Here is a 188,329-nt window from a genome sequence, read left to right as displayed (position 1 = left end):
CGGGGGGCTCGGGGGGTCGTCCCCCCGAAAGAAATGACGAAGGGCCAGTGCGGGAGGAAGCGCTAGCTTCCGACCACACTGGCCCCAGGCCCGAGTGGAGGTGGCGGGAATCGAACCCGCGTCCTTCAGTACCAAGACAGGGCTTCTCCGGGCGCAGCCTGCTAGTCGTTTTCTCAGCCCCGGCGCTCACGCAGGCGTGTCGCCGACAGGCTCAGCCACTGTTAGGTTTCCCTGTCGCTCCCGTGGCCGGAGCGGCAGGTTGAGTCTCCTAGCGATGCCAGGTCCCGGGCCGGAGACACTCCCGGGCTGACAAGTTCGCTATCTCGCCTTAGGCGGCGAGGGCGAACTGAGTGCGCTTAGAGTTGGCACTTGTTCTTTTGCGGTTACAGGATTTACGAGGTCACAACCGCAACCCTCGGCCCGCTTCCCCGTGTCTCGACATACCGAAGTCGAAACCGGTCACCCCCTCTTGAGTTGTCAACCGGGCACCGAAGCGCCCGTCACGCTGACCGTACATCTTCAACACCGGGGATGCCAACGTCATTCCCGCCGGAGGGCCGGTCCGGGTGATGGGTGATCGGGGCCGGAAAGATGAGAACCCCCGTGGGTGTGGACTAGGCACACCCACGGGGGTGACCGGCAGGGTCGGGCCGGTCCGGACGACAGAGCCTCCCCCGAGACGAGGCTCTGGTCTCATCACGGCGACTGAGTCCGCAACCCCCCAAGCGGTGTCTCAGTCACTCGTTAAGACGCCCGGTCACGCGCGGATGGTTGCGGCCCGAGAGTCAAGAAATGACAAAGCCGTCACGCCGGTCACTTCGGCCGGTCAGGACACCTCGCTGTTCAGTGCTTCGCCCGCAGGAATGCCGCCGCCAGGCTCGCCGCCGAGACCTTGCCCTCGACCGCGATCGCGAAGGCGACGTCCTGCCGGTACCCGACGAACCAGGAGACGACCTTGCCGTTGCCGTACGGCACCATCGCGGTGACGCCGGCCACCGGACGAGGGGGGACCTTCGCCTGCCGGGCCGCGCCGCTGCGGACGGACGTCTGCATGAGGCTCTGGAGCTGCGTGATCGAGTCGGTGCTGCCGCTCAGCGGCTGGGGCTGGATCGACTGCGGGGAGTCCTTCAGGAGCTGCGGCGGCCGCCAGGTGCCGCTCGCGACGGCGCCGGCGACCAGCGCCATCGACAGCGGGCTGACCTCGATCTTCCCCTGACCGACCATCTCGGCGGCGCGCTCGGCGTCATTGGCCGCCAGGGGCACCGAGCCGGAGAACGCCGGCACGGGCAGGCTCCACGGCGCGCCGAGCCCGAAGCGGGCCGCGCTGACGCGCAGGTCCTGCGGGGCGACGTTGCGGTACAGCGCGGCGAACGCCGTCGTGCAGCTCACGGCGAAGTTGGACGAGAAGGTCTTGCCGACCCGTCCGGAGTAGGTGAACTCCTGCCCGCCGATGTTCTGCGTGCCCCTCTTGCAGGGCGGCGAGGTGATCTTCTGGTCGTGCTGCAGGAGCGCCCGGGTCGTCACGATGCTGAACGTCATGCCCGGCGGGTAGTGCCCGTTCAGCGCGGTGCTGCCCTGCTGCGAGGGGTCATCGCTCTGGTGGGCGTCGTTCTTGCGGGCCATGGTGTTGTCCGCGGCCGCGAGGACGGCGCCGGTGTACGGGTCGATCGCGGCGAGGGACGCCGGGTAGGGCACCGCCTTCAGCGCGGCCTCGGCGGCGTCCTGCGTCCTGCGGTCGATCGTCGTGGCGACGGACTGGCTCTGCGTGCCGCGGACCTCGTTGAGGATCTTCTCGTCGGCCCCGGAGGGGTCCTGCGCCACGACCTGGACGGTGGGGGTGCCGGCCAGCTTCCGCTGCTCCAGCACCTGCAGTCCGGAGACGCCGATCGTGTCACCGGGCTGGTACGGCGCGCCGACCTGCTGAAGGCGTTCGGCGGTGGCCGGGCCGAGGTCGCCCACGATCTCGTCGGCGACCGCGGGCGCGACGTACGCCGGCTTGGACCGCAGTTCCACGCCGGGCACCTGCCGGAGCTGGGCGGCGTCGCCGGCCTGCTGGGGTACCTGGAGGGTCACCAGCGGCAGGAACTTCTGCGGCGGCGCGGACCGTACGTGGGCGAGCACCCGGTCCTTGTCCAGATGGGTGATCTTCGCCAGCTGGCCGAGCGTCTGCTCGGCGTTGGCGAGCCTGCCGGGCGTCACGCCGAAGACGTCGACCTCGACCTTCTTGAGGAGCGTCTTGCCCTTGTTGTCGACGATGGGCTGGCGCGTCGGCGTCGTGGTGACGATGGCGAGCCGCTGGCCCTGCCCCAGCTGCGGGTGGATGATCGACGGACTCCAGACGACCTTCCATTTGCCGTTCGTCCGGTGCAGCCGCATCGAGCTGCCGTAGCTCCACGGCTGGCCGCCGTCGCCGAGGTCGATGCTGACCGCGAACTGGGCCGTCGCGTCCTCGCCGGTCTGCCGCACGCGGCCGAGCGCGAGGCGCAGCGACGCCAGGTCCAGCTGGGACGGCAGGGCGGAGAGGACCGCCGCGACCGCGGTCCGGTCCCCGTCGGTCTCCTTCGCGGCGTTACGGTAGTTGCCGTTCTGCCAGGACACGAGGAAGTTGCGGATCGTCGGCAGCGGCGAGGGCTCGGCGAAACAGCCGGCGGTCGCCGTCGTGGCCAGCAGGGCCGCGGCCAGTCCGGCCGCCGACCGGAGCCGTCGGATACCCACCCTCAGCGCCTCCGCAGCCGTGCGGCGCGGGCCCGCTCCATCTCCCGGACGGCGTCCCGCTTGGCGATGTCCTGTCGCTTGTCGTACTCGCGCTTGCCGCGCGCGACCGCGATCTCCACCTTCGCCTTGCCGTCCTTGAAATAGAGGGTGAGCGGGATCAGCGTACGGCCGGGCTCGTTGGTCTTACCGATCAGCTTGCCGATCTCTCGCCGGTGCAGCAGCAGCTTCCGGGGACGACGCGCCGCGTGGTTGGTCCACGTCCCCATCGTGTATTCGGGAATGTGCACTCCCTCGAGCCAGACCTCTCCGTCGCGGATCAGAGCGTACCCGTCCGTGAGGTTGGCCCGCCCGGCGCGCAGTGACTTCACCTCGGTGCCGGTGAGCACGAGGCCCGCCTCGTAGGTGTCCTCTATGTGGTAATCGTGACGCGCGCGCTTGTTCTGCGCGATCAGTTTGCGTCCCTCTTCGCGTGGCAATGACTCAGCCTCGGTCCTTCTTCGGCAGGGTGGCCGACAGCCCGCGCACGACCGTGAGCGCGCGTCGCTCGGCCTCCCGGGGTGGGCGGTTCGCGTTGACCGCGACGTCGGGGTCGATCCCGGACCCATCGAGGTTACGGCCACTCGGAGTCCGGTATCGACCGACGGTGAGTTCGATCGCGGATCCGTCGGCCAGCCGCAACGGCTCCTGCACCGACCCCTTTCCGAAGGTACGCGATCCGACGATCACTGCGCGATCTCGGTCCCGCAATGAGCCCGCGACCACCTCGGCGGCGCTGGCCGTGCCCCCGTCGACGAGGACGACGAGCGGATCCGTGGTGTCGCCGCCCGGACCGGCCAGGAGCCGCTCCGGCGGGGCCCCGGCGCGTTCGAAGGTCGCCACGGGACCGCCCGGCAGGAAGACCGAGGCGGTGTCGACGGCCTCGTCCAGCAGGCCGCCGGGGTTCGCCCGCAGGTCGAGCAGGACGCCGCCGCGCCGCCCGGGCCGGCCGGCCACCGCCGCGCGCACCTCCCGCCCGACTCCCCGGGTGAACGCCGCGATCCGGATCACGACCACGCCGTCGGCGGTGAGGGACGCGCTCACGTCGTGCGACGGCACGGCCGTCCGTACCAGCGCGAACCGCAGGGGCACGCCGTCGCGGCGGACGGCGAGGCCGACGCCCGTGGCGGGCCGGCCCCGCAGCGCCGCGGCGACGGCGGCGACCGTCAGGTCACGGGTCGCGGTGCCGTCGACCGCCGAGACGACGTCACCGGGGCGCACGCCCGCGTGCTCGGCGGGCGAACCCGGCTGGACGCCGACGATCCGGACGTCGCTCCCGGCCTTCGCCAGCCACAGGCCGACGCCGCTGTACCAGCCGTTCAGGGTGGCCTCCAGGCCGCTGAACTCCGCCGCCGTGTAGAACCGCGCCCAGCGGTCGCCGAGGCGGCGCAGCGTCTCCGCGATCACGGCGCGCTCCCCCGCCGGGTCCGGCGCCGCCGAGACGCCCGGCGGAACCAGAGAGCCCGGCGGGATCGAGTCGTCCGGCCCCGCCGAGGCGGGATCCGGCGCCGTCAGGGCCGGCTCGATCGCCGCCCGCCCGGCCGGCCGGGTGTTCCGCCCGGGGGGCTCCCGCCGCGCCGACGCGTGGGTGCCCGTCCCGCCCGCCCCGGCGTCCATGACGTACACCACCGCCAGAGCGGCCACGGCGGCCGCCCCGCGGAGCACACGACCGGTCAGCCGGGGCATGCGAGGATTCTACGAGCGACCTGATCACCGGACCGGCATATCGCCGGGAGTAGCGTCAGATCTTGAGATAGCGGCGCAGAGTGAGGAAGGACGCCAGGGCGCACAGCAGGATGCCGAAGCACATCGACGCGACGATGACCGTGGTCACGTCGAGCCAGCCGAGCGGCGTCGCCAATTGCAGGTTCTTCTGCAGCCTGCCGAGCAGGAAGACCTTCGAGAAGCTCAGCAGGATGGCCGCGAACACACCGCCGACCAGACCCGCGATCGCGCCCTCGAGGACGAACGGCAACTGGATGTAGACGTTCGAGGCGCCGACCAGCCGCATGATGCCGGTCTCCCGCCTCCGGTTGAACGCCGACAGGCGGATGGTGTTCGCCACCAAGAGGACGGCCGCGATGAGCTGGATCGCGGCGATGATCAGCGCCGCCCACTGCAAGCCACTGAGGATCTTGAAGAACTTGTCCAGGATGGCGCGCTCGTTGACCACCTGGTCGACGCCCTCCCGGTTGCTCATCTGGGCGACGACCGCCGCGAAGTTCTTCGGGTCCTTGAGCTTCACCCGGAAGGAGTCGGGGATGTCACCCGGCTGAATCGAGCCGGCGATGCCGGGGCTGTCCTTGAACTGCTCCTTGGCGCGCTGGTACGCCTCCTGCGCCGTCTCCGGGACGACCTTCGCGACCTGCGGCATCGACTCCAGCTGCTTGCGGATCGCGTCCTTCTCGCTCTGGTTCGGCTCCGTCTTCTTGCAGTTCGGGTTGGCGCTGAGCTTGTTGCACAGGTAGATCGAGACCTCGACCTTGTCCGACCAGTAGTTGTTGGACTTGTCGACCTGCATCTTCAGCAGCACACCCGTGCCGAACAGCGCCATCGCGATCGCGACGGTGACGATGAGCGCGATGGTCATCGTGAGGTTCCGGCGGAGACCGATCCAGATCTCCTGAAGAACGAACTGTACCCGCATGCCTCGCTGTCCTTGGTCGTCCGGGTGGTGGTCGTGGCGGCGCGGCGGCGCGGTCGGCGACAGGCCGTTCCGCGCCTGGCCGGCGGTCTGTCGAACGCCGGCCCGCGCCTGGTGGGCGGTCCGCTAGACGCCGCCGTACGCCTGGCCGTAGACGCCGCGCGACTGATCGCGCACGACGCGGCCGTCCTCCAGCTCGACCACTCGCTTGCGGAACGCGTCGACGATCGCCGCGTCGTGCGTCGCCATCACGACGGTCGTGCCCGTCCGGTTGATCCGGTCGAGCACCTTCATGATGCCGATGCTGGTCGCCGGGTCGATGTTCCCCGTCGGCTCGTCGGCCAGGAGGATCATCGGCCGGTTGACGAACGCCCGCGCGATGGCGACGCGCTGCTGCTCGCCGCCGGAGAGCTCGTCGGGCATCCGGTGGGCCTTGCCCTCGAGGCCGACCAGGTCGATGACCTCGGGGACCACCTTACGGATGAAACGCCGCGGCTTCCCGATGACCTCGAGAGCGAACGCGACGTTCTCGTAGACGTTCTTGTTGGGCAGCAACCGGAAGTCCTGGAACACGCAGCCGATACGGCGGCGCAGGTGCGGGACCTTCCAGTTGCTCAGCCGACTCAGGTCCTTGCCGGCGACGTGGATACCGCCCTGCGTCGGCCGCTCCTCCTTGAGGATCAGGCGCAGGAAGGTCGACTTGCCGGACCCGGAAGGACCGACGAGAAAGACGAACTCGCCCTTCTCCACGGCCACGTTGACACCCTGCAGGGCCGGTCGACTCTGGTGCGAATAGACCTTGGTGACGTTATCAAAGTGGATCACGGCTGCATCACGACGTGCCAGTCTAGGGGCTGGGGACGGCGACGACTGTCTTTCCGTCTGACAGACGCCCTGCCGCGGCTTCCCGGCTTGGCGGGCCGATTGGCCAAGCAGCAGTCTAGAGGGGAGACTGGCATGGATAGTCCAACTTGGGTACACCGAGGGAAAGCAACCGGGCATCACGGACACCCGTCGCCGATTGACGGCGGGCCACCGGCCAGGAACGCATAGGCTGAACGGATTCCCGCCGGACGTTCAGGAAGGAGCCGGATGAGCTGCGAACATCTGATCTGCGCGCGATGCTCGGGCCCCGTCGTCGAGGGGCGCTGCCCCGCCTGCCGCGCGGCACGGGCGGAGGTGCACCGCACCGGGCCGTTCGGCCTGTCCCCCATCCTCATCGTCGGCGCCCTGATCCTGGCGCTGACGCTGCTGATCGCGCTCCGGCTGGGCCTGCACTGACCTGGCCGGGCCCCCGGGCCCGGCTCAGGCCTTCAGCCGGGCCGTAGGGCCTAGTCCTGGTCCTCGCCGGCCTCGCGGCGGCGCATCCACCGGATCTCGGCCTCGATGAACTCGTCGATGTCGCCGTCGAGGACCGCCGTCGGGTTGCCCGCCTCGACGCCCGTGCGCAGGTCCTTGACGATCTGGTACGGGTGCAGCACGTAGTTGCGGATCTGCGTGCCCCAGGAGCTCGTCGTCTCACCGCGCAGCTCGTTCATCCGCTCGGCCTCCTCCTGTCGCTTGCGCTCCAGGAGCTTGGCCTGCAGCACCGACATCGCGGTCGCGCGGTTCTGCAGCTGGCTGCGTTCGTTCTGGCAGGAGACGACGATGCCGGTCGGCAGGTGGGTGATCCGCACCGCCGAGTCGGTCGTGTTGACGCCCTGGCCGCCGGGGCCGCTCGACCGGTAGACGTCGATGCGCAGCTCGTCCTCGGGAATGTCGACGTGGTCGGTCTGCTCCACCACCGGCACCACGTCGACGCCGGCGAACGAGGTCTGCCGGCGGCCCTGGTTGTCGTACGGCGAGATCCGGACCATGCGGTGGGTGCCGTGCTCGCCGCGCAGGGTGCCGTAGGCGTACGGCGCCTTGACCGTGAAGGTCGTCGACTTGATGCCCGCCTCTTCGGCGAAGGACGTCTCGTAGATCTCGGTCGGGTAGCCGTGGCGCTCGGCCCAGCGGAGGTACATCCGCTGCACCATCTGGGCGAAGTCGGCGGCGTCCACGCCCCCGGCCTGGGAATTGATCGTGACGAGCGCCTCACGGGCGTCGTACTCCCCGGACATGAGGGTGCGGACCTCGAGCTGCTCGATCTCCTTGCGGAGCGTGCCGAGGTCGCGTTCCGCCTCGCCGCGGGCGTCGTCGTCGCCCTCCTCCGAGGCCAATTCGAACAGCACGGCGGCGTCGTCGAGGCGGCTGCGCAGGCCCTCGACCTTGCCCAGCTCGCCCTCCAGGTAGGACAGCCGCCGGGTCACCGCCTGGGCGCGGTCCTGGTCGTTCCACAGATCGGGGTCGGCAGCCTGCTCACGTAGCTCCGCGATGTCGCGGCGCATCGCGTCGAGGTCGAGGACGGCCTCGATGCCGGTCAGCATCGAGCCGAGTTCCTTCATCTCTTCCGAGGGATCCATGACTGCCACGTTCGAAGCCTACCCGTGCCCGTACTCTCCGCGTACGCGCTCCGTCGGTCTTCCGCGGGCCCCGGGACCGGACCGCGCGAGGGCGTACTCGGAGATCCCTGGCATACTCTGCCCGATAGCTGTAGCGAAGGCCGGGGAACATGAACAAGGCGGTTGCGTCCACACTCGTGGCGGTGCTCACCATCACCGCCGCCGCGGGTTGCTCGGGCAAGCCACACCGCACGGTGCGCGCGAGCCCGGTCGCCGCCGAGAGCAGCAGCCCCCCGCCCGAGCCGCTGACCCCCGACGTCGCGGCCAAGGCGTTCCACTCGTTCGTGAACAACGACGACGTGGCCCGGGCCAGCGGGGACGAGCGCCTCGCCCTGTGGTGGACCAGCGAGGGGCAGTCGCAGCTCACGGCCGCGGCGTTCCGGCGGGCCGTCGCGGCGGGCGACCCGGTCCCCCGCTACGTCTACGGTAAACCGGTCTTCTACGTGCCGCACCTGCTGCTGACGGGGCCGCAGTGGTTCGTGGTGAGCGCCCGCCGGACGACGGCGGACGGCAAGGATCCCCACACCGTGTACATGGGGTTCCTGCGGACCAAGTCGGTGCAGCGCTGGCGGCTGAGCGCGCTGGCGGTGCTCGACGACAAGCAGAAGCCCCCGAAGATCGCGGTCGACTCCGATGGCTACGCCAAGGCCCTGGCCACCTTCGACAACGCCCTGCTGATCCCGCCGCGGCTGGTGCCCTCGATCCAGGCGACCCTCGCCGAGGAGGGCCCGCAGAACGTCGCCGCCCAGGTCATGCGCGCCGGGAAGTACACCACCGGCTACTACGCGACCGACCAGAAGGCGATGAAGAACAAGAAGGCGAAGAAGGCCGGGCTGCACAACAGCGTCGTGTACGCCGCGACGTCCTTCCCGATCTTCCCGCTGGCGACCGCGGACGGCGGAGGGCTCGTGCTCTACGCCCTCAGCCGCGACACGGTGATCACCAAGAGCAAGGGCAAGGACAAGACGGACCACTTCCCGGTCCCCGACGACGCCGCACCCTTCCTGACGTCGAAGTCCGTGAAGAGCGAGATCGACATCAGCCAGACGATGCAGTACGTCGCGGTGGTCCCGGCCAAGCCGAAGAAGGAGGACGGCACCGTCAAGGCGCAGATCATCGGCGCCGACGGCGGCACCGTCAAGGCGTCCGTCCCCAGCAAGTAGGCGTCCGGATCTCAGGACGCCTGGGCGGAGGCCAGGTCGAAGGCCTCGATCAGCACCGTCGCCCGGCCTCGTACGGGCAGGTAGGTGACGGCCCGCCACACCCAGGTCGCCGTCACCCGGTGCGCGGACCTGCCGTGGAGGTAGGTGCGGACGTCCGCGGGCAGGACCGCGACGTCGCCGCTGCCGGTCGCCGTGTAGGTGGTCGTGCGGCGCAGCGAGTAGGACACGATGGCGCCGCCGTCGTCGGTCCGCAGCGCGTAGACGGGGTAGCCGGTGGGCGCGGACCGGCCGGAGACGGTCACCCCGTGATCACGTAGCTGCCGCTCCTGCCTGGCCTCGGCGGTCCGCCAGGCGCGGGCGGTGTCACCCGGCACGATCGACCCGTCGTTTCCGCGGTCGAGGTACGCGGCGTGCGCCGCCGGCAGCGCGGACGGTGTCGTCGCCGGCGTGCCGGCACCCGGGTCGACCGCGACGGCGTAGCCCTGCTCGTCCGTGGCGATCCGGGGCGGATCCCCGTGGAAGTAGACCCGGCTCGACAGTCTCCACGCCGACTTCGCGTTCTTCTGCACGAACACCGCGAAGAGCGGGCGCTCGGTGCCGCCCTTACGCTCCAGCGCCGACACCGCGAACCACCGGGGCGTGCCGCGCAGCCGCGGGACGTACATCACGGGGTTGCGCAGGGAGATCGCGCCGGTGCGCGGTGGCCGTCCGCCGCCGAGGCGCAGGGCGGCCTCGGCGGTGGCGCCGATCGCGTCGGTGCCCACCTCCCGCCACTCCTTGACGTCACCCGCCGTGACCGCCCGGTTGTAGTGGCGTACGTAGGCCGCGAGGACCTGCGCCGAGGCGTCCGCCGAGACGGCGGGAACGGCGGTGTCGCCCCCGGCGTCGCCGTCGTCGTGGCCGTCCTGGCAGGCGGCGAGCAGGAGGATCGCCAGCACGGCCGGCGCGACACGGCGGTGACGCATGCCAGGAACTTATCGCTAGGACGCGGTGGCCTGGATCGCCTTCCGGTAGCTTCCGACGACCTTGGCCGCGCCTTGCGGAGGGACCACGGCGAGGTACTGCGTCAGCGCGGTCGTGTCCAGGTGCCGGCGGACCTTCCCGTTGATCAGGCCGGCCAGGTCGCCGCCGTTGCCGATGAGCCCCGGCCTGGCCAGGTCGTAGCTCTCGCTCTGCCGCACGACGTACCAGACGAGCGCGCCGCCGTCGGTGGTGCGCAACGCGAACGCCTGCTGGCGGTCCGGCCGGAAGTCGGAGGTGAGCGTCACGCCCCGGCGCTTGAGCGCGGCCTCCGCCTTGACCAGCGCGTCGTGCGCCTGGTCGGTGTACGGGCCGGGGGCCATGCCGGACGTGCCGCGCGTCAGCGTGGCGGCGTGCACCGCGGCGATCTTGCCCGGCGCGGGCGCCGTCTTGCCGTCGTCGGGGGCCACGGCGGTGGCGTAGCCGTCCTTGTCCAGGGCGACGCCGGTGATCGTCGCGGCGGGGAACGGGTCCGCGGTGAGCAGCCAGGCGCCGCCGGGCCGCTCCTGGGTGAAGACCAGGGCGTGCCGAGTCCTGCCCGCGGTGGCGACGACCGCGAACCACTTGGGGAAGCCCGTCTCGCGGGGGATGTAGTAGGCCGGGGCGCTGTAGACGAACGGCGCGTACTTCTCCCTGGCCGCCGCGCGCCGCCGGTACTCGGCGCGGTCCATGTCGAGCTGGGCGCCGGTCTCGACCGTGGCCAGCAGCCTGTCGTCGGACGAGCCGTTGGCCCGGTTGTTGACGGACTGGTAGTGGGCGAGCAGCTGCGCGGCCCGGTCCTTGGCCACGGCGGGCGCGGCGATCGCCGGGGAACCGGCGCACGCGGCCAGGGGCAGCAGGACGACCGTCAGGGCGGTGAGGTGTCGAAGCATGCCGACAGATTCGCACAGTGATCATTCGATCACTGTGCGAATCCGGAAAGAATCATCGGGCGGAGAGACGCCCCGGCGACCACCGGAGCGTCTCCCGCCGGCAGGGTTCAGCCGGGCAGGGTGCTGGCGGTCACCAGCGTGCGGATCGCGCGCAGCGCCACCGACAGGGTCGCGATGCCGAAGCTGTCGCTCTCCCAGATCTCGCCGAGGGTCTGGCCCGCGCGCGAGACCGCGGCGCTGTTCTTCTCGGCCCAGATCGCCAGGCGCTCCTCGGGATCCGCGCCGGGCTCGCTGGTGGCGAGCACGTCGCGGGCGAGGGCGGCGTGCGCGGCGTACAGGTCGTCGCGCAGCGCCGACCGGGCCATCGACTGCCAGCGGTCGTCGCGCGGCAGCGCGATGACGCGCTCGCGCAGCCGGGCGATCTGCAGACGCTCGGCCAGGTCGAAGTAGACCTCGGCGGCCTCCTCGAGCGGGCGGCCCGTGCTGTGCGCGATCTCCACCAGGTCGAAGGTGGAGTAGGCCGGGACCATGATCGCGACCTGCTCGGCCAGCTCGCCCGGCACGCCGGCCTCGGCGAAGCGGTCCCGCCGCTCCTCGAAGCCCGCCAAGTCGCGGCCGGTGAGCAGCTTCGGCAGCTGCGGCGCGAGGATGGCCGCGCCTCCGGCGAAGAAGTCGACCGTCTCCTTCAGGTCGAACGGCATCCGCCGGTTGTGCAGCAGCCAGCGGGCGCCGCGCTCGGTCAGCTTGCGCGCCTCCAGCCGCATCCGGATCTGCGTGGCGGTGTCGACCTGGGACTCCAGGGCGTCCACCGAGCCCCAGAACCGCGGCATGTCGAACACCGCGCGCGCCACCAGGTAGGCGCGGGCGATGTCGGAGGCCGAGGCGCCGGTCTCCTCGTTCATCCGGAACGCGAAGGTGGTGCCGCTGTTGTTGACCAGGCTGTTCACGACGGACGTGGAGATGATCTCCCGGCGCAGCGGGTGCCGGTCCATGTAGTCGCGGAACCGCTCCCGCAGCGGCGTGGGGAAGTACTCCACGAGCCGGGTGGCGAGGTGCGGGTCGTCCGGCAGGTCGGAGGCCCGGATCTCCTCCTCCAGCGTCAGCTTGCTGTAGGCGAGCAGCGTGGCGAACTCCGGGCCGGTCAGGCCGAGGCCCGCCTGCCGCCGTTCGGCGAGGGCCTTGTCGTCGGGCAGGTCCTCCAGCCGCCGCTTCAGCTTGCCGTCGCGTTCGAGCTTGCGCAGGTGGCGGGCGTGCACGTGCAGCATGGAGGAGGCCTGCGTGCGGGCGGCGGCGAGCACGACGTTCTGCTGGTAGTTGTCGCGCAGCACGAGGTCGGCCACCTCGTCGGTCATCTGAAGGAACAACGCGTCCCGCTGCTTGCGGGTCATCTCTCCGTCGCGGACGACCTGGTCGAGGAGGATCTTGATGTTGACCTCGTGGTCGGAGGTGTCCACCCCGGCGGAGTTGTCGATGAAGTCGGTGTTCACCAGCCCGCCGCCGAGGGAGAACTCGATCCGCGCCCGCTGGGTGAGCCCCAGGTTGCCGCCCTCGCCGATCACCTTGCAGCGCAGCTCGGTGGCGTCGGCGCGCAGCGCGTCGTTGGCCCGGTCGCCGACGTCGGCGTTGTTCTCGTTCGACGCCTTGACGTACGTGCCGATCCCGCCGTTCCACAGCAGGTCGACGGGGGCGCACAGGATCGCGTGGATCAGCTCGTGCGGGGTCATCGCCGTGACCCCGTCGTCGATGCCGAGCGCCGCGCGCACCTGCGGGGTGATCGAGATCCGCTTGGCGGTGCGCGGGTGCACGCCGCCGCCCTTGGAGATCAGCGAGGAGTCGTAGTCGGCCCAGGAGCTGCGCGGCAGCGCGAACATCCGCGTGCGCTCCCGGAACGACGCCGCCGGGTCGGGGTCCGGGTCGAGGAAGATGTGCCGGTGGTCGAACGCGGCGACCAGCTTGATGTGCTCGGACAGCAGCATGCCGTTGCCGAACACGTCACCGGACATGTCGCCGACGCCGACGACGGTGAAGTCCTCCTTCTGCACATCCACGCCGAGCCCGCGGAAGTGGTACTTCACCGACTCCCACGCGCCGCGCGCCGTGATGCCCATCGCCTTGTGGTCGTAGCCGACGGAGCCGCCGGAGGCGAACGCGTCGCCCAGCCAGAAGTCGTACGACGCGGCGACCTCGTTGGCGATGTCGGAGAACGTCGCGGTGCCCTTGTCGGCCGCGACGACCAGGTAGGTGTCGTCCCCGTCGTGCCGCACCACGTCCGGCGCCGGCACGACGTGCATCTGGCCGGCCCCCTTACGGGTGCCCACCCCCGCCTCTCCGCCGACGAGGTTGTCGGTGATGTCGAGCAGGCCGCTGATGAACTGCTTGTACGACGCGACGCCCTCGGCGAGGAACGCCTCGCGGTCGCTCGGGTCCGGCAGCCGCTTGCAGACGAACCCGCCCTTGGCGCCCGCCGGGACGATGACGGTGTTCTTCACCGCCTGCGCCTTGACCAGGCCGAGGATCTCGGTGCGGAAGTCCTCCTTGCGGTCGGACCAGCGCAGGCCGCCGCGGGCCACCGACCCGAACCGCAGGTGCACGCCCTCCAGGCGCGGGGAGTACACGAAGATCTCGAACTTGGGGCGCGGCTGCGGCAGGTCCGGGATCCCCTCGGGGTCGAACTTCAGCGACAGGTACGGCTTCGGCCTGCCGTCGGCGGTCCGCTGGTAGTGGTTCGTGCGCAGCGTCGCGCGGATCATCGCCAGGTAGCTGCGGAGGATGCGGTCCTCGTCGAGGCTGGAGACCGCGTCGAGCGCGCCCTCGATCTCCTCGGTGATGGCCGCCGCGAGCTCCTCGTGGGCGGCGGCGGACCGGTCGTCGCCGGCGTGGTTGAGGCGCGGGTCCAGCCGCGCCTCGAACAGCCGGACCAGGAGGCGGGCGACGCGCGGGTTGGCGACGAGCACCTCCTCGATGTACCGCTCGCTGAAGGTCGTCCTGGTCTGGCGCAGGTAGCGGGCGTACGCGCGCAGCACCATGGCGGACCGCCAGTCCAGGCCGGCGCGCAGCACCAGCGCGTTGAACCGGTCGCTCTCCACCCTGCCGTCCCAAAGGGCCTCGAACGCCTCCTGGAACAGCCCCTTGACCTCGGTCTCGTCCACGTCCGGCGACGGGTCGTACCGCAGGCCCAGGTCGTAGATCCACGCCTCGCGGCCGTCGGCGCGCGCGATCTCGTACGGCCGCTCGTCCACGACCTCGACGCCCATCTCCTGCAGCAGCGGCAGGATCTGGGAGAGCGAGATCGGCGGGCCGAGCCGGTAGATCTTCAGCCGGCGCTCGCCGGCCTGCGCGTCGTACGGCTCGTACAGGTTGATCGAGATCTCGCCGGGCTCGGTGAGCTCCTCGAGCCGGGTGAGGTCGGCGCACGCCGTACGGGCGGGGAAGTCGGCCTTGTAGCCCTCGGGGAACGCGTCGGTGTAGCGCCGGGTGAGCGCGCTCGCCTGCTCCTCGCCGCACTGCTGGACGATCGCCTCGGCGAGGTCGTCGGTCCAGGACCGGGTCGCGGCGATCAGGCGCCGCTCCAGGTCGGCCGGGTCCACCTGGGGCAGCGGGCGGCCCCGCTCGCCCCGGACGACGACGTGCAGGCGGGCGAGGATCGAGTCGCCGACCATCGCGCTGTAGTCGACGGAGATGCCCTCGTACGCCTTGAGCAGGATGTCCTGGATGCGCAGCCGGATCTGCGTGGTGTACCGGTCGCGGGGCAGGAAGACCAGGCACGACATGTACCGGCCGTACTCGTCCTTGCGGACGAACAGCTTCAGCTGCTTGCGCTCCCGCAGCCGCAGCACGCCGAGCGCGATCGGCAGCAGCTCGGCGACGGAGATCTGAAAGAGGTCGTCGCGGGGGTAGGTCTCGAGGATCTCGATGAGGTCCTTGCCGTCGTAGCTGTCGGCGGCCAGCCCGGCGTGGCTCAGCACCTCCTCCACCTTGTGCCGCAGCACCGGGATGTGCTCGATGCTCTCGCTGTAGGCGGTGTGGGTGAACAGCCCGAGGAAGCGGCGCTCGCCGACGACCTCACCGTTCTCCCCGAACTTCTTGACCCCGACGTAGTCGAGGTACGCGGAGCGGTGCACGGTCGCCCGCGAGTTGGCCTTGGTGAGGATCAGCAGCTGCGGCTCCCGCGCCTTCGAGCGCACCTGCTGCGGGAGGGACGCGAAGCTCGTGGACTCCGCCTGGTCGGAGCGCAGGATGCCCAGGCCGGTGCCGGGGATCGCGCGCAGCTGCTCGCCGTCCGGCCCGTCCTCCAGCTTGTACTCGCGGTAGCCGAGGAAGGTGAAGTGGTCGTCGGCCAGCCAGTCCAGCAGCTCGACGCCGTCGATGATCTCCCGGTCCGGCAGCGGCGGCCGCGTCTCGTTCACCTCGACCGCGATCGCGCCCGCCAGCGCGCGCATCTTCTGCTCGTCCTCGACGGCGGCGCGCACGTCGCCCAGCACCCGCTGCAGGTCGGCCTCGAGCTCGTCCAGCAGCACCCGGTCGCTCTGCCGGTCGATCTCGATGTGGATCCAGGACTCCTCCAGCACGAGGCCGTCGCCGGCGCCGATCCGCTGGAGGCTGCCGGTCACGTCCCGGGTGACCCTGAGCTGCGGGTGGACGATCAGGTGCGTCGCGAGGCGGTGCCGGTTGAGCTCCATCACCACCGAGTCGACGAGGTACGGCATGTCGTCGGTGACCACCTGCACGACGCTGTGCCCGGGGTCCCAGCCGTACTCCTCGATCGTCGGGGTGAACGCCCGCACGTTGGCGCGCCCCTGCGGCCGCTCCTCGCCGAGGTGGCGGTGCACCATCGCGGGACCGCACACGTCCACCGGGTCGCGGTCGAGCAGGTCCTCCGGCGCGACGTGGCGGTAGTACGCCCGCAGGTAGCCGAGGATGTCCCCGGCGTCCTGCCGCACGCCCGGGGTGTGCGTGCACGCCCGTGCCGCGCGCTCCAGCAGTTCGTCCTTGGCGTCGTCGAGTCCGGCGGTGCCGCTGACGTTGGCACTCGCGCTCATGCGCCCTCGCCCCTCATTCCAAGTCTCCCTCAATACCTTCGCAGATTCAGTGCTTCACGTGGTCGCGGGCTCGGCGACCGTTGTTCCCGCCAGGACGGGTCGGGAACGCGGTCGGCCACGGGGACGGTGATTCCGTGGGATGGCCGGCCGTGCGGGGGGCGCCGCAGCGCCACTGATCTCGTCGGATTCGAGAAGATCTTCGGCGAGTCGCCGGGGGTCGTCGTTTACGAAGCTACGCCCGGGCACGCGGGATCCGTGTCCGGACACGCCGGAAGCGAACGCGGCCGCACCACGCCGTTGTGGTGTTGTGCTCACGGCGGCCAGGTTAACGCGAAAACGGAGATTGTCCGACCCGGATGAGACCCGGTCACGCGCCTCCGGCACTGGTCGTGGCGCCGGAGTGGCCGCCGGGCGTGCTCTGGGAGCCCACGTCCTGACCGGTCCCACCGGACCCGCCGGTCCCCGTGCCGCCGCCTGATCCCGTACCGGTGCCCGTTCCGCCGCCGGTTCCCGTTCCTCCCCCGGTCCCCGTGCCGCCGCCGGTGTGGCCCGAGCCCGTTCCGCCGCCGGTTCCGGTGCTCGATCCGCCTCCGGTCCCGCTGGTGGGGGTCGACGTGTGGGTCGGGGTGGACGTGTGGGTCGGTGTGGGGGTGTCCGTCGGCGTGGGCGAGTAGGTCGGCGTCGGTGTGTCCGTCGGTGTCGGCGTGTCCGTCGGCGTCGACGTCGGGTGCGACTGGTGCGAGGAGGGCACGTCGACCGGCACGTTGTGGTTGTCCTGGCTGCTCTGGGAGGGGGACACGTGGCCCTGCGTGCCGTTCGGGTTGTAGCCGGTGTTCTGCCCGGCGCGGTCGTTCCCGTTGAAGGCCAGGGCCAGCGCGACGACGACCGCCGCGGCCGCGACGACCGCCGCTCCGGCGGCGGCGAGCCTCCGCCGGCCACGGGACAGCTCCGACCAGCGCCCGTGGGGGACCGGCGCGGCGCCGGGCACGGGCGGGAGCACCGGCGAGGTCGCCTCCCCGGCGAAGGGCGCCTGGGCCGACTGCCCGGCGTACGGTGCCTGGGCGGCCTCCCCGGCGTAGGGCGGCTGGGCCGGGGTCCCGGCGACGGGCGGCGTGACCGGCTCGGTGCGCTCCCCCACCCCGACGGTGGGCGTCCGCTCCACTCCCGCGACGGGGTACTTGGCGGCGACGGGGTACTTCGGTCCGGTGGCGCCGGAACCCGGCGCGCCGGCGAGGGCCGTGCCGCCGGGCGGGGTCCGCTGGGCGGCGACCGTGGCCGCGTGCTCGAGCAGGTCGGCGGGAACCGTCAGGGGACCCGCGCCGGCCATGGTGGCGACGGGCGGCAGCACCTTGGTCGGGGAGGACTCCTGCCGCTGGGCCTGCTCACCGCCGCCGAGCAGGCGCAGCAGGAGGGCGTCGGCGGTGAGCCGCTTCTCCGGGTCCTTCTCCAGGCAGCCGGCGACCAGCGCGTGCAGCGGCGCCGGCAGGTCGCCGAGCCGGGGCTCCTCGGTCAGGATCCGGTTGACCACCGCGGAGATCATGTCGCTGCCGAACGGCGGGGTCCCGGTGGCCGCGAAGACCATCGTGGCGGCCCACGCGAAGATGTCGACGGGCGGTCCGACCGTCTCGCCGCGGATCTGCTCGGGAGCCATGTAGGCGGGAGTGCCGACGACCCGGCTGGAGACGGTCGAGGTGCCGTCGAGCGCCCGCGCGATGCCGAAGTCGATCACCCGGGGGCCGTCGGGGCCGAGCAGCACGTTGTGCGGCTTGAGATCGCGGTGGACGACCCCCGCCTGGTGGATGGCGACGAGCGCGGTGACCGTGCCGATCGCGAGCCGCTCCAGCGCGGCGCCGCCGATCGGCCCGCTCTCCTTGATCACGTCGTAGAGCGAACGCCCGGGGACGTACTCGCTGACGATGTACGGGCGGTCCCCCGCGACGTCGGCGTCGAGCACCTGCGCGGTGCAGAACCGCGCGACCCGCTTGGCGGCGGTCACCTCACGCTCGAAGCGGGTCCGTGCCTTGGTGTCCTGAGCGAGCTCGGGGTGGAGCAGCTTGATGGCGACCTGCGCGCCCTCGGGGGATCTACCCAGGAAGACGGCGCCCTGGCCGCCCCTCCCCAGCCGTCCGACGACCTCGTACTCCCCCAGCCGCCGAGGATCACCTGGCTGCAGGGGATTCGCATTATGGTCCACCGCAGTCCGGTCCATGGCCGACCGCATCCCTTCCGTCGCTCCCCGCCGACCGTCCCCACGGTCGGGCATATCGGTTGAGATGCGGTCGATGTCCCGCTGGTTCGGCCGGCCGGCCGGGGTCGTTCACTCCCCTGCCGGCTCGCCGATCGGAGCATGGGCGACGAACCGCATCTGCCGAACATATCCCCACCGACTCCGCGTGCCCAGGGCGGGTCGCGGCAGGTGACGGACATGTCTCGTACGAGAGACGCGCCCGGCTCCTGGTCAGGAATCCGGAGTGAAGTGGCGCAGTACCTCGGGGTTGGCCATCGCGTCCGGATTCGCCGCCTTGTCGATGGGCGTGCCGAGCAAGATCTTACGGACTGGAACCTCCAGCTTCTTACCGGACAGCGTGCGCGGCACTCCGGGCACGACCCGGATCTCGTCGGGCACGTGCCGGGGCGACAGCGTCGAGCGCAGGGCGGCGCGCAGCCGGCCGACCAGGTCCTCGGACAGGTCGGCCCCCTCGGCGAGCTGGACGTACAGCAGCAGCCGGCCCTCCGCGCCGAGCTGCCCGGTGTCGACGACGAGGGAGTCGGCGATCTCGTCGAAGCCCTCGACCACGCGGTAGAAGTCGGCGGTGCCCATGCGGACGCCGCCGCGGTTCAGGGTGGAGTCGGACCGCCCGTAGATCACGCATCCGCCGTCGGGCAGCACCTTGATCCAGTCGCCGTGCCGCCAGACGCCCTCGTACACCCCGAAGTAGGAGTCGCGGTAGCGCTCGCCGTCCTCGTCGTTCCAGAAGTAGATCGGCATGGACGGCATCGGCGCGGTGAGCACGAGCTCCCCGACCTCGTCGACGACCGGCTCGCCCTTCTCGTCGTACGCCTCGATCTTCGCGCCGAGCCCGCGGCACTGGATGACGCCGGCGCGCAGCGGCAGCAGCGGGCAGGGCCCGACGAACCCGGTGGCCACGTCCGTGCCGCCGGAGAACGAGCCGACCAGCACGTCCCGGCCGACGTGGTCGTACAGCCAGCCGAACCCCTCCGGCGGCAGCGGCGAGCCGGTCGAGCCGATCCCGCGCAGCCGGGACAGGTCATGCGTCCGGCCCGGGTCGAGGCCCGCCTTCATCGACGCCAGGACGTACGGCGCGCCGACCCCGAAGTAGGTGACCCCGGTCTCGGCGGCCAGCCGCCACAGCGCGTCGCCGCCGGGCGCGCCGTCGTACAGCACGATCGTCGCGCCGACGAGCAGGCCGCCGACGAGGTAGTTCCACATCATCCAGCCGGTCGTCGTGTACCAGAAGAACACGTCGCCGGGGCCGAGGTCCTGATGGAAGGTGAGGGCCTTGAGGTGCTCCAGCACGATGCCGCCGTGGCCGTGCACGATCGGCTTGGGCAGGCCCGTGGTGCCCGAGGAGTACAGGATCCACAGCGGGTGGTCGAAGGGCACCTCCTCGAAGGCGAGCGGCTCTCCGGAGCACCGCAGCTCGGCGTACCGGAGCGCACGGCCCTCCCCGATCGCCTCCGCGTCCGGGTCGAGGTACGGGATCGTGACCGTGGCCGTCAGCGTGGGCAGTGCCGCCTCGATGTCGCGGACCACCGAGGACCGGTCGAACCGCCTGCCGTTGTAGGCGTAGCCGTCCACCGCGATCAGCACCTTCGGCTCGATCTGGGTGAACCGGTCGATCACGCTCGGCGCGCCGAAGTCCGGCGAGCAGGACGACCAGACCGCACCCAGGGACGCGGTCGCGAGGAAGGCGACCAGGGCCTCGGGGATGTTCGGGACGTACGCCGCGACGCGGTCGCCCCGGCCGACGCCGAGCGCCCGCAGCCCGGCGCGCACCTCGGCGACCTCGGCGGCGAGCTCCCCGTAGGTCAGCGTCCGCGAGCGGGCCCGCCCGTCGGAGCCCTCGCCGGCCGTGGAACCGTCGTCGGCCTCCGTGCGGAAGACCACCGCCGTGGCGCCGGGGTCCTCCTCGGCCCGGCGCAGGGCGTTCCGCGCGTGGTTGAGCGTCGCGCCGGGGAACCAGCGCGCGCCCGGCATCTCGGCGCTCTCCAGCGCCGGCCCGTCGCCGCGGTCACCCAGCACGCCGAAGGAGGACCAGATCGCGTCCCAGAACTCTCCGATGTCGCTGACGGACCAGCGCCACAGCTCGTCATAGGAGCCGAACCCGCGCTCTCGCATGAACCGGGCGACACGGGCGCTGCGGCGGACCTCCTCGGACGGCTCCCACAACAGGTCACCCTCGGCAACGGACACGGCACGGCCTCCTCACGTTCTCGTGGCACCCAGCATTCACGGGGGCGGCCACCGATCGCAATGTCGGGTTCCCACCCGACTCTCCGGTCACGCCTGTGGGCTCGCGGTGAGCTCCTCGATCGCGGCGACGACCGCGCCGGTCTCGGTGAGGCTCGGCAGCACCACGTCGGCGCCCGCGCCGCGCAGCTCCGCCTGGGTGGCCGTGCCCGTCGCGACCGCGATCATCTTCGCCCGGGCGATCTTCGCCGCCTGCACGTCGCGCGGCGAGTCGGCCACGAGCACGGTCGCGGACTCGGCGATCACGCCGCCGTGCCGCTCCGCCGCGCGGGTGCGGGCCAGTTCGACGAGGGCGGCCTTGGGATAGGTCTCCGAGCCGTACCCGCCGACCTCGAAGTCGAGGTACTTGGCCAGGCCGAGGGCCTTGAGCTTGGTGACGGTGTTCGGCCGGATCGCGCCGGTCAGCACCGACTGCACGACGTCGCGCCGCTTGGCCACCGCCGCGAGGGCCTCGCGGGCGCCCGGCAGCACCCGCCCGGCGCCCCGGACCGCGCCCTTGCGCGCCTCGAACGCGTCGGCCAGCGCGGCCATGAACTCCGGCAGGTGATCCTCGGTCGGGGCGACGTCGTTGAACGCCAGGGTCTCGAAGATGATCTCCGACTCGGTGCGCCCGGCGGTCGGCGCGAGGCGGACGAGCGGCCGCCCGGTCACGCGCTCGAACGCCTCGGCGTACGCCTCCCGGGTCACCTTGCCGACGTCGACCAGTGTGTGATCGACGTTCCACAGCACCAGACGAGGCATCACGGTCTCCGCACACGGTCAACACAGGGGGCCGGTCAATCGTGAAGGGCCCCGGCCCGTCCGCGCAAACCCGGCCGGTCACGGCGTCAGGGGAACCGCCCCGTGGTCGCCCTGACCTCGCCGATCACCTCGAGCGGGATCGTCCCGCCGACCGGCCCGGTGAACCGGCCCAGGAACGTGTTGATCGTCATCCGCCCGCGCGGGGGCCGGTCGTCCGGGGTGTTCACGACGACGCGCACGGTCCTGGTCTCCCCCGGGCCCAGCCGCTGGAAGATGCACTCCACCCGGCCCATCCCCCAGCACGACGGATCGCTGACGGACACGACGGCCAGCCGGTCGTCGGTTCCGGGCGCCGCGACCTTGACGCTGCGCGCCACGACGTGACGGACGGCCTCCGGGCCCGCGTTGGTCACGGTGAAGGTGTACCGGGCGGGGCGTCCGGGCACGAGCCGGTGACCGGTCACCGGGACCAGCCGCGGATCGGCCCGGATCGACAGGTGGGCGAGGTCGGCGTCCCCGTCGGCGTCGACGACACGGGCGGGCCGCGGCTCGGGCACGGTGAGCGCCTTCACCGCGTACCCGGCCGCCGCCGCGCAGCCCACGAGGGCGGCCACTGACGCCAGACGCCGCACACAGCCCCCCGGTCTGTCCTACGCGTCACGCGTTCTGCCTGGTCACAGGCCAGGTTACTCGCCGGGAGGCGCGAAGGCGATCACCCCATGTGCGGGTACCGGTGGTCGGTCGGCGGCACGAACGTCTCCTTGACCGCGCGCGTGCTCACCCATCGCGTCAGGTTGAAGATCGAGCCGGCCTTGTCGTTGGTGCCGCTGGCCCGCGACCCGCCGAAGGGCTGCTGCCCGACGACCGCGCCGGTCGGCTTGTCGTTGACGTAGAAGTTGCCCGCGGCGAACCGCAGCTTCTCCGACGCCTCGGCGATGGCCCGGCGGTCCTGGGCGATGACCGACCCGGTCAGACCGTACGGCGCGGCGTTCTCCATCTGGGTGAGCACCGTGTCGTAGTCGGCGTCGTCGTAGACGTGGACGCCGAGGATCGGGCCGAAGTACTCCGTCGTGAAGATCTCGTCCTCCGGGTCGGCGCTCTGCAGCACCGTCGGCTGGACGAAGTAGCCCTCGGAGTCGTCGAGGCCGCCGCCGACCAGGATGTCGATGGCGTCATGCGAGCGGGCCCGCTCGATCGCGGCCCGGTGCTTGGCGAACGCCCGGTCGTCGATCACGGCGCCCATGAACACCGACAGGTCCTCGGCGACGTCGCCCATCGTCAGGGACTCGACCGTGCCGAGGAAGTCGTCGCGCATGGTGTTCCACACCGAGCGCGGGACGTACGCGCGGGAGGCGGCGGAGCACTTCTGGCCCTGGTACTCGAACGCGCCGCGGATCAGCACGGTGGAGAGCACGCGCGGGTCGGCCGACGGGTGGGCGACGACGAAGTCCTTCCCGCCGGTCTCGCCGACGAGCCGGGGGTAGGTGCGGTAGCCGGCGATGTTCTCCCCGACGGTGCGCCACAGGTGCTGGAACGTCGCGGTGGAGCCGGTGAAGTGGATGCCCGCCAGGTCCGGGTGCCGCAGCGCGACGTTCGAGACCGCCTCGCCGTTGCCGGTGACCAGGTTGATCACCCCGGGCGGCAGGCCGGCCGCCTCCAGCAGGCGCATCGTGAAGTGCGCCGCGAACTGCTGCGTCGGCGACGGCTTCCAGACCACGACGTTGCCCATGAGCGCGGCGGAGGTGGGGAGGTTCCCGGCGATCGCCGTGAAGTTGAACGGCGTGATCGCCAGGACGAAGCCCTCCAGCGGCCGGTACTCCGCGCGGTTCCACACGCCCGGCGAGCTGATCGGCTGCTGGGCGTAGAGTTCGCGCGCGAACGAGACGTTGAAGCGCAGGAAGTCGATGAACTCGCACGCCGCGTCGATCTCGGCCTGCTGCACCGACTTCGACTGGCCGAGGATGGTCGCGGCGTTCAAGGTGTTCCGCCAGGGGCCGGACAGCAGGTCGGCGGCCTTGAGGAAGATCGCGGCGCGGTCGTCGAACGACAGCGCCCGCCAGCCCGGCGCGGCCCGCCTCGCGGCCTCGATGGCCGCGCGCACGTCGTCGTCGGTCGCCTCACGGGCCTGGCCGAGGACGTGCCGGTGCTTGTGCGGCTGCACCGTGTCGACGGGCCGTCCGCCGCCGAGCCGCTGCTCACCGCCGATGGTCATCGTGAGGTCGATCCGCTCGCCGGCGAGTTCCTTGATCTTCGCCTCGAGGCCGGTCCGGTCCTGGCCGCCGGGGGCGTACGCCTTCACCGGCTCGTTCACGGGGACCGGTACGTTCGTGACAGCGTCCATGAGACAGCTCTCCCCGCAGTTCGTGACAGCGTCGTCAGAATGATCCGGGTGAGGATCGTGGACGCGGCCCCTCGTGAGGACCGCGCAGGTCAAATGTACGCGGAGACCTCGGTGAGCCGCTCCACCACCGGAACCCCGAAACGGTCCAGCTCGGCCCGCCCCTGCATCCCCCCGGCGTACAGGATCGCGCGCGCCCCCGCGTGCCGGGCGGCCACGGCGTCGTCCACGCTGTCCCCGATCGCCACGACCTCGGACGGGTCGACCCCGAGCCGGGTCAGGTGGCGGACCATGAACTCCGCCTTCGACCCGCCGGCCTCCTCCGGGCGCAGGCCGTCGACCCGGCGGAAGATCTCACCGATGCCGTACCGGCGCACCGCGACGGTCAGCCGGTCGTGGTGCCACATCGACAGCAGGGACTGGGTGTGCCCGGCGTCGCTCAGGGCGTCGATCGCGTGCCGGGCGTCCGCCGCGAGCCGACAGCGCTCCATCAGCCGGTGGTAGGAGTCGTGGAACGCCGCGTCGAGCCGCTCCCACTCCCCCTGCTCCAGCTCACGCCCGAGCAGCCGCTCGTAGCAGGCCCAGATCGGACGCGTGTAGACCGCCTGGAACCCCGCCAGGTCCACCATCGGCAGGCCGTACGAAACGAAGATCTCGTTCGTCGCGTCCACGACCGCGTCGAGATCGTCGAAGAGGGTGCCGTTCCAGTCCCAAACGATGTGCGCCATAGCCAATCGAGCATAAGCCAGCCCGCTCGCCGGCCGGAACCTCATGGGACCAGGTGACGCAGCTCCTGCGTGGCGTACCACATGAGGTCGTGCCCGGCGGCGCCGTCGACGGTGAACATCGCGTCGTCGTCGCCCGCGTCGGCCGCCTCGATCGCCGCGCGCGCGGCGCGGACGTCCGGCTCGGCCTCGGCGTCGTCGATGTGCCCGGACACGATCCGGCTGAACGGGATCGTCTCGGAGATCCGTACGACGGCCCGGTCATCGGCGTCGACCAGGTCACCGACGACGGAGGTCACGAGCGTGTCGGGAACCTCGGCGGCGATGACGACCCGGCGGGACGGCGCCTCCGGATCCGCGGCCAGCAGCCGGAGGGAAGCCTTCGCGGCGTCCGACATCGCGGCGTACTCGAGCTCCTCGAGGTCCGCGGAGGCGTACCACTCGCGCAGCGCCGGCGTCACGGCGTAGGCGGTCAGCGGCACCGGCCCGAGCTCCCGATCGCGGAGGATCCGGGCCAGGCCGTTCAGTGTGGACGGTAGATAAACGCGCATGTCCCTGCAGAGTGTGCCAGCACGGGACCGCCGATGCGCGGCCTATCCGGCCGACACCCGCAGGACGGAAAAGCCTTTGCCGCTCCGCCGGCGAGGGGGTTACCTTCGGCGGGCCCTCGGCCGACCTGGGCTTTCCCAGGTTCCGTCGTCCCCTTTCCCCCTGGAGACGTCTTGCCCGTCCGCATCACCGCGTTGATCGACCCGGACACCGATCCGTCCCATCGCCGCCTGGCATGGCTGGCATCCGACGCCGACGACGCCCCCGTCGGCTCGGCGTTCCTTCGCCTCTTCACCGCGGCCGGGCAGGACCACCTCGCCGAGTTGCAGCTGAACGTCCATCCGGCGGAGCGGCGCAGGCACACCGGCTCCCGCCTCCTTGACGCGGTCGTCGCCGCCGCACGTGAAGACGGCCGGCGGTGCGTGATCACCCAGGCCACGGCCGGCTCTCCCGGTGAGCGGTTCCTGTCCGCCCGGGGCTTCCGCAAAGTCCTGACCCTGACCTACACCCGGCTGCCGCTCTCCGATGCGGACATCGCGACTCTCGTCAAGATCATTGAACAGCCGCATCCCGGGTACCGGCTGGCGTCATGGGACGGCGCGGTCCCCGACGAACTCGCCGAGACGTTCGTGGTGTCACGTCACGCCATGGACGACATGCCGATGGGCAGCATCGATTTCGGCACGGTGACCTGGGACCTGGAGCGGGTTCGGGCCGCCGCTTCCGCCGTCGAGAAGCGGGGCGACCGCCTGCACACCGTCGTCGCCATCAGCGAGACGGATGGCGCGGTCGCCGGATTCACCGAGCTGGTCGTCCCCGGCGACGGCAAGGGCGATGCCCAGCACTACGGCACCGGCGTTCTTCCTGAGCATCGCGGGCACGGCCTGGGCCTATGGATGAAGGCCGCTTCGATCCGGCAGGCCCGTGAGCGGTACCCCCAACTCGGGGGCCTGCTCACCGACACCGCCGACGACAACCCCTACATGCAGCGCATCAACGACTCGCTCGGCTACACGCCGACGCACACGGCCTACGAGTACCAACTCGACCTCTAAGAGCCTGCTGACGAAGGCTTAAGTGCTCGTGAAAGCCGCAAGCGTGTGAACAGACGACCACGGGCTCCTGGCCACCGAGATGCGTAGACAACACCTCAGCGGCCGCCTCGGCCCCCGCCAACAACTGAACTCCGACAAACCAAGATAAGCCGTTGAACCGGATGGTCGGTGCTACGGAAGGGTCGCTTCGATAAACGAGAACATGGTGGGACTCGGGACAATCCCGTCCATGGTGAATCCGGCAGCGGCTAGCAAGCGCTCATATTCCCCGGCTGTGCGCTCGCGTCCCGTCGTCATGGCCAGCATGGTGAGGTCGATGAGTTTGGCGGGATGCGGAGTGTCGCCGGGCGGGATCACGGATTCGACGAGCACGAGACGCGCGCCAGGAGCCGCGGCGTTCTTGATGGTCTGCAGGATCCGCAGGCAGGACTCGTCGTCCCAATCGTGGAAGACATAGGACAGGATGTATACGTCCGCTGTCGGCACGGACTCGAAGAAGTCTCCGGATTGGATGCTTACACGGCCCGCCAACCCGTGGTCGGCCAGCACTTTCCGCGCCGAAGGCACGATCTCGGGTCGGTCAAAGACGATGCCCCGCCGGTCCGGCTCGCGTGCCAGGAACTGACAGATCATAGACCCATCCGCACCACCGATATCCGCAACAAGGTTTCCTTCCGGCAGCGAGTAGCCCTCGAACATCCCGGCTCGCAGGGCGTGGGTGAGGCTTGCCATGGTGCGGGTCTGGATGTCGGCCATGGCAGGGTTGCTGGAGGTCCAGTCCATAAACGGCTTACCGTAGTAATGGGTCGCCGCGTTTTCTCCCGTCATCGCGGTGTGCAGGAGCTCACCGAACGGCGCGTAGTGCGATTCCATCCAGAACAGCGCAGCGTCGCGGACCGAGCCGGGATATCCCTCGGCGAGGGTCAGGCCGAGAGCCGTGCTCTCGACCTTGCCGCCATCGGTTCGGAATACTCCCATCGGCGCCAGGACGCGGATGATGCGCCCGATCACGTCTGCTTTCGCGCCGGTCGCCGCTGCGAGATCTTCGACTGTCCGCGGGCCATCCACAAGCGCAGTCGACAGGCCGAGCTTGGCCACGACATACAACGCTTGTGATATCTGGAAGGCCCCGAGCATCTGAATCATCTGCCCAGACTCGGGCACTTCTTCTGTAGTGGGCATAATACTCCCCCGTTTCTTCGGCGAAGGCGAGGACTCCGCCCGCGACAATCACACAGGCGTTCTCATACGAACTAGCGCTCCGGTCCGGTGCCACCGGGCCCGTCATCCAGCATGAACCCGTGACTTCGTCCCGACCAGACCCGGGCGGTAGAACGCTATAAGCGAGCAAGTCCCGCGCACACCCCCATTTTCTGGGACGTCCGTTAGCTCGATGTTTCGTGCGCCCAGCAGAAGAGGAGTTCGCCGATGTCGTCGTGGTCGGCGCGCCAGGTATAGAAGCGGGCCAGTGCGTCGCGGACCTGGCGTTCGGGTGGGGTGGAGCCGGTGATGCGGGCGCGCAGGTTGAGTGCGTCGCGGAGTTTCTCCTTGGCGATCCAGGCGACGATGGTGACGGCCAGGCACAGCACGTCGCGAGCCCAGGTGACCAGACGTCCGGCATAGCATCCGTCGGCCCACACCAGGGCGACGGTGGAGAACTTCTCCCTCAGCCGGGCCAGCAGCGGGTGCGAACCCCTTTGTCGGCAGGCTCTAAGGCCGCTTCCCGCCGTCCCCGAGCGGAATGCCGAGCAGCCCCTCCAGCCGCACGACCGTGCTCTCCGCGTCCACGTAGTGCACGCCGGTGATGCCGAGCTCCTCGGCCGCGCGGACGTTGTGCTCGATGTCGTCGACGAACGCGCACTCCTCCGGCGTCAGCCCGATCAGCTCCAGCGCGTGGTGGAAGATCGCCGGGTCCGGCTTGCGGAGCCGCACCTCCGAGGAGATCACGACCGCGTCGAACATCTCGGCGAACAGCTCGCGCGGATAGGTGTTGCCCCACGAGTTGGACAGCAGGCACGTACGGACACCGGCGGCCTTCGCGTTACGCAGCGCGTCGTACATCGGCTCGACCGGCTCGAACGCCAGGAACATCCGCGTCAGCAGCCCGTCGGCGGGCACCGCCGTGCCGGTCCGGGTCCGCAGCCGCTCGGCCAGCAGCCGCTCGAACTCGGCGGGGCTCAGCGACCCGTCCTCCAGCCCGTGGATCGGGTTGACCGCGCCGTCACCGGCGTACGCCTGGGTCACCCACTCCTTCATCACGAGCTTGTAGGCGTCGGGATCGATGTCGTCCGCCTCGATCCACGCCGTGATCGTCTCTTTCAGCGGCGTGGTGAGCACGCCGCCCCAGTCGGTGATGAGCCCGCGAACCGTCACGAAGCCGATCGTAAGCCACCGCTCCCCAAGAACCGAACGGGGTTCTACCAGGCGGCGGGGCTGAACGCCGAGCAGTACGGGGCGGAAATCCTCATTCACGGGGTGAGCAATCACCTCAGCGAGAGAATCATCTGTAGACCCGATGTCCAGGATCACCTCCGGTGGCACTGGTCCTGGGGCGTCCCGATCGGCCGGCTCGACGATTCATCCCGGCTCCTCGCCGTCGACGACATCGACGAGCTGATCCGCGTGATCAGCAAGGTCGTCTGCGTCCCGCTGCGGCGAGGAATGTGACGATGACGGCCGCCGCGCGGATGAGCCTGCAACGGCGGCAGCGGGCCGACGCCGACCTCCCGGCGCCGCCGCAGGGCTGGTCGGCGGCGCCGGACACCGGCGGGCTGCCGCTGTGGCGATGGGCCGGCGGCCAGGTCTGCGTGGCGACGAGCGACACCGACCAGCTCCGCTTCCTCGCCGTGGCCCTGCGGCGCTTCGACGAGATGACCACCGAGGAACTCACCGCCTACCTACGCGGCTGAAACGGAACGGGCCCCGCCGAAGCCGGGCGGCAACGGGGCGTTCTCTGCGACCGGCACGGCGCGGCCACCACGCCGCAGGACATAACGCACGATCAGGGCATGTCAGACGCCTCCGGAGGCACCTCGCTTCCCACGCCGTCTACTTAGAGGAGAATTCGTCTCCTGTGAGTAGACGCCTCAGAACGCGATGGGTCCACCCGGCGAGGGAAACGCCCGATTATGTGGATATTCGCGCCGACCGGGCCCTGAAGAGAGCCCCGGCCGAGGCCCTTCCGCACGGGCCACCGTTGCCGCGCACTGTCCGCCGGCGACCGCGGTGCACCACCCCGTCCCGTTCGAGCACGCGCAGGTTCTGGGTGAGCTCTTGGTCGTAGCCACGGCCGCGCCCGGGCCGGTGGCACCCGACCGAACCCTCCGGACCCGCCCCGAGCGATTCGGCGCTGACGAACCCACCCCCGGCCGGCCAAGGAGCACGCCGCTCCGGGTCGGCAGAGGAGGGCAGTACTGTGCGCGGATGATCGCTGACCTGGTCGACCGGATCCTGTCCGGCGACGACGACGCCGCGTGGGAGCTCGAGGAGCTCGTGGAACACGATCCGGACGCTCTCCGGCCCTACCTGTCGCGCCTGCTCGACGCCGACGACGTCTACCTTCCGGAGGCGCTGTTCCGCGAGGCGGACGAGGACGTGCAGCGCGAGGCCGTGGCGCGGATCGACGCCGGTTCCCCGAACGTGTGGCTGGTGACGATGCTCACGGCCACTTACGGTCCGGTGGCCGAGGCGGCGTTCCGGCGATGGCTGAAGCAGGCGCCACCGGGCATCGAGGCCGAGACCCTCGCCAACGTGCTTCCCCGGTACGGCTGGGACTTCGAGGCCGACGGGCAGGCTCGGAAGATCCGCGGGGCGACGGCGTACGAGCTGGTGCCCGAGGACGGCGCCGCGTCGGCCGAGGAGGAATGCCCCTGGTGCGGCGGCCCGCTCTGGGTGGTCCTCGACGTGGACACCACGGACCCGCGTGTCGCCGCCGCGCTCGCTCACACCGGTTGGCGGGGGCGGCTGCGGATCGTCGCCTGCTTCCTCTGCTGCATCTACCCCGGGGTCTCCTTCGCGGAGGTGACCCCGGACGGCGGCGCCACGTGGTCCGCGCACACCGTCCGGCCCGGTTACCTGGACGGGAAGAAACTGGAGAAGGCGGACCCGCCGCCCGTACGCCTGACCGTCGGGGAGCGGCGGCCTGACCGGTACCTGGGCGGGCCGACGCTCGGCGGGGAGCCCGACTGGGTCCAGGATCCGGACTACCCGGCCTGTCCCGCCTGCCGGAAGGTCATGAACTACGTCGGCGGCATGACCGGAACGGTCATCCGCGACTACATCGACTGCGACTTCTTCCTCTTCCTGCACGCCCCCTGCGGCCTGGCCGCCGTGGTCACCCAGACCGACTGAGACCTGAGTTCACCGGGCGGCGCCGCCGTCCTTGGCGTCGAAACAACGCCGGGCCGCTTCGATGTGGTCGAGGTAGCGGCGGGTCCACGCGCACATGCCGCTGACCGTGTCCCGCAGGGCGCGGCCCGCCTCGGTGAGGCGGTAGTCGACGCGTGGCGGCACCGTGGGGTGCACCGTCCTGTGCACCACCCCGTCCCGTTCCAGCGCGCGCAGGTTCTGGGTGAGCATCTTGTGGCTGATGCCCTCGACCTCCGTGCGCAGCTCGGTGAACCGCAGCGTGCGCTCACCCAGCACGTTGATGATCAGCAGGGCCCACTTGTTGGCCACGCCGGAGAAGATCTCGCGGGCCAGGGAGTCGGCGCGCGTCACATCCGTGTCGTCGGGTACGCGCGTGACCTGCTCGGTTTCCACGAGGTTCCCCTCTCACCGAAAAGTGCGTTCTTCCATGTCAGAGCATACTCACTTACGGTTCCCAGGTAACCGAAAGAGAGCAGTGCCGCGGCCCGGCCCACCGGCCGGACCGCGGCCGAGTGGAAGAGTCAGTGGAGCGATGATTCTCGACCATCGTGACGAACCCGTCCGTACGGGCCGCGCCTCCGTCAACGGAACGAGTCTGCATTACCGAACGGCCGGCTCCGGTCCGGCGGTCGTGCTGCTGCACGGGGTGCCCAAGACCGGCTATCACTGGCGGCACCTCGTCCCGAAGCTGACGCCGCAGTACACGGTCGTCGTGCCCGACCTGCGCGGTCTCGGCGACTCCGCCCGCCCCGCCGGCGGCTACGACTCCGCGACGATGAGCGACGACATCGCCGCGCTGATGGCCCACCTGGGGCACGCCTCCTACACCGTGGTCGGAGAGGACTGGGGGGCGGTGATCGGCTACCAGCTCGCCGCCCGGCACCGTGACCACGTCAACGCGCTGGTGTTCGCCGAGGCGTTGTTCCCCGGGTTCGGCTTCGAGGACCACACCGCGCTCACCCCCGAGAACGTCTCGAGCGGGATGCACCTGTGGCACCTCGGCTTCTACTTCCAGCCGGACGTACCCGAGATGCTGATCACCGGGCACGAACGCGACCTCATCACCTACATGATCAAGAACGAGCGCCTCTACCCCGACACCGCGACCCCGGACGCCGTAGAGGAGTACGTGCGCTGCTACTCCATGCCCGGCGGCATCCGCGCGATGCTGGCGATCTACCGCGCGATGCTCGTCGACGCCGAACAGAACCGGCAGAGCTCCCAGAAGAAACTGGACATCCCGGTCCTGGCGCTCGGCGGCTCGGCGTTCATCGCCGACCGCAACGAGACGCAGATGCGGATCATGGCCGACGACGTCACCGGCCACGTCTTCACCGCCGGACATGACCTCGCCGAGGAGATCCCCGACGAGATGGCCGAGGTCGTGCTGTCGTTCCTGGCCGAACGGCTGTAGCCGTACCTGCCCGCCCTGCTGCTCGGGGCAGGCCATCACGCCGGCGTTGGCGACCAGGATGTGCAGCCGCCCCTGCCAGGACCGGATGAACGTGGCGATCGAGGCCGGGTCGGTCAGGTCCGAGGCGCCGTACACACCGCGGTACGACTGGCAGGGCATCTCCGACGAGGCCGAACTGGACGCGATCCGAGCCCGCATACACGGCATGGCCCTGAAGTGGCAGGACTTCGGAGCCGCATCGCCCTTCGACAGTCCGGATATGGGTGTTTCCTGGCCGGACGAAGGCGGCGCCGCGCGCCGACCCGTGGGCAGCATGGACACCGGACACACGGTCCACAGCCGACGCGCTTCCCGGGAGGTCAGAGGTCATGCCAGAGGTCATCGCCGGATTGGAGATCCCTGAGACGGCGGCGAGTGCCGTGCGGCCAGGTCGCGGACGGCCACGGAGAACAGCACTCAGCGCCCGCCAGGGAGGAGAAGGCTCGCAACTGCACCAGTTCGGGCCGATCCTCCTCGGTGGCGACGGTCACCCCGAACGCCCTCCCACCCGCCTTGTCCGGAACACCACTTAGAAGACCTTGGATTCGACCCGATCCCGCCATGGCCGAGGGGTGACCGTCACGTATGCCCATACGCCGTTCGGCTTCCCATGCGGGCCGTCCCATTGACGCGGCGCCGGAAGCGGCAATGACTCTTGCAGACGATCCCGTAGGCCGGGGACGAGAGCCCGGCTCGCCTCGCCGAGCCAGCGCCGCGCGACCTGCCCGAACTCCGCATCATTTGTCATGCGGACGTCCAACAGGGCATCACTCTGCCACGACCTTACGAGCCGACCCGACACAACCCATTTCGAGCCGGCGCGCAGGCTGCGTTTGTTCTTGCCCTTGTTCCTGCGCCTTTTTCTTGTCAGGAGTCCTCCGGCAACGGCTGAAGCTCGATCGTCGGATCGATCACCACCGGGTACACCCGTTCGGGATCACGCAGCCACGCCTGGTCCGCCGTCACCGTGACGTGCAGCAGGCCGGCCTTCGCGTCCCAGCGCATCGACTGGGACACCTTCGGGCTCCAGACCTTCCCGTACGGGGAGACCGCGTCGGCCTTGGCGTCGCCCATGTACGGCTTGGGCATCACCAGCACGGGCGGGCCGTCGAACCCGCCCCGGTAGAAGGCGATCGACCCGTCCGGCCGCTGCCAGGCCCGCAACCCCGCCGCCTTCACCGCGAACGACCACGACGCCGACGTCGGCGCCGTGGCCAGGACGATGCTCTCTTTCAACGCGTTCGGCTGCACCGCGTAGCTCAGGTCCGCCCCGGCCGCCGCACCTGCGTACGTCACGGTGTTCCGGTCGGCCCTCGGCTTCGCCGAACCGCCGCCGTCCGGACCGAAGGTCAGAGATGCACCGCCACCGGCGTCGAACCGGACGAGCTGCCCCGCCTTCGAGCCGAACATGCTGCGAAAGGTGTTGGTCTCATTGACGAGGTCGAAGCCGCCGGCGCCGGTGGCGGTGACCGTGGTGTCGATTTGGGCGCCTTGTTACCGTCGTGCCGCCCCCACAGCCGGTTCCACCAGCTCCGCTTGCTCTCCGGCTTCCAGTCGCCGGCGGACGTTCCGCCCGGCGGCTGTGCCGTCTCCGCTCGTGCCACGCCTCCCGGAAACCCGGCGAAACAACAGCGCGACCACCATTAGCAGTACCAGACGTTTTTGCCATTCACGCGCCGACAACCGGCTCGCGACAACTCCACTAGGGCAGCCGAAATCAAAATCCAGAGCGCGCTGACGCGCCTGGAACTGGCGTCAGGAATAGAGGAAGACCGAATGACCCACTGAGGGCAGGAGTGACGATGACCCGTCACGTCGGGCCGCGGGCAGGCGAAGTGACAGCCACTACCACCGAACCTCCGCAACAGACTGGCCGCTCGGGCTCGCCGGCAGCGATCGCGCTCCGCCAGCGATCTTCACTCGGCGATTTACGGCGGTCAAGGCAGGTCAGAGCGGGTGGTGGCCGCAAAGAGGCAGTCACGGCAGAGACCCAGAGTCCCCCCAAGATCAAGCGTCCGGCGCCCTCGGAATGTCACACCTTCCCGCCAGGATGGCAACAGCCGGTCAGCGCGGACCGACGCCGATCGACGATCGGTAGCGCACCGGCTACTCTCCGCAGAAGGGCCGCCGAGAAGATAACGATTGAATCACAACGCCTAATCGGCGAGATCCCGAATCCGCCTCGCTCAACGCCTAAAAGCGTGTTAACCTTCCGCCGCTCATTCAGAAAATCGCGGTCATTGATGGGCTCGATCGACTATCTCCGCACGGGTGCAAGGGGTGGCATGCCAGGGAAGGGAACGGCGGCGCCTCGCGAGCACTCCGCAGGCAGGGCGGACGGTCGGGACGCCGTCTCGGCCCATGCCGGTGACCGGCGTCGGCCCGACCATGGACCCTGACCGCCGGGCCGAGTCCTGTCTGGAAGGCGACCCCTCCGAGGAAGATGCAGGCCCGCCCGCCCCGATGTCCTCCAGTCCGTACCGAGCAGCGTCCGATTCCGATGTCGTCGCCGCGCAACACGGCGACGAATCCGCTTTCCGCCGTCTCTACCACGATGTTCAGCCGCGGCTGCTGCGTTACCTGGGCGCGCTCGCCGGAGCCGAGGCTGAGGACATCGCCGCCGAGACGTGGCTGCAGATCGCGCGGGACCTGCACCGCTTCCGCGGCGACCTGGCCGCGTTCCGCGCCTGGGCCGCCCGGATCGGCCGCAACCGGGCCATCGACCAGCTCCGCCGTGCCCGGCGACGCCCCATCGCCGACGTACGCGCCGACGAGCTCACCGATCTGGCCGACCGCGAACTTCCCGAGGAGACCGTCATGGCGCGGCTCGCCGCGGCCGAGGCCTTCCGGCTCATCGCGACTCTGCCGCCCGATCAGGCCGAGGCCGTCCTGCTGCGCGTGGTGATGGACCTCGACGCCAAGCATGCCGGTCGCGTACTCGGCAAACGCGCCGGTGCCGTACGCACCGCCGCGCACCGTGGCCTTCGCACGCTCGCGCAGCGGCTGACCGGCGACACGTGACGAGCCTTTCTCCTGAGGTGTAACAGCGACGGATCCTCCTGCGCTCTCGGTCGTACTGCGCTCTCTCGCAATGGAGGATCGATGAGATTTCGCGTGCGACCGCGAACCGCCGCGGCCGTCACCGCGGTGGTGCTCGGCTCGGCGGGCCTCGCCGTCCCGCTACTGGTCCGGGCCGGAACGACCGCCCCTCGAAAACCCGCGGCGGCGGAGGTGGCCGGCCCCATCGACGGCGACGTGCACACGATCAGCCTGCGGACCACCGGCACCAAGGCCATCGCCCCGGCCCAGTCGACCTCGTCGTTCAGCCTGCTCGGTGTGGTCTGGGACCGGCCCGGTACGCGGCTGAAGGGAACGGTGAAGGTACGCACCCGCAGTGCGACGACCGGTACGTGGTCGGCCTGGCGACCCGTCACCGTCGCCGATGATGACGTTCCCGACGGCGCCGGACGCGAGCGGTCCCGTCAGGGCACGACCGCACCGCTGTGGGTGGGCCCCTCCAACGGCGTCGACGTTCGGGTCACCGGGCACCGCCGTCTGCCCGCCGGGCTGCGGGCCGTCCTCATCGACCCGGGTACCAGACGGCGCCGTCCCGCCCGCACCGGCGGGCGGCACCCCGCGCACGCCGCCGGGCACCAGGGCGTGCGGGTCGCCCTCGCCGCGGACAGCGGCAGTCCTGATCCGTCCGCACCGCCCGCGGACTCCCCCAGCGCGGCCCCGACCGCGAGCACCAGCGTCTCTCCGCCGCAGTCCCCTGCCCCGACCACCGGCCCGAGCGACTCGCCCCTCCCGTCGGCCTCCGCATCGCCGACTCCCAGGGCCGGCACGGCGCCCCGCCCGACGATCGTCTCCCGTGCCCAGTGGGGCGCCGATGAGTCACTGGTCGCCGCGCCCAACGCGTACGCGGACAAGGTCAAAGCGGTGTTCGTGCACCACACCGACACCGGCAACGATTACTCCTGCGCGGACTCGGCGGCGGTCGTCCGCTCGATCTTCCTGTACCACGTGAAGACGAACGGCTGGAACGACGTCGGCTACAACTTCCTCGTCGACAAGTGCGGCACCCTCTTCGAGGGACGCTCCGGAGGCGTCGACCGTCCGGTGATCGGCGCGCACGCCTACGGCTTCAACACCGACTCCGCCGGCGTGGCGGTCCTGGGCACCTTCACGAACGTCGCGCCGCCCCAGGCCGCGCTCGACACCGTCGCCAAGGTCGCCGCGTGGAAACTCGGCTTGGACGGCGGTGACCCGACCGGCTCCACGACGCTCACCGAGGGCGTCAAGGACGGCAACTTCACCTACGGCTCGCAGGTCCCCTTCAAGACCATCTCCGGACACCGCGACGCCAACAGCACCGCCTGTCCCGGGCTCCTGTACGACAAGCTGTCCGCGATCCGTACGGCCGCCGAGCAATGGACCACCCCGGCCGATCTCACCGCCGTCTCCCTCACGGGGGCGACGAAGGTGAACACGACGTACTACACCAAGGGCGCGGTCACCCTCGGCTGGCACCCCGCCGCGGTCACCGGATACCAACTGCTCGACAACGGCACCGCGATCGCCCGCCCCGCGCCGTCGGCGACCTCGGTCACGGCCACGCTGCGCCCCGGAACCCACCAGCTTCAGGTCATCGCCGACAACATCGACGGCACCACCGCCAAGTCCTCCGCCTTCTCCGTCGTCGCCGACGCGACCAAACCCGTCTTCAACAACTCCGCCGCCCTGTCCCTGCGGACCGGCACCGTCAGCTCCACCAAGATCCCCGTCAGCCTCAAGTGGAAGGCCACCGACGACCGGCTGCCGCGATCGGTGAAGGCCACCGCCCCGTCCGCGGTGACGTTCGCACCGACCACCACGGCCTGGTCCGCCTACGCCAAGCCCGCCACGTCCACGGCCTGGTCACTGACCGCGACGGACGCGGCCGGCAACACCGCGACCAGCTCCGTGACCCGGACGGCGTCGCTGCGGTCCGACTCCTCTTCCAGCCGCACCGGAACCTGGAAGACGACCACGAACAGCCACTACCTCGGCGGAACGGGCATCTACTCCAGCGCAAAGGGAGCCACCGCCTCCTGGACCGTCACCGCCCGCTCGGTCGCCCTGATCGACAAACGCGCCACGAGCTCGGGCAAGTACTACGTCTACGTCGACGGCACCTATGCGGCCACGGTCGACACCAGGGCGTCCTCCAGCCTCTACCGGCAGATCCAGTGGACCCGGACCTGGAGCAGCAGCTCCCGCCACACCATCAAGATCAAGGTCGCCGGCACCTCCGGGCGCCCGACCATCGCCCTCGACGGCCTGGCCTACATCGGCTGAGCCACGGGCCGCCTACCGCTGTCACGTGAAGCATGATGTCGCGGCGGCATACGGCATGATCGGTCAGAGACCGTCCTCAGCCGTCCCCGCCCACGCCGTCGCGACATCCACGGCGGCCCGGCACCGTCCGAGCAGCACGCCGCCCGAGCATCCCAACCGACCGGAACGCCAGCGATGAACGATCCACGGCTCGATCCCGAAACCGCCGAACGCCTGCTACGGGGAGAGCACACGAGCCCGACCGAACTCGCCGACATCCTCGCCGCCGCCGCGACCGCCCCGGTCGACGAGGACCCGAGGCGGCAGGAGGCAGCCGTCGCCGCGTTCCACGACGCCCGGGCACGCCATCACCGACGACTACCGATCCCACGCGTGCTGCTCACCGCGAAGGCGGCACTCATCGCCGTTCTGCTGGCCCTCACCGGCGGCATCGCCATCGCCGCCGCGTCGCAGCACCTGCCCCTCCCAACGGGACACCACCACTCACCCGGCACTCACCAGCCGAGACGATCCCCCGTCCCCACAGCCACCGGCTCACCGTCCCCGGGGGCCCTGCTCCCGCCGACGTCCCCCAGGCGCAGCCCGTCCCACGGGCACTCCGGGGAGCACCCGAAGCACTCGCACAAGCCGCATCCGGCGAGGAAGCACCCGCCGAAGAAGAAGCCCAAGGGCAAGCCCTCGACCCATCAACCACCGGGACGGTCATCGCACCGCCTCTCGTGAGGCGCCCCGGCCACGGTCAGTCGCGGGCCGCTCTCAGTTCCGCCGCGCGGGCGCGGCGTTCGCGCTGCTCGACCGGATCGGGTACGGGCGCGGAGCCGATCAGGCGGCGGGTGTAGTCCTCGCGCGGGTCGAACAGCACCTGGTCACGTGGGCCCTCCTCGACCAGCCTGCCCTGGTTCAGCACCGCCACGCGGTCGGAGACCAGCCCGACGACGGCGAGGTCGTGCGTGATGAACAGGCAGGCGAAGCCGAGGCGGGCCTGCAGCTCCAGGAAGACGTCCAGCACCGCGGCCTGCACCGAGACGTCCAGTGCGCTGGTCGGCTCGTCGGCGATCACGAGGTCGGGGTCGAGGGCGAGCGCCCGCGCGATGCCGATCCGCTGCCGCTGCCCGCCGGACAGCTCGTGCGGATAGCGGAGCCGTACGGCGGGATCGAGCCGGACGCTCTCCAGCAGGGCGACGACCCGCTCGTCCCGGTCACCGACCTTGTTGATGACCAGGGGCTCGGCGATGCAGTCGCCGACGGTCATCCGGGGGTCCAGGGACGACGCGGGGTCCTGGAACACGATGCCGCACCGTCGCCGCAGCCGGCGCAGCGCGCTCCCCCGCGCGCCGGTCAGCGAGTCGCCGAGCAGCCGTACGGAGCCCGAGGCCGGGGTGATCAGCCCGATCGCCGCGCGGCCCAGGGTCGACTTGCCGGAGCCGGACTCGCCCACCAGGCCGAGGACCTCGCCCTTGGCGACGGTGAGGGAGACGTCGTCGACCGCGCGGACCTTCGCGCCACCCTTGCCGCGGAACTGCACGACGAGGTTCTCGATGGCGAGCGCCGCATCGCCCGGCGCCGCCGGTTCGCCCGCGACGGCCGGTTCGCCGGTGGGCTCGTCGCCGCGGGGCTTGAGGCGCGGGACGGCGCTCAGCAGGCGCTTGGTGTAGTCCGCGCGCGGGCTGGCGAACAGCTCCTCGACCGGGGCCTCCTCGACGACCTTGCCCTGGTACATGACCACGACCCGGTCGGCGATGTCGGCGACGACGCCCATGTTGTGGGTGATGACCAGCATCGCCGTGCCGAACCGGTCCCGCAGGTCGCGCAGCAGGTCGAGGATCTCCGCCTGCACCGTGACGTCCAGCGCGGTGGTGGCCTCGTCGGCGATCAGCACCTTCGGCTCGCACGCGATCGCCATCGCGATCATGACGCGCTGGCGGAGACCGCCGGACAGCTCGTGCGGGTACTGCCCGAGCCTGCGCCGCGCGTCCCGGATGCCGACCGTCTCCAGGAGCTCGGCGGCGCGGTCCAGGGCCTGTTTCCGGGACAGGCCGTCGATGTGCAGGCGCAGCGCCTCGGCGACCTGCCAGCCGACGGTGAACGCCGGGTTCAGCGCGGTCATCGGCTCCTGGAAGACCATGGCGATCTCCGAGCCGCGTACGGCGCGCAGCGCGGGGCCGTCCAGCGTCGTGACGTCGACCCCGCCGACCCGGACGCTGCCGCTCGTGGAGGCCGTGGGCGGCAGCAGGCCGAGGGTCGACATGGACGTGACGCTCTTGCCGGACCCGGACTCGCCGACCACCGCGACGATCTCGCCCGGATCGACGCGGATGCTGACGCCGTCGACCGCGTGGACCTTCCCGGAGCCGCTCGAGCCCGAGAAGGAGACGTGCAGGTCCTCGATGGTCAGAGCCGGGGAGTCGCTCACCGTCCCACCTTTCGTCCGGTCGCTCATCAGCGCCCCTGGAGCCGTACTTCGAAGGCGTCGCGCAGGCCGTCACCGATGCAGTTGAACGCGCACACGACCAGCACGATCGCCAGGCCCGCCGGGAAGATCAGCCACCAGTAGCCCTCGGAGGTGTAGGAGATGCCCTTGCTGAGCATGCCGCCCCAGTCGGTCTTGGGCGGGGCCACGCCGAGGCCCAGGAAGCTGACGTAGGCGATGAGCAGGATCGCGTCGGCGACCTGGAAGGTGGCGTTGACGACGACCGTGCCGATGGCGTTCGGGATGACGTGCCGGAAGACGGCGCGGCCGTGGCCGCCGCCCATCGCCTTCATCGCCTGGACGTAGTCGCGGCTGCGCAGGGACAGCGCCTCGGCGCGTACGAGCCTGGCCGGCACGAGCCAGGACACACAGCCGATGATCAGGATCTGCACCGGCACCGTGGGGCGGAGGATCGTCGCGGTCACGAGCAGCAGGAACAGCGCGGGGATCGCGATGCCCGCGTCGACCACGCGCATCATCACCGCGTCGATCCAGCCGCCGGCGTACCCGGAGATGGCGCCCCAGACCGTACCGATCAGCGTCGCCAACAGCCCGGCGGCGATGCCGATCTCCAGGGACGTCTGGCCGCCGACCATCAGGCGGCCCAGGACGTCCCGGCCGACGTCGTCGGTGCCCAGGAGGTGGCCGCGCGTGCCGGGCGAGAGGGTCGCGTCGGCCAGCTGCGTGTGGATCTGGTCGGTGCGGTGGATCAGCGGGCCGATGAAGCAGAACACGAGCAGCAGGCCGAGGATGACCAGGCCCGTGACGGCCAGCCGGTTGGCGAGGAACATCTTCACCATGCGGCGGTACGGCCCGGCCGCCGTGGCCGCGGGCTCCTGCTCGGTGAGCATCGGGGCGGAGACTGTCATGAGTTCTCCTTCGCGGTACGGGAGGCGCGGGTCATCGGATCGATCCTCGGACGCGGGGGTCGACGAGCGCCTGGACGATGTCGGCGAGCAGCGAGCCGATGACGGTGGCGAGCGCGATCACCAGGACGGTGCCGAGCAGGATCGGGTAGTCGGACGTCTGCGCGGCGTTCCAGAACAGCAGCCCCATGCCGGGGTAGTTGAACACCGACTCGATGACCAGCGCGCCGGAGAACAGCACCGGCAGGTAGTAGCCGAGCATCGCGATGATCGGCGTCAGCGAGTTGCGCATGATGTGGAGCCACACGACCCGGCGTTCCGAGGCGCCCTTGGCCCGCGCGGTCCGTACGTAGTCCTCGGCGAGGTTGTCGAGCACCGCCGACCGCATGTACCGGCTGAACGCCGCGACCGTCGCGATGGCCCCGGCGAGGACGGGCAGGATCAGCGCACGGGAGTCGGCGAACAGCGCGCCGAGCGTCTGGGCCTGCGGCGCCTGCGGGGGCAGGATCGGGATCTTCTCGGTGAAGACGATCACGAGGATGAGCGCCAGGAAGAAGACGGGCGTCGCGTACCCGATGAACACCAGGGTGGTGACCGCGTAGTCGGTCAGGCCCCGGCGCCGCCGGCCCTGCCACACGCCGAGCGGGATCGCGATGACCAGCGCCACGAGCGTCGACAGCCCGGTCAGGACGAGCGTCTTGGGCAGCCGCTGCCCGATGAGCGAGCCCACCGACTGGTTCAGCGTGTACGAGTCGCCGAGGTCGCCGTGCAGCAGGCGGCTGAGGAACGCCCAGTACTGCTGGACCAGCGACTTGTCGAAGCCGTGCTCGTGGTTGAAGGCCGCGATGGCCTGCGGGCTGGCCTGGGGACCGAGGATGCCCCGCGCGGGCCCGCCGGGGACCGAGTGCAGCAGCAGGAAGACGATCACGGTCACCAGCAGGATGACGACGATCGCCTGCCCGAGGCGCTTTGCCAGGAAGCGGATCAACGGGGTTCCTCCGGCCAGGGTGAGGTCAGGATGAGGGCCCGGGACGGCCGGCGGCCGTCCCGGGCGCGCCGGTCACTTCGCGAGGTACCAGCGCTGCGGCTGCATGGTCGCCAGTGGGTCCTGGACGACGCCGCGCAGGTTGTTGCGGATGGCCGACACCTGGTAGGCCGGGTTCGGCATCCAGATCACCGGGAGCTGCTTGGCGAGGTAGGAGCTGTACTGCTGCATCGCCTGGGGGTCCGACGAGCTCGTCGAGTCCTTGACCAGCTTGTCGGCCGTGGGGTCGCTGTAGCTGCCGAGGTTGGTGCCCCCGTCGGTGGCGAAGATCTGCTCACCGCTCGGGTACGCCGGGAAGTACCAGCTGCCCTGGGTGCCGAAGAAGGAGAGCTGCCAGGAGCAGGTCGACTGGTTCGGCTTGCACTCCGGGCTGTGGTCGAGGACGGAGTTGAGCGGCTCCGACTTGATCGACAGCGCGATGCCGATCTTCGACAGGGAGGACTGCAGCTCCTGCATCGTGTTGTCGGTCTCGGTGCTGCCGCTCTCGGTCAGCAGCGAGAACTTCAGCTGCGTGCCCGCCTTGATCCCGGCGCCGCACTGGTCGGCCCCGGTGCCCGGCTTCGTGCAGGAGGCGATGTTATTGGCGATCGTCCAGCCGTGCGACGTGAGCAGCGCCTTGGCCTTGTTCACGTCGTAGGGGTACGGGTTGTTCTTCTGGTCCTGGGACAGGTACTTCGACACCGGCTGCTGGGGCACCGGCCCGTACCCGGGGGCGGCCTGGTCGTGCCAGATGACGCGCGAGATCGTCGCCTGGTCGATCGACATCTGCACGGCCTGCCGGATGTAGAGCTGCTTGAAGACCGCGCCCATCTCCGGGTTGTTGAAGTTGTACGGGATGTAGGTGATCGCCCAGCCGTTCCACGGCTTGACCTGGTACCCGCTGTTCTCGATCGTCTTCTGCTGCGAGGTCGCGAGCGCCGGCAGGTAGCCGTAGTCGACGCCGCCGGAGCGCAGGACGTTGAACTCCGCCTGGGCCGAGGTGAACGGCTTGAACGTCACGGTGTCCAGGTGGGCGGCGTCGTCGCCGGTGTACTTGGCGTTCTTGGCGAGCGTCACCTGGCCGGTGGTGGTGAACTCCTTGACCGTGAACGGCCCGTCCGCGACCTTCCACAGCGGGTTGCTCGCGTACTCCGACAGCTTGCCGGCCTCGCCGATGAGGTACTTGAAGACCTTCTTGGCGCCGTCGGTCGTACGGTCGTAGTCGCCGACCTTGCCGCTCGCGTCCTCGACGTCCCATGCCGACTGCGGCATCGGCGTGACGTAGGTGAGCTGGTTGGCGGTGAACCAGTCGGGGTTGTACGCCTTGGTCAGGTCGAGCTTGAACGTCGTGTCGTTCACCGTCGTGAACTTCGCGACGTTGTCCGGCAGGTCGCCCTTGCTGTAGTTGCCCCACTGGGCCTTGTTGGCCTTGGCCAGGTTGAACCAGAACTCCACGTCCCGGGTGGTGACCTTCTGGCCGTTCGCCCAGGTAAGGCCGTCCTTCAGCGTGATCGTGACCGTCTTGCCGCCGTTGGAGTACACCGGGGCCTTGGCCGCGCCGGCCTTCTCGTCCAGTGCGACGGTGCCGCTCGACCCGTTGTAGGCGTACAGCGGCAGGAAGACGTTCTGTCGGATCGCGCTGTTGTACCCGGCCAGGTGACCGGGGGTGCCCAGCGGGAAGATCCAGTTCGGCGTGGCGTTGGGCGGCAGCGCGAACGTCACCGAACCGCCCTGCTGCGGCGTGCCGCCGGTCGCCGACGACCCTCCCTGCCCACCGCCGGACGAACATCCGGCCACGAGCAATGTGGCGGCCACGCCGAGCACCGCCAGCGGGGTGCGCGCGGTCGCCGGGAACGAAGGCGATCGTCTTCTCATCGATGCTCCTGACGGGGGGAACGGACGTCGTCCGCAGGTTTCAGCGAGTCGGTTCGGCCGACCGACCGGGGGCTTCGTTCGAGTGGCCGGTCCGGCGGGGGTCGGTGGCGATGTGGCGGTGACGATACAGCGCCCCATCGAACGAAGACAAGACCGAATCGAAACAAGTAACGCAGTCGACGCACCAGACCCGCCAGGTCACGGTCGTGTTACGCAGCCGACCGGTGGACTGCCGTCACAGCGGTTGCTATTGTCCGACCGAATCAACCGAAGTAACGTTCGGATCCGAAGCAAGTCTGCTGAACATTCGACTAAGGAGCCACCGTGTCGGCCGCGCACATCATCGGACTCGTGGCGTCGGGCCAGGCCACGTCGCGGGCCGAGCTGGCCCGGTTGCTCGGCTGGGCTCCGTCGACGGTCTCCGCGCACGTCCAGGAGCTGCTGGACGCCGGCCTGCTCCTGGAGTCCGGCGAGGGCCGCTCGCGCGGCGGCCGCCGGCCGCGGTTGCTCAGCGTCCCCGCCGGTGAGGGCGTGATGCTGGCCGCCGACCTCGGCGCCCACCACGCGCGCCTCGCCGCCCTGGACGGGACGGGACGGCCTCGGACGATCCGCGATCTGGAGATCGACATCAGCGCCGGGCCGGAGCTCATCCTGGACCAGATCATGGACGCGCTCGACGAGCTCAGCGGCGGGCGGCCGGTGCTCGGCGCCGGGATCGGGCTGCCCGGGCCGGTCGACCTGGACGGCGTCATGGTCGGGCCCGCCCGCATGCCCGGCTGGCACGGCTACCCCGTGCGCGAGCGGATGAGCAGGCGGTTCCAGGCCCCCCTCGTCGTGGAGAACGACGCCAACCTCATGGCGATGGGCGAGACCGTCCCGCGCGGCCCGGACTTCCGCGACTTCGTCTTCGTCAAGGCCGGCACCGGCGTCGGCGCGGCGGTCGTGAGCGACGGCCGGCTGCACCGGGGCGCCCGCGGCTTCGCCGGCGACATCACCCACAACCGCATCCCGGCGGGCGGCGACCGGCCGTGCAGCTGCGGCAACTTCGGCTGCCTGGAGACGATCGCCAGCGGCGCCGCGCTGGTCGCCGCCGTGAGCGCCGAGGGCGCCGACGTGAAGAGCACCGCCGACCTCGTACGCCTCGCCCGCGACGGGCATCCGACGGTCACGACCAACGTCAGGTTCGCCGGCCGGCAGCTCGGCGAGGTCCTCACCACGATCGTGAACTTCCTGAACCCCCAGGCGGTCATCCTCAGCGGCGCGCTCGCCGGCTGCGACCTGTTCGTCGCCGCGGCGCGCGGCGTCCTGTACGAGCGGTGCCTGCCCCCGACCACCCAGGACCTGGAGATCGCCGAGAGCGTCGCCGGGCCCGACGCCGGCCTGCTGGGCATCGGCCGCCTCATCCTCGACCAGGGCGTGTCCCTGGCCTCCTCCTGACCCCGCCGCCCCGAACGAAAGATCCACCCGTGAGAGCACTCCGCATCGGCATCGCCGGCATCGCGATCGAGTCGAGCACCTTCTCCCCGCACCTGACCCGCCTGGACGACTTCACGGTCACCCGCGACGACGCCCTGCTCGCGCGGTACGCCTGGATCCGGGAGCCGCGGCCGTGGTGCGCGGGCGTGGAGTGGGTGCCGCTGCTGCACGCGGTCTCGCTGCCGGGCGGCGCCGTCGACCCCGAGGTGTACGACGCCCTCGAGGCCGAGATCGTGGAACGTGCCAAGGCGGCGGGCCCGCTGGACGGCCTGTTCTTCGACATCCACGGGGCGATGAGCGTCACCGGGCGCACCGACGCGGAGGCCGGCCTGGCCGCCGCCGTACGGGCCGCCGTCGGCCCCGGCACCCTGATCTCCGCGTCCATGGACCTGCACGGCAACGTCTCCCGCGAACTCGCCTCCACGGTCGACCTGATCACCTGCTACCGGATGGCGCCACACGAGGACGCCTGGGAGTCCCGCGAGCGCGCGGCGCGCAACCTCGTGACCCGCCTGCGCGACGGCGGCCGGCCGAGCAAGGCCTGGGTCCAGGTGCCGGTCCTGCTGCCCGGCGAGAAGACCAGCACCCGCATCGAGCCCGCCAAGAGCCTGTACGCCCGCGTGCCCGAGGTCGAGGCGATGCCCGGCGTGCTGGACGCCGCGATCTGGGTCGGGTACGCCTGGGCCGACGAGCCCCGCTGCCGGGCGGCCGTCGTCGTCACCGGCGACGACGAGGCGACGATCACCGAGCAGGCGCGCGGGCTGGCCGAGGCGTACTGGAGGGCCCGCGCGGACTTCGCCTTCGTCGCCCCCACCGGAAGCCTCGCCGACTGCGTCCGGTCCGCGATCGACAGCGACGCCCGGCCGTTCCTGATCAGCGACTCCGGTGACAACCCGACCGCCGGCGGCGCCGGTGACGTCTCCGCGACCCTGGAGTACCTGCTCGGCGTCGAGGAGATCCGCCTCGGGAAGGTCGGCGCGATCTACGCGAGCATCCAGGACCCCGAGGCGGTGGCGGCCGCGTTCGCCGCCGGGGAGGACGCCGAGGTCGTGCTCCGCGTCGGCGGAAAGATCGACTCCGGCCCGGCGGGGCCGGTCACCCTCGCCGGGACCGTCCAGGCCCTGCGCCGCGACGACCCGGTCGGCGGCGACATCGCCGTGATCCGGACCGGCGGCCTGCGGGTCATCGTCACCGCCCGCCGCAAGCCGTACCACGAGATCCGCGACTTCACCTTCCTCGGCCTCGACCCGGCGGCGACCGACCTGGTCATCGTCAAGATCGGCTACCTGGAGCCGGAGCTGTACGACCTGGCCGCCGACTGGCTGCTCGCGCTCACCCCCGGCGGCGTCGACCAGGACCTGCTCCGCCTCGGCCACCACGGCGTACGGCGGCCGCTGTTCCCCTTCGACTCCGACATGCCCGACCCGGATCTGACGCCTGAGCTGCTCTGATCCACCTCCCCCGCGAAAGGAACCGAAACGTGCGTTACGAGATCTGCCTGGAGTCCGCCGACGGCGTCGCGGCCGCAGCGGAGGCCGGCGCGGACCGGGTCGAGCTCTGCGCCGCCCTCCTGGAGGGCGGGATCACGCCGAGCATCGGGATGGTCGAACAGGCCGTCGCCCTCGCGGCCGGCCGGATCAAGATCCACGTGATCATCCGCCCGCGCGGCGGGGACTTCGTGTACGGCCCGGCCGAGGCCGCGGCGATGCTGCGCGACATCGAGGCGGTCAAGGCCGCCGGTGTGGACGGCGTCGTCATCGGCGCCCTGACCCCGGACGCGGAGATCGACACCGAGCTGTGCGCGCGGCTCGTCGAGGCCGCCCGCCCGCTCAGCGTCACCTTCCACCGGGCGTTCGACGTCACCCGCGACCCCGAGGCGGCGTTCGAGGACGTCATCGGTCTCGGCGTGGACCGGCTGCTCACCTCCGGCGCGGCCCCCTCGGCCCTGGAGGGCGCGGACCTGATCGCGCGCCTCGTCGAGAAGGCCGCCGGGCGGATCATCATCCTGCCGGCCGCCGGCATCAACGAACGCACCGCCGCGCGCGTCGTCGAGCAGACGGGCGCCGAGGAGCTGCACTTCACGGCCTCGGAGGACCGGCCGTCGTCGTCCCGTTTCACCCGGCCGGGCATCTACATGGGCGGGGCGCTCTACCCGCCGGAGACCGTCCGCTCCGTCACCACCACGACGCGCGTCCAGAGCATCATCGCCGCCGCCGGCTGACCGAAAGGCCCCCACAGCGACCGAAATCATGCACACTGCAGGGGATGAAGATTTCCGACGGCGAACTACGGCGTATCCGGCTCGGCCCCAGCGAGGATGACGACGATGAGGGCCTGTTCCTCCTCCGCGTGTTCTTCACGGCGGCCGACCCGGAGGCCGTGATCGCCCGTGCGCGTGAAGTGCTCGGCTGCGTTCTCGAGCGGGTGGACTCCTGGCCGCCGGACGAAGAGTGGCCGAAGATCCTTCCTTCCTGGTTCGTCGAACGGTTCGCACCGGAGCTCACGCCTCCCGCCCCTGCGCCGATCTTCGATCCCGCGGCCAGAGCCGCCGCCTGGCTGCAGATGTGGCAGTCGGCGACTCCGGTCGAGGAGACCGCTCCCGACAAGACGGACGAGGCCGAAGAGGCGGACGAGGGCCCCGGGAGCCTTTCGGACTGGCTCTTCCACTTCGACCCGAGCGAGGAAGAGGGCGGCGGCGACCGGAGCTGGTGGTGGTGGGACGCCGGAATCGACGCGCTGGGCACCGGCTGGATCGACGTCGCCACCCCCCGGCTGCCTTTCGGCACCGAGGCCCTGTACCGGCTGATCGAGGCGAGCGGCGGCGCGAACCCCGGCTACTGATCGCGCCCGTCACCCTGCGGAACACACGGTGAGGTCTTCGCAATCTTCGTGAAACACGAAACACGCGGGTAACACGCCTGTACTCGACCGGAAACGTGGGCTGGCGACCCTTCCCAGAGCCGCCCGGGCATCGCCCGGGCCGATCGGGAGGACGACACACCGACATGCCGACCGGATTCGATGCCGGCGACACCGCCTGGCTGCTGACCAGCACCGCACTCGTTCTCATGATGACGCCGGGCCTGGCGCTGTTCTACGGCGGCATGGTCCGGACCAAGAGCGTGCTCAACATGCTGATGATGAGCTTCGTCTCGATCGCCGTGGTGACCGTCGTCTGGCTGCTCGCCGGCTACACGCTCGCCTTCGGTCCCGACCTGGGAGGCTGGGGGCTGCTCGGCGGCCTGCGGTACATCGGCATGCACGGCATCGGGCCGAGGAGTCTCACCGGGCACGTACCGACCCTGATCTTCGCCGCGTTCCAACTCGCGTTCGCCGTCATCACGGCCGCGCTGATCAGCGGGGCCATCGCCGATCGGGCCAAGTTCGGCGCGTGGGTGGTCTTCGTCGCCGCCTGGACCCTGCTGGTCTACGTACCGGTGGCCCACTGGGTCTTCGCGCCCGGCGGCTGGATCCTCACCCGGCTGCACGCGCTGGACTTCGCCGGGGGCACCGTGGTCGAGGTGAACTGCGGGGCCTCCGGTCTGGCGCTCGCGTTGCTCCTCGGGCCGCGCCTCGGCTTCAGGAAGGAGGCCATGCGCCCGCACAACCTGCCGCTGGTGCTCCTCGGCGCGGGCCTGCTGTGGTTCGGCTGGTTCGGATTCAACGCGGGCTCGGCGATGGGCGCCAACGGCCTGGCGGCGGCCGCCTTCGTCAACACCCAGGCGGCCGGCTGCACCGGCATGCTGGGCTGGCTGGCGGTGGAGAAGCGCAGGGACGGCCACGCCACCACGCTCGGCGCCGCCTCCGGCGCGGTCGCCGGCCTGGTCGCCATCACCCCGTCCTGCGGCTCTGTGGGCGTCTTCGGCGCGCTGGTGATCGGCCTGGTGGCCGGTGTGCTGTGTTCGTACGCGGTGAGCTGGAAGTACCGCTTCGGCTATGACGACTCCCTGGACGTCGTCGGGGTCCATCTGGTCGCGGGCGTCGTCGGCACCGTGCTGATCGGCGTCTTCGCCACCGCGGTGATGACCGGGGGCGCCGCCGGGCTGCTCTCCGGCGGCGGAGGAGGCCAGCTGCTGAAGCAGATCACGGCGGTGCTCGTGGTGGGCGCCTACGCGTTCACCGTGACGTACGGCATCGGGAAGCTGATCGACCGGATCATGGGCTTCCGTGCCTCGGCCCAGGACGAGCAGGCCGGCCTGGACCTCGCCGTACACGCCGAGAGCGCCTACGACCACGGCGTTCTGGGACACGGCACGACACAGAACGCCACCCGGCGCCCGGCGACGCATCCGGACAGGACCCCGGCCCCCGAAGGCTGAGCCGTGACGTTCTCCGGCACCGGCCGCCTGGACGCGGCCCGTGCGTGCCCTGTGTCGAGACGGGCGATGGCGGCCCGCCGCTCCCACGGGCCGCCATCGGGTCTCGATCCGGTCAGTTCTTGAGGATGCAGAGCACGCCGCAGGCGATCGCGGATGACGGGTCGGTGGTCGTCCGCGGGAAGTCCGCGGGTGCGTTCACCGGGACGTACGACGCGGTGACGGTGTTCTTGAACGGCAGGAGCAGCAGGAACGTCGAGCAGTAGAACCGCTTCGTCTCCCCTGCCGCCAGGGTGAACTCCCCGGCCGCCGCCTCACACGACGACTCCTTCGGGTCGTCGAGCGTGACCTTCGCGGCGTCCAGCGGGCCGGTGTTGGTCACCGTGATCCGCCAGTAGGCCGTGCCCAGCAGCCCGAGCAGGCCGCCCGGCGTCTGTTTGACCCACGGGCCGCAGCCGCACGGACCGCACTTGCTCGCCGTCGTCGATGAGCAGATCTCCTTGTTCACGCTGACGTGGGGCATGCAGGCCGAGCCCGGCGTGATCCAGAGATCGACGGTGTTGGACCGGAGATCGCCGGTGGTGTCGGAGCCGGTGGCGGTGTTCGACACGCCGGTGACCGTGCAGGTGTCGGTGACCTTGGTCTGGAAGCAGACCTGAGGCGCGTCACCGTGGAAGGCGACCACCAGGGCGGGATGGTTCGTACTGGTGAAGTCGCTCCCGTTCTTCAGCACCAGACGGGTGGTGACGTTGATGGACGGATGGGCCGAGGCGGAGATGCCGGACAGGTCGAGCGTCCCGTCCGCGCCGAACGACGGAGTCGCGATCGTCGTCCCGTTGTCGGTCACCGTGGCCGTGGAGGCGGCCAGGTCGACGTCGGCCACATTGATGTTCTCCAGGCGGGCGTTCTGGTAGCCCTGCACATGCCCGGTGCCGCCGTCGCAGTAGTACGCCGACGGCGTCATCGTCACGCTCGCACCGCTGTGCAGGCACGGCGTCCTGGCGGTGTCCGGGTCTGTGGAGAACAGCACACCGGCGTCGCCGAGGCCGAACAGGCAGCCGCTGGTGGTGTCGTAGGCGTAGCCGTAGTCCCGCGTCGCCCCGCCGTTGACGGTGGGGTGCGTCGCCGGGAGCGGGAATCCGGCGCACGCCGCGCCGGCGGTCCAGTCGTGGCAGACCGTCGCGCCCGCGACCGAGCCGCCCCAGATGCCGAAATAGCTGCGCAGATGCCCGTCCGACGTGGTGATCGTCGCCGGGCTGAACGCCTGCGCGCCGCTGGGCAGCCCGTCGAACTCCGTGGGCGCGGTGACCGCCGTACCGCCGAAGTCGAAGCAGGCGGACCTCATCGCCGGGCTGGTGACGGTGGCGCACACGCGGTCGGCGTGGCCTCCGGTGTCGTACCCGACGTAGGCGTTGTAGGAGTACGAGCCTGCGGGGCCGACGGCGTGCGGCGTGGTCCAGCCGTCGCACTTGGCCTTGGTGCCCGGATCGAAGCAGCCGATCGCCGGCGGCTGCTGGCCGGCCGACGAGTCCAGCGGCGACGACGACGCGAAGACCTTGCCGTTCGCGGTGACCATCCAGCCGAGGTAGTCGCTCCTCGGGGTGGCCGGCCGGTCGCCGTTCGGGGGGACGATCGCGGCGTACGGCTGCCCGGCGCACGGCTGATGCGAGGCGATCACCAGGCACAGCACCTGACCGGTCGAGGCGATGCCGTACAGGTCACCGTCGTGCTCGACCAGGCCGCCGATGTTGTTCACGCTCGACGGCGAACCGCCCCGGTCGATGAGGGGCCGGTATCCGCAGTTCGCGCGTGCCTCGAGGTCCAGGCAGGCGACACCGACCGTGGTCGACGCGAACGCCGGGTAGTACACGACGTTGGCGTGATCCGGGTCGCGGATGATCTGCTCCATCGACGCGGTCGCCAGGTCCGACGTGGCGCCGCTGCCGAGCGGGCCGGGAGCGGCGTTGATGGGCTTGGGCCACGGCCCGCCCGCGCACGCCTGCCCGGTGTTCAGGTCCGTGCAGACGACCACGGCCGCGGGAGCGCTGGAATGGTGGAACAGATTCCAGGCCTCCACCTTGCCGCCCGCCCGGTAGAGGATCGGAGTGTAGCCGTCCCCGCCGGTCGCGGTCGCGACGGACTGCAACGGCGGAAGCAGGTCCGCCGAGAGATCCGTGCCGCCCTGCCGCGCGGAGGGGTTGCCGGCCCGTACGGCCGTCGTCGCCGCGCCGGTGTCACTGCCCTGGAAGGTGGTGCCGTCCGTCGACCAGGACCGGGACCATCCCGGCGGTACCTTGAGCGAGCCGGGGACATACGTCTGGGCACTCGACGCGCCATTGATCGGGTCGGTGATGGTCGCGGGCGCGGGCGCCGTGGACCCCTTGTTCGTGTAGTCGACCACCCAGTTGAGCACGTCGCCGTGGCCGGGCTGAGCGGCGCCCGGATGGGTCACATTCTGTGCGCTCTTGTGGAGGACGGACGAATCGGCTGCGGGCGCCGGTGCGGCCGAAATCCCGATGAACGTGCCGGTGATGAGCAGTCCGGCGATCGCCGTACAGCCCGCCCGAAATGCGCGCGATAATGTGGATCTCCGCATGGTCAGCTCTCCCCACCCGTTGACTGAAACGCGATGTATGGCGGAATGCACCCCGTCGAACTGGATCCTCGGCAAATGTCATCGAAGGTCCGGTGTTCGACAAGAGCGCTGGCCACCTGCGGTCAGACAGTTACTCTCCGCCACGACTCAGGGAGTCGACATCTTGGGTCGAGGACAGAAGTCGGCGACCACGTGGTCCCTTCCGCAGGCGGGAGCGGTGATGCAGAAGATCATCTCGGTGGTCGCGGCGATCGTCGCGTTGGTGTTCGGCGCCCTACCGGTGCCGGCCGCCTCGGCTCGGCCGGGGGCGGCGCGTCCGGCGACGACGCCGGTCTCTCCGCTGTCGCTGCCGCGTCCCACGGGCCCGTACCGGATCGGGACGGTCTCGTTGCACCTCGTCGACCCGTCCCGGCGTGACCCCTGGGTGGAGTCGCATCCGGCACGGGAGCTGATGGCGCAACTGTGGTACCCGGCCACCCGGACGGCGGGGCTGCCCCGCGCGCCGTACATGCCGCCCCTCGCGGGACGGCACCTGGACGCCTTCACCGCGCAGGCGCTGGGCGCGCAGGTGCCGGAGGGGACCTTCCACGGGCTCCGGACCCACTCGTACGAAGGCGCTCCGGTCGCGCGGCCGCCGCGTACAGGATGGCCCGTCGTCGTCTTCTCCCCCGGCGACGGCATGATCCGGTCCTCCCTGACCGGTCTCGCCGAGGACCTGGCGAGCCACGGGTTCGCCGTCGCCGGCATCGACCACACCCACGACGCCGACGAGGTCGAGTTCCCAGGCGGCCGGCTCGAGGTCGGGGGCGTCATCCCGCCGGGCAGGGCCGACGAGGAGACGCTGGTACGCGCCGCCGACGTACGGTTCGTGCTCGACCGGCTCGCCGTGCTCGACGCGGGCGCCGACCCCGACGCCGAGGGCCGGTGGCTCCCCGCCTTCCGGGGGACGCTCGACCTCACGCGGGTCGGCATGTTCGGTCACTCACACGGGGCCGAGGCCACCGCCGAGACGATGCTGCAGGACCGACGCGTGATCGCGGGGCTGGGGCTGGACGGCGGGGTCAGCGACCGCGTCGCCGCCGCCGGCCTGCCCGCGCCGTACATGGTCATCAGCGGGGCCACCGCCGCGAGCCCGCTGACGGAACGGAACCTGACCGCCCTCTGGCCGCACATGACGGCCTGGCACCGCCGGCTCCGGCTGCGCGACTCGGGCCACCTCACCTTCACCGACTTCGAGACCTTCGCCGGCGCCCTCAGGGTGCCGCAGCCCGTACGAGCGCAGTTGTTCGGCGCACTCGCCCCCGAGCGGGCGGTCGCCGTCGAACGGGCGTACGTGGAGTCCTTCTTCGCGGAGCACCTCGACCACCGGCGTCGCCCGATCCTCGACCGGCCCTCGCCCCACTACCCGGAAATGACGTTCGAAGCGAGCTGATCGCCTTCAGGCGACCGCTGTCGCTGGTTCACGGCAACTACCGCAACATCGGATTCGGATACCTATGGAAGTAAGACGCAGGGCGGTCACAGGCCTTCTGTGCGCGTGCACGCTGATCGCGTCATCCGGTGCGTGCGGCGACCGGAGCCGCCCGTCGCTCCCGGACAACGCGACCGTGACCGGAGACACGGATCGCGGTGTGCGATCGACGGTGGCGAAGTTCCTGACGCGGATCAGGGCGCACGACGTCGACGGCATGGCACGGCTCGAGGTGAAGCCGCACGACAAGGACTGGAGAACCGCATACGCCGGATCCGGCTGGCTCGCCGGCAACTACGCCGACGCGCTACGTGGCGCCGTACATGTCGAGGTCAAGGACGACACCGAACTGGAGCAACAGTGGCACGTGTGCCTGCGGTTCGGATCTCCGGAGCAGAGCCTCCGCCTGACCGTACTGGAGAGCGGATCGGACGGTCATTTCTCTCCCGACGGCGGTCATCGTAAGTTGCTGCTCTCCGGCTTCGCCGAGGTCAGAGGGACGCCGAAACCGGATCCAAGCGTCAAACCCGGCGCCTTCTGCGCCGCCGGCATCGTCGGCCCGCAGTGGAGTTGAGGGTCGTCACGCATGAAGCCTCCCTAGGGGGATTTGAGCGGTTTCCCCTTTTCCTTGACCCATATCCGGCCGACGATCTGGCCCCCATAACCGCCAATCAGGTCGAGGATGGCGTAACGCATCAATTTCGCCTGACGTCGTCGATCACGGGAGTCCTTGCGTGTCATCTGAAGGATGTCGCTGCCCTTGACCTCGGTGAGCACGTGGTCGAGAGCGGGGCCATAGCGGAACCGACCGGGGAAGTGGCGGCGCTTGAGACCGAGGAAATCTCGAGTCAGAGCAGGAATCTAACTTGCCGGAATTATCAGGCCCAGGATGACCATCACCGGTGTGGCATTCGGAGACTGATCGGGTGGCTCACAGCCACCCGACTCGTCGAGATAACAGAAGAACATGACCCAGAAAATACACTGAGGCCGTCCCCATTGGGGAACGACCTCAGGATGTGATGTTCGGCTTTCGCCTAGGCACCGGGATTAGAGTACCATGCTCGTCTCGATTGGGCGAGGGTAATACTCCGACGCGGATAAATGTCGATCATTTGGACATTCCGGCGGTCAGGCCGGCGACGATCTGTTTGGTGGCCACGAGGAAGAGGACCACGAGGGGGATCGTCGTGATGACCAATCCGGCGGACAGCTGGGCGTGGGCGGACTCGAACTCGCCGAAGAACCGCGTCAGGCCCGTCGGCAACGTCCACTGGTCGTCCCTCAGCAGCACCAGCGGGAAGAAGAAGTCGTTCCAGAGGGGGATGAACTGGAACAGCGCCACGGTGGTCAGCGCCGGGCGGACCATGGGGACCATGATCCGGGCGAAGATCCGCAGCTCGCCGGCACCGTCGATGCGGGCCGCCTCCTCCAGCTCCATCGGGAGCTGCCGGAAGAACGCCGTCAGCACGAAGACCGAGAACGGCACGCCGCTGCCCGCGTACACGCAGATCAGCCAGAACCGCGTGTCGACCCCCGGCAGTGACTGCGTGAGCGAGTTGACCAGGTAGAACACCGGGACGGCGCCCAGCCGGATCGGCAGCATCAGGCCGGCCAGGAAGTAGGACGACAGCGCTCCCCGGCCGCGGAAGCGGTAGCGCCCCAGCGGGTAGGCGGCGAGCACCGAGACCCCGGTGCCGAGCACCACCGAGAACACCGTGATCACGACGGAGTTCACGAAGTAGGTGCTGAAGTTGCCCTCGGACCAGGCGCGGGAGTAGTTCCCGAAGTCCGGGTGCAGGGGCAGCCCGAGGGGCTGGTTCGCCAGGTCCTGCTCGGTGCGCAGCGAGTTGAACGCCATGATGATGAGCGGTGCGAGGGCCGCCAGGGCGTACACCCACAGCAGGATGACCGAGGCCGCTCCGCCGACCCGGATCCGCCTGCGCGGCGCGCGAGGCCGCGCGGCGACGGTGGACCGCTCGCCGACCGTGAGGGTGCTGCTGGTCATTTGAGGCGTTCCTCCATCCGGCGGAAGACCTTGTTGGCCGCCAGCGAGACCCCGAAGATCAGGACGAACATGCAGACGGCGAGCGCGCAGGACTGGCCGATGGCGTTCGGGTCCGGGTTCTGGAAGGCCGTCCGGTAGAACAGCAGCCCGAGCGTGTCGGTGGCGAACCCGGGATTGCCCTGGGAGCCCTGCAGCGCGTAGATCAGGTCGAGCACGTTGAACGTTCCGATGAAGGTCAGGACGGTGACGATGCCCAGCACCGGCGTGAGCAGCGGCAGCGTGACCCGGCGGAACACCTGCCACGACGAGGCTCCGTCGACGCGGGCGGCCTGCTCGTACTCGTCGGGGATCCCGGCGAGGGCGGCGCCGAACAGCAGCATCGGGAAGCCGACCCACTGCCAGGCGTTCACGACGATCGCGACGGGCAGCGCCAGGTGCGGGTCACCGCGCCACGGCTGCGCCAGCGCGCCGAGGCCGACGTCGCGCAGGGCGGCGTTGATCGCGCCGAACTGCGGGTTGAGCATGATCGACCAGAGGTAGCCGACCACGATGGGGCTGACCAGGTGCGGCAGCGTGTAGGCGGTCTGCAGGAACCGCTTGCCGCGCCGGGACTTGTGCAGCAGCACGGCGAACGCCAGGCCGAGGGTGGTCTGGATCAGCATCGTGCCGATGAAGAACAGGCAGTTGTGGCCGAGGGCGCGCCACACCTGCTCGCTCAGCGGGTACTTGGTGAACAGCTGGTGGAAGTTGGACAGGCCGGCGAAGCCGTCCTGCCTGTTCCCGGACCAGGAGTACAGGCTGTACTCCGCGGCCGAGACCAGCGGATAGATGATGAACACCGTGTACAGCGCCAGAGCGGGCAGCAGGAAGGTCAGCAGGACCCGGCGGCGGGGTCGCCCGCCGCCGGCTCCGACCGGACGCCTCAGCCTCCGCTGGGCTTGAACCACGCCGAGATGCCCTTCTGGACGAGCTTGCCCGCGTCCGCGGCCGAGGTGCCGCCCAGCATCTTCTGCAGGGCCAGCCCCTCCTGGTCACGGCCGAGGGGGTTCCCGTAGCCGAAGTCGACGACCATGATGTACGTCGCCCCGTGCTGCTGGTAGCCCTGGTAGGCCTGGGTGAGCAGCGGGTCGCCGGGGTTCGTGCCGGGCACGGTCGAGATCTGCTTGAGCGTGCTCGCGTACAGCTGCCCGAACTCCGGCGTCGCCATCCACTTGACCAGCTCGAGCGCCTCGGTCTTGTGCTCGGAGTGCGCGTTCACGCCGAACGATCCGTCGACGTAGCCGGAGGTCAGCGGCTGGTTCACCTTGGCGCCCGGCGCGGGCGGGGCGTCGAACCACCCGATCTGCAGGTCCGGCGTCGTCTTGGTGAACGGCCCGATCTCGTACGAGCCGCCCGGGTACATCGCGGCCTTGCCGCTGGTGAACAGCGTCTGCGCGTCGGGGTAGTCGACGGCGGTGACCTGGTTCGGGAAGTACTGCTTCAGGTCCGCGACGGTCTGCAGCGACGCCGTGTAGTCCGGGTCGGTGAAGTCCTTCTTGCCGGTGAGGACGGCCTGCTCGAAGTCGTTGCCGCCCTCGCGGGTCGCGCCGAAGATCTGGTGGTCGATCGCCAGCACCCACGGCTGCAGGCCGCTCGTGGCCATCGGCGTGATGCCGGCCTTCTTGAGCTTGTCGCAGGCGGCGGTGAAGTCGGCCCACGTCTTCGGCGGCTGGATGCCCTGGTCCGCGAAGATCTTCTTGTTGTAGAGGATCCCGAGCGTCTGCAGGGCGTACGGGACGCCGTACAGCTTGCCGTCGTCCTTGCCCTTGGCCGCCTGCAGCACCTTGTCCGGCCAGCCGCTGACGTTCACCTGGCCGTCGAGCGGCACCAGGTTGCCCGCCTTGATGTAGGACTGCAGCGGCCCGTACGGCTTGAGCTGGACCACGTCCGGCCCGCCGGTCGCCTTCTTCAGCTCGTTCGGCAGCACCGTCAGGTAGTCGGTGCTCTTGATCGGCTTGTAGTCGACGACGACCTTCGGGTGCTTCTTCTCGTACGCGTCGAAGATCTTCTGGTAACCCGCGGTGTCCTCCGGCCGCCAGGTCTCGACCGTGAGGTGGACCTTGCCACCGCCGCTGCTGGTGCTCGGTGCGCACGCCGGGAGGGCGAGGGTTGCGCCCAGCGCCGCAACGAGCGCGCAGAATTTCCGCATGAGGAGGTTGACCCCTTTCTGAGCTGCCCCCGACGTCTTGCTACTGGCCCTCAGGCCGGATCCTGCGCATCGCCTCTCGCACCGAGCCCCCGGTCTCTTCCAGCGCTCCGGCGGCGCGGTCGGAGGGCACGTCGCACAACAGGGAGAGCAACGCGATGCGCGTGTCGCCGCCGGCATCCGCCAGCGCCGCCGCGCACGTCTCGGCGTCCAGACCGGTCGCCTCGACCAGGATCTTGATCACGCGGCCGCGCAGCTTGGAGTTGAGCGCGTTGACGCTGACCATGAGGTTGGAGTAGGTGCGGCCGAGCCGCACCATCGCAGCGGTGGACATGGCGTTCAGCACGAGCTTGGTCGCGGTGCCCGCCTTCATCCGGGTCGAGCCGGTGACGGCCTCGGGCCCGGTCTCCACGGCGATGTTGACGTCGACCTCCGAGCCGAACGCCGTCCGCGGGTTAGAGCTGATCAGCGCGGTGTGCGCGCCCTGCCGGGCCGCGGCGCGCAGCGCGCCCACGACGTACGGCGTGCGGCCGCTCGCGGTGATGCCGACGGCGAGCTCGCCGAGGCGCACGTCCGCGGCGTCACGGGCCCCGAGGTCCTCGTCGTCCTCGACGTCCTCGATCGCCTGCGAGAGCGCGCCGAGCCCGCCCGCGTGGTGGGCGACGAAGAGGTCCGGGCTGACGCCGTACGTCGGCGGGAGCTCGGCGGCGTCCAGCACCGCGAGCCGCCCGGAGGTGCCGGCGCCGAAGTAGTGCACGCGCCCGCCGCCGCGCAGCGCGTCGACGGCGAAGTCGACGGCCTGGGCGATCTGCGGCAGCACCCTCGCCACCGCGCCGGGCACCTGCTCGTCCTCGGCGTTGATCAAACGGAGCATGTCCAGGGTGGGCAGCAGGTCGATGTCGACGGTGCGCGGATTGCGACCCTCGGTGGGGACCCCCTGCAGAACCCCGACGGAGAGACGATCGGTCACCTGCGTCTCCGATCTGATCCGACACGGCGGACCCGGACCGCCTCGCGGGTGGCCTCCAGGGCCTGCCGGGTCGGTTCGTACGTGCGCTGCGCGACGCCGACGAAGACGCAGTCGACGACGGTCAGCTGGGCCAGGCGGCTCGCCGTCGCGCCCGACCGGAAGGTCGTCTCGCGCGCCGCGGTGGTCAGGACGTAGTCGGCGACCTCGGCGATCGGCGAGCGCGGGAAGTTGGTCAGCGCGACGGTGGTGGCGCCGCGCCGCTTGGCGACGCCGAGCGCGTCGATCGTGTCGACCGTCGTGCCGGTGTGGGAGATGCCGACCGCGACGTCTCCGGGCTCCAGGACGGCCGCGCTGGTGAGCATGATGTGCGCGTCGGACCAGCCGTAGGAGATGCGCCCGATGCGGTGCAGCTTCTGCTGGAAGTCCAGGGCGACGAACGCGCTGGCGCCCACGCCGTAGATGTCGACCCGGCGGGCGTCGACGATCGCCGCGACGACCCGCTCGAGGGCCTCGATGTCGAGCTGGTTGGCGGTCTCCTCGACCGCCCGTGCGTCGGCGAAGGAGATCTTCTCCACGACCTGCTGGAGCGTGTCATCGGTGCTGATGTCGCTGCCGACGACGCGCCCGCCGGTCACCCCCTGGGCGCGCCCGGCCTCGGTGGCCAGGGTCAGTCGCAGCTCGGGATAGCCGGCGAAGCCGATCGCCCGGCAGAACCGGATGACCGTCGTCTCGGAGGTGCCGCACGCCTGCGCGAGCTCGGTGATGGTGGAATTGGCCACCGCCTCCGGATCGTCGATGACGCGCTGGGCGACACGCGCCTCCGCGGGGGGCAGTGAGGGCAACAGGGAACGGACGCGAACGACCGTGCTGAGCGACGCTCCGGCACTGTCGGCCGCGGACCCGGCGTCGGGCCCGACCTTGCTCATGCAGGAAATTTTCCGACGAAACCCATTCCCTGTCAATATGCGATGTTCTACGGTCACAGTGTGTGTCCCAATTTGAGTGGTCCGTATGTCGTGGGAGTGGACGCCGGCGGCACCAACACTCGTGCCGCGATCATCACGCTCGATGGCGTCGTCGCTGGTCGCGGCCGTGGACCTGGTGCCAATCCTAACTCCAGTGCCGATCCGGCCGGGGCTCTGACCAGCGCCGTCGGCGACGCTCTGGGAGACCTGGACCGACTACAGGTCGTAGGCGGCGTTTTCGGGATCGCCGGCGCCGGCGCGGCCGGACGGCCGAAAGCGGTCGCCGCCGCGACCGCCGCGTGGCGGAAGCTGGGCCTCCTGGGCGAGCCGGAGGTCGTCACCGACATCGCGGTCGCGTTCGCCGCCGGGAGCACCGCGCCCGCCGGGCTCGTCGTCTTCGGCGGCACCGGAGCGGGCGCGGCCGTGGTCGACGACGGCGAGGTCGTGCGCCGCGCCGACGGCTACGGGTGGCTGGTCGGCGACGAGGGCTCCGGGGTGTGGATCGGCGCCGAGGCGGTACGCGCGGCGCTGCGCGCCTACGACGGGCGCGGACGGCCCACCACCCTGGCCGAGAGCGTGCCGAGGCTGCTGCTCGGCGAGGCCGCGGGCCCGCTCCTCGCCGACGTCGATCTGAAGGCCCTCACCGACGGCGCCGGCGACATCCGCGCGGCCGCGATGTCCTCCGGCGCCGCGCTGCCCCAGGCGGTGCTCGGGGAGGTGTACGGCGGGCCGCCCGCCGGGCTCGGCCGCGCGGCCCCGCTGGTCACCGCCGCGGCCGCGGCGGGCGACGAGGTGGCGCGGCGGATCGTCGCGGAGGCCGCGGAGTGGCTGCTCGCCGACGTCGACGCCGTGCGCCCCGCGCTGGAGGAGATCATCGGCGCGGGCCGGGACGGCGGGTCCGGGCCGGGGGTCGTGGTCGCCGGTTCGCTCCTGGAGGAGGGACCGATCGCCGAGGCCGTACGGGCCGGGTTGCGCGAGCGGTTCGGCGCCGACGCGTCCGTGGCCGGCGACGGCACGCTCGGCGCCACCCGCCTGGCTCTGCGCCGGGCGCGATCCCGTACGACGGACGAATGACCGCTTTACCCGGCGGCGGGTTCGGGTGAGGATTTACCAGGGGCGTGGGACGGCGACCGGCGGGGTCTCGTCGTCCCACGCCCCCTTGCCCGGAGTTCGGTCCGGGTGCCGCCTCATCGATCCGGACATCGATGAGGCGGGCACGCCGGCCGGGCGCCTTACTTCTTGTGGAAGGTGAGCCCGGTTCCGAAGGGGTACAGGACCTTGGTCGGGTCACCCGCGACCGGGATCATGACGGGCAGCCTGCCCTTCGGTCCGATCTCGCCGAACAGCACCTTGGTCAGCGACTCCAGCGTCGCCGGCGTGTAGCCGTAGGTGGCCAGGTACGTCTGCGCCTCGGGGAAGTACGCGATGTCGTACGCGTCGCGCACCGCCGCCACGATCACCGGCTTGCCGGTGGCCACCAGCGCCTTGACGAGATTGGCCTGGCCCGGGCCGTTGTGGCCGGAGCCCGGGTCGACGTCCCAGGCGCGGTTGGTCGTGACGACGACGAGGTCGTTGTCCTTGGCCTTGGCGACCGCCTGGTCGATCGTCGCCTGCGACGGGCTCGTGCCGGTCTGGTAGACGGTCGTGGCCGGGCCCCGCTTGTGGATGTCGCCGGCGAGCGTCTGGGTCGTCGCGACGCCGTAGCCGGTCACGAGGACCCTCCGCCCGTCCTTCGGCAGCGGCAGCACGCCGTTCTTGACCAGCGTGATGGTGCGGTCGGTGACCCGCTGCTCGGTGGCGAGGTGCGCCGGCGTGCCGACGATCTCGGCGACCTTGCCCTCGTCGACGTACGGGTTCGCGAACAGGCCGTGCTTCTTCTTCACCTCGAGGAGCCGGTAGACCGACTCGTCGATCCGGGACTCGGTCAGCTCGCCGCTCTTCACCGCGTTGATCACGGAGTTGAGCTGCAGGTCGAACAGGCCGTTGCCGTTCGCGTCCGTCGGCGGCTTCTCCAGCTCGTCCGCGCCCGCCTTGATCGCCAGCACCGGCACGCGGTCGTCGCCGTACTTGTCACGGACGCCCTGCATGCCGAGGGCGTCGGTGGCGATGACGCCCTTGAAGTGCAGCTCGTTGCGCAGGATGCCGGTCAGGATCGGCTTGGACAGGGTCGCCGGGTCACCGGACGGGTCCAGCGCCGGGACGACGATGTGCGCCGTCATGATCGAGTCGACGCCGTGCGCGATGGCCGCCTTGAAGGGCGGCTCGTCGAGCTTCTCCCACTGCTCCCGCGTGTGGTTGATGACCGGCACGCCGGTGTGGCTGTCGGTGGCGGCGTCGCCGTGGCCCGGGAAGTGCTTGGCCGTCGGAATGACGCCCGCGGCCTGGTAGCCGTCGACCTCGGCCGCCACGAACTTGGAGACGAGCTGCGGGTCGGAGCCGAAGGACCGTACGCCGATCACCGGGTTGGCCGGGTTGGTGTTCACGTCGGCGTCCGGGGCGTAGTCGGTGTTGATGCCGATCGCCCGCAGCTCCTGCCCCGTGATCTTCGAGGTCTCGTACGCGTCGCGGGGCCGGCGCCCGGCCCCGAGGGCCTGGCTGCCCGGGAACTGGGTGAACGGCGCCGGGACCCGGGTCACCACGCTGCCCTGCTCCTGGTCCGTGACGATCGTCATCGGGATCGGCACCCGCTGCCGCATCGCGGCCTGCTGGATCCCGTTGGACAGGTGCGCGACCTGCTGCGGGCTCGCGAGGTTCGGCGGATCCACCGAGTAGTAGATGATCCCGCCGGGGTGGTACTTGTCGATCAGCTGCGCGGCGTTGTCGACGCCGTACAGCTTCCGGTTGGCCGCGACGGCGGCCGGGTCCGTGGTGTCGGCGCTGGTGCCGTACACCTGCAGGACGAACAGCTGGGCGACCTTCTCCTGGAGGGTCATCTTCTGGAGGATCCGCAGGACGCTCTGGTCCTTGCCGGGCGAGGACGCGGCCTGGGCGGTTCCCGCACCCAGACCCGCGATCGCCACCAATGACGCCGTGCTGATCGCGGCGAGCCGTCGGCGACGGGACATTCAGACTCCTTCCGTCCGCCCCCGAGACGAAATCGTAAAAAAGTGACTAGACGAAACCGGTCTGGCGAAAGTTAGTCACACATTCGGACGCGCGTCAACGGTCGATCACTCAGTCGCTGGTCAGCGGCCCGCATGAGCGAGCGGGCGGTGGGTCAGCGGCCCGCGCGGACGTGCGCGGCGACCCGCCGCGCGGCCGCCCGGTGCTCCGCGGAGCCCACGACGTCGGAGGCGCGGGACGCGTCGACGTACGGCGAGCGGAGGATGCCGCGGTCCTGCTTCATCCGCAGGATGCGGGTGACCGCCTGGTCGAGGCGGCTCTGCGGGATCCGGCCCGACCGCACCGCCGCCAGCACCGCGCGGTAGGCGCCGTCCAGGCTCGGCGGCATGAGGAGCATGTCCGCGCCGGCCCGTACGGCCCGCACCGCCGCCTCCGGCGCGCCGTACTTCACCCGCGCGCCCGCCATGCTGAGCGAGTCGGTCACCACGACCCCGTCGTAGCCGAGCTTGTCGCGGAGCAGGCCGGTCAGGACCGTCTTGGACATGGTCGCCGGGTCGCCGGAGTCGTCGAGGCCGGGCACGACGATGTGCGCCGTCATGATCATGTCGACGTGGTGCGCGATGGCGGTCTTGAACGGGGGCGCGTCGAGGCGCTCCCACGTCGCCATGGAGTGCTTGATCACCGGCAGGCCGGTGTGGCTGTCGGTCGCGGTGTCGCCGTGCCCGGGGAAGTGCTTGGCCGTCGCCACGACCCCGGTCGCCCGGTAGGCGTCGATCGCGACGCCGACGAGGTGGGCGACCACCTTCGGGTCGGCGCCGAACGACCGGACGCCGATCACCGGGTTGCGCGGATTGACGTTGACGTCGGCGACCGGCGCGAAGTCCTGGTTGATGCCGACCGCGCGCAGCTCCTCGCCGGTGACCCGCGCCGCCGTGCGCACGTCGTCGTCGGGGTTCTTGGTCGACGCGAGCGCCTTGTTGGTCGGGAAGTGCGTGATGTACGGCAGACGGGAGACGATGCCCTGCTCCTCGTCGGTGCCGATGAGCAGCGGGACGCCGCCGTCCTTCTGCGCGGCGCGCTGCAGGCCGTTGGACAGCGTCGCGGTCTGGTGGGCCGTGCGCAGGTTGTTCGGGAAGTAGATGACGCCGCCGGGGTGGTATTTCGCGATCATCGCCGCGCCGGTGGCCGCGGTCGTGCCCTGCACGGTCGGGATGAACAGCTGGCCGACCTTCTCCGCCGTGCTCATCCGTCGCACGAGCGCCGCGACCGGGTCGGGCGTGGGAGTGGGCGTGGCGCTCGGGGTGGCCCGGCCGTCCGCCGCGGTGCGCCGCGCGTGCCCGTCGTCGGAGCGGGCCGCCGACCCGCCGCACGCGGTCGCCGAGGCGGCCGCGGTCATCACGGCCACCGCGGACAGGAGCCGCAGGCCACCGGTCCGTCTCACTCGCCGCCCTCCCCGAGCCGTCATCGCACCCGCACGACGCTAACCTCCGGACCCGCATGCGGCAAACGCCCCGGTCGGCGGACCGGTCAGGACGAGCGGTAGCCGGGGTGCACGCCCGGGGTCAGTCCCTGCTGCTCGGCGACACGGCGGAGCAGCGCGGTCAACTGCGTGTGCTCGTCAGGCGAGAGCGCCGCGCAGACGTCCCGCTCGTGCGCGGCTCCCACCTTGCGCAGCTCGGCCAGCAGCTCGACACCCCGTTCGGTCAGGTACAGCGCGTGCGAGCGCCGGTCGTCCGGATTCTTGCGCCGCTCGATCAGGCCGCGCGTTTCCAGCTCGTCCGCGAACGGCACGAAGCGGCTCGGCGGCATCCCGAGGTCCTCGGCGAGCCGGCGCTGACTGCGGCCGGGCGTCGCGGCCAGCATCCGCAGCAGCCCCGCCTGCGGAGGTGTCAGGTCCAGCGCGGCGATCCGCGCTGCGAACGCCCGTGCCGCGTGCGCCCCGAGCTGAGCCAGCAGGAAGGCCGCGCCTCCCTGCGTCGCGGAGCGCTCGGCCTCCTCGTTCGTGCTCATACAGAGAATGTATACGATTGACAATCGTTCAGACATGTAATCATTATTGCGAGTACACGATCCGCATCGAGGAGATGAGATGACCACCGCCTCTGCCGCCCCCGGCGTTAAGCCCCCAGGGCGCCGCCCGCAGTCCGGCCCTCCCCTGCTCGCACCCGTGCTCGCGTTCACCGCGCTGACCATGTCCCTACTGACCCTCCTGGCGTCCCCGTTCGGCTTCCTGCTGCCGGTGGTCCGTTTCGGCGGCACCGTGTGGCTCGTGGCCGTCGCCGCCCTGCCGCCGCGCACGCGGCCCTCCCGCCACCAGTGAGAGCCCCGGACCGGGCCGAACACCGAGGAGCCCTTCCCATGATCAGCACCTACTCCGACCTCGCCGGCAAGGTCGTCGTCGTCACCGGCGGGTCGCGCGGCATCGGCGCGCGGACCGCCCGGGCCTTCGCCGCCCAGGGCGCCGAGGTCTGCGCGGTCGGCCGCGACACGGACGCCCTCGCGCGGGTGGTCGCCGGGATCGCCCGGGACGGCGGCGTCGCGATCGACGTGGCCGCCGACGTCACCGACTCCGCCGCGCTCGGCGCCGTACGCGACCAGGTCGAGGCGCGACTCGGCCCGGTCGACGTCCTCGCCGCCTTCGCCGGCGGCCAGGGCTTCCCGGCCCCCTCCGCGGAGCTGACCGAACAGCGCTGGCGGGAGGTGCTGGACTCCGACCTCACCTCGGTGTTCCTGACCATCAGGGCGTTCCTGCCGGGCATGCTCGAACGCGGCCGGGGCTCGATCATCACGATGTCCTCGGCCGCCGGCCGTCAGCCGAGCCGGGCCAACCTCGCGTACGGCGTGGCCAACGCGGGGCTGGTCATGCTCACCCGCCACCTCGCCACCGAGGTCGGGCCGCGCGGGGTCCGCGTCAACTGCATCGCTCCCTCGGCCATCGCGACGGAGAAGGTCCAGGCCCGCATGCCGGCCGAGGTCCGGGCACAGGTCGCCGCGACGCACCCGCTCGGCCGCATCGGCACCACCGACGACGTCGCCCAGACGGCCCTGTTCCTGGCCTCCGAGGCCTCGTCCTGGCTGACCGGGATCATCATCGACGTCGCGGGCGGCCGGATCACCGGCTGACGCCGCTCAAGGCGAGCGCGTCGGCCGGTGGCCGGGCGAGGAAGCGGATCCTCAGGCGGACGGGGCGCGGAAGTAGTGGCCCTTGTCGAGGTCGTCGAGCAGGCCGGGCTGGGTCGGCTGCCATCCCACCAGCTCACGGGTCAGCGCGCTCGAGGCCGGAGCGTCGGCCCCGATGAAGGCCCCCAGCCAGCCGAAGTGCTCCCCCGCGTCCTCGGGGGCGATGGAGACCACCGGGAGGTCGAGGTGGCGGCCGATCACCTCGGCGACCTCACGGATCGGCACGCCCTCGTCGGTCACCGCGTGCAGCACCGATCCGGCCGGGGCCTTCTCCAGCCCCAGGCGGAACAGGTTCGCGGCGTCGAGGCGATGCGTCCCGGGCCAGCGGTTGGAGCCGTCGCCGACGTAGCCGGAGACGCCCTTCTCGCGGGCGACGCCGACCAGGGCCGCCATGAAGGCGTAGTCCCCGTCCCCGTACACGGTCGGGGGCAGGCGCAGCACCGACGAGCGGACGCCGCGGGAGGCGAGGGAGAGCGTCAGGAGCGCGGTGCCGTAGCGGGTCCGCGGACCGGCCGGCGTCGAGTCCGGAGCGGGCCCGCGCCCGTCCTCCTCGGTCGCGACCCGTCCCGGCAGGAGCCCGACCAGTCCGGAGGCGAGGACGAAGGGCCGGTCGGAGCCCGCGAGCGCCTCGCCGAACGTCTCGACGGCGCGGCGATCCGCGTCGGCGGCGGCCTGGAAGCCGCCCGAGAAGGCCATGTCGTGCTTGAAAGCGAGGTGGATCACACCGTCCGACGCGGCGGCCCCCTCCCGCAGGACGTCGAGGTCGTCGAGAGTGCCGCGGAGCGCCTCCGCTCCGGCCGCGGTGAGGGCTGCGGCCGACTTGTCCGAGCGTGCGAGCCCGATGACCTGATGGCCGGCGCCGATGAGCTCCGGAACGAGGGCGGAGCCGATCCAGCCGGACGCGCCGGTGACGAATACGCGCATGAGAAGCCTCCGAAGGGCCGATGTCAGTGACTGTCATCACTATAGCAAGCGATGTCAGTGGCTGTCATCGGGCTACGATCAGGGCATGGGTCGATGGCAGCCGAACGCGCGCGGCCGGCTCACGCAGGCGGCATACGAGCTCTACGGCGAACGCGGGTACGAACAGACCACCGTCGCGGAGATCGCCAAGCGGGCGGGGCTGACGGAGCGCACCTTCTTCCGGCACTTCGCCGACAAGCGCGAGGTCCTGTTCGCGGGATCGGAGGTTCTGCAGGAGGCCTTCGTGAACGCCGTCATCGACGCGCCCGAGTCGGCCGCGCCGGCCGACGCGGTGACCGCCGCCCTGGAAACCGTCGGCGCCGTGCTCCAGGACCGGGAGCTCTCCCGGCAGCGGCAGCGCCTCATCGAGGCGAACGCGGAGTTGCGCGAGCGCGAGCTGATCAAGCTCGCGTCACTGGCCACGGCCGTCGCCGACGCGCTCCGCAGTCGCGGTGTCCCCGACCTGACCGCGAGTCTGGCCGCCGAGGTGGGGATGGCCGTCTTCAAGGTCGCGTTCCAGCGCTGGCTCGACGGAACCGGCGACGAGACCCTTCCGGGCTGCGTCCGCGAGTCGGTCGCCGAGCTGAAGGCCGTGACCGCCGGCGCGTGAGCACCGGCAGGCGCGGCCGGGTGCCCGTGTCGGTTTACCGGCCGAGCGGCCTCTGCCGGGTCACAGGCCGAGCGGATCCAGGCCGGGGAGCTCCGCGCGCGCGGCCGTACGGGCGCCGTCGGCGTCGGTGGCGCGGCGGGCGGCCTCGGCCGCCTTTCGGCACTGGTCCAGGGTGTGCGCGGCCAGCGCGGCGCGTACGCCGGGCAGCGCCCGGGCGCTCATCGACAGCGAGGTCACGCCGAGACCGGTGAGCACGCAGCCGAGCGCCGGGTCGGCGGCGGCCTCCCCGCAGACACCGCAGTCCTTGCCCGCGGCGCCGGCGGCTCCCGCGGCCAGCGCGACCAGGTCGAGCAGTGCCGGCTGCCACGGGTCCTGGAACCGCGCGAGCCCACTGATCTGCCGGTCGGCGGCGAAGGCGTACTGGGCGAGGTCGTTCGTGCCGAGGCTGAAGAAGTCCGCCTCGGCGGCCAGGTCGCCCGCCCGGAGCGCGGCCGCCGGAATCTCGATCATGACGCCGGCGCGGCTCAGCCCGGCCGCGCGGCAGGCCGCGACGAACGAGCGGGTCTCCTCCGCGTCGGTGACCATCGGCGCCATCACCTGCAGCCTGACGTCCAGCCCCTCGGCGGCGCGAGCGAGGGCGCGCAGCTGCCCCGTCAGCACGCCGGGATGGGTGTGGAACAGGCGCAGGCCGCGTTCGCCGAGCGCCGGGTTCGGCTCGTCGTCCGGCGGCGGCAGGAAGCCCAGGGGCTTGTCGGCCCCCGCGTCCAGCGTCCGTACGACGACGCTCGGGAACGCCTCCAGGACGGCGCGGTAGACCGACTCCTGCTCCTCCTCCGAGGGCGCGGTCGTACGGCCGAGGAAGAGGAACTCGGTGCGGAACAGGCCCACGCCCTCCGCACCGCAGGACAGCGCCGCCTCGATGTCCTTGGGGCCACCGATGTTGGCCAGCAGCGGCACCCGGTGCCCGTCGGCGGTGGCGCCCGGCCCGGCGCCGGCGCCCAGCACGGCCGCCCGCGCCTCGGCCTCCGCCTGGGCCGCCGCCAGCTCCTGCTCGGTGGGGTCGGGGCGCACCTCTCCGGAGGTCCCGTCGACGAGCACCATCGTGCCGTCGCCGAGGTCCATGCAGTCACCGCAGGCGACGACCGCGGGCACGCCCATCGCGCGAGCGAGGATGGCGGTGTGGCTGGTCGGCCCGCCGTCCCGGGTGACGAAGGCGAGGACCTTCGCCGGATCCAGCAGGGCGGTGTCGGCCGGGGCGAGGTCCCGGGCGACCAGCACGAACGGCTCGTCGGAGTCGGGGACGCCCGGCGCCGCCACGCCCAGGAGGACGGCGACGGCACGGTCCCGGATGTCGTCGAGGTCGGCGACCCGGGCGGCCATGTACTCCCCCGCGCGGGCCAGCGCCGCGCGGAAGGTGTTGAACGCCTCGTACACCGCGCGCGGCGCCGACAGACCCTCGTCGATCCGATCGGTCACGACGCCGGCCAGCCCGGGGTCCCGGGCCATCATCGCCTGGGCGGCCAGGACGTCCCGTGCCTCGCCGCCCGCCCGCGCGCCACGCTCCTCCAGGTCCGCGCCGACGGTGTCCAGCGCGGCCAGCGCACGCGCCCGTTCGGCGGCGGTGTCGCCCGTGTCGCGCCGGCCGGCGGGTGGCTCGGGCACCGCTCCGGACATGGTCCGGACCGGCCCGGCCGCGACGCCGGGGCTGACCCCCGTGCCGTGCAGGACCTCAGGCACTCGACTCGGTGACCAGTCCCGCCAGCTCCTCCAGCACGGCGTCGGCACCGTCGCCCTCCGCCCGGATCACGATCTCCTCGCCGTTCTGGGCGTCGAGAGCGAGCACGGAGAGAATGCTCTTGGCGTTGACCGGGTCCTTGCCCGGCTTGGCCACGGTGACGTCCAAGGGCGTCCTCGTGGCCGCCTGGACGAAGAGCGCGGCCGGGCGGGCGTGCAGCCCCACCTTCGTTTCCACCCTGACACGGCGCTCGGCCATGGGGTCCTCCTGCCTCGTTAGTCGGTCTGGGTCACCTTGTCGAGGCCGCGCGGGACATCGGGATCGATGCCGAGCCCGCGGGCCAGCGCCTCGGTCAGCAGCTGGCCTGGCACGATCAAGGCCAGCGGCGATACCCACTCTGGCAGATTCGGACCAGGTAGTGCACATGAGGTCGCATCGGACAGTGCCCGGCCGCCGCCGACGCCGTACGCCCGGGCGCCCGCCGCCACCACCCGCTCGGCCAGCGCCACCGTGCCGGGCAGCGTCGGACCTGAGTCGGCGGCGACCAGGACCGCGGGCGTCTCGTCGTCCACGACGGCGATCGGGCCGTGCAGCAGATCAGCGTAGGACAGGCCCATGGCGTGCAGGTAACAGGCTTCTTTCAGCTTGAGGGCCAGTTCGAGGGCGGTGCCGTACGCGATGCCGCGCCCGGACACCACCACGCCCTTGACCCCCGCGAGCCCCTCGACGATCGGCCCGAGCGCGCCGGACTCCTCAGTCGCCGCGATCACTCGCTCGACCTCGTCGGGCGCACGGCGCAGGTCCGCGACATCGGCTCCCTCGGCGCCGAGCGCGATGCCCAGCACGGCCAGCGCCGCGAGCTGGGTGGTGTAGGTCTTGGTCGCCGGAACCGCCACCTCCGTGCCCGCCTTCGTCACGAGGGCGATCTGGGCGGCCTCCGCGAGCGGCGATCCCTCGCCGTTGGTGACGGCGATCGTACGGGCGCCGCAGTCGGCGGCCCAGTCCAGCGACTCGACGATCTCCTCGGTCTTGCCCGACTGGCTGATGGCGACCGCGAGGACCCCCGACAGGTCGAGCCGCTTCTTGTAGGTGGTGGCCACCGACGGCGAGGCGAGGGTCGCCAGGCGGCCGGCGTGCGTCTGGATCAGATAGCTGCCGTAGACGGCGGCGTTGTCGGACGATCCGCGCGCGATGAAGAGTACGTGGCGGGTCTCCTGCGCCAGGAGCCCGATCTCCGGCATCCGGGGAAGCAGAGCGTCGAGGGTGGCCCGCAGGGCGGCGGGCTGCTCCCCGATCTCCGCCCGCATGCGCGATGTGCTCACCGGAACCTTCCCATCTCTTGAGCCTGTGATCTCGTCGTTACGTCTTCGTAGTGCTGACCTGCATTGACAGCATGTTCTGACGTGTGGTCTAGTCCGGACTAGACCAGTCTGAACCATACTTCAACCCCCACTTCGCTGCCAGAGGTACCCCAATGGGGAAAATCGACCCCAACAGTCCCGTGCCGAAGTATTTCCAGCTCCGCGGCATCCTCCTCGACCTGATCGACGACGCGGAGCTGCCCGTGGACGCGCCGATCCCCTCGGAGCGCGAGCTCTGCCAGCGGTTCGGGCTCTCCCGGATGACCGTCCGTCAGGCGGTCGACCACCTGGTCACGGAGGGCCGGCTGTACCGGGTTCCCGGAAAGGGCACGTTCGTCGCGCGGCCGAAGATCGAGATGCCGCTGCGCCTGGTCTCCTTCACCGAGGACATGCGGGCGCGCGGCCTGGAGCCCGGCGCACGCGATCTCGACCACCGCACCACGCAGGCGAACAGCAATCTCGCGCGGGTGTTCGGCATTCCGGTTGGCGCCGGGGTGCACGTCATCGAGCGGCTGCGGACCGCCGACGGCGAGCCCATGGCGGTCGAACGCTCCCAGATCCCGGCGGCCGTCGCCCCGGGGCTCCTCGACATCCCCCTTCGGGACGTCTCGCTGTACGACGTGCTGGAGAAGCGCTTCGGTGTGATCTTCGACGCGGGCGAGCAGACGATCGAGGCGGGCCTGGCCGACGCGGCGGACGCCCGGCTCCTCGACCTGCCCCGCGGCAGCGCCGTCCTGCTACTGCAGCGCCGGTCGTTCATGAACGGCAGATGCGTCGAGCTCGCCGTCTCCACCTACCGAGCCGACCGCTACCAGATTCGGGGCGCCCTGGAGATCCCCCGCCGCGGCCGCCCGCGCCAGTGACGCATCACGCCTGAAATCGAAGGCCGGTGTCGACGAGGAGTCTCAGCCGGCACCGAGGACGAGCCCCGCGTCAAGGCGCATTCGCCCGGCGCTGGCCGCGCGCCTTGACGCGGGGGTCACGTGAGCTGAGCCCTGTGGCTCAGTCGCAGTACCAGTAGTGGGCGTAGGAGTCGTAGTAGCAGGTCGTCGAGCTCGCAGGCGCGGCGGTCGGCCGGCTCACCTGCGCGGAGGCGGATGACGCGGCGGAGAGGGAGAGCACTGCGGCCCCGGCGGCAACGCCGACGGCGATGCCGAGCTTGGCGAGAGCAGTACGTCGCATGAATTCTCCTCATCGTCGAGATGCCGAGGGGTCTCGCCGGCTCGCCGAGGGCGCCTGCCCGGCGGTGCGGTGAATCGGGATCGATCCTGGCATCGCTCGAGGTGGCGGGATATCGGCATCATTGCCTATTCGCCCTCCTCGGCACCTCCCACCGCCACCCGTGCGAATCACCCGAAGAGCGCTCTCCGCCTACCGCGCCGACCGCTACCGGATTTCACGGCGCTCTGAAGATGCCCCGCCGCAACCGCCCCCGGCGAACCGCCGCCTCAGCCTCCGTCGACCGCGAAGCCGTCCTGGCAGAAGGTGTCGCGGTCATGGTGCGGCGCCGGCGACGGCCGACCCGGTTCGAGGGACGGAGGCGGGCCCTGCACCTTGGCGAGAACAAGCTCCCATCGAGCCCCGCCCTTGTCCGCTTTCCGCACGAATTGAACGAGCTGATAGGGGTAGCTCGGGAAATTCAGGCACGCCGCCCGTTCTTCGGGCTTGCCGATCACCGCGAAAGTGATCAGGACTCGTCCGTCGAGCAGACGGGCGTAATCCCGTACGAGTGAGCGGGCCTGCGCGAGCGCGTCGTCGCCGATGCCGATGCGCGCGATGGCCGCGGGATCGCGCGCACGCATGGCGTCGACGAACCGGACCATCACCGCCTCGCTCCCCGTGATCTCCCCGGCGCTTTCGGAGAAATCCTTGTCCTCGGTGAGACGCTTGCCGAAGGTCACGCCGGGCGGCGGTTGTGGATGCTCGGGCGGCGAGGAGCACCCCGACAGTGCCACCGCGGCGAGCAGACCCGCCGCGATGCCCCGTCCGTCCCGTCTCGTGAGCGCCATGGAGTCACCAGTCCAGACTCGCGTAGCCGATGTTGCGCACGGTCCTGTCGCGTCTCATCGCGAAGGCCAGTGGCCGGTAGGCGTCGTAACCGACGGTCGGGCTCGAGCCGAGACCGTGGTCTGCGATGTAGATGCCGCCCGGGCTGTCGGCATTCTTGTAGGTGACCATGGACATGTGGTCGATGCCATCGATTCGGTCATCCCACCACATGACGTCGCCGACTCTGACTTGGGCGTAACTTCGTCTCCAGGTGACACGGTGGTGCTTACGGCTGAAATGGCCGAGGTTCGCGCCGGCCAGGGTCCAGGATCGGGTGGCGCCGGGCGCGAACGGCGGTGGATCGGTGTTGCGCCACCACGCGGATGGGTTGGTGTACCACCCGCTGACGTACTGGGCGCCACCGCCATAGTGCATGACCTTCGACATGAAGTTGGTGCAGTCCTGGCGGTACTGCCAGCGGTCCCTGATGTGCCGAACGGCCCAGCCGACCATGCCGGAATGGCTGATCGCCGAGTGGGCCCGTGCGGCGGTCACCGCGCCGGGAGCCGCCGCCTTCCGAGCCGCGAAGATCTCGTCTGGCCTCAGATGCGCCTCGGGACCTTCGGCCTGGTCCTTGGTGACCGCGTTGATCTCCCCACCGATCGTTCGGGAGTCGACGGCCGGGCCGGCCAGCTCGCGGAGGAGCGTGACCCCGTCGCCGCCGGCGTCGACGCCGAAGACGAAGTCGGCGCACTCGCGGTACTCGCTGCGGACCTTGTGCTCTCGGCCGGTACCGACACCGTCGGCGTAGACCTTGGTGCCGGACAGGTCGGCCCGGACGGTCACCGTCCGGGCCTCCGGGGAGTAGGTGACCAGCGACGAGTCCAACCGCACGGTGCTGGACAGCTGTGCCGATCCCATGCGTCGCGCGAATCCGCGCATGTCCAGCAGGTCGTTCCGGTGCGCGGCGAGCACGGCGCGGATGGCGTCACCGACCGGCCCGGAGCCGGCGACGGCACGGGGAGCGGTGCCTTCGACGAGGCTCTCGCAGGCTCTGACGTAGGCGGTGGTGAGGTCGAGGAATCGCCGTGTCGGTGGCCCCGTCACCGGTGAGCGGAGGTGCCGCCGCCCCTGAGTCGGCGGGCGGAGCCCAGGTGACCAGGGCTCCGCCGTCGCCCTGCCGGGCTGTCGCCTCCGAGACCGCGCCGGGCACCGTTCCGGGAACGTAGGTGACCTCGGCCGAGGCGTTCGCCAGGTCGTAGCCGACCGCGGTGGCCGCGTCGGAGGTCACGGCGATGCCGGTGTTCCTCGCCGGCTCGTGCCGCCACGAGCGGATCAGATCGGTGAGGTCCAGCCTGGCGTCCTGGAGCGCCGAGGACGTGCCGGCGTCCGGGATCGACGCGGCGACGACATCGGCACCGGTCGCCTCCGCGCCCAGGGCCCTGCGCAGTTGGGCGGCGATCAGGTGCGCCGATGCCGGGCAGCCGCCGTGGCCGGCGCAGGTCGGACCGCCCAGCCTGAGAACCGCCGACGTGATCCGCGCGCCTCGGGGAATGCCGGACGCGTCCACCTTCAGCAGGGTGACCCGTCGACCCGAGCCGGTGCCACCGCCGACCCGGATCGCCGTGCCCGCGGTCAACACGCAGGAGGTGCCCGGACAGGCGCCGGACACCGCTTCGGCGGTCCGGGCGGACACCGCCTTGTCGGCCAAGGTCGTCGACGCGGTGCCCTTCAGCACGGGCGGGATCTGCGGAATCCTGAACGGAACCGGCCGCGTGGCGGCACTGCAGGCGTCCTGAACGCAGGCCTTCATCGTCCAGGTGTAGGCCGCTCCCGGACGCGTCAGGCCGTCGGGCACCCGGAGCGAGATGCGTTCGCCGCCGTCCGCGGCACCGACGCCCAGCGGGCTTCCGCCGACCGGACGACCGGCACCGTCGTACAGGAAGAACCAACCGGTCACCGGCATCCCGGACGGGCGGGTCACCAGCCCGGTCAGGACGGGGCTCGCCGGGTCCCGCAGGTTGGTGCCCACCTCGGCGGGAACGCCGGGAGCGTCCACGACCGCCCAGGTGACCGGCGACCAGTCACTGACCGTCCGGCCGTTCGTGGTCCGGACCCGATAGCCGTAGACGCCGGGATTCCGCAGCGCGCTCAGAGCCAAGGTGGCCGGCCGCCCGGACGGGACGCCGGTGACGGTCGCCTGCTGGACCGGGACCCTGTCGTTGAAGTCGGTCAGCACCTGGAAGGTGTAGTCCAGCGGCGCGCCGCCGGGGTCGGTCGCGACCGCGGACAGCGTCGGCGCCGTGCTGGTGACGACCTGCAGGCCGGCCGGAGCCTGCCGATCGGTGGGTTCTATGGTCGCCCGGATGGACCGGCCCGGCAGGTCCGCCCGGGGTACGGCCGCCGCGACGGTGGGTGCCGACAGCGCAAGCGGCAGGGACAACGCGACTGCGAGCACCATCGACCGTCTCCCACGAACGCGCGGTTCGCGGCCGGACCTGGCGTACGAGCCCAGTGGATCCACCAACGACCCTTCCCGATGTCACCATCAGTGCCGACTCGGCCACCGATGGTAATCAGCATCGTCCGCGATCGGCTCCATGGGGCACGGTCCTGGCCGGATGCGGCCAGGACGTATCAACTCGCCGTCTCGGACCTCTTTGTGTCTGCCGCCCTCCCCGCGCGGCAGACACCAAGGGAGGCCCGTCATGCGCCGAAACCCATCCGCACGCCGCCCGGCCCCGATCCGGCTCATCCCGTACGGCTCGGGCAGATCCGCCGAGGTCGCCGTCCACGGTTCACTGGCCGTCGCCCTGGACGCCGGTCCGCCACCGCGGACCCGCCCGCCGCTCGGCGTCGTACGCCCGGGCGCACCGGACGTCACCGCGGACGCCCGGCTCATCGCGCGGCTGGTCCTGGAGGTGCTGGCCGGTGTGCGCCCCTACCACCACCTCGCCGGCCGTACGACGCCGGAGCTGTTCGAGCACCTGGACGGGTTCGCGGCCCGGATGCGGACACGGGTGTTCCCCCGGCTGGGCACGGTACGGGTCTGCGCCCCCGCTCCCGGGGTGGCCGAGGTCACCGCGATCGCGTCCTTCGGGCCGCGGGTCCACGCCCTGGCGCTCCGGCTGGAGCAGGAGCGCGGCCGGTGGCGCTGCGCCGCCATCGAGACCGCGCTCCCGGCCTGAGAGAACCGAGGCCCGGCCGTCCGTGCTCGCATGTCACGGCCGGCCGGGCCCTCAGGTGGCCTCGGTCGTCAGCCGCGCTGCCCGGCGTGGTCGACCACTGCGGAGCCGAGGACCGCCTGGGTCGAGTCGCCCATGTAGCGGTAGGACCGTGCATCAAGGATGATCTCCATGCCGTCCCTCGTACCCGGCTTTCCCCAGAGGACCGCGATGCCGTGGCGCCCGGCGTAGTCGGTGCCGTCCTTGGCGACGCTCACCCCGGGCATCAGCGCGAGAGCCCGGTAGAACGCCGCGGTCGTCTTCGGCGGCATGAGCCTGTCATCCCGCAGAATCCCGGAGATCCTGCCGAACATTCGTCCGTAGTCGCCCTGGCGGTAGTGGCCGTCCTTCCGGATCCGCGCGAGCAGGGCGACCGGATCGGTCGGCAGGCCGGCGACGTAGTCGTACACCACCTTCGGCGCGGAGTTCCAGATGCCGGGACCCCCGATCCACCCCGCGTTGACGGCGGGATCAGGGCGACGCGGCGGCCGATCCCCCATCCCCGGCAGGACGCCCTTGACGTAGAGCCTGCCGCCCTGGAGCGACCGTGCCAGGCGCCTGCCGTCGAAACGCCACCACTCCTCCTCCTTCACCTTGCCGTGCAGCATCGCCTCCGGCCCGACGACGTCACCGTCCTGGAGGGCGTACTTGTCCATCCGCAGCGTGTAGACCCACTGTCCCGGCCGGGGCCGGCCGACGGGCATCTGGGTCTCGACGGCCGCCGCCGCCAGCTCCAGCGTCCGCGTCGTCAGCGCCTCCGGAGAGGACGACGAATGCCCGCCCGGGAGCACGGCCACGATCCCGGCCGCGGTGCAGGCCGCCGCCGCCACGCCGACGGGCAGGAGCCACCGGGCCGCCCGGCGGCGCGCCACCCGGCGCCGGGTCCGCGGAGCCTCGGTGATCTCGGCGTGCAGACGCGTCCAGGCGCGTGCCCTGGCCCCCGTGTCCTGCGGCGGATCCACCGGCCGGACCCGGCCGACCAGGTCGATCTCGTTGTCGATCACGCGAACTCCTCCTGAAGACGAGAGGGGTCGGTTCCGCCGAACGCCCGGCGGAGCTTCCCGCGGACCCGGTGGAGCCGGGACCTGACCGTGCCGAGCGGCAGGTCCAGCGCCTGCGCCGCCTCCTCGTACGTCAGGTCGGCCCAGGCGATGAGCAGCAGCAGGTCGCGCTCCGCCGCCGACAGGCGGGTGAGCGCGGCGGCGATCCGCGGGCCGAGCCGCTGCGCCGTCACCCGCGCGTCGCTGCCCTCGTCGAACGGCACGGCCGTCCACTCGGCATTCGCCTGTGCCAGGGCGCGTTGCCTGCGGCGCTCCGCCCGGCGATGCTCACCGATCAGGTTCGTCGCGATGCCGAACAGCCACGGCCGGGCGTCGGGCCGCGTCAGGTCGTACCGGCCGCGGGCGCGGAAGGCGACGATGAAGGTCTCCGCGCTGACGTCCTCGGCGACCTCGGGGCCGAGCCTGCGGCCCACGTACCGGTGGATCGCGTCCCAGTGCCGATCGAAGACCTGAGAGAACCTCTCCGGATCGGTGATGGACTCCGCGATCGCCTCGCCGTCGGTCACCTCCCTCGTGCCCGGGTGCGGCGTGTTCTCCACCGAAGTCTCCTTTCGATGCGGTGCGCATCGGTCATCCGGTACTTGGTGCAGCGGCGCCGCGTTGTTCCCGCCTTTTTTCGCGCCGTGAAACGCCGAACGGCCCCGGGCGAAGATCGCCCGGGGCCGTTCGGTCGGTGTCCGTCAGCCGACGTGCTTGGGGTCGCCGTGGCAGCGCTTGTACTTCTTGCCCGAACCGCAGGGGCACGGGTCGTTGCGCGAGACGTTCGCGAAGGCGTCGTCGGTCTCTTCGGTGTGGGTCTCCACCCCGCCCTCGCCGTCGACGGTCGGCGCGGTGTAGCTGAGCGTCTGCGGCCGGGAGGCCTCCTCCAGGCCCTTGGCGACGATCTCGGGCGCCTCGTCGGAGGTCGCGGACAGCTCGACCGGGGCCTCGCCGACACCGGCCACCGCCGGGGCCTGGTCCTCCTCGGCCACCTCGACCTCGAGGTTGAACAGGTAGCCGACCGACTCCTCCTTGATGCCCTCGAGCATCGCGGTGAACATGTCGTAGCCCTCGCGCTGGTACTCCACCAGCGGGTCGCGCTGCGCCATGGCCCGCAGGCCGATGCCCTCCTGGAGGTAGTCCATCTCGTAGAGGTGCTCGCGCCACTTGCGGTCGAGGACGGACAGGACGACGCGGCGCTCCAGCTCGCGGAGCACCTCCCCGCCCAGCTCCTCCTCACGCCGTTCGTACGCGGCCTGGGCGTCCTCGCCGATCTTCTCGGTGAGGATCTCGGCGGTCAGGCCGGCCTGGCCGCCCACCTCCTCGACGAGGTCCTCGGAGCTGATCGAGATCGGGTAGAGCTGCTTGAACGCCTTCCACAGCTTGTCGAGGTCCCACTCCTCGGGGAAGCCCTCGGCGGTCGCCGCGGTGACGTACCCGGCCACGACCTCGTCGATCATGCGCACGATCTGGTCGTGCAGGTCGGCGCCCTCGAGGACCCGGCGGCGCTCGGCGTAGATCACCTTGCGCTGGCGGTTCAGGACCTCGTCGTACTTCAGGACGTTCTTGCGGATCTCGAAGTTCTGCTGCTCGACCTGGTGCTGGGCGGACCGGATGGCGTTCGACACGATCTTCGACTCGATCGGCACGTCGTCCGGGATGTTCAGCCGGGTCATGATCGCCTCGACCCGGGCGGAGTTGAACAGCCGCATCAGGTCGTCCTCGAGCGAGAGGTAGAAGCGGGACTCGCCCGGGTCGCCCTGACGGCCGGACCGGCCGCGCAGCTGGTTGTCGATGCGCCGCGACTCGTGCCGCTCGGTCGCGAGGACGTAGAGGCCGCCGAGCTCCCTGACCTCGTCGTGCTCCTCCTTGACCGCCTTCTTGGCCTTCTCGATCGCCTCCGGCCAGGCCTTCTCGTACTCCTCCGGAGTCTCGAGCGGGGACAGGCCGCGGGCGTGCAGCTCCTTGTCGGCGATGTGGTCCGGGCTGCCGCCGAGCATGATGTCCGTACCACGGCCGGCCATGTTCGTCGCGACCGTGACGGCGCCCTTACGGCCCGCCTCGGCGACGATCATCGCCTCCTTCTCGTGGTACTTGGCGTTCAGCACCTCGTGCGGGATGCCGCGCCGCTTGAGCATCCGCGACAGCTTCTCGGACTTGTCCACCGAGGTGGTGCCGACCAGGACCGGCTGGCCCTTCTCGTGCCGCTCCTTGATGTCCTCGACCACGGCCTCGAACTTGGCCTGCTCGGTCTTGTACACCACGTCGGAGACGTCCTTGCGGATCATCGGCTTGTTCGTCGGGATCGGGATGACGCCGAGCTTGTAGATCTTATTGAACTCGGCCGCCTCGGTCTGGGCGGTACCCGTCATGCCGCCGAGCTTGTCGTACAGCCGGAAGAAGTTCTGCAGGGTGATCGTGGCGAGCGTCTGGTTCTCGTCCTTGATCGGCACGCCCTCCTTGGCCTCGATGGCCTGGTGCATGCCCTCGTTGTACCGCCGGCCGTGCAGGATGCGGCCGGTGAACTCATCGACGATCAGGACCTCGCCGTTGTTGACGATGTAGTCCTTGTCCTTCTTGTACAGCTCCTTGGCCTTCAGCGCGTTGTTCAGGAAGCTGACCAGCGGCGTGTTGACCGAGTCGTACAGGTTGTCGATGCCGAGCCAGTCCTCGACCTTCTCGACGCCGGACTCCAGGATGCCGACCGTGCGCTTCTTCTCGTCGACCTGGTAGTCGCCGTCCTCGCCCTCGGGACCGTCGGTGGCGCGCTTCAGCCGCGGCACGATCTTGGCGAACTCGACGTACCACTTGGAGTTCTGCTCGGCCGGGCCGGAGATGATCAGCGGCGTCCGCGCCTCGTCGATGAGGATCGAGTCGACCTCGTCCACGATCGCGAAGTTGTGCTCGCGCTGGACGCACTCGTCGAGGCTCCAGGCCATGTTGTCGCGCAGGTAGTCGAAGCCGAACTCGTTGTTCGTGCCGTACGTGATGTCGGCGGCGTACGCCTTGCGGCGCTCCTCGGGCGTCATGTCGGCCAGGATCACGCCCACCTCGAGGCCGAGGAACTGGTGTACGCGACCCATCCACTCCGCGTCGCGCTTGGCGAGGTAGTCGTTGACGGTGACGACGTGGACGCCCTTGCCGGACAGCGCGTTGAGGTAGGCGGGCAGCACACAGGTCAGCGTCTTGCCCTCACCGGTGCGCATCTCGGCGATGTTGCCCATGTGGAGGGCGGCGCCGCCCATGATCTGCACGTCGAAGTGGCGCTGGCCCAGCGTGCGCTTGGCCGCCTCGCGGGCGGTCGCGAACGCCTCGGGAAGCAGATCGTCGAGCGTCTCGCCGTCGGCGAGGCGCTCCTTGTACGTCTCGGTGAGCGCGCGCAGCTCGGCGTCACTCATGTCGACGAAGTCTTCCTCGATGGAGTTGACCTGGTCGGCGATCCGCTTGAGCTTGCGCAGAACTTTGCCCTCGCCAGCGCGAAGGATCTTGTCGATGACTACTGGCACTCTCGGAAGCTCCTCGAACCATTGCTGGAATCGCCGGGGGTCATGTCCGACGGTGCATACACGACCCGTACGGTGTCATCGTAGGCGAGTCCAACCGTACAGCGGGACCACCTCGATATCACGGGACTCGGCCGCAGGGACGGCGAACCCCGGGTTTATCGTTGACCCTGCGAGGAACCGCACCACAAAGCACAACGTAGGACGGCGTTCGGGGACGAACGCAGATGCCCCTGGGAGGAAAACACATGGCCGGCAGTTCTCACGCAGGCCGCCTCAGTTCGTGGGTCGCGGTCGTCGTGATGTGGATCGGCTTCATCGTCGGGGGCGTCGCGATGGTCAGCGGACCGTCCTGGTGGCTCTTCTGGACCGGGGTCGGCATCGTCGCGGTCGGCGGGATCATCGCGCTGATCGTCCGCATCTTCGACGACGTCATCATCGACGCGCCGCGCGTGATCCCGGAGGAGGCCCACCCGGCCGTGCTGCACGCGCGGGCGACCTCCGGCGAGGGTCCCGCCATCGCCACCGACCCGCAGACGACGCACCCCCACGGCTGAGCGAACACCACCGGACGGCCGAGCGGACATCGCGCGGCCGTCCACCGGACTCCGGCACGGGCGCACCGTCGCACCGCTGTCGCTTTCACGATTCGTTTCACGCCGTATCAGGGCCCGCCCGAGCCGACCACCGGCCGAGCGGGCCCTTCGCGTTCCCCTGATCGTCCGTACCGCCCCGGCCGCTCAACCCCCATAACCGTTTCGTCGGTGTCGCCGCCTACGATCTGCCCATGCCGACCGACGAGCTGACCGCCGACGAGGCGCGCCGGATCCAGCTGCACGCCCAGGGTCTCATCGGACGGGTCCCGCCCGCCCCGGTGTCCGGGCTGCGCGGCGACCCGGACGCGCGCCGGGCGCTCGGCGCGCTCCGCCACCTCGGCGCGGTCCAGCTGGACACGATCTCCGTGCTCGCCCGCTCCCACGAGCTGGTCGCGTACGCCCGGCTCGGCACGGTCGGGCGGACGAGCGTCGAGCGGGCCTACTGGGGCGGGACCGCCGCATTCGAGTACTGGTCGCACGCCGCGTGCGTCCTGCCCATCGAGGACTGGCCGCTGTACGCCTTCCGCCGCCGCGCCTACCGGCGGCGGGGCCGGCACTGGCACCGCACGCCGGAGAACGTCTGCGAGGACGTCCTGGCCCGGCTGCGCGCCGAGGGCCCGCTCACCGTCACGGGCCTCGGCGGCGCCAAGAAGGGCGGCGAGTGGTTCGACCGCACCGACGAGAAGATCGCCGCCGAGTTCCTGCTCGCCACCGGCGACGTCGTCTGCACCCGGCGGGTCGGCTGGCGGCGCGTGTACGACCTGCCGGAGCGGGCCGTCCCGGCCGAGCTGCGTGCCCGGGACCTCGACGACGCCGAGTGCTTCACGACGCTCGTACGGCGCGCCGCGCGGGCGCTGGGCGTCGCGACCAGGGCCGACCTCGCCGACTACGTCCGCGTCCGCGGTGAGGACGTGGACGCGGTGGTCGAGGCGGCCGGCCTCGTCCCGGTCACGGTGGCGGGCTGGGCCAACGGCAACGGCACGGGCCGCAGCGCCGCCTGGGCGCATCCGGACGCGCTGGCCGCGCCGCCGCGGGGCCGGCACCGTACGACCCTGCTGTCGCCGTTCGACTCGCTCGTCTGGGACCGCAAGCGCACCCAGCGGGTGTTCGGCTTCGACCACCGGCTGGAGGCGTACGTCCCCCGCGACAAGCGCGTGCACGGCTACTTCACGATGCCGCTCCTCGCGGGCGGGCGGCTCATCGGCCGCGCCGACCCGGCCCGTGAGGGGAGCACGCTCGTGGTCCACAAGGCATCGCTGGAGCCCGCGGCCGTGAGCACCCCGGCCCGCGCGGAGACCGCGGTGACACGGCTGGCCGACGCCCTCACGGAGGCCGCGGCCTGGGTCGGGTGCGACGCCGTCCGCGTGGAGCGGCTCGATCCGCCCGAGCTCGCCTCGCTGCTCGGCACCGCCCTGAAAGAGGCGGGGCCGGTCAGCTGATCTCGAGCAGCTTCTCCCGCACCGCGTAGACCACCGCCTCCATCCGCGAGTGCAGCTGGAGCTTCTCGAGGATGTTGCGGATGTGGTTCTTCACGGTGTTCTCGGAGATGAACAGCTCCTTGGCGATCTCCCGGTTGCCCAGGCCGCGTGCGACGAGACGGAGGACCTCCATCTCCCGCTCGGTGAGCTTGGGCGCCGGGACCTGCTGCTGCCGCTCCTCGCCGCGCTTGGCCAGCGCGGCGAACTCGGTGATCAGCTTCGACGCCATCGACGGGCTGATGAAGGACTGGCCGTCGTGGACGGCACGGACGACGTCGGCGACCTCGTCGATCGAGACGTCCTTCAACAGGTAGCCCGTGGCGCCCGCCTTGATCGCCTCGAAGAGGTCCTCCTCCTCGTCGCTGATGGTCAGCATCACGATCTTGGCGCTCGGCACCTGGTCCTTGATGGCGGTACACGCCTCGATGCCGCCGCGCCGCGGCATCCGGATGTCCATGAGCACGACGTCCGGCAGCAGGTCGCCCACCTGCTCGACGGCCTCCTGACCGTCGCCGCACTGCCCGACGACCTCGACGCCGTCCTCATCCTCGAGCACCATCTCCAGGCCACGGCGGAACAGCGCGTGGTCGTCGACGATCAGCACGCGGATGGGATCTCCGGCCGCGCCGCGAGTCTCGGGGGTCTCGCTCAACTCATCCTCCAAACGGTGCGCCTGCCCATGATCAAATCCTGGGCGTGTCGCAGGGCTGAGAGCAAGCTCGGGGAGTCCTGGGCGTCCCACCGCGGAACGCTTCCGAGTCCAGAGTGGTCGAGGCCGTGGCGCGGCGCAAGCGGAGGGTCACTCTTCGACGAGACGAATGACGCCGTAGTCCCATCCGCGCCGCCGGTAGACCACGCTGGCGTCGCCGGAGTCCTTGTCGCGGAAGAGGAAGAAGTCGTGACCGACCAGCTCCATCTCGAAGAGGGCCTGGTCGATCGTCATGGGCTGTGCCTTGTGCGACTTCTCGCGCACCACGAGCGGCCCCTCGCCCTCCATCGGGATGGGGACGATGCCCTCTTCGGTCTCCCGCCGGTCGCGGCCCTCGTCGCGCCAGGTGTCCCGGAGCTCCTCCACGGCCGGCTCCGTCAGGGGAACGGCGCCACCGAGGGTCTCCACGGGCTCCGGAGCCAGGGCCTCCGCGAGGCGGGCGCGCCCGTGGCCGCCATGGCCTCCGTGACCTCCACGCGGCTTACGGCGGTCGCTCACGCGGCGGAGCCGCGCCTCGAGCTTGCCGATGGCCATGTCGAGCGCCGCGACCCGGTCGTCGGCGGCGGCCTCGGCCCGGATCACCGGGCCGCGCGAGTGGATGGTGAGCTCAACGCGCTCTCGCTGGGCCGACTGGCGGGGATTGTGCTCCTCGGAGACCTCGACGTCGATCCGCATGACCTTCGGGTCCAGCTTCTCGACCTTCGCGATCTTGCTGTCCACGTGACGGCGGAATCGGTCGCTCACATCCGTGTGGCGACCCTTGACGATGATTTCCACGGGGGACCCCCCTCCTCCCCCGCCGCTGACCTGTCAGCGACGGGAACGCCGGGCTCGGTAGGTTGTTCGGATCCGGCCGTTCGTCGCCGGACCCCTAGGGGACAACACCCGCCCGGCCGACCTGGTCTTCGTCCCCACATCCGCCTGCTGAGGGTCTCGCGGCGCTCTCGCCACTACTCCCCTTCTCCCGGTCCGGGAGACATCTGATCTCCCGGCGAGGCAGGACTTACCTCTAAGCCGCACCGTGATCGGTCGACGAAAAGTCGCCTTACGTGGGCCGTTTCGCCTGCGGCTGGCATCGGCTTGCCGGGCCGGTAGGGGCTCGGCGCAACCACGGACCCGGGCGGGTGTCATGTTGGAACGCTAACCCCTCTTCGGGCGAATGTCAGGGGGGTGTGACGGAGAAAACCACGGATAGTCATGAACGAAGGCCGTTTCGGCCCTCCGGTTCGGCCTGCCGAGCCGCCCGGCCACCCGCCGCCGACCGGGCGAAACGCGCCGCCGTACGGGCCTCGCCGACGCCCGTACGCCCGGAGAATCGCCCTCCGGACACGGCGGGACGCCGACGGTGACCCTTTGGGCCCGGCCGCGCGGCCTGGAGGGGCGGCCGATAATCGGCTACGCAAAGTTACCGAACCCGGCGGCCTCCGGACCGTCGCCGTACCGGCGTGTCGCCGCGACCACCGCGGCCCCCCGGACCCGCGCCCCACCCGATCGCAGGGCGCGGGCGGCCTCGGCGAGCGTCGCCCCGGTGGTGATCACGTCGTCGACCACGACCACGAGCGCTCCCCGCACGTCACCACGGACCTCCAGCGCGCCCGCGAGGTTGGCGGACCGGTCCGCCGCCGACAGCCCGGCCTGGTCCGCGACCCTCCGCCGGTGCGCGAGCACCCGCGCGACCGACACGGCCGCGCCCGAACGGGCGACCTCGCGGGCGGCGGCCAGCGCGATCCGCAGCGTCGGATCGTGGCCCCGGCGGCGGACCGACGCCCGTGAGGACGGCACCGGGACCAGCAGGACGGGGCATGCCGCGTCCCCGGCGGCCGCCAGCACGGCCGTGGCGAGACAGGAGCCGAGGGGCCGGGCCAGGCCCGTGCGGCCGTGCTCCTTGTGCGCCAGGATCACCTCCCGGACCGCGCCGGTGTAGGCGGCGACCGCCCAGGGCCGCGGGAGGCCGGGCGGCGTGGGCCGGGGCGGGCGGACCCGCGCCGGGCCGCCGAGCAGGGCGGCGCAGGCGGGGCACAGGAGACCGCCCGGACGGCCGCAGCCGGCGCACCGCTGGGGCAGCACCAGGTCGAGGGCGGCGCCGAGGAGTCCCACGGCTCGAAGCCTGCCCGCCCGCGTCCCCGGCCCGCCAGTCCCGTACCGCGCCCTGTGGACGAGCGCCGCGCCGTCGGCCGGCCGGGGCCGGACACCTCCGCACCGTCGGCTGGGCCCGGGAAAGGCCCGCGCGGTCAGCCGGGGTAGGCGGGGTTGGAGGTGCCGTTGAAGCACTTCCACTCGTCGTACTGGACGCTGAGCCGGCAGACGTTCAGGGTCTTGTCCCCCGAGATGCGCTGGGTGACCAGCAGCGGCGAGCCGGGCGAGGCGGTGATCGTGGTGATCTCCCCGCCCGGACCGATCATCGGCGAGATCGGAGCCCCGCTCACCGGCACGTCGAACAGCGACGGCGACGGGTTCCCCTGCGTCATGCCGACGACGGCGAGATGGTCGGTGGTGCTCCACGTCAGGTCGATGGCGCTCTGCAGCTCCGAGCTGATCGAGATGAAGCCCTCCGCCTGCAGCCCGCCGGACGGGGCGCGGTCGACCCGGCCGAGCTGGACCTGCCAGCGGCCGTCCACCTTGACGATGACCGCGGCACGCGTGCCGTCCCGGGCGATCCGCAGCGTCTTCACGGGGTACTGGGCCAGCGCCCAGCCGTCGACCGCGACGGACCGGGTGCCGCCCTCGATGACCCAGAGCTGGGAGCCCGTCTTGGTCGACTCGACCACCCAGACGTTCCCCCGCGAGTCCCAGGAGGGCGGGGTGAACCGGCCGCCCTTCGCGGTGGCCCGCAGCGTCGTGCGGACGGCGCCGCCGATCAGGTCCGTGACGGTGACCGTGTCGGCCGCGTCGTTCAGGGAGGCGACCTGCCGGTCGTCGTAGGAGATCGCGGGGTGGCCGGCCTGCACCTTGGTCGGCACGGCCGACGCGCGGGCGGCGTCCAGCCGGCCGAGGCGCCCGTCGGCGAGCCGGACGTAGGCCGGTTGCGGTTCGCCGCCGCCGTTGGGGTTGTAGGCCGCCCAGTCGCGGGTCGACTGCAGGGCCCCGCTCACGCCGGGGACGTCGACCGGCTTGCCGTCGATCCGCAGCTCCATCCGCTGGACCTCGCGCAGCTGCCGGAGCGTCCACATCAACTGGATCGACATGTTGTTCAGGTCGCCGGCGCGCGCCTGCCGGGTCAGGTCGACCGTCGCGACGCCCCCGTCGATCCGCAGGCCGCGCAGACGGGTGCCGACCGGGAACGCCGAGCGCACGAGGGCGCTCTTGAGCCAGGTCGTGGGGCCGCCGATCAGCTGCTTCACGAGCTGCGTCGGCAGCCAGGATCGGCTCACGAGCGGGATGAACACCGGGTTCGGCACGAGCATCTGGGAGTCGGGCGCGAAGAAGTACAGGTCGAGGGTGCGGAAGGCGCGGGTGACGTCGTCCCGGCTGAGCAGCAGCTCCGACGGCAGGTCGGTGATGCGCCACTGCCGCTGGGCGTCCTGGCGCAGGTGGAAGACCTGCTTGAAATCGCGGGCGTCCGCGATGTACTGCCCGTCGGCGCCGATCTGGCCCAGCTGGGTGCCCTGGAGGGTGACCGTCGCCCGGTTGGGGCCGTCCTGCTCGTACGACGGGGGGTCCAGCTTGCTGTAGACGATCGAGGCGACGCCCGGCCGCCAGCAGGACACGCAGGCGAGGTAGGAGCGGGCGACCTGGTGGTCGCCGTTCGGCCCGTCGAAGCTGGAGGAGGCCGTACGGAACCCTTCGACGATCGCGATGGGCGACCAGTCGCGCGCGGGGCCGACCGGGATGATGCCGACGAACGGGTCGTCGACCGGCTGCTCGGTCCCGCCGGCGTTCCCGCTCAGCACCCGGCCGCCCTGCGGCACGCCGACGCAGCCGCCCGCCAGGAGGGTCAGGAGGGCGACGGCCAAGAGCCGGAACCTCATGCGTCCGCCTCCAGTTCCAGCTCGGCGTACGGCGCCCGCTGCAGCTCGATCTCCGGCGGCACCAGCGGCAGCGGCGACCCGCGCAGCTCCGCCCCCGCCACCCGGGGCAGCGACAGCCGGAACTGCGATCCCTGGCCGGGCTCGCCCCACGCCTGCAGCCAGCCGCCGTGCAGCTGAGCGTCCTCCATCGAGATCGACAGGCCCAGGCCGGTGCCGCCCGTCGTACGGGCCCGGGCCGGGTCGGCGCGCCAGAACCGGTCGAACACCATGTTCGCCTCGCCGGGCCGCAGGCCGCAGCCGTGATCGCGGACAGCGATGGCGACGGCGTCCCGGTCGGCGGCGACACTGACGACGATGTCCTTGCCCTCGCCGTGCTCGACCGCGTTGACCAGGAGGTTGCGCAGGATGCGCTCGACCCGGCGGCGGTCGACCTCGGCCATGGTCGCCTCGCCGGGCAGCTGCTGGATGATCTTGCTGCCCTTGCGCTCGGCCAGGTCCTCGGCATAGCCGACCGACCGCAGCACGAGGTCGCGGACGTCCATCGGCTCGATGTCGAGGGTCGCGGCGCCGGCGTCGTACCGGCTGATCTCCAGCAGGTCGGCCAGCAGCCCGTCGAAGCGCTCCAGCTGGCTCTGCAGCAGCTCGGCCGAGCGAGCGGCCATCGGGTCGAAGTCCTCCCGCGACTCGTACAGCACCTCGGCGGCCATCCGGACCGTGGTCAGGGGCGTGCGCAGCTCGTGCGAGACGTCGGAGACGAACTGCCGCTGCACCTGCGACAGCTCCTGCAACTGGACGATCTTCTCCTGGAGGTTCGCGGCCATGTCGTTGAAGGAGGTCGCGAGCCGGGCCAGGTCGTCCTCGCCGCGCACCCGCATCCGCTCCTCCAGGCGGCCGGCCGCCAGGCGCTCGGCCGCCTGGGCCGCCATCCGCACGGGGATGACCACCTGACGCGTGACGATCGACGCGATCGCGGCGAGGAGCAGGACGAGCGCCGCGCCGACGCCGAGGATGGTCTGCTGGACCACCGCCAGGCTCTGCCGCTCCTGGGTCAGCGGGAACAGGTAGTACAGCTGGTACCGGCTGACCTTCTTGCCGACGATCAGACCCGGCTTCGAGGAGCCGTCGTCGTAGGTCAGCGTGCCGTAGGTGCGGTACGGCTTGCTCGCGTCCGATGCCTCGACCTGCTGCATCAGCACGGCCGGGACGCTCTTCAGCCGGATCCAGTTCGAGCTGAACCCGACGCTGCCCGGATCGTCCCGGTCGATGATGATGACCTCGTACAGGCCCGACGGACCGCTCCGGTGCGCGAGCGAGGTGACGATCCCGTTGAGCGTGCTCTTGGTGTTGTCGGAGTCGTCCGTACCGGCGCCGGCCAGCCGCCCCTGGGCCACGCCGACGCCCTCGTCGAGCTGCAGCAGCGCCGCCCGCTCCTTGGCCTCCAGCAGCGCGGTCGTGATCTGCTGCATCAGGAAGACGCCCAGCACCGCGACGACGAGACCCGACACCAGGAGGGTCGTCGTCACGACGCGGGCCTGCAGCGACCGCCGCCAGCTCACGTAGGCCCTGCGCACCGCGGCGCGGGCGTAACGGCGGATCAGCCGCAGGCCGCGGCGGGCCGTCGACGGCAACGTCGGCCATCTGTTCATGGACTGCTCGGGGGGAGGGGGAGTCGAAAGGGCCGTTACGCCGGCCCCGCCTTGTAACCGACACCGCGCACGGTGACGACGATCTCCGGGTGCTCGGGGTCCTTCTCGATCTTGGCGCGCAGCCGCTGGACGTGGACGTTCACCAGCCGCGTGTCGGCGGCGTGGCGGTAGCCCCACACCTGCTCGAGCAGCACCTCGCGGGTGAAGACCTGGCGCGGCTTGCGGGCCAGCGCGACGAGCAGGTCGAACTCCAGCGGCGTGAGCGGAATGTGCCGGTCCGCCCGTTTCACCGAGTGGCCCGCCACGTCGATCGAGATATCGCCGATCTGCAGCAGCTCCGGCGTCGGGTCGTCGGTACGGCGGAGCCGGGCGCGGACCCGCGCCACCAGCTCCTTCGGCTTGAACGGCTTGACGATGTAGTCGTCGGCGCCGGATTCGAGGCCGAGGACGACGTCGACCGTGTCGCTCTTGGCGGTCAGCATCACGATCGGCACGCCGGACTCGGCGCGGATCTGACGGCAGACGTCGATCCCGTCGATGCCGGGGAGCATCAGGTCAAGCAGCACGAGGTCGGGCCGGGTCTCCCGGAAGGCCTCGAGCGCCTTGTCACCGTCGTGCACGAACGACGGCTCGAAGCCTTCGCCGCGGAGCACGATGCCGAGCATCTCGGCCAGAGCCAGGTCGTCATCGACGACCAGCACGCGTCCCTTCATGAGCCCTCATCGTCGCGTTATCGGAGGCGGGTCGCCCAGGGCAGCCAGGGTACCCTCGTTCACCGGCGAGATGACCCCACGCTCGGTGACGATGGCCGTCACCAGGTCTCCCGGGGTCACGTCGAAGGCCGGATTGTAGACAGGACTCCCGAGCGGTGCCGTCGGTTGTCCGGCGAACGCGGCGACTTCTCCCGGATCACGTAGCTCGATCGGAATGTCGTCACCCGTCCGCGCGGTCAGATCGACGGTACTCGTCGGAGCGACCACTACGAACGGAACGCCGTGATGGCGGGCGAGCACCGCGAGGGAGTACGTCCCGACCTTGTTGGCCACGCTGCCGTCCCGGGCGATGCGGTCGGCGCCCAGCACGACCAGGTCGACCTCCCCGGCCGCGAACAGCGAGGCCGCCGCGCCGTCCGGCAGCAGGGTGTACGGCAGGCCGTGACGCGCCGCCTCGTACGCCGTCAGCCGGGCGCCCTGCAGCAGCGGCCGGGTCTCGTCCACCCACAGCCTCGCGAGCCGCCCGGCGCGGTGCGCGGCGATCACGACGCCCAGCGCCGTACCGTCGCCGCCCGCCGCGAGGGCCCCGGTGTTGCAGTGCGTGAGGACCCGCCCGCCGTCCGGCACCAGCTCCAGGCCGTGCTCGGCCATCCGCGCGGAGTACGCCGCCTCCTCGTCCGCGATCGCGTGCGCCTCGGACAGGGCGGAACGCCCCTCCTGGTGGGCGTGCAGGACCCGCTCGGCGCCCCGGGCGAGGTTGACCGCGGTGGGCCGGGCGCCGGCGAGGTCGCGCGCCGCCGCCTCGACGTCCTCGCCGAGCGCGACGGCCAGCGCGACGCCGTACCCGGCGGCGATGCCGAGCAGCGGCGCCCCGCGGACGGCGAGATCCTTGATGGCCCTGACGACGTCGGGGACCTCACGGCAGACGAGAACGACCTCCTCGTGCGGCAGCCGGGTCTGGTCGAGCAACAGGAGCGCCGGGCCCTCGGGCGGATCGCTCCACCGCAACACGTCCACGGTCCTCAGTCTGCCTCATCGGGTACCGCCGGTCAGCGGATCGGACCGACCCCGGCCACCGGACGGCGGAACGGCTCCGGCCCAACCACGGAGACCGGGCGGCGGGGAAGCGGGCCGCACCGACGGCGACCGGGCGGCGGGGAAGCGGGCCGCACCGACGGCGACCGGGCGGCGGGGAAGCGGGCCGCACCGACGGCGACCGGGCGGCGGGAGAGGATCGCACCGACGGCGGGCGGGTCCGGGCGACCGTGGCGACCGATCACCGGGGCTCTCTCCGCATGGCAGGATTGGCCGGGTAATCGGCGGGCGGGAGCAGGCGATGACCGACGCACCGGGTTGGGCGGCGCCGGGCTCCGGCATGCCCGAGACCGCCGAAGCGGCCGTCCCCCCGCCGGCGGCGCCTCCCGCCGTGGACGACTCGCCGGTGACCGAGATCCCGCTGCGGCCGCTCGGCGTCTCCGAGCTCCTCGACGGAGCGATCACCTACGTCCGCCGAAGCCCGCGCGCCGCGCTCGGCCTGTCGGCGATCCTCACGTCGATCGTCCAGGTGATCGTCACGGTCGTGCAGGTCATCGCGCTCGGCGGCCGGATCCACATCGAGAGCCCCGCGGACCTGACCGGCGTCCTCGGGCCGGCGTCCATGACCTCCCTCGTCGGGCTGTTCCTCACCGCGTACGTCGTGCTCCTGCTCAGCGGGCTCCTCGCCCCGGTCATGGGCCGCACGCTGCTCGGCCACGGCACCTCGTTCGGGCAGGCCTGCCGCGACGCGCGCCCCGTGAAGGGCCGCCTCGCCGGCGCCGCCACGGCCGTCCTCGTGATCGTGCTGCTCGCCGTCGCGCTCCCCCTCGCCCCGCTCGTCGCGTCGCTGCTCGTCCACGCCCCCACCGGCGTTCAGGCCCTCACCGCCGTCCTCGGCGTCCCGCTGTCGGTGGGGCTGATGGTGGTGGGCTACGTCTGGTTCGCCTTCGCCACCCCCATCGCCGTCCTCGAACGCCGGGGCGTCCGGGCCGCGCTCCGCCGCTCGGCCGAGGTCGTACGGGGCCGCTGGTGGCGGGTGATGGGCGTGCTCACCCTGGCGCTGATCATCACCGTGTTCGTCGAGTTCCTGGTGCTGCCGGTGCCGTTCGCGGTCGCCCAGCAGATCATCCTCGCCTTCGACAAGAACCCGCACGGCTGGCTGCTCGTGGCCGTCATCGCGGTCGGCGGAGTGGGTCGCGTCATCGCCGGCACGCTCGTCAACCCGTTCAACGCCGGAGTGATCATCCTGATCTACGCCGACCGCCGGATGCGGCGTGAGGCGTTCGACCTGGAGCTGCAGCTCGAGCCCGCGGACGACCCGCTCGCCGCCTGGTCGCCCGGCCCGCTCACGGCCGCCGGGTCCGGTCGCCAGCCGAAGACGCCGCGCCCGTCGTTCGTGGCTCCTCCGCCACCGCCCCCACCGCCGCCGCCCCCGGGATGGCACCGATGACGCCGATGATCCGGTACGGAGGCGGTCCGCCGATCGCCCGCGACCCCGCGCGCGAGCTGGCCCGCCGCGAGCTGGGCAAGCCGATCTACCACCAGGACGACCCCTCGTTCTTCGAGCGCATCCTGAACAAGATCTCGGACTGGCTCAACGCCCTCTACCACCGGTTCACCGACGTCGGAGGCGGCGCCGGCGGCGGCTGGCTCGGCATCGTCGTCCTGCTCGTCATCCTGGCCGTCGTGGTCGGCGCCGTCTGGTGGCGGATCGGCAGCGTGCGCCGCAACGCCGCCGCGCCCGGCGCCCTCCTCGGCGAGGCGGTCACCACCGCCGAGGACCACCGCGCCACGGCCGAACGCCACGCCGCCGCCGGCCAGTGGCCCGAGGCCATCCGCGAGCGCCTCCGCGCCATCGCACGCGACCTGGAGGAGCGGGCCATCGTCCCGCCCCGGCCCGGCCGTACCGCCGACGAGCTGGCGACCGAGGCGGGGACGGCGCTGCCCGACCACGCCGACGCCCTCGCGTCGGGCGTACGGCTGTTCGACGACGTCTGGTACGGCGGGCGGCAGGGCGACGCCGACGGCTACCGGGCGCTCGTCGACCTCGACGACCGGTTGCGCGCCGCCCGGCCGGTCCCGCTCGGAGGCGTCTCATGACCGAGCGAAGCGAGGGAATCGATAAGCACAGCACCTTGGTCATGAGGCCGACGAAGGAGGTCTCATGACCGAGCGAAGCGAGGGAATCGGTGAGCACAGCACCTTGGTCATGAGGCCGACGAAGGAGGTCTCATGACCGCCCTGCAGGCTCCGCCGGTCGGTGAGCCGGCCACCGCCGGGCAGGTCGCGCGGCGGCGCTGGCGGCGGTCCCGCGGCATCCTCGTCGCGGTGCTCGCCCTGCTCGTCCTCGGCGTGCTGCTCGCCCTGATGCGCCCGCGCACCGGCTCGGAGACCCTCGACCCGGACTCGCCCGGGCAGCAGGGCGCCCGTGCCCTGGCGGAGATCACGCGGCGGCACGGCACGCCCGTGACCGTCGTGCACAGGGCCGCCGACGCCGCCGACCGCCTGCGCGCCCAGCCCGGCTCCGTCCTCGTCGTCGTCCGCTCCGAGCGCCTCGTGGCCGCCGACCTGACCGCGCTGCGGGGCGCGCCCGGCGACCGGCTCCTCGTCGCCCCGTCCAGCGAGACGCTGACCGCGCTCGCCCCGGGCGTGGAGGCCGCGGGGTCCGCGTGGGGCACTCCCGAGCCCGGCTGCACCCTGCCGGCGGCGGCCTACGCCGGCGACGCCGACTTCCTCGGCGCGACCACCTACAAGGCGCCCGGCGAGGCCACCCGGTGCTACTTCGACGGCCTCGGTGACGCGGGGCTGGTCCAGCTGCCGGTCGGCGGCGCGACGGTCACCGTCCTCGGCTCGTCCCGCGCGCTCATGAACGAGCATCTCGCCGAGCACGGCAACGCCGCGCTGGCCATGAACCTCATCGAGGGACGGGCCGGCGTCGTCTGGCTGATGCCGGACCTGCCCGCGCCGGGCAGCGGGGGGCACAAGTCGTTCGCCGAGCTCCTCCCATTCGGCGTCAAACTCGCCGTGCTGCAGATCGTGATCGCCGTGGTCCTGGTCGCGCTGTGGCGGTCCCGGCGCCTCGGCCCGGTCGTGGTCGAGCCGCTCCCGGTCGTCGTCCGCTCCGCGGAGGCCGTCGAGGGCCGGGCCCGGCTGTACCGCTCCCGCCGGGCCGCCGACCGGGCCGCGGAGGCGCTGCGCGCCGGCGCGCTCGAACGGCTCACCGCGCTGCTCGGCATGCCGCGCAGCGCGGCCTCCGACCCCGCGATGGCCGCCGAGATCGTCGCCGCGGTCGCGGCGCACACCGGCCGGGAGCAGGCCGTGGTCGGCGCCGCCCTGTACGGTCCTCCCCCAATGGACGACGCCGGGCTCGTGAGCCTCGCGGGCGTCCTCGACGACCTGGAAAGGTTGGTTCGCAACTCTTGACGGAAACTCCACACGACATCCAGGGTGAGGACGCCCGTACGGCGCTGACCGCACTGCGCGGCGAGGTCGCCAAGGCGGTCGTCGGCCAGGACTCCGTCGTGACCGGCCTGGTCATCGCCCTGCTGTGCCGGGGCCACGTGCTGCTCGAGGGCGTTCCGGGCGTCGCCAAGACGCTCCTGATCCGCACTCTCGCCCAGGCGCTGAAACTCGATTTCAAGCGCGTGCAGTTCACCCCCGACCTCATGCCGGGTGACGTCACCGGCTCCCTGATCTACGACAACCGCACGTCGGAGTTCGAGTTCCGGGAGGGGCCGGTCTTCACGAACCTCCTGCTCGCCGACGAGATCAACCGCACGCCGCCCAAGACCCAGGCGTCCCTGCTGGAGTCGATGGAGGAGCGGCAGGTCTCGGTCGAGGGCGAGGCCCGGCCGCTGCCCGACCCGTTCGTCGTCTGCGCCACCCAGAACCCCGTCGAGTACGAGGGCACGTACCCGCTGCCGGAGGCCCAGCTCGACCGTTTCCTGGTCAAGCTGAACGTTCCGGTGCCCTCCCGCGAGGACGAGATCGCGGTGCTGCAGCGCCACGCGTCCGGGTTCGATCCGCGGGACCTCGGCGCGGCCGGCGTCACCCCCGTCGCCGGCCCGGAGGACCTGGCCGCCGGCCGGGAGGCCGTGCGCCGCGTCCACGTGGACCCGAAGGTCAGCGGCTACATCGTCGACCTGTGCCGCGCCACCCGGCAGTCGCCGTCGCTGCAGCTGGGCGTGTCGCCGCGCGGCGCCACGGCGCTGCTGGCGACGGCCCGGGCGTGGGCGTGGCTGTCCGGCCGCGACTACGTACGGCCCGACGACGTGAAGGCGCTCGCCCGGCCGACGCTGCGGCACCGCGTGCAGCTGCGGCCCGAGGCGGAGCTGGAGGGCGCGACCACGGACGGCGTGCTCGAGGGCATCCTCACCACCGTCCCCGCTCCCCGGTGAGCGGGGGCCGGGCATGGCGCTGACCGGCCGTACGGGGCTGCTGGCCGTCCTCGGCGCGGTGGTCCTCGTGATCGTCCCCAGCTGGTGGACGCTGCTGGCCGTCGACGGTGTGATCGTCGCGCTCGTCGTGGCCGACCTCGTGCTCGCGGGCAACGTGCGGCGGCTTCGCCTGCACCGCTCCGGTGACACGAACGTCCGTCTCGGCGAGGAGGCCACCGTGGCCCTGATCGTCGAGAATCCCGGCCCCCGGCGGCTGCGGGCCCGGCTGCGGGACGCGTGGCCGCCGAGCGCGGGATCGTCGCCCCGTACGGTCACCGTGACGATCCCGCCCGGCGAGCGGCGCCGCGTCGAGACCCGCCTCGTGCCCACCCGCCGGGGCGACCGTGCGGCCGTGGCGGTCACCGTGCGCTCGTACGGCCCGCTGGGGCTCGCGGCCCGCCAGCTGAACCGCGCCGCGCCCTGGACCGTACGGGTCCTGCCCGCCTTCCCGTCCCGGCGTCACCTGCCCGCCAAGCTCGCGCGCCTGCGCGAGCTCACCGGCCAGCACGTCGCGCTGATCCGCGGCCAGGGCACCGAGTTCGACTCGCTGCGGGAGTACGTCGACGGCGACGACGTCCGCTCGATCGACTGGCGGGCGACCGCGCGCCGCAGCGACGTCGTCGTCCGCACCTGGCGGCCCGAGCGCGACCGGCGGATCTACCTCGTGCTCGACACCGGCCGTACGGCCGCCGGGCGCGTCGGCGACATCCCGCGCCTGGACTGCTCGATGGACGCCGCGCTGCTGCTGGGCGCGCTGGCCTCCCGTGCCGGCGACCGCGTCGACCTGCTCGCCTACGACCGGCGGGTCCGCGCCCGCGTCGAGGGCGTCTCCCGTACCGAGGTGCTGACCGCTATGGTGCGGGCGATGGCGCCGCTGGAGCCGGAGCTGATCGAGGCGGACGCGGCGGGCATGGTCTCGACGCTGCTGTCCCGGGTCCGGCAGCGGTGCCTGGTGGTGCTGCTGACCGACCTCAACACGACCGCGGTCGAGGAGGGCCTGCTGCCGCTCCTCCCCCAGCTGACCGCCAAGCACCTCGTCGTCGTCGCGGCGGTGAGCGATCCGCGGGTGACCGAGATGGCGGCGGCCCGCGGCGACGCGGCGGCCCTGTACGACGCCGCCGCCGCCGAGCGCGCTCGCGCCGACCGCCGCCGTGTCACCGTCGAACTCCGCAAGTACGGCGTCGAGGTCGTCGACGCACCTCCGGACGAGATCGCCCCCGCCCTCGCCGACGCGTACCTCTCCCTCAAGGCCGCCGGCCGCCTCTGACGACAGAAGGATCGCCCCGTCAACGGCGGTACTTCTAAGATGTGAGAAGCAGGGAGAGCGACCCCTGGCACCAGGAGGGCCATTATGACGGCTTTGCCGGAATGGATGTTGAGCCTTCCGGAGGAAGGCGTCACCGCGGAGGAATACGATCGGATGCCGGAAGAGATCTGCCGGCGTATTGAGATCGTTGACGGGAGCATCATCGTGTCGCCCTCCGCGACCCCGCGGCACGATCGGATCGCGCGCCTGTTCGCCAACGCGCTGGAGGCGTCCGCACCGGCTCCCTGGCAGGTGACCACGGACGTCGACCTCCGGCTCGCGGACGTCCCGCTGCACAACCGCCGGCCGGATGTCCTGGTGTTCGACGGTGACCCGGACGTGCTCCCGGTCCGCCCGCATCAGGTTCTGCTGGCGGTCGAAATCATGAGCAAGGGCAGCATCAGCGCCGACCGCCTGGACAAACCAGCCGAATATGCCACAGTAGGCATTCCGCATTATTGGCGCGTCGAGCAGCAGAATTCTGGTTTGATCACTTATACCCACATCCTGAATGCGACGACGAGGAGCTACGCCTCTTCCGGCGCCCACACCGGTGTCCTGAAGACCGATCAGCCTTTCCCTGTCGCCATCGACCTCGACGCGTTGAGCTGATCCATCGTCGCCGAGGGTTCTGGTCGCTCACACGACCGGAATCCTCGGCGGGGACGCTCAGGCCGGCGGCGACCAGACGTAGGGGGTCGTCGTGGTGACGGGGCTGAAGCCGAGGCGCTCCAGGATGGGGCGGCTGTCGTCGGAGGCGTCGACCTGCAGGTACCGGTAGCCGTGCTCGGCGGCCACGCGCGCCCGGACGGCCACGAGCGTCCGGTAGATGCCGCGGCCCCGCCACGCCTCCAGCGTCGACCCGCCCCACAGGGACGCGAAGACCCCGTCCTCGCGGAGCGCCACCCAGGCGGCCGCGACGACCTGGCCGCCGGTCTCCGCCGTGAAGATCGCCAACCGGTCGGGGGCCGCGGCCAGCCTCCCGGCCAGGTGCTCACCGATGAAGCCGCAGTCGCGCCCCCACACCTGTGACTCCATCGCCACGATCGCGGGGATCGCCTCGCCGCCGACCCGGCGGATCACCACGTCGTCGGAGACGGGAGCCGCGGCCGGCAGGTCGGTGACGCGGCCGATCACGACCGTCTCGGTGGGCTCGGCGACGAATCCCGCCGCGCGCAGCCGGTCGGGCAGGTCGCCGGGGAGGTCGTGGCCGCGGGTCTTCCACTCCACCGCCTCGCCACGGGCGCCGAAGAAGGCGACCTGCGCGGCGATGAGAGCGTCGACGTCGTGGCCGGACAGGTCGCGTGGGCCGGTGACGAATCCGCGTTGCTCTCCGACGACCCGCAGCAGCGGACCGTCCCGCTCGATCCACGCGCCTCGAGCGGGAACGCCCACCCCGCGCAGATGCTCGTCGTAGGCGGCCAGAAGATCCTCAGTCATCCGGCTGGAGAGTAATGCCTCGTGCCTCCACGCTGCGACCGCTTTTCCGCGCTCGGCGCGGCCAGGGCCGTACATCACGGCCGAGGGTTCTCGTGGCGTACACGACGAGAACCCTCGGCAGAGGGCCCCGGGCGGTTCGGTCAGGCGGCGACGGGGGCGGTGTCGGGGACGAGCTCGGCGTCGCCGGTCTCGCCCTCCCTGGCTGCGCGGCGGCCGAACACGATGACGTACGACAGGAAGGCCGTCTCGGCGATGACGCCGATGGCGATGCGCAGCCACGTGACGTGGACGTGGCCGGTGACGAAGCCCTCGATGGCGCCGGAGACGGCGAGCACGCCGATCAGGCCGATCGCGATGCTCATCGCGGCCCGGCCCTCCTCGGCGAGCGCCTGCCCCCTCCGGCGCGGGCCCGGGTCGATGACCGTCCAGCCGAGCCGCAGGCCCGCCGCCGACGCGAGGTACACCGCCGTCAGCTCCAGCAGACCGTGCGGCAGGATGAGGCCGAAGAAGATCGCGCCCTTGCCGTGGGCGAACATCAGGCCGGCGGAGACGCCGAGATTCAGCTGGTTGGCGAACAGGGCGAGGATCGTCGGGATGCCGAGCAGGATGCCGAAGATCAGGGTCTCCGCGGAGACCCAGACGTTGTTGATCCACACGTGGAACGCGAACGCCCCGGCGGCGTGCTCGGTGTAGTAGTTGGCGAAGTCGTGGTCGACGAGCTGCTTGATCTGGTCGGGGGACAGCAGCGAGGTCTGCACCTGCGGGTTGCGCGCGATCCACACCGCGAGGATCAGGGAGACGAGGTTGGACAGCAGCGCCGACCCCAGCCACCACCAGCGCATACGGTAGGCGGTCACCGGGAACGCCACGGTGAGGAAGCGGGCGGCGTCCCGCCACATGGGGGCCTGCGCGCCGGTCACCGCGGCCCGGCCCCGGGCGACCAGCCCGGACAGGCGGCCGACCAGTGCGGGCTCCGGGGAGCTGGAGCGCACCACCGACAGGTGGGTGGCCGCCCGCTGGTAGAGCTCGACCAGTTCGTCGATCTCCGCGCCGCTCAGCTTGCGCGTGCCGCGGTTGACGAGCTGCTCGAGTCGCAGCCACTCGGCGTTGTGCGCGGCCACGAAGGCGTCGACGTCCACAACCCGGCAGACTACCGTTCAGTGGGAATCTCCAGGCTCGAACGGATCCGCGACCGGAAGGGGCAGCGTGCCCGTCGAACTCGTCACCGGTGAGGCCGTCGCACTCGACATCCGGGTCGCGCGGCTGGCCAGCCGCGCGCTGGCCCTGTTCATCGACGTGATGCTGCAGCTGATGGTGCTCTACTTCTGCATGATCTTCATCAGCCTGTCCGCGCACGTGTCGGACACCGCGGTCACGGCCGGACTGACGATCCTCGCGCTCGTCGGCGTGCTGGTGGGCTATCCGACGATCATCGAGACGCTCACCCGTGGCCGTACGCTCGGCAAACTCGCCCTCGGACTGCGGGTGGTCGCAGACGACGGCGGACCGGAGCGGTTCCGGCAGGCCCTGGTGCGGGCGCTGGGCGGGTTCGTCGAGTTCTGGATGCTGGCCGGCTCTCCGGCGCTGATCGCGTCGCTGCTGAGCCGGCGCGGAAAGCGGCTCGGCGACATCTTCGCGGGCACGATCGTCATCCAGGACCGGGTTCCGGTGAGCGTGATGCTCGGCCCGGTGGCGATCATGCCGCCGCAGCTCGCGCCCTGGGCGGCGTCCCTGGAGCTGTCCCGGCTGCCGGACACCACCGCCCTGGCGGCGCGGCAGTACCTCACGCGGTTCTGGGAGTTCGCGCCGCTGGTCCGGGACGAGATGGGACGGCGGCTCATGGACGAGGTGCTGACGTACGTCAGCCCGCCGCCGCCGATGGGGTTCCGGCCGGAGATCTACCTGTCGGCCGTGCTGGCCGAGCGACGGCACCGCGAGGAGCGCCGGCTCGCCGAGCGCGCCGCCCGGCGGGCCGCGATCGCCCGGCGCGGGCTGCCGCTCGCGGTGAGCGTTCCGCCCGGCGCGGGATGGCCCGGCGGCCCCGCCTTCGTCCCGGTGGGCGGCCCGCCGCCGGTCCCCCCGGCGTACGGCGGCGGTCCCGTGCCCGTCCCGGAGTGGCTCGGCGGCGCTCCGGGCACCGCGAACCCGCCGCGGTTCATTCCGCCCGCGGGCTGACGCGAGCGCCGCGACCGGCGCCGGCGCGAGCAGCCCGCGGAGGGGGACGGTTCAGCGCACGGTGACGCGGACCGTCGGGGACGGCCCGTAGATCTCGTGCGCCTTGTGCTTCTTGTGGCGCACGCTCATCCCGACGGCGCGGAAGGAGTACTTGCCGCGCGAGAGCAGCCGGGTGCTGAAGCCGAAGTCGGCGGTCCAGCCGTCGACGCGGTACGGCGTCACGCACTCGCCCACCTGGCTCCAGTGCCCGGCGTCCCGCACCTGCAGGCAGAACCGGCTCTCGCGCAGCCCCGCGTCATCCCCGGCGAATCCCGCCAGGTGCACGGTCTGACCTCGTTGGATCACATTGCGCGCGGCCCTGAGGTCGAGATCGGACTTGGCCATGGCCGAACCCCCGGCCGCCACGACCAGCCCGCCACTGAGAAGCCCCACCACACCGGCGCCCACGAACACACGCATCATGATCCGTATGACACCGCACATGACCCCGAGGTTGTCAGAGATTCCTAGGAAAAATTCGGGGGATTCTCAAGGTTGACCAGTTCGATACCGGGAGCAGCCACGACCACGTCTCCGGCCAGGTGGAACTCCGAGACCTCGCCGGTCTCCAGGTCGGTGATCTCGTAGCGCTCGACCGGGACGCGCTCCCCGTCGGCGTCGTGCCAGGCGGTCTCGGCGAGGGCCCAGCGCTGCGGGACGGTACGGACCGCGAGCGAAGGAGCGGTGACGAGCAGGACGCGCACGTCGACGCGCTCCCCCTCCGCGAGGCGCAGCGACCGGGCCACGGCGACCAGCAGGCCCGGGGACTCGCCGAGGAAGCCGGCGGCCCGCGCGGCGTGCTCCCGGCCGGCGGTCACCCACAGCAGCTCGGCCCCGACGGCGCCGCCCCGCAGGACCTGCTCCCCCGCGGTCACCTGGAGCCGGGCGGGCCGCCACCGGCTGTCGGCGACCAGCTCGATCGTGCCGCCGTCGGACCGCTCGGCGGAGTAGCGCCAGCCACCGCCGTCCAGGTCGCAGGCGAACCGTTCCTCGACACCGGGCTCGTGAACGTACGTACCGTGCGGCATGGTCCCGAATCTATGAGCCCTGGCGCCAGGAGGACAGGTACTCCTCCTGGCCCGGCGTGAGCGCGTCGATCCCGACGTCCATGGAGGCGAGCTTGAGGCCGGCGACCTCGGTGTCGATCTCCTTCGGGACGTCGTAGACGCCGGGCGTCAGTTCCTGGCCGACGAGCCACTCGCAGGTGAGGGCCTGGTCGGCGAAGGACATGTCCATGACGGCCGCCGGGTGGCCCTCGGCGGCGGCGAGGTTGACCAGGCGGCCCTCGGCGAGCAGGACGAGCCTGCGGCCGTCGGCGAGGACGTACTCGTCTGCCTGCGGGCGCACGTCGCGGTGGACCTCCACGGCCAGGTCGGCCAGCGCCCGTACGTCGATCTCCACGTCGAAGTGGCCGGAGTTGGCGAGGATCGCACCGTCCTTCATCCGGGCGAGGTGCTCGGCGCGGATGACGTCCCGGTTGCCGGTGACGGTGATGAAGACGTCGCCGTGCTCGGCGGCCTGGGCCATCGGCAGGACGCGGTAGCCCTGCAGGACCGCGTCGAGGGCCTTGACCGGGTCGATCTCGGTGACGACGACGCGGCCGCCCATGCCGCGGGCGCGTTCGGCCAGGCCCCGGCCGCAGTAGCCGAACCCGGCGATGACGATGGTCTTGCCGGCCAGCAGCGTGTTGGTGGCGCGGACGATGCCGTCGAGGGTCGACTGGCCGGTGCCGTACCGGTTGTCGAACATGTGCTTGGTGTCGGTGTCGTTGACCGCGACCATCGGGAAGCGCAGCGCGCCCTCGCGGGCCATCTGGTGCAGGCGGATGACGCCCGTCGTGGTCTCCTCGCAGCCGCCGCGCACGCCGTCGAGCAGGTCGAGACGCTCGGTGTGCAGGATGTTGACCAGGTCGCAGCCGTCGTCGAGGACGAGGTCCGGGGCGATCTCGAGCGCCTGGTGGATGTGCCGGTAGTACCCGTCGCGGTCGACCCCCTGCCGGGCGAACACCGCCGCGCCGTACTCGTGGACGAGCGCGGCGGCGGTGTCGTCCTGGGTGGACAGCGGGTTCGACGCGGCGAGGGCGACCTGCGCGCCGCCGGCCTGGAGCGTACGGATCAGGTTGGCGGTCTCCGTGGTGACGTGCATGCACGCCGCGACGCGCAGGCCGTCCAGGGGGCGGTCGGCGGCGAAGCGCTCACGGATGCGCCGCAGCACGGGCATGGACCGGTCGGCCCACTCGATGCGCCGGACCCCGGACTCGGCGAGCCCGGGGTCCGTGATGTCGTACGTCACGACGAGGCAGACCTCAGTAGCGGTAGTGGTCCGACTTGTAGGGGCCCTCGACGTCGACGCCGATGTAGGCGGCCTGCTCCTTGGTGAGCTTGGTCAGCTTGACGCCGAGCGCGTCCAGGTGCAGGCGGGCGACCTTCTCGTCGAGGTGCTTGGGCAGGGTGTACACGCCGATCGGGTAGTTCTCCGTGCGGGTGAACAGCTCGATCTGCGCGATCACCTGGTTGGTGAAGGAGTTGGACATCACGAAGCTCGGGTGGCCGGTGGCGCAGCCGAGGTTCATCAGCCGGCCCTCGGCGAGCACGATGATGGAGTGGCCGTCGGGGAAGGTCCAGGTGTGGACCTGCGGCTTGACCTCCTCCTTCACGATGCCGGGGATCTTCGCCAGGCCGGCCATGTCGATCTCGTTGTCGAAGTGGCCGATGTTGGAGACGATCGCCTGGTGCTTCATCCGCTCCATGTGGTCGGCGCGGATGATGTTGAAGTTGCCGGTCGTCGTGACGAAGATGTCGGCGATGTCGACGACGTCCTCGAGCGTGGTGACCTGGAAGCCGTCCATCGCGGCCTGCAGCGCGCAGATCGGGTCGATCTCGGTGACGATGACGCGGGCGCCCTGGCCGCGCAGCGCGTCGGCGCAGCCCTTGCCGACGTCGCCGTAGCCGCAGACGACGGCGACCTTGCCGCCGATCAGCACGTCGGTGGCGCGGTTCAGGCCGTCGATGACGCTGTGGCGGCAGCCGTACTTGTTGTCGAACTTGGACTTGGTGACCGAGTCGTTGACGTTGATCGCCGGGAAGAGCAGCGCGCCGTTCTTGTGCATCTCGTAGAGGCGGTGCACGCCGGTGGTGGTCTCCTCGGTCACGCCCTTGATGCGCTCGGCGATCGCGGTCCACCGGCCGGAGCCGTCGACGGTGCGGTGGAGCAGGTCGAGGATGACCTTCCACTCCTCCGAGTCGTCCGCGGCGGCGGAGGGCACGGCGCCGGCCTTCTCGTACTCGGCGCCCTTGTGGACGAGGAGCGTGGCGTCGCCGCCGTCGTCGAGGATCATGTTCGGTCCGTCACCACCGGGCCAGGTGAGCGCCTGCTCGGTGCACCACCAGTACTCCTCCAGCGTCTCGCCCTTCCAGGCGAACACCGGGACGCCCTGCGGGTTCTCCGGGGTGCCGTTCGGGCCGACGACGACTGCGGCGGCGGCGTGGTCCTGGGTGGAGAAGATGTTGCAGCTCACCCAGCGGACCTCGGCGCCGAGCGCGACCAGCGTCTCGATCAGCACGGCGGTCTGGATGGTCATGTGCAGCGAGCCCATGATCTTCGCGCCGCGCAGCGGCTGGTCCTTGGCGTACTCCTCGCGTACGGCCATGAGACCCGGCATCTCGTGCTCGGCGAGCTGGATCTCCTTGCGGCCGAACGCCGCCAGCGACAGGTCGGCGACCTTGTAGTCCATGGTTCGTTTGCTCCCTGGGATTCGGTGTCGTCAGCGAGTCTAGGCGGGGCGACTCGGGGATCGCACGAGCCGGGCGCCGTATCTGACACTGATTTGTCAGAATAGGCCTCATGCGTATCACGGAGGCCGCCCGGCGACTCGGCACATCCCCCCGCATGCTCCGCTATCGCGAGAGCCTCGGCCTCCTCCCGCCGACCCGCGAGCGGCAGGGCCATCGCCGCTTCGGCGAGGCCGAGCTGCGCGCCGTGGCCCTCGCGCTGGCGCTGGAGCGCAGGTACGACATCAGCCCGGCGGAGCTGGCGTTCGGACTGCGCGTGCTGGCCGACCCGGAGGTGCGCGCGGACGTACGGGAGCTGGGCGAGCGGGTCGGCCGGCTGTCGGCGCCTCCGGCGCGCGCCCTGGACTTCGAGAAGGAGAAGGCCCTGCGCCTCCTGCGCGGCCGGCCGTAGAGATCCCCGGTCTCCGCTGTGACCGGCCGTGGAGATCCTCCGGCATCCGCCGCGGCCGGCCGTGGACATCCCCGCCGCGCCGATGTCACATCTCGCCGGGCCGCGTCGTCAGAGGGGTGTCAGCACGCAGACGACGAGGAGAATCCCATGGAAGCCCGGTTGAACTACTACGGCAACCCGGTCGCGGGGAAGTTCGCGAAGTACATCAACTCCGCCGGCAAGGTCGTGACCGACTCGAGCCTGCCCGCCACGACGCAGGAGCTGGTGAAGATCCGCGCGAGTCAGATCAACGGCTGCTCGCTCTGCCTCGACATGCACACCAAGGACGCCGCGCACGCCGGGGAGACCGCGCTGCGCCTCAACCTGCTCGCGGCCTGGAGGGAGGCCAAGGTCTTCACCGAGGCCGAGCGGGCCGCCCTGGAACTCACCGAGCAGGGCACCCGCCTCGCCGACGCCGGTGGCGTCACCGACGAGGCCTGGGCGAACGCCGCCAAGCACTACGACGAGGAGCAGCTCGCCGCGCTGGTGTCCCTCATCGCCCTCATCAACACCTACAACCGCATGAACGCCATCACCCAGCAGCCCGCGGGCGACTACCAGCCCGGCCAGTGGGGATGATCATCGGTCCGCGGCGGCCCGCGCGGAATCACCGCACGGGCCCGCCGCCGGCGCGTCCGCCGGCGTGAAACGGCGGGCCATCGCGTGCAGCCCCCGCCGAGGAGGCCGGATCGGGGCATTCCCCAGCCCATGGTCGCCCCGACCGGCCGTCCACGGGACACACCCGCGGGAGACCCGGACGGACTGCGGCCACCTCGGCGAGGGACGTCGGCCGCGCCACCCGAACCCCCGAGATCCAGATGACACGACCCGGGCGCCGGCGACCTCGGACCCCCTAGTGCGAGGACGCCGGCGCCCCGTCACAATGCAAAGGTACGCCGCGGATCGCGGCCGGTCGTCCCCCGCAAGGATGGACCCGGATCGTCCCAGAGGTGGACATCGGGGCACTCACGGCCGAGAGGGAATCGCCCCGTACGGTGAGGCGAACACCCCCGCCGGCAGGCGATAGTAAAGAGTGACCAGCGACAAGCCTGACTTCCTCCACGAGGCCGGACCGGCGGCGTGGCGCGTGGCCGCGCAGGTCGTGACCGCGGTGGGTCAGGTCCTTCTGTGGATCCTCACCGGGGTCGGCCGGCTCCTGCGCCCGATCACCAACCGCCTCGTCGCCGCCCTGTACGGCCGAAGCACTCCACCTCCGGCGTCTCCGCCTTACGGCGGACCGCCCCCGTACGCCACCCCGGACGGCACCCTGTTCACGCGGCAGCCGGTGCCCCCGCCCGGAGCGGCCGCCCCGCCGGCCAGGCCGCCCAAGACGCCGCCGCTGCTGCGCTGGGCGCACGCCTGGCGCCGGTTCGGGGAGTCGTGGGCGTACGGCCCGGTGACCGGCGCGATCCTCGCCGTGGCGGCCCTGATCGAGCTGCCCCTGCACCATCTGCCGGTGGTGAGCCTGTCCGGCGCGTTCGCGCTCGCGGCGACGCTGCCGCTGATGTTCCGCCGCGAGTCGCTGCGGCCCGCGTCGGCGATCGTGCTGGGCGCGCTGGCCGCGAGCCTGCTGTCCGGGCAGCAGGTCCTGCTGACGACGGCCTTCGCCGGGCTGTACACGCTGTACCTCCTCGCCCAGCAACTGCCCCGCCAGTCCACGGGCGTGCTCGGCGTGTGCAGCGTCGTCGCCGTCGGCGTGGTCTACCTCGCCTCCGGCAGCCTGGACGACATCCCGTGGCTCGCCGGGTTCACGGCCGTGATCGCCGCGATCGGCCTGGGCGACGCCCGCCGTACGGTGGAGAGCGCCGAGGCGAGCGTGGACGAGGAGCGCGAGCGCAGCAGCGAGACCCTCACCCAGCTCAATGCCGCCCAGCGCGAGCAGGCCATCCTGCGGGAGCGCGCCCGGATCGCCCGGGAGCTCCACGACGTGGTCGCGCACTCGGTCTCGATGATCGCCGTGCAGGCGGAGACGGCCCCGTACACGATGCGGGACCTGTCCCCCGAGGCCAAGAAGGGATTCGGCGAGATCGCGGGCGCCGCGCGGGAGGCCCTGGAGGAGATGCGCCGCCTCCTGACCGTGCTGCGCGCCGAACCCGGCGCCGAGCCGGAGGTGACGCCGCAGCCGCGGCTCGACCGGCTGGGCGAGCTCATCGACTCCCACCGCGGCGCGGGCGGCGACGCCCGGCTGACCGTACGCGGCAGCGCCCGGCCCCTGTCCACCACGATCGAGCTGTCGGCCTACCGGATCGTGCAGGAGGCCCTGACCAACGCCCGGCGGCACGCGCCCGGCGCACAGGTGAACGTCGAGCTGGACTACCAGGGCGATCGGCTCGCCGTCCGCGTCACCGACGACGGCGCGACCGTCGCGCCCACGACGACGGTGAACACCGACGGCCGTACGAAGCTGATGGGCCACGGGCTCGTCGGCATGCGCGAGCGGGCGACGATGCTCGGCGGCCGTTTCGCGGCCGGTCCGCGGCCGGAAGGCGGATTCGCCGTGCAGGCCGAGCTTCCGGTAGGCCAGAATCGTCGATCGTGATCCGAGTGCTGATCGTCGACGACCAGACGATCGTCCGGGCCGGTTTCGCCGCCCTCCTGGCCGCCCAGCCGGACATCGACGTCGTCGGGCAGTGCGGTGACGGGCGGGAGGCCGTGCGCCTCGCCGAGGCCCACCGGCCCGACGTCGTGCTGATGGACATCAGGATGCCGAAGATGGACGGCATCGAGGCCACCCGGCGCATCCTCGCCGACCCGGCCGGCGGATCGGCGCGGGTGCTCGTGCTGACGACGTTCGACGTGGACGAGTACGTCTACGAGGCGCTGTCCGCCGGGGCGAGCGGCTTCCTGTTGAAGGACTCGACCGCCGACGACCTGGTGGCCGCCGTACGCGTGGTCGCCCGGGGCGACGCGCTCCTGGCCCCACAGGTGACGGGGCGGCTGATCCGGGAGTTCGCGCGCCAGCGCCGCGACCGGCCGAAGCCCGTCCCGGCACTGGCGACGCTGACCGCACGGGAGACCGAGGTCCTCCAGCTGATCGCCGGAGGCCTGTCCAACGCCGAGATCGCCGCGCGTCTCGTGGTGAGCGAGCACACGGTCAAGACGCACGTCGCCCGCGTGTTCACCAAGCTCGGCCTGCGCGACCGCGCCCAGGCCGTCGTCCTGGCCTACGAGTCCGGCCTGGTCACCCCGGGCGGCACCGCCCGATAGCCGGATCAGGCCTGGCGGCCGGGCTCCGGGGAGAGGGCGGAGCGGTCCAGGTCGGGTTCGAGGTAGATGTGGCGGGCCATCGGGACGGCGGTCCGTACGCGCTTCTCGGCCGCGTCGATCGCCCGGGCGACCTCGGCGGCGGTGTCGTCGTGAGTGACCGCGATCTTGGCGGCGACGAGCACCTCCTCCGGGCCGACGTGCAGCGTCCGGATGTGGATGACCCGGTCGACCTCCTCGACCGACTCCAGCTCGGTCACGATCTGCTTCTCCACCTCGGTGGCCGCGGCCTCGCCGATCAGCAGGCTCTTGGTCTCGACGGCCAGCACGATCGCCACGAACGCCAGCAGCACGCCGATGGCCATCGAGCCGACGCCGTCCCAGACGCCGTTGCCGGTGACGACCGCCAGCGCGACGCAGATCAGGGCGATGACCAGGCCGAGCAGGGCCGCGGAGTCCTCCAGGAGCACGACCGGCAGCTCGGGCGCCTTGGCGCGGCGGATGTAGGTCACCCAGCTCTGGCCGCCGCGGGTCCGGCTCGCCTCCTTCATCGCCGTACGGAACGAGGATCCCTCGAGGAGGATCGCGAAGATCAGCACGGCGAACGCCCAGATCGGGTCCTCGACGTCGTGCGGGTCGACGACCTTGTGCCAGCCCTCGTACAGCGAGAACAGGGCGCCGACGGTGAAGAGCACGACGGCGACGATGAAGGCGTAGAAGTAACGCTCGCTGCCGTAGCCGAACGGGTGCTCACGGGTCCTGGCCCGCTTGGACCGCTTGCTGCCGAGCAGCAGGAGGCCCTGGTTGCCCGAGTCGGCGATCGAGTGCACCCCCTCGGCCATCATCGACGCCGATCCGGTGAACGCGAACGCCACGAACTTCGCAGCCGCGATGCCGAGGTTCGCCCCGAGTGCCGCAATGATCGCCTTGGTACCGCCTTCAGCACTCACGGTCGCTCCCGTCCATCGCGCGGCCGGTGTTACTCACAGGGTCCTCTCTTCGGGCTCCCGGACGGTCGCCGACGGGTCGACGCCGACGGCCAGTGCCAGGTAGACGCTGATGTAGTCGATGTGCGCGATGAGCCCGGCGAGCCGCTCCAGGGGATGGGTGCCCCTGGTCGTCAGCTCCACCACGGGCACGGCGCGGTCGCGGGCGAACTCGGCGGCGAGCTCGCGCCGCCTGGTCACCTGCGGGTGCTCCTCGACGTCGTTGAGGAGCACGAGCGACAGCCGGGTCGGCTCCGGTTCGTCGACCCGGTCGCGGAAGAGGTCCTCCTCGGCGGAGCCGCCGGATCCGGCGGCGAACGGGCCGTCGAACATCGCGGCCTGGTCGTGCCAGGCCGCCGGCAGCTCGCCGTGGACGGCGGGGCACCCGGCGTTCGCCGCGAGCTGGCTCGCGAACCGGTGGGCGGCCGCCCCCGTCATCGGTGACGTGCCCCAGATGACGGGCACCGACCCGGCGAGCTCCAGGGCGACCTGCTTGGCCGGGTTGACGAACGACTCGCTCGCCGGGCGGCACTGGTGGCTCATGTCCTCCAGCACCCCCGCCGTCCGTTCGAGGGCCTCCGCGGTGACGTCGACCAGGCCGAGCGCCCGCGCGGCCAGCAGCAGCGGGACGGTCAGGCCCCACAGCATCGCCCGCTCCGGCCCGGCCGCCCGCACGGGCACGAACGGCGCCCCGGCCTGGACGGCGATCTCCGCCAGCGGTGATCCGGCCGCGCCGACGCACAGCAGCCGGCAGCCCCGGCGGACGGCCTCGACGGCCGCCGCCAGGGTCTCCTCGGTGCCGCCCGGTCCGGACACGGCGATGACCAGGTCGGCCGCGCCGGCCCAGCCGGGGAGCCGGTGACCTCGCTCGGTCGTGATCGGCACGCGGCAGCCCTGCCCGCAGACGGCCGCCAGCATCTCGCCGGCGAGGCCGGAGCCGCTGGTGCCGACCACCACGATGGCACGGGGACGGCCGCCCTGGGCGATGCGTTCGACGCCCGCCTCGGCGGTGTACAGCTGGGCCTCGCGGACCTGTGCCGCGGCCGAGGCGACGCGCCGCAGCATCTCTCCGGGATCGGCGGCCGCCAGCGCCTCGGCGTCGTCGAGGCGGCCGGGGTCGACCTCGACAGGACTCATGTCAGGCCGGGGTCCGCGCCTGGTCGACCAGAAGGACGGGGATGTCGTCGCGCACCGGGTAGGCGTACTTGCAGGTCCCGGTGCAGACGAGCTCGTCGGCCGCCTCGTCGGTCTTCAGCTCACCCCGGCAGTTGGGGCAGGCCAGGATCTCCAGCAACCAGGAGTCGATCTTCAACTTTCTTCCTTTCGCACCACGGCGAGCACTTCGTCGCGCACCGCGGCCATGGTCTCGGGGTCGGCCGCCTCGGCGTTGAGGCGGAGGAGGGGTTCGGTGTTGGACGGTCGCAGGTTGAACCACCAGTCGGCGTGCCCGACCGTGAGGCCGTCGAGTTCGTCCACGGTAACGCCGGGCCGCCCCGCGAACTCCGCGCGCACCCGCGCCGTCGCGGCCGCCTGGTCGGCGACCTCGGAGTTGATCTCACCGGACGCGGTGTACGGGCTGTAGGCGGCGAGCAGCGCGGACAGCGGGCGCTCCTGCTCGCCGAGCGCGGCGAGGACGTGCAGCGCGGCGAGCATGCCGGAGTCGGCGAACCAGAAGTCGCGGAAGTAGTAGTGGGCCGAGTGCTCGCCGCCGAAGACGGCGCCCGCCTCGGCCATCGTCTGCTTGATGAACGAGTGCCCGACCCGGGTGCGGACGGGCTCCCCGCCGTGCTCCCGAATGATCTCCGGCACGGCGCGCGAGGTGATCAGGTTGTGCACGATCCGCGCGCCGGGATGCTTGGCCAGCTCCCGCACGGCGACCAGGGCGGTGATGGCGGAGGGCGTGACGGGCTCGCCGCGCTCGTCCACGACGAAGCAGCGGTCGGCGTCGCCGTCGAAGGCCAGCCCGAGGTCGGCGCCGTGCTCGCGCACCGCCGTCTGGAGGTCGCGGAGGTTCTCCGGCTCGATCGGGTTGGCCTCGTGGTTCGGGAACGTGCCGTCGAGCTCGAAGTACAGGGGCACCAGGTCGATCGGCAGGCCCGCGAACACGCCCGGCACCGTGTGCCCGGCCATGCCGTTGCCGGCGTCCACGACGACCTTGAGCGGGCGGATGCCCGACAGGTCGACGAGGGACCGCAGGTGCGCGGAGTACCCCGGGAGGAGATCCAGCCGGCGGACCGTGCCCGCCGGGCCGTCGTGGGCGGGGACGCCCTCCTCGACGAGCCGGCGCATCTCGCCGAGCCCGGTGTCCCGGCCGATCGGCCGGGCGCCCGCCCGGCACAGCTTGATCCCGTTGTACCGGGCCGGGTTGTGGCTGGCGGTGAACATCGCGCCGGGCAGGCCGAGGCTGCCGCTGGCGTAGTAGAGCAGGTCGGTCGAGCCGAGGCCCGCCTCCGTCACGTCGGCGCCCTGGGCGGTGGCGCCCCGCGCGAACGCCGCGGACAGCGGGCCCGACGAGGTGCGCATGTCGTGGGCGGTGACGATCGCCGTGGCGCCGGTGACACGCACGAACGCGGCGCCGGCCGCCTCGGCTATCCGCTCGTCGAACTCATCGGGCACGACCCCCCGGACGTCGTACGCCTTGAAGATCTTGGCCAGGTCGCCCACGCGCGCCCCCCATGCTCACGGCCCGGTCGTCGCTTTGCGGTCATGAGCCTACCGGGAGCGGATCAGGGCTTGCGGGGCGTGTCGGAGCGGAGGGGCGTGTCGGATCGGAGGACCCGAAGATGGCCGCGCCGGCCGACCTCGATGCCCTGCCCGACCGGCTCCTCCCGCGGCGTGGCCGGCTTGGCGGCCTCGCGGACGGCGTTGGCCAGGGCTTCGAGATCGTCACTGGTCGGCTCGGACTCTTCGGCGGGGAGGCGGACGAGCTCCCAGCCGACGGGGGCGGTCAGGCGCTCGGCGTGCTCGGCGCAGAGGTCATAGCAGTGCGGCTCGACGTACGCTGCCAGCGGGCCCAGAACAGCGGTCGAGTCGGCGTAGACGTACGTGAGCGTGTAGACAGCAGACTGCTTGCACGCGGTGCGGGAGCAGATGCGGACGGGGCTCACGACGGGAACGTATCTCCTCCTGCCGCTCCTGCGCCACTATCCTCACTTCGTGTCGCCGTATTTCCGGCGCGCGACCGCATAACGGATCTTTGTGCGGGGGACGGTCAGGCCAGGTCCGGACTATGCTCAAGGAGTGCGATCCCGGGTGACACGCTCCAGCACACGCCGCCGCGACCGCCGTGGGCGCGGCATGCGCGGACCGCTCACGCCGCCCGATGCGCCGATCTCCCGGACCCGCGCCGAGCGCTTCGACGATCTGGTCCGCGATGAGGCGCGCCGGCTCGAGCAGCGGTGGAGCCGCGAGTTGACGGGTGTCGAGTTCGCCGTCGAAGAGGTTCCGCCCGTCGAGCCGTGGGCGGACGCCGCCGATCCGGTCCCGCTCGGACGCCTGCTGCCCGCGGCGGACGGCAGGCCGGCGCGGATCGTGGTGTACCGGCGGCCGGTGGAGGCGCGTGGCGGCGACGACGAGCGTGACCGCGCCCGCCTGGTCCGCGACGTGGTCGTCGAGGAGGTCGCGGATCTGCTCGGCCTCGCGCCGGAGTCGGTCGACCCGACCTACGACTCCCGCGACGAATGACACGTGATCGGCCGAGACGGCTGATCGGCCGAGACGGCTGATCGGCTGAAATGATCTCGCCGCCGGTCCCGATCGGCGGCGTGGGCGTTCCGAGACTCTGTGCGGGACTCTTGGGACACCGCGGCCGTGGGCCTGCGGTGCCGCCGGGGCCCGCCGGACCGCGTCAGAGCCGTCCGGCAGGACCCCGGTGAAACGTCACCGCAGGCGTCATACGCCGCGAATGCGGGTTTCAGCCTGCCGCGCGCTTGAGCTTCCGGCGTTCACGTTCGGACAGACCTCCCCAGATCCCGAACCGCTCGTCATGCCCCAGCGCATATTCCAAGCATTCCGCCCGCACCTCACAGGCACGGCACACTTTCTTGGCTTCACGGGTCGAGCCACCCTTTTCCGGAAAAAAAGCTTCCGGGTCGGTTTGCGCGCACAGGGCGCGCTCCTGCCAGCCCAACTCTTCGCCTTCTGCACCGTGCGCCAGCGGGATGAGCACTTCGCTCACAGACGCACCTCCTCGCCCCGTGGAGTCCCCCCCTGGTCACCTTCCCCGACACAGTCCCCCGGGAAGGCAGAACTACACCCATGAAATTACACGCGTGTATGACCAGGGACGTCAAGCCGAATGGGCACGGTGCGGTGTGTCACGACGGAAAGTCGTGCTGACCTGCGGAGACGATCAGTGACTCCACAGAACCCCGCGGTTATGCGTTCCTGCCGTCGCCGACTACTCCGGAGGCCGGTACGGGTCCGCCGGAGGCGACTGATCCGACTCCTCGGACCCCGACGAGGTCTCCTTCGGCGCCGGCTGGTCCGTGCTGCCGTAGGCACGCGTCCACTCACCCTCACCCTCCCCGGTCGGCGGTGCCGGCTGGGCCGGCGGCGCCGACGGGGCGGGCTGGGCGGGTCGCTGCTGATAGTAAGCAGACTGACCGTACGGCTGCTGCGGAAATGGCGACTGTTGACCATACGGTTGCTGCACCTGGGGCTGCCCATAGGGCTGTCCCGGCTGACCGTAAGGCTGCTGCTGACCGTACGCCGGTCCGTACGGCGGCGCCGGCTGACCGTACCCCTGCGGGTACTGCGGGACGGCGGGCCGGGCCGGCGCCAGCGACTGGAACGTGGAGAAGGCGTAGAAAGCGGCCACGGCACCCACCGCGAGCTTCGCGACGCCGTACAGGAACATCGAGAACTTCGCGCTGCCCGGCACGTCCAGGATGACGCCCGGAGTGTTGCCGCCCGCCGTGAGGCCGGCCAGGATGGCGATGACCTCGACCAGCCCCATCACACCGAGCAGGATCGCGCCGGCGAGGGCGACATTGCGGGCCTGGGCGATGGGGGGACCTCCCAGCCGGGACGCCAGCGCCACCGCGACGACGACTACCCCGATGACGGTCAGGCCCGCGAAGAAGTTGTCGTACGCGACGAAGTTGTAGGCGCGGTAGCTGAAGTCCGTCCCCTTGCCCGTCGATAGGGCGATGAGTCCACTGACGAACTGCAGGGCCACCGAAGCCAGGAGGATCCAGGCACCGGGTCCTCGTAGCCGCTGCGCGGCGTCGTTGTTCACGCGCTACTCCCTGTCGGTTATCGGATCGACGTCAGCTTCGCACACCGACCCGCGGCCCGTGGGCATCCGCCACTCCCCGAGGTGCCAGACTTGTCCGCATGCGCATCGTGGCATTGGCGGGCGGAATCGGGGGAGCCCGTTTCCTGCGCGGACTACGGCAGGCCGCCCCGGAGGCGGACATCACCGTTATCGGCAACATCGGCGACGACATTTCACTCTTCGGACTACGCGTCTGTCCCGACCTGGACACCGTGATGTACACCCTCGGCGGCGGCATCAACGAGGAGCAGGGCTGGGGCCGCGCGGACGAGACCTTCACGATCCGCGAGGAGCTCGCCGCGTACGAGGTCGGCCCCTCCTGGTTCACCCTCGGCGACCGTGACTTCGCGACGCACATCGTGCGCACGCAGATGCTCGACGCCGGATATCCGCTGTCCGCCGTGACCGAGGCGCTCTGCGACCGGTGGAAGCCGGGTGTGCGCCTGCTGCCGATGAGCGACGACCGGGTGGAGACCCACGTCCTCATCGAGGACGAGCAGGGCCGGCGGGCCGTCCACTTCCAGGAGTGGTGGGTGCGCCTGCACGCTCAGGTCCCGGCCCGCTCGATCGTCGCGGTCGGCGCCGAGGACGCCAAGCCCGCGCCCGGCGTGCTCGAGGCGATCGACGCCGCCGACTTCGTGATCCTCCCGCCGTCCAACCCGGTGGTCAGCGTCGGGACGATCCTGTCCGTTCCGGGCATCCGCCCGGCGGTCGCGGCCAAGACCGTGGTGGGCGTCTCCCCGATCATCGGCGGCGCGCCCGTACGCGGCATGGCCGACGCCTGCCTCACCGCGATCGGCGTGGAGACCTCCGCCGGAGCGGTGGCCGCGCACTACGGGGCCGACCTGCTCGACGGCTGGCTCGTCGACACCGCCGACGCCGCGCTCGAGGGCGACCTCGGCGGCATCACCGTCCGCTCCCGGCCACTCCTGATGACGGACGTGGACGCGTCCGCGGACATCGCCCGCGCCGCCGTCGACCTCGCCGGGGAGCTCTCCGCATGAGCGCCTACGAGGTGTTCGGGGTCGACGGTCTGCCCGAGGTGCGCCAGGGCGACGACGTCGCCGAGCTGATCGCCGGGGCCGATCTGCGGGACGGTGACGTGGTCGTCGTCACCTCGAAGATCATCAGCAAGGCGGAGGGGCGGGTCCTGGTCGCCGACGACCGGGAGAAGGCGATCGACGCCGAGACCGTTCGCGTCGTGGCCCGGAGGGGCCCCACCCGGATCGTGCAGACCCGCCAGGGCCTGGTCCTGGCCGCCGCGGGCGTGGACGCCTCGAACACCGCTCCGGGCACGGTGCTGCTCCTCCCCGAGGACCCGGACGCGTCGGCGCGCCGCATCCGCGCGCGCCTGCGTGAGCTGACCGGAACACGGGTCGGCGTGATCGTCTCGGACACCCTCGGCCGGCCCTGGCGGCTCGGCCTCACCGACGCCGCCATCGGCGCGGCCGGCGTCGCGCCGCTGGAGGACCTGCGGGGCCGCGCCGACGCGTACGGGAACCGTCTCGACGCCACGGTCGTCTCGGTCGCCGACGAGATCGCCTCGGCCGCCGAGCTCGTGAAGGGCAAGCTGGCCGGCGTCCCGGTCGCGGTCGTCCGCGGCCTGGCCGACCACGTGACCGAGGAGGACGGACCGGGCGCGCGGGCTCTCGTCCGCTCGCCCGACGAGGACATGTTCCGGTACGGCTCGGCGGACGTCCTGACGGCCCGCCGTACGGTACGGGAGTTCGCGCCGGACCCGGTCGACCCGGCGGCGGTCCGCCGCGCGGTGGCCGCCGCGATCACCGCGCCCGCCCCGCACCACACGACTCCCTGGCGGTTCGTGCTCGTCGAGGAGCACAAGGACCGGCTGCTCGACGCGATGCGCGACGCCTGGGAGGCCGACCTGCGCGGCGACGGCTTCGGCGAGGAGTCGATCGCCCGGCGGCTGAAGCGCGGCGACGTGCTGCGCCGCGCCCCGTACCTCGTGGTGCCGTGCCTCGTGGCGGACGGCGCGCACGACTACCCGGACGCGCGCCGGTCCCGTGCCGAGCGCGAGATGTTCCTGGTCGCGATGGGCGCGGGCGTGGAGAACCTCCTCGTGGCGCTGGCCGTCGAGGGGCTCGGCTCGTGCTGGGTGTCGAGCACGCTGTTCTGCGCCGACGTCGTGCGCGAGACGCTCGGCCTGCCGCCGAACTGGGACCCGATGGGCGCGGTCGGCGTCGGCCACCCCGCCGCTCCCCCGCGCGACCGCCCGCCTCGCGACCCGGACGACTTCATCGTGACCCGCTGAGCCGTACGGCCGAGGGTTCTCGTCGCCGGAACGACGAGAATCCTCGGCGGAGTCTTCAGGACCGCATCGCGGACGCCACCTGCGCCGGTGTGGGGGCGGGGAGGACCTTGGGGAGGGTCTCCCTCAGACCCAGGCGGGTGGCGTCGCGGAGGTCGAGGCGGCCGTCCGTGGCGCGGAAGCCGTACCACTGGAAGGTGTCGACGGCCTGCCGGCCCCGCAGGGCCCAGCGGAACGCGTCGACGGCCTGGGCGCGCAGCGGGTCGGTGCTCACCGCGACGAACGGGTGGTCGAGCAGGAGGGTGCCCTCCTCGGGGACGATGACCGACGCCGGGTTCGGCCGGTGGGCGTCGTTGTAGGCGACGACCGACTGTTCGGACGCGGCGACGAGAGGGCGGCGGAGGTCCTGCAGCCCCGCGAAGGAGGCGTAGAGCCGGGCGGGGTCCGGAGCATGCGGCGCCGTGACGTGGCCGATGGTCGCGCGGACGGCCAGCGCCACCGCGGCGCCGGCGGCGTCGCGTGCCGGGTCGAGGACGCGCACCGACGCGTGCAGCGGGGCGTTCTCGAGCAGGCGCCAACTGGCGGCGATCCCGTCGTCCCGCAGCTCGGCGGCGACGGCGCGCGGTGCGGCGATCACTACGGGGGACGCGGCGAGGGGCGAGCCGAAACCGACCGTCCGCGCACCGGCGGCCCGCGCGCGGTCGAGCCACATCGAGGAGTCGGGCACCCAGGCGTCCACGTCGGACCGGTCGCCCTTCGCCAGGGCCCGGGCGACCGTTCCCGGGTCCCGTGCCTCGACCTCGATCTGGGCGCACCGTCCCCCGATCTCGTGCGGCTGCACGTTGAACCGGGCGGCGATCGCGGCGAGCGCGGGGGTGATGTCCGGGGCCGCCACCACCCCGACCGGCAGGGCCCTGCCGTGGCAGGCCTGCGGACGGTCGCGCAGGAGGTACCACCCGGCGGACAGGCCGGCGAGCAGGAGCACGGCGCCGACGACCAGCAGCCGGATGCGCGGATCCCTCCTGGTCGCGGCCATGATCCGGAGAATAGCGCGCCGACCGGCCCGCTCTCCCCGCCCTCTACCAGACCGCCGGGGGCGGCCGCTCCCGTCTCAACGGAGATCAGAGCTTTTTAGGACTACGGGGCTAATTGGGGTCTCAATGTTGGGTCTTTTGGATCTCGCCGTATACGGAGGCCGCGGACTAGCTTCGTTCCCGTCATCCCGCCCGTGACCGCACGCCGACACGGCGTGCCCGGACCGGCGGTAGAGACGATCACGAAGAGAATCCCCCATGAAGAAGCTTCTGGCCGCGGGCGTGGCGGCCGCCGCGCTGACGATCACCGGGATCGGCACGGCCCCCGTCGCGTCGGCGAAGACCTCCCACTCGGACGTGTCGGCCGCGTCCTGCGTGTACCGGCTCAAGGCCCGGTACAACGTCAAGATCCGCAAGTCCAAGAAGATCAGCGCGACCGCTCTCGGCGTCCTGCCCCACGGCAAGCCCGTCTGCTCGGACAAGTACGAGCTGGGCGGCAAGTACACCTACAAGGGATCCTGCAAGGACAGGTACGGCTGGAAGAACCACTGGGACCACATCACCTACAAGCCCAAGGGTCACGCCAAGATCGTGGGCTGGGTGCCCAGCACCTGCCTCACCTGGGCCTGAGCGCCATGAAGCGACTTCTGGCCGCGGGCGTGGCCGCCGCCGCGCTGACGATCACCGGGATCGGTACGGCCCCCGTCGCGTCGGCGAAGACCTCCCACTCGGACGTGTCGGCCGCGTCCTGCCCGACGTACTGGCTCAAGGCCCTGGACAACGTCAAGATCCGCAAGTCCAAGAAGATCAAGGCGACCGCCCTCGGCGTCCTGCCGAAAGGCAAGCGCGTCTGCTGGGACGAGTCCGAGACGGGCGGCACTTACCACTTCAAGGGCGCCTGTAGGACCGGCTACGGGTCGAACAACTGGTGGTACCGCATCGCCTACAAGCCCAAGAACCACGCCAAGATCGTGGGCTGGGTTCCCAGGGACTGCATGGACTGGTACTGAGCGCCCATTCCGTAGGTGCCTCCGGAGGTGACCGCCTCCGGAGGCACCGCCTGGTCCGGGATCGATGTCAGCCGACGATCGGGAGGAAGTGGCCGACCCCGTCCGTCCGCAGGGCCGCCGCGCGGCGTTCCTCCGGGACCGGGCCGTACAGGGTCGTCCGCTGCCGCGCCGGGCGCCCGGCCTTCGCTGCCAGCTCCTCCAGCGCCGACATCGTCTTGAACGAGCCGTTGTCCGACCCGGCCATCCGGCTGATCGTCTCCTCCATGAGCGTGCCGCCGAGGTCGTTCACGCCGCCCCGCAGGACCTGCGCGCACAACTCGTCCTGGAGCTTGACCCACGAGCACTGGATGTTGGGGATCGCCCCGTGCAGGAGGATGCGGGCCAGCGCGTGGACGGCGCGGTTCTCCCGGGCGGTCGGGCCGGTCCGCGCCAGGCCGGCGAGGTAGATCGGCGCGTTCTGGTGCACGAACGGCAGCAGCACGAACTCGGTGAAGCCGCCGGTGCGCTCCTGGATCGAGCGGAGCAGCCTCAGGTGCGCGACCCAGTGCGCGGGCGTGTCCACGTGGCCGTACATCATCGTGGACGTCGTCGGCAGGCCGATCTCGTGGGCGGTGGTGACGACCTCGATCCACGCCGAGGTCGGCAGCTTGCCCTTCGTGAGCACCCAGCGCACGTCGTCGTCGAGGATCTCGGCGGCCGTACCGGGCAGTGAGTCCACGCCCGCCGCCTTCGCCTCGAGCAGGAAGTCGCGGACCGACAGGTTCGTCCGGGCGGCGCCGTTGACGACCTCCATCGGGCTGAAGGCGTGCATGTGGATCTCCGGCGCCCGCCGCTTCACCTCGCGGGCGAGGTCGAAGTAGGCGGTTCCCGGCAGGTCGGGGTGGATGCCGCCCTGCATGCACACCTCGGTCGCCCCGGCCGCCCAGGCCTCGTCGACCCGCTGCCCGACCTGCTCGATCGACAGCGTGTACGCGTCGGCGTCCGTACGGCGCTGGGCGAACGCGCAGAACCGGCAGCCGGTGTAGCAGACGTTCGTGAAGTTGATGTTCCGGGTGACGACGTACGTCACCTCGTCGCCGATGGCGTCGCGGCGCAGGTCGTCCGCCAGCCGGGTCAGGGCCTCCAGCTCGGGGCCGTCGGCGTGCAGCAGGGCGAGGGCGTCCTCGTCGGACAGCCCGGCCGGGTCGCGCTCGGCGTTCCGGAGCGCCGCCGCCACGTCGGCGTCGAAACGCTCCGCCGGGCGGATCCGCGTGCCCACCTCGGACCAGTCGCCGTACACCTCGTCGAAGTCGTCCCGGCGGTCCTTCGTCCGGCCCTCAGAGTCGATCGCCACGTGCAGGTCGGTCCGCCCCGCCTCGCCCCAGCTGCCGTCCGGCTCCTGCCAGGGCAGGCCGGCCGGCGTGACGTCCTCGCGGGCCAGGCCGTCCGGGCCGGCCAGCGCGGCCACGTGGGCGGCGAGGCGCGGGTCGAGCCAGGACTCGCCGCGCCGGACGTACTCGGGGTAGATCGTGAGGCGCTCGCGCAGCGTGAAGCCGCTGTCGGCGGTGCGGGCGGCCAGCTCGTCGATGTGCGGCCACGGCCGCTCGGGGTTGACGTGGTCGGGGGTCAGCGGCGAGACGCCGCCCCAGTCGTCGATGCCCGCCCGCAGCATCAGGGCGTACTCGGAGTCAACGAGGTTCGGCGGGGCCTGCACCCGCGCCTTGGGCCCCAGGACGACGCGCGTCACGGCGATCGTGGCGGCCAGCTCCTCCAGCTCCGCGTCGGGCGTGGCGCGCATCTTGGTGTCCGGCTTGGCGCGGAAGTTCTGGACGATGACCTCCTGGATCCCGCCGTACTCCCGCATGACCTTGCGGATGGCGAAGATCGACTCGGCGCGGTCGCGGATCGTCTCGCCGATGCCGATGAGGATCCCGGTCGTGAACGGGACGTTCGAGCGGCCGGCGTCCTCCAGCACCCGCAGGCGCACGGCCGGGTCCTTGTCCGGGGACCCGAAGTGCGCGCCGCCCCTCTCCTCGAACAGCCGGCGCGACGTCGTCTCCAGCATCATGCCCATCGACGGCGCGACCGGCCGCAGCCGCTGCAGGTCCCGCCAGCTCATCACGCCGGGGTTGAGGTGGGGCAGCAGCCCGGTCTCCTCCAGCACGCGGATCGCCATCGCGCGCACGTACGAAAGCGTGTCGTCGTAGCCGTGGGCGTGCAGCCACTCGCCCGCCTGCTTCCAGCGGTCCTCCGGCCGGTCGCCGAGGGTGAACAGCGCCTCCTTGCAACCGAGCGCGGCGCCCTGCCGGGCGATCTCAAGAACTTCGTCCGGGCTCAGGTAGGGCGCGTCCAGACGTCCGGGGACCGTGGCGAACGTGCAGTAGCCGCACCGGTCACGGCACAGGCGCGTGAGGGGGATGAAGACCTTCCGGCTGTAGGTGATCACGCCGGGCCGTCCGGCGGCCTCGAGCCCCGCGTCACGGACGCGGGCGGCGTACGTCAGGAGCGTCTCCAGGTCCTCGCCGCGAGCGTGCAACAGCACCTCGGCCTCGGACACGTCGATCGACTTGCCGTCGCGCGCGCGGGCGAGCGCACGGCGGACGGCGGTGGGTGAGGGTGCCGGGGCGACCAGATCACTCATGCTGGAAACCTACGCCCGCGCCGTATCCGGTCTTCCCACTGCCCCCTGATGCCAGTGCGTATCCAAGTGAGAACGCACCAACCCTGGCCTGCGGGCCGACGCTCACGACCAGCGTCCGGTCAGCCGCTCCCTATCCGTACCGGACGGCTCAGGCCACGCGTTGGTCAAGCGTGCTTTTCGATCTCTTCGAAGATATCGATATCGGTCTGTTGCTGCCATCCCGGAAGCACGTCCCAATCCGCGACGTAGGATGGCTTCGGGTCGGGAATGTGCTTGTAGATCTGAGCGATCCAACACAGCGCGACGAAGCGACCCTTTTGTTCTCGGGTGAGTTTGTCGGTCGCCCCGCCGGACACCGCGACGAAATCGGCCACTTGCCGGTAGACCGCACTTGCGGCTTGGCGTTCCCATTCGGGAGTCTCGTCCCACGGCGCGACGTAGCCGGGCTTGGGGTCACCTGGATAGTGCTTGCGCACTCCGGCGATCCATGCTTCCCGGAAGATACGGCCGTCTTCGCTTTGCCGGGTGTCCAGCTGTTCCTGCATATCGTCTCCTCAGAGTTCGGCGATTCGTTCGCTGAGTTGAGCCGCCCGGCTGTTGGACGCCAACGGGGCAAGCTGGGTACGCAAATCTTGGAGCTTGCGCCCGATGTACCCCGACGAGCCGGTCTGTTCTGCTAGTTCGACCGCTTGCCCACCGTAATCCAGGACCCGGTCCAGGTCCCTGGCCTGCATACCCAGGGCGGCAAGGTCGGTCAGGATGCTTCCGCGCCGACGCGGCGATGTGGCCGTGTCGAGAGCCTTGATCAGCGCTTCGGAGGCCAAGTCGGCCCGCCCAAGAGCGGCGTAACACGTGCCGCGCTCCTCGGCCAATCGTGAGTCGTCAAAGCGGAGCCAGCCACCTGGCATCGCACGCCCGGTCAGCGCCTTCACCTGCTCGGCTTCGTCGAGGGCACGTTGGCACGCGTCAAGGTCCCCCAGCCCGGCATACGCCTCAGCCTGCACCGCGGCAACCCAATGCCGGGTAGACAATTGCCGGTCACCACGTCGGGCGAGCCTGGCGGCCCCCTCCAAGATCGGCGTCACATCCTCGAATCGGCGTTCGTACATGCCGAGATAGGCGTGTCGGGTCAAGGCGCACGCCCACAGGTCGAACGCCTCAGCCTCTTTACTGGCATCGGCCGCGAGTTTGTAACAGTGCGCCGCGTCGGTATACCGGTCGGAGTCAAAGAAGATCTCTCCGGCCAGTTGGAGGAGATCCCCGGTAGCGGCACAGAGTCGCTTGTGCGCGGCGGACGAGTGCGCCCGGTCGAGGCTTCCGGTCAGCAAGCCCAGTTGTTGCCGTACGACCGGGTACACGGTCCGCTTGGACTCCGACAGGGCATACACCTGCCATAGGTGGGAGTTCAGCTGCTCGTACTGGCCGATCTGTTCGGAGTCATCGAGAGATCCATCGGTGACGAGATCAGGCACCGCGACCAGCGTTCCCGCGATGCTCAGCAGACGAAGCAACCCGCGGCGGTTCATGTCCTCCAGTCCATCAGAGTCGACATCGGGTGTAACCACTGTGGCAGCGATAACGCGGCCCTGGAGCACCCGTCTCTGAGCGGGCGGCGCGTGGACCTGCATCCATGCCGCGTCAATCATCAGTAATTCGTCCAGTTCCTCCCGGCTAACTTGGAGGAGCTCGCAGAGCTTGAATCGGTGGTATAGCTGCGGGTCACATTGCCCGCGTTCCCATCGGGCGACGGTGGACCGGTCGGCCCCGAGCGCGGCGGCAAGCGACTCCTGAGTGAAGCCGCACGTTCTTCGGCGTTCGGCCAGCCGGGGCCGTCGTCCTGTCGTCATCGAGAGTCCTCCAGGCGATGAAACCGACTCGCCATCGTCGGGTTTGCCAACGTCAGCGTAAGGCGTGAATCGGCGATGCAGCGCGAATGCAGCAGAGATGCCCCACGGTTGCACCAGCACCGCGCCACGGATGCTCTGGGGTGAAGGCGTTCGCTCGGCTTTCCTGGGAGAGAACCGAGCAACCAGCCATGAGCCGAGCTTGGATCCATCCCAATACGCAGAGTGATTCCACCATCACGGATCTCACTCGATGACCCCCGACGGGGAGTGATTCCCTGTGCCACTAGAGCCAGCGGTCACCGACCGCACGTCCCCCACACCTCGCCGCCCTGCGTGGCGTGCCCTGCGCGCCCGGCCCAGCGAGGTGGCCCGGGCACGGTCTTTCGCCTCGTCCGAGGTGTTCGGTCTGCCGTTCGACGCCTACGAGATCGGGCTGATCACCAGCGAGATCGTCACCAACGCGGTCAACGCCGCCCGCGCGCTGTGCGAATGGCCGGACCACATGTCGCCGATCATCATCCGCATGGTCGTCACCGATCGGTATGTGCACCTGGCCGTCACCGACCCCGACCACCGGCCCATCGCCGGCCTGGACCAGGGCGGCCAACTCGCCGAGTACGGCCGCGGCCTATCGATCGTCGACCAGTTGGCCGCCGCGCGCTGGGTGACGTATGACGAGCAGTCCAAGATCGTGCACGTCGTCGTAGCCGCGGACAAGGTCATCCTGACCGACACCGAACTCATGCGGATCGGGGTGCCGGCGTGAGCGGCGAACAGATCTCCTGCCAGGTCACCCGGGCCCCCTACGTCCCCGGCTTTTGCAGCGCCCGACGCATCGAGTTCGGCGCCCTCTCGGCGGCCACAGAACGCCGCGAGCCGGGCCCGTAGCGCAGGACCCACAGCCGCGGCCGACCGTGGCTCTGGCGCTTACTCAGGCCACGGTTCTCGTAAGAGGCACACGCGAAGGGAGGTGTCATGGTCACGCTGACGCTCGACCCCATCGGGGACCTGTTCACCGATACGCCGGAGTGGGAGGTTCCCCCGGTCGAGGACCGCTTCGCCTACAAGAAGAAGGCGGGCTCCTCGGACAGCTACAACACCAAGGACGAGATCGAGACCTGACCGTCGACGCGTGAGAGTCGACACGTTGGCCGGCGGCCTTCGTGCCGCCGGCCTTCCACTCCGAACGGGAGCTGGCATGCTGAAGCTGAAAATCTCGATCGACGATACGAACGGGCCGTGGACGTGGGACGGCCGCCGGTGGACGCACGGGCGGTCCTGGATCGAGCCGTACGCCCATCCGGCCTTGGAGCGCCTGCACGCATACGGCCGGTTCTGCATCCGCGAACGCATGGCCTGCCGCGACGGGCAGCCGGCCGACTTCCTCGACATCCGGATCGACGCCGGGCGGGTCCGGATCACCGCCGGGCTGCGGGGCGTCGCGCCGCTGTATGTCGCCGAGCAGGCCGGGGTCCTTCACGGCTCCTGGGATCTGTTCGACCTCCGGCCTCACATCGACCCGGGGAAGCTACTCGACCGTGAAGTGGCCCGGCTGCTGGCGTTCCGCGTCCGGTACGGACACGACACCGTGTTCGCCGGCGTCTACCGGATCAGCGAACGGTCCACCGCCGTCTACGACCGCAATGGCCTCACCCTGCACTACCCCGAGCCCGCGCTGCACTCGCGGTCCCGGCAGTTACGCCCCGACGTCGACGATGCCGCGGTGATCGACGCGTACGAGCAGTTGCTCGCTGGGGCCGTCGCCGGGCATCGCTACGATCCGGCGAGCTCCTGCGTCGAGCTGTCCGGCGGCATGGACTCCGCGAACGTCGCAGCAACGCTCGGTGCCCTCCACCCGGCACAGGTGAGCGCGGGAGCGTTGATCATCCTCGGTGACGCCGGACGGCAACAGATCCGTCGCCGTGACGCGTTCATCGACCTGCTGCAACTCGGTGCGGACACCCAGGTCACCCTCGGCGGGCGGCTGCCGTTCTGCCCCGGCGGCCGACGCGGCCCCTACGATGACGCCTACGCCGAAGCCAAGAACATCCTGCTCGCTCGGCTGGCCGGCCAGGGTGTCCGGACGGTGTTCACCGGCATCGGCGGGGATGAGATGGTCGCGGTGACGTCGCGAGAGTGGCCACACCCGCCCTACGGCACCGAGTTGGAGACCAAATCCTGGATCGGTGACCGGGTCGTGGACGGGCTGAAGGAGGCCGAGGACAACGTCGCTCCCGCAGCGGTCATCAACGAGATGACGTTGTCCGCGCAGGCGTGCGCGGCGCCGGCGTTCCTGCGCGCCGGGATGTGGCCCGTTCATCCGCTCGCCGATCCGCGGCTGATCACCTTCGGCGAATGGCTGCCCCTGGGGTGGAGACGTCACAAACGTCTCCACCGCGAACGGCTGGAACACCGCGGCTGCCACGGCGAACTGATCCACCCGCCACTGGTGGAGAACTTCGCGCCGGTGATGCGTGAAGGCCTTCGCCGCCACGGCGTCGCGCACATCAATGTCATGCTCGGCGGAGGTTCACCGCTGATCGACGGCGGTTACGTCGCAGCGGATGGCCTGGCCGACGCCCGCGACCGCATCGCCCGTGGCCAGTTCCTCGATCGGGACGCGGAGCTGTATATGGTGCTGGCCCTAGATCTGACCCTGCGATCGTTCAGCTGACCGGCGCGCCGGTCAGCACGGGCAGGTCGGGCTGCAGCTCGGCACGCCGAGCCAGCCCGACCACCGTTACACCGCCACGTTCCTGCTCCCGCACGATCTGCCAGCCCTGCACCTGCGTGTAGTAGCGGACCAGACCCGGCTCGATCGTGCCGCGCCGCACCCATTCCCGGCCGCTGCGGGCCGCGTGGTCCAGGACCCAGCGGAGCATCAGGTGCCCGAAGCCCTGGCCGGCGAACGCCGGATCGGTGACCGTCGAAGCGACGAAGTATGCCGTCTCGGCGCACTCCTCAGGCGTCCAGAACCACGCGGGGGACTCCTCATACAGGCACGTCGCCCCGGCCACCTGACCGTCGCGGGTCAGGACCCACATCGGACAGTCGGCGTCGGCGGCCTGGCGGCCGTACTCGGGTGCGAACTCCCGCCATCCCTGCCCGTGCAGTCCGCGAGCCTCCAGCCAGTCCGCCCGCGCCTGCGTCATCGCTACGATCGGCTCGCTGTCCTCGGCGGTCGCCGGGCGCATCACCAGCATCCTCCGACCCTATGCAATCCGGCCCGTCGACGCCGCGACAACCCATCGGATCGGTCGCGCCCCGGACATGACGAAGCGCCCCCGCCCTCCCCGCAGACCGGACTGGTGCGGAGCGGTTCCCGTGATCAGAAGTGGCGGTAGTCGCGGACGGGCATGCGCGGGCCCCGGCGCGGCGGGGACGCGCCGGACAGCTCCAGCAGGCGGGTCACGCGGTACCGGTGGCCGGCATACGGCGTGAGCAGCTCCAGCATGCCCGCGTCGTCGACCTTGCGGCCGCTCAGCGCCCAGCCGACCATGCCGGGGATGTGGTAGTCACCGACCGAGACCGCGTCGGCGTCGCCGAGGGCGCGCTGGCGCACCTCCGCCGACGTCCACACGCCGACCCCGGTGAGTGAGCGGAGACGCCGGTCCAGCTCCAGCGTGTCGTCGCCCTCCAGCCGGCTCGCGACCCGCGCGGCGCCGATGATCGTACGGGCTCGTACCGCCTCGATGCCCGACTTGTGCCACTCCCAGGAGGGGATCACGACCCAGGCGCGGGGCGGGGGCGGCGCCCACAGGTCCAGCGGGCCGGGCGCGGGCTCGCCGAACCGGCGCACCAGGTAGCGCCAGGCCCGCCACGCCTCCTTGCCGACCACCTTCTGCTCCAGGACCGCCGGGACGAGCGCCTCGAAGACGTTGCCGGTCCGGCCGATGCGGAAGTGCCGCAGGCGCAGCGCCGCGCGGCGCAGGACCTCGTGCTCCGGCCGGAACGACGCCGGGTCGTCGGCCGCGCCGAGCAGGTCGGGCACGCCGTCGAGCAGCCGGGCCGCGCCCGGTCCCCACGCCTCGGCCTCGATCGCGTCGCCGCGGGCGAGGAGCCGCAGCGTGCCCGGCCCGTCCGGGGTCGTGGACGCCCGCCACACCGCCCCGTCCGGCGTCACCGCGAAGGCGGGGTCACCGGTGCCCCGGCGGTGCGGCGCCAGCGTCAGCCGTACGTCGACCGGCCAGGGCGGCCGCCACGTCCGGGTCTGGGAGGCCTCGCGGGTGAGCATGCCGGGCCTCACACGTCGGAGGAGAACCGCACGGCCGTCTCCGGCAGCTGCACGCCCGGCCACAGGCGCAGCCCGTCCCGCAGCTCGTTGCCCGGGCCGACCATCGCGCCGTCGCCGATCACGGCGTCCGACACGACCGCGCCCGCGCAGATCCGCGCGCCCCGGCCGAGCACCGAACGCGACACCCGCGCCCCGCGCTCGACGACGGCGCCGTCGAACAGCACACTGGACTCCACGGTCGCGCCCGACTCGACCACGGCCCCGGCGCCGACGGTCGTGCCGCCGGAGACCGCGGCCTCCGGGGCGACCACCGAGCCGTTGAGGAACAGCACGCCCCCGCCCGGCCGCACGGCGGGCGACTCCATCCGGCCCAGCACCAGGTCGCACGAGCCCTGCACGAACGCGGCCGGCGTGCCGACGTCCAGCCAGTACGCGCCCTCGACGTACCCCATGATCGTCTCACCGGAGGCGAGCAGCTGCGGGAACGTCTCGTACTCCACCGACACCACGCGGCCGGTGGGGATCGCGTCGATCGCCGAGCGGCGGAAGACGTAACAGCCGGCGTTCACCTGGTTGGTCGGCGGCTTCGGGGACTTCTCCACGAACTCGATGACCTTGCCCTCGGAGGTCGTCGGCACCGCGCCGTAGCGCCGGGCGTCGTCGACCAGGGTCAGGTGCATCGTGACGGCCGCGTCGGACTTCTCGTGCATGGCGACCTGGGACACGAGGTCGTGGCCGGAGAGGATGTCGCCGTTCAGCACGACGACCGGGCTGTCGTCCTCACAGGTCAGCTCCGCGGCGGCGTTCCGGATCGCGCCGGCCGTGCCCAGCGGCTCGTCCTCGGTGACGTAGACCAGCTCCAGCCCGAACCGCGACCCGTCGCCGAACGCCTCGGTGAACATCGCGGCGCGGTACGACGTGGCGAACACGACGCGGCGGATGCCCGCCGCGCTCGCCTTGCGCAGCTGGTGCTCCAGCAGTGGCACCCCGGCCGTCGGCAGCAGTGGCTTCGGCGTCGAGATCGTCAGCGGCCGAAGCCGCGTGCCCTTACCTCCGACCAGCAGGATCGCTTCCAGGGTGCCCCTCCCTCATCGGTACCGGCCGAACACCTTACTGTTCGACGGCGCGCTGGTACGCCGCCAGATGGGCCTCGGCGGATGCAGCCCAGGTGAATTCTCGGGAACGCGCGTGCGCGGCCTCGGCGAGCCGCCTTCGCTGCTCCGGGTCGTCGATCAGCGCGCGCAGCGCCGCCGCGATGTCCTCCACGCCGGGCTCGGTGTAGGCGACCGCGTCACCGCCCACCTCCGGGAGCGAGGCGCGGTGGGTGGTCAGCACCGTGGCGCCGCAGGCCATCGCCTCCAGGACCGGCAGGCCGAACCCCTCCCCCCGGCTGGGCAGGGCCACGGCCAGCGACCCGGCGAAGAAGCCCGGCAGCGACGGCCACGGCAGGTATCCCGGCCGGATGACCTTCAGGTGGGAGGGGACGTCGGCCAGCGCGGCGTCCAGCTCGTCGTCCCAGCCTCCGCTGCCGGCCAGGATCAGCGCGGGCGGGCTCTCCAGGCCCTCCGCCGCGCGGACCCAGCCGCGGATGAGGTTCGGGACGTTCTTGCGCGGCTCCAGCGCGCCGAGGAACGCGATGTAGGGCCGCCCGTGCAGGCCGAGCCGCTCGGAGACCCGCCGCCGCTCCTCCGCGGTGGGCGGATGGAAGATCGTGTGATCGACGCCGTGGTAGGCGACGTCGATGCGGGTCGGGTCGGCGCCGAGCAGCCGGACGAGGTCGTCGCGGGTCGCCTTCGACGGGACGATCACCCGGGTCGCGCGCCGCACCGCGGTGCGCGTCGCCGACCTGATGAAGGTCGTCCTGACCGGGTTGTGCGCCTCCGGGTCGGTGAAGTACGCCATGTCGTGGACCGTGGCGACGGTCGGCAGGCCCGGGCGCAGCGGGATCGAGTAGTACGGCGCGTGGATGAGGTGCGCGCCGACCTGCTGGGCGACGAGCGGCAGGCCCGACTGCTCCCAGGCCAGGCGCGCCTGGCGGTGCGCGATGGAGGTCGGTCCGGCGACGACCCGCGCCTTCGGCGCGAGCTTGCCGTACCGCTCCTCGTCCGACCGCTGGCAGACGACGGCCAGATCGGCGTCCGCGCGGTGCAGCGCGCCGATCAGCCCGTCGACGTAGCGGCCGAGCGCGCCGCGGTCGGCGGATATGGCGGTCGCGTCGACAAGCACACGAGGCACCACGGTGTCAGTCGCCCCCTCCGTTCGGTGCCGATGTGGTCGGGATCACTCCCCGATCGGAAGCCTACGCCGATCGATCGCCGACAGGGGGACGTCACCCTTTCTTGCGCGCCTTGATCAGGACGATGCTGCCGCGGTCGTTCGGGCTGCGCCGGTCGGCCAGCGCGACCAGCGGCGTGAGCGGCGCCGCGGCGTTGAACCCGACCCGGCCGCCGTACGCCGACAGGGAGAGGTAGAGACGCTCGGTCGTCTTGCTGCGGAACTGGTAGGAATACTCGGCGAGCTCCATGCCGCGCTCGGCCAGCAGACCGCCGAGGCTCTCATGCGTGTAGGTGTGCTGCACGTGGTACTTCTCGCAGTGCGCCGCGCGAAGCTTCGGCCACTGGCGCGACCGGCTCAGCACGTCGGCGGACATGAAGAGCTCGCCGCCCGGCTTGAGGATCCGCGCCATCTCGTCCAGCGCCGTGCCGCCGTCGTCGAAGTGCTCGATCGCGCATACCGACAGGACGGCGTCGAAGCTGTCGTCGGCGAACGGCAGCTTGAGCGCGTCGCACTCGATCAGGGCCGGCGGGTGCTTCAGCGTCCGGCCGTAGAGCATCTTGCCGCGCGCGAGGTCGATCGAGACGGCGTGCGCGCCGCGCTTGCGGGCCTGCCCGGCCCAGTAGCCGTCGCCGCCCGCCACGTCGAGCACCCGTTTGCCGCGCAGGTCGTCGCCCATCCAGCGCAGGAGGGTCCCGGCCTCGCGGAAGCGGCACACGTGCACCTGATGGCCGACGAAGGCCTTCGCGTCATTGAGTTTCATCGCGTCCCTACTGTACGGCCCCGGCGGAGCGCGTACCCGCTGATCACCGAGTGTTCACCGGCGCGTACCGACTAGTCTGGCGGGGTGATCTCCCGCCTGCGAGCGAGCCGCCTGGCGCGCGTCGCCCTGGTCGCCGTCGCGCTCGTCTTCTGCGGTTATGGGCTGTTCGCCCGCTGGGACGACACGCGCGACGCCCTGACCCGGCTGTCCTGGCCGTACGCCGGCGCCGCGCTGGTGGCGGGCCTGGTCGCCCTGGGCGCGTGGATGCTCGCCTGGCGCCGTCTGCTGGCCGGCCTGGGCTCCCCGCTGCCGCTGCGAGCCGCGGTGCGGGTCTACTTCGTCTCCCAGCTCGGCAAGTACATCCCGGGCTCGGTGTGGGCGCTGGTGGCCCAGATGGAGCTGGCCAAGGAGCACCGGGTGCCGCGGGATCGCGGCGCGAGCGCCGGCGTCCTGTCGATGGTGACCACGATCGCCACGGGCTGCGCGGTGGCCGCGGTGACGCTGCCGCTGACCTCGCCGGACGCCACGCGCCGCTACTGGTGGCTGCTCATCCTGGCGCCGATCTTCCTCGCGATGCTGCACCCGCGGATGCTGGCGTTCGCGCTGAACCGCGCGCTCCGGCTCGTCCGGCGCCCGCCGCTGGCCCGTACCGCCGGGCTCGGCACGATGGTCCAGGCGGTGGCCTGGACGGCGGTGGGGTGGTTGCTGTTCGGCGCGCACACCTGGCTGCTCGTGCGCGCGTCCGGTGGGCACGGCTTCTTCCTGGCCACCGGGGCGTACGCCCTGGCCTTCACGGCCGGTTTCATCATCGTGATCGCGCCCGGCGGGGTGGGCGTGCGGGAGGCCGCGCTCACCGTGACACTCGGGCCGGTGCTGCCGGCGGCGGGCGCGCCGCTGGTCGTCGCGCTCGCCTCCCGCGTCGTGCTGACCGTCGCCGACCTCGCGTGGGCGGGCGCCGCCGTGCTCCTCGGCACCCGGCACCCCGTCCTCGTCGAGGACGAGGCCGAACCGGTCGGCCGGCCCGTCGACTAGTCTCCCCAGGCTGTCCGTCGACTAGTCTCTCCGGGCTGGAATATCGCCGGGGCCGCCGGCCTTGAGATGCGTGTTGCCCGACGCCGCCTCCTGCGGCGCACCGGAAGGAGAGATAATGGCTCCCGTGGCCGCCGAACCCATCACCGTGACCGACGCGACGTTCGACCAGGAGGTCCTGGCCAGCGAGACGCCCGTGCTGGTGGACTTCTGGGCGTCGTGGTGCGGGCCGTGCCGCATGATCGCGCCGGTCCTGGACGAGATCGCCGCCGAGTACGCCGGCAAGCTCAAGATCGCCAAGCTCGACTACGACGCGAACCAGGCGACCCCGGCCAAGTACAACGTGCTCGGCCTGCCGACCCTCCTGCTCTTCAAGGGCGGCGAGGTCGTCGAGCAGATCACCGGCGCCAAGCCGAAGCGCGCGCTCCTCAAGTCGATCACGCCCCACATCGCCTGATCACGCCGCGCTTCGGCCGATCGGCCGGAACTAGACCGTACGCGCCTCGCCGTCGGCCCCGCTCGGCACGAGCGGGCCGGCCGTGAGGAGCTGCTCGAGGTAGGCGGTCCAGTGCGGCTCGGAGTCGACGGGCCGCACCCCCGCCCGCAGCCGCGCCGGCTCGCCCGGCGCGTAGAACCGGCGCAGCGCCTCGGTGAGCGAGTCGACGTCGCCGGGCTCGCACAGGACGCCGTCGACGCCCTCACGGACGTGGTCGGCGAGCGTGCCCGCGCGCGTGGCGATGACCGGGATGCCGTGCTCGTAGGCCATGAAGACGTTCTGCGAGGCCGTCGCCGTCCGGTACGGCAGGACCAGCGCGTCCGCGCGGGCGAACAGCTCGGGCACCTCGGCGGCCGGTACGTAGCCGGGCCGCACCTCCACCCGCTCCTCCAGCCCGAGCGAGGAGATCAGCGCGCGGGTCTCGTCCGCGCCGCCCCAGAACTCCCCCGCCACCGTCAGCGCGACGTCGTCCACCCGCGCGAGCGCGCGCAGCAGCACGTCCAGGCCCTTGTACGGCCGGACCATGCCGAAGAACAGCAGGCGGTTCCACGGGCCCTCCGGCGCGCCCGTGCGCGCTCCGCCGGCCCGGCCGGGCGTCGGCAGATGCGCGGGCAGCACGGCCGTGCGGACCGTCGTCCCCGGTGCCAGGTCGCGGGCGAGCTGCGCCTGCTGGGCGGAGTGCACCAGGGCGCCGTCGGCGCCCTTCAGCAGCCGGCGCATCAGCGGCACGTCGTACGGCTTGCGCTCGTGCGGCAGGACGTTGTGGCACAGTGCGACGACCCGCGGCCCCCGGTCGTTCCGGCTACCCAGGCCGAACAGCATGCCGAGGTAGGCCGGGACCTGCACGGGCGAGAGCACGACGAGGACGACCAGGTCCTGGGCGCGCAGGCGGCGGCCCGTCCGCAGCCAGCCGTCCGGGCGATACCAGGCCAGCGCGTGCCGGGTGCCGGGGAACGGCTCGCCCTCCGGAGTGGCGATCGTCTGCTCACCGGGGTACAGGAAGGACGGGTACTGCGCCTTCCACGACTCCAGGGTCACGTCGTGCCCGGCGGCGGCCAGCCGGTGCGCCAGCTCGGTCGTGTGGTGGGCGCCGCCGCCCTTGTAGGGGAACGCGGGCCCGACGATGGCGATTCTCACGTGTCTCCCCGCGATCGCACGATCAGGTCGGCCAGCAACGCCATCGACGCGATGATCAGGCCGGTCACGAAGATCAGCACCGTGTTGATCGCGAAGCGCAGGGGGTGCAGGACCATGTCGAGGATGCCCTTGGCCACGCCGAGCCCCAGCAGCCACAGCGCGAGCGGCATCAGGACCTTCAGCGGGTTGAAGTACATCACCATCCGCAGCACCTGCAGGATGTAGCGGTACGCGTCGTGCACGAAGTGGAACTTCGAGCTGCCGGCCCGCTTGAAATAGTCGATCGGCACGTAGCGGATGTCGTGCTGGTTCGACATGAACGCCAAGGTGATCGTCGTGACGCAGGAGAAGCCGGGCGGCAGGAGCTTCAGGTAGGGCTCGGCGACGTCCTTGCGGAAGGCGCGCATCCCGGAGTTCAGGTCGGGGATCTTCTGCCCGGCGAGCCGCTCGGCCACCTTGCGGATGAACCACTTGGCCGGCACCCGCAGGACCTTGTGGGTGCCCTCCTCACTCGTGCGGGCGCCCACCACCTGGTCGACGGTCGGATCCTCGTCGAGGATGTCGACGAGCTCGGGGATCCGCTCGTTCGGGTAGGTCATGTCGGCGTCGGTCCAGACGACGATGTCCCCGCGGGCCTGCTGGGAGCCGATCCGCCGGACGGTGCCCGAGCCGCCGTTGCGGTGGAACGGCACGATCTGCATGTTCGGGAACTGCGGGGCCGCCGCCTCGAGCCGGGCGAGTGTCTCATCGGTCGAGCAGTCGTCGACGGCAAGCAACTCGTAAGTGTGCCCGCTGGCGTCCATCGCCTTGCAGATCCGCTCGACCTCGTCGATGACGTGGTCCTGCTCGTTGTAGCACGGCAGGACGATCGTCACGTGGGGCGTGGTAGTCACGCCCGGCGAGGATAGTCGCCCACTCCGGTGCACGGTTCCAAGCGTACGCAACGTTCACCGTCCGTACACGGGAACGCTCATCCAGACGTTGATCGTCAGCGACCACGTGGTCCGGGGCGCCGAGACCAGGGTGCTCGCGTCGCGGCGGGTGTGGATATGGAAGACCCGCCGGGCCTGGCCGTACGGCGCCACGTCGACGGAGTCGGCGCCGAGCAGCACCGGACGGCGGCCGGCCGCGGCGACCTTCTGGACCACGCGCCGGACGTCGTTCTCCGTCGGGTTCTTGAACCCGGCGGCGATGCGCACACGCGCGGTGGGCGTGCCGCACATCCCGCGGATGAGCTGGGCGAACCGGTCACCGGTCACGCGTTCGACGAAGAGCACCGAGGCGTTCGGGCCGATGGCCCGGCACATCGCCTGCGCCTGGGACACCTCGCGCTCCTCGGTCCGCATGACGGACATCGGCGCCGAGGCCCACGCGGTCGGCGCCAGGATCAGCAGCGCGCCGGTGACGGCCACGACGGCCGCGACCCGCCGCCGGTCCGGGAGGAACCGCCGGGCCTGGCGCGCCAGCCAGGCGGCGGCCCACAGCGCGAACAGCAGCAGGCCCGGGATCACCATGCCGATGAGCCGCCGGCTCGCCCAGGGATGGTCGGGCGTGATGCCGGGCCGCCACAGGGTCGCCACGGTCGTCCAGACGATCAGGGCGTACGGCAGGAGCCAGGCGGTGCGGCGCCGCAGCAGCAGGTCGCGCAGGACGAGCGCGGCGCCGACGGCGGCCAGCAAGACGGCCGGGATCCCGATGTACCACGCCACCCAGTGCAGGCTCAGCTCCGAGTACTGGCGGTTCGGGTCGAGCGGGAGGTTCTGGGACCTCTGCAGGGCGGCGATGAAGGAGGCGTTCACCCGGTCGTCGGGATTGTTCGGCACACGGCGCACGGTCTGGAACATCGGGCGCGCGGCGAAGAACGCCAGCATCGCGAAGGTCGCCGGGAGTGCCAGGTCCGGCAGCCGGAACCGGGTGAGGTCCGGCAGTCCCCAGCGGCGGACCGCCAGGCCGACGACCGCGGTGGCGGCGACCACCGCGACCGCGATGTACAGGAGCGGGTGCAGCGACGCGCTGAGGTAGTGCAGGTACGGCCGGGACATCACGACGGCCTCGAGCAGTCCCGCGCCGACGCCCGCCGTGAGCCCCGCCGCCAGCGGGAGGCCGACGCGCCGCCGCAGCGCCAGCAGCAGGCCGGCGAACGCGACCACCGGCAGCACGTCGCGGATCCCGTCGATGCGCACGAGGATCGTCAGGCCCAGCGCCAGGCCGCCGAGCAGCGCCGGCAGGCGACGGCCCGAGCGGACCGCGTCGAGGACCAGGGCCACGCCGCCGAACATGAGGATCAGCGCGCCGGTCTCGCTGTAGATCGACCGGGAGATCATCATCATCGGCCAGGTCAGCCCGAGCGCGAGCGCTGCGACAGGCGCCCAGCGCGGGCCGATCAGCCGTCCGGCGACGCCCGCGAACGAGATGAGGGCCAGCGCGCCGATCAGCGGCATCATGGCCAGCGTCGCGTACGGGCCGCCGATCCAGGCGCCCGGTGTGACGGTCAGCGGCATCCCGGCCATGAACTGCGGGACCAGCACGCCGCCGCGCTGGTAGAACGCCGGGCTGCCGTACGTCAGCGCGCCGTCCCCGCCGCCGAACGCCCACCGCATCTGCGGGATCGGCAGCGAGCCGTGGTGCGCCAGCCAGGTCGCGAAGTTGAAGTACGACGCCGGGTCGCGGCGCACGACGATCTGCTGGGAGCACATCACGAGCTGGAACGCGCCGAACGCCGCCGCGACGACGAGGAGCCAGATCAGCGGCCAGTGGGAGGACCCGCCCTCCCGGCGGCCCTCGGGCCGCCGGCCGGAGGGCCGTACCGCCCGCAGGCCGAACCTCAGCGCGAGCGCCGCGACCGGCACGTACAGCGGGATCGCCGCCCACGGGCGGAAGATCCCCGCCATCAGCAGCGGCAGCGCGACCACCAGCCAGGCGGCCAGGAGCAGGGCCGGGGCGACCGTCACGCGGGCGAGGAGGAGGTCTGCCCGGTTCGCCCCGAGTTCTCCGTCTATGTCGTCGTCCATCGAGTCCGGAGAGTAACGGCCGCGGGAGCCTGACGGCCTGGTGGCCGTAATCTTCACTTTCATGTCACATCCCGTTGAGCTCCTGCGCGGGGCCCTGGCCGCCGACCCGTCCCGTCCGCTCGTCACCTTCTACGACGACGCCACCGGTGAGCGTGTCGAGCTGTCGGTGAAGACGTTCGACAACTGGGTGGCCAAGACCGCGAACCTCTTGGTCGACGGGCTCGGTGCGGTACCGTCCGGACGGGTGGCCCTCGCCCTTCCGGGGCACTGGCAGACCGCCGTCTGGCTGTTCGCATGCTGGTCGGCCGGGCTGACGGCGGTGCCGGTGGGCGACGGCGCCATCCCGGGCGATGCCGACATCGTAGCGGCGGGGCCCGCTCGCCTGGCCGAAGCGACCGCGTCGGCCGCCGAGGTCGTTGGATTGTCCCTGCACGCGCTCGGCGCGCCGCTGGCGGACTGCCCGCCCGGCGTGACGGACTACGCGGTGGAGGTGCGCGCGTACGGCGACCGGTTCTCCGGTGGCCCGCTCGACGCCGGTGCCCCGGCGGTGGAGCTGGCCGGGCGGACCCTGACGGGGAGGGAACTCCTCGCCGAGGCCCGCGCGTTGGGCACGCCGGAGGGTGCCCGGGTGCTCACCACTGTGGGCTTCGACACACCTGAGGGTCTCCTGAGAGGTCTACTCGGACCCTTGACCTCCGGTGGATCGGTAATAATCTGCCAAAACCTCGACAAGTCAGGTTTGGAGCGCAGAATCTCCGTAGAACATGTGACATCCGTGATCTGACCGGATCAGCCGTTCCATACCTTATGCCTAGCCGATGGGGCCGATGATCAGCGACTACGACTACCTGGACCAGGACTACCCGTCCGGCCCGCCGCCGAAGCGGGGGGTCTGGTGGCGCGTCATCGGCTGGGCGTCCATCGCCATGGCGGTGGTGCTCGTCGGAACGAGCCTCACCGCCTACGCGGCGTACCGCAAGCTCGAGGGCAACATCAAGCACGAGGACGTCACCGCCCAGCTGGGGTCCAAGCGCCCGCCCAAGCTCAACAACGCGCTGAACGTCCTGCTCATCGGCTCGGACCAGCGGAACGGCGCGAACGCCAAGTACGGCAGGGACGTCGGCGAGCGCTCCGACACCATGATCCTGCTGCACCTGTCCCCGGGCGGGAAGAAGGCCGTCGGCATCAGCTTCCCCCGCGACTCGATGGTGCCGATCCCCTCCTGCAAGACGAGCAGCGGCCACACCATTCCGGCGCAGAGCGTCGCAATGATCAACTCGTCGTTCAACAACGGCGGCGCCGCCTGCACGATCCGGACGATCGAGTCGCTGACGAAGATCCGCATCGACCACTTCGTCAAGGTCGACTTCTCCGGCTTCAAGCGGGTCGTGGACGCCCTTGGCGGCGTCGAGATCTGCCTCCCCCAGCGCGTCGCCGACAAGAGCAGCAAGCTGTACCTGTCCGCCGGGCGGCACATCGTCAAGGGCGAGCAGGCGCTGGCCTACGTCCGCATGCGCCACGGCCTCGGAGACGGCTCCGACCTCGGCCGCATCAAGCGCCAGCAGAAGTTCCTCGGCGCGGTCGTGAAGAAGGCGACGAGCAACGGCACGCTGACCAACCCGTCGAAGCTGCTCGGCTTCCTCGACGCCGCCACCAAGTCGGTCACCACCGACAACGACTTCACCGTCGACGAGATGAAGAAGGTCGCCGGCAGCGTGCAGGGCATGTCGGCCGGCAAGGTGCAGTTCATCACCGTGCCGTGGACGGCGTACGCGCCGGACCCCAACCGCATCGCCTGGAAGGAGCCGGACGCGGACAACCTGTTCGCCGCGATCCGCAACGACAACCAGGTGCAGGCCCCCGCCAAGGTCAAGAAGGTGAACCTCCAGCCGGCGCAGGTGAAGGTCGAGGTCCTCAACGGCACCGCGACCCCGGGCCTCGCGGGACGGGCCGGGGACCAGCTCAAGGCGCGCGGCTACCAGGTCGTCAAGGTCGGCACCCTGACCGGGCCCAAGCCGGCCAAGACCGAGGTGCGCTACGGCGCCGGCGCCGACCAGCAGGCCGCCGCCCTGGCCCAGGTCGTCCCGAACGCCCAGCCGGTCGCCGGGCAGGACACCCCGGCCGGCACCGTCGACCTCGTCCTGGGCCCCGACTGGGAGGGTCTCAAGACCTCACAGTCGACCTCGATCCCCACCTCGACCGCCGCCGGAGCGGTCAACGCCGCCGCGGACGTCTGCTCGGACAAGTCCTAGCCGGTAGTAACTGAAAGGTTCCTCAGAGCACGGCCGTTGCCCTGCATGTGCCTCCGACTGTCGGTATGGTCGTTTCCCGACCCCTGGTTTCCGGGGCCCGGAACACCCGCCTCCAATCTCTGGAACCCATGACCTGGCCGACCGCGCACCCCGCACAGCCCCCGCTGAACCCCGTAGCCACCACCATCCCCGACCTGTTCGCCGTCTCACCGGCCCTGCCCGCCGTGCCCGCGACCCGCGCGCGCCGCCGGCGCGACCCGTTCTTCGACAACGCCAAGTTCCTGGCGATCGTCCTGGTCGTGATGGGCCACTCGATCGTCAACCTGCGCGACGTCCGGTTCGCGCACGCCCTCTACCTGTTCGTCTACACGTTCCACATGCCGGTGTTCATCGTGATCACCGGCTACTTCTCCCGGAACTTCACGTTCTCCGGGGGCAAGGCCCGCAAGCTGATCACCAACCTGGGCGTGCCGTACGTCGTCTTCGAGACGGCCTACTCCACGTACCACTGGGCGGTCGGGCACTCCGCCTTCCAGATCAGCCTGCTCGACCCGTACTACCTCACCTGGTTCCTGATGGCGCTGTTCCTGTGGCGCCTGTCCACGCCGGTCTGGCAGCAGATCCGCTGGCCGGTGCTGGTCGCCCTGGTGATCGCCCTGCTGTCGGGCATGAGCGACCTGCCGAACGAGCTCGAGATGCACCGCGTGTTCGGCCTCGTGCCGTTCTACGTCCTGGGCCTCGTGCTCAAGCAGGAGCACTTCGACCTGCTCAAGCAGACCAAGGCCCGGGTGCTGGGGGCGCTGACGCTCCTGGTCGGGTTCGTCTTCACCTACTTCGTCGCCGACCGGCACATGACCACCGAGTGGGTGTACTGGCGCAGCCCGAACTCCACGATGCACGTCGACAACCTCACGGGCACCGGCATGCGGCTGGGCCTCATGATCGCGGCGACCATCCTGGTCGCCGCGTTCCTGTCAGTCGTACCGGCCAGGCAAACGTGGTTCACCAACCTCGGCGCCGCGACGCTGTACGCCTACCTGCTGCACGGCTTCCTCACGAAGCTGCTGGAGTACATGGGCTGGTGGGACGTGTCGTTCCTGCACACCATCCCCGGCGTGCTGCTGACCGCTGCGACCGGCGCGGTGGTGGCGACGCTGCTGTGCACCCCGCCGGTGCGCAAACTCATGCACTGGGCGCTTGAGCCGGATATGTCGTGGGCGTTCGTGCCGCTGCGGCGGCCGAAGAGGGCCTGAGCAGCTCCACCCACGCCTCGCCGACGAGATCGAGGGCGTAGGACCGCGCGACCTCCGCGTGGGCCTGCGCCCTCTCGTCGTTCCAGCGGCCCTCGGCGACCATCGCGGCGAGGTCCCGCGCCATCGTGGACGGCGACTCGTGGATCCAGCGCCGGTCGTAGATGGTGTCCGCGCCCGGCCAGGGCAGGAGCGCGGGCACCGCGCCGGACGCCATGCCCTCGGCCGGCGCCAGGTGGAAGCTCTCGTCGTCGCTGGTGGACAGCACGAAGCCGATGCGGCGCAGCCACGCGGCGACGTCCGGCCCGGCCGGGTCGAAGACGACCGAGCGCGCCAGCAGCGGCGACCGCCGGATGCGCCGGAACAGCGCCTCGAACGCCTCCCGCTCCTCGGTGCGGTTCCAGATCCACGGCAGGTCCCAGGGCAGCTTCGACTTCACGAACAGCGTGAACCGCGGGTCGTGGCGGCGCAGCTCCTCCAGGACGTCCACGGCCAGGTCGAGGCGCTTGCGCCAGGGCGCGATCCCGATCATCCCGAGGTGGAACTGCGCGCCCGGGAGCTTGGCGCGGTGGAACTGCGCGACGTCCACCCAGTTGGGGATCACGGTGATCTTCTCGGCGGGCCAGCCGGTCATCTTGCGGGTCAGCTCCGCGTACGACGGGCTGACGCAGACGACCTGGTCGATCAGGTCGATGTCCAGCCGTCCCGGCCACGCGCCGTACAGCTCGAAGCGGTGCAGCCGGACGATGAGGCGCTGGTCCGGACGGCCGTGCTTCTTGCGCCACTCGCTGTACCAGACGGCGTTCGGCCCGCACCACTCACAGATGATGACGTCGGCCCACTCGGCCAGTTCGGCGCTGACCTCCGGGTCGTGGGTGCCGAGGGCGGGCCAGCGGTCGACGCGCACCTCGACGTCCGGCAGCGCGCCGATGTGGTCGAGCAGCCGGGTGAAGAACTTCAGGTCGTGCCCGGCGACGACGATCCGCGTCGTACGCCCGGCCCCGTCGGCGCGCAGGGGCGGCGGGAACGCCTGCCGCAGGTACGTGCGGAGCCGTTCGGCCGCCGCGTCGAGGGTGAACGACCGTGCCGCGTCCAGGCAGCGGCGGCGGGCGAGCGCGTAGACCTCCGGGTCGGTCACGTCCGCGAGCACGTCGACGACGTCCTCCTCGGTGGCGGCGAACAGCGGGTAGTCCGCGCCGAGGAGGTTCTCGTGCATCGGCGTGCGGTTGAGGACCACCGGCAGGCCGAGCGCCCCCATCTCCAGGACCTTCGTGGACAGCTCCAGGCTCGCGTCGAGCTCCGGATGACGCCAGGACAGCCCGACGTCGCAGCCGGCCGACACCCGCATGGCCTCGGCCCGCGGATGGCCCCCGTGCCAGGTGAGGCCGGGCGTCGACTCCAGGGCCACCCGCATGCGGCGGGAGAAGCCCGGGTCCTTCCGGTCGTGGTGGATCTTGTCGCCGATCATGTGCAGCTCGGCGTCGATCCGGCGGGCGGCCAGGCGGCGCGGCAGCCCGGTCATCTCGTAGGTGTTCCAGCGCGGCGCGAACTTGCCGGTGTAGACGAGCCGCAGCGGCCGCCCGGGCGTCTTGTCCGCCGACGGTTCCAGGCCCTCCGGCAGCGCGACGACCGGCGGGAACAGCACGCACTTGCCCGCCGCCTTGTGCAGCACGCCCTCCAGGTGGCAGCGCAGCTCCTCGGTCTGGCAGAGCAGGAACCGCGATGCCTTGGCGACCGCCGCCAGCTCGCCGCGCGTCCTGCCGTCCAGCTCGGCGACGGTCTGCGGGACGTCGGTGAGGTACGTCCACAGCCGCCCGGCCAGGGGCGTCGCGGTCAGGCGTACGGCGAGGCGCTTCCCGCGCACGACGACCAGGTCGTACGGCCGCTCGGCGTCGAGCTCGGTGAGCAGCCCGGCCGCCTCCTCGACGCTCAGCGAGGTGGTCGCGTCCTCGGGCCGCCGCCGTACGGTCACCCCGGCCAGCCGTTCGAGCGGCTCGACGAGGCGCCCGGTCCGCACCGGGGCCTTGAGGACAAGCGTCACCTCGACGCCGGCGGCCTGGAGCGCCTGCACCATCCCCTGGGCCCAGATCGCGGACCCGTCGATGAGGTTGAGGTCGACGTCGCCGTACACGAGCGCGCGCACGCGTTCTCCTTCTCGCAGGATCATGGGAGTTGTTCGATGCCGAACCGGGCGCACAGGCCCGGCAGCGCCCCGGCGATCGGCGTACCGGGCGGGACCGTCGCGTCCCAGCCGAACCCGGCGATCGCCGGCGCGGAGCCGGCCAGCACGACGGGACGGCCCCGGTCGCGGGCGACGCCCATCAGGGCGAGCAGCGCCCGGTCGCGGTCCGGGACGCCCGGGACGCCCAGGTAGGCCCACGGGCCGCCGGGCTCTCCGGCGGCGGCGTCGACGATCACCAGGTCCACGTCGGTCGTGTCGAGGACGAGGGCGGCGTCGTGCGGCATCAGCGGCACCACGTGCGCGACCTCGCCCAGGGCCGCGGCGGCGGCCGGGCCGAGCACGCCGGCGACGACCAGTCCGGTCGCGGGCGCCGCGGCGATGAGCCGGTCCTCGTCGCGCGCGGTGAACATCGGGCGCTCGCGCGCGTCGACCGAGGTGACGACGTTCGGCGCGCCCCGGTGCCGCCACATCCGGTACAGCTCGCGCGGCAGCTGGACGACGCCCTTGCCGGGCCTGCGGGCCGCGTCGGTCACGGCGCGGCCCACCTTGAGGGACGTGGAGCCCTCCAGCGCGGCGACCCGCGCCTCCAGGATCTGGACCCGGGCCTCCCGGTCGGCCAGCGCCGCCTTGAGTCGGGCCACCTGCCGGTCAGCCACCGAGCCACCCCTCCACGACGCGGGCGATGCGCGGTCCGGCGTGGCCGTCCCACAGCGGCGGGTGCTCCCGCTCGCCGCGGCCGGCCGCCAAGGCCTCGGCGACGGCGGGGACGACGTCGTCGGCGGTGACGAGCCGGTTGGTGCCGTGCGTGATCGTGATCGGCCGCTCGGTGTTGGGCCGGAGCGTCAGGCACGGCACCCCGAGGATCGTCGTCTCCTCCTGCACGCCACCGGAGTCGGTCACGACGGCCGCCGCGCCGCGTACGGCCGCGACGAACTCGACGTAGCCGAGCGGCTCCAGCAGCCGCACGCGCGGATGGGCGTCCAGCCCGGCCTCGGTCAGCACCTTACGGCCGCGCGGGTGCACCGGCATGACGACGTCCACCAGCTCGGCGATCTCGTGCAGCCGCTTGACCAGGCCGGCCGCGACCTCCGGGTCGTCGACGTTCGCGGGCCGGTGCAGCGTCGCGACGACGTACCGCTCGGGCAGGTCGTACGCCCGCCGGACGGCGTCGGCGTCGAACCGGCCGAGGTTCGCGAGCAGCGTGTCGATCATCGGGTTGCCGACGAAGTGGATCCGGTCGACCGCGACCCCCTCGGCCGCGAGGTGGCCGACCGCCTCCGGGCTCGTGACGAGGCACAGGTCCGACAGCTGGTCGACGAGCCGGCGGTTGACCTCCTCCGGCATGGTCATGTCGAAGCTGCGCAGCCCCGCCTCCACGTGGGCGACCGGGATGCGAAGCTTGGCCGCGACGAGGGCGGCGGCGATGGTGGAGTTCACGTCGCCGTACACCATGACGAGCTCGGGTGAACGCTCGATGAACTCCTTCTCCAGCGCCACCATGATCGCGGCGGTCTGGGCGGCGTGGCTGCCCGAGCCGACCTCCAGGTTCACGTCGGGTTCGGGCAGGCCCAGGTCACGGAAGAACACCTCCGACATGCGCTCGTCGTAGTGCTGGCCCGTGTGGATCACCCGCTGTTCGCGACCCGTCTCGGACAGCGCGGCGATCACCGGCGCCGCCTTGACGAAGTTCGGACGGGCGCCGAGTACATGCGCGATCACAGTTGAGTTTCCCTTTCGTTCACGGACGATCCCTAACCTCGCCCGCCATGCAGGTGGCCAAGATGATCTTTTTCTGGTCGGTGCTCGCGTGGCGGCACGCGCGCGCCGATCCCCGCCGGGCGGTCCGGCTGGCCGTACGGCTGGCGCTCCGCGCGGCTCCCGGCCCGGTGCGCGCGCGGTTCCGCGCGCTCGCCGCGCCGGCCCCGCAGCGTCAGGACCGTGAGACCGGGGAGCTGCGCGAGCTGCTCGACGACGCCGCCGAGGCGAAGCCGCGAGCCGGGCACGCCGCGTCCCGCCCGTCCGGGGAGCGGATGGCGGTGCTGCACCTGGTCACGAACGCGCTGCCGCGCACGCAGGCCGGGTACACCGTGCGGACGCACCGCATCGTGTCCGCACAGCGCGAGCTGGGCCTGGACCCGCACGTCGTGACGCGGCTCGGCCACCCCCTGGCCCAGGGCGTCCGTGACACGCGGCCGTGCGTCGAGGTGGACGGGATCCCCTACCACCGCCTGCTGCCGTGGACACCGCCGAAGGGCCCGGTGCGCGAGGTGCGCAAGGCCGCCGACCTGGCCGGACGGCTCGTCGAGGAGCTGCGCCCTTCGGTGCTGCACGCGGCCAGCAACCACCTCAACGCGGCCGTCGCGCTGGAGCTGCGCCGCAGGTACGGCCTGCCGGTGGTCTACGAGGTCCGCGGCTTCCTGGAGGACTCCTGGCTGTCGCGGGACCCGGCGCGCTCGACGAGCGATGACTTCTACCGGCTCACCCGCGAGCTGGAGACCGCCCGGATGCGCGACGCCGACCTGGTCGTGACGCTCGGCGAGGCGATGCGGGCGGAGATCCAGGGACGCGGCGGCGTCGGCGACGTGCTCGTCGTGCCGAACGCCGTGGACGACACCTTCCTGGAGCCGCTGCCGGACGGCGGGAAGCTCCGCGCCGAACTCGGCATCGCCGAGGGCGAGGTCGTCGTCGGGCTCACCTCGACGTTCTACGGCTTCGAGGGCATCGACACGCTGATCGAGGCGGCGGCGCTGCGGCGCGACTTCACGCTCCTGCTCGTCGGCGACGGACCCGAGCGCCCGGCGCTCGAGCGCCGTGCCGCCGAGCTCAAGGTCCCGGCGATCTTCACCGGCCGGGTGCCGGTCGATCAGGTACGTCGGTATCACGCAGTCCTCGATGTGTTCGCGGTCCCGCGGAGGGCGGACCGGGTGTGCCAGCTGGTGACTCCGCTGAAACCGCTGGAGGCGATGGCAGGGGGGCTCCCAGTAATAGCAAGTGATGTCAAAGCGCTCCGCGAAATCATCGAACCGGGCGTGACCGGCACGTTAACTCTTCCAGAAGACCCGGAAGCATGGGCGAATTGCCTGGACCAGCTCATTTACAGTCCGGAGCTACGCGGCGAAATCGGTCAGGCGGCCCGGGAATGGGTCGCGGCCCACCGCACCTGGCGGGCCGTCACGGCACGCTGTCTCGGCGCCTACCGGGACCTCGCCTCCGCAGCATCCTGAAGGGAGCCACTGGTGGATCTGGTGGTCATCGGACTTGGCTACGTCGGCCTCCCGCTCGTGCGGGAGGCCGGCCGCGCCGGCCTCCGGGTCGGCGGGCTGGACCGCGACGCCCGTGTCGTCGCCGGGCTCAAGGCCGGCCTGTCCCACGTCGACGACGTGAGCGCCGAGGACGTCGAGCGGATGCTCGCCGCCGGCTTCACGCCCTCACGGGACGAGGACATCCTCGACGGTGCGCGCACCATCGTGATCTGCGTGCCGACGCCGCTGTCGAACGACGGCGGCCCCGACCTGACGGCCGTCCGGTCCGCCGCGCAGACGGTCGCGCGGCACCTGGACCCCGGCACGCTCGTGGTGCTGGAGTCGACGACCTACCCGGGCACCACCGAGGAGGTCGTCCGGCCGATCCTGGAGGAGTCCGGCCTGGTGGCGGGCGAGGACTTCCACCTGGCCTTCTCCCCCGAACGGATCGACCCGGGCAACCCGGTGTACGGCGTCCACAACACGCCGAAGATCGTCGGCGGCCTGACGCCGTCCTGCGCGCACGCCGCGGCGGCCTTCTACGGCAAGTTCGTCGAGCACGTCGTGCAGGCCAAGGGCACCCGCGAGGCCGAGATGGCCAAGCTGCTCGAGAACACCTACCGGCACGTCAACATCGCGCTGGTCAACGAGATGGCGGTGTTCTGCAACGAGCTGGGCATCGACCTGTGGGACTCGATCGCCTGCGCCTCCACCAAGCCGTTCGGCTTCCAGGCGTTCTACCCGGGGCCCGGCGTCGGCGGGCACTGCATCCCGATCGACCCGAACTACCTGTCGTACAAGGTGCGGTCCCTCGGCTATCCGTTCCGGTTCGTCGAGCTCGCGCAGGAGATCAACGACCGGATGCCGCGGTACGTCGTCGAGCGCGCGCAGGCCCTGCTCAACCGCGATGGCCTGGCCCTGAAGGGCGCCAAGGTGCTCATCCTCGGCGTCACCTACAAGCCGGACATCGCGGATCAGCGCGAGTCGCCCGCCCGCCCGGTCGCCCGGCGGCTGCGGAAGATGGGCGCCGACCTGAGCTTCCACGACCCGCACGTCGAGAGCTGGGACGTCGACGGCGAGCCGGTGCCGCGCGCCCGTGTGCTCTACACGGCACTCGCGGAGGCCGACCTCGCGATCGTCCTCACCGACCACCGGGAGTACGACCCGGAGAGCCTCACCCGGCACGCGCGGCTGCTGTTCGACACCCGGGGCGCCACGCGCCGCCTCGAGGAAACGGCCGCCGAACGCGTCGAATTGCTGTGACCTGGAATTCACCGGAAATTAAGATGCGGATATTCGTGTGTACCGTCGTGCATCATCCGGAGGACGCGCGAATTCTGCATCGGCAGATTCGCGCGCTGCTGGACGCCGGGCACGACGTGACCTATGTGGCGCCGTTCCGGAGCTGTAATGTGACGCCCTGGGCGGAGATCGATCCGCTCGACGTCCCGCGCGCGACCGGCCGGAACCGGCTGCACGCGCTGCGGAGGGCGCGGCGCGTCCTCGCCACGCACGCGAAGGACGCCGACATCCTCCTGCTGCACGACCCCGAACTGCTGCTCGCGGTGCCGCGCCGGCTCCGCTCGCGCACCGTCTGGGACGTGCACGAGGACACCGCGGCGGCGCTGGGCGCCAAGGGCTGGCTGCCCGCGCCGCTGCGCGTCCCGCTGCGGTTCGCGGTGCGCTTGATCGAGCGGCGCGCCGAACGGCGGCTGAAGCTGCTGCTGGCGGAGGAGGGGTACCGCGACCGGTTCCGCCGTCCGCACCCGGTGGTGCCGAACACCACGAACGTTCCCGACCTGCCGCCGGCCCCGCCCGGCGACGACCGGATCATCTACGTCGGTCAGCTCTCGTTCGCCCGCGGCGTGCGGGACCTGATCGCGCTGGCCCGGCTGGTCCACGCCGACGGCATCACGCTCGACCTGGTCGGCGGCGCCGACGCCGACGTACGGCCGCTGCTGCGCGACGCCCAGCGGGAGGGGATCCTCCGCTGGTACGGGTTCGTGCCGAACGACCGGGCGCTGCGCATGGCGGAGGGCGCCCTCGCGGGCCTCTCACTCCTTCACGACAGCCCGAACTACCGGCACTCGATGCCCACCAAGGTCGTCGAGTACATGGCGCGCGGTATCCCCGTGATCAGCACGCCGAACCCCATCGCCGCCCGCATCGTCGAGGAGGCGGGCTGCGGCATCGTCGTGCCGTTCGAGGATCCCGCGGCCACCGCGGCGGCGGTCCGGCGGCTGCGCGAGGACCCGGAGCTGCGGCGGGAGATGGGCAAGCGGGGTCATGAGGCCGCCCGCGCGCGGTTCCACTGGCCCGAGCAGGCCCGCCTGTTCGTCGCCAAGCTGGAGGAGTGGGCCGGAGTCTAGGCCGCGGTGGGCAGGCGCGCGGCGATCACGGCGGCCAGCCGCGTCGCCGTGTCGGGCAGTCCGGAACTGACGGTCACGATCGTGCGCCCGACCCGCATCACGACCGTGCCCGACGAGGTGCCGACCGCGTACGCCTCGTCGCCCGCGCGTACCCGGTCCCGCGCGCCGTTCTGCGTGTCGCGGGCCGCGGCGAACAGCGCCTTGGCGGTCAGGGCGTCGGGAGCGACCCACTGCACGGTCACCGACAGCACCCCGGCCTCCCGCTCCGGCCCGTCGGGGTCCCGGCTCTTCGCACGACGCGGCCGGAAGGTGCAGCCCGCCGGCACGCGAAGCCCGTCGACGGCGGCCTGCGCCGGCTCACCGGAGTACCCCCGCGGCAGATCGCGTTTCGGCAGCAGGGAGCAGGCGTTCGGCCACTGGCGCGCCGGCACGCCGGCCAGCTCCGGCGGGCCCTCACCGCGAAGACCACCGCGCAGCGCCACCAGCCGTGCCGCGCCGAACGGACGGGGCCGCGCGGCCGGCGCGGCGACGTACAGGAGCCCGCCGCCCGCGGCGAGCCAGGGCCGTACGCCGTCCAGGCCCGCCCGCAGCACGACGGGGATCGGCACCGTCGTGCCGTTCCCGCTGACGGGGTCGATGACGTCCACCCCGGCGGGCAGCAGCGGATCGGCGAGCCGCGACCGCAGCCCGTAGACGAGTCCGCCCGCGACCGTGAGCGCGTCGTAGCCGGGCATGTCCCGGTGCCAGGACGACAGCCCCGACGCGATGTCCACCGACTCCAGGCGACGGGTCGGCGTGGCGTCCTCGGGCCGGCGCCCGGTCTCGTAGGCCACCAGCAGGTGCCCGGCGGTCACCGCGATCGGGCACATGTCCCGGCACAGGTCCTGACCGGAACGGTCGAGGAAGGCGTGCCCCCTCCGGTCGAACGCCTGCAGCGACTCACCGTCGAAGACGACCGTGACGTCGCCGCCGACCGCGAGCGCCGACCGCGCGGTGTTCCGGGTGAGGACCGTGAAGTCCGTCCGGCCCTTCGACGGGTCGACGACCAGGACCCGGTCCGCGTCCCCGCAGTCGATGCTGAACGCGGCGATGCTCTCGCTGCTGTCCGAGGCGTACGGCACCGCCTCCGGCAGCAGGCAGCCGTGCGGAAGCCGTTTGCTCCACAGCCGCCGGCCGTTCTGCGCCGAGCGGCCGTACAGCGTGTGCCGCCCGTCCTCGGTGACGAAGACCACTCCCCCGGCGGCCGGCCAGCGCAGCGTCGTACGGTCGATCGCGGCGGGCACGTCGCCCCGCTGCCGCCACAGCAGCGTGCCGCTCACCGCGTCCAGGCCGACCATCAGGCGGTTGCCGCGGTGCCCGGTCCGTTCGAGGTACGCGACGAGGACCTGTCCCGTGTGCGCCCACCCGAGCATCGACCACTCGGCGCGGTAGTAGTGCCAGCGCTCCCGGCCGGTGCGCGCGTCCCGTACGTCCAGGCCGTGCCCGGACACGACGACGAGTTGACCGTCCACGATCGTGTACGCCACCCGGTCGTAGGCGGGCAGGTCGCTGTCGCCGACGGGCGTGCTGAGCTGCCAGCTCGTGGTCACCGGCGTCGCCGGCGGCCCCAGATCGGCCAGCGGCGGCCGCGGCGCGTGCGTGACGGTGCGATTCACCTGCCACCACTCCGCCTGGAGGACGAAATGGTCGGCCAGCACCCCACCGACGATCACGGTCAGCAGGGCCGTCAGGGCGCTCAGAACGATGTGCCTACGGCTCCGCGCGGACTCGACCGTGATCACCTCCTGTTGATGCCACGCACCGCCGAGGGTACGGGGTTCCGGCGCTTCGCACCGATAATTGGCCCATGGTGCCGACCGTGAAGGACGAGCAGATCGCCGCGGAACAATCCCGCGTCGACGAAGCCTACGCACGTCTGGAGGAGATGCGCGCGGCCGCTCGCCGGATGCTGGAAGAGGGCTACCGCCAGGCCCAGGCCGGCACCAAGGGGTCGCTCGTCGACCGCGACGCGATGGTCCACCAGGCGGCGGTCCGCAGCCACGCGCTCGACGTCGCCGAGGAGGGCCTGGTCTTCGGACGGCTCGACCTGGTCGGCGGCGAGACCCTCTACGTGGGACGGGTCGGCGTCCGCACCGGCGAGCACGACTCGCTCGTCATCGACTGGCGCGCTCCGGCGGCCGAGGCGTTCTACCGCGCGACCCCCGAGGACCCGCGCGGCGTCGTACGCCGGCGGGTGCTGCACTGCCGGGGCCGCAAGGTCGTCGACCTGGAGGACGACCTGCTCATCCCCGGCGCGCGGACGGACCTGACGATCGTCGGCGACGGCGCGTTCCTGGCCTCGCTCGCCCGCAGCCGCGAAGGGACGATGCGCGACATCGTCGCCACCATCCAGCGCGAACAGGACGAGGTGATCCGCGCCCCGGCCGACGGCACCGTCATCGTCCAGGGCGGCCCCGGCACCGGCAAGACCGCCGTCGCCCTGCACCGGGTGGCGTACCTGCTGTTCCGGCACCGGCGCAGGTTCGGCTCGCGCGGCGTGCTCGTCCTCGGCCCCAACCCGCGCTTCACCGCGTACATCGAGCGCGTGCTGCCGTCCCTCGGCGAGGGCGGCGCCACCCTGCGCTCGCTCGGCGACCTCCTCCCCGGCGCGGAGGCCGCCGTCCACGACGCTCCCGAGCTCGCTCGCGTCAAGGGCGCCACGATGATGACGCGGGTGCTGCGGCGGGCCGTGCAGGACGCTCCCCCGGACAGTCCGGAAACCCTCCGCACCGTCTACCGCGGGGTCGTGGTGACGCTGGAGCGCGAGGCCCTGGACCGCATCCGCCGCGAGGTCCACCGCACCGCGCACGGCTCGGTCAACACCGCCTACCCCCGCGCCGCCGACCTGCTCCTCGGCGCGCTCTGGGACCGTTTCCTGGAGGTCGGCGGCCCGGACGACGCCCCCGGGACGTCCCGCGCCGCGTTCACCGCGCACGTCCGCGACGAGCGGCGCTTCGTCGAGTTCCTGCGCTCCTGGTGGCCGGTCCGCCGGCCGGCCGATGTGCTGCGCTCGCTCACGGACCCCGACCGGCTGCGCCGCGCCGCGGGCCGCTCGCTGAACGACCGGCAGCTCCGGCTGCTCGCCGAGTCCTGGAGCGGCCCCTGCTCCTACCTCGACATCGCGCTCCTCGACGAGGCCGGCGCGATCCTGGGGCCGCCGCCGCGGCCGCCGCGCGGCAGGAGGCGCAAGGCGGAGGACCCGTTCGTCATCGACGGCGTCAACGTCTTCACCGGCGAACGCGTCGAGACCGAGGACGACGACGAGCCGACGCTGCGCGAGCTCACCACGTACGTCGAACGCCGCGAACAGGCGATGCGCCGCGACGACGACGAGGACGAGGACCTTCCCGTCGAGTACGCCCACATCGTCGTCGACGAGGCGCAGGACCTGTCGCCGATGCAGTGGCGCATGCTGGGCCGACGGGGCCGGACGGCCACCTGGACGATCGTGGCCGACCCCGCGCAGAGCGCCTGGGAGGACGCCGCCGCCGCGCGCAAGGGGATGGACACCGCGCTCGGCCGCCGGCCACGCCATGCGTTCGAGCTCACCACCAACTACCGCAACTCCGTCGAGATCGCCGAGGTCGCCGCGAGAGTCCTGGCCCAGGCGGTGCCCGAGGCCCGGCCGGCCCGCGCCGTCCGCGCCTCCGGCCACCGCCCGGTCATCCGGCACGTCCCCGCGCTCGACGGCAACGTGCGCGCCGAGGCGGCGGCCCTGGCCGACGCGGTCGAGGGCACCGTCGGCGTCATCCTGCCCGTGGGCCACCCGGCCCCCTGCCTGCCGGACCTGCCCGATCGGGTCCAGGTGCTCGACGCCTTGGAGGCGAAGGGCCTGGAGTTCGACGCCGCGCTGATCGTCGAGCCGGGAGAGATCGCGGACTACGCGCAGACGGGACTGCGCACGCTCTACGTCGCCGTCTCCCGCGCCACCCAGCGCCTCACCGTCCTCACCACCGCCCCGGACTGGAAAACCCTCCTGTCCGGCACCGCGCCCGATAACGGCCTAACGGGTAACGCCGCGCGGGGCGGCACCTCCGGCGGCGGTGCCAGGCCGGGCGGCGCGACAGGAGGCGAGGCCGGATCGGACAGCGCGACAGGAGGCGACGCCGGGGCGGGCGGCGCGACAGGAGGCGAGGCCGGATCGGACAGCGCGACAGGGGGCGGCGCCGGGTCGGGAGGCGCCGGATAAGAGCCGCGGGCGGTTCATCCGGTCGAGGACCCGGCGCGCATAGCCGTCGGTGGTCTGGATCTCGGCGAGCGGCACCACGGGGAGCCGTACCCGGGTCAGCATCGGGATCTTGCGCCGGAAGGAGGTCGCGCGCAGGCACTTCTGCGGCAGATCCTCGATCTCCGTCCACAGCAGGGGGGCGAACTCCTCCACCAGACGGATCCGGAACTCCCCGTGCGTGCATCTGTAGCTGAACGCATCCGGTCCGGATGGTCGCGTTCCCCCGTTCCGACGGGCGAACACCGCCATGTCCGCCTCCGCCTCCCTCGGATCGTTCGAGGCGGAACCGCTCCACTCGAGCCAGAAGACGCTCCAGCGGGAGGCTCTCATCTCGTCGAGCAGCAGCGTCAGCCGGTCCAGTGAGTCGTCAGCGCGCGGAACCGCCAACTCGAAGGCCGTGACCGGAACGGGCGCCCCCTGCAGCGCGGCCGCCATGAGCCCGTCGGCCAGGTACGGCGTCTCGGCGAACCAGGAGACGAACGACGTGAACTCGATCTGCCAGGCGGCGACCCGCTCCTTGAGCGGCCGACCGGCCGCCTCGGCGATGGCAGTGTCGATCGCCTCCCACCGCGGCTGGGTCTCCAGATGCAGCTCCAGCTCCATCGCCCCGAGGATGCGGTCGGCGAGCGGCAGGGTCACCGTACGGGTGCCGTTCTCCAGCGCGCTGAGTGTCGTAGCGCTCACGCCACAGAGCCGTGAGAGCTCCCGGATCGTCAGCCGGCGTGTCTGCCTGGCGGTCCTGACCAGCGCACCGATCCGCCGGTTACTCCCATCGGCCATACCCCGCATCCTCCGACGCGGCGCAGGATGACGTCCACCACCGTCCACATCTTGTGGAAAACGTCGACGCCGGTCCGCACCGCCCGGGGGGCGCGGTTTTCGGGAGCCGTACCGCCAGGAGGAATAAGTTCCTGCTCAGGTGACAGCGGCCACGGCAACACCCCTCAGGCCGCCGAAGCGTACGCTGCGACCGCCTGCCACCCGATCGCTCGCTTCTGGGGGTGCCGTCTCATTGGCGCGTGTCACCTCAGGAGGAACGAATCCCTCCTGAGGTGACAGCCCAGAAAGAGACGTGGCCTCCCCGGAGCTGCTTTCGTACCGACTCGTCGCGTTCTGTCGCGTAGGTCGGGCCGCCACCTGGGCGCCGAGCCGGCGGCCTGGTCGCCGGCTCGACGGCCATATCGCCGGGCCGACGGCCATATCGCCGGGCCGACGGCTGGTCGCCGGGGCGGCGGCTGGTCGCGGAACCCCCTAAATGACCGGGGGGCGGCCGAGGCGGGTCATGCGCCAGACGGTGCGCCAGGAGATGGCGCGGCGCCTGCCGGCGGGCTTGCGCCAGCCCTCCAGGAAGCCGCTGAACCAGGGGCGGAGCGCGGCCGGCTTGCGTTCGCGCAGGACCGTCATCCCCGTCCACACGCCGAGGTAGACGAAGACGAGCGGCCAGGGCAGGTTGCGCCGGGCCAGCCAGACGCGGTTGCGAGCGTTGAGCCGGTAGAACATCTCGTGCCGGGTCGGCGCGACGGCGGGGTGGAACATCACCGACTCGGCGTCGTACACGATGCGGTATCCGGCGTTCAGCGCCTGCCAGGCGAGGTCGGTCTCCTCGTGGGCGTAGAAGAAGTCCTCGGGGAGCCCGCCCGCCGCGTCGAACGCGGCGCGGCGCATCGCGCAGGCACCGCCGAGGAAGGTCGTGACCTCCGAGGAGCGGAGCGGGTCGCCGGCGCGGAGCCGGGGAACGTGACGCCGCTCCCCCGGGCCGCCCTCGGGGTCGCGCACGCGGAAGGACACGATGCCGAGCTTCGGGTCGCGGGTGAACATGTCCCGCAGCCGCGCGCCGAGCTCCATCGACTCGTACCAGCCGTCGTCGTCCAGGAAGAGGATGAGCTCGCCGGACGACGCCTCGACGCCACGGTTGCGGCCGGCGGGGATGCCGACGTTCTCCGGGAGACGGAGGACTCTGACGTTGTCGGGCCAGGAGCCGGGGACGTCCGCGCCGTTGCCGACGAGCACGACCTCGATCTCGACGCCGACCTGGCCCAGCGCGCTCTTGACCGCGCGTTCGAGCTCGACCGGCCGGTTCCCCATGGTCAGCACGACGACCGAGATCCTCATTTGAGCCTCCGGGACGCCACGATGCTGACGAAGTGCAGGCCGGTCTGCAGGACGGCGACGACCGCGACGGCGACGGCGAGGACCCGCGTGGCGGTCAGGCCGTGCGTCAGGTGGTCGATGACCGCCGTGGCCACGATGAGCAGCGACAGCTCCACCGCGCCGATGATCCGGTGGAACTTCAGCAGCGACGCGGCCTCGCGGGCCAGCGCCAGGCCCGTCGACTCCGGGCGCAGCGCGCGGTCCCCGGTCGCGGGGTCCGCGGGCAGGCCCGACTTGGCGCGGGCGACCACGACGTTGTCGGTCTCGGCCTTGATCAGCGCCGCGCCGAGCGCGGCGAGCAGGCCCAGCTCGACGTAGCCGCCGTTCTCCCACGCGCCCTGGGCCCGTACGCCGAGGCCGGCCAGCAGCGCGACCTCGGACATGTAGTGCCCGATCCGGTCGAGGAAGATTCCGGTGACGGACGTCCGCTTGCGGAACCGCGCGACCTCGCCGTCGGAGCAGTCCAGCAGGAGGTACGCCTGGATCAGCACGGCGCCGACGATGGCCCAGATCAGGCCCGCCGTTCCGCGGCCGTCGACCGCGACGGCCGCGCCGCCCAGCATGCCGCAGGCGATCATCATGTAGGTGAGCTGGTTCGGGCTGAACCCGATCCGGATGAAGAGCCAGGTGAACAGGGGCGAGATGCTGCGCATGTACAGCCGTCCCGCCCAGTGCTCTTCGTTCCGGCGTTCCTTGAGGCCGGGTGGCTGTCCGCCCGCCCGAACCTCAGCCAGCGAAGGTGCCGACATATTCGCGTACCGCTTTCAGCACAGCGCCCTCGTCGAGTCCGAGGTGCTCCAGGATGGTGTACCGGCCAGGCCGTGTCTGGGGAGCGTAGAACACCGCCTCGGCGAACTGCTCCTCGGTCAGACCGATGTCATGCGGTGTCTTGGGCAGTCCGTGACGGTCGAGGCACGTCACGATCTGCGTGAGGCGTTCCGCGCCCTCGCCGAGGTGGGTGGCGCGCAGGTGGTAGCAGAACGCCGCGCCGATCCCCGCCAGCTCGCCGTGGTTCGCGGTGCCGGGGAACAGGTGGTCGATGGCGTGCAGGATCTCGTGGTCGCCGCCGCTGGACGGGCGTGAGGACCCGGCGAACGACATCGCCATCCCCGACAGCACGAGCCCCTCGGCCAGCACGGTGAGGAACTCGTCCGACTCGATCGACCTGGGCTGGTAGATGAGCGCCTCGGCGGCCGTACGGGCGAGGGTCAGCGCGAGCCGGTCGATCGGGTCGCCCTGCTCCCGGCCCGCCAGCAGCCAGTCGTCGACCGCCGAGAAGTTGCTCAGCACGTCGCCGACTCCGGCGCGGACGAGACGGTCCGGCGCGGCGCGCACGTAGTCCAGGTCGACGACCATGGCCAGCGGCATCGTCACGCCGAAGGTGTTCTTGCCCTTCTCGTGCTCCAGGGAGGCCGTCGGCGAGCAGATGCCGTCGTGGGAGAGGTTGGTGGCGACCGAGACCATCGGCATGCCGGCGAGCGTCGCGGCGTACTTCGTCGCGTCGATGGTCCTGCCGCCGCCGATGCCGACGACCGCCTCGTACGACCCGCCGCGCAGCCGGGAGCCGAGCTCGACGGCGGCGTCGACCGTGCCGCCGTCGACGTGGAAGACCTCGCAGGCCTGCAGACTCGGCCTGATGTGCTCGGCGATCTGGTCGCCCTGCCCCGGCCCGACCGCGATGGCGACGCGGCCCTCCGTGGCGATCCGCCGGTCCGCGAGCAGCTCCCCGAGGTGGGCGATGGCCCCGCGCCGCACGTCGATGGACAGCGGCGCGGGGAGCATCCGCGTGAGCAGCGGCATCAGTATTCCTTGGCGATCCGGCGGGCCTTCTCCAGGTCGTCGTGGTTGTCGACCTCGACCCAGTCGACCTCGCCGATCGGGGCCACCGAGATCCTGCCGCCGCGGTTCACCAGCTCCTGGTAGCCGTCCTCGTAGTACAGGTCGGGGTCGCGCTCCCAGGTGGCCTTCAGCGCGTCGGCGAGCGGCTCGGCCGCGGCGGGCTCCAGCAGCGTGGCGCCGATGTACTCGCCGTACGCATCGGAGGGGTCCATCAGCTTCGTGATGCGCTGCAGATGCCCGTCGGCGTCGAGGATGACCTTCATCTCCTCTTCCGCGAGCTTCTTGGCGTTGTCGACGGCGAGGAGGATGTCCGGGCCGCGGTTCTCCAGGAGGGTCTTCTCGACGCTCACCGGGTGCACCGTGTCGCCGTTGACCATGAGGACGCCCTCGCCGAAGTGCTCACGCGCCAGCCACATGGAGTAGGCGTTGTTCCACTCCTCGGCCTTGTCGTTGTGCACGAGCGTGATGGACACGCCGTACCGGCTCTCCAGCGCGGCCTTGCGCTGCTCGACCGCCTCGGCGCAGTAGCCGACGACGATGACGACGTCGGTCAGCTCGACCTCGGCGAGGTTCCCGAGCGCGATGTCGAGAATCGTCGTGTCACCGTCGACCGGCACCAGGGCCTTGGGCAGCGTGTCCGTGTACGGGCGGAGACGTCGCCCCGCGCCCGCGGCCAGAACCATGCCGATCATGAGCCGGCTTCCTCCTCATCCTCGAGATTGACCATCACGCCCTTGCCGGTACCGGTCCGCACCCAGGTGTAGACGCTCTCGATACCGAACAGCAGGGCGAAGTAGACACCGAGCACGGCCAGGACGACGGGCAGCCTGCCCACGAGCGCGGCGATCGCCACGATCAGCAGGCGGCCGTCCCAGCCGAGGCCGGCGACGAACACCCATCGGGCCGGCCACAGCCGCTGGCGCGTGCGGTAGACGGTGTCGTAGTGGTGGTAGGCCAGCACGCCCAGGAAGGCGTAGACCAGCGGCTTGGAGACGTCGTGCGCGAAGCCCAGCGTCGCGAGGTAACCGTACTCGATGGCCCGCATGAGCGGCGGCACGAGCCAGTCGAGGCGCCCGCTGTGCGGATGCGTCGAACCGGGACCGGCCAGCAGCAGCACCAGCACCGGAGCGAAGACCGCCGGACTGGTCTGGCCGCTGACGCCGACCCCCAGCAGGATCGCGGTGACGATGCCGGCGACGAGCAGCGGCAGCAGCGGCGGGAGCTGGCCCTTGGTCAGCCGGCCCAGCACGTGGGCGATGGGGCCGTCGTCACGGTAGGCGACCAGCCGGCTGCCGTGGTAGGCGAGCTCGGCGTCGGGGACCGGGGCGGCGGCGGGCTTGCCCGCCGCGGACATACCAGGGAGGACACTCATTTCGAAACCGCCACCGACCTCGGCTGGGTGAGGGACCGGAGGATGCGTCCGGCGATCGTGTAGAACGCGGCGACGCCACCCCACGTGAGCAGGGCGATGAACGTCACGCGCGCGTTGAAGATCGCCGCCGTGAGGGCGATGAGCGCGAACCGCTCTCCGATCGGAAGCACGATCATCTTCTTGAACCAGTGGAAGACCCGGATCTGCTCCGAGCGGGCGGACAGCCACACCGCGAGGTGGCTGAGACCGCGACCCTTGGGCCGGCTCTTCGGCGGCTCCGGCTCGTCCAGCATGCTGTCACCGGGCGTGCCGAGCGGAACGACCGGGATGGGCTCGGGCGGCATGCGCCGCTTCGAGGCGCCGAACGCGAAGTCCACCATGTGCCGGCAGGTCTGCGCCGTGATGGCGGTCGCGGCGAGGAACCAGACGTCGCCGCCGTGCGCCGAGCTGCCGACCGCCGCCGCGGTGGAGCCCACCGCGAGGCCGGCGAACACGGTGTACTCCTTGGCACGGTCGAACGTCGCGTCGAGCCAGGCGCCGAGCGTGCTGAACTGCCGGGTGTAGCGGGCGAGCTGCCCGTCCACGCAGTCGAAGACGAACGCGAAGTACAGCGACAGGCCGCCGAGGATCATCCCCCACCGCTGGCCGGTGGCGAAGAACCCCGCAGCGATGATCGAGATCCCCATCGAGATCGCGGTGACGGCGTTCGGCGTCCAGCCGCGCCTGCCGGCCCAGCGCGCGATGTAGCGGGAGTAGGTGCTGACCGCGTAGGTCGTGAAGAAGCCGTCGTTGTTCTTGACCGCCGCGGTGAGCCGGACCTTGTCCTCGTCGACGGAGTCGACGGCCCGCTGGGCCGCGTCCGCCTGCGTCTGGTCGAGGACCCGCTCGCACACCAACGAGCTGTTGCCGCGGCCGGTGACCTTCACCCCCGAGCGCACCAGGCCGACGACGAGCAGTGCGGGCGCGTCGTCTCCGGTGATCGGGGTGGTGGCGAGTGCCTCGAGGTGCACGCCGCCGGCCTGCTCGATCTCGACGTCCCCGGTGTCCTCCGGGTCGTCCCACAGCCGGCGGAGCGGGCTGATCTCCGTGAAGCCGTCCGGCTTGTCCGCGAGGTCGGCCAGTCTCTCGGCCACCGCGGCGAGGGTCCCGGTCTCCTCCTGAGAGACCCGCACGATGCCGCGGAAGACGGCGTTCGGGTCGGTCACCTGGTGGTACGGGGAGCCTGCGGACTGGATGCGGCCCTTGCGGATCCGGATGAGAGGGCGGGTCAACTGGTCGTCGTTCACGGGCACGCGGGCGACGACGGCGGAGGCGGGCGCCTTGGAGTTGTAGACGAGCCGGGCGAACACCTCGCGATGGGCGACGACGTCGCCGTGCATGATGAGCATCGGCCGTTTCGCGGCGCGGGCGACCCGGGCGATCTCGCGCAGGTCGTCGGCGAGCCCCTTGGACTCGACGACCTCACAGCCGGCCTCGCGCAGGGCGGCGGCGAACTCGGGGCGGGCGATCACGCGTCTGTCGGCGATGTCGAGGGACTGGAGCTGGGCGAGCAGCCGGGTGACGACCACGGCGCCGCCCGGGAGTGTGAGGCCGGCCGTCGGCGTGGAACCGGACGCGACCGCCTCGGTCGCGAGAACCACTGCCAACGTCATCGGCACCCTCCGAACTTCATCTCTGTAGTCCTCAGGTCTGGGGTGGGGGTCTCTCTCCGGCCGGGGCCGTGAGATGCGAGCGCCGACCATACCGCGACTAGTAGCGCGCCGCCTCCTCGCCGTAAACATCCGTTCAGCCGGGTGACGCGGCGAGAGCCCCCATAGGTTACCGCTGCCACGGGCCTGTGGGCCCCCACGGTCGTACCCGCGCGGTCGGTAAAGTGCTGCGGATGAGAACCGTTGCGGTCGTCCTCGCCGGCGGGACGGGACTGCGCCTCGGGCTGGGTGCGCCCAAGCAGCTGGCGGCGGTCGGCGGTCGCCCCATTCTGGCCCGTGCGATCGAGGCGTTCGAGTCGGCGCCGGACATCGACGAGGTCGTCGTCGTGATGGCGGCGGGCCACGTTCCCGAGGCCGAGGTCATCGCCAAGCCGTACGCCAAGGTGCGCCGGGTCGTCGAGGGCGGCCCCACCCGTACGGAGTCGACGCTGCGGGCGCTGGCCGCGCTGGAGCACGAGCCCGGCGACGCGCGCGTGCTGTTCCACGACGCCGCACGCCCGTTCGTGGACGCGCGCATCATCGCCGAGTGCGTCGCCGCGCTGGAGCACGAGGACGTCGTCGCGGTCGCGGTGCCCTCGTCGGACACCGTGGTGGTGGTCGAGGGTGACCGGGTGGTCGAGATGCCGCGCCGGGACTCACTGCGGCGCTTCCAGACGCCGCAGGGGTTCCGTCTCGCCGTCATCCGGGCGGCGTACGAGCGGGCGCTGGCCGACCCGGGGTTCGCCGAACGGCCGCCGACGGACGACTGCGGCGTCGTGCACCGCTACCTGCCCGAGACGCCCATCCTGGTCGTCCCGGGCAGCGAGCAGAACATCAAGATCACGCATCCGGTCGATCTGCTGATCGCCGAGCAGATCACCGCTGGGGAGAACGCCCCAGGCTCGGCGGGCTGAGCAGGAAGCCCGCGCCCCACGCGAGGTGCATGGTCGCGTAGACGAGCGGCAGCCGCGCCCAGGCCGAGAACGGCAGCCCGCGCCCGGTCGCGACCGAGCCGGCGAGGATCGCGGCGGCGTACCCGCCGGGGATGATCCAGCCGGGCCAGAACCCGAACACGCCCGCGACCGCGCCGGCCGCGATCGCGACCACGGCGACCGGCGGCGCGAGGTAGCGCAGGTTGAGCGTGCCCTGATGCTCACGGCCGACGACGCGCCGCCACTTCCCGGTGTGGAAGAACTGCTTGGCCAGCGCCCGGAGGTTCGGCCTGGGCCGGTACGTCACGCGCATCCGCGGGGTGAACCAGATCCTGCCGCCGGTCTGGCGGATGCGGTGGTTCATCTCCCAGTCCTGCGCGCGCACGAACGTCTCGTCGTACCCGCCGACCCGGTCCAGGGCGCTGCGCCGGAAGCTGCCGAGATAGACGGTCTCGACCTCACCGGGCTGCCCGCCGATGTGGAACGTCGCGTTGCCGATGCCGATCTTGGTCGTCATCGCGCGGGCGACGGCCTTCTCGAACGGCGTGACGCCCTCGGCGGCCATGATGCCGCCGACGTTGTCCGCGCCGGTCTCCTCGAGGGTCTCGACGGCGGCGAGGACATAGTCGGACGGCAGCAGCGAATGGCCGTCGACGCGGACGATGATGGAGTGCCGGGAGGCCTGGATGCAGGCGTTCAGGCCGTTGGGGGTACGGCCCGTCGGATTGGCGACGACGACGATCCGCGGATCGTCGGCCGCGAGTTTCTCCGCGATCTCCTGCGTACGGTCGCGGGAGGGCCCGACCGCGATGACGAGCTCCAGCTCACCGGGGTAGTCCTGGGTGAGGATGGACCCGACCGCCTCCGCGAGATGCCGCTCCTCGTTGAGCACGGGCATGATCACTGACACGGCCGGCCAAACGCGGTTTCGGGCGACCTGTGTGTTGGGCGAGGGATTCATGACGGCGCCACGCTACTGTACGAACGCGAGGAACGCCGCAATGAAGGCAAGACTTCGCACCCCCCGGAGAGGCGAGCCGGCATGGCACACGACGAGGAGTCCGACCCACAGGAGCGCTACTTCCGTCCCCGTCCCGGCGCCCCGGGTGACGACGAGGCGGCGGAGGTGGAGGGTGTCGCGTTCGGCGACACCGAGTCCTCCCACGTGCGCGTCGAGCGCCGCTCGCGCGCGGCACCGGCGCCGGCGGTGGCGCCGGACGGCGCGCGGCGGCAGCGCCGGTACCTCGTCACGACGGGCCTGATGTCGACGGCCGTGCTGCTGTTCTCCGGCGGCGGCTGGGCCGTCCAGGACTACGTGCTGGGCAGCGTGCGGCGCGTCAACGCCTTCGACGGGCTGAAGAACCGCCCCGACGCCGGGCCCCAGGGCTCGATGAACATCCTGCTGGCCGGCGTCGACCGGCGTGAAGGCCTGACCGACCAGCAGATCCGGGACCTGCACCTCGGCAAGGCCGACGGCGAGCGCTCCGACACGATGATGCTGGTGCACATCTCCTCGAAGCACGACAAGGTCACCGTGGTCAGCATGCCGCGCGACTCCCTGGTCACCATCCCGGCGCACCGGTCCAACGGCAGCGAGGGCGCGAAGGGCACGGAGGTCGGCGAGCGGCAGGGCAAGCTCAACTGGGCGTACATGTACGGCGGGCCGACGCTCGCCGTGCAGACGGTGGAGCGGGTCACCGGCGTCCACGTCGACCACTACGTCGAGGTGAACTTCCTGGGCTTCATCAAGGTCGTCGACGCGCTGGGCGGCGTGACGATCTGCACGAACCAGCCGATCGACGACCCGAAGAGCGGCCTGCGGCTGCCCGCCGGCAAGAGCACCGTGGACGGCAAGACCGGCCTCGCCTACTCACGCGCCCGCTACACCCTGACCGGCGGCAGCGACCTGGGCCGGATCCAGCGGCAGCAGCAGTTCATGTCGGCGGTGGCGCACAAGGCGCTGAGCGATCCGACGAAGTATCCGGCGGTGCTCGGCGCGGCGCTGAGCACGATCCGCGCCGACAAGGAGCTGTCGAAGGGCACGCTGACGTCCCTGGCCACGCAGATGAGGGGGATGAGCACGGACAGCATCGCCTTCACGACGGTGCCGCTGTCCAACCCCGACTACCTGACGACGATCGGGGGGCTGCGGCAGTCGACCGTACTGTGGGACGAGCAGGCCGCCGGCCGGCTCTTCGACGAGATCCAGCGGGACAAGCCGATCGTCGAGCCGCCAAAGCCCGTCCAGAGCGCCTCGTCGAGCGCGTCCCCGGCCGCGTCGCACACGCCGGATCCGAACGCCCTGACCGTGGCTCCGCGGAACATCACGGTGCGGGTCGTCAACGGCGTCGGGACTCCCGGGCTGGCCGCCCGGGCGGCGGGCGATCTGCGCGACGCCGGGTTCGGCGCGGTCGTCGTGCCGGGCGCCCGCCCCGGGGCCACGGCGACCGTCATCCAGTACGGCCCGGGCCGGGAGGACTCGGCGCGCACCCTGAAGGCCGCCATTCCGGGGGCACGGCTGAAGCAGGTCCCCGGGCTCGGCTCGCGGCTGCAGGTCGTGGTGGGCCCGTCCTGGTCCGGGGCCAAGAAGGTCACCGTGAGCCCGCCCGCCAAGGCGCCGGCCGGCGACTCCCAGCAGCAGGTGACCGCGCGGACGGCGACGCAGAACCTCTGCAAGTGATTTCGGGCGTAAGCCGACGAGTGACCTCAATGTGCCTTTTGACGCGTTCGCCGGGCCACTAGCCTTCTGCTGTACCGGCGGCCACGCCGGGTCGCCGGCCACTGGGAGGACAGCGATGTCGAACGGCGCCCGCCATGCCTGGGGCCTTCTCCTGGGCGTGGTCCTCACCGCCGCGCTCGCGGGGCTTCTGATCTTCGGCACCTACCGCCTGCAGCACGGCTTCGTGATGCAGGGCCACACGACCGACAAGTGGCTCGGCGGGGGCCTGCTGGCCGGCGCCGCGATCGTCTTCGCCCTCCTCGTCGCCTCGCGCCTGTCGCCGCTGGGCTCACTCGTCGGCGGCCTGATCCTCACCGCCGCCGGCGTCCTGTTCTTCGTCTCCCAGAAGACGACCGCCGACCTCATCAACCGGTTCCCCTTCAAGGGCCAGCGCGTCACGCTCGCCGGTCTCGAAGAGGAGGGGTTCATCCTGTTCGCGGGCGTCGGCCTGCTGTTCGCGTCCTTCTTTCCCTCACGGTGGCGCCGCCGTCCGGGCGTCGACGACGACCCGCCGTACGAGTACGGACTGCCCGAGCCCGAGGAGACGTACGGGCGGCGTTCGACGTCCGGCGGCGGCCGGGGCCGGCACGCCGCGCGCGACGACGGGAACACCCCCGCCTACGGCACCTCCCGGTACGCCGATGAGGAGCCGGCCGCCACCGCGTACGGTCAGACGGAGTTCGACGTGCCGCTGTACGAGCCGGAACGCTCCTACGGCGACCGCTCACCGTTCAGCCCTCGCGACGAGGACGGCGGCACCAGGGAGATGCGCCGCCCGCGGTAGGGCGGCCGGTGCAGCACTGAGCAGCCGGTGTAGCGCTGGGCGGACAAACGTCGTAAGATCCGGCATACCGGTCAAGAAGTGGCTCGGGACAGTCTCCTCTCGTGAGAAGGACTTCCGTCATGGCCATTTCCGTCTGGGAACCCTCCATCGTCTGCGACATCGCCACGCGGCGGCTCATCGAGCGGTTCGACCGGATCCCCGCCGAAAAGATCGAGCGATGCGTCCGCAACGTCTGGGTCTGCGCACTGCACACCGGTGCCCGAGCCGACGCCCGGCTGCTGGAGACGCTCGCCCAGGGCCTTCTCGAAGCGCTTCCCGGCTACGCCGAGACGGCCGAGCCCCTCACTGGAGTTCTCATCGAGCCGCCCGCCGAGGAACCCGCGCGACGGCGGGACGACGGCTGGGCGTTCGCCTGACGGCGACCGGCCGGAACCCGGCCCGCCGACCGACGTGATTCTCCTGCCCACGACCCGGATACACGGAGAAGCCCCATGGAAGAGCTGACGCTCACGCACCGACGCCTGCCCGGCACCACCGTCGTCGCGGTCGGCGGCGAACTCGACGCCGCCACCGCCCGCGGCCTGGAGGCGTTCCTCTCCGAGGTCCTGCACGAGGGCGACGACCTGGTCTTCGACCTCACCGCGCTGACCTTCATGGACACCAGCGGCCTGGGGGTCATCCTGGCCGCCGGCGAGCGGACGCGCAGGCTCGGCGGCCGGCCGTGCCTGGCGGGACTGCGGGGCGGCCCCGCCCGGGTCGTCGCCCTGACCGGCATCGCCTCCGCGGTCCCCGTGTACGACACGGTCGACGACGCCCTCGTCACCGCCACCGGCGCCGCCGCCGGTGCCATGGCGTACTGACGCGTCTCAGCGGGGCAGGCCCAGGCGGGCCCACTCGATCGCCGGGCAGCGGTCCATGACGACGTCGAGCCCGGCGTCACGGACCCGCCGGGCGGCCTCCTCGTCGACCACGTCGAGCGGGAACCAGACCGCCCGGACCTCGCCCTCCCGGCGCGGGCCGTACGTCGCGAAGAGCTTGATCGCCTCGTCGGCGACCTCGCCGGCGTGCCCGGCGCGGCGGTAGACACCGACGACGTCCACCCGTCCCGGAACCTCGGCCAGCGAGGGGACGCCCGGCTCGCCGAGGACGGTCTCGGCGCCGGGGTGGACGGGGACGATCGTCTTGCCGCGAGACTGCAACAACCGTGCCATGTCGTACGCGGTACGGCCCGGATTGTCGCGCAGCCCGACGAACGCCCACGTCCGCGAGTCGAGCAGGACCCGGCGGATGACGGCCTCATCGGCGTAGGAGGTGCCCATGACTACGCCAACCGCCGAGCGCGCCGCAGGCTTCCCGGGGCCGCCGAGCGTTCGGCATGTCCCGTCTCCCCGATCCATTTCTCGAACCAGCGTCGGATGAGCGCGCTTTCTCGCCGGCTGAATCGTCAGCATGCGGCAAAGGTTTCCCCTCATCGCCGAGCCGAGAGTGAGGCTCCGGTCGGCACGGGTAGGGGTGATTTCGCGCATTCGACCCGAATAGCCGACAAACAGCGAGGAGACATGAGACTTGGCGTAGGACTCGCGTTGCCGGCCGGAGCGGGGGTCGTCGCCGCGTGGCTGCTCGCGCGTGTCACCCGCAGGAGAAGAGAGCCCGAGCCCCTGAACCGCTGGCAGATGGTGACGATCAACTATCCGCCCCAGCGTCTGTCCGAACCGGGCGAACTCCCCGAGCCCATCGCCCGGTTCGGGGAAGCGCTCGAAATCATGATCCGACCGGCCCCCGGCGGCCGTGGGACCGAGCTCGGTGCACGGCTGCGCGAATCGCCCGCGCGGGGACGGATCGCCAAAGCGGCCGGCCGAACGGCGGAAGGCGATGCCCGCCAGGTGGTGCAGTCGGCACTGCGTGCGGCCAAGTCCCTGATCGAGACGGGGGAGGTTCTGCAGCGGCCCGCGCCGCCGACCACGCGACGCAGGACGGCCGGAAGGCTGTCGGAGCGCGCCACCCTGCATGCTCGCGGAGAGGGGGGACGGTGAAGGCGCTGTGCTGGGAAGGGATCGACGACCTGTCGGTGAAGGATGTGCCCGATCCGGGGATGGAGAACAGGCAGGATGTGATCGTCAAGGTGACGCTGACCACGACCTGTGGTTCGGACCTGCATCTGCTCGGCGGTTACATCCCCCAGATGAGGCCGGGTGACGTGATCGGGCACGAGTTCATCGGGGAGATCGTCGAGATGGGTTCGCAGGTCCGGCGCCACCGGGTGGGTGACCGGGTCGTGGTGTGCTCCTTCATCGGCTGCGGCCGTTGCTGGAACTGCGAGCACGGCCTGTGGTCGCTGTGCGACAACAGCAACCCCAATCCCACGCCCGGCCAGAAGGCATGGGGCTTCGAGACCGGCGGCGTCTACGGCTATTCGCACGTCATGGGCGGCTTCCCGGGCAGTCACGCCGAGTACATCCGTGTGCCGTACGCCGACTATGACGCGTTTCCCATTCCCGACGGTGTCGACGACGAGAACGCGTTGTTCGCCTCCGACGCGGCTCCGACCGGTTGGATGGGGGCCGACCTGGGGGGTGTGAAACCCGGCGACATCGTCGCCGTCTGGGGCGCCGGCGGCGTCGGCCAGATGGCGGCCCGAGCGGCGATGCTCCTCGGCGCGGAACGTGTGATCGTCATCGACCGGCTCCCCGAACGTCTGGCCATGACCGAACACCATGTGGGTGCGGAGACGATCGATTACACCGCCGTCGACGTCCTCGCCGAGCTGCGGGAACGCTCTGGAGGGCGGGGACCGGACGTCTGCATCGAGGCGGTCGGGATGGAGGCCCACAGCCCGAGGCCGGAGTTCGTCTACGACCAGGCCAAGAAGCGATTTCATGTGGAGACGGAACGCCCGTTCGCCGTCCGGGAGGCGATCCTCGCCTGCCGTAAGGGCGGAACGGTCTTCATCCTCGGCGTCTTCGCCGGAACGGTCGCCAAGTTCCCCCTCGGCGCGGTGATGAACAAGGGGCTGACCGTCCGCAGCGCGCAGCAGCACGGACACCGGTACATTCCCATGCTCCTCCAGCGGATCGCCAAGGGTGAACTGGTCACCCGCCATCTCGCCACTCACGAGATGTCGCTCGACGACGCGCCGAGGGGATACGAGATGTTCAAGAAAAAGGAGGACGGCTGCGTCCGCGCGGTGTTCCGGCCCGATTCCCGCTAGGGAGCGACGACCACGACCCGGCGCCCGCGCGTGTGACCGGCCTGGCTGTCGATGTGCGCCGCCGCGGCCTCGGCGAGCGTGTACGACTTCTGGACCGGGATGTGGAGCCTTCCCCGCGCGATGAGGCCGGCGGCCTCGGCGAGCGCGTCCGGCACGCTCCCGGCCACGCCGGAGAAGCGGACGCCGAGCTCCGGCGCGCCGAGATCGGCGATGGAGATCACCTTCTGGGGATCCCCGGTCAGCTCGACAAGCTCGCGGATCACGCCCGAGCCGGCCAGGTCGAGAGCCGCGTCGACACGGCCGAGCCGCCGCACCCGCTCGACCCAGCCCTCGCCGTACGTCGTGGCGCGGGCACCCAGGCTGCGCAGGTAGTCCTGGTTCGCGGCCCCGGCCGTGCCGATCACCGCGATGCCGCGGTCGCGGGCGATCTGCAGCACCGCCGATCCGACTCCCCCGGACGCACCGCTGACCAGCAGCGTCTGCCCGGGCCGCACCCCGACCTCGCGGATGATGCGCAGCGCGGTCTCCACCACGGAGGGGTACCCGGCCGCCTCTTCGAACGTCAGGCCATCGGGCATGCGGGCCCAGGCCGACAGCACGGCGAACTCGGCGTAGGTGCTCGTCCCTTCGCCGAACACGTGGTCGCCGACCTCGACCCCTTCGACGCCCTCGCCGACCTCGTCCACCACCCCGGCGGCGTCCTGCCCGACTCCGAAGGGCAACTCGACGGGATGGGCCCCGAGAACCTGGCCTTCGCGAAGCCTCCAGTCGACGGGGTTCACGCCCGCCGCCCGCACGGCGATGCGCACCTGGCCGGGGCCCGCGTGGGGCTCCTCGGCGTCGATGAGTTGCAGGACGTCCGGACCGCCGAACTCGGCGAAGCTCACTTTCTTCATGCGGTCGACCGTAGCACTAACCGTTAGTTCTTCGAAACCGTTATGACTTTGCACCTGATAGCATCAGGGCATGACCGTGCCGCCCGGCCGCCGGGAGCGGAAGAAGGCCGCGACCCGCCAGAAGATCGCTGACACCGCCCTGCGGCTCTTCCTGGAGCACGGATACGACGCGGTGGGCATCCGTGACGTGGCAGCCGAGGCCGACGTGGCCGTCACCACGGTCTTCTCCCACTTCGCCGCGAAAGAGGCCCTGGTCTTCGAGCAGGACGCGGACTTCGAACAACGCCTGACCCAGGCGGTCACCGGCCGGACGCCGCACGAGCCGCTCATCCCCGCGCTGTGCCGCGAGATGCAGGCCCTGGTGCGCCATTGCACCGGGGACGGCGCCGCCCCGATCTGGCGCATGATCGACGAATCTCCCGCCCTGCGGGAGTACGAGGGGGCGATGAGGCTGCGCCACGCGGAGTCGCTGGCGACGGCCATCGCCGCCGATCTCGGCCTGCCACCGGCCACGACGGCCTGCCGGACGATCGCGATGTTCGTGATCGACGCTTTTTCGCTGGCCCGCGAGGCGGCCGATCCGGAGGCCGCGGTGGACGAGATCTTCCAGATGATCGAGGCGGCCTGGGAGGTCACCCGCGCCGAGGCCTCCGGCGCACTGGGTTCATCCGGTCGTTGAACCGCCTACCGGAGGCCTCTCTATTTACGGAAACGCGTCCTACGGGCGTCCCAGCGCGCGGTACTGCCAGCCCGCCGCGCGCCACCGCTCGGGGTCGAGCGCGTTGCGGCCGTCGACGATGTTCCGCTCGGCGACCGCGGTACCGAGGACCTCCGGGTCGAGGTCCCGGAACTCCTTCCACTCCGTGAGCAGCAGCACGACGTGCGCGCCGCCGGCGGCGTCCATCGCGGACGAGCCGTAGCTCAGGTCCGGGTGCGCCCGGCGGGCGTTCCCCAGCGCCTGCGGGTCGTAGACCGTCACCTGGCCGCCCTGCGCGCGGATGGACGTCGCGACGTCGAGGGCCGGAGAGTCGCGGATGTCGTCGGAGTTCGGCTTGAACGCCGCGCCGAGGACGCCGACCGTACGGCCGATGAACGACCCGCCGAGGAGCTCGCGCGCCAGGTCGACCATGCGGATGCGGCGCCGGATGTTGATGGCGTCCACCTCGCGCAGGAACGACAGCGCCTGGTCGACGCCCAGCTCGCCGGCGCGGGCCATGAACGCCCGGATGTCCTTGGGCAGGCATCCTCCGCCGAAGCCGAGCCCCGGGCCGAGGAACTTGCCGCCGATCCGGTCGTCGTAGGAGAGGGCCTCGGAGAGCTTCGTCACATCGGCGTGCGCGGCCTCGCAGACCTCGGCCATCGCGTTGATGAAAGAGATCTTTGTGGCGAGGAAGGCGTTCGCCGACACCTTGACCAGCTCGGCGGTGGGGAAGTCGCTGACGATGAAGGGGACGCCGTCGGCGATCATCGAGGCGTACACCTCGCGCAGGACCTTCTCCGCGCGGTCGGACCGGACGCCGGCCACGATGCGGTCCGGGTGCAGGGTGTCCTCGACGGCGTAGCCCTCGCGCAGGAACTCGGGGTTCCACGCGAGCTCGACGACGTCTCCGGCCGGGGCGAGCTCCGTCAGCCGCCGGGCGAGCCGCTCGGCCGTGCCGACCGGGACGGTGGACTTGCCGACGACGACGCAGGCGCGGGTGAGGAGCGGCGCGAGGGAGTCGACCGCGTCGTCGACGTAGCGCATGTCGGCGGCGTACTCCCCGGGCTTCTGCGGCGTGCCGACGCAGATGAAGTGCACGTCGCCGAACTCGGCGGCCTCCTCGTACGAGGTCGTGAACCGCAGTCGGCCGTTCTCCAGGTTGCGGCGCAGGATCGGCTCCAGGCCCGGCTCGTAGACCGGAAGGTCGCCCCGGGTCAGTCGGGCGATCTTCTCGGCGTCCACGTCCACGCCCAGCACCTCGAACCCCAGGTCGGCCATGCATGCCGCGTGGGTGGCGCCCAGGTAGCCGGTACCGATCACGGTCAAACGCTGTGCCAAGGTCCCGCCTCCTTTCCTCAGAGTTTCGTGCCCGACCCCGTCTGCATCCCCCACGGGCCGCTCGGCATGTTATCGGCCCTACTGGCGAGTAGGTTGACCGCGTACCATCGGCACATGACCGCAGACTTTCCTCTGTACGAACTCTCCGAAGAGCACCGGATGCTCCGCGAGACGGTTCGCTCGCTGGCCGATGACAAGATCGCTCCGCGGGCCGCGGAGACCGACGAGACCGGGGAGTTCCCCCAGGCCGTCTATGACGCGCTCGTGCAGGCGGACCTGCACGCCGTCCACGTCCCCGAGGCGTACGAGGGAGTCGGCGCCGACGCCCTCGCCACGGTGATCGTCATCGAAGAGGTCGCCCGAGCCTGTGCCGCCTCCTCCTTGATCCCGGCGGTGAACAAGCTCGGAACCGTGCCCATTCTCCTCTCCGGCTCCGAAGACCTGAAAAAACGCTACCTGAGCCCGGTGGCCCGCGGCGAGGCCATGTTCTCCTACGCCCTGTCGGAGCCGGAGGCGGGCAGCGACGCGGCCTCGATGAAGACCAGGGCCGTGCGTGACGGCGACCACTGGGTCCTCAACGGCACCAAGCGCTGGATCACCAACGCGGGCGTCTCGGAGTACTACACCGTGATGGCCGTCACCGACCCGGAGAAGGGCGCCCGCGGCATCTCCGCCTTCGTCGTCGAGAAGAGCGACCCCGGTGTGAGCTTCGGCGCACCGGAGAAGAAGCTCGGCATCAAGGGCTCGCCGACGCGCGAGGTCATCATGGACGACGTGCGGATCCCGGCCGACCGGATCATCGGCGACGAGGGCACCGGTTTCAAGACCGCGCTCGCCACCCTGGACCACACGCGGGTCACCATCGCGGCCCAGGCCCTCGGCATCGCCCAGGGCGCGCTCGACTACGCCATCGGGTACGTCAAGGAGCGCAAGCAGTTCGGCAAGGCGATCGGCGACTTCCAGGGCGTGCAGTTCATGCTCGCGGACATGGCCATGAAGCTGGAGGCGGCCCGCCAGCTCACCTACGCCGCCGCCGCGAAGTCCGAGCGGGCGATGGAGGGCGAGAAGGTCGCGGACCTGACCTTCATCTCCTCGGCGGCCAAGTGCTTCGCCTCCGACGCGGCCATGGAGATCACCACCGACGCGGTCCAGCTCCTCGGCGGCTATGGCTACGTGAAGGACTACCCGGTCGAGCGCATGATGCGCGACGCCAAGATCACCCAGATCTACGAGGGCACCAACCAGATCCAGCGCGTGGTGATGGCCCGCCAGCTCCTGAAGTAGACCTCCTGAACAGTGAGAACTCCCCCCTGCCGTGGTCGAGTCGGGGGGAGTTCGCGCTATTCCGAGGTGACGCTCATGCGCTCTCGATGTACTCGAAGACCGAGCCGCCGCGTGGCCGGCGCTCAGTTGTCGTCGTCCATCTCCAGGTACCGGTCCGCGCCGACCTCGACCCACAGCGTGTGGCCGCTCCCGTTGCGCCCGTGGGGCTCCGGACACGACCAGGTCGAGGTGCGGTAGACCCGCCATCGCGCGAGCCCCACGGAGGTGGCCCGCAGCCACCACGTGGAACGGTCGGCGCGCAGCGCCCCCGCGCGGGACGTGGTCACCTCCTCGCCCGGAGCACCTGCCCGGTAATAGCGCACGCCGCAGAACTGCAAACGGTCCGGCGGCGTGAACGGCGACCACTCGCCGTACGAGACGCGCGTGTACAGGCCGGCTCCGACCAGCCCGCACACGACCAGCGCACCCAGCCCGACGGCGACACGCTTCCAGATCCTGATCCCTGTCACGCCCTGAAGCATGACCCGCGCCGAGCGAAATGTCTCGGTGCGGCCGCCGGCCGGCTAGGGGCGGCGGAGGCGTTCGCCTTTGCGCTTGGCCTGGGCATGCAGGTCGCGCTGGAACTCCTCCATGCGCTCACGCAGCTCCGGGTCGCTCGCGGCGAGGATCCGGACGGCCAGGAGGCCGGCGTTGCGGGCGTTTCCGATCGCGACGGTCGCCACCGGCACGCCGGCCGGCATCTGCGCGATCGACAGCAGCGAGTCCATGCCGTCGAGGTACTTGAGCGGCACCGGCACGCCGATCACCGGGAGCGGCGTCACGGCGGCGAGCATGCCCGGCAGGTGGGCGGCGCCGCCCGCGCCGGCGATGATCACCCGGAGCCCGCGGGAGGCGGCCTCCGAACCGTACGTGATCATGTCGTTCGGCATCCGGTGCGCCGAGACCACGTCCGCCTCGTACGGGACGTCGAACTCATCCAGCGCCTCGGCGGCCGCCTTCATCACGGGCCAGTCCGAGTCGCTGCCCATCACGACGCCGACGGTCATCCGGTGGGGCCCTTCCTCAAGTAGTCGGCGGCGTGGCGGGCCCGCTCGCGGGTCTCCTCCAGGTCGTCGCCGAGCGCGGTGACGTGGCCGATCTTACGGCCGGGCCGGACCTCCTTGCCGTAGAAGTGCACCTTCACGGCGGGGTCGTGGGCCATGACGTGGATGTAGCGCTTGTAGATCTCCGGGTCGTCGCCGCCCAGGACGTTCGCCATCACGGTGTACGGCGCGGTGGGCGTCGTGTCGCCGAGCGGCAGGTCGAGCACGGCGCGCAGGTGCTGCTCGAACTGCGACGTGCGCGAGCCCTCGATCGTCCAGTGCCCGGAGTTGTGCGGCCGCATCGCCAGCTCGTTGACGAGGACGCCGTCCTCGGTCTCGAACAGCTCGACGGCCAGGAGCCCGGTCACACCCAGCGAATCGGCGAGGCCGAGCGCCAGCCGCTGCGCCTCCTCGGCGCGGTCGGAGTCCAGGCCGGGCGCCGGGGCGATCACCTCGGTGCAGATCCCGTCGGTCTGGACGGTCTCCACGATCGGGTACGCGGCGCCCTGCCCGTACGGCGAGCGGGCGACGAGGGCGGCCAGCTCCCGGCGGAACGGCACGTGCCGCTCGGCCATCAGGCCGACGCCCTCCCCCGTGGCGCGCTCGACGACGGCGCGGCCCTCCTCCAGGGACGCGCAGACCCATACGCCCTTGCCGTCATAGCCGCCGCGCGTCGCCTTGAGCACGACCGGCCAGCCCGTCTCCTCCGCGAAACTTTCAAGGGTCGCGAGGGGCGTCTCGGGGTCGAGGACGACGAACTCCGGGCACGGCGCGCCGAGGGCGGTGAGGCGTTCGCGCATGACGCGCTTGTCCTGGGCGTGCAGCAGCGCCCCGGAGCCGGGGCGGCAGACGACGCCGGCCGCCTCCAGCGCCTGGATGTGCTCGCCGGGGACGTGCTCGTGGTCCCACGTCACCACGTCGGCGCCCTTGGCGAAGGTGCGCAGGTCATCGAGGGAGCGATGGTCGCCGATGCGCACGTCGGAGATCACCTTCGCCGCCGACGCGTGGGCGCTGTCGCTGAGCACCCGCAGCGGCACACCGAGCGCGATCGCCGCCTGCTGCGTCATCCGGGCCAGCTGCCCGCCGCCGACCATGCCGACGACTGGTATGTCTTGCCTGTCCGTCACGGTGCGAAGCCTATCCGTCGTGCTCAGCGGGTGGGTTCGCCGGGCGACGAGCGTGGGAACAACAGGCGCGGGAAGGCCGTCTAACCTCGTAGGCCAGGGGTATCGACAATCCGGGCTTCGTCGAGCGACGTGCGATCGGCCGCCACACCGGAATGAGGAGTCCCGCTTCGTGAGCTTCGTCAGTCGTTCCTACGAGAGATTCGCGCATCTGATCCACGAGCTCGCGGCGTTCGGGACGATCGGCGTGCTGAATTTCGTCATCACCATCGGCATCTCCGACACCCTGCACCTCGGACTGCACGTCGGCCCGCTGACGTCGTTCGGCGTCGGCACGATCGTGGCGACGACCTTCTCCTACTTCGCCAACCGGTTCTGGACCTTCCGCCACCGCGACAGGTCGGGCCTGGGCCGGGAGTACGTCCTGTTCTTCGTGTTCAACGGCGTCGGCCTGGTGATCACGTGGGTCTTCATCGGCTTCACCCACTATGTCCTCGGCATCCACAGCGGCCTGGCGTTCAACACGTCGCAGATCATCGGCACCGGCGTGGCGACGCTGTTCCGCTACTGGGCGTACAAGAGGTGGGTGTTCCTGCCGCCGACCGCGCCGCCGGTCGACCCGCACACCGGGCTGCCCGAGACCTCGGACGAGGAGACCGTACGCGGCGACGCCGCGCTGCCCCCGCCCCGGATGCCCGCCGGGCAGGCCGTCAAGCGGGGCCGCTGACGACGCGCTCGCGCGCCCGCAGCACCTCGTCGGCCTTCCGCAGGAAGATCGCGAAGGTGGCGGGACGGGCGCGGATCAGCTCCAGCCGCCCACCGTCCGCGGTCGCCAGCGAACGCGCGAGGTAGAGCCCGAGCCCGGTGCCCTGCCATCGCCCGCTGACGTTGCGGTCGAATACGCGGCGCTCCAGCTCCGGCGGCACGCCGACCCCCTCGTCCCCGACCTCGACGACGATCGACGTGGCGGTCTCCTTGGTGTGGATCGTGACCGTGCCGTCCCCGTGCACGAGCGAGTTGTCCAGCAGGGTGGCGACGATCTGCGACAGACCGCCGGGGCTGGCCACGGCGGTGAGCTCCGGAACGCCGGAGACCTCCAGCCGGCGTCCCTTCCGCCGGAAGACCGGATCCCACTCCTCCACCTGCTGCGCGACGATGTCGTCGACGTCGACGGGCACCGCGTCGCCCGTCGGGTCGTGCTTGGCGCGGGCGAGGAGCTGTTCGACCACCGCGGCGAGCCGTTCGACCTGGGCCGCCGCCGCGGCGCCCTCCTCCCGTACGACGTCGGGGTACTCCGCGGCCTCGATCATCTCCTCCAGTCGCATCGACAGCGCCGTCAGCGGCGTACGCAGCTGGTGGCTGGCGTCGGAGGCGAACTCCCGGCTCGCGGCCAGCAGGTCGGCGATCCGCACGGCGCTGCGGTCGAGCACCTCCGCGACCCGGTCGACCTCGGGCACGCCGTACCGGCGGCGGCGCGGCCGCGCGTTGCCGGAGCCGAGGCGGTCGGCCGTCTCTGCCAGGTCGATCAGCGGGAGGGTCAGCTTGCGCGCCTGGACCATCGCCAGCCCGACCGCGACCCCGACGCCGAGCACGACGAGGCTGCCGATCAGCACCAGCGTGCGCAGCGCCTCGGCCTCGATGTCGGCGGCGTCACGGGACACCTGGACCCGTACGCCGTGGTCGTTCGCGGTCTTCCTGATGACGTGCGCGCCCTTGGGCGGCGCGGCCCCGGCCGTGATCACCTCGTCGTTGGCCAGCGTGATGACGATGTAGCGGCTGGGGAACTCCTTGGCGATCTGGTCGCCGATGACGGACTGCTTGCCTTCCTGTTTCAGGTTCACGCCGGCCACCACGGTCGCCGCCTCCCGCTCGACCTGCTGTTCGGCCTCGTCGTACAGAAGCCGATGGGTCGAGTACGCCAGGGGGATGCCGAGCAGGAGCACGGCGACCACCGCGACGGCCAGCGTCGACAGCAGGAGCCGTCGCCTCATGGGGGTCCCTCTCTTTCGCCCGGGACGTGACCAGGGGGTGGTCACGCCGGGTTCACACGACTAGTCACCGCGCTCGAAGCGGAAACCCACTCCTCGTACGGTCGTGATGTAACGCGGGCTGCCCGCGTCATCTCCCAGCTTGCGGCGAAGCCAGGAGATGTGCATGTCGAGGGTCTTGGTGGAGCCCCACCAGTTGGTGTCCCACACCTCCCGCATGATCTGTTCCCGGGTGACGACCTTGCCCGCGTCGCGGACCAGCACGCGCAGCAGGTCGAACTCCTTGGTCGTCAGCTGGAGCTCCTGGTCGCCCATCCAGGCGCGCCGGGATTCGGCGTCTATTCGGACGCCCTGGACGATGGGCGTCTCGGTGCTGCCCCGGCGCAGCAGCGCGCGGACGCGCGCCAGGAGCTCGGCGAGCCGGAACGGCTTGGTGACGTAGTCGTCGGCGCCGGCGTCGAGGCCGACGACGGTGTCCACCTCGTCGGCGCGGGCGGTGAGAATGAGGATCGGCACGCCGTGGCCCTCGGCGCGGACGCGCCGGGCCACTTCGAGCCCGTCGAGCTCGGGCAGCCCGAGGTCCAGGACGATGAGGTCCACCCCGCCCCCGAGCGCCCGCTCGAGAGCCTGCGGACCGTCGGGACTGACTTCGACGTTGTATCCCTCCCGCCGCAGCGCTCTGGCGAGAGGCTCGGATATGGACGTGTCGTCCTCGGCGAGCAGAACTGAGGTCATGAACCGATCGTAGAGCTATTCAAGAACGTTTCCTCGGCAGTAGCGGGGCCTTGACCTGCGATCTTCCAGTCGTAGGGCTAGACCAGACATACCGATAACCGCGCTAATGCAAAGTAAATACGCTCCACTCCGGGTCGACCTGCCCAGCTCAGGGTACGCGCCGCACCACGAGGGGTGACCGCCTCACCCGCCGCCTCACCCGGCGGCGAGCCGGGCGAAGGCCCAGGGGTCGTGGGCCGAGAAGACGTCGACCTCGTCGCCGTGGTCGCGCAGGAGCTCGCGCAGGCGGGCCTGGTTGGCCATGCGCAGCGGCCGGTCGATCTCGGTGATCTCCTCCAGCGCCTCCCACAGGGGCATCGACCAGCGGCCCTCCGGCTCGATCTGGCCGTGGTGGTAGAAGGCGTCGCCGGCGTGCAGGAGCCAGCGGTCGCCGTCGCGTACCGCCACGGCGCAGTGCCCCTCGGTGTGCCCGGCCAGCGGGACGAGGAGGATCTCCGGCGGCAGGCCGTCGAGTTCGATCGCGTCGAAGCCGAACCACGACACGCCCTTCCGCGACTCGTACGTCCGCCAGTGCGGGCGGTGCGCCCAGTGCGCCGGCCGGTAGCGCAGCGCGTGCTCGGGATGCCCGCTCGCGGCGGCCATGGCGGCCCGGTACTCCTTGTCGTGCAGATGAACGGTGGCGTCCGGGAAGTCCGGCAGCCCGCCGCTGTGGTCGAGGTCGAGGTGGGTCAGCACGATGTGGCGGACGTCGGCGGGCGAGTGCCCGAGGCGCTCGATCTGCCGTACGGCGGTCTCGTCCAGGTCGAGGACCGCCTGGGTGCGGTCCAGGAAGGTGCGGCCGAGCGTCTCTTCCGCGCGGGCGACGTCGGGCGTCCCGAACCCGGTCTCGATCAGGACGAGGCCGGACGTGTCGGTCTCGACCAGCAGGCAGTGGTTCAGGACGCGGGCGGGCTCCGGGGCGTTCTCCTCGCCGCCGGGGTCGATCTCGCGCATCGAGCCGCAGTTCAGGTGATGGATCCTCATGACGGCACCTCATTTAGCTACCGAACGATCGTACGCATTTAGCGAACGGTCGGTAGGTTAAGCTGTTGTCATGAGCCCCCGCAAGTCCGCCGTCGAGACCGCCGCCACCCGGACCCGGATCATCGAGTGCGCCCTCACCCTGGCCTCGGCCGAGGGCCTGGAAGGCGTCACCATCGGACGGCTCGCCGCCGAGCTCGGCATGAGCAAGGCCGGCGTCATCGGCCATTTCGGCACCAAGGAGGCCCTGCAGCTCGCCGCGCTCGACGCGGCGATCGAGCGGTTCCGTGCCCGGGTTCCGGCGCGGGTGGCGGGCGCCGACCCGGGGGCCGCCCGTCTGGCGCGGGCCTTCGGGGAGTGGATCGCCTCCATGACGGACGCGGAGGAGAACGCCGGCTGCTTCATCACCTCGGTCGCCACCGAGTTCGACGGCCGGCCCGGCCCGGTCCGCGACGCGGTGCTCGCCGCCCTCGCGAGCTGGGCGGACTACGTCGCCGCCGAGCTCCGCGCGGCCGTCGAGGCCGGTGACCTGCCGGCGGACACCGACGTCGACCAGCTCGTCTTCGAGCTGAACGGGGTGGTGCTCGCCGCCGAGCAGGCGATCCAGCTGCACCGCGACCCGACGGCCCCCGCACGCGCCCGCCGCGCCATCGACCGCCTGCTCGGCCGCTGACCGGCCTCAGCCGGCGACCGTCAGGACGATCTTGCCGGTCGTCCGGTTCGTCTCGCCGCGCTCGTGGGCCTTGGCCGCCTCCTCCAGCGGGAATACCGAGTCGATCTCGGGACGCAGCCGGCCGTCCTCGACGAGCGCCGCGATCTCCTTCATCCCCGCATGGTCCGGCTCGACCAGCGTCCAGCCGGCCCTGATCCCCCGCTTCCCGGCCTCCGCCAGGACGTCGTCACCGACGGGCGACAGGAAGGAGACGAGGACGCCGCCGTCACGAAGCGTCCGCAGGGACCTGAGACCGTAGTCACCGCCGACGGCGTCGAGCACGATGTCGACGTCCCGGACGACGTCCGTGAAATCGGTCTTCGTGTAGTCGACGACCTCGTCGGCGCCCAGCCCGCGGACGAACTCGTGTTTCGCCCCGCTCGCGGTCCCGATCACGTACGCGCCCTTGGCCTTGGCGATCTGCACCGCGAGGTGACCGACCCCTCCGGCGGCCGCGTGCACGAGGACCCGCCGGCCGGTCCGGACTCGCGCCGTGTCGACCAGGCCCTGCCAGGCGGTCAGCGCGGCCAGCGGAAGCGCGGCCGCCTGGACGTGGTCGATACCGGCGGGCTTGCGGGCGAAGTCCCGTGCCGGTGCGGTGACGTACTCGGCGTACGCCCCCGCCGGGTGGGGGAAGCGCGGCATCCCGAACACCTCGTCACCGGGCTCGTACAGCGTCACGCCCCGCCCGACCGCCTCGACCACCCCGGACACGTCGAAGCCGGGTCTCGGCAGCGGTACCCCGGTCATCGAAGTGCCCCGAGCCCGAGTCTTCCAGTCCGTGGGGTTCACCCCGGCGGCGTGCACCCGGACCAGGATCTCCAGCAGGCCCGGCTCGGGCCGCTCGACCTCGGCGATCCTGAGGACCTCAGGGCCGCCCGGTGCCTCCTGAACGATCGCGCGCATGGTGTTCATCGACTCTCCCGTGTCGTCGGTTGCGATGGGCCCAGCCTCGGGCAGTCGCACGCCGATCGGGAGTGGCACGATGGTCATCCTGTGAAAGGATCTGGCCATGGCCGGATCCCCGCATGGCGTCGTCGTCCTGGCACTGGAGGGTGTCGTCCCGTTCGAGCTGGGCATCCCCGCGCGGATCTTCGGGGGTGCGCGCGGCCCGAAGGACGAGCCGCTGTACCAGGTGTTGGTCTGCACGCTGGACGGCGGGCCCGTCCGCACGCACGCCGGCTTCTCGATCTCCGTGGACCATGACGCCTCGGTTCTGGCGACCGCGGACACCGTGGTCGTCCCGCCCTTCGGCGGCTGCCGACCGATCGACCGGCTTCCCGGCGAACTCGCCGCGGCGCTGGCGCTGATCCGGCCGGGCACCCGCGTCATGTCGATCTGCACGGGCTCGTTCGTCCTGGCGGCGGCCGGCCTGCTCGACGGGCGGCCGGCGACGACCCACTGGAACGAGGCGGCGGAGCTGCAGCGGCTCTATCCACGGATCCGGGTCGATCCGGACGTCCTGTTCGTCGACGACGGCGACGTCCTGACGTCGGCCGGGGCGGCCTCGGGCATCGACCTGTGCCTCCACCTGGTGCGCCGCGACCACGGCAGCGAGGTGGCGAACCGGGTGGCCCGCCAGGTCGTCGTCCCGCCGTGGCGTGACGGCGGCCAGGCGCAGTACATCGAGCGCCCGGTCCCCGAGCCGCACGACGCGGGCACCGCACCGGCCCGCTCCTGGGCGCTGGAGCACCTCGACCGGCCGATCTCCCTGTCCGAGCTCGCCGCACGGGCCGGGATGAGCGTCCGCACGCTGACCCGCCGGTTCCAGGAGGAGGTCGGGATGAGCCCCGGCCGCTGGCTCGCCCGCCAGCGCGTCGAGCTCGCCCGGCACCTGCTGGAGACCACCGACCTGCCGGTGGACCAGATCGCCCGGCAGGCCGGCTTCGGAACCGCCGTCTCCCTGCGCCAGCACCTGCACGCGGCGATCGGCGTCTCCCCGATGGCCTACCGCCGCACCTTCCACCCCGAGGTCACCGCCACCAGAGCGTCGGCGGGTTCCCCCGGCGGCGCATAGCGGCCCCCGGGCATGCGATCACCGAACGTCGCTCCTGCCGACTCGGGCCTGCGATGAGGTCAGCGGACGGCCGTCCTGGGAGTACTAGGCGCTTCCCTCGCGTCGGCTTCCTGTTCAATCCGTTCGACGGTCGCTGGTACGCCCTGTACGGGCGAGAAGGTCTCATGGTGGCGAGCGGCGCCCTGGAGTTGAGGAAGCGCCTGTCCGGGCTGGTCTGGTCGCCACCACGGACCAGATCGATCAGCCACTGTGACGCCGGCAGTGACCTACCAGCCCCGGCAAACCGGTCATCCACGCGTCACTCCTGACGGCGATGAGGCCGCGACGGTGGCACCGCGACCAACACGGCGGCGAGGTCACCGCGGAACCCTCCCGGGGCATCCGCCTCAATCCGCTCTTCTCGGTCAAATAGCACGTGGGGTCGACGGGAGCTCCACTACGGTGGCAGGCGTCTTGACCGAAGATCGGCCTGCCGCCCGCCAGCGAATGAGCGGAAAAGATGACAGAGCAATATCCAGGGGCCGTGCCGCCCCCGCCGAACTACCCGCAGGCTCCGCCCGCCGCTCCCTACCAGGACGCTCCGCAGCAGGGTGGCGGCTACCAGGCGCCGTACCAGGCTCCGCCGGGCCAAGGCCCATACCAGCAGAATCCGCCCTACCAGAACGGGCCGTACTCCAACGCGCCCTATCCGAACGGGCCGCAGCCGTACCAGGGGCCGTACCAGAACGGGCCGTATCCGAACGCGCCGTTCCAGGGCGCGCCCGTGAACGACGCGGAGCGGCGCCGGGCCACGCGCGCCATCGGTTTCGGCGCGGTGTTGTTCGTGGTCGGGTTGCTGATCACCGTGCTCACGTACTCGCACGCGTCCGGGAGCGGCGGGGTCTACGTCGTCGCCTGGGGGCCGATGCTGTTCGGGGCCATCCGGATGGTCATCGGCCTGGTCCTGCTGGGCAAGAGCAGGCGCTGACCGCCGGTCACGTCCGGGCCTGACCGGGCGTTCGCAGGATCGCGATGGACTCGCCCGGGAGCCTGCCCTCGGCCGCCTCGGTGAAGGAGGCGAGGAGCACGTCGCCCTCCGGCAGCGGCAGGGAGTCCGCGCCCAGGTTGGCGGCGATCCGGAGCGGACCGCGGTGGATGACGAGCCAGGTCTCGCCGTACTCGACCGCGACCTCGGTGAGCCGCGGGTCGGTCAGCCCGGGCTCGGCCCGCCGGAGCGCGATCAGGTCGCGGTACCACGCGTACAGCTCCCGGTGGTCCGGCTCGTCGAGCTCGCTCCAGTCCAGGATCGAGGCGCGGTAGGTCTCGGGGTCCTGGGGGTCGGGGACGTCCTCCGAGGCCCACCCGTGGTCGGCGAACTCCCGGCGGCGGCCCTCGCTGACGGCACGGGCGAGGTCGGGCTCCTGGTGGTCGCTGAAGTACCGCCACGGGGTGCCGGCGCCCCACTCCTCGCCCATGAAGAGCATCGGTGTGAACGGCGCGGTGAGCAGCAGGGCCGCGCCGACCTTGCGCAGGCCCGGGGACAGGCTCGCGGAGATCCGGTCGCCGGTGGCGCGGTTGCCGACCTGGTCGTGGTTCTGCAGGAAGCCGAGGAAGCGGTGGGCCGGCGTGCGGTGCGTGTCGACCGGCCGCCCGTGCGTGCGGCCGCGGAACGACGACCACGTCCCGTCGTGCAGGAAGACCCGGGTCAGCGTCTTGGCCAGCACCTTGGGGGTGCCGAAGTCGGCGTAGTAGCCCTGCCGCTCGCCGGTGAGCAGGGTGTGCAGGGCGTGGTGGAAGTCGTCGCTCCACTGCGCGTCCAGGCCGTACCCACCCGCCTCCCGCGAGGTGACCAGGCGGGGATCGTTCAGGTCGGACTCGGCGATGAGAAACATCTCCCGGCCCGTCGCCGCGCTCAGCCCGGCCACGGCCCCGGCCAGCTCCTCCAGGATGTGCAGGGCGCGCTGGTCCCGGATGGCGTGGACGGCGTCGAGCCGCAGCCCGTCGATGTGATGGTCGCGCAGCCACATCAGCGCGTTGCCGACGATGTACGCGCGGACCTCGTCGGAGCCGGCCTGGTCGACGTTGACGGCCGGGCCCCAGGGCGTCTGGTGGGCGTCGGTGAAGTACGGGCCGAACCTCCACAGGTGGTTCCCGCTCGGGCCGAGGTGGTTGTAGACGACGTCGAGGACGACCGCGAGGCCACGCCGGTGGGCCGCGTCCACGAACCGCTTCAGACCGTCCGGTCCGCCGTACGGGTCGTGCACCGCCCACAGGTGGACGCCGTCGTACCCCCAGCCGTGCCGCCCGGGGAAGGCCGCCACCGGCAGCAGCTCGACGGCGTCGACGCCGAGGGCGACGAGGTGGTCGAGGCGCTCGATGGCGGCGTCGAACGTGCCCTCGGGGGTGAAGGTTCCGACGTGCAGTTCGTACAGGACCGACCCCCGCAGGGGCCGTCCCCGCCAGCCCTCGTCGGACCACGTGAAGCGCCCGTGGTCGTACGTGCGGCTCAACCCGTGCACGCCGTCCGGCTGCCAGGGCGAGCACGGGTCCGGGAACGGTCCATCGCCGTCGAGCACGAACCCGTAGTCCTGCTCCTCCTCGGCTCCGACGTCCGCCGTCCACCAGCCGGGCCGGTCGGCGCGCGTCATCGCGTGCCGGGCCCCGCCGGTCTCCACCTCGACGGTCTCGGCGGCCGGCGCCCACACCTCGTACCTCATGGAGCCTCGATCAGGACGGCGACCGGGAGCAGCCGGAGGACCCCGCTGAGCTCCAGGCCGGAGGGGTAGGACTGGTCGGTGAGGACGTCGTGCCAGGGGCCGCCGGGCAGGTCGAGGTGGGTGTCGGCCCAGCCGCCGCGGCGCTCCAGCCCGGCGGCCAGCCTCGTCGCGACGATCACGGCGCCGCCGCGCCGGAACGCGACGGCGTGCCCGGCGGCGGACCCGGTCGCGGGCACCGGCTCGTACGGGCCGTCGAACCAGTCGGGGTGCCGCTCCCGGAGCCGGAGCAGGCGGGACGTCAGGAGGAGCTTCTCGCCGTCGAGGTCGGCCGGGGTGGTCCCGGCGTCCAGGTCGGCGAGCAGTTCGCGGCGGTGGGCGTAGTCGACCGGGCGCCGGTTGTCGGGGTCGACGAGGGACAGGCCGGTCAGCTCGCAGCCCTGGTACACGTCCGGCACGCCCGGCATGGCGAGCTGCACCAGCTTCTGGCCGAGCGAGTTCACGCGGGCGTACGGGGCGATCCGCCGGACGAACCGCTCGACGTCCGCGGTCAGCGTCGGGTCGGACAGCACCGCGTCGGCGTGGGCCAGCACCGCCTCCTCGTACGCCGGGTCGCCGTCGGTCCAGGACGTGCGGGTCTTCGCCTCGCGCATCGCCTTGGTGAGGTACTCCCGGAGCCGGTCGGGCGACAGCGGCCACGCCCCGACGATCGTCTGCCACATCAGGTAGTCCAGGTCGGGCTCCAGAGGGCTCTCCGGCGCCCGTGACCGCCAGCGGCCGACGGCGGCGACCCACTCGTCCGGCAGCTCGGACAGGACGGCCAGCCGGGCCCGTACGTCCTCCTGCCGCTTGGTGTCGTGCGTCGACAGCGTGGTCATGGTCCGCGGCCAGTCGGCGGCGATCCGCGCGCAGTAGGCGTGGAAGTCCTCCGGCGAGACCGCGAACCGCGCCGGGTCTCCGCCGACCTCGTTCAGGGCGGCGAGGCGCGACCAGCGGTAGAAGGCGGTGTCCTCGACGCCCTTGGCGGTCATCGGCGCGGACGTCTGCTGGAACCGTACGACGAACTCGTCCCGCGTCTCGTCCCGGCCGCCCAGGCCCAGGACCAGCGGGATGACCTTGTCAAGCAGCTCACCGTCCGGGAGGACGGCGCGGGCCTCGGCGGCCGCCTGGGCGACGATCTCCAGGGCCTGGGCCGGCGGCTCCTCGCCGGGCACCATGTAGGCCCGGTAGACCGGCATCGCCACCAGCAGCTCGACCAGGACCTCCCGCAGCGCGCCGGGGTCCTCCTCCGGCAGGATCCGGGTCAGCAGCGCGGTCAGGCGACGCACCTCCGGGACCAGGATCCGGTCGGCCGCGAACCGCCGGGCCGCGCGCTCGACCTCGGTGAAGTCGGCGGGGCCGCCGGTCAGCGCGCTGTACGCCTCGGTCAGCGGCTTCTCCCCCGCCGGGTCGACGAACAGGCCGCCGACCATGCCGAGCGCGTCGTACCCGGTCGTGCCCGCGCAGGGCCAGTCGGCGGGCAGCGGCTCGTCGCCGGTGAGGATCTTCTCGACGAGCACCCAGCCGCGCGGCCGCTCCAGCCGCCGCAGGTACCCGCGCGGGTCCGCGAGCCCGTCCGGGTGGTCGATGCGCAGGCCCTCGATCAGGCCGTCGTCCACCAGCCGCAGGAGCACGGCGTGCGTCGCGTCGAAGACCTCCGGGTCCTCGACGCGCAGCCCGATCAGGGAGGAGATGTCGAAGAAGCGGCGGTAGTTCAGGTCGGGTTCGCGCCAGTACGCCGGGCGGTAGCGGCCCTCGCGCGGGAAGACGTGGTCGTGGTAGCGCAGCACGTCGCCGTCCGGCCGCGGCTCGTCGTCGGGCGAGCCCAGCACCGGCACCACGACGGCGCCCTCCGACCAGTCGATGTCGAACCACCGGGCGTACGGGGAGTCCGGCCCCTGCCGCATGACGTCCCAGAACTGCCGGTTCAGCGTCTCCGGCGCGGGCACGGCCATGTGGTTCGGCACGACGTCCACGATGATCGACAGGCCGTGCGCGCGCATCCGGGCCGCCATCGCGCGGAAGCCCTCCTCGCCGCCGAGGTCGTCGGAGATCCGCGCGTGGTCGACGACGTCGTAGCCGTGCGCGGAGCCGGGGGTCGCCTGCAGGATCGGCGACAGGTACACGTGCGAGACGCCGAGCGCCGCGAGGTAGCCGGCCAGCTCCCCGGCCTCGGCGAACCCGAAGCCCCTGCGCAGCTGCAACCGGTACGTTCCGGTCGGCCGCCTAGACACGACGCAGCACCTGCATGGAGCGGGACTCGACCGGGACCTTGTCGCCGGAGCGGTGCACCGGCCGCTCGTGGTCCTCGTACACCTCGATCGGGGTCGCCGTGTCGAGCACGCCGGTCCACATCCCTCCGCCGGTGTCGGGCAACACGAAGTCCAGGTCGGAATCCGCCGCGTTGAACAGCAGCAGGAACGAGTCGTCGTGGATCTGCTCGCCGCGCGGGTCCGGCTCGGCGATGCAGTCGCCGTCGAGGAAGACCGTGACCGCCTTGGCGTACGGGGTCTGCCAGTCGGCGTCGGACATCGGCCGGCCGGACGTGGAGTACCAGACGACGTCCCCGTCGCCGGTCGGGAAGCGGCGGCGCCGGAACACGGGGTGCTCCCGGCGCAGCCCGGTGACCCGCCGTACGAACGCCCGCAGGACCTCGTTGGCCGCAGAGTCGGACCAGTCCATCCAGGACAGCTCGTTGTCCTGGCAGTAGACGTTGTTGTTGCCCCGCTGGGTGCGGCCGGCCTCGTCGCCGTGGGAGATCATCGGCACGCCCTGGGACAGCAGGAGCGTGGTCAGCATGTTCCGCTTCTGCCGCTCCCGGAGCGCGATGATCTCCGGATCGTCGGTCTCGCCCTCCACCCCGTGGTTCCAGGAGCGGTTGTCGTCGGCGCCGTCGCGGTTGTCCTCGCCGTTCGCCTCGTTGTGCTTGCCGTTGTAGGCGACGAGGTCGTGCAGTGTGAACCCGTCGTGGCAGGTGACGAAGTTGATCGAGGCGATCGGGTGCCGTCCGTCGTCGGCGTACAGGTCGCTGGAGCCGGTGAAGCGGCTGCCGAACTCCGGCAGCCGGCCGTCCACGCCCCGCCAGTAGTCCCGCATGGTGTCGCGGTACTTGCCGTTCCACTCCGTCCACAGGGCGGGGAAGTTGCCGACCTGGTAGCCGCCCTCGCCGACGTCCCACGGCTCGGCGATCAGCTTGACCCGGGAGACGATCGGGTCCTGCTGGACGAGGTCGAAGAACGCCGACAGCCGGTCCACGGAGTGGAACTCCCGTGCCAGCGCCGAGGCGAGGTCGAACCGGAACCCGTCCACGTGCATCTCGGTCACCCAGTACCGCAGCGAGTCCATGATCAGCTGGAGCGCGTGCGGCTGGCGGACGTTGAGGCTGTTGCCGGTGCCGGTCGTGTCCATGTAGTACTCCGGCGCGCCGTCGACGAGCCGGTAGTAGTGGGCGTTGTCGATGCCGCGGAAGCTCAGGGTGGGGCCCAGGTGGTTGCCCTCGGCGGTGTGGTTGTAGACGACGTCGAGGATCACCTCGATGCCCGCCTCGTGCAGGGTCCGCACCATCAGCTTGAACTCCTGCACCTGCTCGCCGAGCTGCCCGGTCGAGGAGTACCCGTTGTGCGGGGCGAAGAAGCCGATCGTGTTGTAGCCCCAGTAGTTCGCCAGGCCCCGCTGGAGCAGAGCGTCGTCGTGGACGAACTGGTGCACCGGCATCAGCTCGACCGCGGTCACGCCGAGGTCCCTGAAGTAGTCGATCATCGATGGGTGGGCCAGCCCGGCGTACGTGCCGCGCTGCTCCTCCGGGATGTCGGGGTTCAGCTTGGTGAGGCCCTTGACGTGGGCCTCGTAGATGATCGTCTCGTGGTACGGCGTGCGGGGATGGCGGTCGGACATCCAGTCGAAGTACGGATTGATCACCACGGACTTCGGCATGTGCCGGGCGCTGTCGTCGTCGTTGCGGGCGGAGGGATCGCCGAACCGGTAGGAGAACAGCGACTCGTCCCAGTCGACGGATCCCTCGATCGCCTTGGCGTACGGGTCGAGCAGCAGCTTGCCGGGGTTACAGCGCCGGCCGCTCCCCGGGTCGTACGTGCCGTGGACCCGGTAGCCGTAGCGCTGCCCGGGCCCGACCGTCGGAAGGTAGCCGTGCCAGACGAAGCCGGAGCTTTCGGGAAGATCGAGTCGCGTCTCCCGGCCCTCGTCGTCGAACAGGCACAGCTCGACGCGGGTGGCCGCTTCGGAGAACAGTGCGAAGTTGGTGCCGGCGCCGTCATAGTGGGCGCCGAGGGGGTACGGGTCGCCCGGCCATACGCGTGTCACATGGGTTGAGCTTCCCTGCCGTGATCGCCTCACACGCGGAACTTCATGGCGGTTTGTAACGGGACAGGCACGGAGCCACCACCCCGTATTGCCTGGTCACGCACCCTGCGTTACCTTAGGAGAGCCTTACCTAATGGATCGACCGAGAGGTTCTCCCCGGATGTACGCATGTGTCTGCCACGCCGTCACCGACGAGGACGTGCGCGATCATGTCGAGGCGGGGGCCTGCTCGGCCAAGGAGGTCCGCGCGGCGTGCGGCATGCGCCCCGGCTGCGGCTCCTGCGTCAACCGGATCCGCGCACTGATCGAGCAGCACGCCGCCGCCGAGCCCGGCGAGGCGATCGCCACCGCGGCGGCCTGACCGGCGGGTCGGTCGGCTTCCTCGGCGCACCGCCATGCCACGATGGGTGAGTATGGAAGGTGACAGGGAGATCATCGGGCTGCTGAACGAGCAGCTCACCGCCGAGCTGACCGCGATCAACCAGTACTTCCTGCACGCCAAGATGCAGGAGAACTGGGGGTTCACGAAGCTCGCGAGCCACACTCGCGACGAGTCGTTCGACGAGATGCGGCACGCCGAACGCCTCACCGACCGCATCCTGTTCCTCGAGGGCCTGCCGAACTACCAGCGCCTGAACCCGCTGCGCATCGGCCAGAGCGTGCCCGAGCAGCTCCGCGCGGACCTCGCCGTCGAGATCGAGGCGGTCGAGCGCCTGCGCCCCGGCATCGAGCTGATGCGCTCGCGCGGCGACGTCACGTCCGCCCGCATCTTCGAGGAGATCCTCGCGGACGAGGAGGAGCACATCGACTACCTGGAGACGGAGCTGGAGCTCCTGGAGAAGCTCGGCGAGCCGCTCTACCTCCAGCGTTACGCCGAGCCTCCGGACGAGTGAGCCGGCCGCCCCGGGAGGCACCCGGAGCGGACCGCGCGCTGCCGGACGCCGTGACCGGCGGGGTCACGGCGGCATGGCGGCTGGGCTGGCAGCCGGCCGACCTCGTGCGCCACGCGGCCCGTACGCATGGGAAGCGGGCCGGCCGGATGATGACCGACGCGATCGCGGCCGAGATGCGCGCGTACGCGGCCGCGACCGTGGACGAACGGTGGCGTGACCAGCTGACGGCGCTCGGCGCCGTCGCCTGGTGGCGGCGGGACGACACGTACCTGACCGAGTGGGCGGCCCGCAACGGCGCCGACCACGCCACGGCCGCCGACTGCGCCTCGCGCCTGGCCGCCCTCCTGCGGGCGCCGCCCCGCCTCGAGATCCTCTGCCCGCCGCCCGGCCACGCGCGGCCCTCTTCCGGCGACCCCCGGTCCTCCACCGGCCACGCCCGGTTCTCTTCCGGCGACCCCCGGCCCTCCCCTGGCGACCCCCGGCCCTCCCCTGGCGGCGCCCGCGCCGACCGGCGCGTCCTCGGCAAGGTCCAGGCGCTGCTGGCCAAGGCCGAGTCGACCGAGTTCCCCGAGGAGGCGGAGGCGCTGACCGCACGGGCCCAGGAGCTGATGGCCCGGCACAGCCTCGACCACGCGCTCCTCGCCGCGCGGACCGGCCGGACCGGCGACGGACCCGTCGGCCGCCGGGTGCCGATCGACGACCCGTACGCCTCGGCGAAGGCCCTGCTGCTGGGCGCCGTCGCCGACGCCAACCGGTGCCGCGCCGCCTGGACCAGGGCGCTCGGCTTCTGCACCGTGCTGGGCTTCCCCGCCGACCTGGACGCGGTCGAACTGCTCTTCGCCTCCCTCCTGGTCCAGGCGACGTCGGCGCTCGCCCACGAGACGGGCGACCGCGCCCGTACGCGCGCCTTCCGCCGGGCGTTCCTGGCGTCCTACGGCGTCCGGATCGGCGAACGCCTCGCCGAGGCCGCCGGCGCGGCCGAGCACCGGGCCGCCGCCGAGACACCCGGCACGGACCTCCTCCCGGTCCTCGCCGCCCGCGAGCGGGCCGTCGAGGACGCGTTGACCGCGATGTTCCCCCAGATCACCGGCCGCCGGATGAGCGTCTCCGACCGGGCGGGCTGGCTGTCCGGCCAGGCCGCCGCCGACCGCGCCGACCTCACCGCCCGCAGACCGGTCCGCTGACCGTGTCATTTATCGGCACACCTGGTCACAATGTGCGACGATCAGCGGTATGGGACTCGATGTCTATGCGGTCCGCCCGGGAGACCCGGCGGTGAAGGGCCACGACACACTGCGGACACCCGTGACCTGGGAATGGGAGGGGCCCGCGGACCTCGATCCGTTCGAGGACGTCCCCCGGGGCTTCCCCGAAGGCCTCTTCTGGCCCTCCGACGGCGACTTCACCGGGTTCCGCGGCCAGGTGTACCGGGAGTGGGTCAACCGCACGCTCGGGTTCAACCTGTACGAGCTGCTCGACCCGGCGCAGGTCCGCGACCTCACCGGCCGCCTCGACCAGTGGCTGACCGACGCCCGCGGCTCCGGCACAGACGAGGTGGCGCTCGACGAGGGCACGACCGTCCCGCTGAGCGGCATCGAGGCGCTCGCCGAGTTCGTCCGCGCCGCCGCCGCCCAGGACCTCTGGCTCTTCCCCGACTCCTGAGCCGACACGTCGGACGCGGGGACGGCGCCGAACGAAGGCGCCGTCCCCGCGTCCGCGAAAGCCGCCGTCAGCGCCGAGGATTCTCGTCGCTGACGGCACCGAAACCCTCGGCGCCGGGCGCTCGCCCGTCGTAAGCCGCGCGTGCCCTCAGAACGCGGGGGGCGTTGGCCTTTGACCAGTCGGCGATCGCGCCGGTGAGGGCGCCGACCTCGACGCCGAGGTCGGTGAGGGCGTACTCCACGCGCGGCGGGATGGTCGGGTAGACGGTGCGGCTGATCAGGCCGTCGCGTTCGAGGTTGCGCAGCGCCTGGGTCAGGGACTTCTGGGTCACTCCCTCGATGTGGCGGCGCACCTCGGTGAAGCGCAGTGGCCGCTCGTACTGGCGCAGCAGGCCGAGCACGTAGAGCACCCACTTGTTGGCCAGCACGTCGACCACGGTGCGGGATGGGCAATCCTTCGCGTAGGCGTGCTGCCGCTTGGTATCCATCAGGTACCTATATATCCGAACGGTGCCTTCTTCACAATGGAAACCAAAGCCCGGAGGATCGGACTCGCTCGCAGACACGATCCGAAGGAACTTCCCAATCGTGTTGTCAAGCCGCGAGTGTGACGGGAGGTGACTCTTGATAGCACTGTCCGTCACGGATCATCGCCCACAGGACGTTGAGGCGTCGACGCGCGAGAGCCAGCAGTGCCT

174 protein-coding genes, 1 other RNA gene and 1 pseudogene are annotated in these 188,329 nt (G+C 71.4%); 71 read left to right on the top strand and 105 right to left on the bottom strand.

Translation table 11 applies throughout. From position 1 onward, the window contains the following. Nucleotides 1–92 precede the first annotated feature (92 nt). The 6 genes from ssrA to ftsE all read right to left on the bottom strand — a co-directional run bounded on the left by ssrA (nt 93) and on the right by ftsE (nt 6,220). Nucleotides 93–467: a transfer-messenger RNA gene (ssrA, locus tag NE234_RS36155) on the bottom strand. 376 nt (nt 468–843) lie between these two features. Continuing rightward, nucleotides 844–2,715 (bottom strand): penicillin-binding transpeptidase domain-containing protein, encoded by a 1,872-nt coding sequence (locus NE234_RS36150; RefSeq protein ID WP_252785446.1) that lies wholly within the window; start codon nt 2,713–2,715, stop codon nt 844–846. A gap of 2 nt (nt 2,716–2,717) precedes the next feature. Then, on the bottom strand, nt 2,718–3,191 hold the full coding sequence (gene smpB, locus NE234_RS36145) for an SsrA-binding protein SmpB (RefSeq protein ID WP_252785445.1): 474 nt from the start codon (nt 3,189–3,191) through the stop codon (nt 2,718–2,720). Nucleotides 3,192–3,195: 4 nt separating this feature from the next. Then, nucleotides 3,196–4,437, bottom strand: coding sequence for a S41 family peptidase (locus NE234_RS36140; RefSeq protein ID WP_252785444.1), 1,242 nt, complete (start codon nt 4,435–4,437; stop codon nt 3,196–3,198). Between the two features lie 55 nt (nt 4,438–4,492). Next, complete coding sequence (gene ftsX / locus NE234_RS36135) at nt 4,493–5,398, bottom strand: permease-like cell division protein FtsX (protein WP_252785443.1); 906 nt, start codon at nt 5,396–5,398, stop codon at nt 4,493–4,495. A gap of 123 nt (nt 5,399–5,521) precedes the next feature. Then, nucleotides 5,522–6,220: a cell division ATP-binding protein FtsE gene (gene ftsE / locus NE234_RS36130; protein ID WP_252785442.1), complete on the bottom strand. Its 699-nt coding sequence runs from the start codon at nt 6,218–6,220 to the stop codon at nt 5,522–5,524. Between the two features lie 267 nt (nt 6,221–6,487). On the opposite strand from ftsE, the gene NE234_RS36125 reads away from it, so the two are divergent. Then, nucleotides 6,488–6,676, top strand: a complete 189-nt coding sequence (locus NE234_RS36125; RefSeq protein ID WP_252785441.1) for a hypothetical protein — start codon at nt 6,488–6,490, stop codon at nt 6,674–6,676. Nucleotides 6,677–6,726: 50 nt separating this feature from the next. On the opposite strand, the gene prfB is transcribed toward NE234_RS36125, so the two are convergent. Beyond that, the gene (gene prfB, locus NE234_RS36120) at nt 6,727–7,848 is read right to left on the bottom strand and encodes a peptide chain release factor 2 (RefSeq protein WP_252785440.1); all 1,122 of its coding nucleotides are present in this window, start codon (nt 7,846–7,848) and stop codon (nt 6,727–6,729) included. A 140-nt stretch (nt 7,849–7,988) separates the two neighbouring features. Here prfB and NE234_RS36115 point away from each other — a divergent pair, with 140 nt between their 5' ends. Beyond that, nucleotides 7,989–9,041: a hypothetical protein gene (locus tag NE234_RS36115; RefSeq protein WP_252785439.1), complete on the top strand. Its 1,053-nt coding sequence runs from the start codon at nt 7,989–7,991 to the stop codon at nt 9,039–9,041. A gap of 11 nt (nt 9,042–9,052) precedes the next feature. Here the strand turns inward: NE234_RS36115 and NE234_RS36110 are convergent, their stop codons facing one another. The 10 genes from NE234_RS36110 to NE234_RS36065 form a co-directional block, all read right to left on the bottom strand. After that, the gene (locus tag NE234_RS36110) at nt 9,053–10,006 is read right to left on the bottom strand and encodes a hypothetical protein (RefSeq protein WP_252785438.1); all 954 of its coding nucleotides are present in this window, start codon (nt 10,004–10,006) and stop codon (nt 9,053–9,055) included. A 15-nt stretch (nt 10,007–10,021) separates the two neighbouring features. Then, nucleotides 10,022–10,933 (bottom strand): hypothetical protein, encoded by a 912-nt coding sequence (locus NE234_RS36105; RefSeq protein ID WP_252785437.1) that lies wholly within the window; start codon nt 10,931–10,933, stop codon nt 10,022–10,024. Between the two features lie 107 nt (nt 10,934–11,040). After that, nucleotides 11,041–15,972: an NAD-glutamate dehydrogenase gene (locus tag NE234_RS36100; protein ID WP_252785436.1), complete on the bottom strand. Its 4,932-nt coding sequence runs from the start codon at nt 15,970–15,972 to the stop codon at nt 11,041–11,043. 367 nt (nt 15,973–16,339) lie between these two features. After that, the gene (locus NE234_RS36095) at nt 16,340–18,181 is read right to left on the bottom strand and encodes a serine/threonine-protein kinase (protein WP_252785435.1); all 1,842 of its coding nucleotides are present in this window, start codon (nt 18,179–18,181) and stop codon (nt 16,340–16,342) included. A 249-nt stretch (nt 18,182–18,430) separates the two neighbouring features. Further along, nucleotides 18,431–20,407 carry an acetoacetate--CoA ligase gene (locus NE234_RS36090; protein WP_252785434.1) on the bottom strand — a complete coding sequence of 659 codons (1,977 nt, stop codon included), beginning with the start codon at nt 20,405–20,407 and terminating at the stop codon, nt 18,431–18,433. Nucleotides 20,408–20,494: 87 nt separating this feature from the next. Further along, a complete protein-coding gene (locus NE234_RS36085) occupies nt 20,495–21,205 on the bottom strand; it encodes an HAD family hydrolase (RefSeq protein ID WP_252785433.1) in 711 nt (236 codons plus the stop codon). 86 nt (nt 21,206–21,291) lie between these two features. Further along, complete coding sequence (locus NE234_RS36080; RefSeq protein WP_252785432.1) at nt 21,292–21,819, bottom strand: methane monooxygenase/ammonia monooxygenase subunit B; 528 nt, start codon at nt 21,817–21,819, stop codon at nt 21,292–21,294. A 98-nt stretch (nt 21,820–21,917) separates the two neighbouring features. Then, nucleotides 21,918–23,546, bottom strand: coding sequence for an L-glutamate gamma-semialdehyde dehydrogenase (pruA, locus tag NE234_RS36075; protein WP_252785431.1), 1,629 nt, complete (start codon nt 23,544–23,546; stop codon nt 21,918–21,920). 89 nt (nt 23,547–23,635) lie between these two features. Next, complete coding sequence (locus tag NE234_RS36070) at nt 23,636–24,271, bottom strand: HAD family hydrolase (RefSeq protein ID WP_252785430.1); 636 nt, start codon at nt 24,269–24,271, stop codon at nt 23,636–23,638. 41 nt (nt 24,272–24,312) lie between these two features. Then, nucleotides 24,313–24,819 (bottom strand): DUF6912 family protein, encoded by a 507-nt coding sequence (locus tag NE234_RS36065; RefSeq protein WP_252785429.1) that lies wholly within the window; start codon nt 24,817–24,819, stop codon nt 24,313–24,315. Between the two features lie 171 nt (nt 24,820–24,990). Between NE234_RS36065 and NE234_RS36060 the strand changes: the two genes are divergently transcribed. Beyond that, nucleotides 24,991–25,872, top strand: coding sequence for a GNAT family N-acetyltransferase (locus NE234_RS36060; RefSeq protein WP_252785428.1), 882 nt, complete (start codon nt 24,991–24,993; stop codon nt 25,870–25,872). 171 nt (nt 25,873–26,043) lie between these two features. On the opposite strand, the gene NE234_RS36055 is transcribed toward NE234_RS36060, so the two are convergent. From NE234_RS36055 to NE234_RS36045, 3 genes are all read right to left on the bottom strand, one after another. Then, entirely contained in the window at nt 26,044–27,018 is a 975-nt protein-coding gene (locus NE234_RS36055) for an acetylserotonin O-methyltransferase (protein WP_252785427.1), read from the bottom strand. 239 nt (nt 27,019–27,257) lie between these two features. Continuing rightward, nucleotides 27,258–27,512, bottom strand: coding sequence for a hypothetical protein (locus NE234_RS36050; protein WP_252785426.1), 255 nt, complete (start codon nt 27,510–27,512; stop codon nt 27,258–27,260). A gap of 70 nt (nt 27,513–27,582) precedes the next feature. Continuing rightward, on the bottom strand, nt 27,583–28,245 hold the full coding sequence (locus tag NE234_RS36045) for an HAD family hydrolase (protein WP_252785425.1): 663 nt from the start codon (nt 28,243–28,245) through the stop codon (nt 27,583–27,585). Nucleotides 28,246–28,347: 102 nt separating this feature from the next. On the opposite strand from NE234_RS36045, the gene NE234_RS36040 reads away from it, so the two are divergent. From NE234_RS36040 to NE234_RS36030, 3 genes are all read left to right on the top strand, one after another. After that, complete coding sequence (locus tag NE234_RS36040; RefSeq protein WP_252785424.1) at nt 28,348–28,539, top strand: hypothetical protein; 192 nt, start codon at nt 28,348–28,350, stop codon at nt 28,537–28,539. 2 nt (nt 28,540–28,541) lie between these two features. Next, nucleotides 28,542–28,781 carry a hypothetical protein gene (locus tag NE234_RS36035; protein WP_252785423.1) on the top strand — a complete coding sequence of 80 codons (240 nt, stop codon included), beginning with the start codon at nt 28,542–28,544 and terminating at the stop codon, nt 28,779–28,781. 514 nt (nt 28,782–29,295) lie between these two features. Further along, nucleotides 29,296–30,222 carry a hypothetical protein gene (locus NE234_RS36030; protein ID WP_252785422.1) on the top strand — a complete coding sequence of 309 codons (927 nt, stop codon included), beginning with the start codon at nt 29,296–29,298 and terminating at the stop codon, nt 30,220–30,222. A 9-nt stretch (nt 30,223–30,231) separates the two neighbouring features. Here NE234_RS36030 and NE234_RS36025 read toward each other — a convergent pair whose 3' ends face one another. Then, the gene (locus tag NE234_RS36025; RefSeq protein ID WP_252785421.1) at nt 30,232–30,633 is read right to left on the bottom strand and encodes a winged helix-turn-helix transcriptional regulator; all 402 of its coding nucleotides are present in this window, start codon (nt 30,631–30,633) and stop codon (nt 30,232–30,234) included. Nucleotides 30,634–30,772: 139 nt separating this feature from the next. Here NE234_RS36025 and NE234_RS36020 point away from each other — a divergent pair, with 139 nt between their 5' ends. Further along, the gene (locus tag NE234_RS36020) at nt 30,773–31,654 is read left to right on the top strand and encodes an alpha/beta fold hydrolase (protein WP_252785420.1); all 882 of its coding nucleotides are present in this window, start codon (nt 30,773–30,775) and stop codon (nt 31,652–31,654) included. An 85-nt stretch (nt 31,655–31,739) separates the two neighbouring features. Continuing rightward, nucleotides 31,740–32,057, top strand: a complete 318-nt coding sequence (locus tag NE234_RS36015; protein ID WP_252785419.1) for a hypothetical protein — start codon at nt 31,740–31,742, stop codon at nt 32,055–32,057. 503 nt (nt 32,058–32,560) lie between these two features. On the opposite strand, the gene NE234_RS36010 is transcribed toward NE234_RS36015, so the two are convergent. After that, nucleotides 32,561–33,103, bottom strand: coding sequence for a hypothetical protein (locus NE234_RS36010; protein ID WP_252785418.1), 543 nt, complete (start codon nt 33,101–33,103; stop codon nt 32,561–32,563). Nucleotides 33,104–34,156: 1,053 nt separating this feature from the next. Between NE234_RS36010 and NE234_RS36005 the strand changes: the two genes are divergently transcribed. The 3 genes from NE234_RS36005 to NE234_RS35995 all read left to right on the top strand — a co-directional run bounded on the left by NE234_RS36005 (nt 34,157) and on the right by NE234_RS35995 (nt 37,753). Further along, a complete protein-coding gene (locus NE234_RS36005; RefSeq protein WP_252785417.1) occupies nt 34,157–34,714 on the top strand; it encodes an RNA polymerase sigma factor in 558 nt (185 codons plus the stop codon). A gap of 93 nt (nt 34,715–34,807) precedes the next feature. Then, nucleotides 34,808–37,030, top strand: a complete 2,223-nt coding sequence (locus NE234_RS36000; protein WP_252785416.1) for an N-acetylmuramoyl-L-alanine amidase — start codon at nt 34,808–34,810, stop codon at nt 37,028–37,030. A gap of 174 nt (nt 37,031–37,204) precedes the next feature. Next, nucleotides 37,205–37,753 (top strand): hypothetical protein, encoded by a 549-nt coding sequence (locus tag NE234_RS35995; RefSeq protein ID WP_252785415.1) that lies wholly within the window; start codon nt 37,205–37,207, stop codon nt 37,751–37,753. Between the two features lie 16 nt (nt 37,754–37,769). Here NE234_RS35995 and NE234_RS35990 read toward each other — a convergent pair whose 3' ends face one another. The 4 genes from NE234_RS35990 to NE234_RS35975 form a co-directional block, all read right to left on the bottom strand. After that, nucleotides 37,770–39,443, bottom strand: a complete 1,674-nt coding sequence (locus tag NE234_RS35990; RefSeq protein WP_308206966.1) for an ABC transporter ATP-binding protein — start codon at nt 39,441–39,443, stop codon at nt 37,770–37,772. A gap of 26 nt (nt 39,444–39,469) precedes the next feature. Continuing rightward, the gene (locus NE234_RS35985) at nt 39,470–40,369 is read right to left on the bottom strand and encodes an ABC transporter permease (protein ID WP_252785413.1); all 900 of its coding nucleotides are present in this window, start codon (nt 40,367–40,369) and stop codon (nt 39,470–39,472) included. A 31-nt stretch (nt 40,370–40,400) separates the two neighbouring features. After that, a complete protein-coding gene (locus NE234_RS35980) occupies nt 40,401–41,354 on the bottom strand; it encodes an ABC transporter permease (RefSeq protein ID WP_252785412.1) in 954 nt (317 codons plus the stop codon). 72 nt (nt 41,355–41,426) lie between these two features. After that, entirely contained in the window at nt 41,427–43,265 is a 1,839-nt protein-coding gene (locus NE234_RS35975; RefSeq protein WP_252785411.1) for a peptide ABC transporter substrate-binding protein, read from the bottom strand. Between the two features lie 324 nt (nt 43,266–43,589). Here NE234_RS35975 and NE234_RS35970 point away from each other — a divergent pair, with 324 nt between their 5' ends. The 5 genes from NE234_RS35970 (at nt 43,590) to NE234_RS35950 (ending at nt 49,060) form a co-directional block, all read left to right on the top strand. Continuing rightward, nucleotides 43,590–44,702: an ROK family transcriptional regulator gene (locus NE234_RS35970; RefSeq protein ID WP_252785410.1), complete on the top strand. Its 1,113-nt coding sequence runs from the start codon at nt 43,590–43,592 to the stop codon at nt 44,700–44,702. 29 nt (nt 44,703–44,731) lie between these two features. After that, nucleotides 44,732–46,192 (top strand): M81 family metallopeptidase, encoded by a 1,461-nt coding sequence (locus tag NE234_RS35965; RefSeq protein WP_252785409.1) that lies wholly within the window; start codon nt 44,732–44,734, stop codon nt 46,190–46,192. A 29-nt stretch (nt 46,193–46,221) separates the two neighbouring features. Beyond that, a complete protein-coding gene (locus tag NE234_RS35960; RefSeq protein ID WP_252785408.1) occupies nt 46,222–46,962 on the top strand; it encodes a copper homeostasis protein CutC in 741 nt (246 codons plus the stop codon). A gap of 44 nt (nt 46,963–47,006) precedes the next feature. Next, nucleotides 47,007–47,582 (top strand): hypothetical protein, encoded by a 576-nt coding sequence (locus tag NE234_RS35955; RefSeq protein WP_252785407.1) that lies wholly within the window; start codon nt 47,007–47,009, stop codon nt 47,580–47,582. A 164-nt stretch (nt 47,583–47,746) separates the two neighbouring features. Then, entirely contained in the window at nt 47,747–49,060 is a 1,314-nt protein-coding gene (locus NE234_RS35950; RefSeq protein WP_252785406.1) for an ammonium transporter, read from the top strand. Between the two features lie 112 nt (nt 49,061–49,172). On the opposite strand, the gene NE234_RS35945 is transcribed toward NE234_RS35950, so the two are convergent. After that, nucleotides 49,173–51,509, bottom strand: coding sequence for a DUF7617 domain-containing protein (locus tag NE234_RS35945; protein ID WP_252785405.1), 2,337 nt, complete (start codon nt 51,507–51,509; stop codon nt 49,173–49,175). A 364-nt stretch (nt 51,510–51,873) separates the two neighbouring features. On the opposite strand from NE234_RS35945, the gene NE234_RS35940 reads away from it, so the two are divergent. Together NE234_RS35940 and NE234_RS35935 are read left to right on the top strand one after the other, a co-directional pair. Beyond that, nucleotides 51,874–53,085, top strand: coding sequence for an alpha/beta hydrolase family protein (locus tag NE234_RS35940; protein WP_252785404.1), 1,212 nt, complete (start codon nt 51,874–51,876; stop codon nt 53,083–53,085). A gap of 199 nt (nt 53,086–53,284) precedes the next feature. Then, nucleotides 53,285–53,698 (top strand): hypothetical protein, encoded by a 414-nt coding sequence (locus tag NE234_RS35935; RefSeq protein WP_252785403.1) that lies wholly within the window; start codon nt 53,285–53,287, stop codon nt 53,696–53,698. Nucleotides 53,699–53,721: 23 nt separating this feature from the next. Here the strand turns inward: NE234_RS35935 and NE234_RS35930 are convergent, their stop codons facing one another. From NE234_RS35930 to NE234_RS35905, 6 genes are all read right to left on the bottom strand, one after another. Next, a complete protein-coding gene (locus tag NE234_RS35930; protein ID WP_252785402.1) occupies nt 53,722–53,901 on the bottom strand; it encodes a hypothetical protein in 180 nt (59 codons plus the stop codon). Between the two features lie 334 nt (nt 53,902–54,235). Continuing rightward, nucleotides 54,236–55,132, bottom strand: a complete 897-nt coding sequence (locus NE234_RS35925; RefSeq protein WP_252785401.1) for a carbohydrate ABC transporter permease — start codon at nt 55,130–55,132, stop codon at nt 54,236–54,238. Continuing rightward, on the bottom strand, nt 55,129–56,079 hold the full coding sequence (locus NE234_RS35920; RefSeq protein ID WP_252785400.1) for a carbohydrate ABC transporter permease: 951 nt from the start codon (nt 56,077–56,079) through the stop codon (nt 55,129–55,131). The genes NE234_RS35925 and NE234_RS35920 overlap by 4 nt, the downstream gene beginning before the upstream one ends. Further along, nucleotides 56,055–57,320, bottom strand: a complete 1,266-nt coding sequence (locus tag NE234_RS35915) for an ABC transporter substrate-binding protein (RefSeq protein WP_252785399.1) — start codon at nt 57,318–57,320, stop codon at nt 56,055–56,057. The genes NE234_RS35920 and NE234_RS35915 overlap by 25 nt, the downstream gene beginning before the upstream one ends. Before the next feature lie 40 nt (nt 57,321–57,360). Then, nucleotides 57,361–58,287 carry an N-acetylmuramic acid 6-phosphate etherase gene (gene murQ / locus NE234_RS35910; protein ID WP_252785398.1) on the bottom strand — a complete coding sequence of 309 codons (927 nt, stop codon included), beginning with the start codon at nt 58,285–58,287 and terminating at the stop codon, nt 57,361–57,363. Then, complete coding sequence (locus NE234_RS35905) at nt 58,284–59,213, bottom strand: MurR/RpiR family transcriptional regulator (protein ID WP_252785397.1); 930 nt, start codon at nt 59,211–59,213, stop codon at nt 58,284–58,286. The genes murQ and NE234_RS35905 overlap by 4 nt, the downstream gene beginning before the upstream one ends. Nucleotides 59,214–59,303: 90 nt before the next feature. Here NE234_RS35905 and NE234_RS35900 point away from each other — a divergent pair, with 90 nt between their 5' ends. Beyond that, nucleotides 59,304–60,326 (top strand): BadF/BadG/BcrA/BcrD ATPase family protein, encoded by a 1,023-nt coding sequence (locus tag NE234_RS35900; RefSeq protein WP_308206965.1) that lies wholly within the window; start codon nt 59,304–59,306, stop codon nt 60,324–60,326. Nucleotides 60,327–60,484: 158 nt separating this feature from the next. Here NE234_RS35900 and NE234_RS35895 read toward each other — a convergent pair whose 3' ends face one another. The 3 genes from NE234_RS35895 to NE234_RS35885 all read right to left on the bottom strand — a co-directional run bounded on the left by NE234_RS35895 (nt 60,485) and on the right by NE234_RS35885 (nt 64,325). Next, a complete protein-coding gene (locus NE234_RS35895; protein WP_252785395.1) occupies nt 60,485–62,317 on the bottom strand; it encodes a glycoside hydrolase family 3 protein in 1,833 nt (610 codons plus the stop codon). Nucleotides 62,318–62,469: 152 nt separating this feature from the next. Beyond that, nucleotides 62,470–63,756, bottom strand: a complete 1,287-nt coding sequence (locus tag NE234_RS35890) for a glycoside hydrolase family 3 protein (RefSeq protein ID WP_252785394.1) — start codon at nt 63,754–63,756, stop codon at nt 62,470–62,472. An 86-nt stretch (nt 63,757–63,842) separates the two neighbouring features. Beyond that, nucleotides 63,843–64,325 carry a MarR family winged helix-turn-helix transcriptional regulator gene (locus NE234_RS35885; RefSeq protein WP_252785393.1) on the bottom strand — a complete coding sequence of 161 codons (483 nt, stop codon included), beginning with the start codon at nt 64,323–64,325 and terminating at the stop codon, nt 63,843–63,845. A gap of 79 nt (nt 64,326–64,404) precedes the next feature. On the opposite strand from NE234_RS35885, the gene NE234_RS35880 reads away from it, so the two are divergent. Beyond that, the gene (locus NE234_RS35880; protein WP_252785392.1) at nt 64,405–64,635 is read left to right on the top strand and encodes a hypothetical protein; all 231 of its coding nucleotides are present in this window, start codon (nt 64,405–64,407) and stop codon (nt 64,633–64,635) included. Between the two features lie 38 nt (nt 64,636–64,673). Beyond that, nucleotides 64,674–65,438: an SDR family NAD(P)-dependent oxidoreductase gene (locus tag NE234_RS35875; RefSeq protein WP_252785391.1), complete on the top strand. Its 765-nt coding sequence runs from the start codon at nt 64,674–64,676 to the stop codon at nt 65,436–65,438. A 51-nt stretch (nt 65,439–65,489) separates the two neighbouring features. Here the strand turns inward: NE234_RS35875 and NE234_RS35870 are convergent, their stop codons facing one another. Further along, nucleotides 65,490–66,419: an SDR family oxidoreductase gene (locus NE234_RS35870; protein WP_252785390.1), complete on the bottom strand. Its 930-nt coding sequence runs from the start codon at nt 66,417–66,419 to the stop codon at nt 65,490–65,492. Nucleotides 66,420–66,504: 85 nt separating this feature from the next. Here NE234_RS35870 and NE234_RS35865 point away from each other — a divergent pair, with 85 nt between their 5' ends. After that, complete coding sequence (locus NE234_RS35865) at nt 66,505–67,068, top strand: TetR/AcrR family transcriptional regulator (RefSeq protein WP_252785389.1); 564 nt, start codon at nt 66,505–66,507, stop codon at nt 67,066–67,068. 60 nt (nt 67,069–67,128) lie between these two features. On the opposite strand, the gene ptsP is transcribed toward NE234_RS35865, so the two are convergent. The 3 genes from ptsP to NE234_RS35850 are packed head-to-tail and all read right to left on the bottom strand — an operon-like array spanning nt 67,129 to nt 70,110. Then, nucleotides 67,129–68,805 carry a phosphoenolpyruvate--protein phosphotransferase gene (gene ptsP / locus NE234_RS35860; protein ID WP_308206964.1) on the bottom strand — a complete coding sequence of 559 codons (1,677 nt, stop codon included), beginning with the start codon at nt 68,803–68,805 and terminating at the stop codon, nt 67,129–67,131. Then, nucleotides 68,798–69,061 (bottom strand): HPr family phosphocarrier protein, encoded by a 264-nt coding sequence (locus NE234_RS35855; protein ID WP_252785388.1) that lies wholly within the window; start codon nt 69,059–69,061, stop codon nt 68,798–68,800. The genes ptsP and NE234_RS35855 overlap by 8 nt, the downstream gene beginning before the upstream one ends. A 17-nt stretch (nt 69,062–69,078) precedes the next feature. Further along, nucleotides 69,079–70,110 (bottom strand): SIS domain-containing protein, encoded by a 1,032-nt coding sequence (locus NE234_RS35850; RefSeq protein WP_252785453.1) that lies wholly within the window; start codon nt 70,108–70,110, stop codon nt 69,079–69,081. Between the two features lie 167 nt (nt 70,111–70,277). On the opposite strand from NE234_RS35850, the gene NE234_RS35845 reads away from it, so the two are divergent. After that, entirely contained in the window at nt 70,278–71,027 is a 750-nt protein-coding gene (locus NE234_RS35845; RefSeq protein ID WP_252785387.1) for a GntR family transcriptional regulator, read from the top strand. A 139-nt stretch (nt 71,028–71,166) separates the two neighbouring features. Here NE234_RS35845 and NE234_RS35840 read toward each other — a convergent pair whose 3' ends face one another. The 4 genes from NE234_RS35840 to NE234_RS35825 form a co-directional block, all read right to left on the bottom strand. After that, complete coding sequence (locus tag NE234_RS35840; protein ID WP_252785386.1) at nt 71,167–71,346, bottom strand: hypothetical protein; 180 nt, start codon at nt 71,344–71,346, stop codon at nt 71,167–71,169. A 266-nt stretch (nt 71,347–71,612) separates the two neighbouring features. After that, nucleotides 71,613–72,119: a hypothetical protein gene (locus NE234_RS35835; RefSeq protein ID WP_252785385.1), complete on the bottom strand. Its 507-nt coding sequence runs from the start codon at nt 72,117–72,119 to the stop codon at nt 71,613–71,615. Nucleotides 72,120–72,177: 58 nt separating this feature from the next. Then, a complete protein-coding gene (locus NE234_RS45615) occupies nt 72,178–73,128 on the bottom strand; it encodes an amidase domain-containing protein (RefSeq protein ID WP_252785384.1) in 951 nt (316 codons plus the stop codon). A gap of 13 nt (nt 73,129–73,141) precedes the next feature. Further along, on the bottom strand, nt 73,142–74,614 hold the full coding sequence (locus tag NE234_RS35825; protein WP_252785383.1) for a DNRLRE domain-containing protein: 1,473 nt from the start codon (nt 74,612–74,614) through the stop codon (nt 73,142–73,144). Nucleotides 74,615–74,861: 247 nt separating this feature from the next. On the opposite strand from NE234_RS35825, the gene NE234_RS35820 reads away from it, so the two are divergent. Continuing rightward, entirely contained in the window at nt 74,862–75,341 is a 480-nt protein-coding gene (locus NE234_RS35820; protein WP_252785382.1) for an Rv3235 family protein, read from the top strand. 68 nt (nt 75,342–75,409) lie between these two features. On the opposite strand, the gene NE234_RS35815 is transcribed toward NE234_RS35820, so the two are convergent. From NE234_RS35815 to secA, 3 genes are all read right to left on the bottom strand, one after another. Beyond that, the gene (locus tag NE234_RS35815; protein ID WP_252785381.1) at nt 75,410–76,381 is read right to left on the bottom strand and encodes a CU044_5270 family protein; all 972 of its coding nucleotides are present in this window, start codon (nt 76,379–76,381) and stop codon (nt 75,410–75,412) included. Then, nucleotides 76,378–76,977, bottom strand: a complete 600-nt coding sequence (locus NE234_RS35810; protein WP_252785380.1) for an RNA polymerase sigma factor — start codon at nt 76,975–76,977, stop codon at nt 76,378–76,380. Before NE234_RS35810 ends, NE234_RS35815 begins: the two co-directional genes overlap by 4 nt. Nucleotides 76,978–77,118: 141 nt before the next feature. Continuing rightward, nucleotides 77,119–79,923 (bottom strand): preprotein translocase subunit SecA, encoded by a 2,805-nt coding sequence (gene secA / locus NE234_RS35805; RefSeq protein WP_252785379.1) that lies wholly within the window; start codon nt 79,921–79,923, stop codon nt 77,119–77,121. 245 nt (nt 79,924–80,168) lie between these two features. Between secA and NE234_RS35800 the strand changes: the two genes are divergently transcribed. Together NE234_RS35800 and NE234_RS35795 are read left to right on the top strand one after the other, a co-directional pair. Continuing rightward, the gene (locus NE234_RS35800) at nt 80,169–80,477 is read left to right on the top strand and encodes an HGxxPAAW family protein (protein ID WP_252785378.1); all 309 of its coding nucleotides are present in this window, start codon (nt 80,169–80,171) and stop codon (nt 80,475–80,477) included. Nucleotides 80,478–80,707: 230 nt separating this feature from the next. Continuing rightward, nucleotides 80,708–81,955, top strand: coding sequence for a winged helix-turn-helix domain-containing protein (locus NE234_RS35795; RefSeq protein ID WP_252785377.1), 1,248 nt, complete (start codon nt 80,708–80,710; stop codon nt 81,953–81,955). Here the strand turns inward: NE234_RS35795 and NE234_RS35790 are convergent. The 7 genes from NE234_RS35790 to mtnA form a co-directional block, all read right to left on the bottom strand. Then, on the bottom strand, nt 81,948–82,646 hold the full coding sequence (locus NE234_RS35790; RefSeq protein WP_252785376.1) for a response regulator: 699 nt from the start codon (nt 82,644–82,646) through the stop codon (nt 81,948–81,950). The genes NE234_RS35795 and NE234_RS35790 overlap by 8 nt on opposite strands. Before the next feature lie 147 nt (nt 82,647–82,793). After that, nucleotides 82,794–83,480, bottom strand: a complete 687-nt coding sequence (gene hpf, locus NE234_RS35785; RefSeq protein ID WP_252785375.1) for a ribosome hibernation-promoting factor, HPF/YfiA family — start codon at nt 83,478–83,480, stop codon at nt 82,794–82,796. A 618-nt stretch (nt 83,481–84,098) separates the two neighbouring features. After that, nucleotides 84,099–84,800 (bottom strand): ComF family protein, encoded by a 702-nt coding sequence (locus tag NE234_RS35780; RefSeq protein ID WP_252785374.1) that lies wholly within the window; start codon nt 84,798–84,800, stop codon nt 84,099–84,101. 134 nt (nt 84,801–84,934) lie between these two features. Continuing rightward, nucleotides 84,935–86,671: an LpqB family beta-propeller domain-containing protein gene (locus NE234_RS35775; RefSeq protein WP_252785373.1), complete on the bottom strand. Its 1,737-nt coding sequence runs from the start codon at nt 86,669–86,671 to the stop codon at nt 84,935–84,937. Then, nucleotides 86,668–88,317 carry an MtrAB system histidine kinase MtrB gene (gene mtrB, locus NE234_RS35770; RefSeq protein WP_252785372.1) on the bottom strand — a complete coding sequence of 550 codons (1,650 nt, stop codon included), beginning with the start codon at nt 88,315–88,317 and terminating at the stop codon, nt 86,668–86,670. The genes NE234_RS35775 and mtrB overlap by 4 nt, the downstream gene beginning before the upstream one ends. 35 nt (nt 88,318–88,352) lie before the next feature. After that, the gene (mtrA, locus tag NE234_RS35765; RefSeq protein ID WP_252785371.1) at nt 88,353–89,030 is read right to left on the bottom strand and encodes an MtrAB system response regulator MtrA; all 678 of its coding nucleotides are present in this window, start codon (nt 89,028–89,030) and stop codon (nt 88,353–88,355) included. 6 nt (nt 89,031–89,036) lie between these two features. Then, nucleotides 89,037–90,047 carry an S-methyl-5-thioribose-1-phosphate isomerase gene (mtnA, locus tag NE234_RS35760; RefSeq protein WP_252785370.1) on the bottom strand — a complete coding sequence of 337 codons (1,011 nt, stop codon included), beginning with the start codon at nt 90,045–90,047 and terminating at the stop codon, nt 89,037–89,039. A 319-nt stretch (nt 90,048–90,366) separates the two neighbouring features. Between mtnA and NE234_RS35755 the strand changes: the two genes are divergently transcribed. The 6 genes from NE234_RS35755 (at nt 90,367) to NE234_RS35730 (ending at nt 96,419) form a co-directional block, all read left to right on the top strand. Then, on the top strand, nt 90,367–91,515 hold the full coding sequence (locus NE234_RS35755) for a hypothetical protein (protein WP_252785369.1): 1,149 nt from the start codon (nt 90,367–90,369) through the stop codon (nt 91,513–91,515). After that, entirely contained in the window at nt 91,512–92,165 is a 654-nt protein-coding gene (locus NE234_RS35750; protein ID WP_252785368.1) for a DUF4129 domain-containing protein, read from the top strand. Before NE234_RS35755 ends, NE234_RS35750 begins: the two co-directional genes overlap by 4 nt. A 132-nt stretch (nt 92,166–92,297) precedes the next feature. Next, nucleotides 92,298–93,488 (top strand): DUF4350 domain-containing protein, encoded by a 1,191-nt coding sequence (locus NE234_RS35745; RefSeq protein ID WP_252785367.1) that lies wholly within the window; start codon nt 92,298–92,300, stop codon nt 93,486–93,488. Beyond that, the gene (locus NE234_RS35740; RefSeq protein WP_252785366.1) at nt 93,485–94,462 is read left to right on the top strand and encodes an AAA family ATPase; all 978 of its coding nucleotides are present in this window, start codon (nt 93,485–93,487) and stop codon (nt 94,460–94,462) included. The genes NE234_RS35745 and NE234_RS35740 overlap by 4 nt, the downstream gene beginning before the upstream one ends. Before the next feature lie 13 nt (nt 94,463–94,475). Next, nucleotides 94,476–95,768: a DUF58 domain-containing protein gene (locus NE234_RS35735; RefSeq protein ID WP_252785365.1), complete on the top strand. Its 1,293-nt coding sequence runs from the start codon at nt 94,476–94,478 to the stop codon at nt 95,766–95,768. A gap of 84 nt (nt 95,769–95,852) precedes the next feature. After that, the gene (locus tag NE234_RS35730; RefSeq protein ID WP_252785364.1) at nt 95,853–96,419 is read left to right on the top strand and encodes a Uma2 family endonuclease; all 567 of its coding nucleotides are present in this window, start codon (nt 95,853–95,855) and stop codon (nt 96,417–96,419) included. A 57-nt stretch (nt 96,420–96,476) separates the two neighbouring features. On the opposite strand, the gene NE234_RS35725 is transcribed toward NE234_RS35730, so the two are convergent. Continuing rightward, a complete protein-coding gene (locus NE234_RS35725; RefSeq protein WP_252785363.1) occupies nt 96,477–97,247 on the bottom strand; it encodes a GNAT family N-acetyltransferase in 771 nt (256 codons plus the stop codon). A 140-nt stretch (nt 97,248–97,387) separates the two neighbouring features. After that, entirely contained in the window at nt 97,388–98,386 is a 999-nt protein-coding gene (locus NE234_RS35720) for a stage II sporulation protein M (RefSeq protein WP_252785362.1), read from the bottom strand. A gap of 67 nt (nt 98,387–98,453) precedes the next feature. On the opposite strand from NE234_RS35720, the gene NE234_RS35715 reads away from it, so the two are divergent. Then, nucleotides 98,454–99,422 (top strand): RDD family protein, encoded by a 969-nt coding sequence (locus NE234_RS35715; protein WP_252785361.1) that lies wholly within the window; start codon nt 98,454–98,456, stop codon nt 99,420–99,422. Between the two features lie 51 nt (nt 99,423–99,473). Here NE234_RS35715 and NE234_RS35710 read toward each other — a convergent pair whose 3' ends face one another. From NE234_RS35710 to ahcY (NE234_RS35695), 4 genes are read right to left on the bottom strand one after another with little or no spacing between them, the layout of a single operon-like run. Next, entirely contained in the window at nt 99,474–99,884 is a 411-nt protein-coding gene (locus NE234_RS35710) for a hypothetical protein (protein ID WP_252785360.1), read from the bottom strand. A 44-nt stretch (nt 99,885–99,928) separates the two neighbouring features. After that, nucleotides 99,929–100,489 (bottom strand): hypothetical protein, encoded by a 561-nt coding sequence (locus NE234_RS35705; RefSeq protein WP_252785359.1) that lies wholly within the window; start codon nt 100,487–100,489, stop codon nt 99,929–99,931. 10 nt (nt 100,490–100,499) lie between these two features. Then, the gene (gene ahcY / locus NE234_RS35700) at nt 100,500–101,753 is read right to left on the bottom strand and encodes an adenosylhomocysteinase (RefSeq protein WP_252785358.1); all 1,254 of its coding nucleotides are present in this window, start codon (nt 101,751–101,753) and stop codon (nt 100,500–100,502) included. Between the two features lie 13 nt (nt 101,754–101,766). Next, on the bottom strand, nt 101,767–103,194 hold the full coding sequence (ahcY, locus tag NE234_RS35695; RefSeq protein ID WP_252785357.1) for an adenosylhomocysteinase: 1,428 nt from the start codon (nt 103,192–103,194) through the stop codon (nt 101,767–101,769). A 110-nt stretch (nt 103,195–103,304) separates the two neighbouring features. Between ahcY (NE234_RS35695) and NE234_RS35690 the strand changes: the two genes are divergently transcribed. From NE234_RS35690 to NE234_RS35675, 4 genes are all read left to right on the top strand, one after another. Next, on the top strand, nt 103,305–103,643 hold the full coding sequence (locus NE234_RS35690; RefSeq protein WP_252785356.1) for a MerR family DNA-binding transcriptional regulator: 339 nt from the start codon (nt 103,305–103,307) through the stop codon (nt 103,641–103,643). A 147-nt stretch (nt 103,644–103,790) separates the two neighbouring features. Further along, the gene (locus tag NE234_RS35685) at nt 103,791–104,261 is read left to right on the top strand and encodes a carboxymuconolactone decarboxylase family protein (RefSeq protein WP_252785355.1); all 471 of its coding nucleotides are present in this window, start codon (nt 103,791–103,793) and stop codon (nt 104,259–104,261) included. Between the two features lie 454 nt (nt 104,262–104,715). Next, the gene (locus tag NE234_RS35680; protein ID WP_252785354.1) at nt 104,716–106,221 is read left to right on the top strand and encodes a sensor histidine kinase; all 1,506 of its coding nucleotides are present in this window, start codon (nt 104,716–104,718) and stop codon (nt 106,219–106,221) included. After that, on the top strand, nt 106,218–106,889 hold the full coding sequence (locus tag NE234_RS35675) for a response regulator (RefSeq protein ID WP_252785353.1): 672 nt from the start codon (nt 106,218–106,220) through the stop codon (nt 106,887–106,889). Before NE234_RS35680 ends, NE234_RS35675 begins: the two co-directional genes overlap by 4 nt. A gap of 5 nt (nt 106,890–106,894) precedes the next feature. On the opposite strand, the gene NE234_RS35670 is transcribed toward NE234_RS35675, so the two are convergent. The 5 genes from NE234_RS35670 to NE234_RS35650 all read right to left on the bottom strand — a co-directional run bounded on the left by NE234_RS35670 (nt 106,895) and on the right by NE234_RS35650 (nt 110,979). Next, nucleotides 106,895–107,836 carry a cation diffusion facilitator family transporter gene (locus tag NE234_RS35670; RefSeq protein WP_252785352.1) on the bottom strand — a complete coding sequence of 314 codons (942 nt, stop codon included), beginning with the start codon at nt 107,834–107,836 and terminating at the stop codon, nt 106,895–106,897. 33 nt (nt 107,837–107,869) lie between these two features. Continuing rightward, nucleotides 107,870–109,009 carry an SIS domain-containing protein gene (locus tag NE234_RS35665; RefSeq protein WP_252785351.1) on the bottom strand — a complete coding sequence of 380 codons (1,140 nt, stop codon included), beginning with the start codon at nt 109,007–109,009 and terminating at the stop codon, nt 107,870–107,872. Between the two features lies 1 nt (nt 109,010). Beyond that, a complete protein-coding gene (locus tag NE234_RS35660) occupies nt 109,011–109,184 on the bottom strand; it encodes a Trm112 family protein (RefSeq protein WP_252785350.1) in 174 nt (57 codons plus the stop codon). Beyond that, nucleotides 109,181–110,536 carry a phosphomannomutase/phosphoglucomutase gene (locus NE234_RS35655; protein ID WP_252785349.1) on the bottom strand — a complete coding sequence of 452 codons (1,356 nt, stop codon included), beginning with the start codon at nt 110,534–110,536 and terminating at the stop codon, nt 109,181–109,183. Before NE234_RS35655 ends, NE234_RS35660 begins: the two co-directional genes overlap by 4 nt. Before the next feature lie 62 nt (nt 110,537–110,598). Continuing rightward, a complete protein-coding gene (locus NE234_RS35650; protein ID WP_252785348.1) occupies nt 110,599–110,979 on the bottom strand; it encodes a DUF3499 domain-containing protein in 381 nt (126 codons plus the stop codon). Between the two features lie 190 nt (nt 110,980–111,169). Between NE234_RS35650 and NE234_RS35645 the strand changes: the two genes are divergently transcribed. Beyond that, nucleotides 111,170–111,556, top strand: a complete 387-nt coding sequence (locus NE234_RS35645; RefSeq protein ID WP_252785452.1) for a metallopeptidase family protein — start codon at nt 111,170–111,172, stop codon at nt 111,554–111,556. Nucleotides 111,557–111,785: 229 nt separating this feature from the next. Here the strand turns inward: NE234_RS35645 and NE234_RS35640 are convergent, their stop codons facing one another. Both NE234_RS35640 and NE234_RS35635 read right to left on the bottom strand, forming a co-directional pair. Continuing rightward, on the bottom strand, nt 111,786–112,049 hold the full coding sequence (locus NE234_RS35640) for a WhiB family transcriptional regulator (RefSeq protein ID WP_252785347.1): 264 nt from the start codon (nt 112,047–112,049) through the stop codon (nt 111,786–111,788). Between the two features lie 222 nt (nt 112,050–112,271). Continuing rightward, nucleotides 112,272–113,111 (bottom strand): hypothetical protein, encoded by an 840-nt coding sequence (locus NE234_RS35635; RefSeq protein WP_252785346.1) that lies wholly within the window; start codon nt 113,109–113,111, stop codon nt 112,272–112,274. Nucleotides 113,112–113,209: 98 nt separating this feature from the next. On the opposite strand from NE234_RS35635, the gene cofD reads away from it, so the two are divergent. Together cofD and NE234_RS35625 are read left to right on the top strand one after the other, a co-directional pair. After that, entirely contained in the window at nt 113,210–114,154 is a 945-nt protein-coding gene (gene cofD, locus NE234_RS35630; RefSeq protein ID WP_252785345.1) for a 2-phospho-L-lactate transferase, read from the top strand. Then, nucleotides 114,151–115,422: a coenzyme F420-0:L-glutamate ligase gene (locus NE234_RS35625; RefSeq protein WP_252785344.1), complete on the top strand. Its 1,272-nt coding sequence runs from the start codon at nt 114,151–114,153 to the stop codon at nt 115,420–115,422. The genes cofD and NE234_RS35625 overlap by 4 nt, the downstream gene beginning before the upstream one ends. A 55-nt stretch (nt 115,423–115,477) precedes the next feature. Here NE234_RS35625 and NE234_RS35620 read toward each other — a convergent pair whose 3' ends face one another. Then, entirely contained in the window at nt 115,478–116,455 is a 978-nt protein-coding gene (locus NE234_RS35620; protein ID WP_252785343.1) for a substrate-binding domain-containing protein, read from the bottom strand. A 256-nt stretch (nt 116,456–116,711) separates the two neighbouring features. On the opposite strand from NE234_RS35620, the gene NE234_RS35615 reads away from it, so the two are divergent. Both NE234_RS35615 and NE234_RS35610 read left to right on the top strand, forming a co-directional pair. Then, nucleotides 116,712–117,083, top strand: a complete 372-nt coding sequence (locus NE234_RS35615; RefSeq protein WP_252785342.1) for a hypothetical protein — start codon at nt 116,712–116,714, stop codon at nt 117,081–117,083. Between the two features lie 5 nt (nt 117,084–117,088). Next, nucleotides 117,089–117,463: a hypothetical protein gene (locus NE234_RS35610; protein ID WP_252785341.1), complete on the top strand. Its 375-nt coding sequence runs from the start codon at nt 117,089–117,091 to the stop codon at nt 117,461–117,463. A 67-nt stretch (nt 117,464–117,530) separates the two neighbouring features. Here NE234_RS35610 and NE234_RS35605 read toward each other — a convergent pair whose 3' ends face one another. From NE234_RS35605 to NE234_RS35595, 3 genes are all read right to left on the bottom strand, one after another. Then, nucleotides 117,531–120,083: a bifunctional FO biosynthesis protein CofGH gene (locus NE234_RS35605; RefSeq protein WP_252785340.1), complete on the bottom strand. Its 2,553-nt coding sequence runs from the start codon at nt 120,081–120,083 to the stop codon at nt 117,531–117,533. Between the two features lie 164 nt (nt 120,084–120,247). Further along, nucleotides 120,248–120,628 (bottom strand): hypothetical protein, encoded by a 381-nt coding sequence (locus NE234_RS35600; protein WP_252785339.1) that lies wholly within the window; start codon nt 120,626–120,628, stop codon nt 120,248–120,250. Nucleotides 120,629–120,637: 9 nt separating this feature from the next. Continuing rightward, nucleotides 120,638–121,930 (bottom strand): helix-turn-helix transcriptional regulator, encoded by a 1,293-nt coding sequence (locus NE234_RS35595; protein ID WP_252785338.1) that lies wholly within the window; start codon nt 121,928–121,930, stop codon nt 120,638–120,640. A gap of 277 nt (nt 121,931–122,207) precedes the next feature. Here NE234_RS35595 and NE234_RS35590 point away from each other — a divergent pair, with 277 nt between their 5' ends. The 3 genes from NE234_RS35590 to NE234_RS35580 all read left to right on the top strand — a co-directional run bounded on the left by NE234_RS35590 (nt 122,208) and on the right by NE234_RS35580 (nt 124,604). Next, nucleotides 122,208–122,696 carry an ATP-binding protein gene (locus tag NE234_RS35590; protein WP_252785337.1) on the top strand — a complete coding sequence of 163 codons (489 nt, stop codon included), beginning with the start codon at nt 122,208–122,210 and terminating at the stop codon, nt 122,694–122,696. Between the two features lie 209 nt (nt 122,697–122,905). Further along, nucleotides 122,906–123,052, top strand: coding sequence for a hypothetical protein (locus tag NE234_RS35585; protein WP_252785336.1), 147 nt, complete (start codon nt 122,906–122,908; stop codon nt 123,050–123,052). Nucleotides 123,053–123,128: 76 nt separating this feature from the next. Then, nucleotides 123,129–124,604, top strand: coding sequence for an asparagine synthetase B family protein (locus tag NE234_RS35580; RefSeq protein WP_252785335.1), 1,476 nt, complete (start codon nt 123,129–123,131; stop codon nt 124,602–124,604). On the opposite strand, the gene NE234_RS35575 is transcribed toward NE234_RS35580, so the two are convergent. The 5 genes from NE234_RS35575 to NE234_RS35555 form a co-directional block, all read right to left on the bottom strand. Then, a complete protein-coding gene (locus NE234_RS35575) occupies nt 124,597–125,133 on the bottom strand; it encodes a GNAT family N-acetyltransferase (protein ID WP_252785334.1) in 537 nt (178 codons plus the stop codon). The genes NE234_RS35580 and NE234_RS35575 overlap by 8 nt on opposite strands. Nucleotides 125,134–125,258: 125 nt before the next feature. Further along, a complete protein-coding gene (locus tag NE234_RS35570) occupies nt 125,259–126,164 on the bottom strand; it encodes a DNA-3-methyladenine glycosylase family protein (protein WP_252785333.1) in 906 nt (301 codons plus the stop codon). Between the two features lie 8 nt (nt 126,165–126,172). Further along, nucleotides 126,173–127,225, bottom strand: coding sequence for a mannose-1-phosphate guanylyltransferase (locus tag NE234_RS35565; RefSeq protein WP_256529988.1), 1,053 nt, complete (start codon nt 127,223–127,225; stop codon nt 126,173–126,175). A 49-nt stretch (nt 127,226–127,274) separates the two neighbouring features. Further along, nucleotides 127,275–128,390 (bottom strand): glycosyltransferase family 4 protein, encoded by a 1,116-nt coding sequence (locus NE234_RS45610; RefSeq protein ID WP_252785332.1) that lies wholly within the window; start codon nt 128,388–128,390, stop codon nt 127,275–127,277. Nucleotides 128,391–128,493: 103 nt separating this feature from the next. Beyond that, nucleotides 128,494–129,201, bottom strand: coding sequence for a class I SAM-dependent methyltransferase (locus NE234_RS35555; RefSeq protein WP_252785331.1), 708 nt, complete (start codon nt 129,199–129,201; stop codon nt 128,494–128,496). 84 nt (nt 129,202–129,285) lie between these two features. On the opposite strand from NE234_RS35555, the gene NE234_RS35550 reads away from it, so the two are divergent. Together NE234_RS35550 and trxA are read left to right on the top strand one after the other, a co-directional pair. Next, on the top strand, nt 129,286–130,233 hold the full coding sequence (locus NE234_RS35550; protein ID WP_252785330.1) for a lysylphosphatidylglycerol synthase transmembrane domain-containing protein: 948 nt from the start codon (nt 129,286–129,288) through the stop codon (nt 130,231–130,233). A 115-nt stretch (nt 130,234–130,348) separates the two neighbouring features. Beyond that, on the top strand, nt 130,349–130,687 hold the full coding sequence (gene trxA, locus NE234_RS35545) for a thioredoxin (protein WP_252785329.1): 339 nt from the start codon (nt 130,349–130,351) through the stop codon (nt 130,685–130,687). A gap of 30 nt (nt 130,688–130,717) precedes the next feature. On the opposite strand, the gene NE234_RS35540 is transcribed toward trxA, so the two are convergent. The 3 genes from NE234_RS35540 to NE234_RS35530 are packed head-to-tail and all read right to left on the bottom strand — an operon-like array spanning nt 130,718 to nt 134,874. Next, nucleotides 130,718–131,863, bottom strand: a complete 1,146-nt coding sequence (locus tag NE234_RS35540; RefSeq protein WP_252785328.1) for a glycosyltransferase family 4 protein — start codon at nt 131,861–131,863, stop codon at nt 130,718–130,720. Further along, nucleotides 131,860–132,756 carry a glycosyltransferase family 2 protein gene (locus NE234_RS35535; RefSeq protein WP_252785327.1) on the bottom strand — a complete coding sequence of 299 codons (897 nt, stop codon included), beginning with the start codon at nt 132,754–132,756 and terminating at the stop codon, nt 131,860–131,862. The genes NE234_RS35540 and NE234_RS35535 overlap by 4 nt, the downstream gene beginning before the upstream one ends. Nucleotides 132,757–132,810: 54 nt before the next feature. Further along, complete coding sequence (locus NE234_RS35530; RefSeq protein ID WP_252785326.1) at nt 132,811–134,874, bottom strand: hypothetical protein; 2,064 nt, start codon at nt 134,872–134,874, stop codon at nt 132,811–132,813. A gap of 61 nt (nt 134,875–134,935) precedes the next feature. Between NE234_RS35530 and NE234_RS35525 the strand changes: the two genes are divergently transcribed. The 3 genes from NE234_RS35525 (at nt 134,936) to NE234_RS35515 (ending at nt 138,379) form a co-directional block, all read left to right on the top strand. Beyond that, nucleotides 134,936–135,658 (top strand): TIGR03089 family protein, encoded by a 723-nt coding sequence (locus NE234_RS35525; protein ID WP_252785325.1) that lies wholly within the window; start codon nt 134,936–134,938, stop codon nt 135,656–135,658. A 34-nt stretch (nt 135,659–135,692) separates the two neighbouring features. Continuing rightward, nucleotides 135,693–137,126, top strand: a complete 1,434-nt coding sequence (locus tag NE234_RS35520; protein ID WP_252785324.1) for an LCP family protein — start codon at nt 135,693–135,695, stop codon at nt 137,124–137,126. A gap of 128 nt (nt 137,127–137,254) precedes the next feature. Beyond that, the gene (locus NE234_RS35515) at nt 137,255–138,379 is read left to right on the top strand and encodes an acyltransferase family protein (protein ID WP_252785323.1); all 1,125 of its coding nucleotides are present in this window, start codon (nt 137,255–137,257) and stop codon (nt 138,377–138,379) included. On the opposite strand, the gene NE234_RS35510 is transcribed toward NE234_RS35515, so the two are convergent. Genes NE234_RS35510 through wecB form a run of 3 tightly spaced genes read right to left on the bottom strand, consistent with a single transcriptional unit; the run spans nt 138,309 to nt 142,274 of the window. Further along, complete coding sequence (locus NE234_RS35510; RefSeq protein ID WP_252785322.1) at nt 138,309–140,543, bottom strand: glycosyltransferase; 2,235 nt, start codon at nt 140,541–140,543, stop codon at nt 138,309–138,311. The genes NE234_RS35515 and NE234_RS35510 overlap by 71 nt on opposite strands. Further along, nucleotides 140,540–141,214 carry a hypothetical protein gene (locus tag NE234_RS35505; RefSeq protein WP_252785321.1) on the bottom strand — a complete coding sequence of 225 codons (675 nt, stop codon included), beginning with the start codon at nt 141,212–141,214 and terminating at the stop codon, nt 140,540–140,542. Before NE234_RS35505 ends, NE234_RS35510 begins: the two co-directional genes overlap by 4 nt. Then, entirely contained in the window at nt 141,207–142,274 is a 1,068-nt protein-coding gene (gene wecB / locus NE234_RS35500) for a non-hydrolyzing UDP-N-acetylglucosamine 2-epimerase (RefSeq protein WP_252785450.1), read from the bottom strand. Before wecB ends, NE234_RS35505 begins: the two co-directional genes overlap by 8 nt. Nucleotides 142,275–142,339: 65 nt before the next feature. Here wecB and NE234_RS35495 point away from each other — a divergent pair, with 65 nt between their 5' ends. The 3 genes from NE234_RS35495 to NE234_RS35485 are packed head-to-tail and all read left to right on the top strand — an operon-like array spanning nt 142,340 to nt 146,169. After that, nucleotides 142,340–143,782, top strand: a complete 1,443-nt coding sequence (locus NE234_RS35495; RefSeq protein WP_252785320.1) for a glycosyltransferase family 4 protein — start codon at nt 142,340–142,342, stop codon at nt 143,780–143,782. A 12-nt stretch (nt 143,783–143,794) separates the two neighbouring features. Next, nucleotides 143,795–145,063: a nucleotide sugar dehydrogenase gene (locus NE234_RS35490; RefSeq protein WP_252785319.1), complete on the top strand. Its 1,269-nt coding sequence runs from the start codon at nt 143,795–143,797 to the stop codon at nt 145,061–145,063. A 23-nt stretch (nt 145,064–145,086) separates the two neighbouring features. After that, nucleotides 145,087–146,169: a glycosyltransferase gene (locus tag NE234_RS35485; protein ID WP_252785318.1), complete on the top strand. Its 1,083-nt coding sequence runs from the start codon at nt 145,087–145,089 to the stop codon at nt 146,167–146,169. Here NE234_RS35485 and NE234_RS35480 read toward each other — a convergent pair. After that, complete coding sequence (locus tag NE234_RS35480) at nt 146,166–147,950, bottom strand: outer membrane protein assembly factor BamB family protein (RefSeq protein ID WP_252785317.1); 1,785 nt, start codon at nt 147,948–147,950, stop codon at nt 146,166–146,168. The genes NE234_RS35485 and NE234_RS35480 overlap by 4 nt on opposite strands. A gap of 65 nt (nt 147,951–148,015) precedes the next feature. Between NE234_RS35480 and NE234_RS35475 the strand changes: the two genes are divergently transcribed. Next, nucleotides 148,016–150,397 (top strand): HelD family protein, encoded by a 2,382-nt coding sequence (locus tag NE234_RS35475; RefSeq protein ID WP_252785316.1) that lies wholly within the window; start codon nt 148,016–148,018, stop codon nt 150,395–150,397. A gap of 645 nt (nt 150,398–151,042) precedes the next feature. Here the strand turns inward: NE234_RS35475 and NE234_RS35470 are convergent. The 7 genes and pseudogenes from NE234_RS35470 to NE234_RS35440 form a co-directional block, all read right to left on the bottom strand. After that, nucleotides 151,043–151,216: pseudogene (locus NE234_RS35470) on the bottom strand (helix-turn-helix domain-containing protein); the annotation flags it as partial. Between the two features lie 471 nt (nt 151,217–151,687). Then, on the bottom strand, nt 151,688–152,548 hold the full coding sequence (locus NE234_RS35465; protein ID WP_252785315.1) for a glycosyltransferase family 2 protein: 861 nt from the start codon (nt 152,546–152,548) through the stop codon (nt 151,688–151,690). Further along, nucleotides 152,545–153,336 carry a CDP-alcohol phosphatidyltransferase family protein gene (locus NE234_RS35460; RefSeq protein ID WP_252785314.1) on the bottom strand — a complete coding sequence of 264 codons (792 nt, stop codon included), beginning with the start codon at nt 153,334–153,336 and terminating at the stop codon, nt 152,545–152,547. The genes NE234_RS35465 and NE234_RS35460 overlap by 4 nt, the downstream gene beginning before the upstream one ends. After that, a complete protein-coding gene (locus tag NE234_RS35455) occupies nt 153,314–154,369 on the bottom strand; it encodes an iron-containing alcohol dehydrogenase family protein (protein WP_252785449.1) in 1,056 nt (351 codons plus the stop codon). Before NE234_RS35455 ends, NE234_RS35460 begins: the two co-directional genes overlap by 23 nt. 17 nt (nt 154,370–154,386) lie before the next feature. Next, on the bottom strand, nt 154,387–155,118 hold the full coding sequence (locus NE234_RS35450; protein WP_252785313.1) for a phosphocholine cytidylyltransferase family protein: 732 nt from the start codon (nt 155,116–155,118) through the stop codon (nt 154,387–154,389). After that, nucleotides 155,115–155,798: a DUF5941 domain-containing protein gene (locus tag NE234_RS35445; RefSeq protein ID WP_252785312.1), complete on the bottom strand. Its 684-nt coding sequence runs from the start codon at nt 155,796–155,798 to the stop codon at nt 155,115–155,117. Before NE234_RS35445 ends, NE234_RS35450 begins: the two co-directional genes overlap by 4 nt. Further along, entirely contained in the window at nt 155,795–157,450 is a 1,656-nt protein-coding gene (locus tag NE234_RS35440; protein ID WP_252785311.1) for a CDP-alcohol phosphatidyltransferase family protein, read from the bottom strand. Before NE234_RS35440 ends, NE234_RS35445 begins: the two co-directional genes overlap by 4 nt. Before the next feature lie 230 nt (nt 157,451–157,680). Here NE234_RS35440 and ispD point away from each other — a divergent pair, with 230 nt between their 5' ends. After that, entirely contained in the window at nt 157,681–158,400 is a 720-nt protein-coding gene (gene ispD, locus NE234_RS35435) for a 2-C-methyl-D-erythritol 4-phosphate cytidylyltransferase (protein ID WP_252785310.1), read from the top strand. Here the strand turns inward: ispD and NE234_RS35430 are convergent. Beyond that, nucleotides 158,363–159,379 carry a glycosyltransferase family 2 protein gene (locus tag NE234_RS35430; protein WP_256511586.1) on the bottom strand — a complete coding sequence of 339 codons (1,017 nt, stop codon included), beginning with the start codon at nt 159,377–159,379 and terminating at the stop codon, nt 158,363–158,365. The two genes, ispD and NE234_RS35430, sit on opposite strands and share 38 nt — an antisense overlap. An 81-nt stretch (nt 159,380–159,460) precedes the next feature. Here NE234_RS35430 and NE234_RS35425 point away from each other — a divergent pair, with 81 nt between their 5' ends. The 4 genes from NE234_RS35425 to NE234_RS35410 all read left to right on the top strand — a co-directional run bounded on the left by NE234_RS35425 (nt 159,461) and on the right by NE234_RS35410 (nt 162,781). Then, a complete protein-coding gene (locus tag NE234_RS35425; protein WP_252785308.1) occupies nt 159,461–161,098 on the top strand; it encodes an LCP family protein in 1,638 nt (545 codons plus the stop codon). Nucleotides 161,099–161,213: 115 nt separating this feature from the next. Next, nucleotides 161,214–161,921: a hypothetical protein gene (locus NE234_RS35420; RefSeq protein ID WP_252785307.1), complete on the top strand. Its 708-nt coding sequence runs from the start codon at nt 161,214–161,216 to the stop codon at nt 161,919–161,921. A gap of 119 nt (nt 161,922–162,040) precedes the next feature. Next, a complete protein-coding gene (locus tag NE234_RS35415) occupies nt 162,041–162,337 on the top strand; it encodes a hypothetical protein (protein WP_252785306.1) in 297 nt (98 codons plus the stop codon). A gap of 75 nt (nt 162,338–162,412) precedes the next feature. Then, entirely contained in the window at nt 162,413–162,781 is a 369-nt protein-coding gene (locus NE234_RS35410; protein WP_252785305.1) for an STAS domain-containing protein, read from the top strand. Between the two features lie 6 nt (nt 162,782–162,787). Here NE234_RS35410 and NE234_RS35405 read toward each other — a convergent pair whose 3' ends face one another. Then, complete coding sequence (locus NE234_RS35405; RefSeq protein WP_252785304.1) at nt 162,788–163,240, bottom strand: CoA-binding protein; 453 nt, start codon at nt 163,238–163,240, stop codon at nt 162,788–162,790. A gap of 264 nt (nt 163,241–163,504) precedes the next feature. Between NE234_RS35405 and NE234_RS35400 the strand changes: the two genes are divergently transcribed. Next, entirely contained in the window at nt 163,505–163,954 is a 450-nt protein-coding gene (locus tag NE234_RS35400) for a hypothetical protein (protein WP_252785303.1), read from the top strand. Beyond that, the gene (locus NE234_RS35395) at nt 163,951–165,129 is read left to right on the top strand and encodes a zinc-dependent alcohol dehydrogenase (protein WP_252785302.1); all 1,179 of its coding nucleotides are present in this window, start codon (nt 163,951–163,953) and stop codon (nt 165,127–165,129) included. Before NE234_RS35400 ends, NE234_RS35395 begins: the two co-directional genes overlap by 4 nt. Here NE234_RS35395 and NE234_RS35390 read toward each other — a convergent pair. Then, nucleotides 165,126–166,025 carry an NADP-dependent oxidoreductase gene (locus NE234_RS35390; protein WP_252785301.1) on the bottom strand — a complete coding sequence of 300 codons (900 nt, stop codon included), beginning with the start codon at nt 166,023–166,025 and terminating at the stop codon, nt 165,126–165,128. The genes NE234_RS35395 and NE234_RS35390 overlap by 4 nt on opposite strands. Nucleotides 166,026–166,095: 70 nt before the next feature. On the opposite strand from NE234_RS35390, the gene NE234_RS35385 reads away from it, so the two are divergent. Beyond that, the gene (locus NE234_RS35385) at nt 166,096–166,704 is read left to right on the top strand and encodes a TetR/AcrR family transcriptional regulator (protein WP_252785300.1); all 609 of its coding nucleotides are present in this window, start codon (nt 166,096–166,098) and stop codon (nt 166,702–166,704) included. A 39-nt stretch (nt 166,705–166,743) separates the two neighbouring features. Here NE234_RS35385 and NE234_RS35380 read toward each other — a convergent pair whose 3' ends face one another. Further along, on the bottom strand, nt 166,744–168,063 hold the full coding sequence (locus NE234_RS35380) for a UDP-glucose dehydrogenase family protein (RefSeq protein WP_252785299.1): 1,320 nt from the start codon (nt 168,061–168,063) through the stop codon (nt 166,744–166,746). Nucleotides 168,064–168,177: 114 nt separating this feature from the next. Between NE234_RS35380 and NE234_RS35375 the strand changes: the two genes are divergently transcribed. Continuing rightward, nucleotides 168,178–169,347 carry an acyl-CoA dehydrogenase gene (locus tag NE234_RS35375; protein WP_252785298.1) on the top strand — a complete coding sequence of 390 codons (1,170 nt, stop codon included), beginning with the start codon at nt 168,178–168,180 and terminating at the stop codon, nt 169,345–169,347. A 122-nt stretch (nt 169,348–169,469) separates the two neighbouring features. Here NE234_RS35375 and NE234_RS35370 read toward each other — a convergent pair whose 3' ends face one another. The 3 genes from NE234_RS35370 to NE234_RS35360 are packed head-to-tail and all read right to left on the bottom strand — an operon-like array spanning nt 169,470 to nt 171,556. Further along, nucleotides 169,470–169,856 (bottom strand): hypothetical protein, encoded by a 387-nt coding sequence (locus tag NE234_RS35370; RefSeq protein WP_252785297.1) that lies wholly within the window; start codon nt 169,854–169,856, stop codon nt 169,470–169,472. Nucleotides 169,857–169,910: 54 nt separating this feature from the next. Beyond that, complete coding sequence (gene purE, locus NE234_RS35365) at nt 169,911–170,393, bottom strand: 5-(carboxyamino)imidazole ribonucleotide mutase (RefSeq protein WP_252785296.1); 483 nt, start codon at nt 170,391–170,393, stop codon at nt 169,911–169,913. Beyond that, nucleotides 170,390–171,556 (bottom strand): 5-(carboxyamino)imidazole ribonucleotide synthase, encoded by a 1,167-nt coding sequence (locus tag NE234_RS35360; RefSeq protein WP_308206963.1) that lies wholly within the window; start codon nt 171,554–171,556, stop codon nt 170,390–170,392. The genes purE and NE234_RS35360 overlap by 4 nt, the downstream gene beginning before the upstream one ends. Before the next feature lie 169 nt (nt 171,557–171,725). On the opposite strand from NE234_RS35360, the gene NE234_RS35355 reads away from it, so the two are divergent. Then, nucleotides 171,726–172,280: a GtrA family protein gene (locus NE234_RS35355; protein WP_252785295.1), complete on the top strand. Its 555-nt coding sequence runs from the start codon at nt 171,726–171,728 to the stop codon at nt 172,278–172,280. Here NE234_RS35355 and NE234_RS35350 read toward each other — a convergent pair. From NE234_RS35350 to NE234_RS35340, 3 genes are all read right to left on the bottom strand, one after another. Then, nucleotides 172,264–173,544, bottom strand: a complete 1,281-nt coding sequence (locus tag NE234_RS35350; RefSeq protein WP_252785294.1) for a sensor histidine kinase — start codon at nt 173,542–173,544, stop codon at nt 172,264–172,266. The genes NE234_RS35355 and NE234_RS35350 overlap by 17 nt on opposite strands. A 60-nt stretch (nt 173,545–173,604) precedes the next feature. After that, on the bottom strand, nt 173,605–174,276 hold the full coding sequence (locus NE234_RS35345; protein ID WP_141956913.1) for a response regulator transcription factor: 672 nt from the start codon (nt 174,274–174,276) through the stop codon (nt 173,605–173,607). 195 nt (nt 174,277–174,471) lie between these two features. Next, nucleotides 174,472–175,299 carry an MBL fold metallo-hydrolase gene (locus NE234_RS35340; protein WP_252785293.1) on the bottom strand — a complete coding sequence of 276 codons (828 nt, stop codon included), beginning with the start codon at nt 175,297–175,299 and terminating at the stop codon, nt 174,472–174,474. Nucleotides 175,300–175,369: 70 nt separating this feature from the next. Between NE234_RS35340 and NE234_RS35335 the strand changes: the two genes are divergently transcribed. Then, a complete protein-coding gene (locus NE234_RS35335; RefSeq protein ID WP_252785292.1) occupies nt 175,370–175,969 on the top strand; it encodes a TetR/AcrR family transcriptional regulator in 600 nt (199 codons plus the stop codon). A 6-nt stretch (nt 175,970–175,975) separates the two neighbouring features. Here NE234_RS35335 and NE234_RS35330 read toward each other — a convergent pair whose 3' ends face one another. After that, the gene (locus tag NE234_RS35330; RefSeq protein ID WP_252785447.1) at nt 175,976–176,914 is read right to left on the bottom strand and encodes an NADP-dependent oxidoreductase; all 939 of its coding nucleotides are present in this window, start codon (nt 176,912–176,914) and stop codon (nt 175,976–175,978) included. Nucleotides 176,915–177,020: 106 nt separating this feature from the next. On the opposite strand from NE234_RS35330, the gene NE234_RS35325 reads away from it, so the two are divergent. Both NE234_RS35325 and NE234_RS35320 read left to right on the top strand, forming a co-directional pair. Next, entirely contained in the window at nt 177,021–178,025 is a 1,005-nt protein-coding gene (locus NE234_RS35325) for a GlxA family transcriptional regulator (RefSeq protein ID WP_252785291.1), read from the top strand. A 499-nt stretch (nt 178,026–178,524) separates the two neighbouring features. After that, complete coding sequence (locus NE234_RS35320; protein WP_252785290.1) at nt 178,525–178,992, top strand: hypothetical protein; 468 nt, start codon at nt 178,525–178,527, stop codon at nt 178,990–178,992. Nucleotides 178,993–178,999: 7 nt separating this feature from the next. On the opposite strand, the gene treZ is transcribed toward NE234_RS35320, so the two are convergent. Genes treZ through glgX form a run of 3 tightly spaced genes read right to left on the bottom strand, consistent with a single transcriptional unit; the run spans nt 179,000 to nt 185,077 of the window. Next, nucleotides 179,000–180,721, bottom strand: coding sequence for a malto-oligosyltrehalose trehalohydrolase (treZ, locus tag NE234_RS35315; RefSeq protein WP_252785289.1), 1,722 nt, complete (start codon nt 180,719–180,721; stop codon nt 179,000–179,002). Beyond that, on the bottom strand, nt 180,718–182,991 hold the full coding sequence (gene treY / locus NE234_RS35310; RefSeq protein WP_252785288.1) for a malto-oligosyltrehalose synthase: 2,274 nt from the start codon (nt 182,989–182,991) through the stop codon (nt 180,718–180,720). The genes treZ and treY overlap by 4 nt, the downstream gene beginning before the upstream one ends. Next, nucleotides 182,984–185,077, bottom strand: a complete 2,094-nt coding sequence (glgX, locus tag NE234_RS35305; protein WP_252785287.1) for a glycogen debranching protein GlgX — start codon at nt 185,075–185,077, stop codon at nt 182,984–182,986. Before glgX ends, treY begins: the two co-directional genes overlap by 8 nt. Before the next feature lie 160 nt (nt 185,078–185,237). On the opposite strand from glgX, the gene NE234_RS35300 reads away from it, so the two are divergent. From NE234_RS35300 to NE234_RS35285, 4 genes are read left to right on the top strand one after another with little or no spacing between them, the layout of a single operon-like run. Next, nucleotides 185,238–185,438, top strand: a complete 201-nt coding sequence (locus NE234_RS35300; RefSeq protein WP_252785286.1) for a (2Fe-2S)-binding protein — start codon at nt 185,238–185,240, stop codon at nt 185,436–185,438. 52 nt (nt 185,439–185,490) lie between these two features. Next, a complete protein-coding gene (bfr, locus tag NE234_RS35295; protein WP_252785285.1) occupies nt 185,491–185,970 on the top strand; it encodes a bacterioferritin in 480 nt (159 codons plus the stop codon). After that, on the top strand, nt 185,967–187,154 hold the full coding sequence (locus tag NE234_RS35290; RefSeq protein WP_252785284.1) for a DUF2786 domain-containing protein: 1,188 nt from the start codon (nt 185,967–185,969) through the stop codon (nt 187,152–187,154). The genes bfr and NE234_RS35290 overlap by 4 nt, the downstream gene beginning before the upstream one ends. Nucleotides 187,155–187,203: 49 nt before the next feature. Next, on the top strand, nt 187,204–187,632 hold the full coding sequence (locus NE234_RS35285) for a hypothetical protein (protein WP_252785283.1): 429 nt from the start codon (nt 187,204–187,206) through the stop codon (nt 187,630–187,632). 67 nt (nt 187,633–187,699) lie between these two features. On the opposite strand, the gene NE234_RS35280 is transcribed toward NE234_RS35285, so the two are convergent. Further along, the gene (locus NE234_RS35280) at nt 187,700–188,119 is read right to left on the bottom strand and encodes a winged helix-turn-helix transcriptional regulator (protein WP_252785282.1); all 420 of its coding nucleotides are present in this window, start codon (nt 188,117–188,119) and stop codon (nt 187,700–187,702) included. Nucleotides 188,120–188,329 lie beyond the last annotated feature (210 nt).

Source organism: Actinoallomurus rhizosphaericola, from assembly GCF_024055675.1.
Classification (GTDB): domain Bacteria; phylum Actinomycetota; class Actinomycetes; order Streptosporangiales; family Streptosporangiaceae; genus Actinoallomurus; species Actinoallomurus soli.
Note: the sequence above shows the minus strand (reverse complement) of the source record. Positions and strands in the feature narration are given on the sequence as shown.

Excerpts from the sequence above, each read along its gene's own strand:
- NE234_RS36140 (WP_252785444.1), bottom strand. The coding sequence starts at position 4,437 with ATGCCCCGGCTGACCGGTCGTGTGCTCCGCGGGGCGGCCGCCGTGGCC.
- ftsX (WP_252785443.1), bottom strand. The coding sequence starts at position 5,398 with ATGCGGGTACAGTTCGTTCTTCAGGAGATCTGGATCGGTCTCCGCCGG.
- NE234_RS36125 (WP_252785441.1), top strand. The coding sequence starts at position 6,488 with ATGAGCTGCGAACATCTGATCTGCGCGCGATGCTCGGGCCCCGTCGTC.
- NE234_RS36115 (WP_252785439.1), top strand. The coding sequence starts at position 7,989 with ATGAACAAGGCGGTTGCGTCCACACTCGTGGCGGTGCTCACCATCACC.
- NE234_RS36110 (WP_252785438.1), bottom strand. The coding sequence starts at position 10,006 with ATGCGTCACCGCCGTGTCGCGCCGGCCGTGCTGGCGATCCTCCTGCTC.
- NE234_RS36105 (WP_252785437.1), bottom strand. The coding sequence starts at position 10,933 with ATGCTTCGACACCTCACCGCCCTGACGGTCGTCCTGCTGCCCCTGGCC.
- NE234_RS36100 (WP_252785436.1), bottom strand. The coding sequence starts at position 15,972 with ATGAGCGCGAGTGCCAACGTCAGCGGCACCGCCGGACTCGACGACGCC.
- NE234_RS36095 (WP_252785435.1), bottom strand. The coding sequence starts at position 18,181 with ATGGACCGGACTGCGGTGGACCATAATGCGAATCCCCTGCAGCCAGGT.
- NE234_RS36085 (WP_252785433.1), bottom strand. The coding sequence starts at position 21,205 with ATGCCTCGTCTGGTGCTGTGGAACGTCGATCACACACTGGTCGACGTC.
- pruA (WP_252785431.1), bottom strand. The coding sequence starts at position 23,546 with ATGGACGCTGTCACGAACGTACCGGTCCCCGTGAACGAGCCGGTGAAG.
- NE234_RS36070 (WP_252785430.1), bottom strand. The coding sequence starts at position 24,271 with ATGGCGCACATCGTTTGGGACTGGAACGGCACCCTCTTCGACGATCTC.
- NE234_RS36065 (WP_252785429.1), bottom strand. The coding sequence starts at position 24,819 with ATGCGCGTTTATCTACCGTCCACACTGAACGGCCTGGCCCGGATCCTC.
- NE234_RS36055 (WP_252785427.1), bottom strand. The coding sequence starts at position 27,018 with ATGATTCAGATGCTCGGGGCCTTCCAGATATCACAAGCGTTGTATGTC.
- NE234_RS36035 (WP_252785423.1), top strand. The coding sequence starts at position 28,542 with ATGACGGCCGCCGCGCGGATGAGCCTGCAACGGCGGCAGCGGGCCGAC.
- NE234_RS36030 (WP_252785422.1), top strand. The coding sequence starts at position 29,296 with ATGATCGCTGACCTGGTCGACCGGATCCTGTCCGGCGACGACGACGCC.
- NE234_RS36020 (WP_252785420.1), top strand. The coding sequence starts at position 30,773 with ATGATTCTCGACCATCGTGACGAACCCGTCCGTACGGGCCGCGCCTCC.
- NE234_RS36015 (WP_252785419.1), top strand. The coding sequence starts at position 31,740 with ATGAACGTGGCGATCGAGGCCGGGTCGGTCAGGTCCGAGGCGCCGTAC.
- NE234_RS36010 (WP_252785418.1), bottom strand. The coding sequence starts at position 33,103 with ATGTTCGGCTCGAAGGCGGGGCAGCTCGTCCGGTTCGACGCCGGTGGC.
- NE234_RS36005 (WP_252785417.1), top strand. The coding sequence starts at position 34,157 with ATGTCCTCCAGTCCGTACCGAGCAGCGTCCGATTCCGATGTCGTCGCC.
- NE234_RS35995 (WP_252785415.1), top strand. The coding sequence starts at position 37,205 with ATGAACGATCCACGGCTCGATCCCGAAACCGCCGAACGCCTGCTACGG.
- NE234_RS35985 (WP_252785413.1), bottom strand. The coding sequence starts at position 40,369 with ATGACAGTCTCCGCCCCGATGCTCACCGAGCAGGAGCCCGCGGCCACG.
- NE234_RS35975 (WP_252785411.1), bottom strand. The coding sequence starts at position 43,265 with ATGAGAAGACGATCGCCTTCGTTCCCGGCGACCGCGCGCACCCCGCTG.
- NE234_RS35955 (WP_252785407.1), top strand. The coding sequence starts at position 47,007 with ATGAAGATTTCCGACGGCGAACTACGGCGTATCCGGCTCGGCCCCAGC.
- NE234_RS35950 (WP_252785406.1), top strand. The coding sequence starts at position 47,747 with ATGCCGACCGGATTCGATGCCGGCGACACCGCCTGGCTGCTGACCAGC.
- NE234_RS35940 (WP_252785404.1), top strand. The coding sequence starts at position 51,874 with ATGCAGAAGATCATCTCGGTGGTCGCGGCGATCGTCGCGTTGGTGTTC.
- NE234_RS35925 (WP_252785401.1), bottom strand. The coding sequence starts at position 55,132 with ATGACCAGCAGCACCCTCACGGTCGGCGAGCGGTCCACCGTCGCCGCG.
- NE234_RS35915 (WP_252785399.1), bottom strand. The coding sequence starts at position 57,320 with ATGCGGAAATTCTGCGCGCTCGTTGCGGCGCTGGGCGCAACCCTCGCC.
- NE234_RS35905 (WP_252785397.1), bottom strand. The coding sequence starts at position 59,213 with ATGAGCAAGGTCGGGCCCGACGCCGGGTCCGCGGCCGACAGTGCCGGA.
- NE234_RS35895 (WP_252785395.1), bottom strand. The coding sequence starts at position 62,317 with ATGTCCCGTCGCCGACGGCTCGCCGCGATCAGCACGGCGTCATTGGTG.
- NE234_RS35885 (WP_252785393.1), bottom strand. The coding sequence starts at position 64,325 with ATGAGCACGAACGAGGAGGCCGAGCGCTCCGCGACGCAGGGAGGCGCG.
- NE234_RS35880 (WP_252785392.1), top strand. The coding sequence starts at position 64,405 with ATGACCACCGCCTCTGCCGCCCCCGGCGTTAAGCCCCCAGGGCGCCGC.
- NE234_RS35875 (WP_252785391.1), top strand. The coding sequence starts at position 64,674 with ATGATCAGCACCTACTCCGACCTCGCCGGCAAGGTCGTCGTCGTCACC.
- NE234_RS35870 (WP_252785390.1), bottom strand. The coding sequence starts at position 66,419 with ATGCGCGTATTCGTCACCGGCGCGTCCGGCTGGATCGGCTCCGCCCTC.
- NE234_RS35865 (WP_252785389.1), top strand. The coding sequence starts at position 66,505 with ATGGGTCGATGGCAGCCGAACGCGCGCGGCCGGCTCACGCAGGCGGCA.
- NE234_RS35855 (WP_252785388.1), bottom strand. The coding sequence starts at position 69,061 with ATGGCCGAGCGCCGTGTCAGGGTGGAAACGAAGGTGGGGCTGCACGCC.
- NE234_RS35850 (WP_252785453.1), bottom strand. The coding sequence starts at position 70,110 with ATGCGGGCGGAGATCGGGGAGCAGCCCGCCGCCCTGCGGGCCACCCTC.
- NE234_RS35845 (WP_252785387.1), top strand. The coding sequence starts at position 70,278 with ATGGGGAAAATCGACCCCAACAGTCCCGTGCCGAAGTATTTCCAGCTC.
- NE234_RS35840 (WP_252785386.1), bottom strand. The coding sequence starts at position 71,346 with ATGCGACGTACTGCTCTCGCCAAGCTCGGCATCGCCGTCGGCGTTGCC.
- NE234_RS35825 (WP_252785383.1), bottom strand. The coding sequence starts at position 74,614 with ATGGTGCTCGCAGTCGCGTTGTCCCTGCCGCTTGCGCTGTCGGCACCC.
- NE234_RS35820 (WP_252785382.1), top strand. The coding sequence starts at position 74,862 with ATGCGCCGAAACCCATCCGCACGCCGCCCGGCCCCGATCCGGCTCATC.
- NE234_RS35800 (WP_252785378.1), top strand. The coding sequence starts at position 80,169 with ATGGCCGGCAGTTCTCACGCAGGCCGCCTCAGTTCGTGGGTCGCGGTC.
- NE234_RS35795 (WP_252785377.1), top strand. The coding sequence starts at position 80,708 with ATGCCGACCGACGAGCTGACCGCCGACGAGGCGCGCCGGATCCAGCTG.
- NE234_RS35775 (WP_252785373.1), bottom strand. The coding sequence starts at position 86,671 with ATGAGGTTCCGGCTCTTGGCCGTCGCCCTCCTGACCCTCCTGGCGGGC.
- mtrB (WP_252785372.1), bottom strand. The coding sequence starts at position 88,317 with ATGAACAGATGGCCGACGTTGCCGTCGACGGCCCGCCGCGGCCTGCGG.
- mtrA (WP_252785371.1), bottom strand. The coding sequence starts at position 89,030 with ATGAAGGGACGCGTGCTGGTCGTCGATGACGACCTGGCTCTGGCCGAG.
- NE234_RS35755 (WP_252785369.1), top strand. The coding sequence starts at position 90,367 with ATGACCGACGCACCGGGTTGGGCGGCGCCGGGCTCCGGCATGCCCGAG.
- NE234_RS35750 (WP_252785368.1), top strand. The coding sequence starts at position 91,512 with ATGACGCCGATGATCCGGTACGGAGGCGGTCCGCCGATCGCCCGCGAC.
- NE234_RS35745 (WP_252785367.1), top strand. The coding sequence starts at position 92,298 with ATGACCGCCCTGCAGGCTCCGCCGGTCGGTGAGCCGGCCACCGCCGGG.
- NE234_RS35735 (WP_252785365.1), top strand. The coding sequence starts at position 94,476 with ATGGCGCTGACCGGCCGTACGGGGCTGCTGGCCGTCCTCGGCGCGGTG.
- NE234_RS35730 (WP_252785364.1), top strand. The coding sequence starts at position 95,853 with ATGACGGCTTTGCCGGAATGGATGTTGAGCCTTCCGGAGGAAGGCGTC.
- NE234_RS35725 (WP_252785363.1), bottom strand. The coding sequence starts at position 97,247 with ATGACTGAGGATCTTCTGGCCGCCTACGACGAGCATCTGCGCGGGGTG.
- NE234_RS35710 (WP_252785360.1), bottom strand. The coding sequence starts at position 99,884 with ATGATGCGTGTGTTCGTGGGCGCCGGTGTGGTGGGGCTTCTCAGTGGC.
- NE234_RS35705 (WP_252785359.1), bottom strand. The coding sequence starts at position 100,489 with ATGCCGCACGGTACGTACGTTCACGAGCCCGGTGTCGAGGAACGGTTC.
- ahcY (WP_252785357.1), bottom strand. The coding sequence starts at position 103,194 with ATGGACTACAAGGTCGCCGACCTGTCGCTGGCGGCGTTCGGCCGCAAG.
- NE234_RS35690 (WP_252785356.1), top strand. The coding sequence starts at position 103,305 with ATGCGTATCACGGAGGCCGCCCGGCGACTCGGCACATCCCCCCGCATG.
- NE234_RS35685 (WP_252785355.1), top strand. The coding sequence starts at position 103,791 with ATGGAAGCCCGGTTGAACTACTACGGCAACCCGGTCGCGGGGAAGTTC.
- NE234_RS35665 (WP_252785351.1), bottom strand. The coding sequence starts at position 109,009 with ATGAGTCCTGTCGAGGTCGACCCCGGCCGCCTCGACGACGCCGAGGCG.
- NE234_RS35645 (WP_252785452.1), top strand. The coding sequence starts at position 111,170 with ATGCGCGGACCGCTCACGCCGCCCGATGCGCCGATCTCCCGGACCCGC.
- cofD (WP_252785345.1), top strand. The coding sequence starts at position 113,210 with ATGCGCATCGTGGCATTGGCGGGCGGAATCGGGGGAGCCCGTTTCCTG.
- NE234_RS35625 (WP_252785344.1), top strand. The coding sequence starts at position 114,151 with ATGAGCGCCTACGAGGTGTTCGGGGTCGACGGTCTGCCCGAGGTGCGC.
- NE234_RS35620 (WP_252785343.1), bottom strand. The coding sequence starts at position 116,455 with ATGGCCGCGACCAGGAGGGATCCGCGCATCCGGCTGCTGGTCGTCGGC.
- NE234_RS35615 (WP_252785342.1), top strand. The coding sequence starts at position 116,712 with ATGAAGAAGCTTCTGGCCGCGGGCGTGGCGGCCGCCGCGCTGACGATC.
- NE234_RS35610 (WP_252785341.1), top strand. The coding sequence starts at position 117,089 with ATGAAGCGACTTCTGGCCGCGGGCGTGGCCGCCGCCGCGCTGACGATC.
- NE234_RS35605 (WP_252785340.1), bottom strand. The coding sequence starts at position 120,083 with ATGAGTGATCTGGTCGCCCCGGCACCCTCACCCACCGCCGTCCGCCGT.
- NE234_RS35600 (WP_252785339.1), bottom strand. The coding sequence starts at position 120,628 with ATGCAGGAACAGCTGGACACCCGGCAAAGCGAAGACGGCCGTATCTTC.
- NE234_RS35595 (WP_252785338.1), bottom strand. The coding sequence starts at position 121,930 with ATGACGACAGGACGACGGCCCCGGCTGGCCGAACGCCGAAGAACGTGC.
- NE234_RS35585 (WP_252785336.1), top strand. The coding sequence starts at position 122,906 with ATGGTCACGCTGACGCTCGACCCCATCGGGGACCTGTTCACCGATACG.
- NE234_RS35580 (WP_252785335.1), top strand. The coding sequence starts at position 123,129 with ATGCTGAAGCTGAAAATCTCGATCGACGATACGAACGGGCCGTGGACG.
- NE234_RS35575 (WP_252785334.1), bottom strand. The coding sequence starts at position 125,133 with ATGCTGGTGATGCGCCCGGCGACCGCCGAGGACAGCGAGCCGATCGTA.
- NE234_RS35570 (WP_252785333.1), bottom strand. The coding sequence starts at position 126,164 with ATGCTCACCCGCGAGGCCTCCCAGACCCGGACGTGGCGGCCGCCCTGG.
- NE234_RS35555 (WP_252785331.1), bottom strand. The coding sequence starts at position 129,201 with ATGAAACTCAATGACGCGAAGGCCTTCGTCGGCCATCAGGTGCACGTG.
- trxA (WP_252785329.1), top strand. The coding sequence starts at position 130,349 with ATGGCTCCCGTGGCCGCCGAACCCATCACCGTGACCGACGCGACGTTC.
- NE234_RS35530 (WP_252785326.1), bottom strand. The coding sequence starts at position 134,874 with ATGGACGACGACATAGACGGAGAACTCGGGGCGAACCGGGCAGACCTC.
- NE234_RS35525 (WP_252785325.1), top strand. The coding sequence starts at position 134,936 with ATGTCACATCCCGTTGAGCTCCTGCGCGGGGCCCTGGCCGCCGACCCG.
- NE234_RS35520 (WP_252785324.1), top strand. The coding sequence starts at position 135,693 with ATGGGGCCGATGATCAGCGACTACGACTACCTGGACCAGGACTACCCG.
- NE234_RS35515 (WP_252785323.1), top strand. The coding sequence starts at position 137,255 with ATGACCTGGCCGACCGCGCACCCCGCACAGCCCCCGCTGAACCCCGTA.
- NE234_RS35510 (WP_252785322.1), bottom strand. The coding sequence starts at position 140,543 with ATGATCCTGCGAGAAGGAGAACGCGTGCGCGCGCTCGTGTACGGCGAC.
- NE234_RS35495 (WP_252785320.1), top strand. The coding sequence starts at position 142,340 with ATGATCTTTTTCTGGTCGGTGCTCGCGTGGCGGCACGCGCGCGCCGAT.
- NE234_RS35485 (WP_252785318.1), top strand. The coding sequence starts at position 145,087 with ATGCGGATATTCGTGTGTACCGTCGTGCATCATCCGGAGGACGCGCGA.
- NE234_RS35475 (WP_252785316.1), top strand. The coding sequence starts at position 148,016 with ATGGTGCCGACCGTGAAGGACGAGCAGATCGCCGCGGAACAATCCCGC.
- NE234_RS35465 (WP_252785315.1), bottom strand. The coding sequence starts at position 152,548 with ATGAGGATCTCGGTCGTCGTGCTGACCATGGGGAACCGGCCGGTCGAG.
- NE234_RS35460 (WP_252785314.1), bottom strand. The coding sequence starts at position 153,336 with ATGTCGGCACCTTCGCTGGCTGAGGTTCGGGCGGGCGGACAGCCACCC.
- NE234_RS35455 (WP_252785449.1), bottom strand. The coding sequence starts at position 154,369 with ATGCTCCCCGCGCCGCTGTCCATCGACGTGCGGCGCGGGGCCATCGCC.
- NE234_RS35450 (WP_252785313.1), bottom strand. The coding sequence starts at position 155,118 with ATGATCGGCATGGTTCTGGCCGCGGGCGCGGGGCGACGTCTCCGCCCG.
- NE234_RS35445 (WP_252785312.1), bottom strand. The coding sequence starts at position 155,798 with ATGAGTGTCCTCCCTGGTATGTCCGCGGCGGGCAAGCCCGCCGCCGCC.
- NE234_RS35440 (WP_252785311.1), bottom strand. The coding sequence starts at position 157,450 with ATGACGTTGGCAGTGGTTCTCGCGACCGAGGCGGTCGCGTCCGGTTCC.
- ispD (WP_252785310.1), top strand. The coding sequence starts at position 157,681 with ATGAGAACCGTTGCGGTCGTCCTCGCCGGCGGGACGGGACTGCGCCTC.
- NE234_RS35430 (WP_256511586.1), bottom strand. The coding sequence starts at position 159,379 with ATGAATCCCTCGCCCAACACACAGGTCGCCCGAAACCGCGTTTGGCCG.
- NE234_RS35425 (WP_252785308.1), top strand. The coding sequence starts at position 159,461 with ATGGCACACGACGAGGAGTCCGACCCACAGGAGCGCTACTTCCGTCCC.
- NE234_RS35420 (WP_252785307.1), top strand. The coding sequence starts at position 161,214 with ATGTCGAACGGCGCCCGCCATGCCTGGGGCCTTCTCCTGGGCGTGGTC.
- NE234_RS35415 (WP_252785306.1), top strand. The coding sequence starts at position 162,041 with ATGGCCATTTCCGTCTGGGAACCCTCCATCGTCTGCGACATCGCCACG.
- NE234_RS35410 (WP_252785305.1), top strand. The coding sequence starts at position 162,413 with ATGGAAGAGCTGACGCTCACGCACCGACGCCTGCCCGGCACCACCGTC.
- NE234_RS35405 (WP_252785304.1), bottom strand. The coding sequence starts at position 163,240 with ATGGGCACCTCCTACGCCGATGAGGCCGTCATCCGCCGGGTCCTGCTC.
- NE234_RS35390 (WP_252785301.1), bottom strand. The coding sequence starts at position 166,025 with ATGAAGAAAGTGAGCTTCGCCGAGTTCGGCGGTCCGGACGTCCTGCAA.
- NE234_RS35385 (WP_252785300.1), top strand. The coding sequence starts at position 166,096 with ATGACCGTGCCGCCCGGCCGCCGGGAGCGGAAGAAGGCCGCGACCCGC.
- NE234_RS35375 (WP_252785298.1), top strand. The coding sequence starts at position 168,178 with ATGACCGCAGACTTTCCTCTGTACGAACTCTCCGAAGAGCACCGGATG.
- purE (WP_252785296.1), bottom strand. The coding sequence starts at position 170,393 with ATGACCGTCGGCGTCGTGATGGGCAGCGACTCGGACTGGCCCGTGATG.
- NE234_RS35350 (WP_252785294.1), bottom strand. The coding sequence starts at position 173,544 with ATGAGGCGACGGCTCCTGCTGTCGACGCTGGCCGTCGCGGTGGTCGCC.
- NE234_RS35345 (WP_141956913.1), bottom strand. The coding sequence starts at position 174,276 with ATGACCTCAGTTCTGCTCGCCGAGGACGACACGTCCATATCCGAGCCT.
- NE234_RS35340 (WP_252785293.1), bottom strand. The coding sequence starts at position 175,299 with ATGAGGATCCATCACCTGAACTGCGGCTCGATGCGCGAGATCGACCCC.
- NE234_RS35335 (WP_252785292.1), top strand. The coding sequence starts at position 175,370 with ATGAGCCCCCGCAAGTCCGCCGTCGAGACCGCCGCCACCCGGACCCGG.
- NE234_RS35330 (WP_252785447.1), bottom strand. The coding sequence starts at position 176,914 with ATGCGCGCGATCGTTCAGGAGGCACCGGGCGGCCCTGAGGTCCTCAGG.
- NE234_RS35325 (WP_252785291.1), top strand. The coding sequence starts at position 177,021 with ATGGCCGGATCCCCGCATGGCGTCGTCGTCCTGGCACTGGAGGGTGTC.
- NE234_RS35320 (WP_252785290.1), top strand. The coding sequence starts at position 178,525 with ATGACAGAGCAATATCCAGGGGCCGTGCCGCCCCCGCCGAACTACCCG.
- treZ (WP_252785289.1), bottom strand. The coding sequence starts at position 180,721 with ATGAGGTACGAGGTGTGGGCGCCGGCCGCCGAGACCGTCGAGGTGGAG.
- NE234_RS35300 (WP_252785286.1), top strand. The coding sequence starts at position 185,238 with ATGTACGCATGTGTCTGCCACGCCGTCACCGACGAGGACGTGCGCGAT.
- bfr (WP_252785285.1), top strand. The coding sequence starts at position 185,491 with ATGGAAGGTGACAGGGAGATCATCGGGCTGCTGAACGAGCAGCTCACC.
- NE234_RS35285 (WP_252785283.1), top strand. The coding sequence starts at position 187,204 with ATGGGACTCGATGTCTATGCGGTCCGCCCGGGAGACCCGGCGGTGAAG.
- NE234_RS35280 (WP_252785282.1), bottom strand. The coding sequence starts at position 188,119 with ATGGATACCAAGCGGCAGCACGCCTACGCGAAGGATTGCCCATCCCGC.